Below are 225,790 nucleotides of genomic sequence, written 5' to 3'. Positions count from 1 at the left end.
ATGGATTCTTTGGCCTTGCCGCTGCGGAACCGGTTGATCGTCCGGAAGTCGGGACGGGACATGCCACTCAACCAGAAAAAATGGATATCCTGCGCCAGCGCACGGGCTATCTTCCTGCCCGTGTATATTTTCATGCAATATGCGTATAATAACACTTTCAGCAGCATCCGTGGATGATAGGCGCTGGTGCCGCCACCTTCGTAAAGGTTGACCAGCTCGCTGATGTCCATTCGTTCGACAACCTGGTTGACAACCCGTACCAAATGTGCCTGTGGGATCAGCTCTTCCAATGAAGGGGGCAACAATAGCAATTGCCCGGGGTCATATTCCTTAAAAACAACAGATTTTTTTATCTTGCCCATGTATTTCTAATGTCGTAATTAAAAATACAAAAAAGCCCTCGCTCTACATAGTAGAAAAAGGGCTTTTTGCTTTTGGGTCAGCCCCGGGTGGGTGCCGGTCTCCGACCGGCTTGTGTAACGTTGCTTTAATGTTGCTTACTGGTCAGAGACCAGTTGTCGCTCGGACGTAGTCGGAGACTACGCCCAACTGAGTCTATGGTCCACCGTCCATGGTCCGGGACAACGCCCCTACAACCCCGAAATCGTATAAGTTATCGTCGCCGTATAAGTCTTTACCGGCAGCATTACCGATAATCCCTCGATTTTGTACTGAATCGGGATGTTATCGCGATGCGCGAGCAGGTTGAGCAGGCCGGTGAAGAAAACTTGCGGTGTGGTGGTGAGCTGCATGTAGGTGGTGCCGCCGCTGAGGATGGCGATGCCCGTGCCGTTGCCGGTCCGCTGGACGTACAGTTTGAGCGACGAGTCCCAGTTGGAAGTCGTACTCAGGTGGGCGGTAAGGGTCCAGCCGATCAGCGCGTTCACTTTCAGCAGGGTTTGGGAGGCGCTGCTCGTTTCGATGTGCTCGTAGTTTTTGCCGGCTTTCGTGATCGTAGACGAGAGTGAAGGAATGGACCATGTTGTTCCGCTGTTGATCGTAACCGTTTGCGCGCAAGCTGCGAAGGAGCCCAGACAGGTAATGCAAAAAGCGATAATGTATCTCATCAGTTGTCGACCATAGTGTAACGTACCGTCACGCTCGACGTGCCGCTGCGGATATTGGCATAATTCTGAATTTCAAGCGAATAAGTAAGCCGGAAACCGCTGCTGCCGTAAGTAATGCCGGTGTAGGCGCCTTTGATATTATCAATGAAACTCACGGGCGTGTTGGAGAGGTATTTGTTGGCGGTGACGTAGCTGTTGCCTCCCGTAAAGCCCTGTCCGGTACCCACGTATGCGCCCACATCCAGGCGCAGCCGGATACCTGCGGGCAGCGTTCCCACCACATCGCCCCTGATGCTCCGCGAGCCGCCCGTGGCAACTGCCGAGGTAAATATAAGCCAGTTGTTATTATTGGTGTTGCCCGTTCCGACGATATTGCCCGCTTCGGTAGGCGCGGTCATTTGGAGGGTTACGCTGTTGGAGCCCGACGGCAGAATGTCCACCAGCGCTACCGAGGGCATGGTAAGGCTCACGTCCACGGTCGCAACCGTCTGCGCGTGCGAGGCCAGACCGGTTAAAACACCATATAAGATTATCACATATTTCATTTTTTGACAGATACTTCAAAATTCCTTTCCGAAAAATGAATACGCTTCTCGTTTGGCCTGATCCGGAATGTCAAGTCGAGCGTTTGGTCGGATTCTACCGTGAGCTGGCGGTCGCTCTCTTCTACCACAAAACGATCCGCGCCACCCGGGATGAATACCGATATTGCCCACGTACCGGGCCGAATTTCACGGAACGAGAACTCGCCTTTGTCATTCAGCTCGGTCAGGTAGCTGCCGTTTTCACTGGTCAGCTTCACCAGTACCGACGGCTTTTCCGTCAATGCGGCGGACAAACCATTTTGTTTAGCCTTTAAAAATTCGATCCTGCCCGCAATGCTTCCTGTGCGTGTGAGCGGAATTTCCACGACGTTGAGGCTGTCGGGGCGCACATCTACGAGCATCGGCATACGTACTACCGGTACCACGCCCTCGCTGCCCGATTCGTTTTGGGTAATGCTGAGGTAGTAGCGATCGGGGGCTACGCCTTCGAAGCTGAACATGCCGGTGCTGTCGGTCATGAACTTATGGCTGCCGAGCTGGATAAGGTTACCCTGCTTGCGATAGCCGAAGCCCGTGAGCTGGCCTTTGACGGTACCGATGTTCTTTTTTCGCCCCAGCGGCACATTCAGGCGCAATGCATATCTGACATTGAAAAACAGCGTATTCTGGTCGGTGTTGCCCACGTTGGGAATGTAGGAACGGCCGCCGGACAATGTGAAAACGTGTCTTTTTAAATCCAGTATGACCGACGCGTCCAGGAAACTTCTCCGCACATACAGCTCGTCGGGCGCGTAATTGTTTCGGTATAGGAAACCCGCGTAGAGGTTCCTTTTGATACTGACCCGCGCATTACCCCCATAAAAAAACAGGTTTTCGACTACGCCTGAGGTCGAAAACTTGCTCGTATGCTGGTGTTCGAAATACCCTCCGACCCAAATCCACGGAAAAAGCCGCACGGCAGGTTGTAGCTGGTTCGAAAAAGACTCGTTCCGGCCGTCGTTGTCGGGCGCCAGGTGGTTTTTGGAATATCCATAGCGGCCCTGGTAAAAAAGGGTAAACTTCGGGGAAGTAAGGTTATAGGAGAAATTGCTGAAATTTTCCGAGTAATGAAATGAAGCCGGCTGCTGGCGGTCTTTGCGTTCCGCTTTGGAATAAAACAGAAAAAAACGGTTCCGCTGGTCGGGCGCGTAGGAGACGTAACCCATGTAGCTGCGGTCTTTCGGCGACACGCTGTACAGGTTGGCGTCCAGGCTCGGGTTTATGTCGGAAAAGTTGTTGCTGGCGCCGACGGTCAGTTTGCGGGTGATGTTGAAGCCGATGTTGTTGTTGAAGAGCCGGCTGTTGTTGTAAAAACCATAAAAATGTTTTCCCGCGTAAATGACGTTGCTCGTAATGCTGACCCATTTTTTGGTTAATTGAAGCCGCAGAAATGCGCCGTAATCGGTTTCCCCGATGGCCTGACCGGCGCTTGCTTCACTTTCCAGGTTAAATTCTTTGGTGTGTACGTTGGCGGCCAGCGCAGTCAAGTGCGACCAGAAACGCCGGTCGTGAAAAACGACATTTTTGGAAGCATAATGCACCCCGACATTGGCAGATTCATTGATTTTAAATACAAACTTGCCCCCGAATGAGTCTTTCTGGTTCATGAAAAACCGGGCTTTCTGGTAAAAAACCGTATAAGCCACTTTCTTAAACTGCTGCTCTACGCGCAGTCCGCGCCCGAAGCGGCCGAATTCCATCAGGTTATTGAGCTGTAACACATAATCGCCGGCGGAAATGAGCAGGCGCTTGCGGAAGGCGTAGTCGAGCGAATACTGGTCGTAGGTGCCTACCGCCGGGAACACGAACTGGTTGGGTCCGCGAATGGTGAAGTCGACGTAATGGCGCTCCTTTTGGTCGAGGAAGCCCTTGCCGGTGGCCTGGTACTGGTAAGCGGTAAACTGCTTTCCGCCGTAACGACGGCCGCCGTAGCGGTACGACAGATACGCACCGCCTACTTCCACCGGGAAGCGGAAGTAGCGGTCGATCTTTCTGACTTTGGAGGAAAAAACGGGTATGCTGGTTACGGAATACACCGGCTCTGCGGCGCCTGTCATCATCACCGAGAGGTTTGACGAGGCTTGCCAAGCATTGTTGTCGGTGACCGGAATGACTTGCGAGACGGTAACATTGGTATCGGCTCCTGGTTCGAGGGTGAGGCTGTCGGTTAAATTTTCGACATGGCCGCGGTCGGATTTTAAAAGGAATTTCTCTGCATTGTTGCCCGAGTTGCGCACCAGATATGTAAGCCGCAGGGTATCGCCTTCGCGGACGAATTCGGGCTGGGTCACTACAAACAGCTCGACGTTGCGGATTTGGCCGATGGTGAGCGGCACGTGGGTGGTAACCTGCCGATCACCCGTATGCACGTCGCCCGTGTGCACGTCGCCCGTATGCACGTCGCCCGCACGTACAGTGAACTTTACCTGGTAAATACCCGAAGCGCAAACTGCCGGTGTACCCACAACGTAAAAGTAACGCACGCTCTGATCACCGGATGTCCTCACGGGACGTCGCTGGGAAAGCAGCCGCCATTTTTCAGGCAGCTGTATTTCTTCCCGGAGCGAATCTGGCAGGGATGAGGGTGATTTTACGTCGAATAGCAATGTAATATGCCCGCCGGGAACAATCGTGCCGGGCATATTGGCTAGGCTGACGGTCATCGGCGATTGGCCGTGACCGTTCAGTCCTGTCATTAAAATCAATATGGCGATAAGCCGGTACAATGGGAGAGGAGGATTATTCAACCTGTAAAGAAATGTTCGAGCCGAACAGGTCCTTTTTCGTGTCGGCGATGATCACGCAGTCGTACTTGCCTTTGGGCACGTCGGTAACGGGTATCTCAAACGTGCTGCAATTACCGGGATACAGCATCCGGGTGTTTGGCTGCGTGGTTTTGAGTTTGTTACCGTTGCTGTCGTAAACTTCGAGAATTACATTCGTACGCGCGCCGTAAGAGCCGTTGTTCTTCAAAACTACTTTCAGAACCGACTGTTCGGCGGACACCTTTTCGTAGGCGACCTTCTCATAGGACAAAGGCGGCCCTTCCACCGGCCCGATGTCCACGATCACCTGAATGGCATAACGTACTTTCGAATTGACCTGGATACCCCTGTGCGCTTCCTCGCGCACGGGATCCGCCACTTCCACCATAATCACTTCCCAGTAAGTGCCCGGCTGGCGGTTCGGATCGGCTTCGATCGTGTACCGCACGTCGTACGCTTCGCTGGTGGCGATTACCCGTTCATCGACATTCGTTTTCAACCCTGCCCCGAGCGACCTGGCGTGGCTGCCCGGTTCAGGGTAGGCCGCCTGTTGATCGCACTGCGAAACAAGGTCCTGACGGTATACCAATATACGGGAGTCTTTTCCGCCCTCGTTTTTGACCTTGATGGCCCCCTGGACCTTCGTAGAAGGGTTCGGAATGCTGTGGTTGTGTGTCAATCCGTTCAAGATCACTACCGATGCCCGCATGCGGAGGGGCACCAGTAGCATCATGCTAAGTAAGGCAATCCATTTCATTCAGGACCTTAGTTGTCTGCAAGCGTGTAAGTTACGGTAACCGTCGTCTGGCCCGAGCGCAGGTTTGCGTAGTTGGCGTCGGCGGCAACAAAGGTGTAGGTGAGCTGGTGCCCGCTGGTAGGTCCCGAAGCGGTATAAGCGCTTCCAATGTCCGAAATGAGCGTCTGATCGGCCGTAGTCAGGTCGACGCCGGCTGTTGGCGTACCTTTTGTGCCCGCTCCGCCCACTGCGCTGGCCGCCACGAGGTGGATGTCCACCCCCGCTACTACCGCATTGGCTTTCACGTTTACTTTCTTGGTGGTTGTTCCTGTCTGGATCGACGTGTAGTTGAGCCAGATCGTGTTGTTGGCAGTAGGTGCAACGATTTTGTCGCCCGCCTCGTCATTTGCCGGTTTGGTAAAAGTGGCATTTAAAGTCTTGGAAGTGGCACTTTCGAGGTCGAGCAGTGCCACTACGGGCACGTCGACAACAATCTGATGGTTGTCGGTTTGTGTATCCGATTGCGCCACTGCACGGCCCGACAGGCCTGCCAACATCACCACAAACATCGACGAGACGAGGGTAACATGTTTTTTCATAGTCATGAAATAATTTGATAAGTGAATTTTAGGTACTTCCGAGAAAGTGATACAAATGTAGAAGTACTTTTACAAATATCCAAGCGAGTTGGGAAAATATTTCCACACAAATTCCTGATTTATAATACTTTCGGTTACATGTGCCCGAAATGGCTGAAATGGACGATTAAGCAGCGTTGTTAAGCAGGATAGATTTTTTAATGAAAAGATGATTTTGACGGCTCCCGTGGCGGCTGTATTATTACATCAAAAAACTGATACGATGAAAGTTACCTATTACGGCCATTCGTGCTTTTCCGTCGTTGCGGGAGGGAAAACGATCCTGTTCGATCCATTCATTTCCGGCAACGAACTTGCCAGCGGCATTGATCCCGACGCCATTAAAGTGGATTATATTTTTGTATCGCACGGCCATTCAGACCATTCGCACGACGTGGTGCGCATCGCTAACAATAATCATGCCACGGTGGTGGGCAGCTGGGAACTCTACACGTATTTCGGTACGCAGGGTGTAGCGAATGTTCATCCGCTCAATCCGGGTGGTAAGTGGACGTTCGATTTCGGCACTGCGAAAGGCACCGCGGCCGTGCATTCGAGCAGCTTCCAGGATGGCAGCTACGCCGGTGTGGCGGAGGGGTTTGCATTCAAAACCGAGGATGGTAACTTCTATTACAGCGGCGATACCGCGTTGACGCTCGACATGTCGCTCATTCCGAAATGGGCGAAACTGGATTTTGCCGCGTTACCGATCGGCGATGTGCTCACGATGGGGATCGAAGACGCGATCGAAGCGGCCAAACTCCTGGGCGTGACGCAGGTGCTGGGCGTGCATTACGATACTTTCGGGTTTATCAAAGTGGATAAGGCGGCGGCGATCCGGGCGTTCGGCGAGGCCGGACTGACGCTGCATTTGCCGGAAATAGGGGAGACGATTACGATCTAAAAGAGGGCGGCTGCATTTTTAATCCATTTTTAATCGCATCGCCTGTTTCTTAACGATATATTTCGACCACAATAACAAGTACACCAAGTGCGGTTATTGCTATTGAGTTATGTAGTTAAAATCCATTGTTCATCTATGTTCAATGGATTTTTCTTTTTCATTAACGGCGCGGCTAACGTAGCCCGGCTACCGTAGCCCGGCTACCGGTTTTCGAGCCAGCCCAGAAAATGACTTACTTTTTCCTTTCCTATCAGCAGTTTTTCGGGCGTGGGGATGGTCAGTTTGATGAAAAGCTTTCTGGAAAAATAATGCTCCACTTCCTTCACCGCGTCGAAATTGACAAGATACTGGCGGTTGAGCCGGTAAAATTGTGACGACGGCACCATACCCTGCACGTCTTCCAGCGGCTGTGTGATGGTATAATCCTGGTTATCGAACGTACGCAGCCAGGTGGTTTCGTTGTGAATGTAGAAGAATGCGATCGTCTCGGTTTTAATGGTAATGTATTTGTTTTGCTTGAAAACGAGGAAACTCTTTTTACCCTCGGGCTCGCCGAGCTTTTTCAGCAGCATTTCCAGTTCGGGTACCAGCGGTTTTTCAGTGGAAAAATAGCTTTTCAGCTGGCTAAGTTTATCCAGAGCTCCTTCAATATGCTCTTTTTTAAATGGTTTGAGCAGGTAATCGATCCCGTTGGCTTTGAACGCCTCTATCGCGTAATGATCGTAAGCCGTGCAGAATATCACCGGCGGTACCACTTTCACGGCCTCGAAAATCTCGAAACACAACCCGTCCGAAAGCTGGATATCCATGAAAATCAGGTCGGGCTGGGGCATTTCCGTGAGGTAGGAGACGGCCCGCTCGACGCTCTGGATCGTGGCCACCACCTCAGCCTCGGGGCGTAAAGTGGTGATCAGCTGCGCCAGCGAGCGGGCCGTTTTGATTTCGTCTTCAATGATTACGATTTTCATGAATAAGCGGCAGTTTGACCCTGAAATATTCCTGGTCGTTTTCGATTTGTACTTTTTCGTTCAGCAGGTGGAAATACCGGCGGTTGATATTGTCGAGCCCGACTTCGGTTGAATGCTCGGGATTCTTTTTCAGTTGCAAAGGGTTCTCGACGACCAGCAGGCCATTTTCCTCATAGATCGCAATGTGGAGCGGTTTGTCGAGCGACACGACATTGTGCTTGATACAGTTTTCGACCAGCAGTTGCAATGTAAACGGCGGTATCCACGTCCGGTAAACGTCCTCCGGGATCCGGTATTCGAGCTCGATGCCTTCTTCGAACCGCGCTTTGAGCAGATACATATAAGCGTCGAGGATTTCGATTTCTTCGGAAAGGCTGATCAGGTCGAGTTTTCTGTTTTCCAGGGTAAACCGGTAGAAATCAGATAGTTTTAATATAAAATCAACACTATTCTTATCTTCCAGCTCCACCATCGATTTCAGGGTACTGAGGCTGTTGAAGAGGAAATGCGGGTTGACCTGCTGTTTCAGCAACTCGTATTGCGCACCGAGGTTGTCGGCCTTGCTGCGTTCGAGTTCGAGGATCACCTGCTGGTTGCGGTGCGTCTGGTAGAGCAAATGCAGCAGCATATAGAAGATGAGGTTGATCATGATCCCGCGTACTTCGAACATTAGTACCACCGGCCCGAAATCCAGCGAAGGGATCGCCAGCTTCTGCGCGCCTACCATCAGGAACATGAGTACCATGCCGATGGCGATGCTGCGGAACAGGAGCGGGTACGAAAAGCCCGTCGAGGAATGCTCTTTCGTGAATTTGGGCAGCGAGTAGATATTGAAATACCACACAAACAATGTGAAAGAAGTGGTGATCAACGCGCTGGTAATCGCCTCGAAACCATTGGGATGCTTTTCGGCTATTTTGGGGACGGTGGTAAGCACGCCCAGCGACAGGGAGCTCAGCCAGACGATCACCGCCGAAACCCTGAATGTCTTTTGTACCATGATTGTTCGTGAACCGGTTTACGGGAAAACAGACGCCCGTTGGGCAAATATAAAACTAATCCGCTCTGCATTGCTCGAAACGGCCTTTTCGTCCTTTTTCTGAACAGAATTTTCGATCGTATAACCGATCGCCGGGGCCGATTGGCCGGCAGAGACCGTAACCGTCTCCACCGATTGTACGCCGCCGTTGATATTACTGCCGAACCACAACGGGTTTTGTTTCAGGTCCCACGTCACGAGCTTGAACACCGTGCCGGGCGTCGCCACGTTCGGCGTCGCTACGCCGGGCACCTGACTTGCATATGCGAGGGCGTCGTCGTTGCCGTACAGCACCGAAATCGTGCGGGTGCGGTCGTTGTGGAACGAGGTAATGACGTGCAGGCCGTGGTCGTCGAAGATCGTTTCGGGCGCAGGCATGAGCTCGCGGGAATCGTGGCAGGCTGTGAATGTGAATGCCAATGCGGCGGAAATGAGTATTGCGATGAGGCTTTTCATGACGGTAATTAGCTATTTTGTTTGAAATCGGGACGGTTAGCGGCGATAATAGCGCCTGTCTGCGTGTTTTGCAGGAAGGTTATTACTTCCCATTCGTTCGCGTCAAAACCTTCGGGGAGGTTTACCGCTACATTACCGTTGGCAGCCGCTGGAAAGCTCTGGATCTTGCGCACGATCTGCACGTGCGGGAGCAGCCGGCCCGCATTCTCGCCGCGTTTCACCATGGTATGCGCTAGTTTTTGTACCAATGCAACCTGTAAGACAGTGCCGCGGCCTGCGTTCGTGGTTTGGTAGGCGAGTTTCAATTTTCCCGCTTCTATTTGGGGTTCCACATTTAATTGCGCCGTAGCAGCCGCATTCAATTCGATGTTCAATGCACGTTTGAGCGTTTCTTCCTGCGAGCCGATCAGCTCATGTCTGCCGTTTACGACCACCTGCGGCGTGTAAACGGTTTCGAGGTTCAGCCAGTTAGCATATTGATACTGGCGTTTTGTGAACTCTTTGTCGCTGAACACATCCCGCCAGCCCTGGTGGTTCCAGTAATCGACGTGGAACGCGAGGAGGTAAACCGGCTTGCCTGCATTTTCCTCCTGAATTTTCGCCAGCAACTTGTCGGCCGGCGGGCAGCTCGAACAGCCCTCGGAAGTAAAGAGCTCTACGACCGCGAAGCCTTTGGGCGCGTTGGCGTCATCAGATGAGCCGTTAGTATTTGCATTAAAAGCCATTGCGGAGAATGAAATGCCTAATGAAAGGACGAGTGAAGTGATGATGGTGGTTTTCATGAGATTTAATGATTGAATGATTGAACGATTGAATGATTGAATGATTGAATGAGTGAATGAGTGAATGATTTGACTGCCGTCGGCGGTCCTTGGTCGGCGGTCGGGCGAAGCCCTACTTCGCCTGCGTTGGAATGTCGAATACGAAACCGGTTCCTTTGGCTAGCTGGTGGCAGTTGATACAACTCGTCGCGAACGAGGCTGTCTTTCCGTACGGCTTCAAATCGAGGCCGCTGAACCGGGCGAATCCCCAGCCTTCGGTGTCGGCGAACTTTTTCGTGTCGCGGACCATGATCTGGATGTTGTTGAAATTGCCGGGTTTCACATTGCCGTCCGCGTCGGGAGCCTGGCTGTTCCATACCACTTTCACGATCACGGCGCCGTCGGGCCAGGGGAGGATTTTGTTTTCTTCCAAAGCTTTTACGGCGATGTCGTTTCCATATATAATGCGCGAGGTGCCATTGTCGGGGCGGCCGGTGGAGCTGATCACCTTCCAGTTTTTGTAATCGTCGAAATAGCGGATGCCGTTGATCGACGTTGGTACGTGCGACACTTTGGTTTTTTCGATAATCGCGGCGGTATCTCCGGCTGCATAATGCTTACGCGAGATATTGGTCACGTAGTTTTTCAGGATCGTAAGTTCCGCGGGCGTCACCTTCGCGGACGGGTGCGTGGCGGCGTACTCGGGCAGGGGCATCTTGCCCGCGTCGATCATATTGACAATGTACCAGAGCTTACCTTCCTGCTCCGCTTTCGGGATACTGTCCCATTCCGAAAAATTGAACCGTTTCCTGGCTTCCTCCACATCGGCAGCGACTTTGTAGGAAAATGGCGCCACTTTGTCGTACCAGCGCAGGTTGGTTTCGTTGGAATGGCAGTCGTAGCACGAGCGTTTCAGAATGCGGGTAACCTCTTCCGGTCCGTGAAATTCCGAGGTCACCGGCGGGTTTTCGATTTTAGGGCTGTTGACCTGCAACACTACAAAGCTGGTGAAAATAACACCTGCCAAAAGTGCTGCAACGTTGCGGTATGTATTGCGTTTAAGGGCGTTCATAGCGGTTTGTTTTTTTCTCAAAAGTAGGGTGGGAGGCCATGGCAGAGAATCGGATTCGGGCCGAGTTGGACATATTCGGGGGTGAAGTGGGCAAGGGGAGGAAGCAGTTGGGGGGAAGCAGTTGGGCGTAGTCTCCGACTACGTCCGAGCGCCAACTGGTCTCTGACCAGTAAGCAACATTAAAGCGACGTTGTGCAAGCCGGTCGGAGACCGGCACTCGCTCGGACGTAGTTGGAAACTACGCCCAACGGCAATAGTTCGTACAAATCAGAGATTTGCAACAGCATACCGGCCACCGGCATACCGGCATATTGGCATCACTCTTCTTCCCTTCGCAGCCCTTCCTCCCTCGCCCGTTCCAACCCACCACGCCAACTGTCCATCTCACCGCTGAATATGTCCATTCCGGCCATTTTGTGCCGCCGTGGCCGCTGGAATTGTACTCTATTTGTATCAGAAATCGCAGCGGAGACGCCGGTTTTTGAGAAGATTAGCCACTATTTGAAGTTCACAAAATTCAATTCAATTCAATCAAAATCATGGAAACGATCGAAATCACCAAAGTAGCAGGTACTACCACCATCGATAAAGTATTATACACAGGAAAAACCCACACCTCTGGCGGCCGCGACGGGGCTTCCCGCAGCTCGGACGGTAATCTGGATATTAAATTGTCCTCGCCAGGCTCGAATGGTACGGGCACCAACCCTGAACAACTTTTTGCAGCCGGCTGGTCTGCATGTTTTATCGGTGCGATCGGCATTGCCGCGGCGAAGAATAAAATTACATTGCCGGAAGGCACGGCGGTGGATGCCGAGGTGGATCTGGGCGTTACCAAGGCCGAATACTTCCTGCAAGCCCGCCTGAACGTGAGCCTGCCCGGCCTGGACGAGGAAACTGCCCGCGTCCTGATCGAAGCAGCGCACCAGACCTGTCCTTACTCCAAAGCGACGAGGGGGAATATCAATGTAGCTATTAATGTGAGGATCTAGGTTTCGGCCGATGACCGCCGACCGCCGACCATAAACCATGGTCGGCGGTCACCCATCACGCCCCTACCGCCTCCGGCGCTCTCCATTTCGCCACAAAAAGCTCTTGCAACTGCTCGATTTCCTTTTGATAGATCGTTTTTTTGCGCGTACCAAAATATAAGGTGTTTTCGAGCGGCGTGTTGCCCTCCCAAACGAGCTGGATTTGTCCGGCTTCTATCGCTTCCACGCAGAGGAAATGCGGGACGATCGAGAAGCCTTCGCCGTCGCTGAGGCAGCGGATGATGGAGCAAATGTTCGGTACGATGTAATTGGGGCGGAAATCGGGGTGCTGTTCGAAGTTTTTGAGCCAGAAGTTCTTCAAATGCTCCATATCGGCGGCGGTACTGTACCAGATCTGCTGTTTGAGCCAGTTGGCCGCTTCCGTTTTGTTGGGTTGCGCGAGAAAATCGATGAGCGGTTCGATGTCCGTCTGGCCGCCGGCGACGAGTACGATCCTTTCTTTTGAAAATGGTTTGTACTGCAAATTCTGCTGCTGGCCGTTCTGCGGCGTTACGATCAGGTCGAGCAGGCCATTGTCGAGGTCCTGCTGCATTTGCGGGTATTCCCCGAATTTGATGATGAGATTGAACGGCAGCGAAGCAATATGCTCTTCCAGCGTGTACTGGAAAGTTTCAAAACACATCCCGACGCTGATCGTCGGCCGCTCGGACTTGGAGCTTTTATGAAAATGCTGCTCCACCGCTTCCAGTTTGCGGAGCGGGTCGAGCACGAAGTTGTACAATACCTTTCCCTTCTCGGTAGGCACCATTTTCCGCGGTGACCGGTCGAACAGTTTGTGCCCGGTGTAGGCTTCCAGTGAATTCAAATGCAGGCTCACGCCCGGTTGGGATATAAAAAGCTCCTGGGCCGCCGCCGAGAGCGTCCCCGTTTCATAGATCGCCTTGAAAGTACGGAGCCATTCCAGATTGAGTACCATATCTATCTATAATTTTTATAATACAAATATACAATTTAAGTTATTTTGATAATGCATTTGATCGCCGGAAATTTGTATCATCAAAATCAAACAGGACTATGAAAAAGATATTTGTCATTAACGGCGGTCAGCATTTCGCGCATTCCGGAGGGAAATTCAACCACACGCTGACGGGATTGGACCAATCGTATTTTACGGAAGAAAACGGCTTCGAGCTACAAGTAACGGACATTAACCAGCCCTACGACCCGGATGAGGAAGTGAAGAAATTCGTATGGGCCGATGTGGTGGTGTACCACACGCCGGTATGGTGGTTTTCAATGCCTTATAAATTGAAAGAATACATCGATATCGTTTTCACCGCCGGCCATCGCAAAGGTATTTACCGCAGCGACGGTCGCAAAACCGACAATCCTGCGATCAACTACGGCACGGGCGGGATGCTGCACGGCCGCAAATACATGCTTACGACCACCTGGAATGCGCCCGATACCGCATTCACATTGCCCGGAGAGTTCTTCCGCGAGCATTCGGTGGACGAAGGGGTGATGTTCGGTTTCCACCGTATGAATGCATTTACGGGCATGGAGCCGCTGCAAAGCATGCATTTCCACGACCTCGAAAAGAATGCTACGCCGGAGCGTATCGGGGAATACAAAGATCTGTACCTGTCGCATTTGGCCGGAGTGTTTAACAATCTGGAAATCGAAACCGCTGCTTAATCATGCCTGTCTATCTCACTGCCGTCATTAAAAGTAAAACAGCGCACCGCGACGAGGTTCGCGGGACGCTGCTGAACATGGTAACCGAATCCAGAAAAGAGTCGGCCTGCCTGCAATACGATCTTTATCAGGATGATAGCGATCCGAATATATTCGTCTTTCAGGAAATATGGGCAAGTCGCGAGGGGTTGGATGCGCATAACGAGCAACCTTATATTCATGCATTCCGGGCATTGCTGGAAAAACTGGAAACCAATCCGGATGTCTATCTCACACAACCTCTTGACCGCGCCTGACCATGGAATATACAAAAACAGCATTGGTCGTAGGAGCGAGCGGGGTAATCGGCAAGAACCTGACGGCTTATTTGCAATCGCTGCCGGAATGGAGGGTAATCGGAACATCGCGGAAGCCGTTGCCGGGCAATGTCGAAACCGTCGTGGTCGATTTGCTCGACGCGGCAGATGTCGCAACCCAGTTTGCGACGTTGGGTACGGTAACCCACGTTTTTTACACAGCCTACCAGGATAAACCGACCTGGGCGGAATTGGTCGCGCCGAACATGACGATGTTACGGAATGTCGTGGAAACGATCGAAAAGGTATCGCCGAAGCTCGAACACATCAGCTTTATGCAAGGTTACAAAGTCTACGGCGCGCATTTGGGCCCTTTCCGCACGCCTGCACGGGAGGACGATCCGCCCATTATGCTGCCCGAGTTTATGACAGAACAGCAACGCTACATTGCCGCGGCGCAGGAGGGCAAGCCGTGGAGCTGGTCGGCGATCAGGCCGTCGGTGGTGGGTGGTTTTGCACCCGGTAACCCGCTGAACCTGGTGTCGCTGATCGCGGTTTACGCTTCGATCTGCAAGGAGCTGGGCATTCCTTTTCGATTCCCGGGCAAACCCGGCGCCTACCATCCCCTGATCGAACTGACCGACGCCGACCTGCTCGCGAAAGCGACCGTGTGGGCGGCCACCACGCCGGAAGCGGCTAATCAGGCATTCAATATCAACAATGGCGATTTGTTTCGTTGGGAAGAGCTCTGGCCTAAGCTGGGCGCTTACTTCGGATTGGAAACTGCCCCGCCTGTGCAGCTCCCGCTCGCGGAGGTAATGCGCGACAAGGCGCCCGTATGGGAGGCGCTCCGCGAAAGGCACGGGTTGCGATACGGGTATGAAGCATTGTCCGCGTGGCCGTTCGGGGATTTTGTCTTCTCGTGGGATTACGATTTTCTCGCCGACGGTTCCAAAGCCAGACGGCTGGGTTTTCACGAATACGCCGATACCGAGCAGATGTTCTACCGGATTTTCGACCAGTTGAAGGCGGAGCGGATTATCCCGAAATCATAACAAAATCATAATGGAAGGCGGCATGAGCCGCCATTTTCATGGAAGTACCTTTATCGGATATTTATATTTCAGATAAAGTCAGATTATGTTAAGCTTATCCATTAATAGTGTAACCTTTCGCGGGCGGAGGTTAGGATTCGTCTGTTTGTTTTCAATCGTTTTATTCGCAGGAAAATGCTTTGGTATTTCGAATGAAGAACCTTTCGGGGCACCTGTAAAAGCAAAAATTATCGGTCACAGGGGTGGTGTGATCGACAGTACCTACACCGAAAACAGCATGGCCGGGCTGGAAGCTGCTTATAAGCGTGGTTATTACATGGCGGAAATAGATATCCGTTTAACCAGGGACGGACAGCTGATCATCCTGCACGACGCTACGCTGAACAACTATTACCACGTGAATAAGGCGGCCAAAGACCTGACCTGGGATGAAATCCGCGGCCTCAAAAGCGACCGGGACGGCAGCAGCCCCGTATTGCTGGAAGATGCGCTTAAATATTGCAAGGGGCGTTTGCAAGTGATGCTGGATACCAAAATCACGGGTAATGACACTGTTAATTTCAAGAAAATTGAGGACCTCTTAACGAAATACAGCCTGCTGGACAATGCGATGGTGATCGGTTCAAACGAAATACGAAGCTATTTCGATGGGAAATCTAAGACCGGCTATTCGATTAATGCATTGAAACAACTGAAATCCCGGTACGAATTTAAACCGGAGCGCTATTTTCTGTTCAGCCACGGCAACGAGATCAAAGAAGAGGATGTAAAATGGGCGCAAGCCAACCATGTGATGGTAGTTCCTTCCATAAACAAATACCATTACTTCCGTGATATTCCGTTTATGGAAGGAGCCAAAAGGGATATTGAAAACCTCAAAAAATGGGGCGTCGTTTACTACCAGATCGATTCGGAATTCGATCGGTGGTTAGTCAACTGATTCCACAAATTCTGCCAGGCTCTTGCCGATAATGTGGTTCCAGCCTGCGGAGAAGCTTTCCGGTTTGAAATCGGCGTGGTCTTTCGGGAAGGTGTGCAGGCCCTTGTGCGTGAGGCGCAGGCGCGTCTTTTCACCTTCCGGAATGAGTTCGAAACTCACCTCCGAGTCGCCTTCATAATCGGCGTAGCGCCAGGAGTAAGCGAGTTTGCGGTTGGGTTCGGCTTCCGTCACTTTGCACAGGTGGCGGTATTGCCTGTCCTCGCTCCCCGCCGTGAACTCGAACTCGAAGCCGGGTTCGGCTTTGAATTCGGGAATGTCGAAATACCATTTCTGCATTTGCCCTGCATCGGTAAGGGCTCTCCACACCCGCGCCGGCGGGGCATTCAGTACTTTTTCTAAAACAAAAGGTTCAAAAGCCATGGTTGTGATGGGTTAAAAGTTTAGCGATTTATTGAGGGAGTGCATCAAATGCAGCTTTGTATTGCTTTTCAAGTTCCTTGCCTTCTTCCGATTGCCGGCCATCGTGCAGCTGGACAGTTGGCTCTACTTTTTCATCCAAAATATCTGCCAGCAAATCGAGCATCCGATGCCAGCCGGCCGATACGCTTGCCGTGTACGTTTCTGAAATTCGGCTATACGTAAACCGGAGAAGCGTTTGCGGGCCATCCTGCTCAAAAAGCTCCCACACGGCCAGCTCATCCGGTCCGTCCTCATTCTCCCAAAAATATTCGAGGTACTTTTCTGGCTCGATCCGCACGATGCGTCCATAGGAAAGCGTGTCGTCGGTATCGCCGAAATGCATGATCATCCGGCCTCCCGGCACAGGGTCCAGTTCTGTTTTCATGAACCATACGGCCAGTTTTTCGGGGTTGATCAATGCGTCCCACACCTTCGCGACGGGATGTCTGAGCATTCGTTCGAAAACAATGCGGTAGCCGTATTCATCTTTGCCGAGCTGACCATGTTGCGTGATTTGCGTCATAATTTGTTCAGTTTGAAAGCTGTTCGTTTATGCATTTTCATCGGGAAGGTCTTCATCCAAAAAGCGTTCGAGCGCGTCGAGCTTATCAGTCCAGAATTTCTGATAGGTATTCGCCCAGTCGGAGACTTCTTTGAGGCCTTTCAGATCGGCCTGGCAGAAGGTTTCACGCCCGCGGGTTTGCACAGTTACCAACCCGCATTCGGTCAATATCCGGATGTGTTTTGCGACGGCGGGCCTGCTGATCGTGAAATGATCGGCCACATTGTTGAGATTGAGCGTCCGCCGGGAAAGCAGCCCGATGATCTCCCGCCGGGTAGGGTCTGAAATGGCCTGAAAAACGTCTCTTCGTACCTGGTTCATAAAGTTTCAACGGCTTTTAAAATCAAAATGGAAACCGTTTGGTTTCCAAATATAAATGAAACCAAACGGTTTCCAAAAAAATACCCGGGTTTTTTCGAAAAACCCGGGCCCTTACCCCATTCCGTCCGATTTAGTAATGCTGTTGAACCTTAATTATTTCCTTCACCAGACTTTTTGTCATCATTGCTGATCCGTTTTTTCTGACGCTGACTACCCGAAACCTGTCCGAATTCGTATTTCAGGTTGAGGCGCCAGCCGCGGCGGTACATGGCAACATCCTGCGATTGAACGAAATTCGGGCCGACGAAATCGTTGCGCCATTTGATTGTACGGTTGAAAGGGTTATCAAAGCCGAAGCCGATCGTTCCTTTCTTTTTCAGCACTTCTTTTTGTATTACAATATTATAGAACCCGAAGCCGCCGTAACTGCCTTGCAGGTTCACGCGCGGGGAGTTGTAAAACCCGAACAGCTGCGCTTTGATGCCTTTGCCGAAATCGATCGTCGAATTCAGGTTGATGCGGTACATCCAGTCGGCATTGCGGGTTTTGAGCTCGGCGCTTTCGAGTACATTATAGAAAACATTGAGCGAGCCGTTGACAGACCATTGTTTCATGAGCTTCGTATTGGCGCTCAGGTTCACGCCGTAAGCGGAGTTTTCGGCCACGTTCTGGAAAATCTGTTTCAGTACGCCGGTACTGTCCACATTGCTGATACTCTCGATGGCATTGTTGGTCTGGCGGAGGAAAAACGACGCATTAATGCTCGTCTGCTTGATCGACACGCTGTAATTTGCCTCCACCGAATGCGTTAGCTCGGGTTTCAGGTACGGGTTTCCGCCGTACTGGTTCTTCGAATCGGCCTGGTTGACATACGGGTTGAGGTAAAAGAATTGCGGCCGCTGGATGCGCTGCGTGTAGCTCACGCGTACCTGCTGGCTCTTTTTAAGGCTCCGAGAAAGGCTCACGCTCGGGATAAGGTTGCCGTAATTGTTTGAAAAAGAGGCGGTACCATTCAGGAAGTTCGCCTGTATGAACGTGTGCTCGTAACGCGCGCCGAGGTTGATGCCCCATTTGTTTTTAGGTGTGCGGTTGTACACGAGATAGGCGGCGGTTACCTGCTGTGCGTAGTCGAATATGTTGGCTTGCTCCGGTATGTCGTGGAAATCGCCGGAGCCGTCGATGGCGCTGGATATGCGGTAATCGCTCAGGATCTTGCGAAAAATGGTTTTGGTACCCGTTTCGAGGGTGCTGATGCTGTCGAGCGGGTTGGTGAAATCCAGCTGGATCGTCCCTTCCTTGTTGTTACTGATGTTATAGCTCTTCTCGCGGTAGTACACGGCATTGGCGCGGTTCCGCAGGTCGGAGTCGTAATCGCTGTCCTCGCCTTCGAAGGAATACATCGTGAGCAGGGTGAGTTCCCTTTTGGGCTTTTTGAACAGGCGCGTGTAGTCGAAGTTGATCGTGGCGCCCTGCCAGTCGTAGGTCCGGCGCATATCGCGTTGAAAATACTGGCTCGAAACGCCCTCGCTGCTTTCGTCGAAAGTAATGTCGAACCAGTTGGTATTGATCCCGTTATAATAATTGATCCCCGTTCCGACGCGATTGAGGGAGTCGATATCCCAGTCGGCATTGAAGGAGCCATAGAAATTCTTGCCCCGGCCGCGCACCCATTGCATCTGGTCCTGGTTGGTAACCGAGTCACCGTTGGTGAACGTGCGCAACTGCGTCATATAACGCTTGTTTTTCCAGTTGCTGAACCCGCCGTTCGCGGAGAGGGTCAGGCCCTTGTTGCGGTGGCTGATGCTCGCGTTCGGCCAGTTGTTCCATTGGCCGAAGTTGGGACTGACAGAGCCGTTGGTACCTTTCAGGGTATTCTTTTTGGTAATGATATTGATAATGCCAGCAGTGCCTTCCGCATCGTATTTGGCGGAAGGAGAAGTGATTACCTCCACCTGCTTGATGATATCGGCGGGAATCTGCTTTAATGCTTCCGACACACTCCGGGCCACGACGTTGGAGGGCTTGTTGTTGATAAGTACTTTGATATTGCCGCTCCCGCGCAGCTGCACATTGCCTTCGATATCGACGGCAATGGAAGGTATTTTTTTCAAAACATCCGTGGCATCGCCGCCCTTGATGCTAATGTCCTTTTCCGCATTGTAAACCATGCGGTCGGAACGCTCCTCGAACAATGCCTTTTGCTCGCTGACAGTCACTTCTTTCAGGTTCTGCGCCGCCGGTGAGAGTTTGATGACGCCTATTTCAACGTCTTCTTTCTCCGCATGCACAGGCCCGAAGGTTTTGGTCGTGTAGCCCATCAGCGAAGCCTGGACGATGTAAACGCCCGGCGCTACTTTCGCGAAAGTGAACCGGCCTTTGGCGTCGGCCGTGACGCCTTCGCTGATCTTCCCTTCTTTGAGCAATGCCACGGTCGCAAATTCGACGGGCTTAGCCGCGGTGGAATCCATCAGCAGGCCGGAAATACGGACGTGCTGCGCGGAAAGGAAATTCATGGTGAGGGCCAGAATGGCCAGGGTGAGTAGGGGTGTTTTCATACATGGCTAATTAACGACTGTTCGATTTGCCTTCACCGGCTAAGGGAATGCAATGCAATGACGACCGGAATCGGGAAACGTTGCATCGAAAATTCAAAAAAGGCCCGTTGAGGCCTTTAAGGGTCTGTTAATCAGCTTGAAAAAGTGATAGGTGGCGGTCAGGCCTTCTGCGCATTGAATGGTGACTGATCGTGCCGCACCTGTTCTGCCAGCCTGGAAATGTAGGGAATGCCTTCATGCTCGTAAGCGGCCACCTGCGGGGCTGTGAGGCGGATCGCAAAATCGTACAAACCTACGCCCCCGCATACCACGGAGAGTATGTAATCTCCGGGCCCGCGTTCGGAAAAAGTGTAGTTCCAGGCTTCCTTGGCAATTTCTTTCATGTAAAAAGGCGTTATGCGGGGCTAAATATACGTCAAAAAGCAAAGGACAGCGCGTCGCCCAACGCACTGTCCTGTTTTCATGATTATAGTGGTGTTTCCGTGTATTTTCCTTTCGGGATCTTGTTGACAACCGCTTCCGAATAGCCTGTCGGAAGATGGCCGCCGGGCAGCCACAGGCTGTTGGCCCCCATTTCGTTACCCGAGGGAACGCGTACGTTCAATGCTTTTGGATCCGGGATCGAGATTCGTACCATTTCCTTGCCTTGCCAGCTACCGGCCGGTATGCCCAGCTCCGTTTCGATCTTGCTGATATCCTTGCCGGTTTTGGTCAGCATGGCGTCCATTTCAGTTTTAGTCATAACAAACTGCGTATTGTCGGGATAGCCAAGCGTGTCGCGACCGTAGTCGTCCAATGCCTTTTTGGTCACAAGGTAAGTTGCACCGCTATTAAACTGTGCGAGGTGGAAATCGATGTACTTCTGGTCGAGGTAAACCGACGGATCGGGGCGTTGGCCCTTGGTGATGTCGAGCACTTTTTGCGAAGACCAGCCCTCTTTCCAGGAGTCTTCGAGTTTGATCGTGTCAGGGGTTTTGTCGTCGTCGTCGCTACACGAGAAAGACACAGCCGTCATAAGCATGAACAGCCACAAGTGGAGGAGATTTTTCTTCATGGGGGATAGTGTTATCTAAATGTTTGTAGCCGCAAGTATACAGAAAAGTTAATTAATTCTACTTTGAATATAATATTTTTTGAAGAAATTCTACAACGTATAATCCGGGAAACCATCGTTTCCCCGTTTTGGAAAATCCGTGCAAATTTTTCCCTATAATCGCAGGCCGGAGATTTGCCCGAAATGCGCGTATGCTCATTACCAACGCATTTCCCGGGCAGGCATGGTGCCATTTACGGGTCGATCGTCATGGAACGACTTTTGCAAATCGCAGTGAGGAAAGGGAGGCGATCCGCAGACGTATAGTAGGATCAGGTGTGCCGACCAATATTAGATTTTATTGATGAAATGATGATACCCGGAAACATTTCGATTCTGCTGGTGGACGACGATGTCGATGATCAGGAGATTTTCCTGCTTACGATGCAGGATACAGGTGCGGGCGTGAATTGCGAATTTGCATGCGACGGCATTCAGGCACTGGAAAAATTGGGCGGGGATGCCTATCAGCCCCACCTGATCTTTATCGATATCAATATGCCCAAAATGAACGGGATGGAGCTGCTCGCAGAATTGAAGCAGAATCCCAGACTGGTAAAGACACCGATATATATGTATTCGACCTCCGACCAGAAAGAAATCGTTACCAAATGCATGGAACTGGGCGCATCCGGTTTTATGAAGAAAAGTCCTGACATTGAAGAGCTTAGAAGGGGGTTTGTACAGTTGATCGATAACCGAATCGCTTTATGACCGACCCGACGGAACAATCCACGCTCGAATTTTTGGCAGGTGGAGGGGAAATGGGGCGACGTATACGGGAATTCGATTGGCAGGCTACCGGGCTGGGAAACCCCCGGGACTGGCCGCAAAGCCTGAAAACGTGTATCCGGATCATGCTGAGCTCGAAACAGCCCATCTGGATCGGCTGGGGGCACAGTCTGTTGAAATTCTACAACGACGCTTATATCGACATTGTCCGCGGCAAGCACCCGCACGCCCTCGGCGAACCGGCGTCGGTGGTGTGGAAGGACATTTGGAAGGATATCGAGCCTATGCTCTCGCGGGCGATGGAGCGCGACGAGGGCACCTACGTGGAATCCCGGTTGCTGATCATGGTCCGGAGCGGGTTCCCTGAGGAGACATACTATACTTTCTCATACACGCCCGTGCTGGGTGACGATGGCCGGCCGGCAGGAATAATTTGCTATAATACGGCCGATACGGAACGCATTCTCAGCGAAAGGGCGCTTAAAACCATGCAGCAGCTCGATTCCCTCGGCGAGAAGAAGCGGGAGGATGAAGTTTTTGCACAAGTAGGAAGGGCATTGTCGGCCAATATGCTCGATTTCCCGTTCGCGGTCCTTTACAAAATTTCGGAAGATGGCGAGCACGCCAGCCTGGTGGCTACCTCGGGCGTGGACCGCGACGACGAGCGGCTTGACGCACACATCCGCCTGGCCGACGCCAGCGACCGCTACGAACAACTGGTAGTTACCATACGGCAAAACCGAATGATCGAGGCGATCAACCGCGGGCATTGGAAGCAATTATCCAAAGGCGGATGGGATGTGCCGCCCAAGTACGTGGTATACCTGCCCATTCAGTCGACGGGCCGGAAATTTCCCCTCGCCCTGCTGGCTGTCGGGCTGAACCCCTACCGGAAGTTCGACGAGGCCTACCGGAACTTCCTCCAACAGATTGCCGACCGCATTGCCCTGGGTTTGGGGAATGTAATGGCCTATGAGGAAGAACAGCGGAGGTTGCGGGTGCTGGAAGAGCTCGACAAGGCGAAAACGTTGTTTTTTACCAATATCAGCCACGAGTTCCGGACGCCGCTGATGCTCATGCTCGGCCCGTTGGAAGAATTGCTGAACCATCACGCGGCGGACTTGTCGGACCAGGAAAAAGCGAAGGTGGAGGTGACGCACCGCAATGCATTACGCCTGCTCAAACTGGTGAATACGTTGCTGGATTTCAGCAGGATGGAAAGTGGCAGGGGGCATGCGCGGTTTGTGAAAACGGATCTTGCTTTGTACACGCGAAACCTGGCTTCCAACTTCCGTTCGGTCATAGAAAAGGCGGAGCTGGATTTTGAGGTCATTATCGCAGGCGAAGGCTGCATGGCATACGTCGACAGGCAGATGTGGGAAAAGGTGGTGTTCAATCTTCTGTCGAATGCATTTAAATATACTTTAAAAGGAAAAATCACCCTGGAACTCGATGCGCGCGACGGGCATATCCGCTTGTCCGTGCGTGATACGGGCGTGGGCATTCCCGCGCACGAACTGCCGCATATGTTCGAACGTTTTCACCGGGTGCAGAATTCGGCGGGGCGTACCTATGAGGGCACCGGGATCGGCCTGTCGCTCATTAAGGAGCTGGTGACCCTGCACGGCGGGAGCATTGGCGTGGAAAGTACGGAAGGAGCGGGGAGCCGCTTCACCGCCACTATACCGGAAGGCAAAGCGCACCTCGAAGTATCGCAGGTATATGAAATGAACCCTGAGCTGGACGAAGCTATTTCGGATTTTTACGTAAGCGAGGCCGAAGGTCTGCTCGCTTCTGCCAGGCACGAGACGCAGGTTTACGTTACCTGCGAGGATCACCAGCAGGAATGCGTGCTGATCGCCGACGACAATGCCGACATGCGCGAACATATCCGGTCGCTGCTGGGAAACCAGTATAAAACTTTGACGGCTTCCAACGGGTTTGAAGCGCTCGACCTGATCCGAAAATACCACCCCGCGCTGGTACTGAGCGACATTATGATGCCGGAAATGGACGGCATTGCATTGTTGAAGGCCGTAAAGGCCGATCCGCAGGTATGCCACACGCCCATCATCCTGATCACTGCGCGGGCAGGGGAGGAGTCGAGGATCGAGGGCATCGAAATCGGGGCGGACGATTACATTGTGAAACCGTTTTCGAGCAGGGAGCTCATCGCGCGGGCAAAGGCCCAGATACGCATGGCGGGCGAGCGCAACAAGATTACCGAAGAACTTGAACGGAAAGTGGAGCAGCGCACGCAGGAACTGGTGAATGCCAACCGGGAACTGGAATCGTTCAATTATGTGGCGAGCCACGACCTTCAGGAGCCGCTGCGGAAAATCCAGACATTTATTCACCTGATCGAACGGAACAATTTCGATAGCGAGCTTTCGAGGGGTTATTTCCAGAAAATATACCTGTCGGCGCAACGGATGGGCGAGCTTATTCAGTCGGTACTGTCATACAGCCGGCTCTCACAGAACGGCGAGAGCTCGCAGCAGGTAGATCTGAACAGGGTAATCGACGACATCCGGGTCGATTTTGAACTGGCGATTCAGGAAAAGCAAGCCACCCTGATCGTCGAAAACCTGCCGGTATTGCACGCAAACTTGTTGCAAATGAACCAGTTGTTTTCGAACCTGATCAGTAATTCCCTCAAATTCTCGCCCGGCAAACCCGAAATACGCATTACCGGAACGCGGGAAACAGCTCAGACCATCCCGACACGGGAAGGCCCGCAGGCAACCGCCGAGCCGGCCTACCGCGACTATCATCATATTTGTGTGAAGGACAATGGCATCGGTTTCGAGCCTGAATTCAGCGAGAAGATATTCGCATTGTTCCAGCGTCTCCATCGCAAGAATGAGTACGCGGGCACGGGCATCGGCCTGAGCATCGTGAAAAAAATCGTAGAGCAGCACGACGGCTACGTTTCCGCCGAATCCCATCCGGGCGAGGGGGCGGCGTTTCATATTTGGTTGCCGGCGTAGCCGCGGTGGAACGGGGGATGGTCATGAGTGGTCAAGTGCTGTCATGAGTGGTCAGGTATGGTCATTTGTAGTCAAGTGCTGTCAGTTTAGTAATGTATACTTGACCACCCCTGACTAAACCTGACCATCCCTGACTAAACCTGACTAAACCTGACCACTCCCTGACCAAACCTGACTACCCCTGACCACTCCTGACCACCCCTGACCAAACCTGGCAAAAAGCACAAAAAAGCACAGACCAACCGGCCTGTGCTTTTTTCAACACTAACTATTTAACTTATCTCACTATAATAATTTTCTGAACGCGCTGGCTGCCGTTGGTCAGGGTGAGGTTTACCGTGTAAATGCCGGGAGCAAGCTTGCTTACATCCAGGCCTTCGGCAGTGACGGCCTTACGGTCGATCACTTTCACGCCTGCGGCATTATGCAGGATCACAGATTTCACTTTTGCAAAATCCTTGAATTTCAACTTCTCGCTGGCCGGGTTAGGGTAAGCTGCAAGCATGCCATTGCCGTCGAATTCCACGCTCACGATGCGGCTGTATGCGAAAGTGGCATCCTTATCAACCATTCGCAGGCGGTAGTAATTTAGTCCTGCTGCCGGTGCCTGATCGACGAAATCGTATTTCCGCAATACCTTGCTTTCACCATTGGAGGCTTTGATGCCGATCGTGTTCCAGTTTTTGGCATCGGAACTGCGCTCGATTTCGAAGCGGTCGCTGTTGGTTTCTTCCGAAGTATTCCAGTTGAGCAGCGCGGTGCTGTTGGCCTCTTTGGAAACGGAGAAGGATACCAGCGTGACAGGCAAGTTGCATTGCTCTTCGGTTCGCACGGTCAACAGCGCGGAGCCGGATGTAAGTGTACAAAGGTCGCTGTCGCTATCGACGATCACGCGGTAACGGTTGCCCGACCAGCCTGTGTTAGCGGGTGTGAGCGTCAACGTATTCGAACCGGCGCCCGAATAGGTTCCGTTGGCATCGGTAGCGCCGCCTGCGACCAGGTTGGTCCACGTGTCGCCGCCGTCCGTGCTTACCTGCCATTGGTAAATGAGCGTTCCGGTACCGGTGGCTGTAACGCTGAATTGAGCGGTGTTGGTTTCGCAAACGATCTGCGTTTCCGGGTTGGGCCTGGTGAGTTCGATGTCGCAGATTGTCGCGGTCACACAGTTGGCGCCATCGTTGCTGTTGGAAGGCAGCGAAGTCGACATATAGCTGGCCGAATTGGCGACCGGATCGATTTTGTAAAAACGGCCTGAGTCGTTGTGGAATGCATAAAGTTTGCCTGTCGCATCCGCGAATACAGCCCCGAAACCACTGTTGCCCGGCAGCCCGGAAATCGGCGAAGCACCTACGGTAACCGCACCCGTGAGGGGGTTAATGGTCGAAATGCGGGCATCGGTCGTGAACCCGTAGATGAGCTGGGTCGAAGGCAGGTAGGCAAAATCCGATCCGCCGAAAGGCTGGCTAAGCGTCACGCCATAGGTCGGGCCGGTTTGCAGCGCGAAGCCGTTCGTCGGGTCTACCAGTTTCAGATAGGTGGCAGGACGATTCGGATCGACATCGATCACGTAGAAGCTCGGTGAATTGGTCTGATAAATCATCATATAGCCATTCGGCAACTCTACGCCGACGTTGAAGCTACCCGAGCCAGGCAGGTTGGCGATCGGATACTCCACAGTGCCGCCTTCGCGGTCGATCTGTACAATGCTGGCCGTGCCGTTCCGGGTTGCCCAAAGCATGTTATCCGCCGAGTTGTAGATCAGCGAGTTGACCGTCATCGGCAGCGGGGCGATTTCGGTGCGTGCGCCGCTGTTCACATTGTATGCGTAGAGTGTAGAAACAGGTTCTCCGGCTGCTGCGGCCACCTGGTAGGTGATACCGTCCGCACAATCGAAGGGCAGGTTTTCCAGGATGGAGTTCGGGCAGCTTGCTCCGTCGTTGCTGTTGGAGGTAATGCTGGTCGAAAGCAGTGTGGAAGAGGCTGCCGTAGGATTAATGCGGTGAAATGTGCCCGGGTCGTTGGCAAATGCGTAAAGCTTGCCGCTGGGGTCCGCAAATACTGCTCCGAATGAGGTACCCGTCGGCAAACCGGCGATAACGGCCCCGACGGTGGTCGCGCCGGTAACGTGGTTGAGTGTCACCAATCTGGCCGTGGTTGATTCTACCCCGTAAACCAGTCCTGAAACCGGCTCATAAACAAGGTCGGCCACGTTGATGGCGGCACTCAATGCTTTGCCGTAAGGCGCCGCGGTCTGCAACGCGTAGCCATTCGCCGGGTCGACCAGGCGCAGGTAAGTAGCGCGTGCGGGGTTAATATCGATCACATAGTAACGTGGCTGGCTCGTATTGTAAACCAGCATATAGCCCCCCGGTAATCCCGTACCCACGTTGAAGTTGCCGCTGAGATTGGCGATAGGATACTCGATGAGCGTGCCGTCGGCGCCGATGCGCACGATCGTGTTGGTGCCGTTTTTGGTAGCCCAGAGTGTGTTGTCCAGTTCGCTGTAAATGAGTGAATTGACGAGCGCCGAAAGCGGTGCGATCTGTGTTCTCACCCCGCTTACAACATTATAGGCATATAGCGTCGATACCGTTTCGCCGCCCGCTGCCGCCACCTGATATGCCACACCATCCTCGCATTCAAAAGGCGTAATGCAACTGGTGATCGTAATCGGCTGGCTCACAGGGCCTGTGCAGCCCGGATTCTCGTAACGTGCGTAATATGTACCCACGGGTGCCTGCGTAGGATCGGCTACGAGCGTGCCCGCGGAAGGGGTAGATGAAGTGTAAAAGCGCAACGTGCTGCCGGCAGGAGCGGGGCCCGCTACGAGGCGGTTGAGGTTGTAGGTAATGGCCGGGCAAATGGCTGCGTCGGTGCCGGCTACCAATGTCGGCTCGCCGGGTGTGGCGTACACGTTCATGGTGGCCGACGACGATGGCGTGGTACAAAGGTTGCTGGTGATCACGCAACGGTATTGGAAGTTGTTCCATGCGGCAGTCGATGGAGTAACGGTGAGCGTGGCAGTACCGCCGCCTGAATAGGTGCCGTTCGGCCCCGAGAATGGCGTGGTTTGCATGTTGGCCCAGTTGCTGCCGCCATTGGTGCTTTGCTGCCATTGATAGGTGAATGGGCCATTGCCGTCGGGCGCGACGGTGAAGTTGGTACTATTGCCGGGGCAAAGGGTCACATCGGCGGGTACCACGGGAATATCGGTGTCGCATTCCACGAATGCATTGGGGCAGCTCGCCGCGTCGTTTCCGCCGGAAGGGGGGCTCGTCGAAAGCAAGGTCGCTGTATTCGCCACAGGATCAATGCGGTAGAACCCGCCCGTGCTGTTATTAAATGCATACAATTTGCCCGCTTTGTCGCTGAACAGACCACCGTATGGGTCGGCCGGCAAACCTGTTACCGCCGATGGATTGGTCGTTACAACACCCGTGGCGGGGTTCAGGGTTTGCAGCACGCCGGTTGTGGTGATCCCGTAGGCGAGGCCGGTAGATGCCAGGTATGCAATATCTGACCCTCCGAAACCTACGGAAACCGGTGTGCCGTAGTTGGGGCCGGTTTTTAATGCATATCCATTGGTAGGGTCAACCAGTTCCAGGAATGTAGCACGTGCAGGATCGACATCGATCACAAAATAATCCGCGGCATTCGAAGTGTAAACCAGCATATAGGAATTCGGTAGTTCCACACCCACATTATAGCTTGCCAAGGGCAGGTTCTCGATATCGTAAACCACGGTTCCCGCGCCCGCTCCGATTCTAACGATGTCGTTGGAGCCCACAAGCGTAGCCCAAAGGAAATTGTCGGTAGCCGAGCTGTAAATCAGTGAGTTCATAGAATAGGAAGTCAGGCCGATCAGCGTCCGTGTGCCTGAGCTCACATTGTAGCTGAACAGGGAGGACTCGGTCTGCCCGGAAACCACGGCAATCTGGTAGGCGATACCATCCAGACAGCCGAATGGCGTTTGCGCGCCCATGCGGAAGTTCTGGTTCTGCATATTGGCCGCCTGGTTAGTGAGCGCGATTTCGCCCATAAGGGGCGCGTTGGCCTGGTTGGCGGTATTGCTGCCGCCCACCACATCTTCTACTACATAATAGGTGCCCGGAACACGGTTTCCCTTTGGATTGGTGGCCGTGTTGGTGAGCACCAGCTTGTGGCCGGTAAGGTTGTTGGGCAGGCCGGTAAATGAATATCCCCCGGCGGGACCTACCTGCGTGGAGGCGATAATGGCACCCGAGGTATTGTTGACGACATTGACGAACATCGTGCCGCCAAAATCAGTACCGGTTTCCCCGGCGTCGACGATGCCGTCATTGTCGGCATCGACCCAGACGGTCCCCGTAATGTTCACCGCCACGGCCGCGCCGTAACACAGCACTCCCATGAGCAGGAAGAGTGCTCTGGTCAATAGATTTTTGTTCATAAGCAAGCGTTTGAATTAGGTGAAAAATAGTGGAATAACATTTATGGGGGCGCGGGTGATGTCAGGCGACTCCCAAAAGGAAGCCGCAGATATAATAGGAGTAAAGTGTGTCTGGCTTGAAGGAGAGGAGGCGGGTTAATAGAATAACTTGTGGACAAATATCGAATTAAATGTTTATTGACGAGTAAATAATTCGTCGAAACCTTTCTACAAAATACTATTGCTCTTGTAATACAATTTTGGTATGAAAAGCTATATCAAACCGTTCTTTTGTGACCTTATTTCAAGCCAGCTATATAAAAGTATAGTGGTAACCTCGGGGTAAGCAGTCGATCTCGCGTGTGGATGCGGGCTAATTTTGTATCGCCGCCCGGCCCTGACGGCAGGCTATCCAAACCGCTTCCTGTGAGGGCCAGGTGTGAAGTATTCATACCATCAAACACAATGAAATCATGTCAAAGACAACCTGGAATGTAGATGCAGCGCATTCGGAAGTACAGTTTAAAGTAAAACACCTTGTGATCTCGACCGTTACCGGCTTTTTCCGCACTTTCAGCGGATCGGCATCGACGGAAGGCGATAGTTTCGAGAATGCGGATGTTAATTTTACGATCGACGTAAACAGCGTGGATACCGGCCAGCCGGGCCGTGACGAGCATTTGCGCAATGCGGATTTCTTCGAAACAGAGAAATACCCCGCATTTAGCTTTGTTTCAACGTCCATTAAAAAAGACAAGGGCGATTTGTATAAACTCGTAGGCGACCTGACGATCAAAGGTGTTACCAAAGAAGTAGAACTTGCAGCCGAGTACGGCGGTACCGAGCGCGATCCCTGGGGCAATACCAAAGTTGGTTTTGAAGTAACCGGTACGATCGACCGCAAGGAGTTCGGCGTGACATTCAACTCGCTGACTGAGACCGGCGGCCTCGCATTGGGAGAGAATATCAAAATATTGGCGAATATCCAGCTCGCGAAACAAGCATAACAGCCATTATTTAGAGTAGCTGATGTGCGAGAGGGTGTCCCGTTTCGGGGCACCCTCTTTTTCTTGTAAATGGTTTTTGACTTAATTTGCATACTCTATTAATTTGATAGAATATACCTACGCCCCGCCAGTATGCAAATCGAGATCAAGAATAAGCTGAACGACAATGAATTGTTTCGGATCAAGAGAATGAAAGAGGTGATTAAAACCACGCACCCACACGGCCACAAGGATTATCTCGAAATCATTTATCTCACCCAGGGCGAGGGCCTTCACCAGATCGATCACCACCGTTTTCCGGTGTCCGGCAACAGCTTGTACCTCGTTATGCCCGGCCAGATCCACAATTGGGAGCTGACGGCCATTCCCAGGGGCTTTGTAGTGATGGTACAAAAGGATTTCCTGCTCGGTCACCCGCTTTACGATGCGCTTTTCCAGACGTTCCCGCTCGCATTCGGCAGCGGTTACCGGCTTGAAAGCACGGGTGCTACCGTAGAGGGTATCTTTGAAAGTATTGAAAATGAATATGTTGTGCGGAAGCCGAATTACGAGGCGGTCGTCCAGACTTACCTGTTGCTACTTTTCAATTTGCTGAAACGCGAGTCGCATACCGGGCGCAGCCAGCCCGAACCGCCCTTACTCCGATCATTCTTCGAACTGGTAGCGGTGCATTATAAAACAAGGCACGAAGTGGCCTGGTACGCGGGCGAGTTGAATGTGACGGCCAAGACGCTGAATGGGAACTCCCGAAAGTTTCTCGACAAAACAGCCGGGGCAGTGATCAACGAAAAGCTGACGGCGGAAGCCAAGCGGTTGTTGCTCTATTCGCAGGCAAACCTCGGCGAAATCGCCTACGAACTCGGTTTTACCGATCCTTCGCATTTCAATAAATTCTTCAAAAGGCAAACCGGCGTCTTGCCGAGCATTTACCGCAAGGGGATTTCCTGAATGTACCAGTTTTCGGACGGAAAGTACAAAAGTCTACTGAATTTGTAGGGTTATTTTTGCCGCATCACTCAACACCATGAACGGGCGGAAATAACCCTTATGAAATTATTCTTTACAGTTGCATTTCTTTTTTGCCTGATGTTCCCGGCCGGGGCGCAGACCCAGGTTGTCATTACGGGTAAAATCACCGACCGGCAAACCGGCCAGGCACTGCCTTATGCCTCCGTCGCATTGTACCGCTCGGCCGATTCGGTGCTGGTAAGCGGCGTGCTGGCCGACGAGCAGGGTCTTTTTCGTTTCGAAAAGCAGGGGATCGCGGCCTATTATGTGGAGTCGCAATACATGGGATACCGGACAATCCGCACATCCGTACCCGCGGGCACAGGCGTGGTGGAGCTACGACCGATCGCCATGCAGGCCGACGGACGTGTGCTTGACGCCGTGGAAGTAAAGGGCAACCGGGACGCCGTTGAGTCCAGGATCGACCGCCAGGTGTACCGCGCAGGAGCATTCCTGGGAAGCCAGGGCGGTACGGCGGTGGATGTGCTCAAAAACACGCCATCGGTGACGGTGAACAGCGAAGGCGACATCACGCTGCGCGGGTCGACGGGCTTTCTGGTGCTCGTGAATGGCAAACCTGTGCTGACCGACCCGGCGATCGTGCTCAACCAGATCCCCGCTAACAGCATTGAAACGGTGGAGATCATTACCAGCCCGTCGGCGCGCTACGATCCGGACGGAAAATCGGGGATCATCAATATCACCACCAAAACCGTCGGTGAGAACAGCCGGAGTTTGATTGTGAATGTGCAGGCGGGGTTACCTTCCGTGCATACCTATCATAACCTGAAAAATCCGCAGCGGTTTGGTGCAGATGCTTCCTGGGGTGTAAAAACGGGCAAATGGGAAGTGAATTTGAGTGGAAATTACCTGAGGAACGACATTGCCGGCCGACGAACCGGTGATGTGAACACGACGATAGGCGATGTTTTTACCTCTTTTCCATCCGACGGCGAGCGTAGCTTCAAACGTTACAATTACACGGCGCGGGCGGCAGTAAATTTCACCGCCGATCCTTCGAATGTGATTTCGGCAGGTTTTTACAAAGGATACCGTTTCCAGTCGAGGAGGGCCGATTTGATTTATAATAATACCAAAACTGACTTGGAAACAGGGCAAAACGTGGGGAGGATTACCTATTTCAATTCCAATATAGCGGAGAAAACGGCCGATGTGCTTTCCGGTAACCTCGATTACCTGCACCGTTTTGCCGACAAATCCGAGCTCACATTGTCGGGATTGGCAGAATCCGCGGAGCTGGACGGGCTGACAACCAATATCAACTTATCCGAACCGGGTCGCACGCGCACGTTGCAAAGCACACGTAACCCGGGCGAGAACCCCTTGAATGCCTTCCGCTTGCAGGCCGATTACGTTGCGCCCATTGGGAAAGGAAAGCTGGAAACCGGCTATCAATACCGTAACCAGGTACAGAAAGGGGTATTTCAATATCTGGATCAAAACCTCGAAACCGGTGAGTTTGTGCTGGTACCGCAGTTTTCTAGCCGCACGCGGCTCGAAAACCATATTCATTCGGTGTACGGGCAATACTCCGGGGAATCGGGGAAACTGGACTATTCGGCTGGCTTGCGCTATGAATATGCCTTGCGACAATTTGCCGCCATGGGTACCGATACCCGTAATCTTGCTTTGTCCAATTTCTTCCCTTCGGCGCAGCTGCATTACCAGATCTCCAAAGGCTGGCGCGGGAAGGCAGGCTACACCCGCCGCGTGCAACGCACGACGAACAACGAGCTGAACCCATTTCCTGAACGTGAGCATTCCGAGACCCTGGAATCGGGCGACCCGGATATTTTGCCCGAATTTATTGGTCAGGCCGAAGTGGGTGTGGTGAAAGAGTTTGAAAAGGGAAGCGCTTTTGCAACCTTGTATAATCAGCGGATCAAAAACGTGGTCAACCGGGTCAATAGCGTTTATAATGACACCATTGTAAACCGCATTTATACCAATGCCGGCCTGGCTACATCCTGGGGCCTGGAAATCGGCGGGAATGCAAACCTGACCAAATGGTGGCAGCTTTACGCCGGTGCGAACGTGTACCGGTACGCGATCGAAGGCGGGCTTTTCCGTAACACGGTTGTTGTGAATACTTCGGGCGTAGTGTATTCATTCAATGCCAACACCACCTTCAAAATCGCCCCGGCGTTGCAGATGCAATGGGCGATAGCCTACCTGTCGAAAAGGGTGACGGCGCAGGGCGAGGACTCGCGTTTCGTGAATCCGTCGCTGGCGGTGAAGAAGACATTCCTGAAAGGCAAGCTGGCGGCCACATTGCAATGGCAAAACATGGATCTCGGCTTCATAGGGTCCAATCGTCAGCGTATATCCACCTGGGGTAGAGACTTTTACACGACCACCAATTACATTCAGGAACCTGACGTTTTCCTCATTAACCTGAGCTATAACCTTAACCAGCTGACCAAAAAAGCAAAACTCCCGGCCAGCGAATTCGGCGAGCGGGAGTTTTGAGGCCTACTTTCCATGAATCAGCTGCAACGCCTTTTCCAACGGCTCGTCCCGGCCGGCGGCAATGCCGCGGATCGTGGGCTCTACCTTCACTTGTGGCACGATGCCGATTTGCTGGGTTTCGCGGCCGTCGGGATAGTAGATGCCGATCCCGCTGATGCCCGTACCAATGCCACCGGGCAGTACGATGGGCGATACGTTTCCATCCGCACCGGCTGTTGTACTACCGATCACGGTTACATTCGGCGCTGCCGAAAACGCCATGGTGGTGTATTCGGACTGGCTCATCGTGCTTTCATTCACGATCACGATCACTTTGCCTTTGTAGGGGCCGGGGTTGGTTTTGCCTACTTTCAGTTCTGGCAACCAGGTAAACACCCCGGGCATCTGGAATTGGGGATTGGTGAATTTCACAAAGGGCCTTGCTTCCGGTAGCAGCATTTGGCCGAATGAAAACACCATGAAATCGGATGGATAGCAACGCATATCTACAATCAGGCCCTTGCTTTTCATGAGTTCCGGGGTGATGGCGGGCAGATAGGTGTTTTTGAATTTTCCTGGAAATACATAAGCGACATCCGGTTCGATCATCTTAAAGCAAGTGTCCTTATTATTGAAATTGGCGTAGATATTGATCTTGCCGCGCGGATAGACCGCAATGGTGGATTTTTGTATTTTTCCGCTCCGCTTGAAGGTGATTGCGAGGGTGGAGTCATTGCTGCGGAGCAAATTCGGCGCCATGGTTTTCAACTGAATGACCGGATTAGATCCGGGCGTATACGGCTTTTGCGCGGCGATGATCTGTTGAACATTCTTACCATTGATCGTTTCGATGACGTCGCCGGGTTTCAGGCCCGTTTGTTCACCCAATTGTGCATTATAATAATTGATGACGACGGGTTTGCCTTCGATGAAGCCCAGCTCCACGGGCGCGTAGTTCTTTCCGAAATATTTGTCCAGCGCGTCATGATAGCCGTACAGGTTGGCGTGCGAGTCTTTCACACGCGTGATGAGTGCAAGCGCGGCGAGCTTGTATTCCGTTTCGTCGGCCGCCATCACGAATTTGGGCACGAATTCCTGCAACACCGCATACCAGTCTTCGCGAATGAGGGGTTTGTAGGGAAAAAAATACTCGATCATATTCCAGTAACGGAACAATGAAAGCAGCCTGAAACCGGCGTCGGGGTAGGCCATTCCCTTATAGGCATTCTCATTTTTAAAATCGGGGTTACCTGCGCCCGGGTTTGCGGCGACGTAATACAGTTCACCCTTTCGTTCTGCCTTACGGATCGAATCCAGCGTGGACGACAGCGCCTTATCCCATGCATTGATCCAGGCAAAATCGGGTTTCAATGCTGCGCCGGCGGGGATAGTTTCGCCGGTTAATGCCTTCACAGGGCCTAATTTAGCCAGCCATTGCGTGAGCACACGCTGCCTTTCAGTGTCATTTTTGGCGGCGATATAGGGTCCGGCCACGCGGAATAGCTCGTAATCCATATTGAAATTCCCGCCGGTTACGGCAGGGTGATGGTATTTCACAAAACCCCAGATCCTGCCTAGCCTGGCGAGATTATCAGTTTGTTCTTTTGAAAGCGGGTGTCCCGGGCCTAGGGCTAGTTTCGAGCCGCCGTCGAACTCGGTGTCGAGCTCGGCCGCCGGGATTTTTCTGGGAGGTGCCTCGTTAAATGGCTTGCCGTCGATCAGCAGTTCAAACTGATCGATCCAGACCGTGCCGGAACCGACGAGCAATGCGCCGATAAATACCTTTTCGGCCCGCGGAGGATAGGGGAATTTGATGCTGTACTGTTTCCAGTCCGCCGTTCCATGCAGGTTTTCCGATTGCATGTTGCTCATATTCAGTATTCCCGGCTTCCCGTCAACCCGCAACATTAATCCGGCCCAGCCTTTTTCCACGTCTTTGAATTTCATATATCCCCGCAGCTCGATCTCCTGGCCGCTGTATGAAACCGGGATCATGTGCGCCGCACACCCAAATTGGATATTGTCCATCGAAGCCGGCGATTGAATGCGGACCGACGCCCTTCCCTGGTATTTTTCCGTGGTGTCGGTTGTAAGGATATAGCCCTTGCCCCATTCCATCCAGGGGTTAGGTAATCCGTCGGCAGGCGCTGTTTTCTCAAAATTGAAGTTAAAATTTGTAGATGAAGGCTGTTGCGCAAGGGCGTTCGCAATGCAAAACGCGCACAGGAGCAGGGTAAAAATGTATCGCATGAGTGAGGTTTTCTTTGTAAAAGAAGGGTTACTAATGCTAATACTGTAACCGGATGTGAAATGAATGTTACCTGACGCTAAACGAGAATCCCCAACGCATTTCGAAATGCATCGGGGATTCTTAGCAAAGTGTCGCCGGGCGACGTTCGCCGGGCTACGCTGAGGAATGTTCCTTACCAGGGAAGTGTGTCGTCCAGGAAGAAGAAGCCGCCGTTAGGGCCATCGGCACCGATGGTAGCAAGGCGAACGCTGGTTTCGGCGCCGTCTTCGGGCGTCATCGGTGCTACCGAGCCGCCCAGCGGTGTCTGTACCCAGCCGGGGTGTACCGAGTTTACCTTGACGGTAGTGTCCTTCAATTCATGGGCCAAATGCACGGTGAATGCATTCAATGCGGTTTTGGAGGCACCATAGGCGAACATTTTTACGGCGTATATCTGTGAGTCGGGGTCGGAGTGGAGGCCCAGCGAGCCAAGGGTGCTGGAAAGGTTAACGATCCGGCCGGCGTCCGATTTTTGAATGAGCGGCAAGAGAGCCTGCGTAATGAAAACGACCGCGAAGAAATTGGCTTCCATCGTATCGCGCAACGCCTCGCGCGACAGCCCGCTCGTGGCGCGCTCCCTGCCAATGGCCGCAAACGGCTCGCCTTCACGACTGATACCCGCGTTGTTGATCAGGATATCGAGTTTGCCGAATTTGTTTTCGAAATAGGTATAGGCAGCTGTATAATCGGCCTCGTTCAATACCTCGAACCGGATGGACTCGGCGTTGATGCCTTCTGTTTTCAGCTTTTCAACGGCTTCCCGGCCTGCCGCTTCGTCGCGGGCGCCTATCACGGGAAAAATGCCCAGCTTGCCCAGTTTGCGGGCTGTTTCAAATCCTATTCCGCGGTTACCGCCGGTAATGAAGGCTACTTTTTGTGTCGACATGGTTGTTTGATTTAATATAAATTGATTTTTATACTTACTAGTAAGTAAGTTATTTGGGCAAAAAATTTATGGTTTGAGTTCGAGTTTCAACTGGGCTACTACGGCCAGGTAATGGTCGTTGCCAATGAGCCGTGCGTGCTGCAACGCGCCCGCGAGCGCGGAGGTTACCAATCCGGCCTTCCCGGCTGCACTGCCTTTGAATTGAAATACGCCTTCGGATTTACCAGCTTCGAGGACACGCGTAAACCATTCTTTCACCTCCGACAAGTACGTCGCCGCTTCCAGCCGGATCGAGTCGGGGAGTTGCTTGTAATCCGACGCGCTGGCGCCGATCATGCAAATGCGGTTGCCGTTTTCAAGGTATTGCTGGTACATGGCCAGAAATGCATCCAGTTTTTCCTCGGGACTTTTATCCTGCAAACTGGCGGCGAATTTGGTAAAAACCTCATGATCGCGGCGTACCACATCCAGCCCAAGATCTTCCTTGCTGGGAAAATGGTAATGCACTGCCGCATTCTTCATGCCCAGCTGCGACGAGATCTGCTGGTAGCTCAAAGAAGGGTAGCCTACCTGCTGCACCAGTTCGGTGGCCAGTTCGGCAATTTTATCCTTTGTTTCCGATCTCATATTGCATGCATTTAAATGATGGCTCAAATTTACTTACTAGTTAGTAAGTTTTCCAAGCTTTTATCCAATTTTATTTTAAACAAAAAAAGAAACCCCGCGGAAATTTACCGCAGGGCTCTTCTGACACACCAGACTAGTTCCTGATAGTGAACCCGTTATTTTGTTTTTTCCAAACGGAGGATATAATCGATACCGTCCACAAACTCGGCGCCTTTGGTCAGCTTGTCCGCCGACGGGTCGTATTCCCAGATGTAATCTTTGTCAACCGCATTCACGGCGATGTATGCTTTGCCGTCTTCCACCACCACGGCATTCACCATCCGCTCACCTTTGTCGGCAGGGAGGTCGAGTTTTTTAATAAATGCCCCGTTTTTCACATCGATCACCGAGAATGAGTGGTCGGCGTCGATGCTCGTGCCCGCAATGCGCGTTCGTACGATGGCCTTGCCGTTTCCGATGTACCACATGGCAGGGCCCATTCCGTTGCCGGTTTTGGCCGAGAGGTCGAAATAATAGGTTGGGTCAAGTGTGGTAGCGCCTTTTTTGATGCGGTATACAGCCGAAGGCGATTTGTAGTCATAACCACCCACAGGGTCGCTGATGAAATAAATATCCCCGTTTTCATCCTGGAAGGAAGCCGGCGCGTACACGATCGGGCCGCCCGGTGTCGTGCTGCGGGTATCGGTAATGGTGCTTTCCGTTTTCATGGACGGGTAGCTCACAACAGCCACATTGAACTCCTTGTAAACGGGCATGTTAGGATATTGCGTCCAGTCGGACGACGAGAACTGGTAGCCGATGAACAGCTTTCCGTCGCGGTACTCGGCAAATCCGATGCTGTAACCATCAAATCCTGTCGGTTTCGCTTTCAGGTCGAGCTTTCCGGTAGTCACGGTCATGTCGGCGACCTTCACGATCGCATAGCGGCCCTCGCTTTCGCCTTCACCGAAAATCACGAGCGTCTGATCGTCGATCCACGCAAAGGAGCTCCAATTGAGAAACGTGAACGGCACTTCCTTATCGATCACCAATGCCCCGTTTTCGACATGGTATTTACCAAAACGGCCGCTGCCGAAGTTGGCGTGGTAGTAAAATCCATCCTTTTGAATAATGTCCTGGGCATATACTTTGCCGGTCATCTCGGCGCCGTTGCCTTTGAGGCTGATGGTGCCGCTCGTCAGCGACGGCACATCGGCGATATAATAGGCGGTATTAGGCCATGCCCCTACGCAAAGGACCGCCGAATACTTGCCTTCTTCTTCCACTGGGGTGCCTCCGTTATTGTCGTCGCTGTCACTGCATCCGTTGAGGGTTAAAGCGGTGAGGGCAATCAGGATGGCTTTTGCCGGGTAGCTGAATAATCTGTTCATTTTGGGTGTTTAAAGATAAAATTTGAGTTATTAATGGATAAAATAGCGGAGTTTCAACGCGAATGCACGGCCGGGTTTTTGGAGCCTGAAATTGTCGTAAGCGAGGTCGTCGGTCAGGTTGCGGCATTCCGCCGACACATTATAGCGGCCGTCCGCGAATGAATAGCTCAGCGTCGCATTGTGGATCAGCTGGCTCGGGATCGTCGATTTGCCGTTTACATTGCCGAACGCCTCCCAGGTCAGGTAAAACCAATGCACATACTGGGTAAACCAGCTGAATTGCAATCGGGAACCTTTCATAAACACATCACTTTTCCCGATGCCGAAATTGGCATTACCGAAGAACCACGGCTGATTAGGGATTTTGTTCTTGTAAGTCGCTTCGGGCACATTGGAAGCCGTGCTCCCGAATTTGGTCATGTTAACAGCACTTTGGTAGGTGGCGTTCACATTGAAGGAAAGCAGGTCGGCGTAATCGTACCGCAGTTCCGCCTCGAAGCCCGTCACGCGTACATTCGATTTGTTTTCGTTTTTCAAAGCCTTCGAACGCTGGTCGGCCACGGGGTAAATAAAGTCGGAAGCATTGCGGTAAAAACCGGCCGCCTCGGCGAAAAAGCGGTGCTTGCCCGTCCGGAAGCCATAGTAGGAGCCCAGGTTTACGTTGTCGCTGCGTTCGGGTTTCAGGTCGGGATTGGGCTGGACGTTCAAGCCGTCCCCAAACACTTCTTCCACTTCCTGCAAGCGGAAAGTATGCTCAACCGAGAGCTTCACACCGAGGTCAGGCAGGATTTTGTACCGCGATGCGACACCGTAACCGTAATTCGGGAATTTGTCGGTCAAAACCTGGTAGTCATTGTCGATCCACTTCTTCCGTTCGAGGCTCAGACCATAATATTTTCCAAAGAATGTATTCGTCCAGCGCTTGTCGAGCAGCTCTTGCTGGTAGGCCAGGCCCAGGATTTGCTTCGTCATAATGCCCGGCATATCGTCGCCTGACACGAGCAGTTCATTGTAATTCTCGTTTTTGAGACGGTCGATGGTGTAGTTGAGGTTAAAAGAATGCTTTTCGTTGAGCGTGTAGCTCGCATTCGCACGCAGGAAGGCGCGCGGGCGGATGATGTGCGAAAGCGACTTGATGCCTCCCATTTCGGTAGCGCCCTTGGTAGTCCAGGAACCGTCCCAGTAATATTGGCGGAGCAGGGTGTCGGCGGTCAGATATTTGTCGGTCGAAAGCGAAGCAAACAGGTTGACATCCAGCCCATTTACGAGCAGATTGTTTTTCTTGTACCGCAATGTTCCGGTCGAGGATTTACCTTTCCGCTGCACGTTGCCATACACAATGGCCTGCTCGAAACCCGTTTGCTGATCCTGGCGGCTCTCCGAGTAACCAAAACCCGCATAAAGTACATCGGCCCAGCTTTTATTGGTAATGCCGACCTCCACCTGGCCCATTCCCGAGCGGTAATGGTCGTGAAAGCGCTTCACGTCGGTCAGGACGAAGTTCGCGCCGGTAAGGTCGGTAATCTGGTTGCCGACGCGGGTGCCGCCTTCCAGGATCTCGACGCCCTTCATTTTATAGTTGTTGTCGGAATAATTGAAAAAGCCGCTTGCTTTCACGGTAATGCCCGTCGGCTTGTGCACATATTGGGCCGTCAGCGCCGAACGGTGGGTGTTAAACGAGCCGTAGCTATGGCTCAGGTCGAGATAGTTCGTCTGTTTCTGGTTGGTAATCACGTTCACCGCGCCGCCCATCGCATCCGAGCCCAGCTGCACCGGCACGACGCCCTTGTACACCTCGATCCGCTCCGAAAGATTGACCGGAATGTTGTTCAGCGACATCGCGCTGCCCATGACCTCCATCGGTACGCCGTCGATAAAGTATTTGACGGCCTTCCCGGAAAGCCCGTTGATCGAAAAGTTGAAGCTAGACCCGAGCCCGCCCTGCTCGCGGATACGTACGCCTGCGCTGCGGTTGAGTACTTGGTTGAGGTCGGCAGTCGTGTTCTGGAATTGCTTCGTTTCGATCGCATTCACGGTAAATGCCTGTTCCTTCACCGCCTGCGTCTCCGTTTTGCCGTAAACGCTTACTTCGTTGAGGTTTTGCTGGTTTTCTTTGAGTTGAAAGTTGAAAGTGGCTGTCTTGCCGGACTGAATACTGATTGTTTCGGATACTGTTTTGTAGCCCATCAAAGTGGCCTGCAAAGTATAAGTCCCTGACTTCACGTTAGGCAATTCGAAAAACCCGTTCGGATCGGTCGTAACGCCGTGCGGGGTTTTTGAGATTGAAACGGTAACACCCGGAAGCGCCTCGCCGGATTCTGTTTTGACATAACCGGAAACCGAGGGTAGTTTTTGGGCGAACCCGTGGAACCCATTAAAGCTGATGGTAATCAGGAGGAATAAACGTATAAGTAAACTGCGTGGCATGAGGTGTTGATTCATATATCACCTCTTAGTAGCCCCAAAGCAACGCACCCGAAGGTCGGTTTTGAAAAAAATTAGAATTTAGTGAGAAGCTGAATCGTAGAAGCCGTAGCGTTTCTTGATTTTACCTTTGATGGTCGTGGAGCAGGTGATTTGACGCCTTACTACCTCAAAATCTTGCGGATCGAGCCTGCCTATCACGACAGCCGGGCGGTTTTTAATGATGGTACAGAGCTCGGCACGTTCGACGATCTTGAGTTTCGAGCAGTCGACAAACGAGGTATGGTCGAGGTAATCACGACCGGCAGCCTGAAATTCGATGTGCTGGCATTGAAGATCCAGATTGTAATTGACCTTCATATTGAGTTCGGTATTGATGTATACGGAAGCCAGAGTCAGGCTGTCAGCCGATTCACCGACAATGATGAAACGCTTGACTTTGGGCGGAGTCGTATCTTTGACCATCATCCGAAGGACGGTCCCGATCAATGATGTCATTTGAATGATAGCGTCTCTGTGTTATCATTCAAACTTTGCCGAATGGATCAGCAACTGGTCTTCAATGTACTTGACCATATGGTTGTCCGCACCACCGGCTTTGGCTATTGCAATGGGACTAATTTCCTTGTCGCGGGCGGTCTGGTTCCAGGCCTCGTCATGCGATTTGTCCGTCAGGTCGTTAAAACTGAGATTTTTGTTTTCCCGTACAGATTCGTCAATGCATTGCATTTCCGATTCGGAAAGAAAATCGAGATCGGGATCCGCGATTGCTTCAATGGAAAAGCGGTCTATGGTCGAAAAGAAGCGGGTATAGGCCAGGCTACCTTCTTTCACACTTTTATAAATATCGTAGGCAAGAGAAGGTACCGGCCCATTCTTCATCGCATGGTAATGGTCCTGCGAAATAGCAGCGCCATACCTGACCAAATGCTTTTGCTCGGCGAAGTAAAGGATTTTAAAAAGCTTGTGAATGTCGGAGCGCCCGCCCAGCTTTTGCAGAATGTAAAGTAATAAATGAATGGTCCCTTCGATTTTTTCTTCCAATACGTTCATAGCTCAAAATAGGATTTACCTGATATTGATTACCTGAGTGCAGAATGAAGGAACATTTGAGTAGTAACACAAAGATATATATTCTTTTGGAATTTTTACATCCACTATGGATTTTTTCCAAATTTTCTTAACATTCTCATAACTCCCCGCTAGTCCCCATATCAGTAATTTTGTCGTTCGCATTACTTGTATATTTTAACAACCACCCAAACTAAACCCATGGATTCAAGAAGAGATTTTATTAAGAAGGCAGCAATGCTGGCTGGGGGCGCGGGAGCGGCAAGTTTGTTCCCGGAGTCGGTGCAGCGGGCGATGGCGATCAGTCCCGACCCGAATACCTCTTACCTAGATGCCGAGCACGTCGTGATCCTGATGCAGGAAAACCGCTCGTTCGACCACAGTTACGGCAAGTTACAGGGTGTCCGCGGGTTCAACGATCCCCGGGCGATCGACCTGCCGAATAAGAACAAAGTATGGCTTCAAACCGACCGGAAGGGTGATACTTACGCGCCGTTCCGCCTGGATATTAAAAATACCAAAGCCACCTGGATGCACGACCTGCCGCACTCACGCGAGTCGCAGGTGGACGCGTACAATGGCGGGAAATACGATAAATGGCTCACTTCCAAACGCTCCGGCCACAAGGAATACGCCGAAATGCCGCTCACGCTCGGGTATTACGACCGGGAGGATATTCCGTTCTATTATGCATTGGCCGATGCATTCACGATTTGCGACCAGAATTTTTGCTCATCGATGACGCCTACGCACCCGAACCGCTACTACCTCTGGTCGGGCACGATCCGCGAGAAGCCGGAGATGGACTCGCTGGCGGTGGTGCGGAACAGCTATTTCTCGATCAACAAACCGGTGAAATGGAAGACGTTCCCCGAGCGTATGCAGGAGGCCGGTATCAGCTGGAAGTTTTATCAGAATGAGGTAGGAGCGGTGGTGCAGTTCCATCCGGGCGTAGGTTCCTGGCTGAGCAATTTTGGGTGTAACCCGTTGGAGCGTTATGCGCAATATGGTGTAAAGTATTCCAAAGATTTTATCCATTACGCGACTTTGGAAGTCGAAAAAACGAAGAAGGATCTGCCCGCATTGAAGGAGAAAATGGAAGCAGCGACGGGAGCGGAAAAAGACAAACTGACCAAATCCTGGGAGCAGCGCCACGCATTGCTGGAACGCCTCGAAGCCGATCTGGCGGAATTCAGCGAGGAGAACTTTAAAAAGCTGTCGGTATTTCAGCAAGAGCTGCACCGCAATGCATTCGTAACGAATCGGAATGATCCGGATTACCTGAAACTATCGTCGATTTCCTACACCGAAGGCGGCGAAACACGGAAGATTGATGTTCCCAAAAGTGACATTTTTTACCAGTTCCGGAAGGATGTGAACGAAGGCAAGCTGCCGGCGGTGTCGTACCTGGCCTCGCCTCAGAATTTCTCGGACCACCCGTCGGCGCCGTGGTATGGTGCGTGGTACATTTCCGAGACACTCGATATCCTTACCAAAAATCCGGAGGTGTGGAAAAAGACGATCTTTATTCTTTGTTATGACGAGAATGATGGCTATTACGACCACATTCCGCCATTTTCGATCCCTGATCCGACTAAACCCAACTCCGGCAAAGTGTCCGCGGGCATCGATACCAAAGCCGAATACGTGCCGTTGGAACAGGACGAAACCCAGGTGCCGAAGGCGAATGCACGCGGCGGCGCAATCGGGCTGGGCTTCCGGGTGCCGTTGGTGGTAGCATCGCCCTGGTCGAGGGGCGGGAAGGTTTGCTCGCAGGTGTTCGACCATACTTCCATTATCCAGTTCCTGGAAGAATTTACGAGCCATAAATCGAAGAAGCAGGTCCGGGAAACCAATATTACCGAATGGCGGCGGACGATTTGCGGCAATATGAGCACGGTTTTCCAGCCATTCGACGCGTCGGCTTACAAGAAGCCGCAGCCGGTGAACCGCGATGAAATCCTGACGACCATTCACAAAGCGCAATTCAAAGACGCACCTGCTAATTTCAAGGCATTGAATGCGGCGGAAATGGATAAAATCAATGCAAACCCGCTCGGCTCGCCATTTTTGCCCAAACAGGAAAGCGGTACCAGGCCGTCTGTGGCCCTACCTTACGAGCTGTATGTGAACGGGGCGCTTTCGGCGGATAAGGCCGCATTTGAAGTTACTATGAATGCGGGGAACAAGGTATTCGGCCCGAAATCGGCCGGGGCGCCGTTTATCATTTATGCTATGAACCCTTACGAGGGAGAAGTGTTGCGGGTCTGGAATTATGCCGTGAAAGCGGGCGATACCCTGACGGAAAGTTTCAAACTGGCCAATTTCGAAAATGGACAGTACCATTTGAGGGTGTACGGCCCGAATGGCTATTTCCGCGAGTTCGCGGGGAACGCGCAGGAGCCGGACCTGACCGTCAGCTGCGGGTATGTTTTGGCTAAAAACGGTAAGCCGACCGGTGATGTCGAACTCGTGGCAGTCAATAAAGGAAAGAAATCCTTGAAGATCCAGGTGACGGACAACAGCTATCAGCAGAAAAATATCGAAATAAGCCTGCCGGGTGAAGCAACGGTGAAAACGCTCGTTCCAACGGCCCGGAGTCATCAATGGTATGACTTCAATGTGCATCACGGATCAGCCGGGGTGGCGCGGCGCTTCGCAGGACGCGTTGAAACGGGTAAAGAAAGCATCACTGATCCTTTCATGGCCAACGCGAACAGCAAAATTTGATTAACAGTATAGAGAAATCGCCGGGTTGGGTCTTATTCAATAAAACACAACCCGGCAATGCTCCCAAAACTGATTGCAATTTGCGCGCTATTCACGTTGCTGTCGATCCAGATGGTTTCAGCCCAAAAACAGAAAGGTACCGATAACATCTACGCCCGGCAGAACCTCATTGCCTGGTGTATTGTCCCCTTCGATTCCAAAGAACGCAACCCGGAACAGCGGGCGGAAATGCTCAACAAGCTGGGTTTCACCATGCTCGCATACGACTGGCGCGAAAAGCACATCCCCGAATTCGATGCCGAGCTGGAAGCATTGAAAAAGCATCACATCCAATTGCAGGCATTCTGGCTCTATTCCGGCCCGAACCCGGAAAATGATAAAAACCTGCCCATTATCCTCGATCTGCTCAAAAGGCACAAGGTCAAAACAGAGATCTGGTGCATGATCGGCGGGATTAAAGACATGGACAAAATGACCCAGCAGCAGAAGGTGGAGGCAGTTGCGAAACCCGTCGCCTACATTGCCGACAAAGCCGCTGAAATAGGTTGTACGGTAGGACTTTATAATCACGGAGGCTGGTATGGCATGCCGGAAAACCAGCTGGAAGTCATGGATTATCTCAAAAGACCGAATATCGGGATCGTCTACAACCTGCACCATGCCGAAGAGGACATCGAGCGCTTTCCCCAGTTTTTCCCGAAAATCCTGCCGCATTTAATGGCCGTCAATCTGATGGGACTTAAAAAGGGCAATCCCGTAAAAGTAGTACCCATCGGCGACGGCGACGCGGAGGCCGAAATGATCCGCATCATCCGCGACAGCAGCTACCGCGGCCCGATCGGCATCATCAACGAAGAAACCGCGCCGGACGCGGAGGTAGGGCTGACGATGAATGTGGATGGGTTGAAGAGGATATTGAAGCAGCAGGGGGACATGGGGGCTTTGACGACTTATTAAACAGCGCTGCAAGCGCTGATGCAAATCTCTCGATTTGTACACACTATTCGCAGGCCTCCGGTCGGTCTTTACCGCGAGGGCGTATTTCTGTAAAGACCGGCCGGAGGCCTGCGAATAAGGTGCTCGAAGGTGGGCCTTCGAGCCATTGCTCAATCACCTCGCCCGATTCTGCTCGATTTCTCCCGTCGATTTACTGTTAAACGTAACCTTCCCGGCTCGCCCGAACCGGTACGTTGCGCTGATGCCGAAGAATGCCGTCGAGTAGGTGCGATGATAATAAATATCCGTCGCCCCGACGCTGTATTTGCCGTGGACGTGGCTCTGATGAAAAATGTCGTTCGCCGTCAGCCTGATTTTCAATGCATTTTTCAGGAAGTCCTTTTCGACACCCAACGTTACCGTCGACCGACTGAAATCATTGTAAAGCCCCTGTGACCTTGCGCTGAGGTACCAGGCCGTTAGCTGGATTTTGAACAAGTGATTTACATCAAAGGTATTGTTGGTATAAGCGTAAAGTTGCGGTTTCGGTTTGAGAATTTCAAAGCCGTATTCATTGTCGATGAGGTTATTGCGGCTCACGGTAAGGGTGTTGGTCGAGCTCCACCAGGCGACGTGGAATGTGGCGGAAGCCGTAATGAAAAGAGAATGCTCTTTGGCGAGATTGATGCCTTTGAGAATGTAGCTGTTGGGCGAGTCGCCGCGCAATGCGGCGCCGCTGATCTTGTCCTTCGTGTACGTGTAACCCGCGCGGACGTCGAGTTGCTTGTATTGCAGGCCGGTTTCGAAAGTGTGGATCTTCTCGGGCTGCATGTTCGGATTGCCTTCGATGGTCGTGAACGGGTCCTGGTAAATCACGAACGGATTGAGTGCCTGGTAGCGCGGCCGTGTGATCTTCGAAACATAGGAAATGCGGCTTTGGAGGCCGTTAGTGAAGTTTTTACTTACAAACAGGTTAGGAAATACATTGAAATAGCGGTCGCCGATAATCTGCCCGCCACGTGCGGTGGTATTGAGTGTGTAGCTCGTGTATTCGCCCCGCACACCCGCACCGAAATGCATATTGCCCTTTGTGTTTCCCTGAAAATTGAGATAGGCGGCGGGTACCTTCTCGCGGTACCGGAAATTGCTGCTCAGGGCAGGGTCGGGTACAAAAGGGCCGTCTTCCGCGGAAACCAGGAAATCAGTACCGGAGCCATTGTCCGCAAAGCTGAATTTCGCACCGGTTTCGAGTTTGCTGCCGTTGCCGAATGCCCTGGTGTAATCGAGCTGGGTGCTGGAAATGTTGATGCGGACCAGCACGTCGTTGAGCAGGCTGCGGGCGGCTGTACTGTCGCCCGAGAGGCTGTTTTCGGCAATGCGGTCGTGCTGGTCGGTTTGAAAGCGCGCGTATTGTGTCCCGATGAACAATGCGGAGCCCAGCGTATCCAAGGCCTGTTGGAAATTAAGGGTGACGGCGTGGTTCCAGCGTTCCTCGTCCTTCGCGACGCGGCTTTGGTAAAAACGGGTTCCCGAAGCGTCGGTAAGAGCATTGCTGCTGTTCTGGTTGCCTCCCAGGCTGTATAAATTCCCTTTGTAACTTAATGATAGATAGCTGTTTGTATTCAGATTCAGCTGTGCCCCCGCACCGAAATTGGAATAGTTACGCATTTTGCGCTGCCAGTCGGTGGTGAGGTCGGAATGCAGGTATTCGGTGGGTGAGGGGCGTGTGCGTGTGGTATGCAGCACTTCACGGCTGTTGCCGGTTTGGAGGGCGTAATTGGCTTGTAGAGACAGCCTGTTGCGCATGTACTGGGCGTCGGCGAGGGTATTGAGTTCGCTGCCGGCAAATCGGGTATAGGCATATTGCTGGGTTACGGAGCCCGTCGTGCCGCCGTCAACGACCGATTTGGTAATGATATTGATCACCGCCTTGCCCTCGGCATCGTACCGCGCCGACGGGTTCGGGATCACTTCCACGCGGGCGATGCGGCTCACGGGAATGGCCGCCATTTGTTCATAGGTAATGGCCTGCCCGTTCAGGAAAATCAATGCCTCGCCGCGTCCCGCGACGCCCGCGCGGCCTTCGGTGAAAATAATGCCGGGAGATCGCCCAAGCAGTTCCGTGGCCGATGTACTACCCGCCAGAATGCTGCCGGTCACCTGGATTTCCGTGGTACCATTGGTGCCTTGCCGCACGAGCGGTGCCTGTCCGCGCACGGTTACGCCTGCGAGCGCCTGCACGTGCTCACGCATGAGAATGGTACCGAGGTCGATTTGCGTGCGGCCGTTACGGGTGATCACCATGAGCGAATCCGCAAGGCCGATGCTGCTGAGCCGCAGGGCCACGGATTCGGGTTGAATGCCGGTGAAGCTGATGCGACCATCTTCGAATGGGGCGCCTTGCAGCAATGCGGAGTCGGGTAGTGCCAGCAGGCGGGCGTACACGGCCACCTGTTGGCGGTTTGCATTGACGGCACTACCCACAACCGAATACCGGTTTTGGGCAATGGCTATTTGGTTAAGTAAAAAAAGGATGGGAAAAAGGATGCCGGAAAGCTTCATGGCTGTAACAATGGATCTGGTTTGGGGCAAAAATCCAATGCTCACCGTTTCCGGAGGTATGCAAAAGGCAAATCAGGAGTACGGATTTATAAATCAATACCGAGGTTGATCTGCAATCGACTGATTGATAGTTTGTTGAAAAGAAGAAGGCGTGGTGCCCTTCACTTTCTTGAATGCCGCAAAAAACGTGGATTTGGCATTGAAACCCACCTCGTAACCGATCGCTTCGAGGGTCAGGTGCTGCTCGGTAGCGATCATTTTGCAGGCTTCGGCGATGCGCCATTCATTGATATACGTAGTGAAATTCTTGCCCAGGCGATCATTCAACAAGGCCGATAGCTGGTGGCCTGACACCTGAATTTCCCGCGAGAGGTCGTGTAGTTTCAGATCGGGATTTTTGTAAACGGCTTTTTCCGTCATCACCTTTTCCAGCTTGTCAAGCCATATTTCCGCGTCACTTTCATTCAGTTTCTTTACAACGGGTTTATCGGGCAAAAGCAGGAACAGTTCGTCGGTTTTCTTTTTGTAGATCACCAGTGTGATCATCAGGTAAAGGATGAGCGAGAAAGCGATGGAACCGCTGATGTACGAAGCGAACGGCGCGTTGATCAGCGAAGAAAAATACAAAAGGAAGATCAGCACATTCCCCAGGAAAATCATGGAAATCCAGGTTTCCGCGGGTTTCATATGATAGGAACGGCGAAACAGTTTCCGCAGCAGATCGCGGATCAGAATGCCGGATGCCAGTAAAAAGCCGAACCATTGCACGTAAATCAGCCTTGCAATCACTTTATTCCACAAAACAGGGTATTCGGCATAGGGTACGACGATACCCACACCGAGCGTAAGTGCGGCCAGGCCAACCAACGTCCAGGTCCAGGCTTTGGGCGTTTTTTCGAGCGGTGTCACCGCCGAGCGCACGAAATAGTACAAAAACGGTCCGATGAAAAAGCAAGCCGAGAGGCCTATTTGCAGGTAAATTTTAGGCAGCCCTCCATCAAAATACAGACACACCGATTTCGCGATCCTGACGCTCGAAGCCAGCAGTAAACCGGCCAGGAAGTTGTTGGCGAGGTATTTTTTTTGGGTAAAAAACAGCAGAAATATCCCAAGCAGAATGCCGTTGAATGCACCCAGCGCGCTGAAAAAGAAGAGGATTTCTTTGCCTATATCCATAAAACCCAACCGATTGTAGCCCAAATGTAACTGTTTGGAAACCGCTTTTCAAGTTGCATTTACGACTTGTCCGGTTTGATACCACGGATGTTCGGAATCGGACATTCAAGGTGCCTATTTTATTCCTGAAAACCCGGTTTCCAACAACTAAGGGCCAGTTTTTGAAATTTGGCACGGCATTTGCCCGACATTATCGGAATAAATACACGGAGCCATGAAAAGAGCATTTTTGGGAGAACTGGAAGAGGTAGTCCTGCTGACGGTGGCGGTGCTGGCGGAAGAAGCCTACGCCGTGACCGTCGCGCAGGAGCTCGACCGAAAAGCCGGGCGGGCCGTCGGGTTCAGTACCGTGCACACGACCTTGCAACGGCTGGAAGAGAAGGGCTACCTGTCGTCCGAAATGGGCGGGGCTACCGCCGAGCGGGGCGGTCGCCGCAAACGGTTTTTCCGCGTCACCGCGTTTGGTCGCAAGGCTTTGCGCGAAGCGAAAGAGGCCAGGGAGGCATTGTGGAATGCCATGTCGCCGGAAACACTTCAACTAATGGGTATCTGATATGAATTCGAAACCGGATAAGAACCAGGACCCGGCTGATCCCGCCGAACCGCCGCGCTGGGCCGCCCGCTTGCTCGCCCGCTGGTCGCAACCCGATGCCCGCGAAGAATTGCAGGGCGATATGCTCGAAATGTACGCCTACTGGCTGGAAAGCCTGGGCAAACCGGCCGCCGACCGTAAATATGCGCTCGCGGCACTCCGCCTTATGCGCCCGTTCGCCCGCCCGAAGCGCGCAAACGACTATTCAGAAACTTATTCATTCAGTGCAGCCATGATCCAGAATTATTTCAAAATCGCATTTCGTAACCTGCTCAAAAGCAAAACGTTTTCCGCCATTAATGTCCTCGGGCTTGCGCTCGGCATGGCTTGCAGCCTCATGATCATGCTCTGGATCCGCGACGAACTGGCCGTGGATGCATTTCACGCGAACAAGGACCAGCTTTACCGGATTTACATGCGCGAGCATTTCAGCGGAAAGGTACAGGGCGTGATCTGGACACCCGGGCCGCTGGCCGAAGAGTTGAAAAAGTCGGTGCCGGAAATCGAGATGAGCACGCCGTATTCCTGGACCAACCAGCAGACCTTTTCCGTCGGAAGCAAAATCCATAAGCAGGCGACGAACTGGGCGAGCGCGGATTTCTTTAAAATGTTCAGTTATAAGCTGTTGCAAGGCACTGCCGAAGGAGCATTGCGCGACCGGGGCAATATCGCCATTTCGCGCACGATGGCCAATGCGTTTTTTGGAAGCCCGGAGGCGGCCATCGGAAAGGCAATCCGCTACGATAACCGCAAGGAGATGACCGTTTCGGCGGTTTTCGAGAATATCGGGGCCAATAGCTCCCTCCAATTCGACTGCCTCATGACCTGGGACGCCTATATCGACGACAACAGCTGGGCCACGCATTGGAGCAATACCGATCCGCTGACTTTCTTCAAACTGCGAAAAGACGCCGATCCCGCCAAAGTGGAAGCGAAAATGCTCCACCTCCTCGACAAGACCAACCGCGATGGCAGCAAGCCTTATAAAACGCAGCTCGCCATGCAGCCGTTTCATGAATATTACCTCAACAGCAATATCAAAGACGCCAAAATGGACGGCGGGCGCATAGAATATGTGCGGTTGTTCAGCTTCGTGGCGGTATTTATCCTGCTGATAGCCTGCATCAACTTCATGAACCTCGCCACGGCCCGCTCGTCGCGCCGCGCGAAGGAAGTGGGTGTGCGGAAGGTGGTGGGCGCCATGCGTTCCATGCTTGCGGGGCAGTTTATGGGTGAGGCGCTATTGATCGCGGGCTTATCGGCGATATTGGCCGTGTTGCTGGTGGCATTGCTACTGCCTGCTTTCAACAGCCTCACGAGCAAACAAATGGCATTGCCTTACTCCGAGCCGAAGTTCTGGGGCATCATCGGCGGGCTGCTGGTTGCTACCGGCTTGCTGGCGGGAAGTTACCCGGCATTGTTCCTGTCGTCGCTCAACCCGGTCCGCATTCTCAAAGGTGCATTGAAATTCGATTCGAGCTCCGTGTGGGTGCGGCAGGGATTAGTGGTGTTCCAGTTCGCGTTGTCGGTGATCCTGATCGTGGGAATGATCATCATTTACAGGCAGGTAGGTTTTGTTCAAACCAAAAACCTCGGTTTCGACCGCGAGAACCTTGTGTACTTTCCTATCGAGGGCGAGTTGTTCAACAAATTTGATTTACTGAAAACACAACTGACGCAGATTCCGGGTATCAAACAAGTATCGCACATGACCGCCACGCCGGCATCCAACGGCAACGGCACCGACGGCATTACCTGGCCCGGCAGCAACCCGAATGAGCAGGTAAGGTTCACGCCGGTGGGGGTAGGGTACGATTTTACCAAAACAATGAACCTGAAAATGGCGGATGGCCGCGATTTCTCGAAGGATTATCCAACGGATTCATCGGGCGTGATCCTCAACGAAACAGCTATAAAAGTAATGGGCCTCAAAAATCCGGTCGGCCGGGAGATCAACTGGGGGACCTCGAAGGTCCGCATTGTGGGCGTTTTGAAAGACTTTCACTTCGTATCGCTACACTCGGCTATTCGCCCGCTGATCGCCTACCTGGGTGCCCGCCAGCCGCAAGGGAGTGTGGTGATCCGTATCCAGGCCGGCAAGACGCCCGAAACACTCGCCGCCATCGGGCAGGTATGCAAAAAACTCAATCCCAACGTGCCATTCAGCTATGCATTTACCGACCAGGAGTATGCGCGTCAGTACCAGAGCGAGCAAATTGTAGGCAAACTTGCGGGTTACTTCGCATCGCTGGCGATATTCATTTCCTGCCTTGGATTGTTCGGCCTCGCCGCATTCACCGCCGAGCAACGTACGAAGGAAATCGGCGTCCGCAAAGTGCTGGGTGCTTCGGTAGCCGGTATCGTGGGGCTGCTTTCGAAAGATTTCCTGAAACTCGTCGTCATGGCGATCATCCTGGCCTCGCCGGTAGCCTGGTACATTATGAAGCAATGGCTGCAAGGTTTCGCCTACCAGATCGACATCGAATGGTGGATGTTCGCGCTGGCAGGCGTCATTGCAGTCCTGATCGCCGTTTTCACCATCAGTTTTCAGTCGATTAAGGCTGCGATGGTGAATCCGGTGCGGAGTTTGCGGAGCGAGTAGGCGGCCGCTATTCTACCGCCACCTTTCTAACCAGTACCTTCCCATCCGCAACGATCCGCAGTACGTACGTTCCGGCCGGGAGGCTACCCGGTTGCATTTCAAGTTTGCTGCCGGATAGGGTTGCTGTCGATTTCAATGTGTTTCCGCGTATATCGAGCAAATCGGCTTGGATGTGCTTCGCATCAGGCATTTCAATGCTCAGTTTTTTGCCATTTACCAATGGATTTGGATAAATATTAATATCCTCCGAACCACGGCCGAGCGACAACGCCACTACTTTTGAATAGGAGAAAGAACCATCTTCGTCCACCATTTTCAGGCGATAATACAGGCTGGCTGTTTGCAGGTTCGAGGCATTCAGGTCGGTGAAAGCATATTTTTCTATCGTGCTGCTTTCTCCTTTGGCTGCTACCCGGCCTATCGCGTCGAAGTTACGGGCGTTGGTGCTGCGCTGGATTTCGAAGTAAGCCGAAGCGGTTTCTTCCGAAGTCTCCCAGTTCAGTTGCACGTTATTTTCCTGCTTTTCAGCCTTGAATGCGATCAGCGTTACCGGTAATGCATCCTCGGATTGGCCAGAAATAAAGAACCCGCTGAACCCGGTAACAGGGAATTTTATCTCCCAAAGTTGGAAAACGGGGTTGAAAGTAATGGACGTCGGGGTGATCACTACATATCCGTCGTAGCTCGCCGGGTCGCCATTGGCATTGCCGGCGCCGTGGTATTGCACCACTTTCAGTTTCGATACATCGTCACCATCGATTACCGGCAATACCGCATTTTCAGCGTTGCCGAATTGGGTGTTGTAATGCTGAAAGTCGGCTGGGGCGAAATACAGTGTGATGTTGGCGGTAGCGTTTTCCGCATTGGTTTCCGGCGTGAGGGCATAATGCCTGCGTACGAAGCGCACCGCACCGTGGGAAATAATGTCGGTACCGACTTGTCCGCGCGCCGTAACGATGCCGGATACCGGCTGTGCGCCAGTTGGTACAATGCCGGCCAGCAATGTGCAAGCATCGAAGATGAAGTTCTGTCCTGCGTGCAGGTAACGCGCCACCTGCTCGTCGCTCGCCGATAGCGCAAGCGGGCAGTCGCGCTCGTAGGCGCCTATGTCCACACGTAACGTGCCGATGCGCGCATTGCTGTCGAGGTCGCTACCTGCGTACACAGGCACGAGGTCGTTGAAACCCGCATTGATCACCGGGCTGCCGTCGGCGACGCGGTAGTCGCCGAGTACCGATGGTGCATCAGCAGGATCTTGTGCATTCACAAACAATGGGCTGGTAGCGCCGTCGAGGTTGCCGTCGGTTCCGCCATTTACATCTTGCACCAGGCTGAAACTGACTGACGCTGGGCTGGTTCCGTCGTTGCCAATCCCGGTGCTGTTGCCATAGATAATGGAGTTGCGGACCTGGGGCGTCGAGCTGAACTGGTTGAAAATAGCGCCTCCGTCGGCGGCGGAATTTCCGGCAAATGTTGCATTAATGATCACAGGCGATGCCGACTGATTGCAAATCGCGCCACCAAACAAGGAAGCCTTGTTGCCGGAAAACAACACGCTGGTAATGTCCGGCGACGCCGACTGGTTGAAAATTGCAGCACCCGACTGGCCGCTGTTCCCTTTGAATACCGAATTGATAATCTTCGGTTTAGCACCGGAAGCGTTGTGAATGGCACCGCCGCTGGGGCTCTGGTTGCTTTCGAAGGTAGAGCCGGTGATAACGGGAGAGGCATTGTTGTTGTTATACATCGCTCCTCCATAGACGTTTGCGTCATTCGATTTGAACGAATTATCGCGGAACACCGCCGGTGAAGTGTTGTATACCGCTCCGCCGAGTTCATCCGCGTGGTTATCGGTAAAGGTATTATCCGCGATTTCGGCGGCGGGTTGTAGTGCTGTATAGATGGCCCCGCCGCTGTTAGCCTGATTTAATTCAAAAGTGTTACCCAGAATTTTCGAGGCGCTGGCATAGTTGTAAACTGCGCCTCCGAACGAGCCATTGTTGGAATTGAATGCGCTTCCGGTGATGACGATTGTCCCTGCACTATTATTAACAGCCGCACCCGAAGCCCCGCTGTTGCCGTTGAAAGAATTTCTGGCGGTAGTAAGCTGGGTAAATGAGCTGGCGATCGCCCCGCCGCCGCCGGTGGCTTTGTTATTACTGAAAATACAATCGGAAATGCGGATCTTACCGCCGTTCGCATTATCGAAAACGTTGATGCCGCCACCGTAGTCACGCGAAACGTTCTTGGAATTAACTGTAAAGAAATCGGTACCATTTGCGTTTCCGCCGGTAATGGTAAACCCTTCGACAATCACCGAATCGGCCGCGGCATTGAGGCCGGCGATCACCATGATGTGGTGTGCATTGTCGGTAGCGTCGTTCGATGTACCAATATCCCCGCTCAGAACCGTCGTGTTCGCCGAAATATTGCGTGTGCCGCCACCTGCCGGGTAACCACCCTCGATTTTGAGATTGCCGCGGGTGATCGCAAACGTGGCATCGCGGTTCGTACCAGCCTGGTTGCCGCCGGGATAATAAGTGCCTGCTGCCACGCGAATGGTTGTGATATCAGGACATATTTCCAAAGCCGCGAACGCATCATCCATCGTTTTGAACGCCTGCGACCATTCGGAGCCGTTGCCGGATGCGCTTACGCTTGCATCCACATACCGCACCGGCTCGCTGCAAAGCGATTGGGCCTCGTAAGCACCCATTTCGATGGTGCCGCCCTGCACGCGTGCATTGCCGTACATGTCCTGCGTGATGTACGCGGGGAACCGGCTGTTATCACCCTTGTCGATGACCGGACTGGCCGGGGTGACGCTATAATCGCCCCGGTCGTTGGGCGCGATCACATAAGTGAACGGGCTGACGAAGAGCGGGTCGGTGGCACCGTCGATATTGCCATCCGTCGTACTGCTTTCGCCTTGCACGAGGCTGTGCGACAGGTTGGCCGTCGAACTGCCATCTTTGAAAATACCGGCATTGTTGTTGTAAATAATGGTATTATGAACATTCAATGTGCTGTTGGAAGCGATGTTCACTGCCGCACTCGTCGAATTGTTTCCGGCGATCGTATTGTTGATCAGCGTCACCGTTGCATTCGCGGCGAGGATCGCGCCGCCGTTGTTGGCGAAAATGTCGTTGCCGATCAGTACAGGCGAAGTTTGTTCAATGTAAAATCCCGCACCGATACCGCTGTGACCGAATAGTCTGGACCTACGGATCGCAACTTTATCAGACTGATTGTTCGCAGTCATATAAATACCGGCGCCATTCTGCTGATTGATACTCTGATCGTGAATTGTCAATGGACCAAAGCCGGCGGCATTGCCCCAGATGATATCGAACCCATCCACCACCACGGAATCGGCACCGGCAGGCAAGCCGGCAATGACCATGACGTGACGGCTGTTGTCGTGCGCAAATATGGTTCCGAGTTCACCGCTAAGCGTCGTTTTGTTCGATGCCGGATCTCTCGCCCCGCCGCCGGTCGCATACCCGCCGAGGAGTTTCAGGCCGCCGCGGAAGATCCCGAACGTTGCGTCGATATCTGAACCGTTCTGGTCGCCTGGCGGGTAGTAGGTACCTTGCGCAACGAGGATTTGCGCCACATTCGCACATTCGTCGGCCTTGGTAAGTGCCTCACCGAGTGTTTTGTAGGCGGTTGCCCAGGTAGTTCCGTCGCCCGAAGCGCCCATCGATTGATCCACGTACAAGGTCTGGGCAAAGCAGGTATTCAACTGCTCAAATGCACCCATATCGATAGTCGCATCCTGAATGCGCGGCTGGCCGGCAAGGTCGAGGGTAATGCCTCCCGGGAATACCGCATTATCGCCCGCGTTGATCACCGGGCTTCCCAGAGCCTGTCCGTAATTGCCGTTAACAGCAGGCGCCGATCCAAATGCAACAGCGGCCTGGAACATCGGGTTGGCAGCCCCGTCGATATTGCCGTTAGTACCGCCTGCTTCACCTTGTACCAGGCTATGGGACTGGGTCAGAGAAGAAGTACCGTCTTTGGAAACACCACTGGCATTGCCGGAAATGATCGTGTTTTGGAGGGTTAACACCGAATTGTCGGACAACTTCGCTCCTGCACCTTCGGCAGCATTATTGCCTGCTATGGTATTATTGATTAAAACAGGGGAAGCATTGCTGGTACGGATGGCCCCGCCGCTATTACCTGCGATGAGGTTGCCGGTAAGCACGGGCGCAGATTGTGCTACATACAAACCACCACCCTCGGAAGCATTATTACCCACAATGCGGGATTGGCTCAATCCGATGTTGGAGGCCATATTATTAGCAGAGAGTACCACACCACCGCCGACATTCTGCCCAATGTTTTGTCCATTAAAATAATCGGAACCTGAGCCGTCGGCATTGGCGCCACTGATGGTAAAGCCATCGACCACTACCGAGTCGCCGCCAGCAGGTAATCCGGCAATGGCCAGTATGTGGTAGCTGTTGTCGGCGTTGTTGTTGGCCGTTCCGATATCACCGCTGAGGATCGTCGGATTAGCCGTGACCGATCGGGCACCGCCGCCGGCCGGGAATCCGCCGAGCACCCGGATACCTGGCCGCGCTACGATGAATGCAGCACGACGGTCCGTACTCGACTGGAATCCGGTGGGGTAGTAGGTGCCTTGCGCAACCAGAACCCGTGTCACCGCAGGGCAAACAGCCGCCTGGCCGAGTGCCTCTGAAAGCGTAGAAAAAGGCGTTGCCCAGCTACTGCCGTCGCCCGGGGTAGCGGAACTGCCATCTACAAAAAGGTCGGAACCGGCGGGGCACGACAGTATCGTTTCGTAGACTCCGATATCAGTCCGGTTGCCCTGAATGCGCCGTTTTCCGTCCAGATCGGTATAAATGCCGGGAGGTAGGAGCGTATTGTTGCCGGCGTTGATCGCGGCACTGCCGGGTTTTACATGATAATCCCCCAGCAAAGTAGGCGAGTTTGCGGGGTGCGGGAGTGTCGTAAAGAGTGGGTCGCCGCCGCTGAGATCGTCGATCAGGGAATTTTCGACAAAATTGAAAGAAGCACTTGGAGCCTTCCTGATACCGTTAATGAACGAAGTTCCTGAATTACCTTTGATGATCGAGTTCTTGATTACCGGCGACGCCGTTTCAAAATGAATACCCCCGGCGGACGCGCACTGGTTGGTAGCAAAAGTACAATTGATGATCGAGGGAGAGACCGTTCCCGCGGCATACATGCCCGCACCGTAAACACTGGCCCGGTTGCCAGTGATCAGGCAGTTGATAAAAGCCGATGCCGTGTTGCTGTTGACAAATACCCCGCCGCCGTTGTTGGTGGAGGTATTGGCTTGTACTTTGCAGTTGATGAATTGCGCACCGGTTTGAAGATCGACGGCGACACCGCCACCGAGATCTGCCCTGTTGAGGATAAATACGCAATTCAATACGTTTGGACTGGCATTTTCCGTGTAAAAACCTCCGCCTATCGAGTTTGCCCTGTTATTCTCGAAACGCACATTACGTACCGACACTTTCCCGCCATTGGCATTGGATTTGATTACAATACCTCCGCCACGCTCGCGCGAAACGCCAATACCATTTAAAGTAGCATCGCCCGACGTGTTGGCGTTGCCATCCACGACCACGAAACCGTCGACCACCACGGAATCTGCGCCGGCAGTAAGCCCGGCAATGACTATTACGTGGTAACTGTTGTCGCCATTATTTCCGGATGCGCCTATGTTTCCATGAAGGGTGGTGGGGTTCGCACCAATGTCCCTGACCCCGCCACCGGTGGGATATCCCCCGAAAATCTTCAACCCACCCCGGTAAATGCCGAATGTCGCATTGCGATCGGTGCCGGTTTGTGAGCCTGTGGGATAGTAATTACCCTTTGCAACGTAGATAGTCGTTACTGCGGGACACGCGGCTGCCTCGGCCATTGCGTCGCTCAGCCTCGTATACGGGCGGGCCCAGGAGACGCCTTCGCCCGGGTTCGCAGCGCTTGCGTCTACGTACAGGGTGGTATTTCCGCAAGTAATGGTTTGTTCGTAAGCGCCCAGGTCGATCGTACCGGAAGTAATTCGTGGCTCGCCTGTCACATCCGTGGTGATTAATCCGTTGACGGCGGTGTTGTTTCCGGCATTTACAACCGCACTTCCCGGTATCAGGCGATAATCACCGCCTGTGGTGGGGGCGTCGGCGGCTGGCAGCGGGTTCATAAAAACGGACACAGCCGTCGTACCGTCTAGGTTCCCGTTAGCCGTGCTACTCTCACCCTGGATCAGACTGTAAGTGGCCGTAGTGGTGGATAATGAATGAAAAAGCCCCTGATTATTGCCAAACACAATGGTGTTGATCACTACCTCATTCGAATTGACGGTATTGTAAATGCTGCCGCCATCGTTCGCGGTGTTGCTTGCGATGGTACAGCTGTTGATCGTCGGAGAAGCGCTGTAATTGTAGACGCCGCCGCCGACGTCGGCCTTGTTACCGGTGATCAGGCATCCTGTGATCTTCGGATTACAATTCACATTCAGGATACCGCCGCCATTGCCGGTCATATTATTGCCTCTGAAATAGCTGTTCTTGATATGCGGGGTGGCATACAGGTTGTAAATGCCGCCGCCGTGTTTACCCGAATTTTCGGATGATACGATGTTTTCTATCGTCGGTGTCGCGTTTTCGAGGAATATCCCGGCACCTCCGTAGTCGGCGTGGTTAGCGATGAAATTGCATTGGCGGATCACAAATGCCTCGGGGGCCGTGTTGAGAATGGCGTGCGCATACAACCCGCCGCCATAATCGCGGTGAACATCGATACCGTTGTATTGCGGCGTGCCGGTCGCATTGGCATTTCCTTTTGTAAAAGTAAGTCCTTCAATTACCAGCGGGGCCGCGTCTGCGGCAAGTCCTACGATCACCATGACGTGATAACTGTTGTCCGACATATCGTTGGATGTTCCAATGTCGCCGCTCAGAATGGTAGGGTGGCCCACGGGGTCCTGCGTGCCACCGCCGGTGGGGTATCCACCGCGGATCGACAAACCGCCACGTTGCACCATAAACGCAACTTCCCGGTCGGTGCCCGATGGGTCGGCGGTAGGGTAGTAAGTCCCTTCGGCCAGAAGAATGGCATCGATCGCAGGATCACCGGCTGCTTCGGCCAGTGCTTTGGTGAGCGTTTTGTAGGCTGTATTCCAGCCTGCTCCATCGTTGGAGTCGTCGCCGGCGGCTGCATCCACGTATTTGGTAGAGGCATAACCCTGCACGGCAAGCAACCATACGACGAGAAATAGGAAGTAGCGGGCAGATTTGCCCGGTACGAGGTAGAGTTGTTCCATAAATGGCTTACTGAAAGAATATTTAGGGTTGATAATTATCCTGTTGAGCCTGTGGGGGCCACAAATTTAATTTTCAAACGGCTAGTAAGAGTTGTTGAGCGGGCCAAATATACGCTAGGTACTCCAAATTCAATTAAACGGTCTATTGACTAATGTTTAAATGAGTGGATGGCGGCGGTCGGTACTGCGCCGCACTATACTTTTGGATACCGCGCTGAACGTGTGATAACGGAATCTATACGATGTGCCGGCGGTTGTATTTCTGACGCTGCGGTATAGCCGTCGCGCCAGCACAAAGACGAAAAATAAACAGGAAATGGAAATAGGGATCAGTATGTTCGGGGACCTGGCATTTAACAATGCTACCCGTTCTTTTCAGTCGTCGCAGGAGCGCTTGCAGGATATGTTGGAAGAAATCAGGCTGGCCGACGAGGTTGGGCTGGATGTGTTCGGGATAGGCGAGCACCACCGGCCGGATTTCGCGGTTTCGACACCCGAGATCATTCTCGCGGCAGCGGCTTCGGTGACCAAAAATATTAAACTCACCAGCTCGGTCACGGTATTGAGCTCCGCGGACCCGGTGCGGGTTTACCAGAATTTCTCGACCGTCGATCTTATTTCAGGAGGCCGCGCGGAAATTACGGTCGGCCGGGGCAGCTTCATCGAGTCGTTCCCGCTGTTCGGGTATGATTTGAATGATTACGATGGCTTGTTCTCGGAAAAACTGCAATTGCTGAAAGAGATCAATGAAAAAGACGTCATCACCTGGAAAGGCAAGTTCCGCGCCACGCTCGACCGGCAGGAGGTTTTGCCACGGGCCGTGGACAATAAGCTGGACATCTGGGTGGCGGTAGGTGGTACGCCGCAGTCGGTGGTACGCGCGGCGCGGCTTGGCCTTCCATTGATCATAGCGATCATCGGCGGGATGCCGTCGCAGTTCCAGCCGTTTTTTGAACTATATAAAACCGAATACCTGGAAGCAGGCCATGATCCGGCCAAAATGCAGCTCGCTACGCATTCGCATGGGTTGGTAGGACTGGATGGCAATGCCTTGAACGAGACGTATTTCCCTTCCTACGCCGCGCAAATGGACCGGGTCGGTCGCAGCCGCGGGTGGGCGCCTTATACGCGTGCGCAGTTCGAAGGTGGGCAAAGCCGCAACGGCGCGTTGTTCGTGGGCGAGCCCAATGCGGTGGTGGACAAGATACTTTACCATCAGGAGATGTTCGGCCTTACGCGCTTTCTCATGCATACGGACGTGGGTGCGCCTGCGCATAAGGACCTGATGAAGTCGATAGAACTGCTTGGAACGCACGTTGCACCGGCGGTAAAAAAAGCTCTTGCAGTGAAATAATGACAGTTTTGAAGCGGGTGCCGCAAATGCACCCGCTTTTTGTCGCAACGACCATCGCTCCGTTTCCCGGAAACCCGGCAACTTTGTAACATCAATCAATTACTAAAAAACACAAAGAAATGGAAGCGACAACACAACCTGTAACTGTACAAGCGATTATCAATGCACCGGTAGCCGAGGTTTGGAACAAATGGAATGCACCGGAGCACATTACCCAATGGTGTTTCGCATCCGACGACTGGCACGCGCCGTATTCTGAAAACGACGTGCGCGTAGGCGGAAACATCAAAACCACCATGGCAGCCAAGGACGGCAGTTTTAGTTTCGATTTCGGCGGTACCTATTCCGAAGTGGAGGAAAACCGCTACCTGGCCTACACTTTGGGCGACGGTCGTAAAGTGACTGTACTGTTTGAACAGGAAGGAGATGGTACCAAAGTGGTAGAAACATTCGACCCTGAAAATACCCACCCGGTTGATTTTCAGCAAGCCGGCTGGCAGGCGATTCTTGACAATTTCAAGAGATATGCGGAGAAGTAATCGTCAGATTGACAATCTGTTATAAGCAAGCGGCCCGATCTTACCGATCGGGCCGCTTTTGCATTTAAATACAATACTTTTTAATCAATTCATTTTCGTAACCTTTCTTTCTCGCCATTTCGGAGGTTTTGGGATACACAGAACCCAGCGCATTCCACCGCGCATTCAAGAACTGGACGCACACCAGTCCGGTCCGGACGAAGCATTCGCGGAGCTCATTGGAAAAATAGTAGATCACAGTTAATGCTTCTTTATTTACTTTTGATGTTCAGAATTAAAAGTAAATGCAATCCCGAATAACATCCCGTCTCACTAACCGCCAAAAATGGGAACTTGGTCTGGGCTTCGCGGTCATATATGTGCCTATACGCATCTACATGAACGTTTTGGAGATCGACTTGCCCACTTTCTGGCATCGCCTGCCGCTGTGGACGATGGAGGTAGTGTTCAGTATTGCCTTTTTTATTCTCTGGATCAATGTCATCGAATGGTTGCAATATGTGACCTCCCGTTTTCTTGGGGAGGATTTTCCGGACCGTTTTCGTGTGGTGAACCAGGCTATCATGCTCGTCGTGGCAATCGCATTGGCGATGGTATTCAACCATTGGTACCGATACCTCTGGCATTGGATGGAGGCGGTTTTTGAAAAAGGAAGTTTCGACGTATTGCCCATTACAATGAATAAAACACCGGTGCTGAAACAGCGGGCGAATACGAGTATCACGGTGTTGGCGCTCATGGCGGAGTATTATCTCGCGGCCAACAAGCGCGTGTACGAGCGTCTGCAAAGGGTCGTCATCAACGAAGAGCGATTGCAGAAAGAGAACGCGACGGCCAATTTCAATGCATTGAAAAACCAGGTAAGCCCGCATTTTCTGTTCAATAATTTCAGCGTGCTCACTACACTGGTCGAAACGAACCAGGAGCTTTCCGTCAAATTCATCAACCAGCTTTCGAAGGCTTACCGGTATATTCTGGAAAAGTCGGTGTATGACTCCATTAAACTGGCGACGGAGATCGAGTTTCTGGAAACGTATATGTTCCTCCTGATGATCCGCTTTGAGAATAAGCTGAGCCTGGATATACGGATTTCAGGCCAGGAAAAAGACAAATACTCGATCGTGCCGCTCACCTTGCAGTTGCTTGTGGAGAACGCGGTGAAGCATAACAGGATGTCGGCCAGTAATCCGCTGCTGATAACCATCGGCGTGGAGGGCGATTACCTGGTGATCAGCAACCCGCTGCAAGTCCGCGAACTGCCGGAATCGTCGACGCGGCTCGGCCTGCAAAATATTGTAAACCGCTATAAATTGCTGATTGACAAGCCGGTAATGGTTGACAAAACCGACGGCTGTTTTACCGTTAAAGTGCCGCTGCTTTCATGAATGTGCTTATAATAGAGGACGAGTCGCTGAGTGCCAACCGCCTGGAAAGCCTTGTCGGCAAATATGATCCCCAAATCAATGTGATGGCGAAACTATCGTCGGTCAGGGAAAGTATCCAGTGGCTGAGCGACGTGGGCAACATACGGCCGGACCTGATTTTCATGGATCTGCATCTGGAAGACGATCTTGCATTCAAGATCATCGAGGAGCTGAAATTGACTGTCCCCATTATTTTCACGACGGCTTACTCGGAATACACGCTTAAAGCATTCAAAACCAACGGGATCGATTATTTGCTGAAACCGGTCGATAAGGCGGAGCTCACCACGGCGATCGACAAGTTTGTAGCATTGCATTCCAAATCGGCGGTTACACCCACACCCGATTTCGCGGCGTTGATGGCCATGTACCAGTCGAATAACGAGGAAGGGTACAAAGAGCGCTTCCTGGCGTCGGCCGGCCCGAAACTTTTCAGCATCCGCACGAGCGACATCGCCTATTTCACCATCGAGCAGAAGGCGACATTCCTGCGTACTTTCGACGGCCAGCACCTGGCCATGGATTACAGCCTCGACAAACTGGCGCAAATGCTCGACCCCAAGGAGTTTTTCCGCATCAACCGTTCGCTGATCATCGCATTGAACAGCATCCGCTCCATTTATACCGTTTCGGCAGGCCGGTTAAAGCTCGAACTGACGCCCGCCGCCTCACAGGAAGTATTCGTAAGCGGCGACCGGATGGCCGATTTCAAGCAATGGCTCGGTAAATAGCTCCGCAGTGCCGTTTTCTTTCTTCCCCTCAAAGCAGGCATTCGGCTCCTGAAATCCGGCATTGGGCACCTTTGATTTTTTGGTTTGGGTATTGGTAAACATCTTTGGTTACTGACTGTGTTTTTGCGGAAACCAACAGTAAGTTGACCATAAACCTAAACCCTGTGTTTCGTGTGCGCCACGAACGGCGGATACGGGATAAAGGTGACTATTCCTAAACCCTTCTTCAACGTGATGAAAGAACTCAATATCGATCAGACCCTGAATCTGGTAAGCTGCGAAGCCCGCGAGCTCGAACAGTCATCCCGCTACGGCGGCTTGTTTGGTATTGCATTTGTCACGGAAGGGGAAGGCGTGTTATCCTGCGACGACGATTCCTGGCACTACGAAGAGCAGGCGATCTTTCTCCTTTCCCCCGGCCACCCAATCCATTTCCAGTCCTTTTACAGGACAAACTTGCTTACTATCTTCTTCGATCCGTTCCGCATAGCCGGGGCGGCGGATCCTCTCAACAGCTTCACAGGCATGTTCCGCGCCGTACGCGACCTGTTTTCGGTACCCAGTTTCCTGCGCCAGAAAGAACTCCGCAGCGAAACCGACCGGCTGGCCGTTACGCACCTTGTACGCCTGATCGAAACCGAATTGAGCCAGTTACAGGACAACAGCCGCGAACTGGTAGCGAATTCGGTAGCATTGCTGGTGAACCTCGTGAAACGCAACCTGCCGGAAACGCGTCCGGAACCCACGGCCCAATACAGTGAAGAAACCGACCGGGTGCTCAACGACGTTCGCAGAATGGTAGAGCATAGCGACCACCTTACGATCCAGGAAGTAGCTGCGGCCATGAAAATGTCTCAGTATAACCTGAACAAACTGGTGATCAAAGGCACCGGCGAGACGTTGAAGGCGATTATTTCGCGTTACCGGGCCGAACAGTCGAAGGCGATGCCCCGAACATTTTCTTGAATGCAAAAGAGAAATGCGATAAATCTTCGAACCCCACTTCCAGGTATACTTCCGACGGCATACGACCGAGCGTTTCGATTTGGAAACGTGCTTCGGTCAGCCTTTTTTCTATGAGCCATCTTCCGGGCGAGGTGTTGAATATCTTTTTGAAATCCTCCTTGAAGACCGTCAGGCTGCGCCCGGAGAGGTAGCTGAACCGTTGCAAGCTTACATTGAACCTGAAATTGCGGTTCATGAAATCTTCCAGATCTATTTTTCCCGGATCGCTGAAATCGAAGAGAACCTGTTTTAATGCAGGATTGGTTTTAAGCAGAAGCAATACCAGTTCCCTCGTTTTCAAAGCCATAAAATCATTCCTTTCCGGGCCATCCAGTTTCATATACGGCCGCATCGATTGCACGTAACTTTCCAGCATCGGGTGGTGATCCAGATGAAGGATGGCGTCATCTTCTGTGCCAGGGAGTGCATCGGTGGCATATCCGTATTCGCTGGCGAAAGCCCTCAGAAATTCCTGCGTAACGAATACCGATACCGATTTGAACGGTTGTCCGTCGAGCCCGCCCTTGTGGTACCTTGCGAGGTGGTTACGCGCTATGAAACAATAGTCGCCCGGCCGCATTTCGTACATCCGGTTGTCATAGAACACATTCATGAAACCGGTTTCCATGTAAACGAAAATGTGGTCCGGGATGAAATGCTCCTTCGACACCGTAGGCTCGTAATGGCAGGGGTAAGGGGAGGTTTCCATAGGGCTAAGATAGTGTTTTTTGAGGGCTGACCGCTGATTGTAGTATGGTAAACGATATGGTAGCCGACCATGGATGATGGACCATTGACCATGGCCGGCTGCGGGCCTTACTTCATGTACTGCAAATATGCGCGCTTGATGGATTCGATATACTCCTGATCCGGCAAGCTGAGGCGGTTGTTGACACGCTGTTTGAAATCTTCGTTGCCGATCAGGTACCGGAGCGTGTCGGTGCCGTCGGTTGCGGCCGCGAAGATTGTCGCGGCTACTTCTTCTGCGGTGGCGAGCTGCATACCTTTCAGATTGTCGAACATTTTGAATGCCGCACCGATGAACGGGTCGTAATCGGGAATGGCTTTTCCGGCATATTGTTCTTCGCTGGTTTTGATAAAATTGGTCGTCGTTCCGCCCGGTTCGACGATCTTCACCGTGATATTCAGCGCGGCCAGCTCGAACGAAAGCGCCTCGGAAAAGCCTTCCAATGCAAATTTCGAAGCATTGTAAAGTGAAATGAGGGGTAATGTAAAGCGGCCGGCGCCGGAGCTGATGTTAATGATCATGCCTTCCCCGCGTTCGCGGAAATGGGGCAGGATAGCCCGGATCGTGTGCATCACCCCGAATACATTCACATCGAACTGGGTCTGCACCTGTTCGGGTGTAATGGCTTCAAAAACACCATATTGCCCGTAGCCCGCATTGTTGACGACCGCGTCGATCGCTCCGAAACGTGCTATCCCCGCCGAAATGGCCGATTCGATCGTTGCCGGTACTTGAACATCGAGACGGGTAACGAGGATATTATCCCGGTCAGCAAGGTTGGTCTCTTTTTCAGGGTTACGCATGGTAGCTACGACGTTCCAGCCGTTTTCCGCGAAATGCAATGCAGCCGCTTTCCCGATCCCGGAAGAAGCGCCTGTAATTAAAATGGTTTTGCTCATCATGAAATTGTTGACATTTAACGATACAAATTTCGTCGTTACGCAGGCTGTCAACTTTGTTGTGGAGTCGGGATTGCTTTGTTGGAAAGCCAGGTCAGTCAAGCATCCCTCTCAATAATCCCTCCCGCCTCCTCCCTCATAAGCATGCGCCCGTACGCCTCCAACGCGCGTATGGCCGGAAGCGATTGCAGGGCACGCTCCGTGAGCGCGTATTCGACCCTTGGCGGTTTTTCCCGGAAAATGGTGCGGGTAAGCATTCCTTTCTTTTCCAGGTCGCGGAGCTGGGTGTTGAGCATTTTGTCGGTAATGTGCGTGATAGCGTTTTTGAGGTCGCCGTAGCGGAGCGGGCCGTTCTCGAGCGCCAGGATCACGGGGATTTTCCAGGTGCCGCCGATGTACGCCATCGCGAATTCTACCGGGCTGTAATATACCCGTTTGTCGTGGATGAAGTCTTGCATGCCGCAAATTAGATGATTAGTCGGTTATGCCCCGGGAAGCACTTCCTTTATCGTCAAAAAAGTATATAAAAGGAAATTTAAAATTCCATCCGCTAGGTTTGCCGACTGAACCAAAAGCCACTTTTATGGAAGAAAAAGATTGGACTACCGTGCCGGTATTGCCCTGCAAAGCCATTGGCGATACGCTTGAATTTTGGGAGAATATGGGTTTTACAATTACCTACCGGCAGGACCGGCCTTACCAGTACGGCGTTGTCGAGCGTAACGGGCACCAGCTGCATTTTGTACGCGTGAAGGGTGCAGAGAAGGGTTATACGGGTTGCTTGATCATGGTGCAGGACGTCGGACAGGTTCATGCGGACTTCTCCAATGCTTTGAAAGCGCAATTAGGGAAGGTACCGAATACGGGCGTGCCAAGGATTTCCAGAATGCGCCCCGGTCAGTCGCGCTTCACGATTACCGACGTTTCGGAGAATGCCGTGATTGTGATCCAGATCGGGGAAAAGGACCAGGTGGAATACGAAGACGCCGATCCGGCGACTTTGACACCATTACAAAAAGCCATTTCACTGGCGCTCCGTCTGCGGGATTTCAAAGAGGATTTTCCCGCCGCATTAAAGGTGATAAATATGGCCATCGCCAAAATGGATGACCGGGAATCCGAGGTCGATCAGGCCAGGGCGGCTGATATCCGACGTTCGCTGCAAAATTTATTGTAGCCGCTGGTCCTCGCTGACCGCTCGCATGCTAAAATCCGTCAATAAATGATTAAAACCCGGTACGTTTCGACAGGGATTTTGGGCTAATTTTGGTAAAATCCAATCTTAATATCCTGAATCCCATGATGCATATGTACGTGACGCGCACGCGTTGGGCGGTTTTTCTGCTTTGTTGGCTGGTAGCTTTCGGAGCGGAGGCACAGTCTTCCAAATCCAAATTTAACCTATATGAACAGACCAGCGAGGTGGCCGGGCTGGTGATCCAGTATGCGCAGGACGTTCGTGCGGTGAATTACTTTTATGGTCCTATGCCTGCGGATGGGCGCGGGCAGCGAGGCGGACCGGCCCTGGCGTCGCCGGAGCAACGGAAAAGACTGCGGGAAGTGGATAACGATTACCTGGGCAAATTGGCAAAAGTGGATTTCAACGCGATGAGCACATACGGCAAGGTGGATTACCTGCTGCTGAAACGCAATATCGACGACCATTTGCTGACATTAAGTCAGGAGGAAAAGGAGTATGCGCAAATTGAAAAATACATCCCGTTCGCAGCCGGTATTTATGAACTGGAAAAAGGTCGGCGACGCGGAGCCACGGTGGATGGTCAGGCAGTAGCCGTGAAGCTGAATGACTTGCAGAAGGAAGTTAAGAAGGCCGAGGAGTCGTTTAAAAAGCTGGAATCGATCGATATGCCGATGTCGCGCATGGGCGTGGAGGCGGTAACCGGCCTGGAAACGCGATTGAAAAGCACCTTTGAGTTTTACAACGGTTATGATCCGCTGTTTACCTGGTGGGTACCGAAGCCTTACAAAACGCTTGACAGCACATTGCTCGCCTATTCAAAACTGATCCGTAGCAAAGGCAAACTCAATACGACCCAGAAAGAAGATGCGAGCGGTATTAAAGGCGTTCCCATCGGCCGGGAGGAGCTGATCCGGCAATTGGGCACCGAGATGATCGTTTACACGCCCGATGAACTGATCGAGCTGGCTAACAGGGAATTCGCGTGGTGCGACAAGGAATTGCTGAAAGCTTCTGCGGAAATGGGCTTTGGCAACGACTGGAAAAAAGCGCAGGAAAAGGTCAAAAACAGTTACGTACCCGCCGGTACCCAGCCTGAACTGATCCTGAAACTTTACAACGACGCAAAGGAGTTTATCCTCAAAAACAATCTCATCGATTACCCCGAAATAGCGGACGAAACCTGGGGAATGCAGATGATGACGCCGGAAAGACAGCTCGTCAACCCGTTTTTCCTCGGGGGCAGGGACATTATCATTTCGTACCCGACGAATACGATGGCGCATGACGACAAGCTGATGAGCATGCGCGGCAATAACCCGTACTTCTCGCGCTCCACCGTACATCACGAGCTAGTGCCCGGCCACCATTTGCAATACTATATGAACAGCCGCTACAAATCCTACCGCAGCGATTTTCGCACACCCTTCTGGACCGAGGGTTGGGCGTTGTATTGGGAGCTGCTCTTGTATGACAAAGGTTTTGCCAAAACACCGGAGGAACGCATAGGGATGCTTTTCTGGCGTATGCACCGCTGTGCGCGCATTATCTTCTCGCTCAATTATCATCTCGGCAAATGGACGCCTCAGGAATGCATCGATTTCCTAGTCGACCGCGTCGGGCACGAACGTGCGAATGCGGAAGGGGAGGTAAGGCGTTCATTCGAAGGGAATTATAGTCCGCTATACCAGGTAGCGTACCTCATTGGGGGCTTGCAGTTATTCAGTCTCAAAAAGGAACTGGTGGATAGCGGTAAAATGACCTTCAAGCAATACCACGAGGCGGTCATGAAGGAGAATAATATGCCCATCGAGATGGTACGGGCTATATTGACCAACCAGCCATTGAAATCCGATTTCAAAACACAATGGAAGTTTTACCAGTTTAAATAAGACCCTTCAATCACTCCTATATCATGAATTTCAAGAAAAAAAGGCGCGGGCTGTGCCTGCTGGCGGCGCATTGCCTCGTGGCGGGCGCCATTGCGCAAAAGGCCGGACCGATCAAATTTACGGTGTCTATGCCGGAGCCGGCGAATCATACTTTTCACGTGGCAATGGATTTGCCGGCCGGTGAAGGCGACAGCACGCGGCTGAAACTGCCCGACTGGCAACCGGGGTACTATCAATTGATGGACTATGCTTCGAGCATCGACAAGCTGGTGGTGAAGAATGAAAACGGCAATGCACTGCGCTGGGTGAAATCGGGCAAGAATGGCTGGACAGTGGCCGCCAAAGGTGCTCATATGCTGCATGCCGAATACGATGTAAAAACCACCCGCAAGTTTGTCGCGACCAGCTATCTGGACGAGGAGCATGGGTACATTACGCCGGTAAGTATGTTTATGCATGAAGCGGGGAAGCTCCAAAGGCCTTCCGAAGTCACGATCAAGCCTTTGCACGGCTGGAATCGCGTTGCTACCGGGCTGGATTCCGTGCCGGATAAAGCCTTCACGTACGTTGCACCTGATTTTGATCTATTGTACGACAGCCCTTTACTTGTCGGCAACCTGGAAGAGTTGCCTGCATTCGAAGTCAAAGGCATTCCGCACCGCTTTATCGGCTACAAGCTCGGGGATTTCGACAAGGTAAAACTGATGTCCGACATTCAGAGAATCGTCGAAAAGGCCTCTTCGCTCATGGGTGATATTCCTTACAAGCATTACACTTTCATCGCCATTGGTCCGGGGCAGGGCGGTATCGAGCATTTGAATTCGACCACGATCAGTTTCAGCGGCGACCAGCTGAATACGCGTGGATGGAATGGTATGCTGGGCTTCATCACCCACGAGTATTTTCATCATTATAATGTCAAACGCATCCGTCCCATCGAGCTCGGCCCGTTCAACTATGATAAGGGCAGCAAAACCAACATGCTGTGGGTATCCGAAGGACTCACCGTCTACTACGAGCCGCTGATCATGCGTGCAGCGGGCCTGATGGGCGAACAGGAGTTCCTGGATTTCTTCAAAAAGCAGATCACGAACGTCGAAACCAAACCCGGCCGTCTTTTCCAAACCCTCGCCCAGGCCAGCGCCGAAACGTGGTCCGACGGCCCTTTCGGCCGCACGGGCGACGCCGTAAACAAAACCATTTCCTATTACCAGAAGGGCCCCGTAGTAGGTATGCTCTTCGACCTCGCCATTCGTCACGAAACAAAGAACAAGCGCTCGCTCGACGATGTAATGCGGAAGTTGTACCAGGATTTTTACATTAAAAAGGGCCGTGGATTTACGGAAGAAGAACTGCGGGCAACAATAGAGTCCGTTGCCGGGAAGAATTTGGATGAATTATTCAGCTACATCTACACCACCGCCGAGCCGGATTACAGGAAATACCTCGGCTACGCCGGGCTGGAAATCGATGTGACGACGGAGAAGCATTTCGGCACGTTTGCGATCACGAAAAAGGCTTCTCCAAATGCTTTGGAATTGGAGATATTCAAGGGGTGGAGTCGGGGGGAGTGAGGCCCTGGCTTAGGTAATATTCTTTGGGGAGACCATGTTTGGCAATAAACTCGTTGGCTCTTTCCAATTTCTCCATAGCAAACTTTCTATCTTTCAAGTGATCCAGGCTGTTATCCACAGCTACTTTTGGAACAATGACGTTATTTCGGGTTTTCATAGCGCTAATTTTTTTGTTTTCTTGTTATCATGAAACTGTCATAATTCCAAATGCAAGATTGTAAACGCCTGCGGTCTGCGTCAGGGAATAGATTACAATTTTCTTAATCTCTCCTTTCAGTCCTACGCTCGTAAACTTGTAAACGAGGCTATCTAATCTGGTTTTGTAACGATACTTGGGCTCTTTCAATGTTTGCAGGTTGATGTGTTTCACCTGCAAACATATTGAAATTCTACCCCCTCAACCCCTCCACTTCCCCCACACTTTTCACCAGCCCTTTCCCAAGGACTCTGTTACCATTTTCGGTTATCAAAAGGTTGTCCTCGATGCGGATTCCGGTGAAGTCGCGGAACAATTCCAGCTTTTCGTAGTCGATGAATTGCGCGAGTTTGTTTTCGGCTTTCCAGCGGTCGATGAGCGTGGGGATGAGGTAGAGGCCGGGTTCGACGGTGATGACGAAGCCGGGTTCGAGGGCGCGGCCCAGACGGAGGGATTTCCAGCCGAATGCGGTGCCTTTGAGCAGGTCGTCGGTGTAGCCGACGTATTGTTCGCCCAGGTTTTCCATATCGTGAACGTCCAGGCCCATCATGTGGCCGAGGCCGCATTGGAAGAAGAGCGTGTGCACGTCGTGTTCGATAGCCTCGGCCACGTCGCCTTTCACGACGCCCATCTGCTTCATACCTTCGACGAGTTTGGTGGAGGCCAGTTTGTGCACGTCTTTGAACAAAACTCCTGGTTTACAGGCTGCAATGGCCGACTCCTGCGCGTTGAGCACGATCTCGTACATTTCTTTCTGAATGCTTGTGAACTTCTTGCCCACGGGAATGGTGCGCGTAAGGTCGCCGCAGTAATGCATGGCGGTTTCGGCGCCGGCGTCGCAGAGTGCCATCTGGCCGTCGCGGAGCGCGAGGTCGCGGGCGTGGGTGTGCAGGATTTCGCCGTTCACGGTCAGGATGACGGGGTAGGAGATATCGCCGCCCTGCGCGATGGCCATACTCTGGAGTTTGCCCGCGATTTCCTTCTCGGTCATGCCCGCGCGCGTGTCGCGCATGAAGGACAAATGCATGTCGATCGAAGTGTCCACAGCCTTTTCAAGTTCAACGACTTCTTCTTCCGTTTTGTAGGAACGCATGGAAACGACTGCCTTAATGAGGCTCACAGAGGCTTTTTGCCCCGCTTCTGACGGGTTGACATGCAGCCACTCCTGCAATTTCAGGTAATGCTCGCCCCGGTAAGGAGGCAGAAAATGTACGTTTTGCCCGCGGGATAATGCATCTTTCAGAAAGCTTCCGACTGCGGACGCCGGTTTTACTTCGGTAACGCCCGCTTTGGCGGCCTTTTCGGCGAGCGCTTCTTTCGGGCCGGTCCATACGATGTCGTCGATCGTGAGCTCGTCGCCGAAAATGATTTCGCGGTCGTTATCGAGGTCGATCACGGCGGTGAGCGACGCCTGGTCGATACCGAAATAGTAAAGAAAGGAACTGTCCTGACGGAACGGATATACGTTATCGCGGTAGTTCATGCCGCTCTCTTCATTTCCGAGGAAAAGAAGGAGGCCGTTGCCGAGTTTGGATTGAAGCGTTTGTCTGCGGTTTAAGTATGTTGATTTGGAAAACATGGGATGAAAACGGTTTTGGAATACAACAAAAAATTTGCCCACCGAAGCAAATATACTCCGTCCGGTGAGCAAATAGGAACTACCTAACCCAAATTAATAAATGTATCAGTAACCCAGGTTCTGTTTCAGATTAGGGTTTTTGTCAATTTCATTCTGCGGGATCGGAAAGAGCGCGCGTTGGGCCGTTTGCGGCTTGTGGTTGAACCATTTTTTAGTCTCATACACCCCGAAACGGATCATATCCTGGCGACGGTGCGCCTCGGCGGCGAACTCCCAGCCCAGCTCGTCGAGGAACCGCCCGAACTGGATATCGTCGCCTCCCTGGCGCTCGGTAATAGTGCCGTCGACGGCCTGGATACCGTAGTTGTATTTACTTCCCTTTGCAAGATCGGCGGCCGTTACGGTCGCTTTTGCGGGTGCGCCCTTGAATGCGCGCTGACGTACCTGCGTCACAAGTTCGGCGGCCTCGGCGGCTTTGCCGGTGCGCAGCAATGCTTCGGCTTTGATCATCAGCACATCGGCATAGCGCAGGAATGGGAAGTCATTGTCCAGGCTGCCGGTCGCGTTCGGTTTGATTTTGTATTTACCAATGCGATAGCCATCCGAGGACGCGGTTTTTTCCATACTTGGCACCGCCTTGCCGTAGGTGATCACTACCGCGCCGGTTGCCGCGCTTTTCTGCGGGCCCATGATCCAGGTATCGGCCAGGCGGCTGTCTGCCGCGTCGTAAGTATCGATAAATTGCGGAACGGCGCAGTTACCGCCCCACGGACCGGCATTCATCGGGTATACCTGGCGGCTCAGCGGGTCGAGGGTTTTCATATGGATCTGGTTGCCGGTTCCATAGATTTCGTCGTAAGGAATGGCAAAGATGATTTCCTTGGAGTTGAAGTTCGTCCAGGTGAAAACATCGGAATAATTGGCATCCAGCACATATTTCCCGCTTTTGATCACATCGTCGGCTTCCGTAATCGCCTTTGCCCACTCGGCTGCACCCGTGTACACCTGCGCATTGAGATAAATTTTAGCCAGAAGCGTTTTCGCGCCCCATTTGTTCATCTGGCCGTAGGTAGTGGTGGCATTCTCGCTCAGGTTTGGCAGCGACTCATTCAATTCTTTTACTACAAAATCATAAACCTCCTTGCGCGTGCTCTGCTTGGGTAGGGTAACGTCTTTAAAATCCGTTACGATGGGCACATTTCCGTGGTTATCGAGCAGCAGGTAATACGCAAATGCACGCACGGCTCGGAGTTCGGCGATGGTCGCTTCTTTACCATTGGTAATAGGCAGGTCGCCGTCCTCGATCTGCGAAAGCACACGGTTTACGGTCGTAATGCTGGCAAATGCCTGACGCCATGCGTTTTCGGGCTGCCATTGCAGTGCCGTCCAGGCATGCTGGTGCATGCGCCGATAGGTACCGCCATCGTCCCATCCATTCGGGCGGACCGGTGTGATAATGGCATCGGCGGCTTCTTCCTGCAAGTCGAAATAGCCCTGCCAGCCGAGCATCAGGGAGCGCAAAGACGAGTAAACAGGCGCTACGATGGCCGGTAGGTCCTTTTCGGTGGGCTGGTAGCTGCTCCCGAGCACTTCGGAGTACACCTGTTCATTCAGGTCGGTGCAGGAGTAGAGCGGGGCCCCGGCGAGCAATGCGGCGAGGACCGCGTATTTTATATTTTGAGTTTTCATTATTTCAAAATTTTGAAGATCAGAATGTTACGCTCAGTCCGGCGGTGAATGTCCGGGTGGTTGGATACTTGTCACGGTAGTCGCTGCCGGGGGCGAAGCCGGTGTAGCTTACGCCTTCCGGATCGATACCGGTGTAGCCGGTAATGGTCGCGAGGTTGAGGCCCGATACGAAAATGCGGGCGTTTTTAAGGCCTTTGATGGTATTGGCCGGCAATGTGTAGCCGAACGTCACGTTGTCGATCTTCCAGTAATCGCCTTTTTCGATGTAATGCGACACATATACGAGATCGGTATTGAGCACTTTACCGTCGATCGGATCGTAAGCGGTTTTTAGCATATTGTAAGCTTTGTTGCGCGGGTTGTTGTAGAACATGCTCTGGAAGTTCAGAATGTCGAATCCGAACGAGCCGCGCATATTCACGGCCAGATCGAACTGCTTGTAGCGGATGTTGTTGTTCCAGCCCACAATGTGTTTTGGAATACCATTACCATAATACTGGCGGTCCTCCGGGGTAGCATCGGCGATAGGAATCACCTCGCCATCCTTGTTCTCGACGAGCCAGGCACCTTTGTCGTCCACGCCTACGCTTTTCCATACGAAGAACCGGCCGATGGGCTCGCCTACCTTCACGCGGTGGGTGCTTACCTGGATAGGCTCGCCCGTGTAACCCGCGTCGAAGAAGTCGTTCGCTGCCTGGAACTGCTCATTCGAGAGGCTCACGAGCTTGTTGCGGTTGGTAGAGTAGGTAAAGCCTGTGTTCCACTGGAAATTGCCCGTCTGGATCGGAACGATGTTCAGGAGTACTTCAACGCCTTTGTTTTGCATTACCCCGGCATTGATGAACATACTGCCCGTCAGATAAGGCGGAACCGGTACAGGGAAATTGTAAAGCAAATCTTTCACCTTGCGGCTGTAAAAGTCGATCGACCCGTTGATACGGTTTTTCATAAATCCGAAATCCACACCGGCATTGTATTCCTCTTTCTTCTCCCAACGCAGGTCGGGGTTGAAGTTACGTGCCGGAACAAAGCCCGGTACCCATTTGCCGCCGATGAATGCGCCCTGTCCGCGATCGAAATTGTAGCTGATCTGCGACATGTACGGGTTGTTCGCGATCGTGCCCGTTACGCCTATACCCGCACGAAGCTTAATGTCCGAAGCCGCGCCGAGGCCGCCCATGAAGTTCTCCTTGCTGATGCGCCAGCCGATGGACGCCGCCGGGAATGTACCCCATTGGTTGTTCACTCCAAACCTTGAAGAACCTTCGCGGCGAACGCTGGCCATGAACAGGTATTTTTCATTCAAACTGTAAGTAACACGGCCGAAGAAGCCTGCCAGCTGCCATTTGTTTTTGGTACTGCTCATCCCTGCCTGGCCTCTTTGCAATGCGCCCCCCGCGCCGAGGTTGTTCCAGTCGTAAGTGTCGGTAGGGAAATCCCAGTTATTCGCGGCGAATGCTTCATAAGTCGCGTCCTGCCAGCTGTAACCTCCAAGCACGGAGAAACGGTGTTTGCCAATGGTTTTGGAATAATTTCCGGTGAATTCCAGCAGGTTTTCATTGTTGGCATAGGTATTCCGGAAGGCGGTCGCATTCTGGTTGCCGAGGCGCGTGCTGGTGTGGTTGAATGTCGTGGAGCCGCCTTCGAGGTTGCTGTTTTGTACATTGGAAACCAATAACTTGAAATTCAGGTCATCGATCGGCGCGTAGTCGAGGCTACCGGCCATCCGCATTTCCTTGAAAGAGCTCTCGAAATTCGATTCGTTGAGCAACGACACCGGGTTTTCGTAGAAATAGCCGTCGCGCTCCTGCCATTTGCCATCGTCGCCGATCACACGGTCGGTTGGGTTGCGGATAATGGCCTGACGGTAGGCGTAACCATAAGCCGCGTCGTCGTTGGCCGGGCTTACCGCGCCGTTCGAACGGGTAATGCGGTTGATGAGCTGTAAATTGGTTTTCAGTTTGTTGTTGAACATCGAATGGTTCAGATCCGCGCGACCGGTGAAGCGGTTTTGTCCCGATCTCAGAAATATACCCTCCCAGTTACGGTAGTTGATCGAGCCGGTGAGGTTGGTTGTGCTGTTTCCACCGAAGAACGTCAGGTTATGGTTGTGGCTGACGGGTTTTTGCATGATTTCCGAAAGCCAGTCGGTATTGCCGCCGTAATCGGTGTAGTCGATGCCTTCCTTGATTTTCTGACGGTAATCATCGCCGGTCAGCAGTTCGGGACGGCGCGCGATGGTCTGGATATTGATATAATTGGAATACTCAATCGTCGAGCGCGAAGTACCGCGGTTTTTGCGTGTGGTAATCAAAATCACCCCGCCGGTAGCGCGTGTACCGTAAATCGCTGCCGCCGAGCCGTCCTTCAACACGTCTACGGATTCGATATCTTCCGGTGCCACGGTATTCAGTCCGCCGGGAATACCGTCGATCAGGATCAGCGGGTTAGCCGTTCCTTCAATGGAATTGATACCCCGCAAATTGATCTGCGTATTCGAGGTAGGGGAGCCGCTGGGCGTGGTAATGCGCAAGCCGGCCACTTTTCCCTGCACGAGCTGGGCCGCATCGCGCACCGTTCCCTGAACGAAATCCTCGCGCTTGATACTCGCCACGGAGCTTGTAATGTCGCCCTTTTTCTGGGTACCATACCCGATCACCACCACTTCCTGCAATTGTTTCTGGTCGGGCGCCATTTCTACATTCAAATCGCTCTGGTTACCCACGGCCACTTCCTGGCTCACATAGCCGATGTAGCTCAGGATGAGCGTAGCGCCTTCCGGTACTTCCAGCTTGAATTTCCCTTCGGTATCGGTCGCTGTACCCACGGTATTTTTCCCCTTCACGATGATGGTTACGCCGGGTAGCGGGTTCTTGTCCTCGGCGGACACCACTTTGCCGGAAATCTGTCGGTCGGCGGCGAGCGCCAGGGCGTTTTCGGTCAGGAAACAGGCCACCGTCGCCGCGAGGAGGCAAAAGCGGTGCAGTTCCCGGATCAGGCGGGATAATGGTCTTTTCATACAATTGGAGTTAGATGGTTAAAACTATTTGAGGGCACTCATTGCACTTTCATAATACCGTTCATGATCCGCCAATGGCCGGGTACCGTGCACAGGAACGGGTAGTCGCCGGGCTTTTCGGGCGCGATGAACACCAGCGTCGCATTGCCTTCGGGGCTCACGAGTTCCGTTGCTTGCAGTACTTCGGGCATTTTAGGTACGTAGTTGAGCGCGATCGCATTCGCTTCCCGCGCCAGCAGGTCGGCCGCATTGCCGACTTTTTCCAATGTTCCGGGTTTGATGATCAGTAGGTTATGTTGCATGAAATCGGGGTTGGTAAACTGGATTGTCACTTTCTGGCCGGGTTTTACGGTGAAAGTTTTCTGGTCGAACTTCATTTCATGTTCGATCACTTTCAGTTTGATGGTTGCGGGTGTTCCTTTGTCTTTGAGGGGCGCTGGCGCGGGTGTGCCGGGCGTGGGCGCGGCCAGGCCTTGAAAGGCCTGGTTAGGGGAGGGCTGGTTGAGGTGGAGCGTGCTCTTGATGTCCAGCCAGCCGCGTAGCCGTGCATTATCCGGATACTCACCTACCTGATTGCCGTCGCGTAAATCGCGACCGAGACGGATGTCGTCCGGTGTAAAAGGCTGGTGAAAGAGGCCTGCGGCATTACCGGTTACCGGTGTTTCGTCCTCGATCGCCAGCGTCATTTTGCCGCCTTCCAACAAAGTAGCATAGGCATTGAAGCGCTCGGCGGGCAGTTTTTGGGTGGATGTGAGTTGATACGACTTACCATCCTGCCGCACCAGCCAATGCAATTTCCCGTCCTGCATGTAGAGGCTGTAACCATTTTGCCTGTTGCCCTGCGATACCACCACACCCGAAAGTTCTTCCTGTGCTTTGGTGATGATAGCTTTGATTTTGAGCTCTTTATGGGCGATATCCGGGGGGTAAATAGGCGGCGACCAAAGGTTAAGCATATAAGTTTCCTCGATCAACCCACGCTCGATCCGGGCGGTCAGAGTAGAGTCTTTCAGCTTCTCCGCGGCTGCTTTGAAACCTTTTTCATGTTTAATAACCCCTGAAAAAATAGCCTGAGCGAGGTATTCATCGGCAGCATTTTGCGAATCCTGGCCGGCGAGGTACAGCATTCTGCCGATTTCTTCCGATGCGGGCAGATCAGTCAATGCCTCGATCGTAGCAAGCCTTACTTTCAGGTCCGGGTCGTTCAGGGAATTGGTCCATTTCAATGCGGAAAGCGTCTTGTCGTTCCGTGGGAGCAATTTCACGGCAGTTTTACGTACGCCCGCGGCCGGGTGGCGCATAGCACGCACGAGGGCGTGGTAAGCTTCTTCATTTGGCCCGGTGAATGCATTCAGGCCGTCGAGCGTCCATAATGCGTGTACAGCCGGACTGTTCAGCCCGATTTCATCCACGGACTGATCATTTACCATTTTGATCAATTCGGGAACCACCGAGGTATTTTTCGATTCCACGATCAGCCGCTGCGCCGTCGTGCGCCAGAACATATTATCGTTTTTCAAACCTGCCACCAGGCTGGCCGCGTCGTTTTTGTCGAGTTTCGGATAGGGCGCATTCTTTGCATTTTTCCAAACGACCCTATATATACGTCCGTGCTGGTTGTCTCTCAGCGGATTGATATACGCATTGCCTTTCCCATTCTCGAAACCGCGCGGGGTAGGGTTGTGCTGGATAATGAAACTGTACCAATCGGCCACCCACACGGCCCCGTCCGGGCCTACCTCCGCGTGTACGGGCGAGAACCATTCGTCGGCGCTCGCCAGCAGGTTGAAGCCATTTTTTTCTTTGTAACCCGCACCTTTTGGTTTCAACAATGCCTGGTAGAGCAATCGCCCGGTCGGTTCGCAGACAAATGCCGTTGCATTCCAGTACGATTTCGGGAAGTTGCGGGCGGTGTACAGGTTATGGCCCGCCGCGGCGGTGAACCCGCCGTGGAAATCCACCTGGCGCAATGCGGGCGTGAGGTAATTCATTTCGTAATGCGAATCCAGTTTGTAAACCGTATTGCCCGAGCCGTCGGCCACGGAACGCTTCACGTATTCAAGCGGCATGGCGAAGTGCCCGCTGTAATTCCCGTTCGCTGTTGAAATAAACACTTCGAATTCCTCCGAAAAGCCCAAACCCCAGGTGTTGTTGGAGGTGCGGCCAATGTATTCCAGGTTTTTGCCGTCGTGGTCGAACCGGTAGATACCCTGACTGAAATTCAGCTGCTTGCCGCTGTTCGTCCCGCGGAAGCCTGCATACCCGAGCACGCCCCATATTTTGTTATCCAATCCATATTTCAAATTCGAAGGCCCTGCATGGGTGTCGCTTTTGCCCCAGCCTGAAATGATATTTTCGCGGATATCGGCCTTGTCGTCGCCGTTCGTGTCTTTCAGAAAAACGAAATGCGGTGCCTGCGCCACGATAATGCCGCCGTTGGCGAATACCAGACTGGTCGGAATATTTAGATTATCGGCGAAAATGGTGAATTTATCGGCTTTGCCATCGCCATCGGTGTCTTCGCAGATCTTAATGCGGTCCTTGCCGACACCGTCCTGGTCGCGGACTTCGTTGGGATAATCCTGCGTTTCGGCGACGAACAGCCGCCCGCGCTCGTCCCAGGCCATGGCGATGGGTTTCACAATATCCGGCTCGGACGCGAAGAGTTGCAGTTCGAAATCCACCGGTACCTGCGTCAGTTTCTGCGATTCGGCGGGGGACAGGGGCTGTTGAAATTTCGGTGCGGGGTCGCGCTTTTCGTAGTTAGGTACGTTTGCGTCGGTGTAGGTTGGTTTGGTTAAATTGAATTTCGCCAGACGCTCCTTCGCATCGTCGCTCACGGCCCACATAATGCCGTTGGCCACCAGTTCCTGGAATGCGGGTTGCTTCCACGTGCGCTCGTCGTGGCCGTACGCGGTATAGAACACGCGGCCCTTTCCTTGCGTACGCACCCATGTCCAAGGCTCGTGGTGATCGCCTTCGACGCGCTCTTGCAGCACGATCATATCCGGGTTCAGCTTCGAATGTACATAAGTCTCATCCCAGGTTTCAAACGTCTTCCAGCCCTGCATTACCGGGTGGTCTGCCTTCACGACCGGCGCAGTGAATGTGCCATATTTATGCGAACTGAACTGCCCACCCACGGCTTTGACATACCAATCCGAATTCTGGAAGCAGAAAGAGGCTGCGTGGAGTGGGATAAGGGCCTTACCTCCTTCTACAAATGTCTTTAATGCATTTTCCTGTGCAGGGGTAATGGTATTATGGTTGGCATAAATAACCACACCGTCGTACTGCGCAAGGTTTTCGGTGTTCAATGCATTCGGATCGGACGTGTAGGTGAGGTTAATGCCTTTCTGGAACAACGGCAGCGAAAGCATCGGGAAATACTTTTCCGAGAAATGGTGCCGGCTGTCGTGGCCCAGGAAAAGGAGCTCGATGCGGCGGCCGTTCGTGGTTTCCGAGGTTGTGGCCGGGCTTTGCGTAGCCCCGCGCTTCCGTGCGCAACCGGCAAAAAGCATTAGAATGGCCAGAAAGAGTAATATTTTTTTCATGGAAACTGGGTTAGTGTAGTCATAGCAATCCCTGTCGGACAAAAATCTGCCCAATGCACTATTTTCAATCTTTTTCTATTCATTCCCGGTCTGAAGACCGGGGCAATGGGATCTTTTTATTTTCCTAGTGCCTGCGGCACGGATGCCGATACCTTGTTTCTGTTCGGAGGATTTACACCTAAAAGTTTTTGTACAAAAAAGTCTCTTTTCTTGCGGCGCCCGTAAATGCCGCCGTCGCTGTGGCCCATGCCGGGAATTACGAGCAGGTCGAATTCCTTATTGGCTTTGATCAATGCGTCGGCTACACGATAGGTGCTTTCGGGCGGCACGTTGGTATCCACCTCGCCGACGATCAGGAGCAAATCTCCCTGCAATTTGGCCGCATTCGTCACATTGGATTGCTCGTCGTAATGCTTGCCTACCGGGTAACCCATCCATTGCTCATTCCACCATTGCTTATCGACGCGGTTGTCGTGGCAGCCGCATGCCGAAACCGCCGCGTCGTAAAAGCCCGGGTGGAAGAGCAATGCACCCAGCGAGTTCTGCCCGCCGGCGGAGGTCCCGTACACGCCTACGCGCGTCGAATCCACCTGGGGATATTTTTCGGCCAGGGCTTTCATCCACGCAATGCGGTCGGGAAAACCGGCGTCGGCCAGGTTTTGCCAGCACACGTCGTGAAATGCCTTGGAGCGGTTGTAGGTGCCCATTCCATCCATTTGCACCACAATGAAGCCCAGTTCGGCCATGCTTTGCATCTCACCATAATGCCGGAATGCTTTCGGCACGAACGAGTCCTGCGGACCGGCATAAATGTTTTCAATGATCGGGTATTTCTTTTTCGGGTCGAAATTACTCGGGCGGTACACGATGCCCCAGATGTCGGTCTTTCCGTCGCGGCCTTTGGCCTTGAATATCTCCGGAAGTTTGAAACCCAATGCTAAATAGGGGGAAATATCGGCGGTTTCGAGCTTCATCACCAGCGAGGCGTCGACGGTTTTGCGGAGCTCCGAAACCGGCGCGCTGGTCATGGTCGAGTAGGTATCGACATAGTAAGTCCGGTCGGGCGAAAAAGTCAGCTGGTGTGTCGCTTTCGCGTGATCGGTCAGTTTGACGAGGCCGGTGCCGTCGAACTTAATGCGGTAGTAATGAATATGATAAGGGTCCTCGTTTGCATTCATCCCGCTCGCCCTGAACCACACTTCGCGTTTTTGCGTGTCGACGCTGTCGATGTCGCGCACCACCCATTCGCCTTTGGTAACCTGGTTTTTGATCTTCCCGGTTTGCTCGTCCACGAGGTAAATATGCCGCCAGCCGTCTTTTTCCGAAACCCAGATAATTTCGTGATTGTCAGGCTGGTAATGCGTGTAAATCATGTTTTGGTAAATGAATGTAGTGGTCTGTTCGTCGATAATGTGCCTGGTGGCGCCACTGGTCGCGTCCACTTCGATCACCCGGAAACGCTGGTGGCCCCGGTCTACCTTTTCGTAAGTAAAATGTGTCGCGTCGCCCTTGCGCCAGCGTATCACGGGCGCATTGAAAAAGTCGATCACTTCCGATTGTACCTGCACCGATTTGCCGGTTTGCACATCGATCACATGCATTTCGTAGCTCGTAAACTCGTCGCCCGGCTGTGCGTAACCCCGCGTTTTGACCTCGCCACGGGTGGTATTAGGTAATGAAGAAAAGATAATGCTGACCTGCCGCTCGTCACGGTGATCGATGCGGTAGCACACCAGGTACCGGCCGTCTGGCGACCAGCTGAGCTCTCCGTATGGTTTCAGCGGGTTGCCGTCGTAGGTCAGTTGTTTGCCGTTTTTGTCTTCTTTTTTGCTTAAATAAATATTGCCATTGCGGACAAATGCCTTCGTTTGTTTGTCGGGCGAAACGCTGTCTGCGCGGAAACGGCCCCAGCGGCTGAGCTGTTTTGTCCAGCCTGTTTCTTTGGGCTTAGGTAAATCGGGTTTGGCGATTTTCTGCGCCGTGCCTGTTTCGGTATCGTAGGCGAACCATTTCCCTTTGCTTTGCAGGATAATGCTGTGTTTTTCAGGTTCAAAATGGATGTCGCTGATCCAGAGCTTCGTGGCCGAGAAAGTCGAATCATAAGCCTTCGAAAGCGCCGCAGCGACTTTTGCATTCTCGAAAGCGGGTGTCCTTTTATTCTCGCCGGGTTTTATGATCAGATATTCAGTCAAACTATCCTTTAATACATTTCTGTACCAGAACGACTGTCCGTCGGCGAGCCAGTTGGGTTGAACCTGGGCTTTCAGCACGCTGCCTTTGGTGAGCGAATCCATCAGCGTCATGCGCTTATACGAAGCCGAAAGCTCGGTCGGGCTGGGCTGGTAAGCGGGCAGCGATTTTTGTGCCATCAGTGGCGTAGCCAGGCATAATGCGCTGATCGTGTGCAGGTAAAGTTTCTTGCAAATGCTTGGGTTAGGGATTTTCATAGCTGCTTTGATGAATGTAAGGGCAATATCATCCTGGCTGCCTGGTGTACAGACAGTTGCGGTAAATAGACCTTTCCGGCGGTCGGTTTAGAAAATTATCTATTTGTAAAATTAGCAGGTCGGAAAACCAAAAACTTGATGTGAATTAGCGGCTTTTTTACCGATATTAACTTATTTGTCTCCGAAATTCCGCAAATCTGTGAATTTGGGTGATTTTATTTGGCTAATCTCTAAAAACAGCGAATAATGGCTTGTTTGGCCCCGGTTGGCGCCATTTGGCGGTGAAAGCGCCCGCGACTAATATTGTGAAGTAAAAATGTACCTATGAATACCGCACTATTACTGGAAACATTGGGCTGGCTGGGCGTAGTCGCGTATGTGCTGGCCTACCTGCTGCTCACGCTCGGCGTGCTCAAACCGAACGGCTACCCGTTTCACATCCTGAATATGCTGGGTGCCGCGAGCCTCATCGTGTACTCCCTTGAATACGGCGACAAGCCGAACGTCGCCGTTAATGTGATCTGGCTGATGATCGGGATAGGGGCCGTGGTCCGCAGAATGGTGCGGAATTCATCCCGCAACCTCTGAGAGTTCCTTTAAATGCAAAATGGACAACGCCTGCTGCCGGTACTTAGCCAGTCGCTGCTCGTATTCTTCCTTGTCGGTCACGAGGCTGAGGTAAAAATAGGCGCCGTCGATGAGGACGAAGATGTTGTCCGCAACGGTTTCCACATCGTCCACGTCCAGCACACCGTCTTCGCGGCATTGCTCGATATGCCCGATCAGCATTTGCCGGAGCGAATCCAGTAGTTTTTTGTAAAGGTCGCGCACCTTGGCGTCGTGGAATGTCATGGCATAGCAGCCGTAGAACAGGCCGTCGTCGAAGAGCGCGTTCCATTTTTTGGAAAAGATATTGCCGATGATTTCGAGCAGGGCCTTTCTCGAATCCTTCGAATGGGTGGCGCTTACCTTATATATAAGCTTGTATTTGTCGAGAATGTAATCCACCAGCCCGTACACCAGGTCTTCGCGCGTCTGGAAATAATGGATAATGAGGCTGGGGTTGATCTCCATTTTCGCCGCGATTTTGGCGATAGACGTATTTTCCAGGCCGTTCTTCTTGGCCAGGCTATAAAACACTTTAATGATTTCCTTCTTGCGGGCTTCTTTGAGGCTCTTTCTTCCCATGGGCGGTTCGGAGTGTAACGGATAGGCAATATACGGCTTTTTACGGAAACCGGAAGTTTGTTATCTACTTAAAAATTAATTGAACATTCATTCAATTTATCATCACAATCAGGTAACTATTTTTTAATATTAGCGTAACTTTTGATTAGGACATTTGCATTCTCAAAATGCCCCAAAAGTGGCTAACCTTAAACTTTTACTTATGATGAAAAGTGTACCCAGACCCTACTACGCCAGGCTGCTGCGAAGCCTGCAAACGGTTGTGATTTTTGCGCTTGGCTTTATCGCGCCTGCGTTCGCACAAGTGACCCTCAATGCCGGTAATGCGGGCCGTGGCAATATCACCGGATCGGTAACCGACGGCAAGGACCTGCTGCCGGGTGTGAATGTGGTGATCAAAGGCACCCAGAAAGGCACCATTACGGATCAGAAGGGCCAGTATAACCTCGATGGTGTTGCTTCCACCGACATTCTGGTGTTTTCTTACATTGGATACAAAACGCAGGAAGAGCTGGTCAAAGGGCGGAGCGAGATACTCGTCACCTTGCAGGCCGACCTCGGCAACCTCGAAGAAGTGGTCGTGATCGGCTACGGCGTGGAAAAAAAGGTGAACATCACAGGCGCCGTGGACCAGATTTCGGGCAAGCAGTTCGAAGCGCGGCCCGTCGCGAACGTGATGCAGGGCTTGCAGGGTGTGAGCCCGGGGCTGAACATTACCTACCAGAGCGGTTCGCCCGGAACCGTGCCGAATTTCAACATTCGTGGTTTTACGTCCATTAACGGCGGTGAGCCCCTGTTTGTGATCGACGGCATTGCCGCGGCCAGTAGCCAGGACCTGCTCCGGTTGAACCCTTCCGATATTGCCACCTTTTCGGTCCTGCGCGACGCGGCTTCGGCGGCTATTTACGGCGCCCGGGCGGCATTCGGGGTGGTATTGATCACCACCAAGCAAGGCGGGAGAGGCAAGCAATCCATTACTTATAACAACTTCTTCTCCTGGGGCCAGCCGACGGTGCTGCCCAAGCCGGTGACGGACCCGTATATTTTCTCGCGCGTACTTGAAACGTCCACGGACAATACGCCCTGGGATTATGTCAATTATTCCGACGAGTATTATGCCTGGGCCAAGGAGCGCTCGGATAATCCGTCAACGCCCGACACGCGTTTAGACCCGTCCGACCCTACCAAATGGGCCTATATGGGCAGCAACAACTGGTACGACTACTTTTTTACCAAGAGAAGTTTTTCTCAAAATCATAGCCTGGCATTCACGGGAAGCGCCAAGACGGCCAACGAACGTACTGTCGGCTATTATATTTCGGCGGATTACAACCGCGAGGGCGGTCTGAATAAATTGACGGACGATTACTGGAACCGGTATTCTTCCCGCGCAAGGCTCGACTTCTCGCCTTTGAAATGGCTGAAACTGGACAATAACCTGTCGATTTACCGCACGGAACGCGCAATGCCTACGGCCGGTATCAACGACATTTATACCCTTCAACCTACGCAAGTGGCGGTAAACCCAGATGGTACCTGGGCGAATACGGCGGCGGGCCGTCTTGCGGCGCGTCTCACCGACGGCGGTAATCAGAAACAGGATATGTTCGGATTTCAGAACATTCTCCGCGGTATTGTGACTACACTGAATGGTGATTTGCAGATTACCGGGTCCGCGAGCTTCAAGCGGGAGCAGTGGAATACCAAGCGTGATATCCGCAACTACCGCATTGGCTATGGTCCGAATGATGTTCGCACAGAGGTCAGTACGCTGGATGGCGTCAATGGTATTTACGAGACTAACGCCACCCTTGCGAATAATGTGATGGATTTGTTTGCCAATTATACCAAAACACTTGGCAGGCACGGCATAAAGTTACTGGCGGGCTATAACCAGGAAAATTATAGCTACACGACGACAAAAGCGCAAAAATTCGGTGTGATTTCACCGTCCCTGCCCTATATCAACCTGACGAGCGGTAATTCTTTTGCCTACGGGGCAGACAGCAGCTATGCAACCCGCAGCTTTTTCGGCAGGGTCAATTACACATTCAACGAACGTTACATCATCGAAGCGAACGGGCGCTACGACGGGTCTTCACGCTTTCCGAAAAGCAACCGCTGGGGTTTCTTCCCGTCGGTATCCGCAGCGTGGATCGCCAGCTCCGAGTCGTTCGTGAAAGAGGCACTGCCTTTTTTTCCAACACTTAAATTCCGCGCTTCGTACGGTGACCTTGGTAACCAGAATGTGGGCTATTACAGCTATCGCCAGGTGATACCGGCCGGACTTTCGAGCTATCTGATCGGAGGCAACAAGCAAACGGTCATGACCAGCTCGCCATCACTGTATGTAGATCCCTCGAACTACACCTGGGAACGTGTTTCGACGCTGAACTTCGGTGCAGACCTGGGTGTACTGAAAGACCGCGTGACGCTCGGGTTCGACTATTACATCCGCGACACGAAAGGAATGATCTCGCCAGGGGAGGAGTTGCCGGGCGTGCTTGGTACCACGGTGCCCAAACAGAACGTTGCCGATTTGCGTACAAAAGGCCTTGAATTGACACTGAACTATAACGACTCTTATAATGTAGGCGGTAAGCCGCTGTCGCTGAGCGCCAAGTTGATCCTTTCCGACTCGCGCGCGCAGATCACCCGGTTCAAAAACGATCAGGAGCTTTTCTCGACTTACCGCAAGGGACAGGACGTGGGAGAAATCTGGGGGCTTACCAGTGACGGCCTTTTCAAAAATGCGGACGAAATCGCGAAACTCGACGAAACGGACATTATCCCCTGGGGCGCGCTCTCGATCGTGCCGGGCTGGCCTAAGTACAAGGACCTGGACGGCGACGGCCGCATTACGCAGGGCCTTAGCAAAAAGGATCCAAAAGACCTTTCCGTTATCGGAAATACGACCCCTCGTTACCGCATCGGTTTCAACCTCAATGCCGACTGGAACGGCTTCGATTTCTCGGCCGTGCTCCAAGGTGTGCTGAAAGGCGACTACTATCCGCAGCATTACCTCTATTGGGGGCCTTACCAGCAGCCTTATGGGAACGTGTACCCCTGGAACCTGGATTACTATCGCGGGCAAGCGGATTCGGACCTGCAACGCGCGAAGCATTCACAGTCATACATCGCAGCCGGGCTGGCAGATGCGAATACCGATGCTAATTTCCCTGTACTGCAATCATGGCTTGCGGATAATAACTACGGGTCTGGTCTTGACATTCCGCAAACCAAGTATTTGCTGAGTGCGGCTTACCTGCGGATCAAGAACATTACGATCGGTTATTCGCTGCCTTCTTCGTTGCTTCAAAAGCACAAGATCAGCCGGGTACGCGTGTTTGCGAGCGGAGAGAACCTTTTCGAATTCTCACAACTCAAAAAGTATTTCGATCCGGAGGTAATTAGCAGCAGCAGTACGTTCGATAGCTCGAAAGGTTTTTCATACCCGTTCCAGCGGAAGTTTGCATTCGGTGTCAATGTCGAGTTTTGATTTTAATCCCATCAGCCTGAAATGAAAAAGCATATATTACTACTCGCGTTGCTGACCGGTGCGACCGCCTGCAACGACGATTTTCTGGAAAAGCTACCGCAAACATCCATTTCGCCGGAAGCATTCTTTAATACCGACGGAGACCTCGCATTGTACGTCAATGGTCTGCTGAGCTTGCCCGATATGAATGGCACCTACCTCAGCGACCAGAGCACCGACAACGCCGCCACGACCGGCGCCGTGGAAATGAAGGTGGTTATGACCGGCTCGCCGAGCTCCCAAACTATTACCGGCGGCTGGGATTGGAGTCGTTTGCGGAATATTAATTATTTCCTCGATAACTACGGGAAGGCCGTTGCCGCGGCCGACCTGAAAGCGCATTACGCAGGTCTGGCACGTTACTACCGTGCTAGGTTTTACCTCGATAAAGTCGCACGTTTTTCCGATGTGCCCTGGTTTTCCAAAACAATTAACCCGGGTGACGCGGAGTTGTACAAAACGCAGGATTCAAGGGCTGTGGTGATGGATAGCGTGATGGCTGATCTGGCCTATGCTGCGGCCAATGTAAAATTGGGTAAAGCACAATTGGAAAATTCGCCTGTGTCGACCGGGACGCCCGACAGATGGGCTATCATGGCGCAGTATGCCCGTACTGCCCTCTATGAAGGAACCTATCGCAAATATCATCCCGAGCTCAATTTGCAGGCGACTGCCAACAAATTTCTTGAAACCGCGGTAACTGTATCGGCGGAGATCATGACTTCCGGCGGATTTAAAATCTACAACACGGGTAAACCGAATGCGGATTACGCGGCGTTGTTCAACAGCACGGATCTGACAGGCAATACGGAAATGATTCTGTTCAATGCGTTTGATCAGTCCAAAGACCGTGGCCAGAATGTGAACAGCACGGTATTTGGCGACTACGAGCAGGCACCCTCGCGTGACCTCGTGCAAACGTACCTGATGAAGGACGGCTCGCGTTTTACGGACGTTCAGGGTTATCAGCAGTTTGGTTTTGTGAAAGAATTTCAGAACCGCGACCCTCGTCTCGCGCAGACGCTCGTGTATCCGGGTTGGGTACGCGCCGGTGACCCCACGCCTTATATTCTGCGCCTGAACAAGAACTTTACGGGTTATCATCAATTGAAGGGTTATGTTAATTCAACCGACAACGCGACCATGTACAGCGTGGATGTGCCGGTATACCGTTATGCGGAGGTTCTTCTGACCAATGCCGAAGCCAAGGCGGAACTGGGAACGCTTACTCAGGATGATCTTGATAAAACGGTGAACCTGCTGCGGAAGCGGGTGGGTATGCCCGATTTGACGCTCACCGCGGCAAATGCCAGTCCCGATCCCTCCATGGCGCAAAAATACCCGAACGTGACCGGAGCCAATCGTGGTGTGATCTTCGAAATCCGTCGTGAGCGGAGAGTGGAGTTTGCATTCGAAAACCAGCGGTTTAACGACGTCATGCGCTGGCAGGCGGGTAAGTTGCTGACGGCCATTCCGGAAGGCGCCTATTTCCCCGGTTTGGGCAAATATGATCTTACCGGTGACGGCGTGGAGGACATTATCCTGATCGATAAATCCAAAACGATACCTGACGAAAAGAACAAGGAAAAGAACAGCCTCGGTGTCGTGTTGATCTATTACCGTGCAGGCGCCATCGGCGACGACGTGACTGTGTACCTCAAAAACGGCAATGCCGGTGGCACCATGGTAACCGAAACGGCCGTCCGCAAATTCGAAGACCCGAAATATTATTACCGACCTATCCCTCAGAAAGAAATGCTGCTGAACCCCAACTTGAAGCAGGTTTTTGGGTGGAATTAATTTAAAATTTGAATACAAATACAATGAACAGACGTTCCTGGATCCGGAATACCGGATTGCTCACGGCTGCTTCGATGACAGGCCCGGCGACCAATGCCGGGCTTGTTGCCGATAAGCCGGTACTGAAAATCGCACATATTACCGACGTGCACATCCGCGAAGGCGACGACGCGCCCAACCGTTTCAAACAATGCCTGGCCGATGTTTTGAAACATAAGCCCGATTTCTTCCTGAATGGCGGCGACTCCATCCATGCCGCAGATTATAAGGATGTTACCCGCGAAACCATGCTGGGTTACTGGAAGTTATGGGACGAATGCACGGCCAGCCTGAAAGACTACGAAATCCACAGCTGCATCGGCAACCACGATCCCTGGTGGGCGGCGCCTTCGAAAGAAGATGAAATGTATGGTAAGAATTATGTGGTCAAAAGGCTCAGAACACCGGGCCGCTATTACAGTTTTACCCAAAAGAACTGGCATTTCGTGATCCTCGACGGCAACAACGAGCATGTTTCGCTCGACGAGGAGCAGTACCAATGGCTGGAAGCCGATCTCGCGAAACTAGCGCCGGGTACGTTCGTGTTGCTGATGTCGCATTACCCGATCCTGGGCGCTACGCCCATGCTCGCGGGCGGGGGAGGGCATTCCGATTACAAAAAGCTGAAAAACCTGTTCTATAAGCACCGCGACAAGGTGCGCATCTGCCTCAGCGGGCACCAGCATTTGCAGGACCATACCGAATACAACGGCGTTCAGTACTGCTGCAACGGCGCGATGAGCGGTTTCTGGTGGGGCAAAGGCGACGCCGAATCCGTCGCGCCGTATTACTACCAGGAGACGCCGCCGGGTTTCGCGATGCTGGAACTATTTGCGGATGGTAGGGTGGTGAATACGTATTTTCCACACCGGTATTAAGGTGTTAATCAGGTTGTGAAGATTGGTCAGGTGTAGTCAGAAGTAGTCAGGTTTGGTCACGCCTGGTCATTTTTATTGAAGGGCGAGAAATGCCTCAGGCATGTAATATTGGTAGCAAAAAGAATCGCCTGATCGCGTCAAAAATGCCGTCAAGCATGTAACAACAGCGCATTGTTGTTACATGCCTGACGGCATTTTTAAAATACATCATTCCGTTGGGGTGCTACCAATATTACATCGCTACGCGATTTACCTCCGCAAGTTGGGCGTAGCCTCAGACTACGTCCGAGCGTCACGCGGTCTCTGACCGCAACAACCCGCAACAACCAAAACAGTCACACATTTTACCATTTACCAAACCCAAAATCCCCGATTTTGCCCTAATTTGCATGCCGCTAACAACCCCTGACCATTCCTGACCACGCTTCAATGCCATTCCCTTACCGCCTTTACGCCGCGCTATTCTGCGCATTCTTATTATTCAGCCATTCTCATGCCCAGACCGTCTCCGTGGCCGACGCGGGCATTCACCCCGACACCTACGAAAACGTCACTGCCCGCATTCAAAAAGTGATCGACGACGCGGTCCGGAGCGGGAAGACCAACCTGACTTTCCCGAAAGGCCGGTACGATTTCTGGCCGGACGGCGCAATTCGTGCAAAGTATTTCATTTCAAATACTTCGACCGAAGAGGAGGATTCACTCAAAATCCGTACGATCGGGATGCTTTTCCGCAATGCCAGGAACCTGACGGTCGACGGTAACGGCGCGTTGTTTGTCTTTCACGGGAAAATGACGACGATCGTGCTGGAACATTGCGAAAATGTGAAGCTGCAAAATATCCACGTCGATTTCGAACGGCCGACGATGTCCGAAATGCGGTATGCGAAGGTTTCCGGCGGAGAGGTGGAGCTTGATATTCACCGTGACGCACGCTACGCAATCCGCGATGGCAAACTGGAATGGTTTGGAGAAGGCTGGAAATCGACGCATTTCCATGCTGTGGAATTGGATACAACTTTGAAAACCATGCATTACGTCGACTGGAAGCCCTATGCGAATGCACAGGCAACGGAAATATACCCTGGGAGGGTGCGCTTGAAAACCAATCTGACACCCAAATCCGGAAACCTTCTCACCGTCCGCGACATCATCCGCGACCAGGTAGGCGTGCATATCCGCGAAAGCAAAAATGTGACGCTCGAAGACGTGGGTATGCATTATATGCACGGCCTGGGGATTGTGAGCCAGTATTCCGAAAACATCACCATGCGGCGCGTCACCTGCGCGCCTCGACCGGAAACGGGCCGTATTATCGCCTCATCGGCCGATTTTATGCACTTTTCGGGCTGCCGGGGGAAGGTTACCGTCGAGGATTGCCGGTTCTCGGGCGCACACGACGACCCGATCAATGTGCATGGGACCAACCTGCGCATCGTCGGCAGGCCGGATGCTCATACGCTCAAAGTAAGGTTTATGCATGGCCAGAGCTATGGTTTCAATGCATTCTTCCCGCAGGATACGGTGGCATTTGTGCATTCGGCTTCCATGGAGCGGTTTGCGAACGGGGTGGTCAAAACAGTGGACCGGTTGAATGACCGGGAAGTGCTGTTAACCTTTGAAAAACCGGTTCCGGCGGCGCTGGAAGCGCACGACTGCGTCGAGAATATGACCTGGACGCCCGAGGTGCTTATCCGCGGTAACCATTTTGCGCGCACCCGCACCCGTGGCGTGCTGCTCACCACCCCGCGCAAGGCCGTGATCGAGAACAATACCTTTTTGCGTACCGGTATGAGCGCCGTGCTGATCGAGGCGGATGCGGAGGGCTGGTATGAATCGGGCCCGGTGCGGGACGTCACGATCCGCAACAACGAGTTTATCGATTGCGCTTACGCAGGTGGGCCTGGCAATGCGGTAATCGCCATTAACCCGTCCAATAAGGTGGCCGATATCAAAAAGCCCGTCCATTTCAATATCCGGATTGAAGGAAATACATTTAAAACTTTTGACTACCCCGTGCTTTACGCCAAGAGTACGCAGGGATTGCTTTTTGGCAACAACAGGATTATCCGAACGACGGCACTTCGCCCGCAGTCGGAAAACCACAATATGCTGTGGTTCAATGGCTGCTCGGGTGTGGAGGTTTCCGGGTTGAAGCTGGAAGGGGAGGTGCTGGGCAGGAATATACGGTTGGAAAACATGCCGAAAAGCGGCATAAAAGCCAGCGGTTCGCCGAAGCTGACAATCGAATAGCGATCCTGGATTGTCGGAATGTCCATTTTTTAATTCAAAAACGGCTTCTAATTTTACCATTATTTGCCAAAACCCCAGTGATGAAAAGATTTCTCGGACTACTCATTTGTTCTGTCACCGCATTCAGTCCGCTGCAAGCGCAGCCGAATCCTCAACCGAAACCTGCTCCTTTATCGCTTTGGTACGACCAGCCGGCCAAAGAATGGATGACCCAGGCATTGCCGATCGGTAATGGCCACGTGGGCGCCATGTTTTTTGGTGGAACGGATGAAGAACGTATCCAGTTTTCGGAAGGCAGCCTCTGGGCAGGTGGCAAAGGAGCGATTGCAGAATATAATTTTGGTTTAAAAAAAGAGGCCTACAAACATCTGCCGCAGGTACGCGAGCTCCTCGCCGCCGGCAAAATGAAGGAAGCGCACGCGCTCGCCAACAAGGAGCTGACCGGCGTTATCCATGAAAAAAGGGAAAATACACCTTCCTCCGATTTCGGTGCGCAGCAAACCGTGGGCGACCTTTTTATTAAAATGCCTTCCAAAGGCGCTGCGCAGAACTACCGCCGCGAGCTGAATATCTCGGATGCATTGGGCAAAGTAAGCTATGATGCAGGCGGGACGCATTTCGAAAGGGCCTATTTCGGCAATTATCCTTCCAAAGTGATGGTGTACAGGCTCACTTCTTCGACCCCGGAAACCTATTCCATTCGTTTTGAAACGCCGCATGCCAAAGATTATGAGCAGTTTACCAAAAATCAATACACATTTGGCGGGCATTTGAAAGACAACCACCAGGCTTTTGAAACCGTTTACCGCATCGATAGCGACGGTAAAACCACGTTCAGCAATGGCATACTCACGGTGACCGGTGCCAAATCCATTGTGCTGATCCACACTGTCGCTACGGATTATGTGATGAAATTCCCTGATTATAAGGGTAATGACTTCAAGAAAGTCAATGCCGCAACCATGGCGAAAGTCGCCGGGAAAGGATACGCTGCATTGCTCGCCGAGCAACAAAAGGATTACCACAGCCTGTTCGACCGCGTCGCGCTGACATTGGGCAATGCGACCGCACCAGCCATTCCCACCGATCAGCGCCAGAAGGCATACTCGGCGGGCCAGGCCGATACCCGTCTGGAAGAACTTTATTTCCAATATGGTCGCTACCTGATGATTTCCTCGACGCGCCCGGGCACGATGCCTATGAGCTTGCAGGGCAAATGGAACGACAGCACCAATCCGCCGTGGGCGAACGACTACCATACGAATATCAATGTACAAATGCTCTACTGGCCCGCCGAGGCGACCAACCTTTCGGAATGCCATTTGCCGCTGATAGATTTCACGCAATCGATTGTAGAACCGGGCCGTCTGGCGGCGAAGGAGTTCTTTAATGCGAAAGGATGGATCGTGAACACGATGCTGAACGCTTATGGCTATACTTCGCCGGGCTGGGATTTCCCGTGGGGCTTTTTCCCCGGTGGTGCGGCATGGCTTTGCCAACATTTGTGGGAGCATTATGCATTTACCAATGATAAGGCATTCCTGAAAAATACGGCCTATCCGGTCATGAAAGAGGCGTCGGAGTTCTGGATAGATTACCTGACCAATGATGGCAAAGGGCACCTCGTTTCCTCGCCATCGTACTCGCCGGAACATGGTGGCATTTCAACCGGCGCTACCATGGACCATGAAATGGCCTGGGACGTGCTCAACAACACCGCCGAAGCCGCGGCCTTGCTGGGTATCGACGCCGATTTCGCCCAGAAAGCCCGCGCTACCCGCGACAAGATATTGCCTTTGCAGATCGGCCGCTGGAAACAGTTGCAGGAATGGCGCGAGGATGTCGACGATTCCACCAGCCACCACCGTCACGTGTCGCACTTGTACGCGTTGCACCCGGGCAAGCAGATTTCCCTTACCAAAACCCCGGCCGAAGCCGAAGCCGCACGCGTGAGCCTCAATGCCCGCGGTGACGATGGTACCGGTTGGTCGCTGGCCTGGAAAGTCAACTTCTGGGCACGCTTGCAGGATGGTAACCGTGCGCACAAACTGTTCAAAAGCGTGCTCCGCCCCGTAGCCGACCAGGGTACCAACATGGCCGACGGCGGCGGTTCGTACGCCAACCTCCTCTGCGCCCACCCGCCATTCCAGCTCGACGGCAACATGGGCTCCACCGCCGGTGTAGCCGAAATGCTCCTCCAATCCCAAACCGGTGTCATCGAATTGTTGCCCGCATTACCCGACGCCTGGGCCACCGGTTCGGTAAAAGGTTTGAAAGCACGCGGTAATGTGACAGTCGACGAAATTTGGGAGAATGGAAAATTGAAATCCGTGACGCTGGTTTCCCCTAATGCACAGAAACGGGTTTTGAAATACGGAAGTAAAACGGTCAACGCCGAAATCGTCGCAGGCAAGTCAAAGACATGGAATGCAGCCGATTTTAAATGATATAGGCGTCAGCCAATCGCGTAGCGATGTAACATCGGTAGCAATCACGTTGCATAACACATCCCGGAAAATGCCGTCAGGCATGTAACAGCAAAGCATTGTTGTTGCATGCCTGACGGCATTTTTGGCGAAATCCGGTAAATTACACCTTAACCTCCCTTTTTGAAACATATTCACCGAACTAACCGACCATGGACACCGATCACGACGCTATTCCGCCAGACGCGCCCGACGAAGACCGCCGCTTTTTCCTGAAACAATCCATGTTCATAGCCGGACTTTCCATGGCGCCGGCAGACTTTCTGCAAACGGCCCAGGCATTGGAAGATGCGCCGACAGGCAATGCGGTAAAGGTCAGATTGTCGCTCACGATCAATGGAAAACGCAGACGGATTTCCATCGATCCGCGCATGACCTTGCTGGATTTGCTTCGTGAAAACCTCGGGCTGACAGGAACTAAAAAAGGGTGTGATTTCGGGCAATGCGGGGCTTGTACCGTGCATATCGATGGCCGGAGGACATTATCGTGCCTCACTTTCGCGGTCATGCAGCACGGCGCGAAGGTCACGACGATCGAAGGGCTGTCGGAAGGTGAAAAGTTGCATCCCTTGCAGGAAGCGTTTATCAAACACGATGGTTTTCAATGCGGGTACTGCACGCCGGGGCAGGTGATGTCGGGCGTTGCGTGTATACGCGAGGGGCATGCGGGCTCGGCGGAGGAGGTGCGGGAATATATGAGCGGCAACCTGTGCCGTTGCGGGGCCTATCCGAATATCGTGGATGCTATTCTCGAAGTAAAAAAGGAGGGCTCGAAAGTATGAAACCATTTCCATACCTCCGTCCCAAAACCGTCGCGGAAGCCATTGGCATGGCAGCCGACGACCCCGGAGCGCGGTACATCGCAGGCGGTACCAACCTCATCGACCTCATGAAGCGGGGTATCGCGTCGCCTACGAAACTGATCGATATCAACCATCTTCCCTTAAAGAAAATTGAACACCGGTACGACCGCCTACGGATCGGCGCATTGGCCCTCAACAGCGATGTAGCCATACATAAGGCCGTTGTAACCCGCCAGCCGCTGCTCGCACAGGCATTACTCGCGGGCGCGTCGGGGCAGTTGCGCAATATGGCCACGATAGGAGGTAACCTGTTGCAGCGGACACGTTGCAGCTACTTTTACGACCTTGCATTGCCTTGTAACAAGCGCAAGCCGGGTACCGGTTGCGGGGCGGAAGGGGGCATTAACAGAACACACGCGATCTTTTTTGCCGGAAACGGCTTCGGCGGGATCGAAAAGTCGTCGTGCCTGGCCGTTCACCCCAGTGATATGTGCGTGGCGCTCACTGCCGTGGATACGGTAGTGGTGGTCAATGGCCGGGACGGGGAGCGGAGGATACAAATGAAAGACTTTCTTCGCCTGTCCACCCAGCAGCCCGAGCTGGATACCAACCTCGGCCCCGGCGAGCTCGTGACGGCCATTGAGGTGCTGGATAATGCATTTGCCAAACACAGCCACTACCTGAAAGTGCGCGACCGCGCTTCCTATGCCTTTGCATTGGTGTCGGTGGCGGCGGCGCTGCAAATGGACGGCGGCCGGATTTGGGATGCCCGGATGGCACTCGGGGGCGTGGCGCACAAGCCGTGGCGTTACTGGGCTATCGACCTCATGCTGAGGGGACAGGTGCCTTCTGAAAAGTTGTTCAGGGAGGTGGCGGAGCATGAAATGGAGAGTGCCAAGGCTACGGAACAGAATGCATTCAAAATCAAACTAACGTCCAATGCGATCGTCGCGGCGCTGAAAACCGCGGCGGGCATTTCCTGATCGGACTATGAAAAGACAAACGTTGGAGAACCCATCGGATACCTCGCTCAGTCGCGTCGACGGGGCCGTAAAAGTGACCGGCAGGGCGACCTACTCGGCCGAGTACGCTGTTCCGGAGCTTGTACATGCCGTATTGGTGACGAGTACCATTGCCAAAGGCAGCATTACTACCATCGAATCGCGCGAGGCGGAGGCCGTGCCGGGCGTGTTGGCGGTGATCAGCCACCTCAATGCGATTACCGTCCCAGGCTGGCCGCCCAAAAAGCAACCTGCCGAGCGCATGCCGGTGGGCACGGCATTCCGCGTGTTCTATGACCCGCTGATCTACTTCGACGGACAGCCCGTGGCCATGGTGGTCGCAGGTACGCGCGAGCAGGCAGTGCACGCCGCGTCGCTCGTGCGTGTGACGTACCAGAAGGAAACCCATCAAACGCATTTTGAAAAGAACATTCATCAATCAGGCATTGCACAGAACGTCCAGCGTTCGAAAAACTCGCCTTTTCAGGATTATGAGCGCGGCGATGCTGGTGCGCTAGCCAATGCGGACGTTAAAATCGAAGCCGAATACACTATTCCCACCCAGCACCACCAACCGCTCGAACCGCACGCGATCATCGCCATATGGGAAGCGGAGGACAAGCTGACTGTCTATGATAAAAACCAGGGCGTAAAATCCGCGCAGGGGCAACTGGCGCAGGCGTTCAAGGTGCCCCGGGAGAATGTGCAGGTCGTGGCAACGTACATTGGAGGTGCATTCGGGTCGGGTATCCGCGTGTGGCCGCATACCATGGCGGCGGTCATGGCGGCAAAGCAATTGAAGCGGCCTGTGAAACTGGTGCTGGGACGGGAGCAGATGTTTACTTCCGTCGGTTACAGGCCTTATAACAAACAGAAAATCAGTATCGGTGCCGGGAAAGACGGGCGGCTCGCAGGCATTATCCATGAAGGAACGGGCCAAACCTCGATGTACGAGGAACATCTGGAGCGTACCGTGCTCGCATCCCGCGCGCTGTACGCAAGCCCGCACGTGGCCACGCGCTACCGCCTGCTCCCGCTCGACGTGGGTACGCCCACGTGGATGCGCGGGCCGGGTGATGCCACGGGGACGTTTGCATTGGAATCGGCCATGGACGAGCTGGCCTATGCATTGAAAATGGACCCGCTGGAATTCCGGCTTAAAAACTACGCGGAAAGTGACCCGGAACGGAACCTGCCGTGGTCGGCGAAGTCGCTTCGGGAATGCTATGAGCTGGGGGCCGAAAAGATCGGCTGGAAAAACAGGCTGCGCGAGCCCCGGTCGGTGAAGCGGAACGGCATGTTGCTGGGTTACGGTATGGCGTCGAGCCTGTACGGTTTCCACCGGCATCCCTCCAAAGCGCGGGCGGTGATGCACGCCGATGGTTCGGTAACCGTGCAAAGTGCGACAATGGATATTGGCCCCGGCACCGGCACGGCCATGATGCGCATTGTTTCCAAAGTACTGGGTTTAAATGCCAAAAAAATCCGCTTCGAATTAGGTCATTCGGCTCTGCCCGATGCGCCGGGCCAGAATGGCTCGTCTACGATCCCCAGCGTGGGTTCGGCGGTGCATGCGGCTTGCGAGGCGTTGAAAGGCAAATTGATCGGGTTGGCGCGGGAAATGCCGCGTGGAACTGGTCAGGAATGGTCGGGAGTAGTCAGGAACGGTCAGGTTTTGGGTTCTGGTGACGATAAGGAGGGGATTAGTTACGCGGATATTTTGAAACACCATCATTTGAATGAACTGGAAGTGACGGAAGAGTCGAAATCCGGGGCAGAGCGGGACCAGTATTCGATGTATTCGTTTGGCTGCCATTTCGTGGAGGTGGAGGTTGACCCGCTCACGTGCGAGGTGCGCGTTACGCGAGTGGTTACGTGCGCGGATGTGGGGGCGATTATTAACTATAAAACGGCCCGCAGCCAGTCGATCGGCGGTATTGTGGGCGGAATAGGCATGGCGCTGATGGAGCATTCGGCGATGGACCACCGTTTCGGCCGATATGTCACCACAGATTTTGCAGGTTACCACATCCCGGTGAATGCCGATGTTCCGCCGATTGAAGTATATTACATCGACAAACCCGATATGCAGGCCAACCCGATCGGTTCCAAAGGCCTGGGCGAAATCGCCATTGTAGGTGTCGCCGGGGCCATTGCCAATGCGGTTTTCCATGCAACCGGCAAGCGGGTGAGGGAGTTGCCGATTACGCCGGAAAAGTTAATTTGAAATATTTAATGATATGAAAAAGAATAAGTTACTGCTTTTGCTGAGCGTCGTGTCCATTGCTGCTTCCGCATTGTTTTACAACTTCCGTACGGCTGGCCCGGGAGATAGTTTGAAGTGGAAACCCGGCGTTGCATTGTATTCATTCAACCGCTTTTCCTTTGAGCAAGCGCTCGATAAAGCCGACAGTATCAATGCATTGTATGTCGAAGGTTTCTTCTTTCATAAACTTGGCGACGCTTTCGATGGCCACGCTATTCCCAGGCTTTCGGACGACGAGATAAAGAAAATGAAAGGAATGCTCGATAAACGGGGATTGAAAATGAAGTCGGTCTATGCCGACGGCAAGAGCGAAGAAGATTGGAAAGCCAATTTCGAATTTGCCCAAAAAATGAACCTCGAATTCCTGAATGCCGAACCGCAAAAACAGCATTGGGATGCGATCGAAAAGCTGGCGGAGCATTATAAAGTCAAAGTAGCGATTCACGAACATGCGAAAGGATCAAGCTATTTCTGGCATCCCGATTCCGTGGTGATGGCGATGCAAGGCCGCCCGCATTTCCGCGCCTGCGCCGACATCGGCCACTGGGTCCGCAGCGGCCTCGATCCCGTGAAATGCCTTCAAACCCTGCAAGGGAAGATTATCTGTCTGCACATCAAAGACCTCGACGCTGCCGGAAACCTCAAAGCCAACGATGTTATGGTCGGCACGGGCGTGATCAACTACCCGGCCATCATCACCGAACTCAAACGCCAGCGTTTCGACGGCTACGTCTACATCGAACGCGAAGGAAACTGGGACAAAAACGTGCCCGATGTGGATCACGCGTTGAAATACCTGGATCGGTTAAATCGGTAGTGACGGCTGAACGCTGAAAGTTGTCATGTGTGGTCATGAGTGGTCATGTGTGGTCAGGAGTGGTCATGTGTGGTCATGTGTGGTCATGTGTGGTCATGTGTGGTCATGTATGGTCAGGAGTAGTCAGGAGTAGTCAGGGGTGGTCATGTATGGTCAGGAGTAGTCAGGAGTGGTCATGTATGGTCAGGCGTAGTCAGGAGCGGTCAGGAGTAGCCCAAATCGCGTCGCGATGAAACATTGGTAGTAATATGAATGATGTGTTTCGAGAAATGCCGTCAGGCATGTAACAACAATGCGCTGTTGTTACATGCCTGACGGCATTTTAACGCAATCGGGCAAATGTGTTTTCTGCCTATGTTACATATCAACTGCATTTACTTCCAAATCAAAAAGAACATCAGGCGACAATTGACTTCTGTTGACAATACCTTACTACAAATGACAACAAATGACTATAAATGACAACAAATGACCACAAATGACAACCCCTGACCAAACCTGACAACAAATGACACTTGTTCGGCAGTCAGCGGTCGGGCGTCTGTGGTCGGAAACCCTTAACTCCCTTCACGATCAGGTTTGCGACGAGCAGTAGCTGAAATGCTCCGAACGTAACGACCGCTCCCATAAAGCGAACCCGCATATCTTCCCATTCTTTATACTGTTGCGGCGAAAATGTGGTCCAGGTATCGACGGCGTTATTGGGCGGGTAACCCATCGTGCTGGTGATGTAAATCGCGATACCGATCGTGCCGAGCACGTGTGCGACCGTCAGTTGCGGAAAGCCGGTGCGGTTTCGTGTGATCCAGTATAATAGGCTGGTAATCAGTGTAATGGTGATCAGGAGCTCGGCTATCAAATCAATCCTCAGTACATAATAGGTATCGTACAACTGCACATCGACGGCATAGCTGCGCCGTATCCAGGCAATGACGGCGATGATGGGGCAGGCCAGGAGGAGCGTGAGGTGGGGTTTGGTTTGGATGAAGCTTTTGCGCATGGGTATTTGATTTATCGCGCCAAATTAATGGATAAATATTTGCGGGGCCTTGCTTTTGCTTAAAATGCGATTATTTCAAAATGTGTGTTAACGATGAATATGAACTTTAAAGGATTGAGCCTATTCCTGGGTATGCTTCTGGGAACAACCGTCGCTTTGGCGCAAACGGCGCCGAATCAAATGGACTTATACCTGCTGATCGGTCAGTCGAATATGGCCGGTCGGGGTGCGACGGATGCGGCGTCTACGCCGGATTCTCCGAAAATGTGGACGATCAACCGTCAGAATGAATGGAAAATGGCGGCCGATCCGCTGCACCAGGACAAACCAGCCGTAGTAGGGGTAGGCCCCGGACTGACCTTCGCGCAGGAAATCCTCAAAAAACATCCCGGCAGACCCATCGGACTCATTCCGTGTGCCGTCGGCGGCAGCGGTATCGACGACTGGCAACCCGGCGTCCGGCATGAGCAAACCGGCATTTATGCCTACGATGAAATGCTCGCCCGCGTGAAAGAGGCGCAGAAACGAGGGACCATCAAAGGCATTATCTGGCATCAGGGCGAATCGGACAGCTCACCTGAAAAGAAAGACGCCTATGCGGCAAAACTGGCTGACTTTTTTAAACGCCTTCGCCGGGATACGCACACGGAAAACGTACCGCTGGTGGTGGGAACGCTGGGCGATTTTTATGTAGCGAAAAATCCGGATGCCGCGTTCATTAACGCAGTAATAACCGATTATGCCAAAAACAACAAGCTGGTTTCCCTCGCTTCGGCATCAGGCCTGACGCACAAAGGCGACGATACGCATTTCGACACCGCATCCGCGCGGGAATTGGGCAGAAGGTACGCCAATGCGCTCTTCGAACGGAACAAGTAATTTTCCATCCAGCGTGTTTCGTGCAGACGAACACCCGCAATATTTGTCGGCAATGGGGTGAACATCCCGGTTTTTCGTCATCAACATATCATCATAATAAAATCAAAAGATCCCATCCCATTGAATCCAAAACCTCACCATTCTTTTTCATGAAAATCAAACATTTAACGCTCCTCGCGGCACTGGCTTGCGGATATTCAGCTTCGGCCCAGAAAGGCAAACCGCTTTTTCCCGATCAGCCGGGAATGGTTTCGTACACGTTCCGGTCGAGCCTTTCCAAGGATGCGGCTGCCACGTTGGATACGATCAAAGCGCTGAAAATTACCGACATGGAGTTTTCCAGCCTTTTCGGTAAGACGGCGCCGGAGCTACGCAAATTGCTCGATGAACGCGGGATCAAATGCTCGTCGTTCGGGGTGGGGTATGAGGACGCTTTGAACAAGACCCAGGAAGTAGGAAATAATGCGAAAGCATTGGGCGCGAGTTACGTGCGCGTGGCGTGGGTGCCGCACAAAGGGCCTTTTACACTCGAAATGGCCGAGAAGACCGTGGCGGATTTCAACAAGATCGGCAAGCAACTGAAAGACGAATTCGGGCTGACATTCTGCTACCATAACCACGGCTACGAGTTTGAAAAGCACGGCGACGGCACGCTCATGGATTATATTATCCAGAAAACCGATCCGAAATACGTGAGCTTCGAGCTCGACATGCTCTGGACGTTCTTCCCCGGCCAGGACCCGGCCGCGCTGATCAACAAGTATCCCGACCGTTTCAAACTCATGCATATGAAAGATTTGAAAAAGGGCATAACCGGCAATTTGTCGGGCGGCACCCCGGTCGAGAACGATGTCGCATTAGGTACGGGGCAAATCGATATTCCGGCTGTCCTGAAAGCTGCACGGAAGGCGGGACTAAAACATTACTATATCGAGGACGAAAGCCCGAGCTACGCCAGGCAGGTGCCTCAGTCGATCGCCTATTTGAAAAGTTTGAAATACTAATTGGAATAATAACTGTGGCAGCCGTATCCTGTTTTAGACCGGGATACGGCTGCCTTGCTATATGTGCCTCCTGTGGATTACTTTTTGGTTGGTTATGCAGGCAGCTATTACGATTTAAATCGAACCGGCGTTGCGTGCAATATCGGCCGATGTTCAGATTGTCCAGCTGAACCGGCAAATTGTATAAGCATAACTGTCGCCAGCTGGCTACTTTTGCGCTATTATTTAGAATGAGTCTATTTATTAATAAAAATAGACCAACAAGTTGTTCGAAAAGTACAGTGCGGTTTGGTCGTCCTTACGCTACTATAATCTAAAATCACCCTCAAAAATGAATACCTATGAATTGACCGCTATCTGACATTCCCCGAGATATCTATTCAAAGTAAAAAACCGGAGGGCTGGTACCCCGCCGGTTTGGCGCGCCGAAGCGCATTACTTAAAACGCTGAAACATTTAAAGCAATGCAAATTAGTAAAATTCTGCATACAGGGCTCCTTTGTGCCTTGTCGTTCGTCGCCTTTGCCCAGCAGGCGGATGTTACCCTCACCGGGCACGTCAGGTCGGAAGACGGCGAGACGCTCCCCGGTGCTTCCGTGAGCCTGAAAGGGACTTCGCACGGTACTTTCACCGGCGCCGACGGAAAGTACACGCTCGAACATGTCCGTCCGGGTTCCTACAAGATGCTGGTGTCCTTCATGGGCTACCAAACGCAGACCAAAGACATTACGCTCAAAGCCGGCGAGCATTTTAAACATAATGCCAAACTGGTTTCCGAAACGCGCGAGCTCGAATCGGTTTCGGTGATCGGCCGGACGGAGACGAAGGAGATTAATCGCCAGGCGTACAACGTGACGGCCATCGACGCCAAAAAGCTCCAAAACTCCACGCTCGACCTTTCCCACGCACTCGACCGTGTGTCGGGGGTGCGTGTACGGGAGAGCGGCGGCGTGGGCTCGAACATGAACTTCTCACTGAACGGGTTCACAGGACGCCAGGTGAAGTTCTTCCTCGACGGCGTACCGATGGATAATTTCGGCTCCTCCTTTCAATTGAACAATATCCCCATTAACCTCGCCGAGCGGGTGGAGGTTTACAAGGGCGTGGTACCGATCTGGCTCGGCTCGGATGCATTGGGTGGCGCGGTGAATATCGTGACGAATACCCGCCAGAACAGTTACCTCGATGCCTCTTATTCTTACGGCTCGTTCAACACGCACCGCACGACGATCAATGCGGGTTACACGGCCAAAAACGGCTTTACGGCACAACTGAATGCATTTCAGAATTATTCGGACAATAATTACTGGATTACCGTCGATGTCGCCGACGTGAATACCGGCGAGTATTTCCGCAACCAGCGTTTGCGCCGGTTTCACGACACCTATCACAATGAAACCGTGATCGCGAATGTGGGTGTGGTAGGCAAGAAGTTCGCCGACAGGCTTTTACTAGGCGTTACTTTGGGTAAGAACAAAGCCGAAATCCAGACCGGCGCGCGGATGGTGAGCGTGTTCGGGCAGTGGCACCGGAAGGGTAACATTGTGATGCCGAGTTTGAAATACCAGAAGAAGGATTTGTTTGTGAAAGGGCTGAATGTCAATATTTCCGCCAACTATAACCTCGGCCAGGAGCAGAATGTGGACACGGTATACCGTCGCTACAACTGGTTCCAGCAATTCAAACAATACGAAGGAAAAGGTAGCGAGCGGGAAAGGTCGCTGTATAAATTCCGGAACAACAACGGTCTGGCAACGGCGAATGTGACCTATCAGATCGATCCGCGGCATTCGATTACCATTAACAATGTATTGAACACATTCAACCGCAAGGGCGAGGACGAGCTTTTCCCTGAATCGGCCAAATACGAACAGCCGCGCGTGAACAAGAAGAATGTACTGGGATTGGGTTACAAATTCGATTACAATGAGCGTTGGAATACCTCGCTTTTTCTCAAACATTTTTCCCAGAACAACAAATTTTCAGTTTCCTACAACCCGACGGGCAACTGGGGCGACGAGGCGTTTTTAGTCCAGAAAAACAGTTTTGAGAAGCTGGGCTACGGTATTGCCTCCACTTATTTTCTTTTCAAGAATTTTCAGTTAAAAGGTTCATTTGAAAAAAGTTATCGCTTGCCGGAAACCGATGAGCTGTTCGGTGACCTTCTGAATCTGGAAGGTAATATAGACCTCGATCCCGAGACGAGCTACAACTATAACCTCGGTTTCAGCTACAATGGGGCGGTCAACCGCGTGCACCGTTTCAGCGTGGATGCGAATGTGCTCTACCGCGACGCGCAGGGCTTTATACGTCCCCGCCTGAATGCCAACCAGACCAAACAGGTAATGGACAACCTGGCGGATGTTACCAATTTCGGTATCGACGGGGAAGTCCGTTATTCGTACCGCCAGCTTTTCACGGCGGGTGCGAACCTTACCTACCAAAATCTCCGCAACAACACGCGTTTCGAAGAAGGTTATACCACTGAAAGTCCGCTGTACCGCGATCGTATCCCTAACATGCCGTTCCTTTTCGGTAATGCCGACGCGGCGGTTTTCTTCAAAGACCTTGGTAAGAAAGGTAACACGCTCACGCTCGGCTATAACCTGCTTTATGTGCATGCCTACTACCTGTATTGGCCCAGCCTCGGCGCCGACAAACTCGACATCCCGGAGCAGCTGAGTCACGACGTGAATGTGGTATACGCCATGGCCGATGGCCGGTACAACGTCTCGCTGGAATGCAAAAACCTGCTCGACGCGAAGCTGTTCGATAATTTCAGCTTGCAGAAGCCAAGTCGTGGTTTCTATGTCAAATTACGCTATTTCATCAGTAAATAATCTTTCACAATTCAATAATCCAATCAAAATCAGAAAATGAAAAAGTCATATTTGAAATGGTTTTTCGTAGCAGGTATGGGCATGGCGTTGGGCGCTTGCAGCAGTGATGACGACAACAACAATCCGACCCCGGAACCGGGTACCGGCACGCAGTCACGCTACGTGGTGGCTTCGGCGCCGATCGGCTCACAAGGCGTTGCCGATTACCTCCTTACGACCGGCGATCTCTCAGCGGGAACGATCAGTACGGTAGGGCAGGGCATCGAGCAGGATGGTTCTTACCGCTATTACCTGACCCATAAGGGCAAGTTTTTCAGCCTGTTGTACGGTCAGGGAAACCCCGGCGCCGTTACGACTTATGCATTGGATGAAAAAGGCGGTCTGGTGAAAACCTCTGATTTCCAGAGCGAAACTGTTCAGGTTTTTGCACCGGCGGGAGATGATATCCTCACCATCAAGGTACCGAGAAGCGGTAACGAAAGCGCGTCGTGGTTCCGCATTAATGCAGATCAATCCAAAATCGTAGGCGAAGGTCAGGTGAACATCGTGAAACTCGCGGGCAACGGCGAGCGCGCGCACTTCACGTGGGCGACGCAGGTGGGCGACAAAATTTTTGCTCCCTACATGAGCATCAAAGGCGCCGCGCCGGACGTATTCGGTACCGCCAACCCGGACAGCAGCTGGATCGCCGTATTCAATTACCCGGCCATGACGCTCGACAAAGTGATCAAAGACAACCGTACCAGCTTCATCGGCTCGTATTTCAACAACGGTTTGTCGGTGGATGAAAACGGCGATGTGTACGGTTTCTCACCGGCCTCGGCGACCAACAGCGGTGTGGCTACGACTACGAAACCTTCGGCATTCGTCCGCATTAAAAAGGGTACCACGGAGTTCGACAAGAGCTATTTCTTTAATGTGCAGGAAAAATCGGGCGGCTACAAAATCGCCAACCAGACCTACCTGGGCAGCGGCAAGTTTCTGCTTTATATGTACGGAGACCTGGGCAAGGCGTCCGGAAACAAGAAATTGGCCATTGCCGACGCTTACAATCAGACATTTACATGGGTAACCGGTGCGCCGGAAGCTTTCGCGTCGTCGTCGGCTTCTTATAACAACAATACTGTCAGCGATGACAAAAAGAGCGTCTTTGTAGGTATCAACACCGAGGCCGGGAGCTGGGTTTACACAGTGGATATCGCCACTGCGGTAGCCAAGCAAGGACTCAAAGTCGAAGGTGGGGCAATTACCGCCATTGTTAAGGTCAAATAGTTTGGGTTTTAGAAGTACTACAAACCCCGCCGGGCTCCGATCGTCGGACGCGGGCGGGGATTTGTGTTTTGCAGGAACTGCGCCCGTTGCCGATATTTGAGGCTGCGAAGCGCATTAAGCAGAGGGAAAGGGATATGGATTACACAGTTAGCAAGACGATAGAGGAACAGCACCACGAGCAGCAGCGCACGCAATTCCCCCTGCACGACCTGGGCGATGCCTTTTTTGCGATGGCCACCATCGAAGACGGCGACGAGCATTTCTTCAACGGCATTCACCGCCACGATTTTTACGAACTGCTATGGTTCACCGACGTTAAGCCCGGACAGGCACATTACATCGACTTCAATAAATACCCCATCGCGTCCAACCAGGTTTTCCTCCTGCTGCCCGACCAGGTGCACAGCATGGATCAGCGTGACAAATGCGGCTTCCTGATGGCTATTTCCAAAGATTTTTTCGAACGGTTGATCGGCAACGACATTTTCAAACTCTTCAAATGCTCCACCAATTTCTCCGTTACCATACCCGACTGCCATTTGCTGGTCGTGCGAACACTAACGGACCTGATCCGAATCGAAAACGAAAACGAAAAGCGTCCGGCCATCCTCGAATCGTACCTTCGAAGTTGGTTCCTGCAATGCATTGATTTGCAGAAAGAAACAGGGGAAACCACGCCCCGGGACCCGAGGTTGCAAATATTGCTGGAATCCATCGAAAACAACTACCGTCGCCAACGCAAAGCGGATTTTTACGCCAACGAGCTTTCCCTCAGCGCCAAACGCCTCAACGAGCTCACCCGAGAATCATTTGGTAAAACCATCAGCCAGATGCTCAACGAGCGCCTCATTCTCGAAGCCAAACGCGAAATCGGCTACGTACGGAAACCGATCAAGGAAATCAGCTACGAGCTTGGCTTTTCGGAGCCAGCCTACTTCACAAGGTTTTTCGGGAAGCAGACGGGGTACAGCCCGGAAGAGTTTAGGAGTCGGATGGCGGTGTTGTATGAAGCGTGACTGATAGACTTGTTTTTCATCATTATTTTGTATCTTACCATCATTCCCTGCCAGCAGGGAACCTACAAAGGTCTTTAACGCTGAACCCGCAATCAGCGTTTTTTCGTTTTCGTGTCTGCTGTCTGTTCTTCGCTGCCATTCCGCTCATTTAAGAACTTTCTCAACTGTTTCGTCCGAATGAAATTTGAGCTTTTGAGATCGGATTGTTTTTGACCTTATGCCTCATTGGCAACTTCAAGAGATCTGAGAAACAATTGTAGTTCGCTATTCGAATCAATGTTATCGAGACCTAAATTCGCGGCTTTGGTTGTGGATAGTTGAGAATAAACTGGATGGATTGAAAAAGTATTTGGCCAGACGTTCGTTCTAGGATATTTGTTTTCATGCGCCCAATGTGAAATGCGATAAAAGACAAACCCTATGTGTATGACAGCCACGAAGAGGTTCGCTTGTAGCTGTGCAATGGACCCGTCGTTCTTTTTGTTGATGTTGACCGATGGGGATTGGACTGACAGTTGATAATTTAGGCCGAAATGTTGAGTACCATGAATTTCGACTAGAAAGCCGTCGCCTATTTTTCCTTTTCTTAAATCAGTAGTTGCTTTTTGAGTTAAAGGGGGTAATAACCGAACTCTCATAGCTAAAAGTAAAACTTTACATATCAACCATCTGCTCAACATCTGGCGGTTGATCGGAGTTAATGCCAGTTCATGAGAATATTTTAAATCATTCGAATTACGAGTAATGATGTTCTTTACATCATTTTCCAGTTCAGACATCCATTCATTGTTACACTTTACGCAGACATCGTACGTCGTAATCCCATAAGATCTTTCTTTACCCTTGCTTAGTCCGTATTCGTAAGAACTAATAGGTTTTTCGAGGGGTATATGGTGGGTAATGCTATCGAAAGAATACTCGGGAAAATAATTTCGGAACCATGTTGGTAGAATGTGCTCTTGGCTTTTTGACTTGTTTCCACAAAATATGCAACCTGTATTGATTTTGGGCGATACAAACACATTACCGCCTCTTTGCAAGCTGTCAATTATCGCGTTTAGTTCATTTTTGTACAACTTAGGAAACGTTACGAATGTTTCGCGCATCGGTTCTGTTTGGCCAAGTGATACAACATCCCATAGGGGGTTTTTCTTTGCTGTGATTATTTCAAGTTTAGTCTTTTCAATTGGATTCAGATTTTCAATTATATTGTTTACATAGGTGCGCCATTCACTATGGATGTCTATTGTTAGAACTTCAATATTTCCATACCAACATTGATATTGATACTGATTGATAGCAAAGATGTGAGTTAAAGTGATTTTGCTCCATGTCGCGGAAGCAATATAGTGTCGAAAAATGGGCGTGTCTTCCCAAGCATCAATGCGAATGAGCTTGCCTATATCGTCGACCGATACATCATTTAGCTCAACACTTTCTATGTACTTAGCACTAACATCTTGTAAATCGATGGTAAACCCAAATGTTTGGCAAAATACAGCGAGCGTAGCTTCTAAGGGCATATCAATACATAAAGTTTGCTCAGGAAGCCAGAAAGCAAACGAAAGCCTGTTTTCTGTATTGATTTTTTTTACGCATATCAGCAAATGGTGCAAACGCCTATCAGGAAAATATTTATAGAACAACGTTCGCGTCTGTGAAATTCTCTGTTCTTTATCCGGAGTATCGAAAGTATCGAAGATTGATCGCTCATCCACTCCGTAATTATTTACGAAGAATAGAAAGTGGTCTGTTATGCGAATTTGTTTCATTCCGTGAGTTATTGCACAATATAGCAAATTGGAACCAGTCATTTACTCCATAGACAGAACAAGATGATTATATCACCGTGAGTTGACCCTAATGAATTTCAATTCATTTTTCAAAAGGAGTCATGGTGTGCAGCTACAAAAAAGACCACTAACCTCTACACAGCCATCAGTCAAATGATTAACGGGCGTCTCAGTCTGGGAGCCAAGTGCGAAATCAGCTACCATCTGGGCTTTTCCGAGTCGGAGTATTTACAGGTCTTCGGCAAACAAATAGGTTACGCGCCTGGGTATTTCAGTATGAGGACTGCGGCGTTGCATGAAGAGTGGACATGTACAGAAAAGTGCAATTTTCTATACATGTCCTAAAAATGTATATAGGGAAGACAGCACTTTTCTATACATGTTATGGTCGAGGCGCACTATTTACAGCCCTAATGTTTTTCTCACTCGCGACGATTGTTCGGATTTTTGGACAACTGCATCGCCTCTAATTTGCCTTCCATAAGGTGTTGCTGATATGGGCAGTCGCTCACCCCACCCGCAACCCAAAATCAAACCTTTCGCTCACAATCCTCCGCAAAACCCCGATCTGACCACAGTGGTACATGGTATGCTTCACGTTCCAGTCGATGGCTTCGAACTTGTTGGTGGCCACGGGATGTGGGGTAGGGGTAGGTTCTAATGGGTTTTCGAGCTCTTCCAGGGTTACCGTCGCAAGGATTTCCAGCGATTTTTGCTGCATGATTTTTAAATCTGCGAATAGTTTTTCGGGTGAGAATCTGCCGATGGATTGTTCGGCGCGGGCGACGGTGAAATAGTCGCTGTATTCTTTGATCGGGAGTTGCCGCAAAATATCCATTTGATGCCCGCGGATAACCATGACGGTATGAAAATAATGGCTGATGATCAGGTGTCCTACCTGCCAGCTGATGCTGGATTCAACGGTGTCGGGGATGATCTCCCATTTTTCGAGCGGGATGTTTTCGATGAGCTTGTTGGTCCAGCCGTAGGAGTTGGCGTTCTGGTGGACGAGCAGTTCGGTGGTGGTCATGGTTTGGTGGGGTTGAATGATGTGGATTCCTAATGTATTGCATTTCCGGTAAGTATCTGCAAGTCACCGGTAGAAAATTACCAGGCAACCCGCCGGAATTCCACGGGCAGCCGGTACTTTATCATAACAATCCCGACGGTACGTTCACGAACGTCACCCATGCAATGGGCCTCGTTCAGAGCCCAGGTTATTAAAGTAATAGTTGAGCCCCGGCAGCGTAAACTACCGGGGCTTTTACTTTTTGCAGTTACCGTTCACTCGGTAGCGCCGTCAAAAGTCATTAGAGACTGCGCTGCGAAACCTTTTAGTGGAGTCCGGTCTCCGGACATGATTTCATTGTAGTTTGAGTAAAGAGAGGGGCGGCGTGTTCCTCTTTTTCTTTTTACCTCAATACTTCCGCTGCTTCCGGTATTGCACTACCTGCTTCGCCATTTTGCCAAACTGCCGCTCAACACGTTTCTTTTCGAGGGAATCGGTCTGGTAATGCGCTTGTTCACGACTGATTTTGAGGTAACTCTCGTAAACTTCGCGCGGAAGCCCGCCCTCGCGCACGGCCGCGACCACCGCGCACCCGGGCTCGTGCTGGTGCGTACAATCGTGGAACCGGCATTCGACTGAAAGCGCCGCCAGCAATGGGTGATAGTTCAAGCCTTGTTCGTCGGCTTCCAGCGTAACGCCAAACTCGCGCATCCCCGGCGAGTCGATCAGCATTGCTCCCGACGGCAGCATGATCAGGTTCCTCGAAACGGTTGTATGCCTGCCCTTGTTATTGAAATCGCTCACCGTGCCTTCTTCCCGCAACCGGTAACCCAGCAATGCATTCACCAGCGTGCTTTTCCCGACGCCCGACGAGCCGATGAGGACATACGTGTTGCCGGGCAGCAAATGTTCCGCCGCCCAATTTTGCAAACCTTTATGGCCGGTCGCACTCAGCAACAGTACGGGGCAGTCGTAACCTAATGCGATCACTTCCTGCCGGTAACGTTCCGGGTCGGTCACGAGGTCCTGCTTGTTCAACAGCACCACCGGTCGAATATTGCATTGCATGATCTGTACCATGTAACGTTGCAAACGCATGGCGTTAAAGTCACGGTCGAGGCCCTGCACGATGAATGCGGTATCGATATTGGTCGCGATCACCTGCTTCTCGGTCGCCCGGCCGGGCAGTTTGCGGCTGAGCTCGTTGATCCGCTTTAACAAGGAGATGATAATGCCCTCATTATCATAAGTTTTGAATGCTACCCAATCGCCGACTTTGGGCAGGTCGCAGTTTTCTGCCCCGTTCATCAACGCGCCCGAAAGCAAGGCATCGGTGTTCCCGCTGGCGGTAATAAGCTTGTGGCGAAAGCCTTCGATGGCGGTAACGCGTCCCGCTTCGAGTCCTTGTGCCTGGTAAGTATGAAAATGTTGTTCAAAATGGGTATTCCACCCGTATGATGTCAAAGATGTCATTGTGGTAAAGTCTGAGCTATGGGCAGCACATCGCCTGTCCGCGCGCATAGCGGGGAGAAAAAATGATCAAAGCAGGGGATAGTCGCGGGTCCCGAAGAGCGATTAATTCAGAAGACCGGCGTCAGGCTGCAATGTCAGCAGATGGGCGATATGTAGTTTCAGACCTTGACATATTGGGTGCAAAGATAATGATTAACGGGAAATCCGCTAGGCCCCGCCGGGACCAAAATGTCTGATGATTGTAGATATGATAAAGAGAATGAGGCTCGTGAGTACCACCTGGCGTTCATCCCTTCGAGCCGGTTGTTCATCGTTTTTTTTGTTATGCTTTTTCATTTGAATATTTATAGAAAACCCTATTGCATTTAACTAGTCGCAAATATATATATTTAAGAAAATTAAATATAACAATAGCTATGAAACGACTTATCTCCATTTCGATCATGTGGCTGGCGGTCGCAGGGTGTAGCGGGCCGAAAAGCGAGTATGAATCAATGGCGTACGCAGTAGATGCTATGCCTGTAAAGCAGGAAGAGCATAAAACCAGTGAACTAATTGCCGTCGTCAAACCTTCGCCCCAGGAGGGAGAGCAAACGGAGGCATCGGAAGGTGGAATTGTTGCCGACAAGAAGTTCATCAAGACGGGGAACATTGAGTTTGACACAGACGATCCCGACGCGACACGAAAAACGATAATGGCGTCTGTGGAAGCTAATAGGGCTTATGTGAGCAAAGATGCCGAAGAGCGCGTTATTGACGCTGTCAGCTATATCATAATTGTGCACGTCCCAGCCAATCGTTTCGACGCTTTTTTGACCTCCGTGACCAAGGGCGTGACTAATTTCCGGCAAAAATCTATTTCCAATGAAGATGTAACCGCCCAATATGTGGATGCCGAATCCAGGTTGAAAACGAAGAAGGAGATAGAAAACCGCTATCGGGCATTACTCGTCAAGGCCAACACCGTGAAGGACATCCTGGAAATCGAGAGGGAGCTCGGTGAAATCCGCACTGACATCGAGGCCGCCGAAGCGCAATTCCGGCAGCTGAACGGCGATATTAAATATTCGACGTTGCGTATCGTCTTTTTTAAACCCATCGGAAAGTCCAACCCGTACTTCCGCGAACTTGTCAATGCATTTCAGGAAGGAGTGGGGAACCTCCGCGCATTCACAATCGTACTTGTTGCGGTCTGGCCGTTTGTACTGCTGGCGATAGGCATGGTAATAGCGCTTAGTTATTGGAGAAAGAACAGGAAACGAGCGAGGAAGCAGGAAGCTGCTGAGTTATCGTAGATTGCAATCGTCATGCAACCATTTGGGGGCCGCAGCAGTCCCCTAATGCATAACTCGACCCGCTAAAAATTCCCCGAAAACTGTTTTCCGGTTTTCAAATCCTTTAACTGCACGGATCGCACGGTTCCTATCCCGGCAAACATGATGTCGAGCCCGTAAATGTGCCGTAATGCTTTCTGATAAGTGTTTTTATAAGCTTCCCGGCCGTTAATGAGCAATGTCGCACGGCGGTTTACGACCTTCATTGTGATGGTGCCGCCGGCGGTCAAGTCGGCGCCGAGGAAGTCAGGCCCTTCGGAGCGGCCGTCTTTTTTTAACTCCGAAAATTGCAATTTACTCCAATGCACACAGCCCGGTTTCATAATATCGACCATGTGATTGGACGAATCCCCATATACGGTCAGGCGTACCTGTGAGCAGCGCACGCCCGGGCGAGGTGGCGAGGCTTTGACGTTAACGAGCAGCTCGAAATTGTCGCCGTCGATGCCGCTGATATGAGTATTGATAAAATCTACGAAAAACGTCCGGTTGGTATCGACGCCCGCACGCGCTATTTCTCTGGCACTAATGCTGTTGTATCCGTTGGAAAACAAGCCGGGAGTCTCGATCGGGTATACGCGCGTGGTATCGTACATCATATTCGCGGTGGCTGTCCAGTTGCTGGTGCGAAGGAAAACAGGTACGGTATCCAGCGGAACACCAGCCTTTTTTAGTACCGCAAAATAGCGCCCCGGCACTTCGTAGTAATGCGAGTAAACGCTGTCTTTTCCGTTCAGATGCGTTTTCTTGCTGTCACCATATTCAATGACGTATTCACTGGCCAGCTCTGAAATGCTGCCGGAAGTCCGCAGCACGAAGACAGCCGAATGCGGGTTTTCGCCTTCTGGATTCTTGCAAAACAGGGTAACGTCCGCTTGTTGGTCCCGCAAAATCACCAATCCGCGCCAGATGGTGAAGCTCATGATGATCAATGCAATGGAAGCAATCAATGCCGCACGCCTGAGCGATTTGCGCCTGGGCGTTGGGGCTGGAACGGCCAATGCTTCCGGCTGCGGAGGGATTACGGGCTGAACATCCGGCCTTTGAGGTATTTTCACGGGCTGCCTTGCCTGCGCGTCCGCAAATCTGTCCCAATCCGCAAACCCGACATATTGTGCCAATGCATCACGCGTGGCTTTCTGAGGATAATACCGCGCGTCGGTTTTAATTTTCCCGAAAATCCGTTTCAACGTATTCGGGCTGATCTGCACGTGCGTCTTTTTATAAAGGATGCTGCTGAGCCTGATGAAATCGCTGTTTGTCCATTCCGGACTGTCGGGCTTGCCGTAAGTGTCGGCCACGAGTTGACAACAGTGATCGAGGAGGTCTAATGCACTCGCCTTGTCTTGTCCATTCTCCATAGAAATCATACAATAAACTTCTGTATGTCAGCTTTTTAGGTTGTCCATAATTTTGGATAGCGAACTGGCTAAGCGCATTTGAAAATCCTCGTATTGTCCAATTTTATATTTGCTCACTCAAATTTTTGATGTGCGCCCTCCGGGTTCCCGGCAGGCATGAAACCCTAAATATTGGAAAAAAATATGCGACAAAAAATTCTACTTGGCTGCGCCTTGTTGTTTGCCTCCATGGGACCGTTGCTGGCACAGGTGCGGCAACTTACCGGCAAAGTAACCGACGAAGGCGCGAAGGACCTCCCCGGCGTGAGCATTGTCATCAAAGGCACCCAGCGCGGAACGGTGACGGACGTAAATGGCGATTACACACTTGTGCTACCCGATGGCGAGGCCGCTACCCTGACATTCTCATTTGTAGGCTACCAAAGCCAGGACATTACCCCCGGTGCGCAGACGAAGTTGAACGTCACCCTCAGACAGAGCGATAATGCATTATCGGAGGTAGTGGTGGTAGGCTACGGAACCCAGAAGAAGAAGGACCTCACCGGCGCTATTTCGTCGATCGGCGCGCGCGACGTGGGCGGAAGGCAGACGTTACAGGTGTCGGACGCCCTGCAGGGTAGCGTAGCGGGTGTTTCGGTTACCCGCAGCAGCGGCGCGCCGGGTTCCGGGTCGAGCATTCTTATCCGGGGCATTACCACCATCGGTACCAACAGCCCGCTGGTGATCGTCGATGGCGTGCCGGTGGCGAGCATCGATAATGTGAATCCCGGCGACGTGGAGAACATTACCGTGCTGAAAGACGCGGCCTCGGCGGCGATCTATGGCTCGCGGGGTGCGGCGGGCGTCATTCTGGTCACGACAAAACGGGCCAAAAGCGGGCAGGGGAGCCTGGAATACACCTATGAATACGGCGTGCAACGTGCCACTGCTACACCCGCATATGTGGGCGTGCAGGATTACATGCGGTATTTCAACGAGCAGGCCGTCAACGACGGCGCCACCGCGGGGCCGTTTGCGGACGCCTACATTGCTTCCTACCTGGACAGCAACCGCGTGAGCCCCGACCGTTTCCCGAATACCGATTGGCAAAAGGCCATCCTCACACGCAAGAGCGCGCCGCGCCAGCGCCACGACCTTGTATTTACAATGGGAACCGGGAAAATCAAGACAAAAGCATCGCTCGGGTACGCGAGTTCCGGTGCGTTCTATGATAACCGTTCGTACGACCGCTACCTGTTCCGGGTCAATAATGATATGCAGGTGAACGACAAGATCAGCGTGAACCTGGATGTCTTTTACAAAAGGACTACCAACAAGGGTAATGCCAACGAACTGCCGAACAGTACTTTTAACCCGATTTACGAAGCCCGGGTAATGCCGCCGATCTATGATGATGTGTATGAAAACGGCAGGCTGGCCGTGGGTAAGGACGGCCGGAACCCGCTGGCGCAGCTCCGTGAGGGTGGCTTTACGAGGCAGTTGTACAACCAGCTGGGTGGCCGCATGCAGTTTAATTACAAGCCGGTAAACGGCCTCACGTTCACCGCATTGGTAGCGCCTGTATTTGATTTTGATAAAACCAAATACTTCTCGAAGCAGATACGATTCACGAATCCCGACGGTACCATAGGCACCGTAATGAACCAGGCGCGGACGGTGCTGAATGAAGGCCGGTCGGAAGGGGTGACGATGAACGGACAGGTGCTGGTGAACTATGCGAGGGAGTTCAATTCGATGCATTCGATCGATATTCTGGCGGGTTTTGAGGAAAACTACCGTTCGCAGGAATCGCTGGGCGCGTCGCGGAGCGGGTTTGCATTGACGGGCTTCCCTTACCTCAATTCCGGCTCCACCGAGCTGCGCGACAACAACGGCAGCGCCAATGAATCGGGCTTGCATTCATTCTTCGGGCGGTTGCAATACAATTTCAAAAGCAAATATTTTGTCCAGGGAAACCTCCGGTCCGACTTGTCGTCGCGGTTTGCATCGCAGTACCGGAAGGCCGTTTATCCGTCCGTTTCGGCTGGCTGGACGATTTCGGAGGAGCAGTTTCTCAAAAGCACGCACTGGCTGTCGTTCCTGAAACTCCGCGGCTCCTGGGGCGAGGCGGGTAATGAGCGCCTGCTCGACAAGGACGGTAACCCGGCCTATTATCCCTACATGGCTACCATCGATTTCTCCACGGCATTGTTTTACCAGAATGGCGGCGTGGTACCGCTCACCGGCGGTGCGCAGCAGGTTTATGCGGTGGAGAATATCAGCTGGGAAACCAGCCGGACGGCAGACATCGGCCTGGATGCCTCGTTCCTGAACGATCGTCTCACGCTGGCAGCCGACTATTACAAAAAGACCACCACCAATATCCTTCTGCCGCTCGATATCCCGCTTTACCTGGGTTATGACAAACCCAACCAGAATGCCGGAACGCTGAATGTAAAAGGCTGGGAGCTCGAACTCGGCTGGCGCGACCGCATTAACAAGCTCAATTACTCCGTTTCTGCCAACCTGTCCGATGCCAAATCGACGGTAGGGGATTTGAAGGGCACCGAGTTCCGCGGCGACCAGATCGTCCGCAACGGCAGCCAGTATAACGAGTGGTTCGGGTATATTTCAAACGGGTTATTTCAAACGGTGGACGAAATCAAGGGAGCGCCGGCACTGAATGTGACTACCAAGCCCGGGGATGTCCGTTACGTCGATGTGAACCAGGACGGCAAGATCACGACCGACGATAAGGTGTTGCTCGGGGGCGCATTGCCGCGCTACCTGTATGGCGGAAACCTGCGGGCCGATTACGAGGGTTTTGATATTGGTCTGACATTCCAGGGAGTAGCAAAAAAGCTGGCGCGTCTGAGCTCCGAGGTAACGCAGCCGTTCGCGGAGGCATTCGGTAACATGCCCGCGGAAATGGTGGGTAAGTTTTGGAGTAACAATAATACGCCCGATCAGAACCTGAATGCGACCTATCCAAGGCTTTCGCGCACATCCAATGCCGCCAACTACGCGCTTTCGGATTACTGGCTGATGAGCGGCGCCTATTTCCGGTTGAAAAATATCACGATGGGCTATACCCTGAAACAGGATATGCTGAAAAAGACCGGCGTACAGTCGTTGCGGCTCTACCTCTCGGCCAACGACGTTTTCTCGCTCAGCAAGTTTCCCAAATACCTCGACCCGGAATCGGGCAGCTATTCGTACCCGATCGTAGCCACCTTCATGGCCGGCGCCACCATCCGGTTTTAGAAACCCTTTTTTGACTTAAAACATATGAAAAAGACGATATTCCTGCTGCTTCTCGCCGGTGCGACGGGCTGCCATACCCTGGACCTCAGTCCGCTCTCGGAAGCTTCCACCGGCACATTTTATTCCAACCAGACAGAGCTCGAACTCGCCGTGAATGATTTGTACCGGCTTGCATTCTGGGGCAACGACAACGAACTGTTCAGTGACAACGAATGGCACCGCGGGCAACTGACCAATGCCGTGATCGGTGGCACGATGAATGCCGACGATGCCAATGTGCAAACGTTCTGGCTCAATTCCTACAAAGCCATCGCCCGGGTCAATTCGTTCATTGCCAACAAAGAGCGCGCCGCCGCAAACACGCCGGCAGAGGTAATGCTCCGCCTCGAAGCGGAAATGCGGCTGATACGCGCCTACCAGTATTCACGGCTGATCACGCATTTCGGCGACGTGCCGCTGCTCACCGAACCGGTGGCGCTGGAAGAATCCTACGGCGTTGCCCGGAAGAACCAGGCTGAAATCCTGCAATTCGTTTTCGACGAGCTCGATTTTGCCGTTGCCAACCTGCCGGTTTCCTACGGCGCTTCCGAAACCAAACGGCTGACCAAAGGTGCCGCGCTGGCGATCAAGGCGCGTATTGCGTTGTATGCCGGCAAATGGGAGATCGCCCGCGATGCTTCCAAAGCGGTGATCGACCTGGGCGCATATGCATTGCACGGCAGCTATTCGCAATTGTTTTTAAAAGCGGGAGAAACGAGCAAGGAGATCATTATCAGCGTGCCGCGCGATGAAAAGCAACAGGTTTTCAATGGGGCGGGTTATGTGCAGGACAATATCTCGCGTAATGCGGGCGGGTTCGGTGCGCAACTGCCCACGCGCGACATCATGGACGCCTACGAGTGCACGGACGGGAAGCCGATCGACGAGTCGCCCTTGTACGATCCGAAAGCGCCTTTCAAAAACCGTGACCCGCGGCTGACGGCGACCATCGTCGAGTTTAACACCCAATGGCTCGGCTACAATTACATGCCGCACCCGGATTCCCTAACAGTGTTCAGTTCAAAGGAAAACCGCCGGGTACCCAATAAAGACACCCGTGCCGTGGCCGCATTTGCGAGCTTCACGGGCCTGCTTTGGAAAAAAGGCATCGACCAGACCTGGCCCGACCGGTTGGTAGAGGACAACGACGCGATCGTCATTCGTTACGCCGAAATGCTCCTGACGTACGCAGAGGCCAAAATGGAGCTTGGAGAGATCGATGAAAGTGTTTTGAACGCTGTTAACCAGATTCGGGCGCGGGCTTACGGGGTGCGCGTGGAGCAAACCAATGCTTACCCTGCCATTACCGGTACCAATGCGGCCGCATTACGTAAAGTGCTGCGCAGCGAACGTCGCGTAGAGTTCCCGCGCGAGGGGCTGCGTTATATGGACCTGATCCGGTGGAAACTGGCAGAAAAGGCATTGTCGACGCCGGTAATAGGCTTGCCCGATCCGGCAGCGCAGAGCCGCGCCAAATGGCCCTTCCCCGGTGTGACGCCGCTCGATGACGACGGCCTGGCCGATTATACCGCCTTTGGTACCGATGTAAAAGTGCTCTCCCAGCGCAGTTTCGACAAATCCCGGCAGTACCTCTGGCCGATCCCGGCCGTAGAGCGGCGTGTCAACCCGAATATCACCCAGAATGCCGGATATTAATCTTAAATTTTCCTGTTGATTTTCAAACCTATGAGTCTTACGATGAAAAGAAATCGAGTGTGGGCGCTGATGGCCGGTTACGTGATGTGTATCGCGCAGCCGACGTTTGCGCAAAAGCCCAAACAGCCTTCATACAGCGGTATTTATCCCCATTTAGCCATGTATAACAATGAAGGTGAATGCGGTACCGGGGCGGTGGTGCCCTGGGCCGGGAAGCTTTGGGCAATTACTTACGGCCCACACCTGCCGTTTGGCTCTTCGGACAAGCTGTACGAGATCGGCCCCGACCTGAAACAGACTGTCCGGCCCGAGAGCATCGGCGGTACGCCCGCCAACCGGATGATCCACCGCGAAAGCAACCAGCTTTTTATCGGCCCGTATGCCATCAACAGCAAAGGCGAAGTGCGCACGATTCCCTACAAGGGGGCAGCGGGCGCGGCAATGCCCGGCCGCCATACCGGCAATGCCCGACACCTCACCGATCCTGCCGGGAAAATCCTCTACGGCACAATGGAAGAGGGGTTTTATGAAGTGGATGTAAAAACGCTTGCTCCCAGAATGCTGTATGAAGACGGCAACGTCGACCGCGACAAGGAAACGAACAAAGCGACTTACCAAACCAAGGGCTTGCTCCCGGGCACGCACGGGAAGGGCTTCTATTCGGGGCAAGGCGTAGCGGTGTATTCCAACAACGGAGAGCCTGGTAAAAAGGCTGAAATACAGTTCGATATAGAATCGGGGTCGCTGTCGGAATGGGACGGGAAGAACTGGAAGGTGGTCCGCCGCAACCAGTTTGTGGAAGTAACCGGGCCTGGGGGCATCGAGGGCAACCGGAACCCTGTTACGGACCCGATTTGGGCTACCGGCTGGGACCATAAATCGGTGTTGCTCGGTGTACGCGATCATGGTAAATGGACATTTTACCGCCTGCCGAAAGCCAGCCACGCCTACGACGGCGCACACGGCTGGAATACCGAATGGCCGCGTATCCGCGACGTAGGTACCACACAGCAGCCCGATTACCTGATGACGATGCACGGCATGTTCTGGAAATTTCCGGGGCAGTTCAACTCGCAGAACAGCGCCGGTATCCGCCCGCGCTCGGCCTATCTGAAAGTAATCGGAGATTTCACCCGCTGGAACGGGCAGCTTGTTTTCGGCTGCGACGATTCCGCCCAGCGCGAATTTTTGAACAAACGCAAGGCCAAGGGCGGAATAGAAGGTCCCGGACAATCCAATTCCAATCTTTGGTTTACTCCTCTTAACCTGCCCGACCAGCTGGGACCCAACTCGGCGGAAGGCTCGGTGTGGCTGAATGAGCCTGTGAAAGCCGGACAAACCTCCGAGCCGTTCCTTTTTGCCGGATGGGCGCACCGCGCGGTGTGGATACGCAACGAGGGCGATACTGAAACGGGTTTTGTATTGGAAGTGGATAAGAAGGGTAATGGAGAATGGACGGTGCTGAAAACCTTGAAAGTCGGTGCTAAAATGGCTTCGAATGCGGCATTCAGCAATGCCGACGCCGGCGAATGGGTTCGGGTAAGGCCCGACAAGGCCACGAAGGCGACGGTTCATTTTACTTACACTTCGGATGACCGCCGCGCGGGTGCGCCGGATGTGATTTTCAAAGGGCTGAGCAATGCGGGCGCGACTGCCAGCCACGGCGGGTTACTGTACGGGCTGGGCGAAAACAGGCGGGTGCTGGGTCTGGCGGCGACGGATTTCAACGGAACGAAGCCCGGAGACGCAGGTTATTACGAACTTGACGGTAATATGCAGCTCACCCGCCGGGAGGACACTAAAATGCATGCATTTATCCAAACAAAGTTCGCTATTCCTAAACAGGTCGTAACCGTGGAGGCATCGTCGGTGCTGGTGGTGGACGATAAGGGCCGCCGGTGGCGGTTACCGCTGGGTAATAACGCATTCACCGGCCTCACCAACCAGGCTTCGCTGCGCATTTGCCGCGAGGTGGCTACGGAGCGCGACCTTTTCAATTGCCACGGCACATTTTACGAGTTACCGGCTGAGAATGCCGATGGTTATGCCAAAATCCGCCCCGTTTCTTCGCACAACCTGCGCATTCACGATTATGCATCCTACCGCGGCTTGCTGGTGATGACCGGTATCGACCCGAAAGCCATGCAGAACAGCGAGCATATCATTGTTTCGGGGGACAAAAAAGCGGCGGTATGGGCTGGCGGGATTGACGATCTATGGAAACTCGGCAAACCGACCGGGCATGGCGGCCCTTGGAAAGACACACAGGTGAATGCGGGCCAGAGTTCGGACCCTTATCTGATCGGTTTTTACGATCAAAAAAGCCTGAAACTTTCGCACGATGCGAAGGAGGCCGTGACTTTTACGCTCGAAGTCGATCCGATCGGTAATGGCCCCTGGATGACTTATAAGTCATTCATAGTGAAGCCGGGACAGACCGTTTCATTCGCATTTCCGCAAAACTTCTCCGCCCGGTGGGTTCGTTTCAAAACCGATAAAGCGTGCAAAGCAACAGCCTGGCTCGATTACCGATAACCTATAATTTCAGGCAAACATTTATATTTCAGGACTGAAACACATCCGCAATGGACGCCCGTCAAATCCTGAAAGAACATTTAACCAAATCCGTCGAGCTGACCGATGCGCAGTTCGACGGGTTTTATAGTTGCTTTAAACGCGAATCATTCCGGAAAGGGCAGACAATCATCCGCGAGGGAGATGCGGTAACGCGCGAGTATTTTGTGCTGAGCGGCTGTCTGAAAACCTATTTCCTGAACGACGAGCTCAAAATGACCATCCTGCAATTCGCAATGCCCACGTGGTGGGCGTCGGATTACATGGCTTTGTATAACCATTGCAAGGCGGCCGTCATGGTGGATTGCGTATCCCAGGCGGAGGTACTATCGATTTCGGCGGACGACCGGGAAAGAATGTGCCACGAAGTCGAAGCAATAGGGCATTTCTTCCGCTGGCGTACAAACAGGGGCTTCGCGGCTTTGCAGAAACGGCTGCTTTCGTTTATGACCAACGACACCAAACAGCGTTATGAAGACCTGCTGACCCAATATCCGATGCTTTTCCAACTCGTGCCGAAGCACCTCATCGCTTCGTACCTGGGCGTATCGCGCGAGACCGTGAGCCGGCTTTACCACGCCTCGCGGTAATGCAAAATGTGACATAGATCACGCAAAACCGATCATTTTCTCTGCTTAATTTGCGCAGCGGGTTTCACTTACCGCCCGCGAACCTGGATTATGTGGAACCAAAACCGTGTTTCCGGCACGCTGGGAATCGAATATCCGATATTGCAAGGCCCTTTCGGGGGCAATCTGTCGTCTGTCAAACTCGTTTCGACGGTTTCTAACCTCGGCGGGATGGGCGGCTACGGTGCTTACATGCTCACGCCCGACGAAATCGTCGCATTGGACAAAGAACTGAAACAAGCTACCGACAAACCCTATAACATTAACCTCTGGATCTCCGACAGCGATTTTCCCGCCGGGGAAGTTTCCGACGAGCAATTCGCAAGGGCCGCCGCGCTCGTAAAACCCTTTTTCGACGAGCTGGGCGCGCCGCTGCCGACCAAACCGAAAGCTTATCCATCGCGTTTTGAAAATCAGGTCGAAGCATTGCTGGCCGCCAAACCGCCTGTTTTCAGCTTCATTTTCGGTGTACCGTCGCAAACGATCCTGGAAGATTTTCGTAAAAAAGGCATTAAACTGATTAGCAATGCGACCACGCTCGACGAGGCCATTGCATTGGACAATGCGGGTGTGGATGTCATTATCGCCTCGGGTTTCGAAGCCGGCGGCCATCGCCCGTCGTTCCTGGAACCGGCCGAAGCTTCGCTCACGGGCACATTCGTACTCGTGCAACAAATTCGCGACAAGGTGAAAACGCCCGTGGTAGCCGCCGGTGGTATTGCCGACGCCCGGGGTGTAGCAGCCGCATTGACGCTCGGCGCGGAAGGTGTTCAGATCGGTACCGCGTTCCTGGCGACCGAAGAATCCGGCGCGAGCGCCTACCACCGGAATCTTCTGCATTCCGACGCCGCACGTTACACGACATTGACCAAAGTATCGACGGGCCGCCTGGGCCGGGGCATTCGCAGCCGTTATACCGAAACGATTGCCGGCCATAACGACGAACTGCTGCCTTTCCCCTTGCAAAACCAGTTTATCGTCCCACTCCGTAAAGCCGCCACCGAAAAGCAGCAATACGACCTGATCATGTTCTGGGGCGGCCAGATCGCGCCGGTATTGAAGCATACCAGCGCGAAAAAGCTCTTTGAAACGATCGTGGAAGAAGTGCCCAACTACCTATTCGCTCCAAGGCGAATGTAAAATGCAGTCGCAGAAGTTCTTGCGCTCGAAATTCGGGATCATGTAGGCGCATACGTCGGCTTTGATATTGCCGAATGTGGTATCCGTTTTGTGCGCAAAACCTGAGAAGAATGTAGGTATGATCCTGTTTTTGAAATTGTTACGCGGAAATGCGGAAATGATCGCCTCGCGGTCGGCGGTGCTGAGATGTTCGTAGCCTTCGCCCATCACATCGAGCCCCACGCCGGAATACAGTAATGCTACCTCCGGCTCCTTGTATTCGGCTACGCCGATGGTGGTGTGCAATGCGATGGCGTCCCATACGAGCTGCATCGATTCTTTGGGTAATCCGTTGCTTTTCAGGAAATTGCGGGCGGCATTGGCGCCGTCCACTTCGAAACGCTTGTCGGGGCTGCTGTAATGCGGGGTGAGGCCCAGGTCGTGGAAAACGGCGCTGATGTAGAGCAGTTCGGGGTCGTACTCGTGTTTTTCCCGGTTACCGTTCAGCGAGGCGAACAGGAATACCCGCAATGAATGGTTGTAAATAAACTCGGTACCGTGTTCGAGGAGCAGGTCGGTGGCGTCGTTGGCCAGCTTGCTATCGGGTATGCGGATGCCCGCGATGGTTTGCAATGCGTTGACAGACATAGTTTTGTGTTTTTGTTTTTACAAAATTAGGTCTGTGCCCCACGCCGGGGAATGTCAGATTCTGCGGATCACCTGCCAAAATTGACGAAGCGCGTGCGGTAATCCTGGGGAGACATGAATGCATTCTTCTTGAAAAAATGGCTGAACTGCTCGGGCGTGCTGAAATGCAGGTAGTAGGCGATTTCCTTTACCGGCTGCGACGAAAACTGCAACGACCGCTTGGCCTCCGCGACGATCTGTCCATTGATGAGCTCCTTCGCTCCCTTGCCCGCGCAACGCCTGCATATGTCCGAAAGCCGCCTCGCCGGAATATTCAGCGCCTGCGCATATTCGGCTACTTCATGCATTTCGCGGTATTTCCGGCTGACGAGCTCGATAAAGCTTCGGTAGAGCTGTTTTTCGTGATTGTCAAATCCTGCGCCCGCCTCCGCATTGATATTCGCGATCTTGATCATCATGATTTTCAAATAGGCCGCCAGCGCGTCGATTTTGTTCACATAGTCTTTCTTTTCAAACTCATGATGCAGTGTTTGAAACAAAAAGCTTAATTCCGTGAATGAAGCCTCGTTTACATCCAGCCGCTGATTTTCAGCTGCATTGTTGAATAGTACGGCCTTGCAGTTGCTGGCGCTGCCGGGCGCTTTTTCCCAGAAACAATCGCCGAAACTGAGCTCATAGCCGGTCAATACGGTCGTTTCGGGGAATCTTAATAACTGCCCTTTTGAAAGCAGGAACAGCGTTTTTCCGGTCAGTTCGAACCGTACATCGTCGATCTCGATCACACCGGACCCGGCTGCCGCAAACAGGATCCGATGATACGTAAGGCGTTCAGGTATGGATGTAAATCTTTCGTTTTGCGTGAAATGACTGACGCGAAAAGAGTCCTTAATATCCTGTTCAAATGCGAGTTCCATGCGAATGCGAGCGGTAATAAATGGAAAAGACGAATCCACTTTCCAAAGTTCCGCCCGGCTTCACTTTAATACCGCGACATTATTCCGATCGCTCACATCGAGCATGTAAGACAACGGATCGAGCATGACCGTCACCGGCCCTCGCGGCACCACAATGCGGATCACCGACCGGCTTTTCGAAAAATGGTGCCGTTGCAGATAAATGGGTTTTTGGAGCCCTGTATACGGCATGATGTCCTGGTTATAAACCGCAATGTCGATGTCGTCGCCCGGTTGCAGCAGCACAGGTTTTCCGGATGTTTCGTCTGTTTTGCGTACATCGATTTCAACGGTCAGTAACTGCTTATTGTTAGGTAATTGTTTGTTTGATAGTATTTTAATAGCATTATCAAACACAATCACCTTCTTGAAAAGGTCGTCGATCAGTTGTACCTGCGCCGCATTCGCTCCATGTTTCAATGCGTCCATCAGGTCGTCGGCATCCGGTTTTTGTAGTGGGTAACCATGTTTCGTGACCAGCTCCCGCAATGCTTGGTTCAAGCGGGTTTCCCCGAGGACTTCTTTGAGGCGAAATAGCGCCAATCCGCCTTTTTGATAGTGGACAAAAGGTTGTTCAGTGGTTTGCCAAAGCGGTCGTTCCTTTTCGCCGAAAGCGCTGCGGTAGGCGAAATAAAGCTGGGAATCCTTCACATGATACGGACGCAGGTACATTTTACCAAGCCGTTTTTCGGTCACTACCGCCTCGGTGTATTTGGCGAGGGATTCCGTCAGTAATGCGTCGCCGAGCCCTGCGGGTGCCGCTACCTGTCCCGCCCACCACTGGTGCGCGGTTTCGTGCGCGGTGGTGGCGTAGGTGAAATTGAAACCCGTGCCGTCGCTGAAATTGCTGCGAAAATTGGCCCGTTCCTGGCTGAAAATCAGGCCGGGATAGGCAGTCGCGGAGCCGGGATAATGCGGGATTTCGGCCAGCGTGAGCTCGCGGCGTGGGTAAGCGCCGAAGTTTGCATTGCCGTAATCGGTGGCATCTTTCATGGCCAGCAGAATCACCGGCACATTCTGCGAATGTTCAGGATGGTGGTAAATGCGGAACGTCGTGCCCTTATAATGTTCCGTTTTTACGGCGTAGCGGGCGGAGCTTAATGCGAACATGTACGGAATCGGTTCTTTGGACCGGTAATGAAAATAGGTGCGTCCTGCCTGCTTCCAGCTTTTGACCAACGTGCCCACAGTAACTGCCTGCTGCCCGGCTTCGGTGGAAATCGTGTTTTGAAATTGAATGAAATGATATTGACGGTCGGTCGAAATTAGGCTCTTACGTGCGGGCAAGCCATTTTGTCGCCGCTGCTCCGGGTCTTCGATTTCGTAGGCCGACCGGTACCCGAAATGCGGCAGGTATTTTTCCAATTCGATGTAAGTGCCGTTCTTGACCACCGCATTCTCGCTGTTGAAGGTTTTAAATGCAGATCGGTCGGCGCGGAGCGCGAAATGGATGGTCATTTCCTGGCCGGGGGCAAGCGGTTTGTCGGGGCGGTACCAATGCTGCCCAAAGGTTTTGTCTACGGATTCCGGCAACGCGTGTTGGGGATTGAGTTTCAGCATTTCGATGTCCGGGTCGATACCGATATACAGCCGGGTAATGGGCTTTTCGGAGTTGTTTTTAACTTTCATAGAGCCCTTCACGGTGTAGTAGTGGTCGTCCGGGAAAAGGTCGGTATGCAGGTCGACAGCCGTGACAACCGGTTGCGGCTGGCTTTCGAGCGGTTTGTATTTGCGTTCGTACCGCGCTTGCCATTCCGCATCGGCCGCCCCGGTGCGGTTTTGCGCGGAATGGCCTGTTTGGTATTGTATGTAAAAGCCCGTTCCGATCGCCAGAAGGAGACAAATCCCGATGAATGCGCCCGCCCGCCATGCATGCGGGTGGCCCTCACGTATAGGGGCGCGGCGGCGCTCCCGCGCATTACCCGGCCACAAGCGTGTGGCGGCGGCCGCAAGCGACAGCGCGATCAGCGTCCAGTAGAGCATATACCAGCCAAACGAACCGCCGCTGTGACTAAATCCGTGGAAGTCCGAATAACGAAGGCGCGGGGCGGTGGCAAAGCGTGCGAGGCAGCTTTCCAGCCCGAATTTTCGACCAAAAATCACAAGTCCGACCGCGAGCCCGCTGACGAGCATTCCGAGGTATTTGTTGCGCACGGCAGTCTGGACGAACAGGATCAGGCCTGCATACAGCACGAGGGGCAGGCCCGCGTAATAGTAGAGCGAGAAATAGGCATTCCATTCAAAAGTTGCAAAACCCGAAAACCATTGTACAGCTACTCCGACTGCAATATGAACGGTGATGAGCGCCGCTATCCAGCTGATCAATGCAACGCACTTGGCCGTGGCAAAAACCGTCATCGAAAGCGGTGTGGAGAAAATCAGCGGCTGCATTCCCGTTGTTTTCTCCCGGTGAATCAATTCGGAAGCATAAAAAATGATCAGCAGCAATGCGGGGCGGACGGCCGTGAGCTGCTCGGTAAGGATTCCGCTCGTAGCATAGCTTCGTACGCCATAAGGGCCGTTGGAAAGGTTTTCGAACAATTCGACGGCATTGAAAAACACCCACAATGCAAAAATCAGGGTCGTTATGACCGGCCCGAAAAGCGTTCTTGTTTCGAGTCTGAGTATGCGCCAGAATGCCAGTCGGTAATAGCTTTGCCCGTGAATGCGATGGCCGATTACGCGATAGGGGATAGCGTTTGCCATCTCAGCTTGCTGCGCGCGGCTCGTCTTATTTTCTTTTTCCAGTAAAACCCTGAATTTGAACCGGCTGTAAGCGAGCCCCAGCAATGCGAAGGAAATGGCGGTCCAGAGCAGACGGTTGGCGATGAACATCGGGGTTAGCGGAAATAGCTCCTGATTGCGCCGCAATGGGGGCCAGTTCATGGTTTCTCCGAAAAACGCCGTCAGACCGAACGGGTCGATCAGCACTGAAAACCAGCCCGGGCCGCCCGGCGATGGAACAGACCCGGCCATGACCGGTGAATTACCCAGAATTGAGGCCGTGAAATAGATAATGAAGATTAAAACACCGGCGGTGTAAACCAGTCGTGCATTGCCCGTGAGCAGCGCCGTCGCATACACGATACTGCAACAAAACACGACGCCCGGCAGGCCAAACGTCAGTAATGGCGCCAGGTAATACGACCAATGAAAAGGCCCGAGTCGATCTGCCGGGGCCATAAAGGTTACCATCATAGTACCCAATGTGGCGAGGCAAATGATCGCGAAAACAGTAGTTAAGAGTCCCGTCAACCGGACCGTGAAATAGGGCAGGCGGCCCATACTGGTCGTGAAGATCAGCGCTTCCATGCGATGCTGCGAATCGCGCAGGACCACCGCCGCGCAGGCGAGCGTGCTCACAAAGATGGTAAACAGCGACAGCAGACAAATGATGAAATTGGTCACATGCGGTGCATTCCGGTGTATTTCATCGCCACCGAAGTTACCGAACGGCATGATGATGCCCAGTATCAGGAAGAGCAACGCGGCAACGCGAAAGGTGATCTGCCGGAAATGGTAACCCATTTCGAAACGGAGTGCGGCGGCTAGCATGTTAACTCCTCCTTTCTCCCCATGCCCGCGAGCGTGGCGAAATAGACATCTTCCAGTCCCGGATCGAATGCCTCGAAACCTTCCCCGGGGCGCTCGCCCTCATACACGTGTACCTGAATGCGTCCCGCGACCCTGCGTGTGGAAATGACACGGACGGCGGCTTGCAATTCGGTAAGCTCTGCCGGAGTCACGGTTTTGCGCCAAAGCTGTCCTTTCAGCGAATGCGTAAGGATTTCGGGCTTGCCTTCGAGGATTACCCTTCCGCCGGCCAGTACGGCCATTTGTGGGCAAAGGTCGTGCACGTCGTCGACGATATGCGTTGAGAGTATCACCACGATCTGTTCCCCGATTTCGTTCAGCAGGTCGTGAAACCGGTTGCGCTCCGAGGGATCGAGGCCGGCCGTAGGCTCGTCGACGATCACCAGTTGAGGGTTGCCGAGCAACGCCTGCGCAATCCCGAACCGCTGGCGCATTCCGCCTGAAAAGGTGCTTACGGCCTGCCTGCGGTACTGGTAGAGGTTGGTCCGCTGCAACAGGGCCGCAACTTGTTCGCGCCGGTCGGATTTGTGAGTCAAACCCTTCAATACGGCCAGGTGGTCTAGCAAATGTTCAGCGGAAACGCCCGGATATACCCCGAAATCCTGTGGCAGGTAACCAAGCCTGCTGCGTAGCCAGGTGGTATCGCGTGCGATATTCTGGCCGTCGAAAATCACCAGCCCGCTGTCGGCTGGGGTAAGCGTGGCGAGGATGCGCATGAATGTCGATTTACCCGCGCCGTTGGGGCCGAGTAACCCGAACATGCCGTTCGGTATTTCGAGCGACACGTCGTCCAGGGCACGGACGCCGGCGGGGTAGGTTTTGGAGAGGTTTTCAATTTTCAATCGTTGCATGACATGGCTTTTGAAGTTCCGGCTTCAAATATGAATGTCACGGGCACCGTATTCAATTAATAATGAACAAGGTAGCCAGGTGTGTGACGAAAGCGTTCGTCCGCCCGATTTGTGTGTTTTTTACCAATATCACCAAAATCGCGACGGTCGTCATTAATTTTTGACAGCAAGCTCGCCGTCCGGTTTCTTTGCAGGATGTTGGCAATGGAAAGCGTAATAGGTGCATTGACGCGCCGGAAAGACACCTGGCTTTATGTGGGGCTGTTCTGCTGGATTTCGGTCGGGTTTACGATCGGCCGGGACGACTATTGGGAGGCCTATTTTCATTCTCTGCTCGCTTTGGCAGGGTTATGGTCGCCTGTGCTCGCGGTCACGTGGGTGCGCGAGGGAAGCGGGGAGGGGCGTTTCGCGAGACGCAACCGCATGGCCTGGTTTGGGTGCTTTTTGGGATATTTGCCGCTTCTGTTAATGCTCTCGGCGGCACTTCTAAGCCCGGGTCGGCCGATCTGGCCGGTGGTTTTCGCCGGCGGGCTTAGTATTGCGGCGCTGGAATGCGTGCTGGTGGTGGAAAGCCAGTATTTCGGACGTTTGTACCAGGTAAAATGGGTGCGGAAACTGAGCCTGGAAAGGGCCGTATTGGTGAGCATCACCGGGCTTGCATTGCTGCTGGGTGCGATGGCGGTGTCGAGCCTCGGCAATCCGTTGTACCATTCGGGCAAGCAGTTACTGATTGGTTTTGAAATACATATTTTCAAAATCGTGACTCGCTTTCCCACATTTTTAAGCTATTCCCTTCAATTACTGATCATGTACCTCGCCGGGTACTTTTTCTTTTATATCAACAGCCGCTGGCTCGTCCCGCGCATTCTGAAAGAGCAGGGTATATTGTACTATGTACTTTGTTCGGCGGCACTTATCGGTATTTTTTATCCATTCTGGGGGCAGTTGCTTGCGAATTTGCCGCTAAGCAAGGTGCTTGGCGATGTATTTTCTACCAACCCTTTCGTGTCGGAGAATGCATTCGGGGTCATATTGGTGCTCGCGATCAGCCTTCCGGTATTGCTGGCAATCCAATGGGCGAAGCAGAACAGCCTGATCACATCGTTGAAACACGAGAAATCTCAGGCGGAACTCGACCTCCTGAAACAGCAGCTGAACCCGCATTTCTTTTTCAATACCCTCAATAACCTTTACGCATTGAGCCTCCAACGCTCCGAGCAGACGCCTGAGAGCATTTTGCAGCTTTCGGAACTCATGCGGTATGTAATTTACAAAGCCAAAGAACCGCTTGTGAAGATTGAAGATGAGGTTAAATACCTACGAGATTACCTTCAATTGCAAAAGATCAGGTCGAAAAGGAACCTGGACTTGCAATTTGAAGAAGAAATCGGGGATGGTACGATCCTGATCGCGCCGCTGCTGCTGATCGTGTTTGTCGAGAATGCATTCAAGCACGGGGTGGAAAATGCGGAAGGTGATGCATTCCTGAGCATTAGCCTCAAAGCCGACCGGCATTCCCTGCGTTTTACCTGCGAAAATTCATTCGAACCTGCACCGGATGCGCATACCGGCATCGGATTGACTAATTTGCGAAAACGGCTGGCATTGCTCTATCCCGCAAAGCACCGGATAACGACCAGCGCCGGGGACGGAGTGTTTGTTGCCGGCCTGGAAATCGATCTGCTATGAAATTACGCTGCCTGATTGTCGACGACGAGCCGTTGGCGCATGATATAATCTTGAGGTACCTGGAAGATATTCCTTTCCTGGAAAATGCCGGACAATGCTACCTCGCCACGGAAGCATTCGCGTTTCTGAACCACCACGCGGTAGACCTCATTTTTCTGGATATCCGTATGCCGAAGCTCAGCGGGCTGGATTTCCTGCGTACGCTCGACCAGCGCCCGCTCGTCGTGATCACGTCCGCATACGAAGAGCACGCGCTGGAAAGTTTCGAGCTCGAAGTGGTCGATTACCTGCTGAAACCGTTCCGTTTCGACCGGTTCCTGAAAGCCGCCAACCGCGCATTGGAGCAGCATACCTTGCGCAGGCAGGTGGTAGCCGCACCTGCGCCGGCCGCGCCTCCGCACGAGCCGGAGCCATTGTATATCAAATCCGACAAAAAGCTGGTCCAGATGCAGCTCGACGAGGTGTACTACCTTGAAAGCCTGGGTAATTACGTAAAAGTGTGGGGCCGCGACCAGTTCCTGCTGACGCAACGCACCCTGGGAAGTTTTGAAGAGCAGCTGCCGGGCGAGGCGTTCATCCGGATACACAAGTCTTTTATATTGAATAAAAAGTTTGTGCATTATATCGAAGGCAATACGATCCGGCTGCTCAACGGAAAGGTATTGCCGCTCGGTAAAACGTTTAAGCACGTCATCAAACTGTTTCCTGGCTGATCCTTGAAATTTTACCGCTGGCTGGATATATTTGTTTATACACGAATCGATAGACACCACCCACGTACCAGCATGAATTCACTCGATTACTTACGCGACGAGATCAGAACCTATTATCCTGAATCGAAAGAACTGCTGCTTTCGCCGGCATTCGACGGCCAGCCGCGGTATAACTTTTACTTTGAAATAGCCCCCGGCCAGCGCCATTTGCTGTACCTGAACTGGGACGGTGATATAGACGGATTTACGTTGAAATGCCTCGAATTTCCCGATGCCGTTCTGTTAAAAGAACTTGCAGAAGCCTACACCGAAAAAGGCTCCAAAATGTTCAATATCGGCCAGCCGGTGGCTATGCTCTCATTTGTTTATCAAGGAAAAGACAACCTACGGGTGCGGAACTACAAAGGCAAGACGCATATCGAGTCCCATGAAATATCGGCGAGGAATCTGATGTACGCGGTTAACCCGTTTGAATGAACGGTCTGATATGTTTTTGGACGTCCATACCCATGTCCCGGTCGGCGACGTGTCGCCCGGCGAACCGTCGCCAGGCAACCCGAGCATACTTGCTATCGAAAACCGCCACAGCCATTTCGGAGAGTCTACCGGCAGCCGATATGTAAGCGCCGGGCTGCATCCGTGGTACATCCGTCCTGAAACACTTGCCGATGATTTTGAAAAGCTGAGCAGGTATGCTGTTCAACCACAGGTGATTGCGATTGGTGAGTGCGGCCTTGACAAGCTCACGGCTACGGACTGGGATACCCAATGCCGCGCATTCGAATGGCAGATCGCACTGGCGGAGGAGCTGCGAAAGCCGCTGGTGATCCATTGTGTGAAGGCGTTTCAGGAATGTCTGGCATTTTTGAGGGAGACAAGCGTTCCTGTGATTTTCCACGGCGTCAATAACCGCCTTTCGCTGATCCGGCCGGTGATCGAAGCAGGCTATTTCCTTTCTTTTGGAAAAACATTGCTACATCCTAATGCGGCCATTTTAGATACTTTCAGAGCCGTTCCGTTAGAGCAATTGTTCCTCGAAACCGACGACAGCCCCACAGACATCCGCGAAATCTACAAAACCGCCGCACGGCTGCGGAATATTCCCGAAAAAGAGATTGTTTTGCAGCTCGAATCGAATTTTGGCAAAGTATTTAAACAATGATGGAGGATTTTTCCTGGCTTTCCAGGACGGAATTGTTGGTTGGAAGAGATAACCTGGTGAAACTCAGCCAGGCGCATGTACTGGTGATCGGTTTGGGTGGCGTAGGCTCCTTTGCAGCCGAATTTATATGTCGCAGCGGAGTAGGGACCATGACCATCGTGGACGGCGACGTGGTCGACCCGACCAACCGCAACCGGCAGCTGCCCGCACTGGCCACCAATCACGGCCAAAGCAAAGCAGATATCATGGCCGAGCGTCTCAAAGCCATCAATCCCGAGCTTACTTTGCATGTCATGAAAAGCTTCGTAACGCCCGACGCCGTGGAGCAAATCCTGGATACGTCCAATTACGACTACATTGTGGATGCGATCGACAGCGTCACGCCAAAACTCACGTTCCTCACGCAGGCATACAAGCGCAACATCCGCATCGTGAGCTCAATGGGCGCGGGCGGGAAAATGGACCCGACGCAATTGAAAGTGGTCGATATTTCGAAGACCTACAACTGCCCGTTCGCGCAGCAGGTGAGGAAAAACCTCAAAAAGGAGGGAATCTACAAAGGGATCAAGGCCGTATTCTCAACCGAAGAGCAAATCCGCGAATCGCTGATCCTGACGGACGGTAGCAACTACAAAAAGTCGGCCTACGGTACAATGCCCTATTTACCGGCCACTTTCGGCGCAACCTGCGCGTCGGTGGTGCTGCGGGATTTGATTGGAGCGAGTTATTAATGCGCGGTTTTTACGGCAGCGTCTTTTTGGGAAGATAGTTTTCGCGATTTGAGAAAGGCGCTGAATTCTTTTTCTTCCTTATCAGTCAGCTTTCTGTCGACGAGTACAAGGTCCCTCTCGTCTGTTTTTTTGAAATCTATCATGGTCGGATTGCTTAAATAAGTCGACTTGAACACGCTCTATCAGTTGAGGAATAGCATGCGCGATATTTTAGAATATACCAATATTTCAGACGCGTTTCATAATCGGATGTGTGGAAGGCACAGACTGTTTAGTGGACGGCGAGGGCCACGGATTGAGCACTAACAATTTCCGAAGTACTGTTAACAATTGTTAAAGACCGGGCGGACGGTCTTTAAGCAAGTTGTTATTCGGGGAATTCCATTTCAGTTTCCGAGAAATGGCAGAGGCCATCGAGGAGCTCGGAGAGCTTCGCGCCAGTGTCTGACAGCGTGTATTCGACGCGGCTCGGTACCTCGCGGAAATTGTCGTTACGGATGATCAGTTTGTGCTGTTCAAGCAATTTCAGGCGATCGGCTAAGATGTTGTCGCTAATGTGTTTAAGGTCTTCTTTCAGCGTAGAAAAACGGTTGTTGCCTTCTTCAATGCTGAACATCACTTCGGTTAGCCACCGTTTGCTAAGCAGGTTAATCAGTTCGTTCAATGTACATTTCTCTTCAAGGAACGTCTGATTGTAGTAATTCGTCGAGGTAAGTTTTCTCATAGTTTCGGCTCATTTATATAGGAGCTACTCACAATTTACGGAGATAATGGTCGCTTGTCAACACGGTTGCATCAGGTAGTGTCAAGCATTTCTAAAAACATTCTGTATTATTTTAATAAAAAAGATGAAAATAGTGGGGTATATATTTCAAAAATGAGTCTCATCTAGAAAAAGTGACAGCTACCACGAGATGAGACCACGCATTACTCCTGATGAAGCTCAGAAACTTTGGAACGACTACCGCTCGGGCGACATGTACGCCCTGGCGAACATCATGCAGGGCTATTATTCCGACCTGTTCCACTGGGGCCTGCGGCTGCACGGCGAGCGTGAATTTGTGAAGGATTGCATTCAGGATATGTTCGTGAACCTCTGGAAAACACAGCAGTCGGTAGTGGATAATGCCGCCGCGCCGGTTTCCAATGTACGTTCCTACCTGCTCGTGGCGCTCAAAACGCGGATTTTACGTGAATTGTCGAAAAAGCATGTCACACACCAGTCGATGCTTTCGGACGAATATTCTTTTTCGGTGGAATTCTCTTCCGACCTCCGGCTGATCGACGAAGAACATGAAGTATACCAGGTGCGAAAGCTCGAAGGCGTGCTCAACAGCCTGTCGGAGAGGCAGAAGGAGCTGATTTACTTACGCTTTTATCAGAGCCTGAGCTTCGAGCAGATCGCCGAAGTCATGAACCTGAGCAGACAATCTGTTTACAATCTCCTGCAAAAATCGCTGGGAAGCCTGCGGAAGCATTACCACCTGAGCTGACAGGGCTGGGTAATCAAATGCGTATAGTGTATAACGTAACAGAACTAAAACCGGAATGAAGTCTTACGAATCGTATACCGTTGAAGACTTTCTGGAAGATGACAGCTTCCGGAAGTGGGTGCAGGGCCAGGGCACACAGGAAATGTTCTGGCTTTCTTTCCTGGAAAAATACCCCGACCGGCAGGACGCATTCCGGCAAGCCGAGCATTTAATCCGCGCGGCGAATGTGGCGGAAGAATGGCTGCCCGAAAAGGAGATTCGCGCTGAGGTAGAGCGATTTATCGAAAAGCTGGGCGGTGGGGAAGCGCATTTGGAAATCGGTTTTTCGGATGATGACGAAGAGGACAATGGCCGCGGCGTTTTCTGGAAGAGGTGGTTGATAGCAGCCGCTGCAATGCTCGTTTTGGGTGCCGGCATAGGCTGGTATTATTATTATCAGAACAATGAAACAGAGCCGGGTATAGCGGCGACCGGCACGAGCCCGCCTAACCTGGTGACGACGCAAAATGATAGCGATAAGCCATTGAAAATCAATTTGCCGGATGGGTCCGAGGTAACACTCAGCCCGCAAAGCAGTTTGAGGTATCCCTCGGAATTTGAAGACGGGGCGCGGATCGTGTACCTGACCGGCGAGGCGCTTTTTTCGGTGAAAAGGCAGGGGCAGACGTTCATGGTGCACACCGGCAAGGTAGTCACCAAAGTGCTCGGTACCCGCTTCGTGGTGAGCGCTTTCGACGACGACCGGAACATTACCGTGCAGGTGCAGACGGGCAAGGTGTCGGTGTATGTCGATAAGCCTTCGGAAACGGAAATCAAGGGTCTCATTATCACGGCCAATCAGGCGGCGGTTTTTGAAAAAAGTGCCAACCAGCTTTCGAAAACGGTGGTCGAAAACCCTGAAAAACTGCCGGATGTATCTGTCGAAAACATTTTGAAATACGATGAAGTACCGCTGCCGGTCATATTGAGGGATATCGAAAAATCGTACGGCATCCCCGTCCAATTCGACGCCGACAGCTTTTGGACCTGCAAAATAACGGTGGCTTTCTCTAACGAAAGCATGTATGACAAACTGAGCATTCTCTGCAAAACCGTTTCAGCCGGTTACGAGATCGTCGACGGACAGATCGTCGTCAGCGGCCAGGGTTGCAGTAAATGAAAAATGGCAGTGCGGAACACTGCCATCAAGGTCGGATTACGAGCGGCCACTCGCCAAAGTTACACGCTCGGAATCTGCAAGTTCCCGGTTAAAAGAACCCTTTTAAACCCTGTTCAAAAGTATGAAAAAACGCATTACCAGAAAATTCTGGCTGAAACTTATGAGGTTTTCGATCACACAGAGTTTGGTCATGGCGTTGCTCGCGGGCGTAGCGTATGCGCACACGAGCACTGCGCAGGAATACCTGAACCGTCGTTTGACAGTCCAGGCGGAGAACCGTGAAATCAAACGGGTGCTGGCGCATATCGAAAAGGAGACGGACGTGCAGTTTGTGTACAGTTCCAATGTCCTCGAAGCGTCCAGGAAAGTGACGATCAAAGCCGTAAACACGACTTTGGAAGAAGTGCTTTTGAAATTGCTTAAACCTTTGAAAATCAAATATGAACTATCCGGCAGAAAAATCATATTATCCGCAGGCGAATTGCCCGGTGCCGACAATGGTTTTCTGCTGCCCGAGAGCAACTCGCTTCAACTATCACCCAAAAAGAACCTCTCCGGCAAGGTAACCGATGAGAAGGGCGTCGCATTGCCCGGTGTAAATATCATTGTGAAGGGCACGCAGCGGGGAACGACCACCAATGCCGAAGGCGCCTTTCAAATCGATATACAGGAAGGCGACGGTGCATTGCTGTTCAGTTTTGTCGGGTATCAATCCAAAGAAGTGATTTTGGGAAACCAGACCAGCCTCGTGGTATCGCTCGTGCCCGAGAGCAAGGCGCTTGAAGAGGTGGTGGTAACCGCATTAGGTATCAAAAAGGCGGCTAAAAGTCTCGGGTATGCCACCGCCAGCGTGCCTACCGAGGAAATGACGGTGAACCGGACGGCCAATTTCATGAATGCATTGCAGGGCAAAATGGCGGGCGTGAATATCACCTCGCTGGGTTCCGGACCGGCGGGAACGAGCAAGATCCGTATTCGGGGGCAATCTTCTTTCGGAGGCAATAACTCGCCGCTGATTGTGGTGAATGGTGTGCCGATCGATAATTCCAACTTCGGCGCCCGCGGCGATGCGGCCGACAAGGGCTCCAACCGAACGTCCGACAGCGGCGACGGTCTGAGTAGCATTAATCCCGATAACATCGAATCGATGACCGTGCTGAAAGGCGCTGCGGCTTCGGCATTGTATGGTTCACGTGCGAAAGACGGGGTGATTATGATTACGACGAAAACACGTGGGGCAGGCATTGGTATCGGCATTGAGTTTAACTCGAATTTCACCACTGAAACGCCGCTCGATTATACCGACTATCAATACGAATATGGTCAGGGCGAAAACGGCAAGCGGCCGACCACGCCCAACCCGACATCGGGCCAGTGGAGCTTCGGCGAGAAGTTCGAACCGGGCATGACGCAGGTGCTGTTCGATGGCGTGGAAGTCCCTTATGTGCCCCAGCGGCATCAGATCACCGATTATTACCGCAAAGGGAGCACATTTACCAACACCATTACCGTGTCTTCCGGCGGGGAATTCGGTGGTTTCAGCCTCTCGCTTTCCAACCTCGACAACAAGACGATCCTTCCGGGCTCGGGTTACCACCGCAAGACGGTGAACCTCGGTTTTACCCAGACCATGGCTAAAAAACTGACCATTTCGGGTAATATCAACTATTCCAACGAAGACCGTAAAAACCCGCCCAACATCGCCGAGCAGGATTACAGCCCGGTGGTGCTTTACAATATGGCCAACTCCATGCCGCTCGATCTGCTCGAAAAATACCAGACCGACGAGAACGGCAATGAGTATGTGTGGTCGCGTTTTACCAACCGTACCAATCCCTATTTCGCATTGAAACGGTTTGAAAACGTGGAGAAAGACCGGGTTTTCGGTAACCTTTCGGTGCGGTACAGCTTCACGGACTGGCTTTACGCGCAGGTGCGGGTGGGGCAGGATTACTATTCGCGGGAGCAGGATTACAACCTGCCCACCGGCAGCCAGCGCCAGGCGGCGGCTCCACAAGGTTTTGTGAACGGGCAATACGTGCAGGACACCCGCTCGGTCCGCGAGCTGAATACCGATTTTTTGATCTCGGCTAATAAAACTTTCGGCCGCATTGGCTTGAATATCAATGCGGGAGGCAACCAGATGTACCGCAAACTGAGCCGGCATAATGTATTTGTGCAGGATTTCTACGTCCGCGACCTGTACACGATCGGAAACGGCCGCCAGAAGGATGCGACATATGAATTTTCGAAACGGCAGGTAAACTCAATTTATGGTGCCGCGGAAATCTCTTACAATGACTTCCTTTTCCTGAACGGTACCATTCGCAACGACTGGTTTTCAACACTTTCGCCGGCGAACCGGAGCATTGTTTATCCCTCGGTAACCGCCAGCTTCGTGTTCTCACAGGCATTCACGGCTTCGCTGCCTTCGTGGATTTCGTTTGGCAAAGTGCGCGTAGCTTACGCCGAGGTGGGAAGCGACACCGACGTGCAGCCCTACGCTAACAATCTGTTTTACAACATCAATCCCCAGCAATTCCCGAACCCGAACGGCGCTGGCCAGCCGCTGGCGACGATCAATGGCTCGACGGTGCCGAATGCGGACCTCCGGCCCATGCGGGTTTCGGAAAAAGAAGTGGGTTTGGAGTTAAAGTTGTTTGAAAACAGGCTGGGACTCGATTTTACCTATTACGACAAACTCTCGTCCGACCAGATCCTTCAAGCGCAGACTTCCGACGCCTCCGGGTACCTTACGCAGCTGATCAACGTAGGCAAAGGGCGCAACCGCGGGCTCGAAACGATGGTGAACGTGACGCCGTACCAGGCCAAAAACTTCGTTTGGAACCTGAATTTCAATGCAGCTTACAATGTGACGAAAACCCTCGACCTCGGCAACAATGTGAGCGACGCGATGATCACCGTCGGTACCGGCGACTTTACCGGTGAACTCCGGCAGGTGGTGGGCAAATCAATGGGCCAATTGTACGGCTTCGGTTATCTCCGGGACGACCAGGGCAGGCAGGTTTTCGATGCCGGAAACGGTCGCCCGTTGCGCACACCCACGCAGATCGCATTCGGGAGCGCTTTGCCAAAGTGGGTAGGCGGTATTACCAACAGTTTTAATTACAAAAACTTCTCCGCTTCGGTACTGGTCGATTTCAAACTGGGACATAAGATGATCTCGGGCACCAACCACAATGCGTGGCGGCACGGGCTACTGAAAGAGACATTGCCGGGACGTGCCGAAGGCTTCATTATCGGCGATGGCGTGAACCCGAATGGTGAGGTGAACCAGACGAAATCGGTGGTACAGGCCTATTATGAGACGGTCAGGTCGCAGAATATCGCGGAGCAGTTTGTGTACAATGCGGGTTTGTGGCAATTGCGGCAGATCACGTTTGGTTACGATTTTGCCCGGTTTTTGCCTAAAAACATCCCGTTCATCAAAGGCGCGCGGCTGAGCATTGTCTCGAACAACGTGGCGGTCCTCAAAAAGTGGGTGCCGACGATCCATCCCGATCAGTTCGGTTTTCCGTCCGACAACCTGATCGGCCTCGAAGCCACCGGGTTACCTATTACCCGCAGCACCGGTTTCAATCTTAACCTGAAATTCTAAGCCACTGACTATGAAAAAGGCGATACAAATATTGATCAGCGGCATTTGCATCATGGCCATGCAAGCCTGCGACAGCGGTTTTGATGAAATGAACATCAACCCTATTGCGCTCACGGCCGTAAACCCTGCCTATCAGCTCAATACCACCATCGTGAACAGCGCGCCGGTGTACGGCAACCTCAGTTACGAAACGACGATCGTGAAGCAAATGATCACCCCGTTCAGCGGGCAGGGGTCGGCGGCGAATTTTAACCAGGATAACCGCGGTGTGACGTCGGGTAACTGGAATACCTACTATCGGACCATTATCAAAGAACTGGCAGATGTGGTCGCGAAAACGAAGGACGATGCCAGCCGTTCGAATCTGTACAACATGGCGCGGATCTGGAAAGCCTACGCATTTATGGTACTGAGCGATACCTACGGCAACATTCCCTACGCCGAGGCAGGCTCGGGCTTTCTCACCGGCAACACTACGCCTGCCTACGACAATCAGGAGGCCATTTACAACGATATCCTCACCGAGCTGGACGCTGCTTCGAATGCATTGGATGCTGCCAAAGCGGCGGTTTCGAGCGATGTATTGTATGGTGGGGATGTTTTGAAATGGAAGAAACTGGGTAACTCGTTAATGCTGCGCGCGGCTATGCGGCTCTCGAAAATCAACCCGACGAAGGCTGCGGAATATGTGGCCAAAGCCGTGGCGGGAGGGGTAATACAATCGAACCAGGACAATGCGGTGATCCGGCACACGGCCAGCTTTACGAACCCGGTAGGCAGTTCGCTGAATGGCGGACAGTCGGCATTCTATTACCTGGACGATGAATTTGTAACTTACTTGTCGACCAACAACGATCCCCGCCTAGCGTCCATCGCCGTCCGCTACGTAGGCGCGCAAAGCGGGGCGGATCAGGTGGAGGCGAAGGCCAACCGGTCGGTTGCGGTGCAGATAGGCATGCCGCAGGGGTACGACAATACGACCATCAGCGCCGACGTGGCCGCTAAGAAACTGGCGAGCCTGTGGGATTACAGTCAGCTTGACCGGACGCGGATGGCCGCATTGACGGCGCCGAGCTTCCTCGTCACTTATGCACAAACCCGGTTATTGCTGGCCGAAGCGGTGGTCCGCAAGTGGACGAACGGCGACGCTGCGGCCTTGTATGCCGAGGGAATCAAGGCCCATATGCAGCAATTCGCGATGTACGGCGCGAGCACTGCCATCGGCGACGCGGCGATTAATGCGTACGTGGCCGCGCACCCGTTACACGCGGGTAAGGAGTTGGAAGAGATCAACACGCAATACTGGGTAGCGTCATTCCTGATCGGCCCGGAAGCATTCGCGAACTTCCGCCGCAGTGGTTTCCCGGTTTTAAAACCTAATCCCTATCCGGGCAGCGACCTGAAAACAGAACCATTTATCCGACGACTGACCTACACGGACGCCGAACTGAACGTGAACCACGACAACGTCCAGAAGGCGATCGCCGTACAAGGTCCCGACCTGCTCGATACGCGGGTGTGGTGGGACAAGAAATAGCATTGTATCAACCGATTTTTGAATGAAAAACCTGAAAAAAAGACTGCAAAACGGGGAAACCCTGCACGGCTGCTGGCTCAATACCGGCAGTTCCCTCACGGCGGAAATCGTTGGACTGGCCGGTTTCGATTGGGTGCTCATCGACCTGGAACACGGGGCGGGCTCCGAAAAGGATGTGCTCTACCAGTTGCAGGCGCTCGAACACACGCCCACGGCCGCGATCGTACGCGTGGAGAGTTCGGAAAGCCAGCGCATTCACCGCGTACTCGATATGGGTGCCGAGGGGGTGATGTGCCCCAAAATCCAGAACCCGGAAGGCGCACAGAAGCTCGTGCAGGGCTTGCATTATCCGCCATTCGGCGGGAGGGGCGTGGCCAAAATGGTGCGTGCGACAGGTTTCGGGCAGCATTTTCAGGAATATTATGACAACAGCCGGGCCAATATTCTCGGCATCGCGCAGATCGAAACTGTGGAAGTACTCAACCACCTCGATGCGGTCGCGAATACGGATGGGGTTGATGTATTGTTCATCGGTCCGGCCGACCTTTCGATGGAACTCGGCATTTTCGGGCAGTTCGACCACCCCGTGTTCCGGGACGCCGTTCGTGCAACATGCGAAGCCGCACGAAAAGCAGGCAAGGCAGTGGGTATCCTGTTTTTTAATACCAATGAATACCAGGCCTATCACGAGCTGGGCATCCGGTTCATTGCCTGCGGCTCCGACGCCACCTTCGTGGCCGAAGGCGCCCGCACCATGGCCAAAAAGCTGAACGAACTCCGTCCATCCTAAACCTGATTCTTCATGACTTTAATGACCGTTCTATTCAGCGACCCGCTTTTCATTCTGCTCATCGGCGTGATCATCGTGGTGGGAGGCATCATTTTCCTGCAACTGCACCCGTTTTTGGCGCTTATCCTGGCAGCATTCGTGGTAGCGTTGCTCACGCCCGCGGCTTCCGTCGAGGCATTTGCGATCGCGAAAGGCTCCTCGCCCGAAGCCGCGGCGGCATTGGCAAAAAAGAGCATAGGCGAGCGCATTGCGACGGAATTTGGCAGCACCTGCGGCAAAATCGGCATTCTCATCGCCATGGCAGCCATTATCGGCAAGGCCATGCTCGAGAGCGGCGCGGCGGAGCGCATTGTACGCTCGATGCTGGCGGTGACGGGCGTCAACAATGCGCCGTTCGCATTCCTGGTGAGCAGCTTTTTTCTGGGTGTGCCGGTGTTTTTTGACATCGTGATCTTTTTAATGATCCCGCTCGCGAAGGCGGTGAGTATGCGCATTGGCAAGAACTACCTGTTGCTGGTACTCGCCATTACGGGCGGTGCGGCGATGGCCAATTCGTTCGTCCCACCTGCGCCGGGGCCTCTGTTCCTGATTGGTGAAATGAATATCCCGATCGGAATGATGATGGCCGGTGGGACATTGCTGGGCCTGGTTACGATCACGGCGGGTTTTCTGTTCGCCAAATGGGCCAATGCCAAATGGCCGGTAGAGCTCCGCGATTCGCTCGACGCGCGCCTGGCCGACATCCGTTCGCTCGCCGAGAAAGACGATAGGGAATTGCCGCCGCTGTGGTTTTCGCTGTTGCCGGTCACATTTCCGCTGGTATTCATTTGTTTGGATAACATCCTGAAATCGATGATCAAATCCGGTGCGTTCGTGCCTGAATCGTCGGTAGCGCATTTCCTGGTTGATTTTGTGGCATTGATAGGGGACAAAAACATCGCGCTGGTGGGTGGCGGACTGATTGCCCTGGTGCTGCTGGCTGTTACCAGGAAAGGTAGCAAAGAAGGTATTTCTGCGTTCGTACAAGCCGCGCTAATGAGTGGCGGAGGCATTATTCTCATTACCGCGTCTGGCGGCGCTTTCGGCGGGATTTTGCAGCAAACCGGCATCAGTTCGCGCATTGCCGCACTCACCGCCGATTACCAGATGACGCTCATTCCGCTCGCATTCGTCATCAGCGCAGTCGTGCGTACGGCGCAGGGATCGGCCACGGTGGCGCTTATTACAGCTTCCGGCATTTTGTCGGGAATGGCTACCAGCGCCCATTTGGAATACCATCCATTATACCTAGGCCTCGCGATCGGTTGCGGCTCCAAGCTGGTGCCGTGGATGAACGACGCCGGTTTCTGGATCATCGTCAAGATCAGTAACCTCACCGAGCGGGAAGCATTAAAAACCTTTTCGCCCATGCTGGTCGTGATGGGATGCGTAGGCCTGGTGGTACTGATGATCGCCGCGCGGATATTTCCTTTGGTTTAATGAGTTACAAAACAGATAGTTAGTTGAATATGGAGAAAATAGGGTTTATAGGATTGGGTATCATGGGCAAGCCGATGGCGCTCAATCTCCTGAAAGCGGGCTTTCCCGTGGGCGTACTCGCAAGCAGTCAGGCGTCGGGCGTATTGAAGGACGCAGGTGCCGGGGTATGGCCGGATGCCGCGGCATTGGCTGCCGGAAGCGACGTGATCATTACCATGCTCCCCGATTCGCCGCAGGTGGAAGAAGTAGTGAATAGTGGCGTCCTGGCGGGCATTCGCGCGGGAAGTTTATTCATTGATATGTCCACGATAGCACCGCTTGTGGCCCGGAAACTCTTTGAAATCATGCAGGAAAAAGGGGTGGAAGCACTGGACGCGCCGGTTTCGGGCGGACAGGTAGGAGCGGAGGGCGCGACGTTGTCGATCATGGTGGGCGGTAATGCGGCGGCATTTGCACGGGCGTTGCCGGTGTTTCAGGCCATGGGCAAAAATATCGTACATATCGGCGAGCCGGGCGCGGGGCAGACCACCAAGGCTTGCAATCAAATGATCGTCGGGCAGACGATCCAGGCTGTGGCCGAGGCATTTACATTGGCCCAAAAAGCGGGTGTGGATTTGGCCAAAATGCGGGAAGTACTGCTAGGAGGTTTTGCCCAAAGCCGCATTCTCGACCTGCACGGCCAGCGGATGATCGATCAGAACTTCAAGCCCGGCTTCAAGATTAAACTACATCAGAAAGACATCAACATTGCCCTCAAAACCGGTGGCGAGCTGAAACTCACCCTGCCGGGCACCGAAACCGTGGCCAGGCAAATGGAAGCCGCCATGTTGCAAGGCAACGGCGAGCTCGATCACAGCGCGCTGTTCCTCGCATTGAAAGATTAACAGTTTTTGATTTTTACATCTTAACCGATTCATAATCATGAAAAGACATCAGTTTGTGAAGGTGCTCGCCACCGGCTCGGTAGGGGCGGCGGTACTGGGCGAGCATGAAGCAATGGCGTCCGCCGCAAAATCCGAACCGAAGAAAGTTTTGATGAAAGTAGGCTGCCAATCAGGCGGTACCACGGTCGAAAACCTCGAATTCAAGGCGCGCCACGGCGTTTACAATATCGATGGGGGCGCGCCGAAAATCATCGAAGGCAAGGGCTGGGACCTCGACGATTCGATGCGCAAGCGCGAGGCTTGTGAGAAATACGGCATCAGTCTCGATGCATACCATTGGCCACTGGCCTCGTCCGGGATCGACAAAGCCATTTTTCCGAATGTAATGCTCGGAAAAAGCCCCCAGCGCGATCGGGAAATAGAACAGTTACAGCAAATGATCATGGTCGCGGGTAAAACCGGCGTGCCGCTTTTGAATTACAATACCACCATCCTTCCCGTGCTCCGGACAGGCAGAACCACCGATCCGAAACGTGGCAATGCGACGTACAGCACCTGGAATTACGAGGAGGCGTTGAAACGTAACGACCCGAAAACGATCGCGGGCGACGTTACGATCGACATGATGTTCGAGCGCATTACCTACCTGCTCGATCGCTGTCTACCCGTTGCGAAAGAGTACAAGGTGAAGCTTGGTAACCATATCGCCGATCCGCCGACACCTGTTGGCTACCGGGGCATTACGCGCTGGAACAGCCCGGATGTGTTTGCCGGCATCAAGCGGTTCGCGCAGCTGTATGACAGCCCGTGGCATGGTTTCAATTTCTGCATCGGCTCCATCGCGGAAGGCCTTAAAGACCCGAAAACCGAGATTTTGCCGATTATCAAATGGGTGGGCGACCGCAAACAGATCTTTAACATCCATTTACGCAATATCAAAGGCGGCTGGAACAACTTCCAGGAAGTATACCCCGACAATGGCGACATGAACTTCCTGCAATGCGTGCGCGCGCTGCGCGATGTCGGTTTCGACGGCATGGTCATGCCCGACCACGTCCCCCACCACGAAGCACCCGGCTCCACGAATGAGGCGTTTGCATTCAGTTATGGGTATGTTAAGGGGCTCATCCAAGCGGCAGACGAGGCGGGGGCGTAAGTCATTCAATCATTCAGTCATTCAATCATTCAATCATTCAAAATTCATGTCCCGCATTAGCGAAATCCACATTACTCCCATTGCCATTATTGATCCTCCGTTGCTGAATGCGGCGGGATTACATGCGCCTTATGCGCTTCGGACGGTTGTTGAAATCGTGACGGACGATCGCATTTCCGGCATTAGTGAAATACCGGGCAACAGCGATATTGATGCTGCACTCGAAGAGGCCAGGGCATTACTCATCGGTCGCGATCCGTTCAATCTGAATGTGATCCGGCAGGTGCTTGCCGACCATTTCGGTACAGAATCGGCGGCGGCGCGGGGGGATGCGCCTTGGGACCAGCGGAAGCTCGTGCATATTTTCAGTTCGGTGGAAGTGGCTTGTCTGGATATTATCGGCAAGATTACCGGGCGGCCGGTCGTGGATTTGCTAGGCGGTAAAATGCGGGACCGGGTGCCGTTTTCGGCTTATTTGTTTTATAAATATGAAGGCGCAGGCGGCCCGCTGGAATTCGGTACCGATCCGGAAGCCACTGGTTGGGCGGCTGCCCGCCAGGCCGCGGCGCTGGCCCCCGAAAGCATTGTCGAACAAGCGCGGGCGATGTGTAAGGAGTTTGGTTTTCAGTCGATTAAATTAAAGGGTGGGGTATTTGAACCGCGCATTGAAGTCGATTCTATGCTGGCACTGCACAAGGCATTCGGTCCGAATGTACCGTTGCGCGTCGACCCGAATGCGATCTGGGAGGTAGAAACGGCGATCCGCTACGGGCGCGAGCTGAAAGGCATTCTTGAATACCTGGAAGATCCGGTACGCGGCCAGGAGAATATGGCGAAAGTGCGCAAGGAGCTGGGTATTCCGCTGGCGACCAATATGTGCACCACTTCCTTTGGAGACATTCCGCGGAGTATCGAACTGCATTCAGAAGACATTATCCTTAGCGACCACCATTTCTGGGGAGGTTTGCAGGCTTCGATGACGCTTTCCGGCATTTGCCAGACGTTTGGTCGCGGCCTTTCCATGCATTCCAACAGCCACCTGGGCATTTCGTTGGCGGCGATGGTGCACCTCGGCGCCGCATTGCCTGATGTGCCCTACGCGCTGGATACGCACTATCCCTGGCAAAGCGACGAGGTGATCGTCGGCGGGCGCATTCAGTTCGAGGAAGGCAGCGTGGCAGTGCCCATGGGCCCCGGACTGGGGGTGGAGCTAGATCGTGAGGCATTGAAAAAACTGCATCAGAATTACATTGCCTGCGGTCTTAAAAAACGCGACGATGAAATTGAGATGCAGAAAAAAGTGCCCGGCTGGAAGTTTAAAGCGGTTCGCTGGTAATCAATATTTGGCCATCATTTTGTCGAAAACCCCGCGCTGCTGCGTCAGTGCGGCGATTTTGTCGTCGGGATTGGTGTGGCATTCCAGCAGTACCCAGCCTTTGTAATCCATTTTGGCCAGGTTATCGATCAGCTCCGGGTAGGGATAATCGGTACGGTCGAGCTCACGGACGTGGCAGGTGTCGCCAAAATACTTCTTGACCAGGTCGAAATTGGATTGAAAGCCTTGACCGTTTAGGTCTTGCTTGTTGCAATTCCAGCATATTTTGGCATTGCGGTGATCGGCGTAATCCATGATTTTGCGGATGTTCGGTAGTTCCTGCGTTTCTTCGCCGTGGACTTCCAACCGCAGTTGCTGGCCGAAATCGGCCGCATAACCTGCCAGTCCACGCAATGCGAGGCCGATTTGCTCCAATGTTTTTTCAGTAGGAACTTCCTTGTGCAATGCATTGGGTTTCACTTTCACGCCCGTACCGCCTACGTCCGCGCTCAGGCGGATGAATTCTTTGGTACGCTCGATCGACGCCTTCAATTTGTCCTGGTCGGGATAATCATATTGCTGGTTGGTACCCAGGCCCACGATCTTTACCGGGCTATCGGCAAATTGCTTCTTTACCTGCTTGCGCTGATCGGTCGTAAGGTCGGGCATCACCTTGTGCGCATGCTCCACACGCAACTCTACACCTGTAATGTGCGTATCCGAAAGGTTTTTGATCAGCGTAGGCACATCCCAGTCCTTTCCCCATAGATAGGTTACAAAGCCGAGCTGCATTTTCGGTTTTTTCCAAAAAAGCGGATGGGCCTGTGTGAAATCGGGGAGAAACGCTGCCGTGGCGGCGATGGAGAGGTTTTGCAGGAATGTCTTTCTGTCGATGCGCATAGGAAGCCGGTTTGGGTTGACTGGTTACAATCGCTTTAAGCCGGCTTCCCGCTAATTCTACCGTTTGGCGGCCTGCTCGATCAGAAAATCCAATGCAGGCTGTTCGGCCAGCGGTGCCGCTTTGATTTCGTCGCCCAGCAATATCATTTGCGGTGCATTTGCATTAAATGCGGGCCATTCCGGCAAACCGGTACCATTAGGATTGCCGGTTTTGATGAAATTCACCCAATAAGCCGACATAATGTTCGCGATCTGATCGTCCGTGGCATTCAGCGGGCGTAATGAACGGTCGATGAAGCGGAGGTTATCATACGCGTACGCGACCTCGCCTGTGTGAAATGCGCCATACTGTGCGTAAATGCCCGTCGCGGGTAGTTTTCGCGTAAACCGGTAAAGGTATGCGCCTTTGTTTTGCTGTGACTGTGCAAGCGCCCACGAGTAGTTCTGCATGCCAAAGCTGTTATCGCGGGCCAGTTCGTTTTGCGAATGTGCGGCCTCGGCGTCTGTTTGGGCTGGGTAGTGTTGAAAGAAGGTCTGGGCGATCGGGCCGTATTGCTGGTTGTATTGTGCCTGAAAGTCCGCCGCGCTTTTCGGCGTGGCTACTGCATTTTCGTTCTGGTTCCAGCCGGTAAGGAGCACGACGGGGTTCTGTTTTCCAGCCTTGTAAATGGCCGAAACGGGTTCGGGAAGTACCTGTCCGTCTGTAATCGGTCCGCGGTAAGTGGTAATGTTCTTCAAAATTTCCTCCGCAGGTAGTCTGCGCAATGCTGCGAGGGAAGTTGCATTCAGCTTTTCGCCAGCCTTCAAGCCGGCATCTTCCGCTTGTTTCAGGGTGGGATAATTTCTTCCAAAACCGGCACCGCTTTCCGCGATCGCTTTATTGAAAAGACCTTTCGCAAGCGGGCTCACGACGAGGCAATTCACGCTCATGGAACCAGCCGACTGGCCTGCAATAGTCACATTATCAGGGTCGCCCCCAAATTGCGCGATATTCTTTTTAACCCATTTCAATGCGGCTATCTGGTCCATCAACCCGTAGTTCCCGGAGGCATTTTTGCCCGATTCTTTCGTCAGCTCCGGATGCGCGAAAAAGCCGAATGCCCCCACACGGTAATTGATACTTACAAAAACGACACCCTTTTTAGCTGTCGCTTCGCCATCGTAAATCGCGCATCCCGCGCCACCGCTCACAAAACCACCGCCATAAATCCAGACCACTACCGGCTTTTTCGCAGTTGATTTGCCCTGTTTTTCAGTCCAGACATTCAGGTAAAGGCAATCCTCGCTAATGGGCGTTTTCGGGATCAGAAACTCGGCGCTCCACATACTGAAAGGTACGGGTTCTCCCTGCACCGGACTGGCTCCGAACTTGTCACAGGCGAGTACGCCGCTCCATTTTTTCACAGGCTGCGGCGCCTTCCAACGCAACTCCCCAACCGGGGGCGCGGCAAACGGGATGCCCTTGTAAATGCTGATGCGGCCATCGGTACTCGCGGTACCGGAGATCTTTCCGCCTTCGACGCGCAGCGTATCGGCGGCATTTGCAGTAAAGAGAAGACAGTTAAGGGCGCCAGCCAGCAGGCAACCAAAAGAAAATGCGCGTAAGTTCATTCGAAGTGATCGTTTTAAAGCGCAAGTTCGATTTTATTTTTGACATGCTTGCTTTCCTGCTCCCGGATGGCCGTATCCTCAGCCAGCTCAACCTCCTTTGATTTTTGCAGCGACCTGAGCCACCACGACGCAGGTATCAGCCCGTTCGAATGCAGTTCCAGCCGGACCAGGAACTCTTTCGGCGGCGTACGGTGGCCATTCAGGTATTGGCTGAGCACATAAGGCTTCACATCGACATCAGCGGCGAACTCTTTGTCCTTTTTGTTCTGCGCGCGGATGTATTCGTTCAGAAAATATTGGAAGTCCCAATGCGCTTTGGGGTCGCTGTCCTCAATGTAATTCAGAATCTGGTATTTGATTTGGAGTGTTTTGGCTTCTATCCACTGCTCCGGCGTCCGGTTTGCAATTTCCCGTTGGCGCATCGCGCGGAATTCTTGCATGCCTTTTTCTTCCTCTTCCGGAGAAAGGGGTTCGCGCGGAATCATGAACGCGTCCGCAATTTCTTCTATTGTATAGTCCTTAAACAACCTCTCAATCGTCTGCCGGTCTTTCTTCGTTAAATGCCTCATGATATTCGTTGATTATGTTTCTTGAATTGTAAGTGTCTAAAAAGAGGCAATTGCCTGCATCACTAAAACCATACTTTTGACGGTAGTGGAATATGATCGAAGTTTTTGGTTTAAGATAAACGTAACCATCGAAATTCAGATCGAAAGATTTTTTGCAGACAAACGCAATCAAATTTCCGGCAATTCGGTCATATCGTTTTTTGGAACCCAAATGTTCCCTCGCATTAGCGATCAGTTTGATTTCGATGGCCAGGTTTTTAGGTTGAGATTCCAATGAAACCAGGCCGATAACTTCTTCCATGTGTTCCCGGCGAAGCCCGTATATTTCAAATTGAAGCTGCCGCTTCCATTCAAAATCGAATCTGTTACTACTGTCAAGCAGTGCAATCTCTTCTGATGAAAGCCTGCCGATGACCGCCGGCAGCTTCTCGCCGGTCAGAATGTCCTCTAAGTAATACCCCATGAAGATACAAAAAGTTTACGGATTTGGTAAACATTTTACCAGTTTTTAATCTTCATTTAGACGTCGTCACAGGGGTTTGGTAACGCTTGCGGGAGTATCAATTCTTTTACGGTCGGATTTGTAAGATTAACGGAATATGAAATTGAGGAGTGAAACAGCTGCAACTGGTTAAATGCAGCTCTGTTCAGCCTTTTGATTAAAAGTAGATTTAGCAAAATGTCTGAAATAGATCGTCGGAAGTTTCTTAAAATGTCTGCGGGAGCCGCGGGCGCCGCGTTGAATTTACTGCCACCATTGATCCGGAAAGCCCTGGCCGTGAAAGCGTACAGTCCTACCAAAACGATCCGGGACGTGCAGCATGTGGTGATCCTGATGCAGGAGAACCGATCGTTTGACCATTATTTCGGGGCGATGCGTGGCGTGAGAGGCTTTGGAGATCGCTTCCCGATCCCGCTTGAAAGCGGCAAGCGCGCATTTGTACAGTCGGATGGCAAGCGGGAATATTCGCCTTACCGGGCAGATAAAAAGACGGTGAATGCGGCGCTAGTGAATGGTACGCCACACGATTTCCCCGACACGCAGGCCGCGTGGAATCAGGGGAAATACGGATTCTGGCCAATGTTCAAGACGCCTTATTCGATGGCCTACTACACGCGGGAGGAAATCCCGTTTCAATATGCCCTCGCGGAGTCGTTTACAATATGCGACGCTTATCATTGCTCCATTGCCACCGGTACCGACCCGAACCGTATCATTTTCTGGTCGGGTTCGAACTTCGACCCGGAAAAACGGGCTGCGGGAATCAATTGTACCGACGCGGATTCCGAGCCTGTGAATCTGCGTTGCTGGGTGGAGGGGAAAATGCCGGACCCCGGCTATACCTATCGGGGTAATGCATTTAAATGGGACACGATCCCCGATGTTTTGCAAAAAGCGGGCGTCAGCTGGCGCATTTACCAGGACCCGAACGACAACTGGACAGGCGCAATGCACGGCTGTCTGGCATTCGAAAGTTTCCGGAATGCGAAGCCCGGTTCGCCGGTTTATGAAAACGGGATGAAGCACTGGTCGATCAAAGACCTCACGGAGCATGTTAAAAACAATACGCTGCCGCAGGTAAGCTGGGTGTTGCCGTCGCAAAGCAATTCGGAGCACCCGAGCGGCCCGTCGAGCCCGAACCGTGGAGGCGATTTTACCCACCAGGTGCTGACGGCGATCACCGCTAATCCCGAGGTTTGGAGCAAAACCGTTTTCTTCCTCACTTTTGATGAAAACGACGGCCTTTTCGACCACATTCCCGCGCCGGCGGTACCTTCCTACAATTCGGATGGGTCGCTGGCCGGTAAATCCACGATCGACCTCGCAGGCATGTATTTTCATAACGATAAGGGCACGTCCGAATTTCCCAACCCTTTTCATGAGGCCAGTATGAAAAAAGGTGGGCCGGTGCGGACACGCGTTTACCAGGACAAGCGCGATACAATCACCGGTAATATCCGCCCCTGGGGAATGGGGCCGCGCGTGCCGATGTACATTATTTCGCCTTGGAGTAAGGGAGGATGGGTCAATTCCGAAGTTGCAGACCATACGTCCGTGGGGCAATTTCTAGAAAAGCGGTTCAATATCACCATTCCTGCGATCAGTCCCTGGCACCGTTCGGTAAGCAGCGACCTGATTTCGGCGTTTGATTTCCTGACGCCCAACGACCCCGTGTTTCCACCATTGCCTGACACCGCCAATTACGCCAGCATCGAAGAGGCATCCAGGTTGCTCCCCAAAGCCACAGCGCCGGAATCGCCCGGGCCGTTGTTTCAGGAAAAAGGCACGCGCTATTCACGCGCGCTGCCGTATCGCCTGCATACGCATGCGAAGGTTGTTTTTAATAAAATCGAGCTGTTTTTTGAAAACAAAGGTACTGTCGGGGCCGTGTTTCATGTATACGACCTCCATCACCTCGGCCGTATCCCGAGGCGCTACACGGTGGAGGCCGGGAAATCGCTTTCGGACGAGTGGGTGCCGGCATCCGGATCGGACAAATACGCTTTGGAAGTGTTTGGTCCCAATGGCTATTTTCAGCGTTTTTCGGGCGCCAGCATGGGTGGGGAGCCGGAAATAAAGGTTGCTTATGATTATCGCAAAGGCATTGTGCATTTGGAAATTCAAAATCCAGGCAAGGCGGTCGCGGAAATGACGGTGATGAATAGCTATGATAAGTCGAAACCATTGCGCATCGATGTGCCCGCTGGTAAGAAAATCGCGAGGGAATGGCCGTGCGGTAATCAGGGTGACTGGTATGACCTGACTGCCGAGCTAAAATCAAATCCCGCATACCAGCGCCGCATGGCCGGGAGGATCGAAACGGGCAAGCACGGCATTAGCGATCCGGCAATGGCAATGGACATTTAAAACATTAAGAATAAAAAATAATGAATTTTGGCAACGGGGACACTCAAATCGGGTGTCCCTATTTTTGTGAGTAATAAAAACGACTGTTCTGGTACGAAAAGCGCTTTTCGTATAAATATCATCGTTATCGCCTGGCGCGCCCCCATTATCTCGTTCGGATAACCTGCTGCCAATATTTTATGATGAATCAACCTTCGGGATCGAATGATTTTTCGATCCGTGCGGGAATTTCTATGCCGTTTTATTTTAAAACTATATGAAAGCCCTTCCATTATCTAATGTGGAGAAAGCTGGTATGCTTTCTTTCGTGAAAACAATTGAATTTAAAAAAGCAAAACCCGAGGCATCTTCCGGAGTTCAAACGAAGTATGTATATTCTTGCTATATTCTTGTCAACTTATTGACTATCATATCCTTTTGTTATCTCCTTTTACCGGTGATTATTTTTATATATGGATTTGTAAGAACTGAAATTTCGCTGGCGATCACCGGGTTGGTTTGCTATGCATGTTATCGATTTTTCCGTGATGCACTTTTGCCTGCTGATCATAAAATTAAAGACAGGGATCTGTTACAGGAATGGCATGCCTGGCGCGGGCACTTGGCGTTAATGAGCGCCCTGGCACTCATATGGCTGTCTTTTTCCAGCATTGGCGGAATTGGCTATCGTAATTTCGATTCGGGCATACGAAGTTCGTTGCTGTGGCACCTTGTAACCGGCTCATGGCCATTGTATTTCAGGTCGGGATACTTTGGAAGTGAATTTGGGGCGCTTTCGGATAAGGCATATGTCTATTATTTTGCCTACTACCTTCCCGCAGCGGTTGTGGGCAAGCTGTTAGGCTGGAAAGCCGCTAATTTGGCTCTTTTCGCCTATTCCTGGGTGGGTACGGTGCTCGCGCTCATGCTCGTACGCACGTATGTACAAGGGCGGGGGTATGTGGTCACCCTGATGGTTTTTATGGGAATTAGTCTGTTTGGCGGTATGGATTATGTCTGGAACAGCCTGTTCCGCTTCACAGCCGACCGGTCCGAGATGTGGCTAAGCCCGTTGCATTATTTTTCACACACAAGGAATCTGTTTTGGTCGCCGCACCATTGTTTACCAACCTGGTTGATAATCGGCATTATTCTGAACCGAAGACAAATCAATCCGCTTATTATGCGAATTTTTCCGTTAGCAGTCGTATCGATGTTGCTATGGTCGCCTCTATGCCTCATTGGTTTGCTTCCTTTTCTTTTTGCGATGGCTAAACACTATTGGAAAGATTGGCTGGAATTGAGTTTAATAAATACCTCGGCTTGCTTCATATGCATACTCTTGGCTGCATTTATTGTTTCCAATGACTTTTCATTCAGAATGTTCTATGCGCCGAATGTGATCGACAGGTACTGGATTCAGTACAGTATATTTGTGTTGGTTGAGTTTGGAATAGTATCATCGATATTTGTTTTGTCGAATAATAAAATACTTAAACACGGGACAGTACTACTTTTATTTACACTATTATTAATTATCCCCATATTTATACTGGGAAGATGGAATGATTGGTGTATAAAACTCTCAATGCCTCCGCTGTTTGTATTGTCTGTTTTTATGATTAAGCAAATTATCTGGCTCGTTGGAAATAACAAAAGAGGCGCATTTTTCTCTGTACTCATTTTCGGAGCCGGTGCTTTGACTCCGATTGAAGAGCTGGTTTACAGTGCGAAAAACTACCGCATATCGTTTGAAACACCTCCCGAAATCCGTGACTTTGGGCCTAATTACATTGTCTGGCAGCAGCTGGGCGATCCCGATAAATTCTTCTTCCGTTATCTGGCACGGCGCTAACAATGGGAAAGGCTGCCCATCGGAACGGGCAGCCCTTTTAGAGTGTGTGCATTAATGAATTTGGATTTAGGAATAGTAGCGTTATGCGTCGAAAAGCAGCGGAAAAAACTGCCCTTTTAATTTTTCTCCTTTCGGAATGACGGGCACGCCGTCGAGCAGTGTGGTATTGGTATCGGACATTGTGCCGTCCGCGAAAACATTGATTACAAATGCACGTCGTGAGCGCTCCGAGCGGTTTTCATAGGAACCATGAACCATCAATGGATGGTGGAATGTGCCATAGCCGCGTTTCATTTCAATCGGGACCGGTTTGAATTCGGCCTTTTGCTCGTCGGTCAGGTATTGCATCAGTCCTTCCATGTCACCGGCGAGTTCGGGCTTGTCGAGCAGGCCCCATCGGTGGCTTTTGGGCACATAATAAAGGCAGCCATTTTCGATCATCGAGTCGTCGAGGCCCGTCCAGCAAGTAAGGTGTTGCATGGGCACCGAGCGCGTCCAGTACGAATAATCCTGATGCCAGGCCACCACGCCGCCATGCCGCGCGGGCTTGCAGAAAAGCTGATCGTGCCAGAACCGCACGGCCTTTTCGCCGAACAACTGGCTGGCAGCCATGACGAAAGCCGGATTCCAAAGCACGTCGTGAAATCCTTCCGTCACGCGCCATGCACCGAGTGCGTGCAAAAGTACCGCGTTTGGATCGACCGATTCGTTGGAATGGAATTCGTAATACAAATGGTGACCGGGGTTGGATGGGTCAGTAGCAGCGACAAGTTCCTCATTCAACACATCCACCTGCCAGTCTTCCAGCAACTTGACGTTGGAGAGGTAGCCGTTTTCGTGGAAAAATGCCACTTGATCGTCGCTAAGACGGTATTGTTCCCACTCCTCCCGGCTGGCAGGCTGTTTGAACAGGTCGGATATCAACTCATGATATTGGGAAAGGTCCCGCGTCGCTACTTCCATGATTTCTTGTTCGGGATTAGTTTTAGTTATGCAAATATGCGGGATGTCATCTTCTTGGCAGGTTGCTGATTTTGATCAATAACTAACTTATTTTGTATTAATATTGGGATATTGATTTGTAATAGTTGCTAAATAGGGTACAAATACCGCTTATGAGCTCATGAAAGCACAATTCGAAGCATTTCAGCCGCTACCCGATTCCTCGTTTCGCATATTTGGCTATGAGGTGGCGGAATTCGATGCCCCGTGGCATTACCACCCGGAGTATGAGCTGACTGTCATTCTCCAAAGCGAGGGAATTCGTTATGTGGGCAATAGTATGGAAAGTTTCGAGGCGGGCGATCTGGTATTGCTCGGCCCGAATCTCCCGCATTGCTGGAAAAATACGCCCGACAGCCAGGGCCCGGCGAGCTCTATCGTTGCGCAATGGCCCGGAGATTTTATGGGGACTGGCTGGCAGGATGTGGAAGAGTTTAAATCGGTGAAACGACTTTTGCAATTGGCCGGGCAGGGGATACGTTTCAGCCAGGAGGTGTCGGGGATGGTAACCCCTATCCTGGCCGAAATGCTTGAAATGCAGCCATTTCCCCGGCTGATGAAGTTTCTGGAAGTACTCGAACTGCTGGCATCAGTGAAAAATATCCATTTTCTGTGCGAGCAGGGATTTGCCTATCCGCTCAATTACGAGGATAACCAAAGGATTAACACGGTCTACAATTACATCAGGGAACATTACGCGGAACGCATTACGCTGACTACCCTTGCGGGTCTCGTATATATGAGTGAGGAATCGTTTTCGCGGTTTTTCAGCCGGACCATGCAAAAGCCGCTTTTTACCTTTCTCAACGAGTACCGCATTAATATCGCGTCCAAGATGCTGATTGAAACCGATATGCAGGTCGCCGAGATCAGTTTTGCCTGCGGGTATGAAAGTCCGCCCTTCTTTTTCAGGCAATTCCGCAAATTCGGCGGCATGACGCCGGCCGCGTATCGGAAGCAGTTTCGCACGACAGAAGCCGCAGGATAAAGCATCAAAAATTGAGGGGTATTGGAATTTTGTTTATCGGGAGGCAAATAATACTTTCGGGCGTTTCATCACTTTAACCACACTTACATATGGAAATAGCAGACTTACTTTCGGACCTCATTCTCATTGCCTCCGGCGCCTGGGTAGTTTTTCAATTGGGACGCTTCGTGTACCGCTCGGTTCGATTTGTTTATAATGCGATTTACGGGGACTTTGTCCTGACCAATCCTAAAACAGGCAAGTCGGTCACGCTGGGGAGGCATCACAGGGATGGCTTGGCGCAGGAAATTTTAGATATTCTTGAATAATGGCGGGGCGCGCGAAGCCTCAGCCAACTTATCCGAAAAGCAAGGCCATTGCGGCAATTACCACGCTGCTAAGTGCGGTCATCTCGGAGTTTCCCAATGGGCGAACGAAAGAGATATTGCTGGTGCTTGTTGGGACGATGGCCTATTTTGCTTATCACAGTTTCGTTGTTACCAAGAATTTAGTCTTGCGGGAAGGGGTACGCTGGGTGTCACTGACTATCACGGAATGGAAGGTCAAGAAATACGTCCGGGAGCTTGAAACTGAAATCCAATGCCATGAGACAACTTCCGAAAGGCTCGCGGAGATAAAGTTTCAAATGAAGCGCTACCGTGATACGCTGCTGGACAAAAGGCTCGAAAGTCTAGATTGATACCCGCTACCGTGCCTTCGTAAACGTCTTCACGAGCTTCGCATCAAATGTAACATCCACCACCGGGCCGCCGGAGGCCGACTGGTCGAATTTCAAAGTGCCGGCCAGATGATCGGGGCTGTCGGTGGTTAGTGTCAGAAATTCGTTTTGCGCGGTGCCGGAATATTGTACCAACTGGTTGTTCAGGCTGATCCAGTAGAGCAGTCTCGGCGCGGCATCGAGGTCTACCTGCAAGCCTTCGATATATTGATCAACACAATTCATAGGGCCGCACGCCTTGATTTTGTCATCCAGCGCGGCGGTTGTGAATAGCAGGCGGCGGATCTTCTTGCCGCTATCGAAGCCGTCCGGCCCGGTGATGAAGTACGCCGATTTAATATTCATATCAAATTCCTTGCTGCCCGTTTTGTAAACCAGCTTTCCCTTCCCTACGTCCGAACGGAATGTGAAAGATAGCAAGAGCAGTGTGCAGGCTGCGAGTAGCGGGCTGAGCCGAGCGGTGCGAAATTGGAAATTTGTTTTCATAGGAAGGGGTGTTTTAAGATTTGTAAAAGTTAATGAAAAAGCAGCGGTTTTTTGATGCATTCATTGGGTCAGGGAGGGTGATTTGCAGCCATAATTGGAATATTCAGAGTAAATACTTGAAAAAAAGTGCTTAGACGAGTAGTAAATTGAGGTGAAGTACCTGTAATCTGTATATCCATTTCCTAAATCAAAAAATCACGTACATGGAAAAAAAGAATACCGTTCAAGAGCAGCCTTCTTCTTCGCGGAGGGATTTCATTAAAGCGGCCGCAGGTACCGCAGCAGGCCTGATGATCGTTCCCCGCCACGTGCTGGGCAAAGGTTATGTGGCACCCAGCGATAAGATTACCGTAGCAGCGGTAGGCGCGGGCGGAAAGGGAACTTCCGACATTGCCAATTTCTTCAAAAGCGGTAAGGCCAATATCGGCTACCTGTGCGATGTGGACGACAGACGTGCAGCCACCTCCGTTAAAAACTTTCCACAAGCCAAGTACTACAAAGACTGGCGGGAAATGTTTGAAAAAGAATCCAAAAATTTCGACGCTGTTTCCGTTTCGACCCCCGATCACACGCACGCGGTGGTAGCGATGGCAGCTATGCAACTGGGTAAGCACGTGTACGTGCAGAAGCCCATGACGCACGATATTTATGAAGCGCGGATGCTCACCGAAGCGGCCGCCAAATACAAGGTGGTAACCCAAATGGGTAACCAGGGGTCGTCGGGCGACGGTGTCCGCCAATTGCACGAATGGCACGACGCGGGCATTATTGGTAACGTACACACGGTTTACATCTGGACCAACCGCCCGATCTGGCCGCAAGGTATTCCCTGGCCGACCGATAAACCGGCCGTTCCGAAAGAACTCGACTGGAACTTGTGGCTCGGTACCGCGCCTTACAAAGAATATGTAGACAACCTGATCCCGGGAAGCTGGCGCGGATGGTGGGATTACGGTACAGGCGCACTAGGCGACCTCGGTTGCCACCTGATGGAGGCGCCATTCCGCATTCTCGACCTGAAATACGCATTGGATATGCAGGCGAGCGTAGGAAGTGTGTTTACGGCGTTTGGCAAAAGAGGGATTTTTCCCGACAGCTGCCCGCCATCGAGCCACGCGACCCTTACTTTCCCGAAAACGAAGAAAACAAAAGGAAACGTTACGATGCACTGGATGGACGGCGGTATCAAGCCGGAACGTCCGGAAGAATTAGGTCCTAACGAGTTGTTCGGCGATGGTAACAGCGGTATCCTTTTCGTGGGTACCAAAGGTAAGATGATGGCCAGCGAATATGCGGCCAATCCGCGCCTTTTGCCGCTCTCGCGCATGGAGGAGGTGAAAGTGAAGCAGAAGTTTGCCCGTGTGCCTGGTTCGGCCGATGGCCACTATGCGCAATGGGTCGAGGGATGTATCGCCGGTTACGGCAAAATGGAGCTGAGCTCGCCATTCGAAAAAGCAGGCCCGTTGACGGAGGCGATCCTGATGGCGAACCTCGCGATCCGTGGCGCGGATATGCCGAAACCACGTGCAACCGGAAACGGTTTCGACTATCCGGGATCGAACCTGAAAATGCTTTGGGATTATCAAAACATGAAGGTGACAAACTTCGATGAGGTCAACCAGTGGGTAAGACGCAACTATCGTGAAGGTTGGAGCCTGGGTGTTTAATGTAATATCAGCTTGATGAAAAGCCCTTCTGTTTATTCAGGAGGGCTTTTTCGTTATATTTTAAATAGCTTTTTAGCATTACCATAAAGTATTTTCCGCTCGATTTCCTTCGATCCGGCCAGTTTACGGATCTCGGCGATGGTTTGCGCGCCCTGGCATTTTTCTCCCGAACCGATGTGGTCGTCGCAATCGCTGCCGTAGAGAAGTTTGTCCTGATGGCGAGCCAGAAATGCGCGGGCGTGGTCTTCGTCACGCGTCATGGATAGCAAGCCGGAACCGGCGGACATATCGCCGAACATATTCGGGTAGTCGCTCAGCAGGCGATCGGTGAGGCCGCCGGGCATAACTTTGTTTTTGGGGTATAAAATGCTTTGGTCCGAATGGTTTTTATCGATATTCGCCCACCAGGTTTGTGCGTGACCGATGAAATTCACTTTCGGATATTTTTCGAGCATTTTAGGGAAGCGCTCGAAATTGTAGTTGAACATCTGGAACTGCCAATGCATCAACACGGGCACATTGTGCTCCTCGGCCAGTTGATAAACCTGCTGCATTTCCTTCGAATCGCAATCCACCCCGAATTTCAACTCGCCGATCACACGCGCGCCCATTTTCAGGTACTTTTCGATTTCCTGCACGGCGTCGGGCAGATCAGGGACTTCATTGGACCCGAATGTAAATTCGCCCGGATATTGCTTTGCGATATTATAACAAGCCTCATTACCTGCACATTGGGCTTGCAGGCCGTTGGTTTTTCCCTGATGGGTAGAAGTTCCGAACGCCGGCGTACCGGCGGGTAGCAGGATGGTGTGCGTGATGCCCATGGCACGCTGGTGCGCTACGAGCACATCGTCCGGTCGTGCGGCATAATGCACGTGCTGATGAATATCGATGATAGGCTCAGCCGCTGCGCCGATGGCGTTACCGAGCAGCAATGCCCCGGTACCTGCCAGAAATTCCCTTCGCGACAAGTTTTTTGCGCTACACATAGTCTGTGGTTCTATTTTGAGATCAATGAGGGCCTACTATGTTCCGGCAGCCGGTCAAGGCAAGGCTTGATGACTTGCATGGCATTTTCGGCCAGTATTTTCTTTTTAATTTCCAAAGGCAACGTCGAGAATACCAGCCATCCGAGTTGCTGGCGCGGATCGCGCATGGGGAGGTCGGAGCCGTAAAGTATGCGGTTTTCGCCGGCACCGGCCACGAGGTATTCGATCACCCCGAGCGGAACGGGCGTGAGGGTGATTTCGGCGAATACATTCGGGTACTTTTTCATGGCCGCGATCGCCATATCAGCCATTTTATAGCTGCCGCCGGCGTGTGCGATCACCCAGCGGACGTCGGGATATTTCCCGGCAAGCGTTTCCACATCCAACAAATCGGAGCGCGAGTTGTGGATCAAACCGTAAAATTTGTTTTGATTACCATATTCCCACCACACATCATACACCGGATCATGGTATTCGAAGCCGTAAAACTGGTAAGGTTTCATGCCGATGAACCGCTTGTCGGCATATACTTCCGCGATCATTTTACGTAGTTCCTCCTGGCTATAATGGCTCGGATCGAAAGTCGCCAATCCCCAGTAACCTTTTGGAGCCACATCGAGCGCCTCGGCGGTGCAAGGGTTACCGGCAATCGCATTCTGGCTTACCACACCATTCCAGCTCATAATGCCGCCGCCCTGGTAGCCCAGCCGCCTGGCCATCGCGAAAATGCCTTTCGGACCGCCATTTTCCATGCGGTAAGTCCAGCCGCCGCTATTCAGTCCCTCGTGCAGCATATGCATATGCATGTCGATCACGGGTACGGGCAGGGGCGAGCCCGCGCGTACCGCACGCATGACGATGTCCTCGTTTTTGTTCTCGCGTACTGTGGGTTTTGAAGTGATTTTTAACAATCGCATCAGGTTGCCACCCGCAATTTTGGCACGGTCGGGGTCCGGGATGGCGGCATAATCAATGTACGTCCGGTGCGCGCCTGCCGACATGGTGGGGCTATTGGAAGCAAAAATCAGCTGATCCACGCATCCGATGCGGTGCAGGTATTCGAGCCCCTCGTTGATCTGAAAGTTATCGAAACTGATGTGCAGGTTCTTGTACTGCTGCACGAGTGGCAATACGTACCGCTGCTCGTTCCAGACGGCACCCGTGAGCAGCAACGGAAGGGTAGGATGGCGGTTCAGGAATTCCTCCACATCGTCCCAGGCACCGAGCTCGCTGGCGGTAGTAATAGTGAGTATTTTGTTTTTGCCTAAATGGGCGAATGATGGCGCGCAATGCCTCGCTTTCCAATCCCATGCATTGGTTTTGGGATGAATGCTGACAGCCCTGACATTATTTTCTGTCATCAGTTTACCCAATTCGGCAGGTTCCGGAAATTCGCCCGTCTGGTGCGGCATCACATTCCAGATCGGGAACAAATGCGGATAAGGCCTGATCATCCGGCTCAGTTCCAGGTTGGAATACATCAGATCGTAATTGACCGATTGCGTGTAGGCCACCAACGCCGCCGAGATCGAACACTGGTCCATGTCTTTCAGCAAATCATCCAGCCGCCATTTTTCCGCCGGGTGCTTATACTTCCGGGGCCCGATGCGCGTGAAACCGTCAAAGTAAAGCCGGTTAATATCCAAATCCCCCTCCTGACCATCTCTGACCACTTCCTGACCACTCCTGACTACTTCCTGACCACCCCTGACTACTTCCCGACCACCCCTGACCACCCCCGGCAAAACCGCCGCTCCAACTCCCAGAACGGCATTGGTTCGCAAAAAATCCCGACGATTTAACCGCTTTTCAAGCATTTGACCCATGATTTAAACTTGCGGCGCCCAGTAAGTACAATGTCCCTCCGGATTCACCGGCCCGGTAAAAAGCAGGCAGCCGCCGCATTCTTTACCTTCTTTAATCGGAATCCATAATTTACAGTTGTCGCATTGGCTGTCGGGCAGGGGAGATTGGTTGGTGTAACCCAATGATTTGCGCTTTTGCACGTCGGTAGGGTCTACGCCGGTGAGGTCGCTGCACGGGTCGGTGGCCGGAGTGGCGGCTTTGGCGACGGGCGGTTTTTTGGACCCGGCGCAGGCAAGTAGCCACATCGTGCCGCCGGTTGCGCCCCAGGCCAGGCATTGGCGCAGGAAAATTCTGCGGTTGGCAAGTTGGTTCATATTGTTCTCGTGAATGGTCGGGATTAGGTGTATTAGTTGATATTTAATGCTTTTTTCAGTTCGGCTACCTGCTTTTTTACAGTATCAGAGCTGTGGCTTTCCAATTTTTGCAAACTTTTGGAAACCGTTTTTTCCGATTCTTTTTTGTGGGTTGACTTTTTAATACCCTTTGAAAGTCCCGTGAGCGCCGCCACTGTCCATTGTGGGTCAGCGGAGACGGCAGGGGCATTCAACACTTCCAATAGCGAAGCAATATCATCCTTGCCATTCCGGTTACCTGATACGTAGCCAAAATCCTCGATGAATTTCAACTTTCCCGGAGTCGCAGCATTGAAAAAACTGCCCCGGCTTGCCAGTAGAGGCACGATTTCAGGCGACGAGCCCCCGACGGAGCTCAGTACCGCCAGCCGCCACGACGCATTCTCCGACTGTTTTTCCGTTGCCCCGGCTAATGCAGCGAGGACGTCTTTTCCAGTGAATTGTCCGGCGCTGAGTGTAGCCTGGTAAGCAACTTGCGGTGCAGTATCGTCCATCAATCGGATCACCTCGGGTAAAAATGCCGGATACTTTTCGGCCAGGATCACCGCATGTTCGCGCACACCTGCGTGGGAGTCGTATAACGCTTTTTTGACGATCGCCTCGTTCAGCCCGTCGAATGCTTCGAGTGTGTAGATCGCATGCAGGCGCGTTCTGGCATCTGCATGTGTATTGGCTATTTGTTGCAATACAGCAACGACCGACTTGTCCTGTTTTTCAACCAGTATGCGTTGTGCATTCAGCCGCCACCATTGATTGGGGTGTTCAAGCAGCGCCACAAGCTCAGCGGGCGTTTTGGAACGGAGGTCGGGGAGGGTAGCCTGGCGCTTCTCGCTGTCCTTTGGAAAAATGCGCCAAATGCGGCCGTATTGCTCACCACGGGTGAAATCCATATCCTTTTTGAGGTCTTCCGGGATTGAAACGGGCGTTTCGATGTGCTGCCGGTACATATCGACTACATACAGGTAACCATCCGGACCCAAAGTGAGGTTTGCCGGGCGGAACCACGGGTCGGTGGACGCGAGGAACTCGCGGTCCTTTTCCCCGGCATCACGGCTGGCCGTGAATGCGGGGGAGCCGTTTGTATGGGAAACTACGTCGCGGTGGATGAGGTTACCGGCCACCTCGCCGGTAAAAATCGAGCCCTGAAATGCCTTTGGGAAACCATCGCCACCGTAAAAAGTACCGCCGGAAGCGCCGGTGAAATGGTCGCGGGCGTATTCCGTGAACCCGGATTTCAATGAATCGTATTTGGCCTGGCGGCGGTCGGAGCGCTGCTGGCGCCAGTACGGCGTGGCCGATTTCTGATACATTTCCAGCTCGTGGTCGGAGATATTGACGTCGGAGCGGAACGACGGCAGGTAGTTATGCCGGTGCAGGTACCGCCACGCGATCGGCGACTGCTGAATGTGCAAGGTGTTTTGGGTATAAAACCGGTGGCCCCATTCGTCCATCGCCAGCCCGAATTGCCCGTTGCCGGACTCCACTTCGAACAATTTCTTGTCCAGCCTGAACCTGAAATTGCCCCCGGCTACATTCAATGGCGGCATGTCGGGCCGGAGCGGGGAGGTGATCATCCCGGCTTGGCCGCTGTTGTTGGCGTAAATCCAGTTGTCGACCCCGTAGCGCATGCTGGTGATCTGTGCTTCGGAATTTTTGGCAAAAAAGCCCGTGAAGAGCACTTCTCGGGTATCGGCCTTGAAATCACCGTTGGTATCGCGCAGGAGCAGAATGTCGGGCGCGGCGCACACGATAAGGCCGTCTTTGTGAGGCAGGATGCTCGTAGCGCTAGGCAGGCCGTCCGCAAAAACGTACGATTTATCGATCTTGCCGTCGCCGTTCGTGTCTTTCAGCAGTCGAATGCGGCCTTTGAAACGGCCCGGTTGGGCGTCGTAAGGGTAATCGCCCATTTCCACGACAAATGCATTGCCCGACGCATCGAATAGGAGGTCGACCGGCGAGAGCACATCCGGCTCGGTAACGAACGGTTCGATACTGAATTCTTCACGGAGTTGGAAAGTCGCGGCCGATTCGGTCGGTGAAAGGGCTTCGGTGTACCGTTTTTGGGCGATGGTGTGAACGGAAAGTAGTGTCAGCGTGGCTACTGCGAATGTTTTCAGCTGCATCATGGCAATACAAGGTTTAGGAAAACAGGCTCGTGTACGTGCCCGAATGTTAATCAAGATAGAAAGTGATTGAGCTACAAGCAAATCTATCAAATAACTGATTAGAAAAAGAATATTTCAAGGTAAAAAAGTTTACAAAAATTCAGTATTTTGGTTTACAAAAACAACAACCTTAACAGAATCTCTGGTGAAGATAATTCTGACGCATATCTGTCTTTTGCTATTGGCGGCACCTTTGCAGCTGCCGGGGCAGACTGTAAACTCGCCTGGCGACGGCCTGATCATTCCACCGTTTGTACATGTTCCCGAGCGGCAACCGCAGTTTCCGCTTAAAACGGCCCGGATGATCTACCGCGAGGCGGATATGATAAAAGCGCGTGCGAACCTGGTCCGATACGAAGAGGCGCGCAAGGTGCGGGACAAGATATTGAAAGCTGCCGACCCATGGCTTGCCCGCCCCGATTCCGCCATTATCGCGCTAATGCCCGATGCCCGCGTGCCGCGCGCCTTCGACCTGAACCCGAAAGGTAGCCCGGTGCACGGGGATACCGTGTTCAAAGTCGGTGGTTTTTATCCCTGGATCGTCGATCCCGACCATCCGTTGCAGGTGAAATCGCCGATCGACGGGCAGGTTTTTCCTTCAAACGATTACCTGGCTTTTTATAAAGGTGGATTTAAGGACAAAACGGGCCTCGACAAAGCGTATGCCGACGACGGCTGGGGCTGGATCGCGCCGGATGGCGAACGGTACTGGTTTGTGGCCTATGCCAATCAGTGGATGTGGAAAGGCCATATCGAGCCCGCATTCACCGATCTCGCGCATGCGTACCTGCTCACGGGCGACAAGCGCTACGCACACAAGGCGGCGGTAATGCTGTACCGGCTGGGCGAAGTATATCCGTCGATGGACCACGCCAACCAGTCGCGGTACGGGCTGATGGAAAAGATGAAAGGCCACATCTACAATGGAAAAATCCTGAACCTGATCTGGGAAACGAGCCTGATCCAGAATGCTGCGGAAGCATACGACGCCATTTGGGACAGCATTGACGGCGACGCCGGGCTGCAAAAAGCGACAGGCAAAACCGGGGAACAAATACGTGCTTTCATCGAGGCGAATGTGCTGGAAGACGCCGTGGATGCCTACATGCAGCGCAAAATCCAGGGAAACTACGGCATGCACCAGATCGCGTTGCTGTACATTCTGCTTGCAAGGCAGCATATGGGCACCGAAAAATACCTGCACATGCTGGTGGAAGAGCCCGGCGAGAGCCGCGTGCAGTCGGGTTTGAGATATGCATTGTATAATATGATCTTCCGCGACGGGCAACCGCTCGAAGCGCCTGATTATAACTTGCTGACAGTCCAGAAAATCACACGCTTTACGGATATGCTGCGCACGGGCGGTACCGATCTTTTTGGTGAGCCACGGTTGCGGGCGCTGATCAACAGCCCGTTGGAAATGGTGGTAACCGGGAAAATTACGCCCGGTATCGGCGACAGCGGCTCGGTGCTCGGTACGCTGGTAGGGCAGGACCCTGACGTGTACCAGGTTGGCTACGGGTCCTACCCTGATCCGCGCTATCTTACCTGGCTGGGTGCCGTGGGCAAAACCGGGGAGCGATCGTTTTCGACATTCGAATCGCTTTTCCGCGATGTGCTGCCGGATCTACGCCCGTTACCGAACGGCAGGGCATTGGCCGCACGCCCGTCGCATTTGCTGGCGGGTTATGGAATGGGTTTTCTCAATAACCGGTCCGATGCGGTTGCATTAACGTTCAATTACGGTTTCAAAGGCACGCATTACCATTGGGACTTTCTCAATTTCGAGCTGTTTGCGAACGGCCAGAAAATGATCCCCGACCTCGGTTACCCCGACGCGATGAATGAATATGTAAAGGAAGTTTACACCTGGTCGTTCAATTCGGTCGCGCATAATACGGTGGTGGTGGATGCACAAAGGCAGGTTAATAATGTGCCCGGCAGACTGCACGATTTTGCCGGTGGAAAATTCGCGCGATCGATGGACGCTTCCTCCGCTACCTATCCGCAAACGACTGCCTACCGCAGGAACCTGACGATGGTCGATGTAGATAGCTCGCGCAGTTACGTAGTCGACTTTTTCCGGGTAGCGGGCGGCCGCCAGCACGATTATGCATTGCATGGCCCGCCTGGCAAGCTTGCCGCAGCGGGGCGATGGAGTGAAAAACAGCCCGGAACCCTCGCGGGGCCGGAGGTAGCATTCGGGGATATTTATGATGATGCCAAAATGGGGACAAGGGTTACCAGGGCAGTTACTGGAATTACAAAGGCTCTGGTTATCAATATCTTTTCAATGTTCAGGAATTGAATGGAGATAGAACTGCGTTAACCTTCGCCCACGTTTCGGACGAGCATGCAAAGGTTAAAATCCATATTCTGCCGCAATCAGGACAAGAAATCATGATGGCCGACGCCTGGAACAAGCCGCGGGCAAAAAACTACCTTTTGAAATACCTCATTACCAGACGGAAATCTATCAGTGATAAGCCCCTTAAAAGCACGTTCATCGGTGTGATGGAGCCGTTTTCAGGGGACAAACCCTTAATCAATGCATTGCGTAAACTGCCGGTAAGCCACGGCGCCGCGGTGGAAGTACTCCGGCCCGATGCGACGGATGTGGTCATGAGCGACACTACCAACATTGTAAAAGCCATTGCCGGATACCAGATCGAAACCGATGCGCATGCTGCCGTGGTAACTTTTGGCCGGGGCGGCGCGACCGAACGGGTATTTTTCAGCGATGGCAGTTATCTGAAAGTCAGGGACAGAATATTTCGTGCCCGCGCAATATCGGGTATTGTTACCCATGTGGATGCGAAAAATCGCCGCATGACCATTGCATTGGAGGGTAAAATAGCCGGAAGGATTGAACCGGGGACGATTGCGCATTTCACCAATGCACTCCGCAAAACCGAACACCCGGTCCACTTGGCGACCATTGCGGCAAACGTCCTGACCCTTGAAACGAAAGACGATCTGCTCGTCGGGAAAGTGCATACCGTTCACAATTCGGCCGATTCACTGGTGACAGATACCAATCTTCCCTTCGCGCCCCTGTACACCGGCGTGACTTTGCTCGACGCACAGTTTGAACCGATCGGCGTGCTCAAATCGGTTTCCGATCATGCATTAAAACCGGCGGGTAACTTAAAACGAATTCCGGCAGACGGTGCGGACGTCTGGATTTCCAACATCGGTGTGGGCGACCGGATGCAGATCAAAGCGCGGTTTGAATGGGAACGCTAGTATTTGGGTTGTTTCTTCCATACGATAGCCTTAATCATGAAATTGCTCGTATTTGGTTTAAGAAGGGCCTATTCGGCGCCCTGGTAATCGTCCGGCTTGGGCCGTTTTTTAGTATGCATTTTAAAAACAGTATTTCAAAAATTGTAGCAACGGGCACATTGGCCGTATGGGCATTGGCTGTTTCGGCGCAGAATGCCGATCTCTACGTCCCGACGACTACGCCCGATCGCATTGTGCTCAACGTGACGGCCGATCCGTCGACTTCGATGGCAGTCAATTGGCGTACTTCCGAAACGGTACAGGAGAGTTTTGCTGAGATTGCCGTCGCAGAGGCCGACCCGCGCTTCGTTTCAAAGGCCAAAAAATATACGGCGCGTACTGAAAAGCTGGTTTGGGAGGATACGCCTGCGGCCCATTACCATTCCGTCATCTTCGAAAACCTCCAACCCGGCACCAAATATGCGTACCGGGTAGGCGGGGAGCAGGGTTGGAGCGAATGGATCCATTTCACCACCGCCGGGACGAGCGAGCAGAAGCTTTCGTTTATCTACTATGGCGATGTGCAGGTGAATATCTCCTCGCTATGGTCGCGCGTGGCACGTGAGGCGTATGCGAAGGCGCCCGACGCCCGGCTGGCCATCTACGCGGGTGACCTGATCAACAAGGCGAACCGGGATGTCGAATGGGGCGACTGGTTTCGCGGGGGCGGTTTCATCCATTCCATGATCCCCGCATTTCCGACGCCCGGCAACCACGATCATTTTGAAACGCCGGAGGGCATTAATACCACTTCCGTATTCTGGCGACCGCAGTTTACATTGCCGGAAAACGGCCCGAAAGGTCTCGAAGAAACGTGCTATTATGCAGATGTTCAGGGTGTAAGGTTCGTTTCGTTAAACTCGGATCAGGTAGATGTTTCGGAGCAATGGACGCAGGTACAGAAGGAGTGGCTGGAAGGCATTTTGAAAAACAATCCCAACCGCTGGACGGTCATAACTTTCCATCACCCGATTTTCTCCCCCAAAACCACGCGCGACAACAAGCGCATGCGCGAGACATTCAAGCCTTTGTTCGATCAGTATAAAGTCGACCTGGTATTGCAAGGTCACGATCATACCTACGCGCGAGGCATGGCCAATATCCCGATGGCTGAAAAAGGCGCACAATCAGGGACGATGTACGTCGTGTCCGTCAGCGGCCCGAAAATGACCGATTCGAACGTCGACCGCGCCGCCTGGATGGACCGCTCGGCCATCTATACCCAGCTTTTTCATGTAGTAAATGTCGAAGGCGGAAAGCTTTCATTTGACACCTACACTGCTACGGGAGAATTGTACGATGCATTTGATTTGATTAAACAAAAAGGAAAAACCAACCGGATCATCGAACGTTTTCCGGAGCAGGTTACCGATGAATTCCCCGCCGAAATCGTCAAATTCAAAGCCCATCCCGGTAACCCGCTCTTCAAAGGTACGGGCGACCCGAAAACCTGGGACGAGAAAATCCGCGAGCGCGGGTACATATTGCGCGAGGACAACCGATATTACATGTGGTACACCGGCTACACCAAAGCCTCCGGCGACAGTATGAAATACCTCGGCCTGGCCACTTCCGACGACGGACTGAAATGGACGCGTCATGCGAAAAACCCCATCCATACGACATTATGGGTGGAGGATATGTGTGTGTTAAAGGAAGGGAATACCTATTACATGTTCGCCGAAAGCAAGGACGACATCGCGCATTTGCTCACTTCTACCGACCGCATTCACTGGAAAGACAAGGGCGCTATTGATATTCGCCTGAAAAATGGCACCCCTCTCAGCAAAGGGCCCTACGGCACACCGGCGGTCTGGAAAGAAAAAGGCATTTGGTACCTCTTTTATGAACGCAACGACGCCGCCGTTTGGCTGGCAACCAGCACGGACCTCAAAATCTGGACCAACGTGCAGGACGAACCGGTACTGAATGCCGGACCGGAAAAGTACGACGCGTTTGCCGTCGCATTCAATAAAATCATTCATTACAAAGGTCGCTACTACGGCTATTACCACGCCTCGGCATTCAAAGACTGGCGTGAATGGACGATGAACGTGGCCGTTTCCAAAGACCTGATCCATTGGAAGAAATACGAAGGTAATCCTATCGCGGGCGACGACGCTTCCAGCGGTTTCCCGGTGTTCGACGGCCAGCAATGGCGGTTTTATACCATGCACCCCGATGTGCGGGTTTACTTTCCCGAAAAATAGAATGCCTCTCTTTGATTTTAAAGCATTGTAATTCAGGTCTGAAAGGCCCGGTTGCAATGCTTTTTTGTTTAAAACTGAAAAAAAACACAGGCGGCCGCCACGCTTGAAACGCGCATCCGTGTCTCTGATAGCGGAACCGCAAAAGGCAGATTCCCGCTCATCGATCCGATGTACGAATATTTCCGCAAACCGAACCAGCAAGCATTTACGGACTTTGTTGTGTTTTGAAATTGAATGTGTTATGAAAAATTTGGTGTTGTTTGCATTACTGTCGATGGCCGGAGTCGCCCAGTTTGGATGCAGCAAAGATAAGGATAGGCCCGATCCCAAGCCGGAGCCCGTCCGCCTCGATCGCGACACGGTTTCCTCCTGGCTCGCAAGAAGCTCGTTTTACATTACCGACGCCTGGCGGTTTGCCGGAAAGGATTCGGTGGATATGTTCAAGGAAGATACGCTGCTTCCACTGTATGCCAATGCCGCATTCCTGCACTTTTACATTGAAAAAGGCAATGGGGAAATCATGTTCCACGGCGGCGGAAGCAAGATCCCTAATACTGAGATACCCGGCAACGCATTGACATTCAGTCTGAATATTCGCATCTTCCTGCCGACACAAATGATTTTGAAATGGGACGAAGAACGGGGCACGCTGGGCGTGGAAACGCGTGCGACTACGAGCTATTTCCCGATGATCGTCCCCGGCAAAAAAGGTTACCTCGATCCCGCAAGCTTCAATGTGAAAATGTCGGCGGAACAGGCAAAAACCGCGAAAGTCAAGCCGGCTATGCGGTTCATTTATGACGACGACGACCCGAAACTGGGCAAAGTCACCTATAAAATTACCATGAAACCCATGTACCAATACTACCGCGAACCGGGACAGCAAGTGAGCGCCAAGTATTTTGTATATCCTTGATTGATTGATAGTTATTAAATCGAATTATGAAAGCCCTTGCATTGATATTCATCGCGGCGCTCGCGTTTACAGGTTGTAACGACCTGAAAGACCTGCGCCCGGTGGGTCCGGGAACGGAGATTCCGGTGACCGTTGTGAACGTAGTAAAAGCGAAGTTCCCGAATGGAGAAGACCTGGTTTTTAAGCCCATACTGGAAGATAAGGTATGGGAAGTGAAGCTGACCTCGGAAGCGGCGCAATATTCTTCGCTGGTGGATTTTGGCAAAATGTGGGAAACCTTCAAGGTAGTGCCCGACGGCGTTCCCGCCACATTGCAGCAGTCGTTGCAAAAGACCGTCTTTGGCGACGGGACGTTATCGGCTTACAGCAGGGCCTATTTCGCAACGACTGCCAATAACAAGCTGATTTACAATTATAAAGGTGGCAACTATTCGTTTGAATGGGCGGGTGTTTACCCCAATACCAACAGCTCGGCCGCATTTGACCAGTCGTTGTACCGGATTGCAACGTACGACGTCGCGGAGCTGCCCGCGTTCGTGAAGGACACTATCAAAACATTTCCCAAAGCGACTTTTGTAATGGGTTATACCTGGGTGAGACTCGATGGTTCCAAGCTTTACTACGTCATGGGTAAACTAAACGAGGGCGGGATGTACGACCAGTTATCCCTGCTTTTCGACGAGAGAGGCAAACTGCGCTGGATGAGTAACTTGTTCACGCAGCCGGGGGCGCCCGTGTCGTCGTCGAACCTGGAACCGGTTCCGGCCGAAATCAAACAGTACCTCGATAATACTCCCGAACTCGCTGGTTATCAATATGAAAGAAAGCTAAGGAGCAATATAAACGGGCTCGACAGCTATTACGTCGTCGTGGGTGTTGGCGGCAATTCGAGGTGTGAATTGTATTTCGATAAAGATTTCAATGTGCTCAATAAAAAATACACGGTGTTATTATATTAAAAAATAGGAATTAATTAAGTTTAAGTTACTTCCAGGTTTAAGTTTCTTTCCTGAACCCAACGTTCCCTCATGAAATTCTTTCGTTCCAGCAAATACGACAGCCTCGCCAGCCTCGTGAAAGCCTGCCAGAAACAGGACCCGAGGGCGCAGACCGTATTTTACGAGCGATATAAGGCCAAAATGACCGGTATTTGCCGCCGTTACGCGCGCACCGTCGCCGAGGCCGACGATATTTTTCAGGACGCATTTGTAAAGATTTTCAACAATATCAACGACTTGAAGGAACCCGAGGCTGCGGACAGCTGGGTAAAAGTGACGGTGATCCGGACGGCGATCAACTATTACAACCGTACCACCCGGCAGCAGGAGCTTCAAAGTCCGCTCGACGGCGTGGAATGGCAGGTGGAGTCGGACGATTACGTGCGAATGATCGACCAGATGAACGTACGCGACCTGGTGGACCTGATCAACGAATTACCCGATAAATACAGGACGGTGATCAACCTGCACCTGATCGACGGCTATACACACACCGAAATTGGTGAAATGCTGTCCATGTCCGACGCCACGGCCCGGTCGCAGTTCATGAGAGGACGTAACCTGCTGATGAAAAAATTAGAACTAAAAGGAATAGTACATCATGAAAACTTCTGAGGACAAATTAAACGAAGCGCTGCGCGACGTCCTCAAACGCAAGTTTGATGACTATGAAGAACAGCCCAACCCGGCCGCGCTCGAACGCATACGTGCACGCGTAAAGCCCGCACGCACAGGAAGGTACTGGTGGTTTACCGGCGCGCTCATCCTGCTCTTCTCGGTCTCCGGCGTATTGCTCAGCCGTTACAGCGGTGATAGCAACGCGCCCTCGGGCATTTCAGAAAAGTCGGTCGCGCATGTACCCAACAAGGCTACGTCAAGTTCGCCGGGCAATGCCGAGCCGACCAAAGAATCGAATACCCTTCCGAAAGCGGTGGCGCATTCGGCCCAATCGCTGTCACGCAAAACCATATGGAAAATACCGGTTTCGCGGTCGGAAAAATTGGTTAAAAGTGTTTTTGTGGAAGACCTGGGTAACAAACCGGCGGCGCAAGTGCATCAGTCGCATGCCGGCAACGTCCCGGGCGCCACTGTAAGCCGGTATGCGGGATTACCATCCGTGAATGCGGACCCGACAACGGCGATAGGGGCAGGTAAGGGCAGCAATGGTGATGCTATGCAGCTAGCTTCGGTTAATGTTTCCAGGGGTTCAGATAATATCTCAGAACACTTGGACGCGGCGTCGGCCCGGGACGTGCCTGTATCAATGGATTCGGCTACGCATGTGATCCCATTGAAAGAACTGGCGGCAATACCTTTGACGGAAGCACCAATTCCGTTGCATTTGCGCGGCGTGGTTGCACCTGCGTACAAGCCTGCGAAAGTGATCGTGACTAACCCGGCGCGCGTTGCCTGGCTTTTCAATGCGTCGGCATTGCATTCGTACCAGATATTGACGGTACCGTCGTCGGCAGCAAACGACTTCCAGAATTTCAGTTTCCCGTCGTTGTTTACGGCCAGTTCGGTTGGCTACAAGCTCAGCGGTGGCGTGGAGCGGAAAGGGATTCAGTTGCAATTGCATTTCAGCAGTTTCCGGCAAACCTATTCTTACGAGGTCGCCAACAACAATTACCTCGTCACGCCCGACGACAAAGGGCAATACCATACCATCCGTCAGGGGGACAGGATGGAGGAAAACCGCAAATTTTCGACGCTCGGTATCGGCGTTTCCAAGCAGGTACGTTGGGGACATTCGCCGGTCAGCCGGTTCTTCGCCGCTTTCGGGGCGGAATATTCGCATGATCTGAACAGCAGTCAGAGCCTTGGGTGGATCAGCCTGGGGCTAGGGAAGCAATTCGCCGTCACCCGCCGCACGGCATTCAGTATCGGGCCATTTGCCGAGTTCAGCCCGGTGAAGGTCAAAGGCATCGCAAACCCGTTCTACTATCAGCCGTACCGCGTGGGGATTTCGGCAGGGCTCCGTTTCGTAAAGCCCTGACCCGCTCACCGGTCCAGTCCCGGCACGAAAATGCCGGGACTTTTTTATGCCCGATTTTTTTCTCTCCCCATTTCATTTCGATCTGATTAAAAAATACTTACATTTACGGGCACGTGCCCGTAATCTTGTTCTTAAACCAAACATAACCCAAACCTCACGCGACAACCATAACAATACCAACCATACCCAACTATTCCTGACCATACCCGACTATTCCTGACCACACCTGACAACATCTGACTATACCCGACTATTCCTGACCATACCTGACAACATCCAACCATACCTGACCATTCCCACCCATGACCCCATCCCCAACCAGAAGAGATTTCATCGCCACCGGCCTCGCCGCGATAGCAGGAGCCGGGCTATCCACCGCTTTTACGCCCGCATTTGGAAGGCCCGTTCGCCCCGCCGACAAAATCCGCCTAGGTATGATCGGCACCGGCTCGCGCGGCGCGGGCCTGGCCACGCTCATCCGCGAAATGCCCGATTATGAGCTCGTTGCCTGCTGCGACATTATCCCCGAAAACCTGCAAAAAGGCCTGAGCCTGGCTGCCCCAAACGCCAAGGGCTACACCGATTACCGCAAGTTGCTCGACGATCAATCCATCGACGCCGTCGTGATCGCCACGCCGCTTTACCTGCATTATCCGATGGCGGTAGCCGCATTGCAGGCTCGCAAGCACATTTACCTCGAAAAATCGATGACCTACGACATTCCGCAGGCCATTGACCTCGTGAAAAAGGTGAAGGCATCGGGGCTGGTGTTTCAGATCGGTTATCAATACCGCTATTATGGCCTCTATCACCGAGTGAAGGAGATTATGAAGGAAAACTGGCTGGGCAAGATCACCCATTTCGAATGCCAATACAACCGCAATTCGAACTGGCGCTTCCCGGTGAAAGACCCGAAAATGGAACGGGCGATCAACTGGCGCATGTACCGCGAATATTGCGGCGGCCCGCTCTCGGAGCTTTGCGCCCATGAGATCGATGTCGTCAACTACCTCACCGACAGCCGCCCCGTCAAAGTGGTCGGCCTGGGCGGTATCAATTACTGGAAGGACGGTCGGGATACCTACGACAACATCCGCACCGTATATGACTATCCCAACGGCGTCAAAGCGAGTGTGACCTCGGTACTTTCCAATGCGTATAATGGTTACAGCATCCGCATTCTCGGAGACAAGGCAACGGTCGAAATCCTGCGCGACAAGGCATTGATCTATCCTGAAATCACCAACAATGCCAAAGGCACCGTGGATGGCGTTACAGGCGCCACCATTGCCGTAACGACGCAGGGCAAGGGTGTGGAAGTAAAATTCGGCAAGCCCGGCGAGGCGGAGCTCGAACCGACCGTATTCGCATTGAAAGATTTTGCGGAATGCGTTCGGAATAAAAAAGAGCCTATTTCAAATGTAGAGACCGGTCGGGACGGCTCCATCGCCATTCACATGGGCAATGCTGCGGCCGATACCGAGAAAGTACAATACTGGAAACCTGAATACTCGGCCTGATGAAACCGCGGTGGCAATGGGTAGCGTCGGCATTGGGCACAATGTGCTTTATATTGAGTGCATTGCGCCCCGCGGTAATGCCTGGTACCTACCGGATCACCGGTCAGGCGCAGGGTACTACTTATGCCATCACTTATTATGCCGGACAAGAATCGGTCACCAAGCCTCAGATCGACAGCATTTTCAAAAGCCTCGACGCATCGCTTTCGATCTATCAGCCCAATTCGCTGATCAGCCGGTTCAATGCATCACCGGAAGGCATTGAAATGGACGAACATCTGGCGTATGTCGTCGGTAAATCCATGCGGATTTACCGCGAAACCGGCGGCCTGTCCGACATTACCGTGTATCCGCTCGTACGCGCTTGGGGATTTGGAGCTAAACAGGCCGACGCAATGCCCGACAGCGCCTCCATTAACCAACTGCTCGAATGCGTGGGTTCCGACAAGTTGCAGGTCTCCGGCCGCAGGCTTTCGAAAACAAACGGCTGCGTTCAAATAGACGTGAACGGCATCGCACAGGGATACTCGGTGGATGTGGTCGCGACTTTCCTCGAAGCGTTTGGGATCGTGAACTATATGGTCGAAATAGGAGGGGAGATCCGTACCAAAGGCCGGAAACTTCCTGGTAACGAGCCGATGAAGATCGGGATCGAAACACCCTCGGCCACAGAATTCGACGCGCCGTCGATCCGAGAGGTCATCAGCATCGGCGACGGGGCCGTTACTACCTCGGGCAGTTACCGCAAGTTCCGGGAATCGGGTGGGAGACGGCTCTCCCACATTATCGACCCTAAAACAGGTTACCCCGTGCAGCGCGAGATCATCAGCGCAACAGTAGTGGCCCCCGAAGCGATCACCGCCGACGGGTTCGACAACGCGCTCCTCGCCGCAGGCGTCGGCGGGGCGTTTGAAATACTCCGCGCCCACCCGGAAATGGAGGCGTATCTGATTTACCGAAAGGCAGATGGCACCGTTGCCGATACGGCGTCGGCGGGGTTTGGACGGTACTTGGTGATGACCGCCGACCGCTGACGGCCGAGGGGGTGGGCCGTCAGCAGCCGCCCCCCGTCGCTCCGAGAACGTTATCGGTACTATTTCTGCCCAATCGCATGGATACCTATTAAATTCCTTGTAACATTGTTATAAGCCAAAATTAAATACTGCCAGATGCTGGAAACGCATCATAAATACCTTCGCAGTCGCATTGCGAGGAACGGTTTGTTATGTCCGGATTTTGGCTTGCTACCCTCGGGAAAACCCATTTTTCAATTCCTAACCATAATCTTATGCATGTAAAACTACCCACCCATCCATGGGCCCGTATTCTTGTCTTTTTTGCATGTCTCAGCCCCTTGTGGCTCCACGGGCAAAACCTGAGGGATGTTACCGGCGTGATTACCGATAGTTTGAACAAACAGGGCCTGCCCGGCGTGACCGTCGTCGTGAAAGGCACCCAGCGGGGCACTACCACCGATGCCGATGGCCGGTACGCCGTGCAGGCGGCCACTTCGGATGTGCTGACATTCAGCTATGTAGGTTATCAGATGAAAGAAATGGCGGTCGGTAACCAGACGGTGATCGAAATCGCCCTGCAACCGAGTACGAATGCGCTCGACGAACTGGTGGTGGTCGGCTATGGCACGATGAAAAAGAGCGACCTCACCGGCGCGGTGATCCGGATCGATTCGAAGACATTCAAAAACCAGCCGATGACCCAGCTCACCGATATGCTGACGGGCACCGTGGCGGGTTTCAACGCTAACCAGTCCACCTCGGCGGCAGGCGGGAGCTCGTTGCAGATCCGGGGACCGAAGTCGCTTACGGCCAATTCGAGCCCGATGGTGGTCATGGACGGGGTGATCTTTAATGGCAACATTTCTGATATTAACCCGGCCGATATCGAAACCATGGATATTCTCAAAGACGCCAGTTCAGCCGCCGTTTTTGGGGCAAGGGCCGCAGGAGGGGTGATTTTGATTACCACTAAGAAAGGCGCGACCGGTAAGCCCGTCATCAACGTCTCGGCCAATGTGGGTACCGCGCAAACGACCAACGATTTCAAACCATTTGACAAAGACGGCTACCTGACCTTCCGCCGCGATTTACTTCGCGCGACCAATCCGGATCGCCCTTCTTTTTACTACGACAATCCGGGTACGCTACCGGCAGGTGTTTCGCTCGAACAGTGGCGCACCGCAAGCAACAATCCTCAGGCCGACAATACCCAGGAATGGCTGAGCCGCCTCCGTTTTTTTCCGATTGAAACCGAAAATTACCTGGCCGGGAAAACCGTGGATTGGTACAAAGAGGTGATCCGCACCGGTTTGCGGCAAAATTACGACGTGAGCATCGGCGGCGGTTCGCAAAATGTGACCTATTACTGGTCGCTGGGTTATCAGAACAACGAAGGCATATTGCGTGGCGACAAATTTTCTACTATCCGCTCACGGCTCAATGTGGATTTCAAGGTGACCGATTGGCTGAATGTGGGCGTGAACAGCCAGTTTGCCGACCGCGACGAAAGTACCGTTCCCGCCAACCTCCCGCAAATGTTCATCATGAGCCCTTACGGTTCTATGTTCGAAGCGGATGGAAGTGCGATGTGGTATCCCAACAGCTTTGCAGTGGCCAATCCGCTGATCAACTATTATGGTCAGGAAAGGATGAAAAAGGTGAATACGCTGTTTGCTTCGCTTTATGGAAAGATCAAGCTGCCTTTTGGATTTGATTACAAAATATCCTTCCAACCGCGGTACGAGGCTTCGAAGGACTATAATTTCTGGTCGTCCAATACCCTCGACGGCGGCTCCACGCGCTCGGGCGGGTATAGCACGCGTGCGGATGCGTCCACGTACGAGTACATTCTCGACAACCTCCTGCATTGGAACAAGCAGTTCGGCGTCCACCATTTGGATGTGACATTACTTTACAGCGCCGAGCGTAACAGGGGCTGGTATTCCAAAATCGCGAACCAGGGTTTTGTACCGAATGAGAACCTGGGCTTCCACGGGATGCAGTACGGTACCAGCCCGGCGATGGAGACGAACGATACGCAGATCACCGGCGATGCGGCCATGGCGCGGCTCAATTACACCCTGTTCGACAAATACCTGATCACGGCGTCCGTCCGCCGCGACGGCTTCTCGGCATTCGGTACCAAACAGCCAAGGGCGGTGTTTCCGGCGGCTGCGGTGGCCTGGAAGATTTCGGAAGAAAAGTTCTTTCACATCGATTTCGTGAGCCAGATGAAGCTCCGTTTATCATGGGGTGTGAATGGGAACCGCGATATCGGGGCCTATTCGGCGCTGGCACAGTTGCTTTCGGCCATGTATTACGACGGCAGCAACGTGCAGGTAGGCGTTTATAACACCTCGCTCGCGAACCCGAACCTGGTTTGGGAAAAAACAAAGTCGATCAACCTCGGGATGGACCTGAGCCTGCTCAAAAACCGTATCGACCTCAGCGTGGAGTATTACGACATGACCACCACCGACCTGCTCATGAAACGCCTTTTGCCCGAAATCACCGGTTTCAAGGACATTACTACCAACCTGGGACTATTGGGGAACAAAGGGTTTGAAATGACTATTAACACCATCAACACCGAACGGCCTAATTTCTCCTGGCGCAGCGGGCTGGTATTTTCTTTTAACCGAAACAAAATCAAACGGTTATTCGGGGATTATAAGGAAGAGACCGTGGATGGCAAAACCGTGCGCACCGAGTTGCCCGATTATTCCAACGAATGGTTCCCCGGCCAGGCCATCGACCGGGTCTGGAACTACAATGTGACGGGCATCTGGCAGACTGCTGAAAAAGACGCGGCCGCCGTTTACAAATTGCAGCCCGGCGATTTCAAAGCCGACGATGTGGACGGAAACGGCAAGTACGAGGCGTTGCTGGATAAGCAGTTTATCGGCTACCGCCAACCCCGGTTCCGCATTGGTTTGCGCAATGAGTTTACGTTTTTCAAGAATTTCACGGCCAGCGTCTTCCTGAGAAGCGAGCTGGGGCATATCGCACCGTTCGCGGAGGGCTTGCGTACGGGCGGCTCCGACACCTACGACCGCCGGAATACCAACGATTTTCCCTACTGGACGCCGGAGAATCCGACCAACGAGTATGCGAGGCTGAATACCAATACCAATGTTTTCGGCGGCGGGATCAAGGTTTACAAAAAGCTGTCGTTCCTGCGCGTACAGGATGTGAATGTCGGCTACGCATTGCCTTCGGATCTTTCCAAGAAGTTGAAAGTGAATAGTGTAAGGGTGTTTGCTTCGGCGCGTAACCTGCTCACATTCACCAAATGGCCGGGCTGGGACCCGGAAGCATGGGATAGCGACGGAAACAATATTCCGATGCCCAAAAACTTCACCGTCGGCCTTAATCTCTCATTGTAAACTGGCATTAATCTTAGCATTATGAAGATTTTCAAATACCTCATATTATTTGTTTTGCTGCTCAGCCAATCGGCCTGCGACAAGGATTGGCTGAAACCGGAGCCGTTGTCGTTTTTCAGTCCCGAGAATGTGTTTGTGGATAAGGCGGGCATGGAGGCGCTGCTCATTACCATGCGCAAAGACCTCAAAAACGAGAGTACCGGCACGATGCCGAACCTGACAATGGAGTTCGCGGCATCCGACCTGGCGTCGCCCTGGTCGCAGCTGGATTTTTACAATTTGACGCCCAATACCGACCAGTATTACCGCTTCCTGGCGATGTTTACGGTGATTTACTCTTCTATTAAAAACTGTAATGTGCTCATCAGCAGGATTGATGAAATTAAATGGCAGTCAGATCAGGAAAGGAATGCGATACTCGCCGAGGCGCTCTGGCACCGGGCTTACTGGTATTACCGCCTCGTAAATTCTTACGGCGACGTGCCGTTCCTGGGCGGTGAAATACAGGAAGCGAAGCTCGATTTCCAGACACACAGCCGCTGGACGATCCTCGAAAAGATCAAAACGGATGTAGAATTTGCGGCCGAATGGCTGCCGGTAACCGCCAAGTCGGGCGTGATTACCAAAGGCGCGGCAAACCATTTGCTGACCAAAATCTACCTTGCCAATCTCGAATATGACAAGGCTATCGAAGCTGCCAACAAGGTCATTAACGGCCCGTATGCGTTGATGACGCAGCGATTCGGCGTCGACGCTACGAAAGGCTACCGAAACCTGATCTGGGATTTGCACCGCGCCAAGAATTTCAGCATTGCCCAAAACACGGAGACCATTCTCGCAGCCATAGACCGTTACGAGGCGCCGCCGGCCGCGCGTTCTGCGGGTTTATATACAATGCGGCTTTACAACTGCCAGTGGTTCCAGCCGCAGGTGCTCGACAGCCAGGGCAAGCCAGGCATGGTGGCGAGCGGGCCGATGTACGATTCGCTGGGTCGTGGCAATGCAAATATCAGGCTTACAGGGTATTATCAGTACGATATCTGGTCTTACAAGGGCGCCAACTGGCGGAATACCACCGATTTGCGGCGGGCCGATATCAACTGGGTGGACATTCATGAATTGAAATACAACAACCCGGCCTCCGTCGATTTCGGGAAGGTGATCAATACCAAATTTCTCGCGGCGCAGGTTGATACGTTCAAGCACGTGTATGCGATGCCGCATTACATCATGTACAACCCGCAGGACGACCCCAAAGCCACGCCGATGGGCGGCAACGGCGACTGGTACATCTTCCGCCTTGCCGAAACCTACCTGCTGCGTGCAGAGGCCTACTTCTGGAAAAACCAGCTCGCATTAGCCGCCGACGATATCAATAAGGTCCGCCAGCGCGCGAAAGCATTGCCCATTACCGCCGGCGAGGTGTCTATCGACTTCATCCTGCACGAGCGTGCGCGGGAGTTGTTCGCGGAAGAACCGCGGCATTCGGAGCTCGTCCGCATTTCGTACATCATGGCCAAAGCCGGGCTGAATGGTTACAGCCTTACCAATTTCAGTGAAAAGAATTTCTATTTCGACCGGGTGATGCGGTACAACAATACCTACGAGAAGAAAATCCAGCTGCTCGGCAATACGGCAAATATAGCGCCATTTCACGCGCTCTGGCCTATTCCCTCGCTGGTGATTACGGCGAATACGAAAGGTGTGATTAATCAGAATGTCGGTTATGATGGGGCCAACCGGAATGTGCCGCCGCTGACGAAAATTGAGTAAGGGATTGGTTCAAAAACTAAAACGGCCATCGCGATATGATTTGCGATGGCCGTTTTTTGTATTGATTAACGGTTTTACCTAAAACAAAACCGGCTTTCTGGAAATGTAAACGGAGCCGTTCGGATCATCACAATACTTGAAGTTCTCGCCTTCTCCGCAAATCGGGGCCGAGCCGGAAACATACAACCGGGATTTTCCATCGAAATGTACATTTATTAGCTGGTGACGGGCGGGAAAGGAAATTTTACTGCCGCTTTCCGACACAACCCCCTTTGTATTGAGATAGCCTTCGGGTGTTTGTTCCATAGCGATGCTGAACTTGATCCCGTTGCCCGAATATGCATAGTTGATCGGTACCTGCCATTCATCCAGTCCCGGACGACCGCGCATCGGTTTCCAGTTAAGTCCTTTGTTGAGGCTAAACCAATATGGCTGGGTGCCAAACGAATCACCGATGGCGGTGGCGGAACTGCGTTTCCCTTCCATCGCGAAAAGCGTATCTTCCTTTACCATGAACGCAACAAGGCCCACATTGCCATTGTAATCGGATGTTTCCCAGGTCTTTCCCTTATTGTCGGTCGTGTAAATTTTAAAGCCGGTGGTGATCACCAGCCTGTCGTCGATATTACCATGCACGGCCCTGATATCGCGGCTGTCGGGCGAGCGGAGTACATACCAGTTCGTGTCTTGGGGTACCGGCTGGGAGGTTTCATCATTTTTACAGGAAAACAGCAAGAGTAATGCGGTCGAGGCGGCGAGTAGTATTTGTTTCATGCCTATGAAGATAGTTTAATGATGTGGCGTGCCGGTTACAAATTAAGCCTTAATATTCATTTGAATGTATGATTGATGCATAAATAATTGCGGCCTGCACACCCGTATCATCCGGTCTTCATTCAGGGCGATGCCAACCGCTGCAAATCCGAATACGCCAACCGGTAATTCAATTGCGCAGCGAGCAAATCGGCCTCGGCTTTCGCCAGCAGGGAGCGCGTGTTGAGGATGTCCGCTTCGAGGTTCAGGCCGAATGCCTGCTTGTCGGTTTGTACTTTGAGCTCTTCGCTGCGGTATTTCACGGCTTTCTCAGCGACGGCGATCAATGCAGTGGCTTGTGTAAGTTTCCGGTGCGTTTTTGAAATGTCGTTTTTGACCTGATTTTGGGTATTAACGAGATTTTCGCGCGCTTGCTGGCTTAGGAATTGCCGCTGGCGGATCACTTGCTTGTTCGCAACGAGGTCCTGTATATTCCATTTGAACTGCGCACCCACGAATGGGTTGTTGTTCGGGAAAAGCAGGTTGCCGGTCTGGTAGGAATAGCCCGCTACCAGACCAATGTCGGGCAGGTTGCTTTGTTCGGCTGCACGGATGGCTTTCTGGGTTTTGATTTCCGTCAGACTGGCGATTTTAATATCGTTGTTGGCCGTTGCGGCATTGGTTAAATAGCTGTCCAATGTGCCCGGGGCGACGGTCGCTGCCGTGCCGGCTGTGCTCGCCACCGTTGCCAGCGTTACACTATCTGCTTCAATACCGGTCAGCTGTTTCAGATCCGCGGTATAATCTTCGGTTTGAATGCGGAGCTTCAAGAGGTTTTGTTCCTCGTCGGCAATATTCGCTTGTAGGCCGGCTTTATTCACATCAATAGTTTTGCCTGAAAGCAATGCGCTTTCCACGTCGTAGAGGCGCATTTGCGCGAGCCTGATCTTCGCATTTGCCTCGTCCTGCTGCTTCTGGGTGATCAGCAAACCATAATACAACTTCTCGATCGCCTGCCTGATCTGTAACGCCGCCCTCGATTGCTCGTGGCGGGCCAGCTCAGCGTCCGTTTTAGCAACTTCAATCCCGGTTTTGATCTTTCCCAATTGTGTAATGGGCTGGTAGAGCGTCACTCCCGCATTGAAATTATGGTGTTTGCCCAAAGGAAAGGTCTTCTCCTCGTTCGGCAATGCAATCGTGGTCCCGACAAGCGGTAATGCGCCGAAGGAGCCCTGCTCGATCACCAGTTGGCCGAGGTTCGCGTTGTATTGGTACGACGAGCTTACCGACGCGACCGGGTAGCGCTTGATCGCGTCTTCGGCTACCTTGGCTTCCTTTTCGGCTACCTGCAACTTACGAACGTTCAGCAGATGGTTGTTCTGTAAAGCCATCTCCACCGCCTGTTCGAGCGTGAGTGGCTGCGCCTGCTGCGCGTACGTGGGTGCGGATGCAATCGCCATCGCGCAAAGTGTGAGTATGGGAAGTATCTGCTTAGTTTTCATGGTGTTCTGCAACAGGTGTTACCATCAGGTCTTTTTTATCATGCGGTTTGATCATCGCGATGTACAGTACCGGTACCGTGAGCAGCGCCATCACCATCGACCATATTACCCCGACGGCGATCACGCTCGCGAGCGGGCTCCACATCGGAGAGCCGGAAAGGATCATGGGAAGCACGCCGATCGCCGCGGCCATCGCGGTAAGGAATATCGGGCGCAGGCGTCGCTTGCCCGATTCGATGGCTGCCGTGCGAATGTCCATCCCGTGGCCGAGCAGCTCGTTGGTATGGTCGACCAGGATGATCGCATTCCGTACCACGATGCCCGAGAGACTGATCAATCCCACAAATGCGGTGAAACCGAAGTTGTTATGCGTGATATAAAGGCCTATTAATGCACCAAAAAGGCTGAGCGGGATCGTGAGCATCACCAGCGCCGCTTCTTTTAGGCTGCGGAACTGGAACAGCAGGATGAAGAATATCAGTACCAGGCTGATCGCCAGGACCACCATCATCTGACTGAATGTCTCATTCTTGTTGAACTGCTCGCCGCCGTATTCGATGCGGTAGCCGGCAGGTAATGGGATATCGGCGATTTTGGCTTTTACTTCTTTCACAAGGTCGGCAGGGAGTACGCCATCTTCGGTTTCGCTCAGGATCGTGAGCGTTCGCACGCCGTTGCGGTGCATGATCTTGCCGGTTTGCCATTGCGGTTTCAGGTCGGCGATCTGACGCAGCGGCACGTTGGCGTCGGTGACGGGCGAGGCCAGGTAAATATTTTCCAGGTTGTCGGACGACTGGCGGTTGCGCGCGTCGAGGCGGAAAACGATATCGAGCGGGTTATTGCCTTCGTACATCGTCGAAACGGGTGCGCCGTTGAAGCCCGTGTACACCATTTGCGAAATGCTGCCCGTGGTGAAGCCTAGCTTGTTGGCCTCGTCTTTGAGCTGGATGCTGATGCCGTAATAGTCCTCGCGGAAATCGGGACGGACCATCGCGCTGCCTTTTGCATTTTTGAGAATATCCTGCACCTGTAAGCCGATTGCTTTGAGGCGGGCAACATCGTCGCCCACAATGCGTACCTCCACCGGCGATTTGTAAGGAGAGCCCTGTTGCATCAGTTTCACCTGCGGCGAGCCTTCGGGGATCAATGCGGCTACTTTGCCTTCGAGCTCGTGCGCGAATTCCTCGGCGGTTTTGTCGTCGGTGGTGTTGATCAGGATCTGGGCGTAGTTTGTGACCGGTACTTCGGGGGAGAAGTTATAGTAAAATCTTGGGGCGCTCGTGCCCGTGAACGTTGCGTACGAGGTCACGCGCGGGTCGCCTTTCACGAGTTTTTCCGCTTTCAGGATGGCCTGGCTGGTTTGGTCGAGCTTGGTGCCGGTGGGCATCCATAGTTCAATCACAAACTGGTTGCGTTCCGCGGAAGGGAAGAATTTTTGTTTGATTCCCTGATAAACAAATAGGGAAAGTACGACGGTAAGCAAGCTGACGCCGATCGTCAGTGCCGAATGTCTTACGCACCATTCCAGCGCGGCGTTATAGCCGTTTTGCATGCGGTCGAGCAGGGTAATGCGTTTCTTTTTGTCGGTTTCCCCGGCGCTGTGGTCGTGAAGGCCTTTTTTGATGAAAGTATAGCAAAGTAGTGGCGTCAGGATCATCGCTACGATGAACGAGGCTGCCAATGCGATGGCCACGGTTACGGGTAATGCGTGGATGAATTCGCCTACGGAGCCGGTCAGGATGACCATCGGCATGAACGAGGCGATAATGGTGACGGTGGCCGCCAAAACCGGGATCACGAGGTCGGTGGCGCTGCGCCAGGCGGCTGTCCAGCGATCTATGCCCTCGTCGAGCAGCTCCACGTAGTTGTCGGCGATCACGATGGCGTCGTCCACGACCATTCCCAGCACGACGATCAGGGCCGCGAGCGATACCTGGTGCAGTTCGATACCAAATGCGTTCAGCAATGCAAAAGTAACGGCGATCGTCATCGGGATGGCCATCGCGGCCACGGCGGCAATGCGGATCGGCAGGAGCAGGATCACGACGATCACGACCGAGAATATGGCCAGGAAAAATTCGCGGATGAAGTGCGTAATGTTTTCATCCACCAGTTTGGGCTGGTTCACAATGGTCGTCAGCGTCACGTCCGCGGGCAGCAATTTTTCAACTTCGGCCAGCTTGGCGTTCACTTCCTCGCCGAACTTCACGATGTTGTTCCCTTCCTGCATCTGGATGGCAAGCATCATCGCATTGTTGCCGTTAACCGTCGTTTTGCTCGTCGGTTCCGCATATTCGCGGTTCACCTGCGCAATGTCGCCCAGCCTGATCAGCTCGCCCGTTTTCGACGCGCCTACGATCTGGTTGGCGATTTCATTTTCGGTACTGTAATAACCCGATGTGTACAGTGGCGTCTGGCTCGTTGCGGTTTTGATATCTCCTGTCGGACTAATCACATTCTGCGATTGCAAAACCTGCACTACGGACGACAGTTTGACATTATATTGAGAAAGTCTCTCAGAACTTGAAGTGACCGTGATCTGCTCTTTCTGCTCGCCGATGCGTTTGATTTTGGAAACTGATTTCACCGTCCGGAGCACGTCTTCCAGCTTCTGGGTATAGTCTTTGAGCTGGGCATAAGTGGCCTTGTTGCTTTCAATACCGATTACCAATGCCTCGGTATCGCCAAAATCCGAGTTGACGATCGGGCCGCGGACGCCTTTGGGGAAATCAACCTGCCGGGCTACCAGTAACTGGTGGCGCAGCTTGCTCCAAAATACATCGGGATTCTTGACATTTTCGCCGAGTTCCACATTCACGACCACCATGCCGTCCTGCGACGTGGAGTAAGTTTTGTCCTTACGGATTTCTTCGAATTGAAAAAGATATTGTTCCAGCTTCTTGGTAACCTGGTCTTCCACCTGGGCGGAATTGGCGCCGGGGAAATAGGCGAGTACCAGGCCCTGGCGGACGGTGATCTTCGGGTCCTCGCGCCGGGGCATGTTCAGCAGCGAATAAACGCCTACCGCAAACACCAGCAGCAATACCGACAGCGTCACCTGCGGATATTTCAGGGATGATTTGACAAAGTTCATAACGCAGCTTATTGGGTGATGGAAATGGCGGTGCCGTCGGTGAGCTTGTGCTGCCCGCCGGTTACCACGCGGTCGTTTTCAGTAATCCCCGAAGTAATCTCGATCTGGTTGTCGGTGAGCTGGCCCAGGCTGACTTTTCGTTTTAATGCGATTTTGCGGTCGGCATCGGCCACGAACACGTAGCTCTGGTTGTCGAGGTCATGCAAAACGGCCTCGGTTGGCAGTACCAATGCTTTTTTGGACTGGTTGGACGCCAGCGTTACCTCGGCGATCATGCCGGGGCGAATGAGCAGCTTGGGATTGTTGAGGGCTATTTTGATGGTAAATGCCCGTGAAGCGGCATCCGCGGCGGAACCGACCTCGATTACTTTGCCCGTAAACGTCTCGCTCAGCGACGAAACGAGTACTTTCGCTTCCTGCCCGAGTTTGATATTGTGCAATTCACTTTCGGGGATATACGCATTCACTTTCACCGTCCGTATGTCGGATACCACGAACAGCGGCGTGCCTACGCCGACGATTTCGCCGACCTCAGCCATTTTTTTGAGCATTACCCCGCTGATAGGGGCAAAAAGCTTCGTATCGGAAAGGTTTTTGGCATGCAGCTTTTCCTGTGCACGTGCCTGTTGCAAGCCGAAACCAACTTTGGCAAAATCGCTTTCACTCAGGCTGCGGCGGTCGTGCATAACTTTCAGGCGGTCGTATTCGTCCTGTACCTGAGCTACTTGCACGCCGGCTATTTCCCTGGCAATGCTGTAATTGCCGGGGTCGAGGCTGGATAGCAGCTGGCCTTGCTTTACCAACTGGCCCTCGGCGGCGGCGATGTAGTTGATCTTTCCGCCAACCATAAAACCGAGGCGCACGGTTTTGTTGCCTTCGATGTTGCCGCTGACGGAGATCTGGTTGTTGGCGGTGATATGTTGCGCCTGCCGGGTTACGACCGGGAGCGGCTTTTCGACGGATTTGGCCTGATCGGCCGCTTTGTTGCAGCCCACGAGCGTTGCCATCGTGAACATGAGATAGATAGGATTGCTTTTCATAGATTGGACGACCGTTAGGTTTAATATCCCGGGGCAAAATTGGCCCCGATTGATGGCAAAGCTTTTGATCTATATCAAAAAGTAACCCAAGATCGAAAAATTGTCAAACTTTTCCCGCCCTGATCCGACTCAGCGTTTCCTGCGTGATGCCCAGGTAGGAAGCGATATGCCCGAGCGGCACGCGGAGCATGATGTCGGGAAATTTTTCGAGCATGGAATTATACCGCTCCTGCGCCGATTGAAACTGGATGGAGTACAATTTGTCCGAGAATGTCTTCACCGCGTTGATCATGACCAGGCGGCTCAGCTTCTGCAATGGCTGGAAGTCATCGATGAACTTTTCGAGGTCCTGGTAGGGAATGGTGCGGATAATGCCTGGTTCCAGGATTTCGGCACCATAGGGCGAGGGGGTATTGAAAAACGCGCTTTCAATCGATATGAAGAAAGCCCCTTCGAGGATAAATGAATGGGTAATGTCCTTGCCGTCCTTCATATAATAGGTGCGCACGACGCCCTTTTCGACGTAAAACACTTTCTGGGAAAAGTTGCCGGGCGCCAGGAGCCGGTGCCCTTTTGGTAGCTCTTCCCTTTTGAAGGCCTCCTGCACCTGAGCTTCCATTTCCGGCGACAATATCATGTGTTGTTTCAGGTAAAGAATCAGCTCCATAAAGGTAATGCGATGATTGAAGGCTGTTTTTGTGCAGCCCTAACATAGCCATTTCCTGCCAGATACCGGCAAAGCGATACCGGATTTAGGTCGGCCTTCGCCGGGTTTAAACTCAAACCCGCCTGATGTGTAGTAGGTTACATAGGCCATTCGACACTTTGTAGTTTTGAATTGTCAAACGACTACTACACATTTTTTAACTAAATCAATTTCATGAAAGCTTTTAAAGTACTCGCCATCCTGTCTGTTTTCAGCATTACTATCCTCACCGGTTGCAGCAAAAAAAGCGACGACGTAAACCCCGATCCGGCAACCGGCGCGGCGGGTTTCAAGGTAAAGGTGGATGGCAAAGAATACGCCCCGGATTTTTCCTATGCATTGGCCAGTTTCCCTGCCAACGATCAGTATTACGCGATTTACGGACTCGATAGCAAGACGAACGATGTCGTGGCCATTGCATTGCCCAACACTGTTAAGGAAGGGACATTCCCCATCAATAATGTGAATTTCGCTGTGATGACATTCAACAAGCAGGATTTCTCGACGATCAACGGAGGCAGCGGAACAATTACGATCACGAAGAGAACCGACAGCAATATCCAGGGGACTTTCAGCCTGACCGCCGTAGATGCGACGGGCACACTCAAACGCACACTGACGGACGGGAGCTTCAACGTGAACGTACGCTAGGTTCCCGCCATCTGTCACTTTTTTCGGCCCATCCATCCAACGATTAGCACTATCCCTTTTATGAATACTTTTACTCCTTTTGATCCGCCCGCGGACCAGGTTAATGCCAAACCTGCGCACATTTCGGTACACTTTATGGGCCGAACCATTACAATCGGTGCCGAACAGATTACATTTCTTGAAGGCGATGGGAACTACACTTACGTATACACCTGTGCGGGAAGGAAATACCTGATCTGCAAAACGCTTAAATGGCTGGCCTGCAAGCTCGACAGCAACTTCGTACGCGTGCACAAGTCATTTCTCGTGAATGCCGATTACGTGATCGGCTGTGCGGAAGACGGGCGCGCCCTCAAAATGCGGTGCGGTAACGAGGCGGTCGTGAGCCGTCGTAAAACAAAGGAAATCATCGGTATTTTCGGCGAGCGCACGCAGCGGATCAGCGCGTAAGCAACTGCCGCTCGCCGATCATTTTGACCAGGGCGTCGGACACCTTAGCGTGGCCCGACGCCTTGATATGTCCGTCGATGGGGTAATAATCCTGCACCTGGAGTAGTTCGTCGGTATGGAGGAAAAACAAATGCCCGTCGCCCGTCCGTTTCGCTTCCGCTTCGAATGCGCGGATCATTTCGGGGCGGGTGTAGCGGCCGTCGAGTTGCAACACCACGATATTGCCTTTGTAAAACTTTCGGATTTTGGCGAGCGATTTGAAGAAATACTCCGTGTGTAGTCTCGTTTCCGCCGGTGTTTTAATGTCCGGCGGCGTCACGACGTCCAGTCGGCGCCCTTTAATCCACGAGGACAATGCGCCACCGATTTCGCTGAACACCTGTACGGGGCTCATCCATATCCGTTTCAGCAGGTCCTTCTCCCGGACAAAGAAATAGGTGTAGCGCATCGGATAATAGGTTTCATTGATCCGGTTGAAAATCGCCGTGTTCTCGAATGATTGCCGGGTGAGGTGTTGCGGCCGGTTCTGCGGCTCGTTGCGGGCTTCGTTTTCTTCGAGGTCGTTGTCGCAGTATTGCAGCACCACCAGCTTTAAAGAGTCCCTTTTTATTTTGGAAAAAAGCAGCATTTCCCGATAGGTACCATAGGACGAAATCCCTGCATTGAGGGATTTGACGCCCAATTTCCGGCCGGCAAGGTCTGCATAGGTCTGGTTTTCGTCCACGCCCCAGCCCATAGTGAACGAGTCGCCCAGGAAAACCAGTTGCGGGTTATCGAGAGAACCCTCGTCGTCGCGCAGGCCGAAACTGTTGATTTTAAATGTATTACTATATTCCAGGCTCGAATGCACCCCTTCGCTGCCGGGCCGGAGCACGTAACCGAGGTCGGGCGAGTAGCTGGCGAAATGGCGGTTGAACTGGATCACATCGCGGTAGTTGATCCACCTTTCCAGCACTCCTACCTCATGCCGGTCGGTATCCTGATTGACGGTGATCGTGTGACGTATGTAAAACCAGGAGGCCAGTTCAGCGAGCAGCGGGATAAGCAGCGCCGTCCAGAACGGCAGTTTCAGCAAGCGGGTAACAGACCAGCAAAAGAGGACAAATGCAATAGGTACCAGCGCTTTAAATAGCAGGATGGTCCAAACGAAGTGTGTGAAAAGCTGCCACCGGTAAACTGTGATAGCCAGAAGCAGATAGCCTGAAAAAACGGCGATCGCCCCTATTTGTCTTTGCGTCATAGAGTCACTGTAAGGATTTGGGCACGGCAATTTAACCGCTTACTAAAATCCAGACACAGAAAACGGGCTATATATTTCATGTTATTCTTTTATTTTTTTATGAAATATTTATAATTGATTGATAATCTGATAAATAGAAGTGGGGAAAGTAAAAGATGGGTTACACTTTCGCATAACCCGTCTCCGTGTAGTAGTATTCTCTAAAATCTATTTGAGCGCCTCGCGGATGGCTGCACCTGCTTGAAGGAGCGCACCTTGCACTGCGGGCACATTTGCGAGTGGGTTCAGCAAACCGTAATCGTGGATGAGGCCCTGGTGTCTGGTCAATGTGGTTTTAACACCGGCTGCTTCCAATTTGCGGGCATATGCTTCGCCTTCGTCGCGGAGAACGTCATTTTCGGCAGTTTGTACGAGGGCAGGAGGCAGGCCCTGCAATTGCTCGGTGGTAGCTTGTAATGGGGAGGCGTAGCGGTGTTTTCTATCTTCGGGATTGGTAGTATAATTGTCCCAGAACCATTTCATCATGTTTTTGGTCAGGAAACGGCCGTCGGCGAACTGGTTGTACGAACCGGTTTCGAAATTAGCGTCGGTAACCGGCCAGAGCAGCACCTGCAATTTGATTGCCGGGCCATTGTTGTCTTTGGCTTTCAGCGCTGTTGCCGCAGTCATATTACCCCCTACGCTGTTACCCACTACTGCCAGCCTGCTGCCGTCGACATTGATTTCGTCGCCATGCGCGGCCACCCATTTGGTTGCTGCATATATTTCATTGATCGCCACCGGGTATTGTGCCTCCGGCGACGGTGTGTAATTCACAAAAACCGCTGCCGCGCCGGAATACACGACGAGGTCACGAACAAGCCGTTTGTGGGTCGGGAAATCTCCGAGTACCCAGCCGCCGCCGTGGATGAAGATGAACACCGGCAGTTTTTCGGTTGCTTCTGCCGGTTTTACGATATCGAGTTTAACGGTAAGGCCGTCCTCTGTAATGGTTTTCTCGCTGGTCTCGATGCCCGATAAATCCACTTCTACCGAGTTCTGCGCTCCTACGAGCACGTTACGCGCATCTGCGGGCGACAATTGTTCCAGCGGGGTACCGCCTCCGGAGTTCAGAGCATTCAGGAAAGTTTTGACATCTTCAAAAATAGCAGGGTCGTTGGCGGGGTCGATAATATTCAGAGTTTCCATGATCTTAAAAGGTTTTTGAGATTGACTTTTTGTTTTGCTGTGCTTGATTTTGATATGACAAAACTAGGCGAGCGGTGGGAGGGATACATTAACCTAGGTTAAGAAAAGTGGGGGAGATGAGAAAAATTTTGGTCTATCTTGGTGACATGAGCGGGACGGCGTAAAGATTGCTCCAAATATAACTTGCCCATTAATTTTCAGCTGGAATAGCGGCTATTGCAACCGCTTCACAATCCACGGCAGCGTCAATCCCTGCCCGATCAGGGTAAACAGCACCACGGCAACGGAAATGAAGATGATCGCGTCGCGCAGGGGGAAGGGCGTGCCGTCGTGCAGGTGCGTGGGGAGACCAATGGCGATGGCGAGCGAGACGATGCCGCGCATACCCGACCAGCTGATGATGAGACTGTTTTTGAAATCGAGCAATGCGTTTTCGCTGATCCTCCCGCGACCGCTTTCGAAGCCTTTTTGAAGGTTGGCCCTTTGCCAGAAAACCCGTACCATGCGTAGTATAAGGGCTATAATGGTGATAATCAATGCATAACCGATATAGGGAAGGAGCTGGTCGCTGCGTATGTTTTTGATCACATACGGGAATTGCAGGCCTATTAATATGAATATGAGTCCGTTGAGCAGGAAGATGATGATCTCCCAGATGGTTTTGGATTGCTGTTTGAGTCGGTCGGGGAAGATTTTTTTACTGAAATCCGCAATACCCAGGCCGAGGATGACGACGGCGATCACGCCGGACACTTCGAGCTCTTCCGCTACCCGATAGGCTACGAACGGCATCAGGAGCATCATACCGATGGTCGCCTGCGCATTGCTGTGAATCCGCATGATAATGAAACCCAGAATGCGCCCCATCACCAGCCCGACGATGGCGCCACCGAGCAGCAGTACCGCAAATTCGGCGGAAGCCTGCCAGAATATAAATGCGGAACCTGTAACGGCGGCCACAGAAAACCGGTAAGCAACCAGCGCGGAAGCGTCGTTTACAAGGCTTTCGCCTTCCAGAATGGTATTGGTTTTGGAGGAAAGGCCGAGCCCTTTGGTAATGCTCATGGCGGCCACGGCGTCGGTGGCTGATAATATGGAGCCCAGCACGAACGCCAGCGGCCAAGTCATGCCGGGAATGAGGTAGTAAGCCACGGCCGCAATGCCGGATGCGGTGATGAACACCAGTGAAATGGCAAGGCTGCTGATGGTATTAATATTGATCCTGAAATCCTGGAAATTGATGTTGAATGCAGCGTCGTAGAGCAGCGGCGGGAGGAATATCAGGAACACGACTTCCGGGTTAAGCTCGATCACGGGTAAAGTGGGAATGAAACCGATAGCGATCCCGGCGGTGATGAGTAAAACAGGGTAGGGTATCCTGACGCTGTCGGCCACGGCCGACAGGCCGATCATTATAGTCATGATAAATATGACGATACTGTAATTCTCCATAACCTCAAATCTAAGGATGATTGCGGGAAATCAAGGTTTCCGGCCGAAAAATCGGGCGTGTCGGTTTTGTTCTATTTTGAGGGACGGACGGGTTCTAGTTTTGCTTTAAACTAAAACAAACAAAACAATGATAGCCATTACAGGAGCAAACGGAAACCTTGGGAAAGCCACCCTTTCATTTTTAATGAAGAAGACATTGCCTGAAAACATCGTCGCGATTGTGCGCGACGCGGGCAAGCTCAGCGAATATGCGGGCACGGGCATACATATCCGCACGGCGGATTATGAAGATCAGGAATCTTTGGAGAAGGCATTGGCGGGCGTACACAGGCTGTTGCAGATCTCCGCTTCGGCCACGGGCGTGCGTGCAATGGCGCAGGAAACGCGCGTGGTGCATGCGGCGGTAAAATGCGGGGTAGAGGAAGTTGCATATACCAGCACGCTTTTCCCACACGAATCGGCGCATTTCCATGCAGCGCACATTTGCCGGAACACGGAGGCGCTGATCCGTCAGAGCGGGATGCGTTACGTCTTTTTCCGCAACAGCATGTATCACGAAACGATCCCGCTGTTCATCGGCGAAGCCATGGGCGATGGCCGGATCGCCTACCCGTCGGGCAGCGGGCGCGTGAGCTTTGCCTCGCGGAAGGATATCGCCGAGGCGCTGTCCAACGTGCTCACCGGGCCCGCATTCGGCAATGCTACCTACGATATTACCGGGGCGGAAACATTCAGCTTTGCGGACATCGCATTGACATTGAAGGATCTTGCAGGGTATCAGGAGGCCGCACATATGGACATTTCTCCGGAAGATTACCGCAAAGGACTGCTCGGCTACGGACTGGGCGAAGAAGAAGCCGGTTTTTATGCGAGCATGGCCGACAGCATCCGGGCCGGGGAGTTTGAGAAGACACATCACTCGCTGGAAGGGTTCCTGGGGCGGAAACCGCTTGGTGTTCAGGAATATCTGAGGGAATTGTTTTGAAAAAATCGGTAACTTGCCTTACAACTCAATAGCCATGAAATACCATCAGATCCAGCCGCCGCCGCATTTGCAGGACTACGTGAAGTACTACTGGGCGCTCGAAAGCTCGGGCCGGCCCGACGAGCAGGTCCATTTCGTCACCATTGCCGACGGTTCTCCGGGTATCATTTTCCAGCAATCGGCGGGCGCATCGTTTCAGGAAGGAAAACAACTGGCGTCGGTTTTCCTTTACGGGCAGTCGACCACGCACACCCGCATCGTTTCGCCGGCCACTTTCAGCACTATCGGGGTGTATTTCTACCCGCATGCATTGAAATCCATTTTCGGCATCGATTCCAACGAACTGACCGACGACTGCCTCGACCTGGACCTCTTACTCAACGGCACGCGGCTCATGGAGCGGCTGGAAAGCGCCGCCGATGTGGAAACAAAAGCCAATATTCTTTCCGAATGCCTTTGGGAGCAGATTTGCCGCAACGACCGCGCATTGCAATCGGCCACGCGTTACGCATTGCAGCGGATCATCCAGTCGCAGGGAGGTATTTCGATGAAAGACCTGCGTTTCGAGCTTCAAATATCGGAACGCACGCTGGAAAGGCGTTTTCAGGAAGGAATCGGCCTGTCGCCGATGCTTTTTGCACGCATATGCCGCTTTCAGGCCTCGCTCAATCAGCTGCGGAGCCAATCCTACGACAAACTTTCCGATATCGCCTTCGAGCAGGAATATGCGGATCAGTCGCATTTCATCCGCAATTTCAAAGAATTTACCGGCCTGACGCCGTTTCAGTTCCGAAGGAGCATTCACGAGACTGTGGAGAATTTTCCGGTGCTGGTTCAATCGTAGGCAATAAAAAACGGGCGCTGAATTCCAGCGCCCATTTTTTTCATTACCACAACAATATTCTATTTTTTAACAATTTTCCTGGTCAGTACTTTCTGTTCGGACACCACACGGAGAATGTAAATTCCCGGTGTCGAATTTTTTATATCCACTTCCATTTCAGGCTGATCCTTGAAAGATTTGCCGAAAACGGCCTTTCCATCACCGGCCACGACTTCCACCTTACCCGAAGCAATGCCATCGAGCCTTACGCGGAAGAGGCCGTTGCCCGGGTTGGGGTAGACGGCGTTTTCGGGGAGTTCGGCTTTTTCGACTGACGATGGCGCTGTTGGATACGTGACCACCGCGCGCTCGATTGCGGCTGTGCGGGCGTTATAATCGTTGGTGCAGCCTTCCAGGTAAGCACGTACTTCCGAACCGGCCAAACCTGTGAACCCGTCTTTCAGCATCACTTCGTCGGCTGCGTGGTAGATGGCCTGAGCGCCGGTGCTAACAACGTTTCTCGCGGTAATAGAAGCTGATGCTTGTTGCTGATCGAGAGATGGATAATTGACGCTTGAAAGGATTGTCCTGTTGGCCACGCATTCTTCCAAACCCGAAATAATTACCGAAAAGTGCTGGCCGTTTTTGTAAAGCGTGCTTTTATGAGAAACGGTGAGCGTGTAAGTCTGGCCGGGAACAGGATTTTTGATCTCGACCTTCTCCACATTATCACGAATGTTGTCACCTTTCAGGGCAGGGTTGTCGTAATTGGTGCTGTCCAGTTTCCATGGGAAATAGGTATTGCCCGCGTCAGATAACCGTAAATCCAGGTCGTTCACTAACTTGATCGTTGTGATGTTGTTGTAGATTTCAGGCGTCCCGGCCGTATCCGTCCAGCAAATTGTAGCGACGAGCGGTTCTGTCCCCGATGCAACCAGGTCTCTTGAAAAGGTAGTCCCGTTAAGAAGAGAATCTTGCAAAATGGCTGACTTGCCACCATTATTACTGATTACTGTCGCCGCTCGTTCCACATTGAGCAAACCCCATCCAAATGTAATGTCGGGCCCGTCATAAAGACCTGCCTCGTTGGCGGTATGAAGCATCAAACCTTTTACGGTAGCTCCTCGCATAAAATTGGCGTTAAGGTTGTTGTAATGCTGCTGCAAAAGAAGCACAGCACCAGCAACCTGAGGGGACGCGTACGAAGTCCCTGATGCTCCTGTACCTCCGGTAAGAAAACCGTTGTCGCTGCTGGAATTTATAACAGCGACCCGCCATCCGTTGGCGACGATATCAGGTTTGATTCTGCCGTCGTCCGTAGGCCCCTTGCTAGACGCCGACGCCCTCACCACGTCGGCCGGGTTTGTGTAATTAGTCAGTGGAGCGATGCTTCCTACTACCAGGGTGTTTTTTCCGGTCGCTGCGTACGAAAGCTGATGCGTTCCTGTCGGGTCATTAATATTTCCGGCTGCCCGTACACAGGTGAAGTAGGGGCCATGATAGACTATATTGTCGAAATATGCGGATGTCTGTGAATATAAGCTGCCGTAAGTCGCCGGATAGGAATGATTGGAGACTAGGAGGCCATTTTTTACCTCTTGGGTTAGCTCGGTTACGTCATCGGTCCATTGGTATGCCCTTACGTTCGCCTTCATAGCAATACCTACCGCTTTCCCAAACGACGCCGTTGGGCTGTAAGCATCGGTAGCGGCGATTTGACCTGCAACAGCAGTAGAATGTCCGGATAAAGCCCAGGTTTCGAGGTTGATTGCTCTGTTTTCCAGTGCAATATGTGTAGTCCGCACCGATCCTTCGTCCCACATACCGGCAGTCATACCTTCTCCATGAACAGAAAGTCCTAGTGAGCCGCCGGTGTACATACTATTAGCCTTGATGGCAAGGGTGCCATCGGAGTCAAGGGGAGAGAAGTATATAGGGTTTCCCACGCTGTCCACGTCCATAATATTCCGCTCATCTTCCTTCGGGTTGCCGGAATTCTTGATTTTTCCCGAACTCCGCAATTTGTTGAGCATCTGGCGCCGCTCTTTTAAAAACTTTTCGCTGATTGCGTCTAGCTCCTTTGCATTTGTCGCTTTCTTTATTTTTTCTTTTTCCTCATGGGTTTGAGCATAACAAACCTGCCCGATAAAAAGAATCAATAGCGCATATGTCCATTTTTTCATATTGTCGCAGGTTAATTACTTGTTAAGGTCTCTTTTCAATTGATCGATTTCTGCCTGTTGCTTTTCCGATATCTTTTTTAGATCAATGAGATATAATGTAAGTTCCTCGATTTTTTCCTGTTGAATTTTTGCAATTTCTCCAAGGCTCAGACCTTCGTTTTGAACTGTCTTTTCAGAAGGCACATTGGGCAAGTGACCGTTTTCCTTGATGTATTTCTCAACCGACGCCAAGTCTTTTAACTGATATTCGGGTTTGAAAACGTAATCAGCCCAACTGGTTCTGATACGTACCTCTTCTGTCAGAATACCACCTTTTACAAATAATTTGTAGCTGCTCACATCGGCTCCACCAACCGTAGTCGGAAAAGTAGAAGTGCTCACGCCAACTTTGCCATTGAATACCAGTTGTTTGGCCGCGAAATCGCCATGTATTAATGGATTAATTGTATCGGAATTAGCAATGTAGAGCTTGTCACTTCCGAGCTCTTTATAACCAGCCTTATATCCGACGAATATGTTGCCGTTACCCGTCAGGCTGTTGTTCCCAGCGGTTTGTCCCAGATAGGTATTTCTTTGGCCAGTTGTATTATTGAAGCCTGCATTGCTTCCAAAGAAGGTATTGGATTCACCGGTGGTATTGTTGAAGCCAGTAGCATACCCAACAAACGTATTGAGCCTGCCTGAAACATTATAGTAACCAGTGCTGCCTCCGAGGAATATATTCATGCGGCCTGTGGTATTGGAAAAGCCGGCCGAGGAGCCTACGAACGTGTTATATTCTCCGGTTGTATTCGCATTTCCTGCTTTAAAACCAATGAATGTAAGTCGCCCTGCCGTGCTGTTATTCTGACCTGTGTACGCGCCAAAGAATGCATTTGCGACACCGGTGGAAACGGCCCCCGAACCTGTTCCGAAATAAGCCGCGTCGCTTCCGCTCGTTCCTGCACCCGAGCCGTCATAAGTAACAGTTCCCGTAAAACTTTGCGTACGCAAGTTACGCGCAGTATCCTGCGAAACGGATTGCGCATTGACTGAAAGAGAGGTAGCCGATAACAAAAGGGCAGCCGCCATCAGCGACGATTGTACTGATTTTTTCATTGTAAATGAATTGTCTGTTTTCCCTACTCTGTTACAGGTTTTTCGGGCACCACCTTAATGTCGGAATGGCATGAAAAATCCGTCCGCGAAAAATTGTTCACGCGTGAATTTGACGGAAATGAAAAAAGGTGAAGTAAAATCAGAGATGCTTAATGGTGCGGCAATATAGAAGGTAAATGCGGAGAATTACAAACGATTCAAAGAAAAATATTGATGATATATTTCTATGCTTTTGGGAAAGAAAATGAATATTAAAATATATGTTTTTTTTGTAGTATTGTTTCTATTTCAAGGGTTAAACGTAATCATCGGTTCCAATAATTTATATTTAAACCGCGCCGAGACCGGGTGGTGATCCGAAAGCGGCAGGCCGTTGCTATTGTAAAATGATTGTTTTTCCAAAACATGTTCAAAAGGTTCCAATTGGATGGATTCGTTGCTGCGAAACAGTATTTTATCGATTGTTTCGGTAGAATCGTTAATGGAAAGAATATCGCTTGGAGGCAGGCCGTCTTTTGCTTTGGGGATAATACCGTCGCAATGTAAACGTACCCAGGTATCACTCAACCCATTCTCTTTCAACAACCAATTCACATTATCCTCTCCAAAACTGTAACGGCCATTCAGATCGCCCATCACGATCACCGCATTACCGGTCGAATGCAGGCGGATGTAGGACGATAGCTGTTCCATATTCCGGCGCCGAGCGAGGGTTGCACGCGGGTGGTTGTACGCGTTGGCGTGCACGTTGTAAAAGTCGATGAAATGGTTGGGGGCAATTTCAATGCGTGTATAGGTGAAACCTTTGGGCGTAAAACAATCGGCGCCGGTGCAGTCCGTCCAGGCGATGCGACGGAGGTATTTTACCGGGAATTTGGAGAGGGTATTGAGGCCGTCGCCGGTCATGACGGCCCCTTTGGTAGGCGTCCGGAATGGATGGGTGTTGCCGGTGTGGTAGAGATATTGATTGTAATTGAAATCTTCCTGCACATGGGCGATGTCGAAGCGGTTGAGGAGGCGGCCGATGGCGGAAATGCTTTCTTTCCTCGGGGTAACGGCGCTGCAAATAAATTGGGGAAGGCCGGCGATATTGTAGGTGATCACGGAAAAGCTGCCTGCGGAAAGCGAGTCGGGGGGCAACGGGGGCTGGTAGTGGCCGGCTTGCCGGATGTGTTCGCGGGTGGCGGGGGTGGCTTCGGAGAGGAAGAAGAGGATAAAAAGCCAGGAAAAGGATTGGAATAACCTGTTTTTGTCAAGAAGTGAAGTCGCCCACATAATGTGCCGGTTGGTATGCCCAAAACTACCAGCGGCATATGGTCAGGGTAATTCCAAATTGTTAACAATACATTATTTTTCAGAAGGACAGCATCTCGCCCGGCCTTCCGGCGGACGTGTGTACCGTGCGCGGCCATCCGCCGGTTTTAAATAATTGTTATGAAAATGGTATTTGCGGCGCGGCGAATGTCATTTCAATGGATATTTGCGGCCATTCCCGGTTCCAACCAGATGTTCAAACCGCCGGGATAACCATTCATGAAAGCTTTTTCCCGATTCACAATTCCCCTTTTTGCCCTTTTGCCCTGGGCGGTTTCCGCGCAGCAGAGCACTGAAAATCCATTGTCGCGCGCGCATTCGCATAACGATTACATGCAGGCGGCGCCGTTCAAGCTCGCTTACCAGCACCAGTTCGGCTCGGTGGAGGCCGATGTGCATTTCCGAAACGACACGCTTTTCGTGGCGCACGATTCCAAAGATATCAGCGCCGACCGCACTTTCGAGAAATTGTATTTGCAGCAGATCATCAAGCAGATAACCCAAAACCAGGGCACCATATTTAAGGATAAAAGCCGCATAATGACCCTGCTGGTGGATTTGAAAACCACTTACAAAACTACTTTGCCCGCATTGGTCAAAGCGCTCGCGCCGCACGAGGCGCTGCTCGCCCCGAAAGGCTCCGTGAAAGTGGTGTTGAGCGGCAATACACCCCCGCCGGCTGAATTTGAGCAATATCCGGCCTATATTTTCTTCGATGGTCGTCCGGGTACCACCTACACGTCCGCGCAGGCCACCCGCCTCGGCATGATCAGCCAGGATTTTCACAAGTATTCGCAATGGAACGGAAAGGGTATTCCGGTCGAGAAAGACCGCAAGGCGCTGGTGGATGCCATCACGCAGGCTCATGCGATGGGCAAGCCGTTCCGTTTTTGGGCCAGTCCGGATAACATCAATGCCTGGAAAGTGCTGATGAACCTTGGGGCGGATTACATCAATACAGATCATGTGGCCGAGTTGGGTACATTTCTCAGTGGCCGCAAGAACGCGGAATACAAAAACAACGAGTTTTACAAACCCTATCAACCCACCTACAAAAACAACGACGGCCTGGGCAAGGTGAAGAACATTATCCTGCTGATCGGCGACGGGATGGGTTTGGCACAAATTCATTCGGGCCTCACGGCGAACCGTGGTGAGCTGAACCTGGGCAAATTCCTCAATATCGGTTTCTCGAAAACGGCGTCTTCCGATAACTACATTACCGATTCCGCCGCGGGTGCCACCGCTTTCGGTACCGGCCATAAAACCCGCAACCGGGCCATTGGGGTGGACTCCAACCTCGTGGCGGTGCCGTCCATTATCCGTCAGGTAAAAGCGACGGGCAGAAAATCGGCATTGATCTCCGCGGGTGACATTACCGATGCGACGCCGGCCTGCTTTTACGCACACCGCCCCGAGCGGAGCCAGATGGACGAGATCGCGACGGATTACCTCAAAGAGCCGGTCGACGTGCTGATCGGCGGCGGTTACAGCCATTTCGCCAAAACCAAAACCGTCGATTCGCTGAAAGCACGCGGCTTCCAGGTGTCGGATAACTGGAATGAACTGGCCGGTATGAAAGCCCCGTTCGTGTTGCTGGACGACAAGCATGTGGTATCGATGCAGAAAGGGCGCGGCGATTTCCTGAAAGATTCGTTTCACAAAACACTGCAATCGCTGCAATCGAACCCGAAAGGCTTTTTCATGATGGCCGAGGGCGCGCAGGTGGATTACGGCGGCCACGCGAACATCGTACCGTACGTAGTGACCGAAATGCTCGATTTTGACAAACTGGTAGGAGAGGCCCTTCGCTTCGCCGATTCCAATGGCGAAACGCTCGTCATCGTCACGGCCGACCACGAAACCGGCGGCCTCACGCTCCTGGACGGCAACCTGAAAACCGGCTACGTCGACGGCCAGTTCAGTACCGGCGACCACACCGGCATTATGGTGCCGGTATTCGCCTACGGCCCGCATTCGCTGGATTTCAGAGGGGTGTATGAGAATACGGAGATTTATCAGAAGATGAAGAAGATTTTGAAATAGGGTGGAAGGGGAGGAAGGGGCAGGTGAAAAGAGACTACGCGCAACTTTTTCCCCTTTCCTCCTTCTTTCCCATTTTCTCTTTTTAAAAACATTTAATAACCATATTTTCCTATTTGATGCGTTTTGATTTTTACATTTGTAGAAATCGCCATGTATTCCATTGAAGATAGACGCGTTACATAATGAAGCGGAGTTGCTGACAGCTATTGCGGCAGGCAGCGAAAAGGCATTTGCCACCCTGTTTCACTGGTACCGTGATAAAGTCTATTCCGCCGCATTCCGGCTCACCCATTCCAGTTTTCTGGCCGAAGAAGTGGTTCAGGATGTGTTTTTGAAATTATGGGTAAAAAGAGAAAACCTGCTTGAAATAGCCGGTTTCGAGGATTACCTCTTCATCATGACGCGTAACCACGTGTTTTCCGCCCTCAAAAGAATGGCGCGGCAGCAGCAACTCGTCGATGACCTCCAACTCGAACTTCCGGTCGCTGAAAACACCACTTACAATCGTATTCTCGACCTCGAAATCGAGGAAATCGTACACCAGGCGGTGGAGCTTTTACCGGCGCAACAAAAGCAGGTTTATCTCATGAGCAAGGAGCAGGAATTGAAGCGCGACGAAATCGCGAAAAAGCTCCGTATTTCTTCTGAAACCGTTAAAACCCACCTCGCACGTGCATTGCGCCACATCCGCGCGTACAGCAAATTGAAGCTCGAAATTTCCATTTCCTGGTTGCTGTTTTTCCTGGTAAATTAATTTTTAAACTTTTTTTTGTCGCATTGTCCCCCGAAATCTTCCGGCGGAAGTCTTTACAGGTGAAGGTCGGTATAAGCCGTCCGTAATCCTGACTACCCATGCAAAACCGACGACTGGACGACTTGTTTTTCCGGTATTGTGAAAAAAAAATAACCGACGAAGAACGGGAAGAGCTGATGGCCTTGCTGCTTTCGGACGATAACCGCGAGCAGATCAACGGCCTGATCGATCAGTTTATCCGAAGCGACGGGACGAAGCATACGCTGTCCGATGAAACGGCTGAGGATATTCTGAGCTCGATATTCTCAGCTACTGCACGGGACACTGAGCAGGAGCTCAGCGCCAGTGAGCCGGAGATAGGCGCCAACCGCCCGATGTGGCTATTCAGGCTCGTGGCGGCCTCGGTGGTGCTGTTAATCGCGTACGGCGGTTATCGATGGGTTAACCGGGCGAAGCCTGTGCCGCAGGTGGCAATCATGCATAGTGTGTACGGGGACGATGTGCCTGCGGGAGGCAATAAAGCAAGCCTTACCCTGGCCAACGGCCGGACGTACGATTTGAATACGATCACCGAAGGGAACCTTTCGGTACAACCCGGAACGACGATCGATAAGTCGAAAGGAGAAGTGATTTATGGCAAAAATGCAGGAAATGATGTAACTGTGGCCTACAATGTGCTCAGGACACCGTTGGGCGGGCAATATAAAATAGTGTTGCCGGATGGCTCCCGCGCCTGGCTCAATGCCGGATCGAGTTTGAAATATCCTACCGCATTCAAAGGCGACAGGCGGGATGTTGAAATGACCGGCGAGGTGTATTTTGAAATAGAACCCGACAAAACCAGGCCGTTCCTGGTGCAGGTGGTGGATAAGAATGCGAAAGGTAAGGATATGGAAATCACCGTTTTGGGTACACATTTCAATATCAGCTCCTACGGCGACGAACCTACTATGCAGACTACATTATTGGAAGGTTCCGTGCGCGTGAAAAAGGACGAAGTGACCAAAGTGCTCTCGCCCGGCCAGCAGGCGCGCGTGACGACGGGTGAAGCCGTGCGGGACATTGCCATTAAAACGGTTGATACCGAGAGCGTGGTGGCCTGGAAGGAAGGGCGGTTCGAGTTCAACGGGAATATCCGGGAAATCATGCGGCAGATTTCACGCTGGTACGACCTGGATGTAAAATATGAGGGGAGTGTGGAACGAAAGTCGTTTGCCGGGACGATCTCGCGCAAAAACAATGTGTCGGAAGTGTTGAAAATGCTCGAAATGACGGGCGGTATACAGTTCCGGATCGACGACAGGAAAATTACCGTGAAAAATACAGATTGAAATACCTTCAACTTAAAACTACCCTTGACATGAGCCTCCTGAACTCTTCCTGAGCAGCTTACCGGAAAGGATGATGAGGAAAAAGACCGGATGCGTTGCGACCGCACCCGGCCCGCCTGATCAGTCCTGATATCATTGGACAACGATACATTCACTTTTAACCAGGCATACAAAACTATGAAATTTGTATACAAGGGCAAAACTGTCCTGTGGAAAGCGTATATACTAATGCGTTCTCTGTGGGAAGCTTACGCCGTAAAACACCGAACCGACTTTGGCAAAGTCCTCCTGACGATGAAATTAACCGTGTTGATATTCCTGATTGGTACGTTGCAGGTGCTGGCCGAAGATTCGTTCGCCCAGCAGGTATCGATCAAAAAGAAGGACGCAACTTTACTGGAAGTGCTCAGGACCGTCAGGAAACAAACGGGCTACCTCTTCATTTGCGATCTCGAAATGCTGGATCAGGCCGAAAAGGTCAATATCAATGTGACGAACGCACCTTTAAAAGAGGTATTGGACGCCTGCTTTGCCGGGCAGCCATTGACCTATAATATCGTCGACAAGACGATCATCGTGAAGAAAAAGCGCGAACCGGTCCGCAAACCGAAGGAAGAGGCGAGCCTGAAAGAACCTTATTCTTTCACGTCCGATGTGGTTTTGAAGGAAAAAATGACGGAACTGATGCGAAAGAAGGTCAACCTGCAAACGATCTTCGATATCAGCGTCACGGGTAAGGTGAGCGACGAAAAAGGCGAGCCGCTCGCGGGTGTGAACGTGATTCAGAAAGGCACCCAGCGCGGTACTTCCACCAACGAGCAGGGCGTTTTCAACATCGATATCACCGACGCCGACGCGGTGCTGACATTCTCGTTTGTCGGATTTATGTCGCAGGAAGTGATAGTAGGCCGCCGCAGCCAGATCGACGTCACCCTGAAAGTCGACAACAAGGCATTGGAAGAGGTGGTAGTAGTAGGTTACGGCACGCAAAAGCGTTCCGACCTGACGGGTTCCGTGTCGTCCGTGAAAGCGGAAGACATCAAAAGCTTGCCCGTACGCAGCGTGAACGAGGCATTGCAGGGACGTGCGGCGGGCGTCCAGGTAACCCGCACCGACGGTTCGCCGGGTGCCTCGTCCGACATCGTGATCCGCGGTGTAGGGTCGATCGGGGGTATGGCGCCGTTGTACATCGTCGATGGTATCCGGATGTCCGCCGGCAACAACTTCAACTTGCAGGACGTCGAGTCCATAGAAATATTGAAAGATGCGAGTGCCGCGGCCATTTACGGCGCGCAGGCTGCGGGAGGGGTAGTGCTCGTCACTACCAAACGCGGTACACAGGGTTCGGACAAGATGAATATCAATTTCAATGCCTACTACGGCGTGCGCCAGCCACGTAATCTCTATACAATGCTGAACACGCCCGACTACGTGAAGGCCAAGGCGGCATCCGGTGTGAACGTCAGCGGCTGGGGCGATCCGGCCACATTGCCGGACAATGACTGGGCAGACCAGGTTTACCAGAACGGCAGCGATCAGAGCTATTCGTTATCGCTCTCGGGCGCTACGCCTAAAACCAATTACTACCTCTCGGCTAACTACCAGCGTGAAGGCGGTACGATGATCGACAACTGGTTCGAACGCTACGGCATCCGTTCCAATGCGGATTTCAAGATCAACAACCGTCTGAAAGTAGGGGAGACGCTCTACGGATGGAGTACCCGCAACAACCCGGTGCAAACCAGTACATTCCCGTTCCGTTCGGCCCCGGTAATCCCGGTGTATGACCCTACCAATCCTGTCGGCGGCTGGGCGAAAACCGGTACTTTCTTCACAGGCCCGAACCTGGTAGGCAATGAGCTCATTAACCATGCCAAAAACAATCAGTACGCGCTGGAAGGCAATGTGTACCTCGATTGGGAGATCATCAAAGGTTTGAACTTCCGCTCCACATTCGGCGCTTCGATTTATGCGGTGAACAACTATAAATTCACGGAGGCCTATGATTTTGGTACCCTCAAAAACGTGAATGCGTTCCTGAGCCGTGACCAGAACAATACCCGCAATTTCACCGGTAACTTCGTGCTCACCTATGCGAAGACTTTTGGGCGTCACGAAATTAAAGCGATGGCGGGTTACGAAGCCTACCAGTCGAACCTGAGCAACCTGCATGGCGAAGCGCAGGGCTTCCAGGTGATCACCTACAACCTCGGTATGACCACTAACCCGAGCACTTACCGGGCCAGCGGCGGCGAGTTCCCGCAAACGCGGTTGCTCTCGCAGTTCGGGCGGATCAACTATACATTCGCCGATAAATACCTGTTCACGGCCAACGTTCGCCGGGATGGTTCCGACCGCTTCGGTCCAGCCAACAAATGGGGGGTATTCCCTTCATTTTCAGTAGGCTGGAAAATGAGCGAGGAGGCGTTTATCCGCGATAATGTGCACCAGATATCCAACCTGAAACTCCGCGCGAGCTACGGCAAGCTGGGTAGCACTTCGAGTATTCTGCAATACACCTATCAGGCTTCCTACGGCGGAACCGGCGGTACCAATATCCTGGGCTTGCCCGATGGCACGCGCTCCAAAGGTTACGCATTGACCGCCCAGCTGCCCAATCAGAACATCAAATGGGAACAGGTGAACCAAACCGACATCGGCCTCGACCTCGGCTTGTTCAAAAATGCATTGAATATCACGGCCGACTGGTACAGCCGCCAGACGCAGGATATGATTTACCAGGTTCCGGTTCCGGTTTCCGCAGGCTTCTATGGATCGAGTGTGTATACCAATATCGGTCAGATGAGTAACAAAGGGCTTGAACTGGCGGTGGACTATCGCGGCAAAGTGAAGGATTTTACCTACTCGGTGAGTGCCAATGCGGCATTCAACCGCAACCTCGTGAAGCAGCTGAGCGGAACGAACAACAACCCGATCAACGACGGGGCGGCAGGTGATTACCTCGAAAGCAGCGTGAGCCGTACCCAGGCGGGCAAGCCTTTGGCGCAGTTTTATGGCTACATCGTCGACGGTATTTTTCAGAATAATACCGATGTACAGGCCCTCAACCAGAAAGCACAGGAAGCGGCCGGCTCGACATCCGTATTTTACCAGAATGCCGGAACCGGCGCTGGTGACCTGAAATTCAGGGATATCAATGGCGACGGCCGCATTACGATTGACGACAAAACGTTTATCGGCAACCCATGGCCGAAAATGACCTACGGCTTTTCGCTCAACGTCGGCTGGAAGGGTATCGACGTACAGGCGATGTTCCAGGGTGTTCAGGGGGTTGATGTATTTAATGGAAACAAATACTACACCCAGTTCTTTGTAGGAGATTACAACACCACGGGCGACATTTTCAATACCTCGTTCTTCAATGGCAACGGCCTGACCGACCAGCCGCGCGTGGGTACTACGGATGCGTCGGGCAACTACCTGCGCGACCCGAACTCGAACTATACCCGCATTTCGTCCTTTGTGGTAGAGAATGGCTCGTTCCTGAAACTCCGCAACCTGCAAGTAGGCTACGCATTGCCGGCTAACCTGGTGAAACAGTGGAAAATGACGGGCCTGCGCATTTATTTTCAGGCACAGAATCTGCTGACTTTCACCAAATATTCCGGTCTGGACCCGGAAATACTCGGCCGGAACGGAACGACGGCCCGCGGACTGGATACGATCTATTCCTATCCGCGCACACGCCTGCTGTCCATGGGTATCGACCTGAATTTTTAATTGACCAAAACGCGAATCAAGGCAATGAAAATATTTCACAAACTGCTGATGCTCGTCATGCTGACTGCCATGGCCTCATGCAGCGACGATTTTGTAAACGTCGATAACCCCGGCGCGCTCACGCCCGCGCAATACCCGCAGACCGTAGCCGACCTGGAACAGCTGCTGACCGGCGCCTACGCGACGCAGCACGCCAACGGCCTCTACGGGCACACCATGCTGGCCAAGAATTCCTGGCTGTGGGACCACACCACCGACCTGAGCTGGCAGGGGACGCCTACGTGGATCCAGCTCGGGCAGAACAACTCCCAGCCGAACGACAGCTTCCTGTACGACAACTGGCGCGAGCTGTGGCGCGGCGTGCAGCGGACAAATACCCTGCTGGCCAGTCTGGAAGCGGTACGCCAGAAATCCCCGAATGACAGCAAGGCCATCGATCAGATCAAAGGCCAGGCGTTATTCCTCCGCGCGTGGTACTACTTTTACCTGGTAACCACCTGGGGCGAGGGCTTCAATGCAGGTACGGAAGGCGGTAAACTGGGCGTGCCGATCCTCACGGAAGTCGCTGCCAGCCTCGACGAGACGCAGGTAGCCCGCAGCACCGTGAAAGAAACCTGGGATTTCATCATTGGCGATCTCAAAACGGCGGAAGGGTTGCTGAATGGTGTCAACTGGACCGGTGCCACCGACAAGTACAAGGTTTCGGGCTGGGCGGTGAAGGGGTTTTTAGGTAAAATTTACGCCTACCAGGCCGATTGGGCCAATGCCAAAACCTACCTCGGCGATGTGGTGACCAACAGCGGCAAATCGCTCGTGTCGTTCGATGTGTATAAGGATATGTTCAATGGTAAGAATGAATTTACCTCCGAATCGCTTTTTGAACTGAACCTGAATGTGGACATGACCGCCCGCGGGGGCGACGACCAATCGATGGGTTCCAGCATTGGTATGGTGATCGCGCCTACATATGTGGGCGACAATGGAGGCCAGGCGGCATCGGCATGGTCCAATGTGTTCCCGCATGCCAAAAACATTGCACGGTTCGGGTTCAACGAAGGGCATTATTTCAAACCCGGCAGCACGAGTGCCAATATCTCGAACGTAGATCCCGCCTATATTGCCCGATCCCTCGAAGCGAAGAAAAAGCAGACGGTCGATCCGCGCCTGTGGGTAGCTTGTTACCAGCCGTACGTGGACTCGATGATTGTCAGCGGCAAAAAACGTCCGATCTCGCATTACCTCGACATTACCGAGTTGGATATGGAGGCTTGGAGCTTCCGCAAATTCACCAACCCGACGGGTACCGAAGCGGAGATCAACATGTCGAGCGGCGCCAATATCCCGTGGCTGAGGTTGGCTGACGTTTACCTGCTATATGCCGAAACGCTGAGCCATTCGGGTGATAATGCAGGCGCATTGGAATACATCAACAAGGTGAAACGCCGTGCGTACGGCCTGCCCGTGAACACGCCCTCGGCCGTCGATTACAAAAGCCTCACCGACCTGACGAAGGCGAGCGACGCCGTCCTGAAAAACGACCCGCTCAAATACGAACGCTGGGCCGAGCTTTTCGGCGAAGGGCATTGGTGGCTCGACGTCCGCCGCTGGCAGATAGGCGATAAGGAAGCGGCCTATTACCAGCGCATCCGCGGCGGGGCCATCGAATGGTCACCCACGGATTACGCCCAGCCGATCCCGATCAACGAGATCACCGCCAACGTAAACATGCGCCAAAACCCAGGCTATTAACAAATATCACGGTGCTCTACGCCCCAAGCAAAGGTGCAGAGCACCGCAATATTTGTAGAAAGATTGCACCGTCGCTTTACATCCTGCACGTAAAGGTGCAGAGCACCGCAATATTTGTAGATCGTTGATACCGCGATATTTATACATACCGCAATATTTGCACATCCAATATTACATTCCATGCATGCGAACCAACACAAAAACGTCGGTCCGACGGGGCGATTTTTGCGGATATTGTCGATTTCGGCGATGCTAACAGCATTGGTAGCATTCGTTGAGCTGCAACCCGACGACCGCAATGCCGACTGGCTCGCCTACGGCGGCAACAAGGCGGGGAACCGCTATTCGCCTTTAACGCAGATCAATCCCGGCAATGTAAGCCAGCTGAAAGTTGCCTGGGAATACGACGCGGCAAAATTACCGGCCGGCATTGCAGCACCGAGGAGACCGATGGAAATCCAATGCCAGCCGATCATCGTGAACGGCATTTTGTACGGTACCACGCCGCATCTGAGCCTGTTTGCATTAAAAGCCGACACGGGCGAGGAGCTCTGGCGCTTCGACCCGTTCACAGGCGGCACGCCGCGTTTTCATGCCAACAGGGGTGTGATGTTTTGGGAAGACGGCGGGGATAAAAGAATCCTTTACACCGCCGGGAACCACCTTTGTGCCGTCGATGCCGCCACTGGAAAACTCGTGCAAGGCTTTGGCGACGCCGGAAAAGTGGATCTGAGCGAAGGTGTGACCGGCCGGCCCGGACGGGAAAACGATAAGCTATCGGTGGACGCGACATCGCCCGGCGTGATTTACAAGGATATCCTCGTGATAGGCTCGCGTGTATCCGAGTACGGGGACGCCGCGCCCGGGCACATACGTGCATTCGACATACGCACGGGAAAGCTCAAATGGACCTTTCATACAGTGCCCGAGCCCGGAGAACCCGGCCACGACACCTGGCCTGAAAATGCCTGGAAACGCATTGGCGGGGCCAATAACTGGGCCGGTATGGTACTCGACGAAAAGCGCGGTGCCGTGTACTTCGGTACCGGCTCGCCTTCGGTGGATTTTTACGGCGCCGACCGCGAAGGAAAGAATCTGTATGCCAACTGCGTGATATCGCTGAATGCGGAGACCGGCAAGATGAACTGGTACTATCAAACCGTGCACCACGACCTTTGGGACAGGGATATTTCCTGCCAGCCCAACCTGCTGACAGTAACGCACAAAGGCAGTAACGGCAAGCCACGCAAAATCGACGCCGTGGCCCAGGCTACCAAAGACGGCCTCCTTTTCCTCCTCGACCGTGACACGGGCAAACCATTGTTCCCCGTAAAAGAACGTCCCGCATTAACAGATTATCACTTACCCGGCGAGCAGCCCTGGCCCACTCAACCTTTTCCGACCAAACCGGCGCCATTTTCGCGGCAGAATTTTACAGAAAGTGAAATTACCGATCGCACACCCGAGGCCCACGCATTTGTGAAGGAAAAATTCAGCCAGACCCGCTCCGGTAACAAGTATATGCCGCCCAGCAAGGAGGGAAGCCTGTACCTGGGCATCGGCGGCGGTGCGGAATGGGGCGGTAATGCGGCCGATCCGGAAGGCATTTTGTACCAGAATGCCAACGAAATGGTATGGGACCTGAAAATGATGGACTACAACGGAAGAGGCGGCACAAAGCAGGCTGCCGCATCACCCGGTCAGGCGGTGTACATGCGGAACTGCGCTGCCTGCCACCGCGCCGATCGCCAGGGAAGCGGGCAGGAGTACCCGAGCCTGGTGCAAGTCGGGAACCGGATGCCGAAGGACGAAATTGCGAACATCATCAAAAGCGGGCGCGGAAGGATGCCGTCATTCCAGCATATTTCCGACCAGGAGCGCTACGAACTGGTTGCATTCCTGACAAACCCGGAAGCCAAAGCACCGGTATCCGAAAACCACAGCGCCAGCGAAGCGCCAACAGAAGCGAAATCAGCATTCCCTTATATTCCGCCCTACATCAACAACGGCTGGACGCGCTTCTTCGACCCGGACGGCTACCCCGCCATTAAACCGCCCTGGGGCACGCTCAATGCTATCGACCTGAACACCGGCGAATACCTCTGGCGCGTGCCGCTCGGCGAATTTCCCGAGCTCGCCAAAAAGGGCGTCCCCATTACCGGTACCGAAAACTACGGCGGCCCGATTGTGACAGCGGGCGGGCTGGTATTCATCGCAGGCACCAAGGACGAGAAAATCCGCGCTTTCGACCGCAAAACAGGTAAAACCGTTTGGGAATACCAACTACCCGCAGGCGGCTTCGCGACCCCGGCTACCTACATGGTGAATGGCAAACAATATGTGGTGATCGCCGCGGGCGGTGCTAAAAACGGGCATAAACCGGGAGGAAAGTACATTGCTTTCGCACTGCCGTGATGGTCGACCACAAATGACCATTCCTGACAACCAATGACTATTCCTGACCACAAATGACTATTCCTAACCCCTTAACATTCCCTGACCAAATCAAAGTAACCAATCATTCCTAATCCAAACTTTTATGAACAATCATACCTCCGAACCGGGCCAAAATCGTCGTGACGCATTGAAAATGCTGGGAGCCGGATCGGCCGCCGGATTGCTCGGCCTTTTGGGTTCCGCCGACCGCGCATACGCCGGGCGTGAGCATTACACGCAACCCGCCTACGCGAAAGGCATGGCGCCGTTGAAAATAAAGAGCGTGAAAGCGATTGCTACCGCGCCACAGGGTTCCAACCTGATCGTCGTGAAAGTGGAAACGACCGAGCCCGGCCTTTACGGACTGGGTTGCGCGACTTTCACTCAACGCGCCCTTGCCGTGGTGACCGCAATCGATACCTATCTCAATGAATTCTGCGTCGGAAGGGACGTCGACAATATCGAAGACATGTGGCATTCCACCTACGTGAGCTCGTATTGGCGAAATGGTCCCGTGCTGAACAATGCATTGAGCGGGCTCGACGAGGCGCTGTGGGACATCAAAGGCAAGCGCGCCGGTATGCCGGTGTACCAGTTGCTGGGCGGCAAGGCCCGTTTCGCGATACCGTGTTACACCCACGCCAACGGCAATACGCCCGAGGCCGTTGCCGACGACGTCCAGCGCATTATGGACCGCGGTTTTAAATACATCCGCATTCAGCAGGGCGGCTACGGCGCTGTGGGTGCCACCGAGCAAAAGCCGGATTTCAAAGCAGCCGGTTTTGGCGGCGCTACCGACAATTATATGAACGAAAGGGCCTATCTGAAATCGGTACCGAAGCTTTTTGAAGCTGTACGCAAGCGCTGCGGCGAGGAGATCGAGCTTCTGCACGACATCCACGAGCGCGTCCAGCCGATGGATGCCATTAATATGATCCGCGCATTGGAGGAATACCGGCCATTCTTCATCGAAGACCCGTTTTCACCCGAAAACATGGGCTGGTTCCGTCAGTTGCGGCAAAGTACCACCGTGCCGATCGCTATGGGAGAGCTGTTCAACAACGTGAACGAGTTCCGTGACCCGATGGCTAATCAATGGTTCGACTACATCCGCTGCCATGTGTCGCAGATCGGCGGCATTACACCTGCCATGAAAGTGGCGCGGCTGGGCGAGTGGTTCAATGTCAAAACGGCCTGGCACGGCCCGGGCGACGTTTCGCCGGTAGGCCACGCGGCACACGCGCACATCGACCTGGCCGTCTGGAACTTCGGTATCCAGGAAGCCGTAAGCTTCAACGAAAAGACGCAGGCGATTTTCAAAGGGTGCCCTACGATGAAGGACGGGTACATGTCGGTGAACGAGGTGCCGGGGCTGGGCGTAGATATAGATGAAAAAGAAGCGGCCAAATACCCGATCACAAGCAAATCCAACTGGCAGGTTCGTAAATTTGACGGCACGAGTATCCGGCCGTAGACATGTAACAATTAATGAAACGCGAATCTCTTTTTAAGTTGATTGTATTGTTAATGCCCTTTCTGGTACTGCTGGTGCTGGAAGGGGCATTGCGTTTGTTTGGCTACGGCCATGATTTAGCAGTTTTTACAGAAGACCCCGGCCGGAAGGGCTATCTGATATTGAACCAGCACGCTTCGAAGCGCTATTTTGCCAACCAGAAAAATGCTACCTACGGGAATGCGGAACCGTTTATGGCCCGGAAAGCACCGAACACCTTTCGCATATTCGTTCTGGGCGAATCGACGACTATCGGCTATCCCTACATGAACAACGGCTCCTTCCATCGGTGGCTGCAATACAGGCTTGCGCAGACCTATCCCGAACGTGATTTCGAGATCATTAACCTCGCGCTTACCGCTGTAAATTCTTACACCGTGCTCGATTTTGGCAAAGCCATGCTCGATTATGAGCCGGATGCCGTGCTCGTCTACACCGGGCATAACGAATATTACGGCGCGATGGGCGTCGCCGCCACCAAAGGTATCGGACATAGCCGAACCCTGGCGCGGCTGCTAATGAATCTGCGTGGTTTGAGACTTACGCAACTTATCGCGTCGGTAACCGACAAGTTCTCAGAGATGCTTTCGGGAGAAAAAGTGGATTTGCGCGAAAATCTGATGAAACGGATGGCCGCCGACCAGCAGATCGCATTCGGTTCGGACGATTACCGTGCGGGGCTCGATCAGTTCCGGGTTAATATGGACGAATTGGCTGCGTTAACCAGCGCCAAAGGGATTCCACTTTTCATGAGTAATCTCGTAAGCAATGAAAAGGACCTGAAACCCTTTATCAGCATACCCGACAAGCAGGGCAATTCGGCAGATATGCATTATCAGTCGGGTATTAAACTGTATCAGGAAGCTGATTACGCAGGCGCGAAAAAGGAACTCGTTCTTGCCAAAGAGCTGGACGCATTGCGTTTCCGTGCACCGGAGGCATTGAACACCATTATTAAAGACGTCGCACACGCTCATAAGGGCGTGACGCTCGTAGACGCCCGCGACCTTTTTGAAAAGCACTCCACAGGCCGCATTCTGGGGAAGGAGACATTATTGGAACACGTGCATCCCAATTTGCAAGGTTACGCATTGCTTTCCGAAGCATTTTACCAATCCCTTAGAAAAGCAGGACTTCTTCCCGCATCGCGTGTTGAAATGCCTTTTGAAATACTGAAAAAACAAATGCCCATTACCCTCGTCGATTCTTTGAAAGGGGAATATGAAATGATGATCCTCAAAGAAGGCTGGCCGTTCAACATTCCGATGCCTGCGGAGGAAAAGCGGGAGAAAACGGAAGAGGAAAAACTGGCGGGTGCATTGGTGGTGAAGCAAATTTCCTGGCGGGATGCCATGTCGCGGCTGCAACGGCATTATGCCGCTGCCAAAGATACCACCCGAATGCTCCGGGTCGCCGAGGCGCTGGCGCTGGATGACCCGCTAAACCCGGTGTATCTTGATAATGCAGGCAAGTTGAGCATTGCAATGGGTTTGAACAGGCAGGCGGTCAATTATTTTTCAAAAGCATTCAGAACGGAAAAAAGCTTCGAACGCGCACGGATGCTTTTTGTAATACTACTCAAAATGGACGAGCCGGCGGAAGCATTGCCCTATGTGCGGTATGCGGCTGCAAACAATACTTCGCGGTTTAATCTTAACGAACTGCTCTCGTTTGTAGAGCAGCAGGTTGAAGCCAAAAAGCGGCGCTGACGTTGGTACAAAGCTCCGGCTTTGTACCCCTTATTCGCAGGCCTTCGGCCGGTCGTTACTGCAATTTCGTTTTGCGGTATAGACCGGCCGGAGGCCTGCAAATAAGAAGCACGAAGGCAACCTTCGCGCCTGCACCGGCCGGGGGCCTGCAAATAAGGGGCGCGAAGCGAGAGCTTCGCGCCATGCTACCTCAGGGTGCTGAAAAATGACACCTGGCCGTCGGCTTTGACCATTAATACATCGGCTTCTTTTCCTTTCGAAACAGTTACGAAATAGTGGTCGGCATCTTCGAACTGGGTGCCGTACAGAAGCATGTTGGTATTGTTGTTTTCGTTGTCTTTGTACTCGACCACAGCGCCAATCGCATAGTTTTTAAATTGTTTCTGGATCTCGTTTTGTGCTTTGGCAGGTATATCTGCGAATTTTTTGTCGGCGGTGGTGCCTACCAGCATGAAGTGGCTGTCGTAAAAAGCCGTCTGTTTTTGGCCGTCTTTGGTAAATGTCACTTCGTCGAATTGAGGGCCTCTTACCCATTTGGCGTCAGGTACCTGGCCGAAATCGGCGTAGAAGCTGTCTTTGGAGCGGGAACTTACGTCGTTGCGGGCTTCGGCGTGTTTTTCGGCGCGGTGTTCTTTTTTGGTGTCTTTGGCAAGTGTCTGTGCCTGAGCTCCTGTGATGGCCAATGCGGCGATGATAGCGGATGTGATGAAAGTTTTCATTGTAATGCTATGTTTTTTGGTGATTGATCGTTTGAATGATCCAAAACTACCGGGTGCCGCCGACCTGGGAAACAGCGCGTGGGCAGATGGGCAGAAACTGTCGGTGAAAAGGGCAGAAGTGTCTTTGTGATTTCTTTTCGCTACATTGGTTTTCGCATTCCTCCAACCTAAACAGCACCGTTAATTATGAATTGCCTGGTGATCGACGACAACATCATTGCCCGCACCACATTGAAGCAACTAGTGAAGCACGACAAAGAGCTGGTCCTCCTGGGTGAATGCGATAACGCGATGGACGCTTACCGCCGGATCATGGACGAGCAGGTGGATCTGCTGCTGCTCGACATTGAAATGGAAGGGATGACGGGCATCGAGCTGGTGAAAACGCTGGTCGGTAAAAACCCGGTGATCATATTTACTACCTCCAAAAAAGAATACGCCGCCGAAGCATTCGAACTCAATGTAGCCGACTATATCACCAAACCCGTCACGCCCGCCCGTTTCCTGCAAGCCATCGAAAAGGCCCGGGAAATATTCAGGAGTAAAAAACAGGAGGTACGGATGGAGGACGATAGTTTCTTGTTTATCAGGGATTCGAATATTGTCCGGCGGCTGAAAATCGGTGATATATTGTATGCGGAGGCCATGGGGGATTATGTCAAACTGTATACCCTGGAAAAATTTTACTCCGTGCATACCTCCTTGAAGGACGTCGAAGCCAAGCTCCCCGAATCGAAATTCCTGCGCGTGCACAGGTCGTTCATCATCCAGGTGGGTAAAATCGATACGATCGAGGGTGGCACGCTTATTATTAACCGGAAAATGGTGCCCGTCGCCGATACCTACCGCGCGGCGTTGAACCGCCGGTTGAATGTGTTGTGATTTTGAAAAGCTGAATCCATGAGAGTCCGCACGCTCGTCATTTATATTACCATTGGCTTTGTGGCCGCTGTGCTCGCACTGGTGGCGGTGCAGTACATGACGCGGCGAAACCTGGAAGAGCTGATCACGGCCAATGAAAACCTGCTCGACGAATACCGCATGAGCAGCGGGCTTTCGCATCAGGCCGATAGTACCAGCCGTGCCACACTGACGAGGAAAATGGATGTGGTAGACCAAAGCGGGCAGCGGGTTTTGCGCTGGAATTTATACCTGACGGTCGGGGTATTGGCGTTGCTCACGGCCGTTTTCGCGATCATCATAGGGCGCATGAAGAAACAGGCGGAGCTGATCGGCAAGCTTAATGTCAGTGAACGGAAGCTGAAAGAAGCCGTGCTCGTGAAAGAAAACTTCCTGGCGAATATGAGCCACGAGATCCGCACGCCATTGAACGCGATTTTAGGTTATACCAATCTCCTCCAAAAGAAAAAACTGGACCCGGATACCCGCCTGCATATCAGCACAGTACAGCAGTCAGGCGAAACGCTGCTGGCGATCGTGAACGATATTCTCGATTTATCCAAAATAGAATCCGGCATGATGCGGATCGAGCAGGTGCCGTTCGGGCCCGAAGCATTGGTACATTCGGTAGCGACGATGTTTCACCACCGCTCGGCGGAAAAGCAGGTGCCGCTCGTCGTAACCTTCGACCCGGCAATTCCCGAAACGATCACCGGCGATCCGACCAGGCTGACGCAAATCCTCGTCAATCTGGTAAGCAATGCATTCAAATTCACGGAAAAAGGCGAGGTAAATCTCCGGGTCAATAGGAATGGCGGCGACGGCGACCGGGTGCAACTGACCTTCGAAGTTACGGACACCGGTATAGGCATTGAAAACGAACGGCTGGAAACGATTTTTGAGCGGTTCCGGCAGGCGGAGGACTCCACTACCCGGCATTTTGGCGGCACCGGGTTGGGTTTGTCCATTGTCCGCGACCTCGTGCATTTGCAGGACGGGCACATCAGTTTATCGAGCGAGCCGGGCATGGGTACGTCTGTAAAAGTGACAATTCCCTACCGGATCGCGGTCGTGGGCGACTCGCTTCCCACGGATGCGCGCATGGATGACGTGCACCCGCAAAGGCCGGGGCTGCGGGTACTGATCGTCGAGGATCATATCATTAATCAGGGACTTATGATGCGGCTGCTGGAAGAGCGGAGGATTGTAAGCCGCGTTGCCGCAAATGGTCACGAGGCAATTGAAATACTTCGTCATCAGCCGTTCGACCTCGTTTTTATGGATATTCAAATGCCGGGAATGGATGGCTACACGGCCACGCGCATCATACGCGAGGAACTGAAACTGGCTATTCCCGTGATTGCCATGACGGCCCATGCCATGGAAGGCGAGAAGGAAAAATGCATCCGCCTCGGTATGGACGATCACATCGCCAAACCGGTGAGGGAAAGCGAGCTGGACAGAATACTGACCCATTTCACTAAAAACATTCCGGCTAACGGCTCGGTGGCGAATGCTTTCAGAGTAATAGACCTCGACTACATGCGGGGGATCAGCAATGGCGATGCCGTATATGAAAAGCTGGTCACCGAGCAGTTCCTCCACCTGATGCCCCGGGAACTGGAAGCACTGTCGGCCGCAACCGGGAAGCGCGACCCGGGTGAAATCCGCCGCATTGCGCACGGGATCAAGACTACCATTTCGATCATGGGTCTGAATACCTTACTCGACGAGCCGCTGGACGTCCTGGAAAGCGAAACGATCCGCCCGGAAGACATTGCCGAACCGGTAGAACGGGTGTTGAGCATTTGCAAGGAAGCTTTGGGAGAAGCGGGGATTTTCTACCGGCAGTTTCAAAAGGAGTAAAGGGTGTTTTGGAGATAGTTGCATTTCTTTTTGATATATTGTAACCCAATTTCTCCTTAACGTTTCCTTATCCGTGTTTATGTCCAAAAACTACCTGTTCAGTTTCTTGTTGAGTTTGTTGTTTTTAGGGCCTGCATATGGCCAAATTCGCTTTGAAAAGGGCTACTTTATTGATAATGAAGGCAAGCGGACGGAATGCTACATCCGTGATTCCGATTGGGTTAGCAATCCCACATCCTTTAAATACAAATTGATTTCAAAAGAGGAATTCGGCGAAGCAAGTGTTGATGACGTCAGGGAATTTGGTACGGAGAATGGACCGGTATATATTCGCGAACGTGTCAATGTGGATCAGTCTCCGGTGATACTTAATCTCTTATCATCTCAGCGGGCACCGGATTGGGTTGAAAAGTTAATATTTTTAAAAACACTTGTTGCCGGCCCTGCTACATTGTACGTGTACCGCTGGTCGGGAATTACACGGTTCTACTATCAGGTAAATGGCGGGCGAATAACGCCATTGGTATACAAGCGCTATCTCGATAATGACGGAAATATTGCTTCCAATTTAGGCTTTCGTCAGGAATTACTCAACGGGTTGCAATGCAAGGACATTCCGGGCAATTGGGTAGCCCGTTTGAATTACACAGAAACGGATATGGAGCGGTGCTTCAATCGCTATAATCGCTGCGTCGATCCGGGTGTTCAAATCAGCAAGAAGGACGTCTCGCGGGAGACATTCAATCTAAGACTTACCCCCGGGGCCGAACTGGCAATGATGAAAGCCGAGCGCTATACGCGTTTCGCGGATGGGGATAGCAAACGCAACAGCTTTTCGGGGCGTTTGGGTCTGGAAGCGGAGTATATTTTGCCATTCAACAAAAATAAATGGGGGTTGCTTGCAGAACCGACACTTCAAAACTACAAAACTCCGCTCGATCTGCTCGGACTTAAACTCAATGCCGACCATTGGGCGGTCGAGTTGCCGGTGGGTGTTCGCCATTATTTTTTCCTTTCAAACAACACCAGGTTATTTGTAAATGGGCTGGCTGTATTCCACCTGGCGAGTTGGCAGTCGTCAGCCAGTCGTCGTGAGCGCGACATGGAAATGCGTTCGCGAACGGGCCTTGCATTAGGCGTTGGTATTTCCAAAGGTAGGTGGGGTGCCGAGATTCGGTATGGTTTACCGCGTAGTGTGTTTGCGTCGTATGTCAATATCGATGTGAAAAGAACCAAAGCATCACTCGTCCTTGGTTACAAGCTTTTTAGCAGGTAGCGCATTTGTGGCGGCGCTGCTTCTTTGTTGTTGCATGCCTGACGGCATTTCAGAAGGCTGTGTATCCGAACCTGCTACCAATGTTACATCGCTACGCGATTTTGGTACTTTTGTGTGGTATCGAAAAAGTGCCGCTAGGCACGCAATATTTGTAGAACGACGACAAGCAAAACCCCAACGTAACGATAACATTTGAAATCCCCGATGGTAGAACCGTCGGGGATTTGCGTTTTTAATGCATATCATTTCCTAAATCCTGCATGAAGCCGCAACTCGCACAGGTACGCTGGTACCGGATTATCCCTGTCGTTTTTGTCACATACAGCCTTGCCTATCTCGATCGCGCCAATTTCGGGTTCGCCGTTGCGGGGGGCATGGCCGACGACCTTAAAATCGACCCGAATACCTCGACGCTGCTGAGCTCGCTGTTCTTTCTGGGGTATTTCTTTTTCCAGATTCCCGGTGCGCATTATGCGGCCACGCGAACGGCCAAGAAGCTGATATTCATTTCGTTGATCCTCTGGGGCGGGCTCGCGGCGGCTACCGGAATGGTCAATAACGCCACAGCACTGATCGTCATCCGTTTCATGCTCGGCGTGGTCGAAAGTGCGGTCATGCCGGCGATGCTCATTCTTCTGAGCCAATGGTTTACCAAGGAAGAACGCTCTCGTGCGAATACGTTTTTAATATTGGGCAACCCGGTTACCGTGCTCTGGATGTCGGTACTATCGGGTTACCTGATCGATTCGATGGGCTGGCGGTGGATGTTCATTATTCAGGGCGTGCCCGGCATTTTATGGGCGTTTATCTGGTGGAAGCTCATCGACGAGCGGCCTATGCAAGCCAAATGGCTCACGGAAGAAGAAAAAATTGCGGTGGAGGAGAAGCTGAAAGCCGAGCAGGCGGGCATCAAGCCGGTCAAGAATTACGCGGAGGCATTCAAATCGACCAAAGTGATCCTGCTTTGCCTGCAATACCTGTTGTGGAGCGTCGGGGTTTACGGCTTTGTAATGTGGTTGCCATCGATCATCAAGGCAGCGCCGAATATGAATATGGTCACGACGGGCTGGCTGTCTGCCGTACCTTATGTGTTTGCGGTGGTAGGGATGCTGGCGGCGTCCTATTTTTCGGATAAAACCGGCAACCGGAAGGTGTTTGTCTGGCCGTTTCTGCTTGTAGCTGCCGTGTGCCTTTATGCGGCGGTGTGGATCGGGACGGAGCAATTCTGGCTCGCCTATGCATTGCTTGTGGTCGCGGGCGGCGCGTTGTACACGCCTTACGGACCATTTTTTGCGGCGATCGCGGAGATTTTGCCTAAAAATGTGATCGGCGGGGCCATCGGGCTGATCAATAGTCTGGGCGCTTTGGGTTCGTTTGCAGGGTCTTACCTGGTGGGGTATCTCAATAGCGAAACGGGGAATTTCAATGCCTCTTACACATTGATGGCTGTGGCGCTGGTACTGGCCACGGTCATCACGATTGTCGTCATCCCGGCCCCGAAGGTCGCGCAACCGATCCCGGAGGAGGTCTGACGCGGGATTTTTGGGTGGCGGGACGGTTAAGTTCGGCGGCTTTGGGTCTTTGTATGCTAATAAAGTACTCTGCCAAACACTTAACTCAAAGTAAATGAGCAATTCCAGACTACCGGGGCTCCCGGTTTGTATTTTTCTGTTATTACTAACCCTCGTCTGTCGACCAACCCTCGCCCAGAACAAAAGTCCGAATTTGCTGAAAGACGGCGACCGGGTGGTGTTCCTGGGAAATTCCATTTTTGAAAACGAATTCCAGTACGGTTACCTCGAACTGGCCCTGACCACCCGTTTTGCCGACAAGGGAATTACATTTCGCAACCTCGGCTGGACAGGCGACAACGTCTGGGGCGAGGCGCGCAGCACTTACACTAATCCGCCGACACCTTACGAGCATTTGATGGAAGACATCACCAAAGCGGCCCCGACCATCGTGTTCCTTGCGTACGGGGGCGTGGAGGCGCAGGAAGGCCAGGCGGGCGTGTCGCATTTCAAGGAGGGTTTGAATAAACTGATCGACAAAATAGAGTCGTTGGGTGCGAGGGCGGTACTGCTCTCGACGATACCGGTCGTTTCGTCCGATACTTCACAGCATATCGATGCCCGCAATGCGGATCTTGAATTGTATTCCAAAGCGATTTCCGATGTGGCTTCCCAGCGCGGCAAGCAGTTTATCGATATTTATACTTCGATATTGAATACAAGCAAAAAGGCCGATATCATCGAAAATACCGTCCATTTGAACGAAACCGGCTACTACTACCTCGCCGATGTGCTGGAAAAGGCATTAGGCCTGCCCAGCGAGCGGGAAACTTCGACGATCACCATTGCCAAGCCGACACCATATTCTTCGAATGTCAAAATCCTCACCGACAGCAAGGATAATAATGTGATCGCGCGCTTCGTGGCTGCCGACAAATACCTGCCGCTGCCGTTCCCACAGGCCAGCAGCTGGGTAGGGAGCGATGCCAATGTGATCAGGATCATCGGGTTGAAAAAAGGATACTACACGCTCACATCCGCCAACGAGCAGGTGGTTACCGCTTCGGCGAAGGAATGGGAGAAGGGCGTGGAGATCAAACAAGGCCCTCAGTTTGAACAATCGGCGCGGATCAGGGAGATGATAATTCGTAAAAACGAGCTGCATTTCTTCCAGTACCGGCCGTTGAACCAGACCTACATCATCGGTTTCCGCAAGTACGAGCAGGGACGCCATGTGCAGGGGCTTGAAGAGCAGAATATCCTCATTAAGTGGCTCGAAGGACAAATTATCCTCAACAGCGAGCTGAAAGAGGTGGTATATGAATTGAGGAAACTGGAATGATGGAGACGCATCCCGCCATGCTGAATGCAACGGGCCCATTGAAAAAACCTTATAACGTGTGCCGTTTCTTACGGTGCGCCGCACCACAAAATAGGCCGGAAATCTCTTTTTCTACAATTATTCTGGTGCTCTGCACCTTACATAATCGGATGGTGCAGAGCACCGGAATAATTGTAGCAATGGTCGATTCAAAACAATCCAGGTG

The 225,790-nt window shown here is 52.5% G+C and carries 167 protein-coding genes; 93 read left to right on the top strand and 74 right to left on the bottom strand.

Annotated elements, in window-relative coordinates; translation table 11 throughout:
• The 6 genes from BMW93_RS15340 to BMW93_RS15315 form a co-directional block, all read right to left on the bottom strand.
• The coding region (locus tag BMW93_RS15340; RefSeq protein WP_143061659.1) for a transposase at nt 1-362 on the bottom strand (362 nt) is incomplete at its 3' end.
• Nucleotides 363-590: 228 nt separating this feature from the next.
• Nucleotides 591-1,067 carry a hypothetical protein gene (locus tag BMW93_RS15335; protein ID WP_090377639.1) on the bottom strand — a complete coding sequence of 159 codons (477 nt, stop codon included), beginning with the start codon at nt 1,065-1,067 and terminating at the stop codon, nt 591-593.
• Entirely contained in the window at nt 1,067-1,612 is a 546-nt protein-coding gene (locus BMW93_RS15330; RefSeq protein WP_090377636.1) for a hypothetical protein, read from the bottom strand. The genes BMW93_RS15335 and BMW93_RS15330 overlap by 1 nt, the downstream gene beginning before the upstream one ends.
• The gene (locus tag BMW93_RS15325; protein ID WP_229240460.1) at nt 1,609-4,347 is read right to left on the bottom strand and encodes a hypothetical protein; all 2,739 of its coding nucleotides are present in this window, start codon (nt 4,345-4,347) and stop codon (nt 1,609-1,611) included. Before BMW93_RS15325 ends, BMW93_RS15330 begins: the two co-directional genes overlap by 4 nt.
• Before the next feature lie 43 nt (nt 4,348-4,390).
• Nucleotides 4,391-5,173: a hypothetical protein gene (locus BMW93_RS15320; RefSeq protein WP_229240457.1), complete on the bottom strand. Its 783-nt coding sequence runs from the start codon at nt 5,171-5,173 to the stop codon at nt 4,391-4,393.
• Between the two features lie 8 nt (nt 5,174-5,181).
• Nucleotides 5,182-5,751 carry a hypothetical protein gene (locus BMW93_RS15315; RefSeq protein ID WP_177194096.1) on the bottom strand — a complete coding sequence of 190 codons (570 nt, stop codon included), beginning with the start codon at nt 5,749-5,751 and terminating at the stop codon, nt 5,182-5,184.
• A 262-nt stretch (nt 5,752-6,013) separates the two neighbouring features.
• Here BMW93_RS15315 and BMW93_RS15310 point away from each other — a divergent pair, with 262 nt between their 5' ends.
• Complete coding sequence (locus BMW93_RS15310) at nt 6,014-6,694, top strand: metal-dependent hydrolase (protein ID WP_090377734.1); 681 nt, start codon at nt 6,014-6,016, stop codon at nt 6,692-6,694.
• Between the two features lie 200 nt (nt 6,695-6,894).
• On the opposite strand, the gene BMW93_RS15305 is transcribed toward BMW93_RS15310, so the two are convergent.
• The 5 genes from BMW93_RS15305 to BMW93_RS15285 all read right to left on the bottom strand — a co-directional run bounded on the left by BMW93_RS15305 (nt 6,895) and on the right by BMW93_RS15285 (nt 10,990).
• A complete protein-coding gene (locus BMW93_RS15305; RefSeq protein WP_090377628.1) occupies nt 6,895-7,662 on the bottom strand; it encodes a LytTR family DNA-binding domain-containing protein in 768 nt (255 codons plus the stop codon).
• Complete coding sequence (locus BMW93_RS15300) at nt 7,643-8,662, bottom strand: sensor histidine kinase (RefSeq protein WP_090377625.1); 1,020 nt, start codon at nt 8,660-8,662, stop codon at nt 7,643-7,645. The genes BMW93_RS15305 and BMW93_RS15300 overlap by 20 nt, the downstream gene beginning before the upstream one ends.
• An 18-nt stretch (nt 8,663-8,680) precedes the next feature.
• Nucleotides 8,681-9,157, bottom strand: coding sequence for a hypothetical protein (locus BMW93_RS15295; RefSeq protein WP_090377622.1), 477 nt, complete (start codon nt 9,155-9,157; stop codon nt 8,681-8,683).
• Nucleotides 9,158-9,165: 8 nt separating this feature from the next.
• The gene (locus BMW93_RS15290; protein WP_090377617.1) at nt 9,166-9,939 is read right to left on the bottom strand and encodes a thioredoxin family protein; all 774 of its coding nucleotides are present in this window, start codon (nt 9,937-9,939) and stop codon (nt 9,166-9,168) included.
• Nucleotides 9,940-10,051: 112 nt separating this feature from the next.
• Nucleotides 10,052-10,990 carry a heme-binding domain-containing protein gene (locus BMW93_RS15285; protein WP_090377614.1) on the bottom strand — a complete coding sequence of 313 codons (939 nt, stop codon included), beginning with the start codon at nt 10,988-10,990 and terminating at the stop codon, nt 10,052-10,054.
• Nucleotides 10,991-11,529: 539 nt separating this feature from the next.
• On the opposite strand from BMW93_RS15285, the gene BMW93_RS15280 reads away from it, so the two are divergent.
• Nucleotides 11,530-11,982 (top strand): organic hydroperoxide resistance protein, encoded by a 453-nt coding sequence (locus BMW93_RS15280; RefSeq protein WP_090377611.1) that lies wholly within the window; start codon nt 11,530-11,532, stop codon nt 11,980-11,982.
• 55 nt (nt 11,983-12,037) lie between these two features.
• Here the strand turns inward: BMW93_RS15280 and BMW93_RS15275 are convergent, their stop codons facing one another.
• A complete protein-coding gene (locus BMW93_RS15275; protein WP_090377608.1) occupies nt 12,038-12,958 on the bottom strand; it encodes a LysR family transcriptional regulator in 921 nt (306 codons plus the stop codon).
• Between the two features lie 98 nt (nt 12,959-13,056).
• On the opposite strand from BMW93_RS15275, the gene BMW93_RS15270 reads away from it, so the two are divergent.
• From BMW93_RS15270 to BMW93_RS15255, 4 genes are all read left to right on the top strand, one after another.
• Nucleotides 13,057-13,680: an NAD(P)H-dependent oxidoreductase gene (locus tag BMW93_RS15270; protein ID WP_090377605.1), complete on the top strand. Its 624-nt coding sequence runs from the start codon at nt 13,057-13,059 to the stop codon at nt 13,678-13,680.
• Nucleotides 13,681-13,682: 2 nt separating this feature from the next.
• Complete coding sequence (locus tag BMW93_RS15265) at nt 13,683-13,976, top strand: putative quinol monooxygenase (RefSeq protein ID WP_090377602.1); 294 nt, start codon at nt 13,683-13,685, stop codon at nt 13,974-13,976.
• Nucleotides 13,977-13,978: 2 nt separating this feature from the next.
• Complete coding sequence (locus tag BMW93_RS15260) at nt 13,979-15,031, top strand: SDR family oxidoreductase (RefSeq protein ID WP_090377599.1); 1,053 nt, start codon at nt 13,979-13,981, stop codon at nt 15,029-15,031.
• Nucleotides 15,032-15,176: 145 nt separating this feature from the next.
• Entirely contained in the window at nt 15,177-15,971 is a 795-nt protein-coding gene (locus BMW93_RS15255; protein ID WP_177194095.1) for a glycerophosphodiester phosphodiesterase family protein, read from the top strand.
• Here BMW93_RS15255 and BMW93_RS15250 read toward each other — a convergent pair.
• From BMW93_RS15250 to BMW93_RS15225, 6 genes are all read right to left on the bottom strand, one after another.
• Nucleotides 15,960-16,391 carry an SRPBCC domain-containing protein gene (locus BMW93_RS15250; protein ID WP_090377593.1) on the bottom strand — a complete coding sequence of 144 codons (432 nt, stop codon included), beginning with the start codon at nt 16,389-16,391 and terminating at the stop codon, nt 15,960-15,962. The genes BMW93_RS15255 and BMW93_RS15250 overlap by 12 nt on opposite strands.
• Before the next feature lie 28 nt (nt 16,392-16,419).
• Nucleotides 16,420-16,953, bottom strand: coding sequence for an SRPBCC family protein (locus tag BMW93_RS15245; RefSeq protein WP_090377590.1), 534 nt, complete (start codon nt 16,951-16,953; stop codon nt 16,420-16,422).
• 27 nt (nt 16,954-16,980) lie between these two features.
• Nucleotides 16,981-17,313: a helix-turn-helix transcriptional regulator gene (locus BMW93_RS15240; RefSeq protein WP_090377587.1), complete on the bottom strand. Its 333-nt coding sequence runs from the start codon at nt 17,311-17,313 to the stop codon at nt 16,981-16,983.
• Between the two features lie 149 nt (nt 17,314-17,462).
• A complete protein-coding gene (locus BMW93_RS15235; protein ID WP_090377584.1) occupies nt 17,463-19,868 on the bottom strand; it encodes a TonB-dependent receptor domain-containing protein in 2,406 nt (801 codons plus the stop codon).
• 158 nt (nt 19,869-20,026) lie between these two features.
• Nucleotides 20,027-20,251, bottom strand: coding sequence for a hypothetical protein (locus BMW93_RS15230; protein ID WP_090377581.1), 225 nt, complete (start codon nt 20,249-20,251; stop codon nt 20,027-20,029).
• An 83-nt stretch (nt 20,252-20,334) separates the two neighbouring features.
• Entirely contained in the window at nt 20,335-20,922 is a 588-nt protein-coding gene (locus BMW93_RS15225) for a hypothetical protein (RefSeq protein WP_090377578.1), read from the bottom strand.
• Between the two features lie 348 nt (nt 20,923-21,270).
• Between BMW93_RS15225 and BMW93_RS15220 the strand changes: the two genes are divergently transcribed.
• Both BMW93_RS15220 and BMW93_RS15215 read left to right on the top strand, forming a co-directional pair.
• Complete coding sequence (locus BMW93_RS15220; RefSeq protein ID WP_090377575.1) at nt 21,271-21,675, top strand: response regulator; 405 nt, start codon at nt 21,271-21,273, stop codon at nt 21,673-21,675.
• The gene (locus tag BMW93_RS15215; RefSeq protein WP_090377572.1) at nt 21,672-24,683 is read left to right on the top strand and encodes an ATP-binding protein; all 3,012 of its coding nucleotides are present in this window, start codon (nt 21,672-21,674) and stop codon (nt 24,681-24,683) included. Before BMW93_RS15220 ends, BMW93_RS15215 begins: the two co-directional genes overlap by 4 nt.
• Before the next feature lie 277 nt (nt 24,684-24,960).
• On the opposite strand, the gene BMW93_RS15210 is transcribed toward BMW93_RS15215, so the two are convergent.
• Entirely contained in the window at nt 24,961-29,112 is a 4,152-nt protein-coding gene (locus BMW93_RS15210) for a DUF6923 family protein (protein WP_090377569.1), read from the bottom strand.
• 452 nt (nt 29,113-29,564) lie between these two features.
• On the opposite strand from BMW93_RS15210, the gene BMW93_RS15205 reads away from it, so the two are divergent.
• The 3 genes from BMW93_RS15205 to BMW93_RS15195 all read left to right on the top strand — a co-directional run bounded on the left by BMW93_RS15205 (nt 29,565) and on the right by BMW93_RS15195 (nt 33,596).
• The gene (locus BMW93_RS15205) at nt 29,565-30,098 is read left to right on the top strand and encodes a YceI family protein (protein WP_090377566.1); all 534 of its coding nucleotides are present in this window, start codon (nt 29,565-29,567) and stop codon (nt 30,096-30,098) included.
• Between the two features lie 132 nt (nt 30,099-30,230).
• Complete coding sequence (locus tag BMW93_RS15200) at nt 30,231-31,046, top strand: AraC family transcriptional regulator (protein ID WP_090377563.1); 816 nt, start codon at nt 30,231-30,233, stop codon at nt 31,044-31,046.
• 99 nt (nt 31,047-31,145) lie between these two features.
• Nucleotides 31,146-33,596 (top strand): TonB-dependent receptor domain-containing protein, encoded by a 2,451-nt coding sequence (locus BMW93_RS15195; RefSeq protein ID WP_090377560.1) that lies wholly within the window; start codon nt 31,146-31,148, stop codon nt 33,594-33,596.
• A gap of 3 nt (nt 33,597-33,599) precedes the next feature.
• Here BMW93_RS15195 and BMW93_RS15190 read toward each other — a convergent pair whose 3' ends face one another.
• The 7 genes from BMW93_RS15190 to BMW93_RS15160 form a co-directional block, all read right to left on the bottom strand.
• Nucleotides 33,600-35,825 carry a S41 family peptidase gene (locus tag BMW93_RS15190; protein ID WP_090377558.1) on the bottom strand — a complete coding sequence of 742 codons (2,226 nt, stop codon included), beginning with the start codon at nt 35,823-35,825 and terminating at the stop codon, nt 33,600-33,602.
• Between the two features lie 173 nt (nt 35,826-35,998).
• Nucleotides 35,999-36,751 (bottom strand): SDR family oxidoreductase, encoded by a 753-nt coding sequence (locus tag BMW93_RS15185; protein ID WP_090377555.1) that lies wholly within the window; start codon nt 36,749-36,751, stop codon nt 35,999-36,001.
• A gap of 66 nt (nt 36,752-36,817) precedes the next feature.
• The gene (locus BMW93_RS15180) at nt 36,818-37,378 is read right to left on the bottom strand and encodes a TetR/AcrR family transcriptional regulator (protein ID WP_090377552.1); all 561 of its coding nucleotides are present in this window, start codon (nt 37,376-37,378) and stop codon (nt 36,818-36,820) included.
• A 155-nt stretch (nt 37,379-37,533) separates the two neighbouring features.
• A complete protein-coding gene (locus tag BMW93_RS15175; RefSeq protein ID WP_090377549.1) occupies nt 37,534-38,748 on the bottom strand; it encodes a DUF4374 domain-containing protein in 1,215 nt (404 codons plus the stop codon).
• Between the two features lie 30 nt (nt 38,749-38,778).
• Nucleotides 38,779-41,175 carry a TonB-dependent receptor gene (locus BMW93_RS15170; protein WP_090377546.1) on the bottom strand — a complete coding sequence of 799 codons (2,397 nt, stop codon included), beginning with the start codon at nt 41,173-41,175 and terminating at the stop codon, nt 38,779-38,781.
• A 78-nt stretch (nt 41,176-41,253) separates the two neighbouring features.
• Nucleotides 41,254-41,670 (bottom strand): hypothetical protein, encoded by a 417-nt coding sequence (locus BMW93_RS15165; RefSeq protein WP_229240455.1) that lies wholly within the window; start codon nt 41,668-41,670, stop codon nt 41,254-41,256.
• A gap of 24 nt (nt 41,671-41,694) precedes the next feature.
• A complete protein-coding gene (locus BMW93_RS15160; RefSeq protein WP_090377540.1) occupies nt 41,695-42,225 on the bottom strand; it encodes a Panacea domain-containing protein in 531 nt (176 codons plus the stop codon).
• 219 nt (nt 42,226-42,444) lie between these two features.
• Here BMW93_RS15160 and BMW93_RS15155 point away from each other — a divergent pair, with 219 nt between their 5' ends.
• Nucleotides 42,445-44,973: a phosphocholine-specific phospholipase C gene (locus BMW93_RS15155; protein WP_090377536.1), complete on the top strand. Its 2,529-nt coding sequence runs from the start codon at nt 42,445-42,447 to the stop codon at nt 44,971-44,973.
• 57 nt (nt 44,974-45,030) lie between these two features.
• On the top strand, nt 45,031-45,930 hold the full coding sequence (locus BMW93_RS15150) for a sugar phosphate isomerase/epimerase (protein WP_090377534.1): 900 nt from the start codon (nt 45,031-45,033) through the stop codon (nt 45,928-45,930).
• A gap of 153 nt (nt 45,931-46,083) precedes the next feature.
• Here the strand turns inward: BMW93_RS15150 and BMW93_RS15145 are convergent, their stop codons facing one another.
• On the bottom strand, nt 46,084-48,516 hold the full coding sequence (locus tag BMW93_RS15145) for an outer membrane beta-barrel family protein (protein ID WP_143061658.1): 2,433 nt from the start codon (nt 48,514-48,516) through the stop codon (nt 46,084-46,086).
• A 48-nt stretch (nt 48,517-48,564) separates the two neighbouring features.
• Nucleotides 48,565-49,647 (bottom strand): AraC family transcriptional regulator, encoded by a 1,083-nt coding sequence (locus BMW93_RS15140; protein ID WP_090377731.1) that lies wholly within the window; start codon nt 49,645-49,647, stop codon nt 48,565-48,567.
• Nucleotides 49,648-49,861: 214 nt separating this feature from the next.
• On the opposite strand from BMW93_RS15140, the gene BMW93_RS15135 reads away from it, so the two are divergent.
• Both BMW93_RS15135 and BMW93_RS15130 read left to right on the top strand, forming a co-directional pair.
• On the top strand, nt 49,862-50,200 hold the full coding sequence (locus tag BMW93_RS15135; protein WP_090377527.1) for a helix-turn-helix transcriptional regulator: 339 nt from the start codon (nt 49,862-49,864) through the stop codon (nt 50,198-50,200).
• A 1-nt stretch (nt 50,201) separates the two neighbouring features.
• Nucleotides 50,202-52,841 (top strand): ABC transporter permease, encoded by a 2,640-nt coding sequence (locus tag BMW93_RS15130; protein ID WP_218147697.1) that lies wholly within the window; start codon nt 50,202-50,204, stop codon nt 52,839-52,841.
• A 7-nt stretch (nt 52,842-52,848) separates the two neighbouring features.
• Here BMW93_RS15130 and BMW93_RS15125 read toward each other — a convergent pair whose 3' ends face one another.
• Complete coding sequence (locus tag BMW93_RS15125) at nt 52,849-60,165, bottom strand: choice-of-anchor Q domain-containing protein (RefSeq protein WP_090377524.1); 7,317 nt, start codon at nt 60,163-60,165, stop codon at nt 52,849-52,851.
• 316 nt (nt 60,166-60,481) lie between these two features.
• Here BMW93_RS15125 and BMW93_RS15120 point away from each other — a divergent pair, with 316 nt between their 5' ends.
• Together BMW93_RS15120 and BMW93_RS15115 are read left to right on the top strand one after the other, a co-directional pair.
• Nucleotides 60,482-61,519: an LLM class flavin-dependent oxidoreductase gene (locus BMW93_RS15120; RefSeq protein ID WP_090377521.1), complete on the top strand. Its 1,038-nt coding sequence runs from the start codon at nt 60,482-60,484 to the stop codon at nt 61,517-61,519.
• 119 nt (nt 61,520-61,638) lie between these two features.
• Nucleotides 61,639-62,058 carry an SRPBCC family protein gene (locus tag BMW93_RS15115; protein WP_090377518.1) on the top strand — a complete coding sequence of 140 codons (420 nt, stop codon included), beginning with the start codon at nt 61,639-61,641 and terminating at the stop codon, nt 62,056-62,058.
• Nucleotides 62,059-62,122: 64 nt separating this feature from the next.
• On the opposite strand, the gene BMW93_RS35445 is transcribed toward BMW93_RS15115, so the two are convergent.
• A complete protein-coding gene (locus BMW93_RS35445; protein ID WP_177194094.1) occupies nt 62,123-62,296 on the bottom strand; it encodes a hypothetical protein in 174 nt (57 codons plus the stop codon).
• A 139-nt stretch (nt 62,297-62,435) separates the two neighbouring features.
• Between BMW93_RS35445 and BMW93_RS15110 the strand changes: the two genes are divergently transcribed.
• The 3 genes from BMW93_RS15110 to BMW93_RS15100 all read left to right on the top strand — a co-directional run bounded on the left by BMW93_RS15110 (nt 62,436) and on the right by BMW93_RS15100 (nt 65,179).
• Nucleotides 62,436-63,443 carry a sensor histidine kinase gene (locus BMW93_RS15110; protein WP_229240453.1) on the top strand — a complete coding sequence of 336 codons (1,008 nt, stop codon included), beginning with the start codon at nt 62,436-62,438 and terminating at the stop codon, nt 63,441-63,443.
• The gene (locus tag BMW93_RS15105) at nt 63,440-64,213 is read left to right on the top strand and encodes a LytTR family DNA-binding domain-containing protein (protein ID WP_090377513.1); all 774 of its coding nucleotides are present in this window, start codon (nt 63,440-63,442) and stop codon (nt 64,211-64,213) included. Before BMW93_RS15110 ends, BMW93_RS15105 begins: the two co-directional genes overlap by 4 nt.
• Before the next feature lie 234 nt (nt 64,214-64,447).
• Complete coding sequence (locus tag BMW93_RS15100; protein WP_090377510.1) at nt 64,448-65,179, top strand: helix-turn-helix transcriptional regulator; 732 nt, start codon at nt 64,448-64,450, stop codon at nt 65,177-65,179.
• Here the strand turns inward: BMW93_RS15100 and BMW93_RS15095 are convergent.
• From BMW93_RS15095 to BMW93_RS15085, 3 genes are all read right to left on the bottom strand, one after another.
• Nucleotides 65,124-65,927 (bottom strand): AraC family transcriptional regulator, encoded by an 804-nt coding sequence (locus tag BMW93_RS15095; RefSeq protein WP_090377507.1) that lies wholly within the window; start codon nt 65,925-65,927, stop codon nt 65,124-65,126. The two genes, BMW93_RS15100 and BMW93_RS15095, sit on opposite strands and share 56 nt — an antisense overlap.
• Before the next feature lie 107 nt (nt 65,928-66,034).
• Entirely contained in the window at nt 66,035-66,868 is an 834-nt protein-coding gene (locus tag BMW93_RS15090) for an SDR family oxidoreductase (protein ID WP_229240449.1), read from the bottom strand.
• Nucleotides 66,869-66,963: 95 nt separating this feature from the next.
• Nucleotides 66,964-67,323 carry a helix-turn-helix domain-containing protein gene (locus BMW93_RS15085; RefSeq protein WP_090377504.1) on the bottom strand — a complete coding sequence of 120 codons (360 nt, stop codon included), beginning with the start codon at nt 67,321-67,323 and terminating at the stop codon, nt 66,964-66,966.
• A gap of 125 nt (nt 67,324-67,448) precedes the next feature.
• Here BMW93_RS15085 and BMW93_RS15080 point away from each other — a divergent pair, with 125 nt between their 5' ends.
• The 3 genes from BMW93_RS15080 to BMW93_RS15070 all read left to right on the top strand — a co-directional run bounded on the left by BMW93_RS15080 (nt 67,449) and on the right by BMW93_RS15070 (nt 71,529).
• Entirely contained in the window at nt 67,449-68,042 is a 594-nt protein-coding gene (locus tag BMW93_RS15080) for a hypothetical protein (RefSeq protein ID WP_090377501.1), read from the top strand.
• A 122-nt stretch (nt 68,043-68,164) separates the two neighbouring features.
• Nucleotides 68,165-69,955: a DUF885 family protein gene (locus BMW93_RS15075; protein WP_090377722.1), complete on the top strand. Its 1,791-nt coding sequence runs from the start codon at nt 68,165-68,167 to the stop codon at nt 69,953-69,955.
• A 23-nt stretch (nt 69,956-69,978) separates the two neighbouring features.
• Complete coding sequence (locus tag BMW93_RS15070) at nt 69,979-71,529, top strand: M61 family metallopeptidase (protein WP_090377498.1); 1,551 nt, start codon at nt 69,979-69,981, stop codon at nt 71,527-71,529.
• Here the strand turns inward: BMW93_RS15070 and BMW93_RS15065 are convergent.
• From BMW93_RS15065 to BMW93_RS15035, 7 genes are all read right to left on the bottom strand, one after another.
• Nucleotides 71,504-71,686: a hypothetical protein gene (locus tag BMW93_RS15065; protein ID WP_090377495.1), complete on the bottom strand. Its 183-nt coding sequence runs from the start codon at nt 71,684-71,686 to the stop codon at nt 71,504-71,506. The two genes, BMW93_RS15070 and BMW93_RS15065, sit on opposite strands and share 26 nt — an antisense overlap.
• 27 nt (nt 71,687-71,713) lie before the next feature.
• On the bottom strand, nt 71,714-71,899 hold the full coding sequence (locus BMW93_RS15060) for a DUF6934 family protein (RefSeq protein ID WP_143061657.1): 186 nt from the start codon (nt 71,897-71,899) through the stop codon (nt 71,714-71,716).
• A gap of 19 nt (nt 71,900-71,918) precedes the next feature.
• Nucleotides 71,919-73,304: an aminopeptidase P family protein gene (locus BMW93_RS15055; RefSeq protein WP_090377719.1), complete on the bottom strand. Its 1,386-nt coding sequence runs from the start codon at nt 73,302-73,304 to the stop codon at nt 71,919-71,921.
• Between the two features lie 105 nt (nt 73,305-73,409).
• The gene (locus tag BMW93_RS15050; protein ID WP_090377490.1) at nt 73,410-74,993 is read right to left on the bottom strand and encodes a RagB/SusD family nutrient uptake outer membrane protein; all 1,584 of its coding nucleotides are present in this window, start codon (nt 74,991-74,993) and stop codon (nt 73,410-73,412) included.
• 19 nt (nt 74,994-75,012) lie between these two features.
• The gene (locus tag BMW93_RS15045; RefSeq protein ID WP_090377486.1) at nt 75,013-78,012 is read right to left on the bottom strand and encodes a SusC/RagA family TonB-linked outer membrane protein; all 3,000 of its coding nucleotides are present in this window, start codon (nt 78,010-78,012) and stop codon (nt 75,013-75,015) included.
• Between the two features lie 38 nt (nt 78,013-78,050).
• Nucleotides 78,051-81,566: a PVC-type heme-binding CxxCH protein gene (locus tag BMW93_RS15040; protein ID WP_090377483.1), complete on the bottom strand. Its 3,516-nt coding sequence runs from the start codon at nt 81,564-81,566 to the stop codon at nt 78,051-78,053.
• 116 nt (nt 81,567-81,682) lie between these two features.
• Nucleotides 81,683-84,013 (bottom strand): S9 family peptidase, encoded by a 2,331-nt coding sequence (locus BMW93_RS15035; RefSeq protein ID WP_090377480.1) that lies wholly within the window; start codon nt 84,011-84,013, stop codon nt 81,683-81,685.
• Nucleotides 84,014-84,337: 324 nt separating this feature from the next.
• Between BMW93_RS15035 and BMW93_RS15030 the strand changes: the two genes are divergently transcribed.
• Complete coding sequence (locus tag BMW93_RS15030) at nt 84,338-84,601, top strand: CBU_0592 family membrane protein (protein WP_090377477.1); 264 nt, start codon at nt 84,338-84,340, stop codon at nt 84,599-84,601.
• On the opposite strand, the gene BMW93_RS15025 is transcribed toward BMW93_RS15030, so the two are convergent.
• On the bottom strand, nt 84,584-85,201 hold the full coding sequence (locus tag BMW93_RS15025) for a TetR family transcriptional regulator (protein ID WP_090377475.1): 618 nt from the start codon (nt 85,199-85,201) through the stop codon (nt 84,584-84,586). The genes BMW93_RS15030 and BMW93_RS15025 overlap by 18 nt on opposite strands.
• A 202-nt stretch (nt 85,202-85,403) precedes the next feature.
• Here BMW93_RS15025 and BMW93_RS15020 point away from each other — a divergent pair, with 202 nt between their 5' ends.
• The 9 genes from BMW93_RS15020 (at nt 85,404) to BMW93_RS14980 (ending at nt 101,082) form a co-directional block, all read left to right on the top strand.
• Complete coding sequence (locus tag BMW93_RS15020; protein ID WP_090377472.1) at nt 85,404-88,700, top strand: TonB-dependent receptor; 3,297 nt, start codon at nt 85,404-85,406, stop codon at nt 88,698-88,700.
• Nucleotides 88,701-88,721: 21 nt separating this feature from the next.
• Nucleotides 88,722-90,539, top strand: coding sequence for a RagB/SusD family nutrient uptake outer membrane protein (locus BMW93_RS15015; RefSeq protein ID WP_090377470.1), 1,818 nt, complete (start codon nt 88,722-88,724; stop codon nt 90,537-90,539).
• A gap of 23 nt (nt 90,540-90,562) precedes the next feature.
• The gene (locus BMW93_RS15010) at nt 90,563-91,456 is read left to right on the top strand and encodes a metallophosphoesterase (protein ID WP_090377468.1); all 894 of its coding nucleotides are present in this window, start codon (nt 90,563-90,565) and stop codon (nt 91,454-91,456) included.
• A gap of 429 nt (nt 91,457-91,885) precedes the next feature.
• Entirely contained in the window at nt 91,886-93,709 is a 1,824-nt protein-coding gene (locus BMW93_RS15005) for a right-handed parallel beta-helix repeat-containing protein (protein WP_090377465.1), read from the top strand.
• Nucleotides 93,710-93,789: 80 nt separating this feature from the next.
• Nucleotides 93,790-96,156, top strand: a complete 2,367-nt coding sequence (locus BMW93_RS15000; RefSeq protein WP_090377463.1) for a glycosyl hydrolase family 95 catalytic domain-containing protein — start codon at nt 93,790-93,792, stop codon at nt 96,154-96,156.
• Nucleotides 96,157-96,347: 191 nt separating this feature from the next.
• On the top strand, nt 96,348-96,977 hold the full coding sequence (locus BMW93_RS14995; protein ID WP_090377460.1) for a (2Fe-2S)-binding protein: 630 nt from the start codon (nt 96,348-96,350) through the stop codon (nt 96,975-96,977).
• Nucleotides 96,974-97,981 carry a xanthine dehydrogenase family protein subunit M gene (locus tag BMW93_RS14990; RefSeq protein WP_090377457.1) on the top strand — a complete coding sequence of 336 codons (1,008 nt, stop codon included), beginning with the start codon at nt 96,974-96,976 and terminating at the stop codon, nt 97,979-97,981. Before BMW93_RS14995 ends, BMW93_RS14990 begins: the two co-directional genes overlap by 4 nt.
• Nucleotides 97,982-97,988: 7 nt before the next feature.
• Nucleotides 97,989-100,226 carry a xanthine dehydrogenase family protein molybdopterin-binding subunit gene (locus BMW93_RS14985; protein WP_090377454.1) on the top strand — a complete coding sequence of 746 codons (2,238 nt, stop codon included), beginning with the start codon at nt 97,989-97,991 and terminating at the stop codon, nt 100,224-100,226.
• Nucleotides 100,227-100,239: 13 nt separating this feature from the next.
• Entirely contained in the window at nt 100,240-101,082 is an 843-nt protein-coding gene (locus tag BMW93_RS14980) for a sugar phosphate isomerase/epimerase (RefSeq protein ID WP_090377451.1), read from the top strand.
• A gap of 526 nt (nt 101,083-101,608) precedes the next feature.
• On the opposite strand, the gene BMW93_RS14975 is transcribed toward BMW93_RS14980, so the two are convergent.
• Entirely contained in the window at nt 101,609-102,082 is a 474-nt protein-coding gene (locus tag BMW93_RS14975; protein ID WP_090377447.1) for a hypothetical protein, read from the bottom strand.
• Nucleotides 102,083-102,175: 93 nt separating this feature from the next.
• Between BMW93_RS14975 and BMW93_RS14970 the strand changes: the two genes are divergently transcribed.
• From BMW93_RS14970 to BMW93_RS14950, 5 genes are all read left to right on the top strand, one after another.
• Nucleotides 102,176-102,961: a sialate O-acetylesterase gene (locus BMW93_RS14970; RefSeq protein WP_229240446.1), complete on the top strand. Its 786-nt coding sequence runs from the start codon at nt 102,176-102,178 to the stop codon at nt 102,959-102,961.
• A gap of 149 nt (nt 102,962-103,110) precedes the next feature.
• Nucleotides 103,111-103,965, top strand: coding sequence for a sugar phosphate isomerase/epimerase (locus BMW93_RS14965; RefSeq protein WP_090377444.1), 855 nt, complete (start codon nt 103,111-103,113; stop codon nt 103,963-103,965).
• Between the two features lie 464 nt (nt 103,966-104,429).
• Nucleotides 104,430-106,805 carry a TonB-dependent receptor gene (locus tag BMW93_RS14960; RefSeq protein ID WP_090377441.1) on the top strand — a complete coding sequence of 792 codons (2,376 nt, stop codon included), beginning with the start codon at nt 104,430-104,432 and terminating at the stop codon, nt 106,803-106,805.
• A gap of 36 nt (nt 106,806-106,841) precedes the next feature.
• Nucleotides 106,842-108,077: a DUF4374 domain-containing protein gene (locus BMW93_RS14955; RefSeq protein ID WP_090377438.1), complete on the top strand. Its 1,236-nt coding sequence runs from the start codon at nt 106,842-106,844 to the stop codon at nt 108,075-108,077.
• A gap of 134 nt (nt 108,078-108,211) precedes the next feature.
• Entirely contained in the window at nt 108,212-109,093 is an 882-nt protein-coding gene (locus BMW93_RS14950) for a helix-turn-helix domain-containing protein (RefSeq protein ID WP_090377435.1), read from the top strand.
• A 215-nt stretch (nt 109,094-109,308) separates the two neighbouring features.
• Here the strand turns inward: BMW93_RS14950 and BMW93_RS14945 are convergent, their stop codons facing one another.
• From BMW93_RS14945 to rsgA, 3 genes are all read right to left on the bottom strand, one after another.
• Nucleotides 109,309-110,865: a hypothetical protein gene (locus BMW93_RS14945; RefSeq protein ID WP_090377431.1), complete on the bottom strand. Its 1,557-nt coding sequence runs from the start codon at nt 110,863-110,865 to the stop codon at nt 109,309-109,311.
• A 529-nt stretch (nt 110,866-111,394) separates the two neighbouring features.
• Nucleotides 111,395-111,916 carry a DinB family protein gene (locus BMW93_RS14935; protein WP_090377426.1) on the bottom strand — a complete coding sequence of 174 codons (522 nt, stop codon included), beginning with the start codon at nt 111,914-111,916 and terminating at the stop codon, nt 111,395-111,397.
• Between the two features lie 387 nt (nt 111,917-112,303).
• The gene (rsgA, locus tag BMW93_RS14930; protein ID WP_090377423.1) at nt 112,304-113,368 is read right to left on the bottom strand and encodes a ribosome small subunit-dependent GTPase A; all 1,065 of its coding nucleotides are present in this window, start codon (nt 113,366-113,368) and stop codon (nt 112,304-112,306) included.
• A gap of 416 nt (nt 113,369-113,784) precedes the next feature.
• Here rsgA and BMW93_RS14925 point away from each other — a divergent pair, with 416 nt between their 5' ends.
• Nucleotides 113,785-114,663, top strand: a complete 879-nt coding sequence (locus BMW93_RS14925) for a DUF4349 domain-containing protein (RefSeq protein ID WP_090377420.1) — start codon at nt 113,785-113,787, stop codon at nt 114,661-114,663.
• Between the two features lie 62 nt (nt 114,664-114,725).
• Here BMW93_RS14925 and BMW93_RS14920 read toward each other — a convergent pair whose 3' ends face one another.
• Nucleotides 114,726-116,063 carry a hypothetical protein gene (locus tag BMW93_RS14920; protein WP_229240444.1) on the bottom strand — a complete coding sequence of 446 codons (1,338 nt, stop codon included), beginning with the start codon at nt 116,061-116,063 and terminating at the stop codon, nt 114,726-114,728.
• A 183-nt stretch (nt 116,064-116,246) separates the two neighbouring features.
• Here BMW93_RS14920 and BMW93_RS14915 point away from each other — a divergent pair, with 183 nt between their 5' ends.
• The 5 genes from BMW93_RS14915 (at nt 116,247) to BMW93_RS14895 (ending at nt 125,344) form a co-directional block, all read left to right on the top strand.
• Nucleotides 116,247-119,306: a TonB-dependent receptor gene (locus BMW93_RS14915; RefSeq protein ID WP_229240442.1), complete on the top strand. Its 3,060-nt coding sequence runs from the start codon at nt 116,247-116,249 to the stop codon at nt 119,304-119,306.
• A 24-nt stretch (nt 119,307-119,330) separates the two neighbouring features.
• A complete protein-coding gene (locus BMW93_RS14910) occupies nt 119,331-121,001 on the top strand; it encodes a RagB/SusD family nutrient uptake outer membrane protein (protein ID WP_090377414.1) in 1,671 nt (556 codons plus the stop codon).
• Nucleotides 121,002-121,043: 42 nt separating this feature from the next.
• A complete protein-coding gene (locus tag BMW93_RS14905) occupies nt 121,044-123,536 on the top strand; it encodes a hypothetical protein (protein ID WP_090377411.1) in 2,493 nt (830 codons plus the stop codon).
• 50 nt (nt 123,537-123,586) lie between these two features.
• Nucleotides 123,587-124,165: a Crp/Fnr family transcriptional regulator gene (locus tag BMW93_RS14900; RefSeq protein WP_090377408.1), complete on the top strand. Its 579-nt coding sequence runs from the start codon at nt 123,587-123,589 to the stop codon at nt 124,163-124,165.
• Between the two features lie 90 nt (nt 124,166-124,255).
• Nucleotides 124,256-125,344 carry a nitronate monooxygenase family protein gene (locus BMW93_RS14895; RefSeq protein WP_090377405.1) on the top strand — a complete coding sequence of 363 codons (1,089 nt, stop codon included), beginning with the start codon at nt 124,256-124,258 and terminating at the stop codon, nt 125,342-125,344.
• On the opposite strand, the gene BMW93_RS14890 is transcribed toward BMW93_RS14895, so the two are convergent.
• The 4 genes from BMW93_RS14890 to BMW93_RS14875 form a co-directional block, all read right to left on the bottom strand.
• Nucleotides 125,321-125,971 (bottom strand): HD domain-containing protein, encoded by a 651-nt coding sequence (locus tag BMW93_RS14890; RefSeq protein ID WP_090377402.1) that lies wholly within the window; start codon nt 125,969-125,971, stop codon nt 125,321-125,323. The genes BMW93_RS14895 and BMW93_RS14890 overlap by 24 nt on opposite strands.
• A gap of 68 nt (nt 125,972-126,039) precedes the next feature.
• Entirely contained in the window at nt 126,040-126,885 is an 846-nt protein-coding gene (locus BMW93_RS14885; protein WP_090377399.1) for a helix-turn-helix domain-containing protein, read from the bottom strand.
• Nucleotides 126,886-126,945: 60 nt separating this feature from the next.
• Nucleotides 126,946-130,479, bottom strand: coding sequence for a M1 family aminopeptidase (locus BMW93_RS14880; protein WP_143061656.1), 3,534 nt, complete (start codon nt 130,477-130,479; stop codon nt 126,946-126,948).
• Nucleotides 130,473-131,369: an ABC transporter ATP-binding protein gene (locus BMW93_RS14875; RefSeq protein ID WP_090377393.1), complete on the bottom strand. Its 897-nt coding sequence runs from the start codon at nt 131,367-131,369 to the stop codon at nt 130,473-130,475. Before BMW93_RS14875 ends, BMW93_RS14880 begins: the two co-directional genes overlap by 7 nt.
• 204 nt (nt 131,370-131,573) lie before the next feature.
• Here BMW93_RS14875 and BMW93_RS14870 point away from each other — a divergent pair, with 204 nt between their 5' ends.
• From BMW93_RS14870 to BMW93_RS14850, 5 genes are all read left to right on the top strand, one after another.
• The gene (locus tag BMW93_RS14870) at nt 131,574-133,058 is read left to right on the top strand and encodes a sensor histidine kinase (RefSeq protein ID WP_177194093.1); all 1,485 of its coding nucleotides are present in this window, start codon (nt 131,574-131,576) and stop codon (nt 133,056-133,058) included.
• Nucleotides 133,055-133,771, top strand: a complete 717-nt coding sequence (locus BMW93_RS14865) for a LytTR family DNA-binding domain-containing protein (protein WP_090377388.1) — start codon at nt 133,055-133,057, stop codon at nt 133,769-133,771. Before BMW93_RS14870 ends, BMW93_RS14865 begins: the two co-directional genes overlap by 4 nt.
• A 72-nt stretch (nt 133,772-133,843) precedes the next feature.
• Complete coding sequence (locus BMW93_RS14860) at nt 133,844-134,248, top strand: hypothetical protein (protein WP_143061655.1); 405 nt, start codon at nt 133,844-133,846, stop codon at nt 134,246-134,248.
• Between the two features lie 10 nt (nt 134,249-134,258).
• Entirely contained in the window at nt 134,259-134,933 is a 675-nt protein-coding gene (locus tag BMW93_RS14855; RefSeq protein ID WP_090377381.1) for a TatD family hydrolase, read from the top strand.
• Nucleotides 134,930-135,664, top strand: a complete 735-nt coding sequence (locus BMW93_RS14850) for a tRNA threonylcarbamoyladenosine dehydratase (RefSeq protein WP_310590240.1) — start codon at nt 134,930-134,932, stop codon at nt 135,662-135,664. The genes BMW93_RS14855 and BMW93_RS14850 overlap by 4 nt, the downstream gene beginning before the upstream one ends.
• Here BMW93_RS14850 and BMW93_RS35440 read toward each other — a convergent pair.
• Together BMW93_RS35440 and BMW93_RS14840 are read right to left on the bottom strand one after the other, a co-directional pair.
• A complete protein-coding gene (locus tag BMW93_RS35440) occupies nt 135,661-135,807 on the bottom strand; it encodes a hypothetical protein (RefSeq protein ID WP_177194092.1) in 147 nt (48 codons plus the stop codon). The two genes, BMW93_RS14850 and BMW93_RS35440, sit on opposite strands and share 4 nt — an antisense overlap.
• A gap of 224 nt (nt 135,808-136,031) precedes the next feature.
• Complete coding sequence (locus BMW93_RS14840) at nt 136,032-136,388, bottom strand: helix-turn-helix domain-containing protein (RefSeq protein ID WP_090377375.1); 357 nt, start codon at nt 136,386-136,388, stop codon at nt 136,032-136,034.
• 190 nt (nt 136,389-136,578) lie between these two features.
• On the opposite strand from BMW93_RS14840, the gene BMW93_RS14835 reads away from it, so the two are divergent.
• The 9 genes from BMW93_RS14835 (at nt 136,579) to BMW93_RS14795 (ending at nt 149,117) form a co-directional block, all read left to right on the top strand.
• The gene (locus tag BMW93_RS14835; protein WP_090377372.1) at nt 136,579-137,157 is read left to right on the top strand and encodes an RNA polymerase sigma factor; all 579 of its coding nucleotides are present in this window, start codon (nt 136,579-136,581) and stop codon (nt 137,155-137,157) included.
• A gap of 55 nt (nt 137,158-137,212) precedes the next feature.
• Entirely contained in the window at nt 137,213-138,316 is a 1,104-nt protein-coding gene (locus BMW93_RS14830; protein ID WP_090377369.1) for a FecR family protein, read from the top strand.
• A 121-nt stretch (nt 138,317-138,437) separates the two neighbouring features.
• The gene (locus BMW93_RS14825) at nt 138,438-141,935 is read left to right on the top strand and encodes a SusC/RagA family TonB-linked outer membrane protein (protein WP_090377366.1); all 3,498 of its coding nucleotides are present in this window, start codon (nt 138,438-138,440) and stop codon (nt 141,933-141,935) included.
• A gap of 10 nt (nt 141,936-141,945) precedes the next feature.
• Nucleotides 141,946-143,472 (top strand): SusD/RagB family nutrient-binding outer membrane lipoprotein, encoded by a 1,527-nt coding sequence (locus BMW93_RS14820; protein WP_090377363.1) that lies wholly within the window; start codon nt 141,946-141,948, stop codon nt 143,470-143,472.
• A gap of 22 nt (nt 143,473-143,494) precedes the next feature.
• Nucleotides 143,495-144,262, top strand: a complete 768-nt coding sequence (locus BMW93_RS14815; RefSeq protein WP_090377360.1) for an HpcH/HpaI aldolase/citrate lyase family protein — start codon at nt 143,495-143,497, stop codon at nt 144,260-144,262.
• A gap of 12 nt (nt 144,263-144,274) precedes the next feature.
• Complete coding sequence (locus BMW93_RS14810; RefSeq protein WP_177194091.1) at nt 144,275-145,741, top strand: GntP family permease; 1,467 nt, start codon at nt 144,275-144,277, stop codon at nt 145,739-145,741.
• A gap of 29 nt (nt 145,742-145,770) precedes the next feature.
• Complete coding sequence (locus BMW93_RS14805) at nt 145,771-146,625, top strand: NAD(P)-dependent oxidoreductase (RefSeq protein ID WP_090377353.1); 855 nt, start codon at nt 145,771-145,773, stop codon at nt 146,623-146,625.
• Between the two features lie 37 nt (nt 146,626-146,662).
• On the top strand, nt 146,663-147,781 hold the full coding sequence (locus tag BMW93_RS14800) for a mannonate dehydratase (RefSeq protein WP_090377350.1): 1,119 nt from the start codon (nt 146,663-146,665) through the stop codon (nt 147,779-147,781).
• A 46-nt stretch (nt 147,782-147,827) separates the two neighbouring features.
• Complete coding sequence (locus BMW93_RS14795; RefSeq protein WP_090377347.1) at nt 147,828-149,117, top strand: enolase C-terminal domain-like protein; 1,290 nt, start codon at nt 147,828-147,830, stop codon at nt 149,115-149,117.
• Here BMW93_RS14795 and BMW93_RS14790 read toward each other — a convergent pair whose 3' ends face one another.
• From BMW93_RS14790 to BMW93_RS14775, 4 genes are read right to left on the bottom strand one after another with little or no spacing between them, the layout of a single operon-like run.
• The gene (locus BMW93_RS14790; RefSeq protein WP_090377344.1) at nt 149,118-149,996 is read right to left on the bottom strand and encodes a sugar phosphate isomerase/epimerase; all 879 of its coding nucleotides are present in this window, start codon (nt 149,994-149,996) and stop codon (nt 149,118-149,120) included.
• Between the two features lie 57 nt (nt 149,997-150,053).
• Nucleotides 150,054-151,607: a carboxylesterase/lipase family protein gene (locus tag BMW93_RS14785; RefSeq protein WP_090377341.1), complete on the bottom strand. Its 1,554-nt coding sequence runs from the start codon at nt 151,605-151,607 to the stop codon at nt 150,054-150,056.
• Nucleotides 151,608-151,621: 14 nt separating this feature from the next.
• Entirely contained in the window at nt 151,622-152,176 is a 555-nt protein-coding gene (locus tag BMW93_RS14780) for a hypothetical protein (RefSeq protein ID WP_143061654.1), read from the bottom strand.
• Nucleotides 152,139-152,639, bottom strand: coding sequence for a hypothetical protein (locus BMW93_RS14775; protein ID WP_090377335.1), 501 nt, complete (start codon nt 152,637-152,639; stop codon nt 152,139-152,141). Before BMW93_RS14775 ends, BMW93_RS14780 begins: the two co-directional genes overlap by 38 nt.
• A gap of 216 nt (nt 152,640-152,855) precedes the next feature.
• Between BMW93_RS14775 and BMW93_RS14770 the strand changes: the two genes are divergently transcribed.
• Together BMW93_RS14770 and BMW93_RS14760 are read left to right on the top strand one after the other, a co-directional pair.
• Nucleotides 152,856-155,045, top strand: coding sequence for a phosphocholine-specific phospholipase C (locus tag BMW93_RS14770; protein WP_090377332.1), 2,190 nt, complete (start codon nt 152,856-152,858; stop codon nt 155,043-155,045).
• 256 nt (nt 155,046-155,301) lie between these two features.
• Nucleotides 155,302-156,879, top strand: coding sequence for a hypothetical protein (locus BMW93_RS14760; protein ID WP_090377327.1), 1,578 nt, complete (start codon nt 155,302-155,304; stop codon nt 156,877-156,879).
• An 81-nt stretch (nt 156,880-156,960) separates the two neighbouring features.
• Here BMW93_RS14760 and BMW93_RS14755 read toward each other — a convergent pair whose 3' ends face one another.
• Entirely contained in the window at nt 156,961-157,842 is an 882-nt protein-coding gene (locus tag BMW93_RS14755) for a phytanoyl-CoA dioxygenase family protein (RefSeq protein ID WP_090377324.1), read from the bottom strand.
• A gap of 160 nt (nt 157,843-158,002) precedes the next feature.
• On the opposite strand from BMW93_RS14755, the gene BMW93_RS14750 reads away from it, so the two are divergent.
• From BMW93_RS14750 to BMW93_RS14740, 3 genes are all read left to right on the top strand, one after another.
• The gene (locus BMW93_RS14750) at nt 158,003-158,869 is read left to right on the top strand and encodes an AraC family transcriptional regulator (RefSeq protein WP_090377322.1); all 867 of its coding nucleotides are present in this window, start codon (nt 158,003-158,005) and stop codon (nt 158,867-158,869) included.
• An 89-nt stretch (nt 158,870-158,958) separates the two neighbouring features.
• Nucleotides 158,959-159,177, top strand: a complete 219-nt coding sequence (locus tag BMW93_RS14745) for a hypothetical protein (protein ID WP_090377320.1) — start codon at nt 158,959-158,961, stop codon at nt 159,175-159,177.
• A complete protein-coding gene (locus tag BMW93_RS14740) occupies nt 159,177-159,548 on the top strand; it encodes a hypothetical protein (protein WP_090377319.1) in 372 nt (123 codons plus the stop codon). Before BMW93_RS14745 ends, BMW93_RS14740 begins: the two co-directional genes overlap by 1 nt.
• A 6-nt stretch (nt 159,549-159,554) precedes the next feature.
• Here the strand turns inward: BMW93_RS14740 and BMW93_RS14735 are convergent, their stop codons facing one another.
• A complete protein-coding gene (locus tag BMW93_RS14735; RefSeq protein WP_090377317.1) occupies nt 159,555-160,073 on the bottom strand; it encodes a hypothetical protein in 519 nt (172 codons plus the stop codon).
• Nucleotides 160,074-160,276: 203 nt separating this feature from the next.
• On the opposite strand from BMW93_RS14735, the gene BMW93_RS14730 reads away from it, so the two are divergent.
• Nucleotides 160,277-161,740 carry a Gfo/Idh/MocA family protein gene (locus BMW93_RS14730; RefSeq protein ID WP_090377315.1) on the top strand — a complete coding sequence of 488 codons (1,464 nt, stop codon included), beginning with the start codon at nt 160,277-160,279 and terminating at the stop codon, nt 161,738-161,740.
• A gap of 53 nt (nt 161,741-161,793) precedes the next feature.
• Here the strand turns inward: BMW93_RS14730 and BMW93_RS14725 are convergent, their stop codons facing one another.
• The 4 genes from BMW93_RS14725 to BMW93_RS14710 are packed head-to-tail and all read right to left on the bottom strand — an operon-like array spanning nt 161,794 to nt 167,074.
• Nucleotides 161,794-162,729, bottom strand: coding sequence for an amidohydrolase family protein (locus BMW93_RS14725; RefSeq protein ID WP_090377313.1), 936 nt, complete (start codon nt 162,727-162,729; stop codon nt 161,794-161,796).
• An 11-nt stretch (nt 162,730-162,740) separates the two neighbouring features.
• Nucleotides 162,741-164,513, bottom strand: coding sequence for an amidohydrolase family protein (locus BMW93_RS14720; RefSeq protein ID WP_177194090.1), 1,773 nt, complete (start codon nt 164,511-164,513; stop codon nt 162,741-162,743).
• 45 nt (nt 164,514-164,558) lie between these two features.
• On the bottom strand, nt 164,559-164,909 hold the full coding sequence (locus BMW93_RS14715; protein WP_090377309.1) for a high-potential iron-sulfur protein: 351 nt from the start codon (nt 164,907-164,909) through the stop codon (nt 164,559-164,561).
• A 32-nt stretch (nt 164,910-164,941) separates the two neighbouring features.
• Nucleotides 164,942-167,074: a PVC-type heme-binding CxxCH protein gene (locus BMW93_RS14710; protein WP_090377307.1), complete on the bottom strand. Its 2,133-nt coding sequence runs from the start codon at nt 167,072-167,074 to the stop codon at nt 164,942-164,944.
• Between the two features lie 184 nt (nt 167,075-167,258).
• Between BMW93_RS14710 and BMW93_RS14705 the strand changes: the two genes are divergently transcribed.
• From BMW93_RS14705 to BMW93_RS14655, 11 genes are all read left to right on the top strand, one after another.
• Entirely contained in the window at nt 167,259-169,421 is a 2,163-nt protein-coding gene (locus BMW93_RS14705) for a heparinase II/III family protein (RefSeq protein ID WP_143061653.1), read from the top strand.
• Entirely contained in the window at nt 169,418-170,359 is a 942-nt protein-coding gene (locus BMW93_RS14700) for a hypothetical protein (protein WP_143061652.1), read from the top strand. Before BMW93_RS14705 ends, BMW93_RS14700 begins: the two co-directional genes overlap by 4 nt.
• A complete protein-coding gene (locus BMW93_RS14695; RefSeq protein ID WP_090377301.1) occupies nt 170,347-172,608 on the top strand; it encodes a fibronectin type III domain-containing protein in 2,262 nt (753 codons plus the stop codon). Before BMW93_RS14700 ends, BMW93_RS14695 begins: the two co-directional genes overlap by 13 nt.
• A gap of 241 nt (nt 172,609-172,849) precedes the next feature.
• Nucleotides 172,850-173,524, top strand: coding sequence for a hypothetical protein (locus BMW93_RS14690; RefSeq protein WP_090377298.1), 675 nt, complete (start codon nt 172,850-172,852; stop codon nt 173,522-173,524).
• A 26-nt stretch (nt 173,525-173,550) separates the two neighbouring features.
• On the top strand, nt 173,551-174,483 hold the full coding sequence (locus BMW93_RS14685; protein ID WP_090377295.1) for a hypothetical protein: 933 nt from the start codon (nt 173,551-173,553) through the stop codon (nt 174,481-174,483).
• Nucleotides 174,484-174,552: 69 nt separating this feature from the next.
• Entirely contained in the window at nt 174,553-175,137 is a 585-nt protein-coding gene (locus tag BMW93_RS14680; RefSeq protein ID WP_090377291.1) for an RNA polymerase sigma factor, read from the top strand.
• A complete protein-coding gene (locus BMW93_RS14675; protein ID WP_090377289.1) occupies nt 175,124-176,518 on the top strand; it encodes a hypothetical protein in 1,395 nt (464 codons plus the stop codon). Before BMW93_RS14680 ends, BMW93_RS14675 begins: the two co-directional genes overlap by 14 nt.
• A 302-nt stretch (nt 176,519-176,820) precedes the next feature.
• Nucleotides 176,821-178,038, top strand: coding sequence for a Gfo/Idh/MocA family protein (locus BMW93_RS14670; RefSeq protein ID WP_090377286.1), 1,218 nt, complete (start codon nt 176,821-176,823; stop codon nt 178,036-178,038).
• The gene (locus BMW93_RS14665; RefSeq protein ID WP_090377283.1) at nt 178,038-179,072 is read left to right on the top strand and encodes an FAD:protein FMN transferase; all 1,035 of its coding nucleotides are present in this window, start codon (nt 178,038-178,040) and stop codon (nt 179,070-179,072) included. The genes BMW93_RS14670 and BMW93_RS14665 overlap by 1 nt, the downstream gene beginning before the upstream one ends.
• A gap of 254 nt (nt 179,073-179,326) precedes the next feature.
• A complete protein-coding gene (locus BMW93_RS14660) occupies nt 179,327-182,440 on the top strand; it encodes a TonB-dependent receptor (RefSeq protein WP_090377280.1) in 3,114 nt (1,037 codons plus the stop codon).
• Nucleotides 182,441-182,461: 21 nt separating this feature from the next.
• On the top strand, nt 182,462-184,213 hold the full coding sequence (locus BMW93_RS14655) for a RagB/SusD family nutrient uptake outer membrane protein (RefSeq protein WP_090377278.1): 1,752 nt from the start codon (nt 182,462-182,464) through the stop codon (nt 184,211-184,213).
• Nucleotides 184,214-184,291: 78 nt separating this feature from the next.
• Here BMW93_RS14655 and BMW93_RS14650 read toward each other — a convergent pair whose 3' ends face one another.
• The 5 genes from BMW93_RS14650 to BMW93_RS14630 all read right to left on the bottom strand — a co-directional run bounded on the left by BMW93_RS14650 (nt 184,292) and on the right by BMW93_RS14630 (nt 191,269).
• The gene (locus BMW93_RS14650; protein ID WP_090377275.1) at nt 184,292-184,987 is read right to left on the bottom strand and encodes a hypothetical protein; all 696 of its coding nucleotides are present in this window, start codon (nt 184,985-184,987) and stop codon (nt 184,292-184,294) included.
• Between the two features lie 122 nt (nt 184,988-185,109).
• Nucleotides 185,110-186,468: a TolC family protein gene (locus tag BMW93_RS14645; RefSeq protein WP_090377272.1), complete on the bottom strand. Its 1,359-nt coding sequence runs from the start codon at nt 186,466-186,468 to the stop codon at nt 185,110-185,112.
• Entirely contained in the window at nt 186,458-189,562 is a 3,105-nt protein-coding gene (locus tag BMW93_RS14640; RefSeq protein ID WP_090377270.1) for an efflux RND transporter permease subunit, read from the bottom strand. Before BMW93_RS14640 ends, BMW93_RS14645 begins: the two co-directional genes overlap by 11 nt.
• Nucleotides 189,563-189,570: 8 nt before the next feature.
• Nucleotides 189,571-190,602, bottom strand: coding sequence for an efflux RND transporter periplasmic adaptor subunit (locus BMW93_RS14635; protein ID WP_090377267.1), 1,032 nt, complete (start codon nt 190,600-190,602; stop codon nt 189,571-189,573).
• 103 nt (nt 190,603-190,705) lie between these two features.
• A complete protein-coding gene (locus tag BMW93_RS14630) occupies nt 190,706-191,269 on the bottom strand; it encodes a Crp/Fnr family transcriptional regulator (RefSeq protein ID WP_090377265.1) in 564 nt (187 codons plus the stop codon).
• A gap of 213 nt (nt 191,270-191,482) precedes the next feature.
• Here BMW93_RS14630 and BMW93_RS14625 point away from each other — a divergent pair, with 213 nt between their 5' ends.
• The gene (locus BMW93_RS14625; RefSeq protein ID WP_090377262.1) at nt 191,483-191,959 is read left to right on the top strand and encodes a DUF6252 family protein; all 477 of its coding nucleotides are present in this window, start codon (nt 191,483-191,485) and stop codon (nt 191,957-191,959) included.
• Nucleotides 191,960-192,019: 60 nt separating this feature from the next.
• A complete protein-coding gene (locus tag BMW93_RS14620; protein WP_090377259.1) occupies nt 192,020-192,409 on the top strand; it encodes a LytTR family DNA-binding domain-containing protein in 390 nt (129 codons plus the stop codon).
• On the opposite strand, the gene BMW93_RS14615 is transcribed toward BMW93_RS14620, so the two are convergent.
• The 3 genes from BMW93_RS14615 to BMW93_RS14605 all read right to left on the bottom strand — a co-directional run bounded on the left by BMW93_RS14615 (nt 192,399) and on the right by BMW93_RS14605 (nt 196,289).
• Nucleotides 192,399-193,649 (bottom strand): SGNH/GDSL hydrolase family protein, encoded by a 1,251-nt coding sequence (locus BMW93_RS14615; protein ID WP_090377256.1) that lies wholly within the window; start codon nt 193,647-193,649, stop codon nt 192,399-192,401. The two genes, BMW93_RS14620 and BMW93_RS14615, sit on opposite strands and share 11 nt — an antisense overlap.
• A 207-nt stretch (nt 193,650-193,856) precedes the next feature.
• Entirely contained in the window at nt 193,857-194,837 is a 981-nt protein-coding gene (locus BMW93_RS14610; RefSeq protein ID WP_090377253.1) for an alpha/beta hydrolase, read from the bottom strand.
• A gap of 213 nt (nt 194,838-195,050) precedes the next feature.
• Entirely contained in the window at nt 195,051-196,289 is a 1,239-nt protein-coding gene (locus BMW93_RS14605) for a Na+/H+ antiporter (RefSeq protein WP_090377250.1), read from the bottom strand.
• 127 nt (nt 196,290-196,416) lie between these two features.
• Between BMW93_RS14605 and BMW93_RS14600 the strand changes: the two genes are divergently transcribed.
• A complete protein-coding gene (locus BMW93_RS14600; RefSeq protein WP_090377245.1) occupies nt 196,417-197,274 on the top strand; it encodes an NAD(P)H-binding protein in 858 nt (285 codons plus the stop codon).
• A 34-nt stretch (nt 197,275-197,308) separates the two neighbouring features.
• A complete protein-coding gene (locus tag BMW93_RS14595; RefSeq protein ID WP_090377242.1) occupies nt 197,309-198,118 on the top strand; it encodes a helix-turn-helix domain-containing protein in 810 nt (269 codons plus the stop codon).
• 59 nt (nt 198,119-198,177) lie between these two features.
• Here the strand turns inward: BMW93_RS14595 and BMW93_RS14590 are convergent, their stop codons facing one another.
• From BMW93_RS14590 to BMW93_RS14580, 3 genes are all read right to left on the bottom strand, one after another.
• Entirely contained in the window at nt 198,178-200,280 is a 2,103-nt protein-coding gene (locus BMW93_RS14590) for a S8 family peptidase (RefSeq protein WP_090377239.1), read from the bottom strand.
• 15 nt (nt 200,281-200,295) lie between these two features.
• The gene (locus BMW93_RS14585; protein ID WP_090377236.1) at nt 200,296-201,378 is read right to left on the bottom strand and encodes a hypothetical protein; all 1,083 of its coding nucleotides are present in this window, start codon (nt 201,376-201,378) and stop codon (nt 200,296-200,298) included.
• A gap of 288 nt (nt 201,379-201,666) precedes the next feature.
• Nucleotides 201,667-202,653 carry an endonuclease/exonuclease/phosphatase family protein gene (locus BMW93_RS14580; RefSeq protein ID WP_090377233.1) on the bottom strand — a complete coding sequence of 329 codons (987 nt, stop codon included), beginning with the start codon at nt 202,651-202,653 and terminating at the stop codon, nt 201,667-201,669.
• A gap of 258 nt (nt 202,654-202,911) precedes the next feature.
• Here BMW93_RS14580 and BMW93_RS14575 point away from each other — a divergent pair, with 258 nt between their 5' ends.
• The 8 genes from BMW93_RS14575 to BMW93_RS14540 all read left to right on the top strand — a co-directional run bounded on the left by BMW93_RS14575 (nt 202,912) and on the right by BMW93_RS14540 (nt 217,971).
• Nucleotides 202,912-204,738 carry an alkaline phosphatase gene (locus BMW93_RS14575; protein WP_090377230.1) on the top strand — a complete coding sequence of 609 codons (1,827 nt, stop codon included), beginning with the start codon at nt 202,912-202,914 and terminating at the stop codon, nt 204,736-204,738.
• Between the two features lie 160 nt (nt 204,739-204,898).
• Nucleotides 204,899-205,492 (top strand): RNA polymerase sigma factor, encoded by a 594-nt coding sequence (locus tag BMW93_RS14570; protein WP_090377227.1) that lies wholly within the window; start codon nt 204,899-204,901, stop codon nt 205,490-205,492.
• A 98-nt stretch (nt 205,493-205,590) separates the two neighbouring features.
• The gene (locus tag BMW93_RS14565; protein WP_090377224.1) at nt 205,591-206,823 is read left to right on the top strand and encodes a FecR family protein; all 1,233 of its coding nucleotides are present in this window, start codon (nt 205,591-205,593) and stop codon (nt 206,821-206,823) included.
• Nucleotides 206,824-207,000: 177 nt separating this feature from the next.
• Nucleotides 207,001-210,564 carry a TonB-dependent receptor gene (locus BMW93_RS14560; RefSeq protein WP_229240439.1) on the top strand — a complete coding sequence of 1,188 codons (3,564 nt, stop codon included), beginning with the start codon at nt 207,001-207,003 and terminating at the stop codon, nt 210,562-210,564.
• A 24-nt stretch (nt 210,565-210,588) separates the two neighbouring features.
• Nucleotides 210,589-212,313 carry a RagB/SusD family nutrient uptake outer membrane protein gene (locus tag BMW93_RS14555; RefSeq protein WP_090377221.1) on the top strand — a complete coding sequence of 575 codons (1,725 nt, stop codon included), beginning with the start codon at nt 210,589-210,591 and terminating at the stop codon, nt 212,311-212,313.
• Between the two features lie 180 nt (nt 212,314-212,493).
• Nucleotides 212,494-214,728, top strand: a complete 2,235-nt coding sequence (locus BMW93_RS14550; RefSeq protein WP_090377218.1) for a pyrroloquinoline quinone-dependent dehydrogenase — start codon at nt 212,494-212,496, stop codon at nt 214,726-214,728.
• A gap of 124 nt (nt 214,729-214,852) precedes the next feature.
• Nucleotides 214,853-216,223, top strand: coding sequence for an enolase C-terminal domain-like protein (locus tag BMW93_RS14545; RefSeq protein WP_090377215.1), 1,371 nt, complete (start codon nt 214,853-214,855; stop codon nt 216,221-216,223).
• Between the two features lie 14 nt (nt 216,224-216,237).
• Complete coding sequence (locus BMW93_RS14540; RefSeq protein WP_090377212.1) at nt 216,238-217,971, top strand: SGNH/GDSL hydrolase family protein; 1,734 nt, start codon at nt 216,238-216,240, stop codon at nt 217,969-217,971.
• A 185-nt stretch (nt 217,972-218,156) separates the two neighbouring features.
• On the opposite strand, the gene BMW93_RS14535 is transcribed toward BMW93_RS14540, so the two are convergent.
• Nucleotides 218,157-218,690, bottom strand: coding sequence for a hypothetical protein (locus BMW93_RS14535; protein WP_090377209.1), 534 nt, complete (start codon nt 218,688-218,690; stop codon nt 218,157-218,159).
• Between the two features lie 186 nt (nt 218,691-218,876).
• Between BMW93_RS14535 and BMW93_RS14530 the strand changes: the two genes are divergently transcribed.
• The 6 genes from BMW93_RS14530 to BMW93_RS35700 form a co-directional block, all read left to right on the top strand.
• Entirely contained in the window at nt 218,877-219,572 is a 696-nt protein-coding gene (locus BMW93_RS14530; protein WP_090377207.1) for a LytTR family DNA-binding domain-containing protein, read from the top strand.
• 18 nt (nt 219,573-219,590) lie between these two features.
• Complete coding sequence (locus tag BMW93_RS14525; protein ID WP_090377205.1) at nt 219,591-221,456, top strand: ATP-binding protein; 1,866 nt, start codon at nt 219,591-219,593, stop codon at nt 221,454-221,456.
• 79 nt (nt 221,457-221,535) lie between these two features.
• Nucleotides 221,536-222,732 (top strand): hypothetical protein, encoded by a 1,197-nt coding sequence (locus BMW93_RS14520; RefSeq protein WP_090377202.1) that lies wholly within the window; start codon nt 221,536-221,538, stop codon nt 222,730-222,732.
• Nucleotides 222,733-222,992: 260 nt separating this feature from the next.
• The gene (locus tag BMW93_RS14515) at nt 222,993-224,264 is read left to right on the top strand and encodes an MFS transporter (protein ID WP_090377199.1); all 1,272 of its coding nucleotides are present in this window, start codon (nt 222,993-222,995) and stop codon (nt 224,262-224,264) included.
• Nucleotides 224,265-224,358: 94 nt separating this feature from the next.
• Nucleotides 224,359-225,585, top strand: a complete 1,227-nt coding sequence (locus BMW93_RS14510; protein ID WP_090377196.1) for a GDSL-type esterase/lipase family protein — start codon at nt 224,359-224,361, stop codon at nt 225,583-225,585.
• On the top strand, nt 225,582-225,790 hold a 209-nt coding region (locus BMW93_RS35700; RefSeq protein WP_218147696.1), incomplete at its 3' end, for a hypothetical protein. The genes BMW93_RS14510 and BMW93_RS35700, both read left to right, overlap by 4 nt.

Origin of the sequence: Dyadobacter sp. SG02, from assembly GCF_900109045.1 — a bacterium.
Lineage (GTDB): Bacteria > Bacteroidota > Bacteroidia > Cytophagales > Spirosomataceae > Dyadobacter.
This window is presented reverse-complemented; position numbering and strand designations above follow the sequence as displayed.

Bases quoted from the DNA above. Each gene is read 5' to 3' on its own strand.
- BMW93_RS15335 (WP_090377639.1), bottom strand. From the start codon at position 1,067: ATGAGATACATTATCGCTTTTTGCATTACCTGTCTGGGCTCCTTCGCA.
- BMW93_RS15330 (WP_090377636.1), bottom strand. From the start codon at position 1,612: ATGAAATATGTGATAATCTTATATGGTGTTTTAACCGGTCTGGCCTCG.
- BMW93_RS15325 (WP_229240460.1), bottom strand. From the start codon at position 4,347: ATGACAGGACTGAACGGTCACGGCCAATCGCCGATGACCGTCAGCCTA.
- BMW93_RS15320 (WP_229240457.1), bottom strand. From the start codon at position 5,173: ATGAAATGGATTGCCTTACTTAGCATGATGCTACTGGTGCCCCTCCGC.
- BMW93_RS15315 (WP_177194096.1), bottom strand. From the start codon at position 5,751: ATGAAAAAACATGTTACCCTCGTCTCGTCGATGTTTGTGGTGATGTTG.
- BMW93_RS15310 (WP_090377734.1), top strand. From the start codon at position 6,014: ATGAAAGTTACCTATTACGGCCATTCGTGCTTTTCCGTCGTTGCGGGA.
- BMW93_RS15305 (WP_090377628.1), bottom strand. From the start codon at position 7,662: ATGAAAATCGTAATCATTGAAGACGAAATCAAAACGGCCCGCTCGCTG.
- BMW93_RS15300 (WP_090377625.1), bottom strand. From the start codon at position 8,662: ATGGTACAAAAGACATTCAGGGTTTCGGCGGTGATCGTCTGGCTGAGC.
- BMW93_RS15295 (WP_090377622.1), bottom strand. From the start codon at position 9,157: ATGAAAAGCCTCATCGCAATACTCATTTCCGCCGCATTGGCATTCACA.
- BMW93_RS15290 (WP_090377617.1), bottom strand. From the start codon at position 9,939: ATGAAAACCACCATCATCACTTCACTCGTCCTTTCATTAGGCATTTCA.
- BMW93_RS15285 (WP_090377614.1), bottom strand. From the start codon at position 10,990: ATGAACGCCCTTAAACGCAATACATACCGCAACGTTGCAGCACTTTTG.
- BMW93_RS15280 (WP_090377611.1), top strand. From the start codon at position 11,530: ATGGAAACGATCGAAATCACCAAAGTAGCAGGTACTACCACCATCGAT.
- BMW93_RS15275 (WP_090377608.1), bottom strand. From the start codon at position 12,958: ATGGTACTCAATCTGGAATGGCTCCGTACTTTCAAGGCGATCTATGAA.
- BMW93_RS15270 (WP_090377605.1), top strand. From the start codon at position 13,057: ATGAAAAAGATATTTGTCATTAACGGCGGTCAGCATTTCGCGCATTCC.
- BMW93_RS15265 (WP_090377602.1), top strand. From the start codon at position 13,683: ATGCCTGTCTATCTCACTGCCGTCATTAAAAGTAAAACAGCGCACCGC.
- BMW93_RS15260 (WP_090377599.1), top strand. From the start codon at position 13,979: ATGGAATATACAAAAACAGCATTGGTCGTAGGAGCGAGCGGGGTAATC.
- BMW93_RS15250 (WP_090377593.1), bottom strand. From the start codon at position 16,391: ATGGCTTTTGAACCTTTTGTTTTAGAAAAAGTACTGAATGCCCCGCCG.
- BMW93_RS15245 (WP_090377590.1), bottom strand. From the start codon at position 16,953: ATGACGCAAATCACGCAACATGGTCAGCTCGGCAAAGATGAATACGGC.
- BMW93_RS15240 (WP_090377587.1), bottom strand. From the start codon at position 17,313: ATGAACCAGGTACGAAGAGACGTTTTTCAGGCCATTTCAGACCCTACC.
- BMW93_RS15235 (WP_090377584.1), bottom strand. From the start codon at position 19,868: ATGAAAACACCCCTACTCACCCTGGCCATTCTGGCCCTCACCATGAAT.
- BMW93_RS15230 (WP_090377581.1), bottom strand. From the start codon at position 20,251: ATGAAAGAAATTGCCAAGGAAGCCTGGAACTACACTTTTTCCGAACGC.
- BMW93_RS15225 (WP_090377578.1), bottom strand. From the start codon at position 20,922: ATGAAGAAAAATCTCCTCCACTTGTGGCTGTTCATGCTTATGACGGCT.
- BMW93_RS15220 (WP_090377575.1), top strand. From the start codon at position 21,271: ATGATGATACCCGGAAACATTTCGATTCTGCTGGTGGACGACGATGTC.
- BMW93_RS15215 (WP_090377572.1), top strand. From the start codon at position 21,672: ATGACCGACCCGACGGAACAATCCACGCTCGAATTTTTGGCAGGTGGA.
- BMW93_RS15210 (WP_090377569.1), bottom strand. From the start codon at position 29,112: ATGAACAAAAATCTATTGACCAGAGCACTCTTCCTGCTCATGGGAGTG.
- BMW93_RS15205 (WP_090377566.1), top strand. From the start codon at position 29,565: ATGTCAAAGACAACCTGGAATGTAGATGCAGCGCATTCGGAAGTACAG.
- BMW93_RS15200 (WP_090377563.1), top strand. From the start codon at position 30,231: ATGCAAATCGAGATCAAGAATAAGCTGAACGACAATGAATTGTTTCGG.
- BMW93_RS15195 (WP_090377560.1), top strand. From the start codon at position 31,146: ATGAAATTATTCTTTACAGTTGCATTTCTTTTTTGCCTGATGTTCCCG.
- BMW93_RS15190 (WP_090377558.1), bottom strand. From the start codon at position 35,825: ATGCGATACATTTTTACCCTGCTCCTGTGCGCGTTTTGCATTGCGAAC.
- BMW93_RS15185 (WP_090377555.1), bottom strand. From the start codon at position 36,751: ATGTCGACACAAAAAGTAGCCTTCATTACCGGCGGTAACCGCGGAATA.
- BMW93_RS15180 (WP_090377552.1), bottom strand. From the start codon at position 37,378: ATGAGATCGGAAACAAAGGATAAAATTGCCGAACTGGCCACCGAACTG.
- BMW93_RS15175 (WP_090377549.1), bottom strand. From the start codon at position 38,748: ATGAACAGATTATTCAGCTACCCGGCAAAAGCCATCCTGATTGCCCTC.
- BMW93_RS15170 (WP_090377546.1), bottom strand. From the start codon at position 41,175: ATGCCACGCAGTTTACTTATACGTTTATTCCTCCTGATTACCATCAGC.
- BMW93_RS15165 (WP_229240455.1), bottom strand. From the start codon at position 41,670: ATGACATCATTGATCGGGACCGTCCTTCGGATGATGGTCAAAGATACG.
- BMW93_RS15160 (WP_090377540.1), bottom strand. From the start codon at position 42,225: ATGAACGTATTGGAAGAAAAAATCGAAGGGACCATTCATTTATTACTT.
- BMW93_RS15155 (WP_090377536.1), top strand. From the start codon at position 42,445: ATGGATTCAAGAAGAGATTTTATTAAGAAGGCAGCAATGCTGGCTGGG.
- BMW93_RS15150 (WP_090377534.1), top strand. From the start codon at position 45,031: ATGCTCCCAAAACTGATTGCAATTTGCGCGCTATTCACGTTGCTGTCG.
- BMW93_RS15140 (WP_090377731.1), bottom strand. From the start codon at position 49,647: ATGGATATAGGCAAAGAAATCCTCTTCTTTTTCAGCGCGCTGGGTGCA.
- BMW93_RS15135 (WP_090377527.1), top strand. From the start codon at position 49,862: ATGAAAAGAGCATTTTTGGGAGAACTGGAAGAGGTAGTCCTGCTGACG.
- BMW93_RS15130 (WP_218147697.1), top strand. From the start codon at position 50,202: ATGAATTCGAAACCGGATAAGAACCAGGACCCGGCTGATCCCGCCGAA.
- BMW93_RS15125 (WP_090377524.1), bottom strand. From the start codon at position 60,165: ATGGAACAACTCTACCTCGTACCGGGCAAATCTGCCCGCTACTTCCTA.
- BMW93_RS15120 (WP_090377521.1), top strand. From the start codon at position 60,482: ATGGAAATAGGGATCAGTATGTTCGGGGACCTGGCATTTAACAATGCT.
- BMW93_RS15115 (WP_090377518.1), top strand. From the start codon at position 61,639: ATGGAAGCGACAACACAACCTGTAACTGTACAAGCGATTATCAATGCA.
- BMW93_RS15110 (WP_229240453.1), top strand. From the start codon at position 62,436: ATGAACGTTTTGGAGATCGACTTGCCCACTTTCTGGCATCGCCTGCCG.
- BMW93_RS15105 (WP_090377513.1), top strand. From the start codon at position 63,440: ATGAATGTGCTTATAATAGAGGACGAGTCGCTGAGTGCCAACCGCCTG.
- BMW93_RS15100 (WP_090377510.1), top strand. From the start codon at position 64,448: ATGAAAGAACTCAATATCGATCAGACCCTGAATCTGGTAAGCTGCGAA.
- BMW93_RS15095 (WP_090377507.1), bottom strand. From the start codon at position 65,927: ATGGAAACCTCCCCTTACCCCTGCCATTACGAGCCTACGGTGTCGAAG.
- BMW93_RS15090 (WP_229240449.1), bottom strand. From the start codon at position 66,868: ATGATGAGCAAAACCATTTTAATTACAGGCGCTTCTTCCGGGATCGGG.
- BMW93_RS15085 (WP_090377504.1), bottom strand. From the start codon at position 67,323: ATGCAAGACTTCATCCACGACAAACGGGTATATTACAGCCCGGTAGAA.
- BMW93_RS15080 (WP_090377501.1), top strand. From the start codon at position 67,449: ATGGAAGAAAAAGATTGGACTACCGTGCCGGTATTGCCCTGCAAAGCC.
- BMW93_RS15075 (WP_090377722.1), top strand. From the start codon at position 68,165: ATGATGCATATGTACGTGACGCGCACGCGTTGGGCGGTTTTTCTGCTT.
- BMW93_RS15070 (WP_090377498.1), top strand. From the start codon at position 69,979: ATGAATTTCAAGAAAAAAAGGCGCGGGCTGTGCCTGCTGGCGGCGCAT.
- BMW93_RS15065 (WP_090377495.1), bottom strand. From the start codon at position 71,686: ATGAAAACCCGAAATAACGTCATTGTTCCAAAAGTAGCTGTGGATAAC.
- BMW93_RS15055 (WP_090377719.1), bottom strand. From the start codon at position 73,304: ATGTTTTCCAAATCAACATACTTAAACCGCAGACAAACGCTTCAATCC.
- BMW93_RS15050 (WP_090377490.1), bottom strand. From the start codon at position 74,993: ATGAAAACTCAAAATATAAAATACGCGGTCCTCGCCGCATTGCTCGCC.
- BMW93_RS15045 (WP_090377486.1), bottom strand. From the start codon at position 78,012: ATGAAAAGACCATTATCCCGCCTGATCCGGGAACTGCACCGCTTTTGC.
- BMW93_RS15040 (WP_090377483.1), bottom strand. From the start codon at position 81,566: ATGAAAAAAATATTACTCTTTCTGGCCATTCTAATGCTTTTTGCCGGT.
- BMW93_RS15035 (WP_090377480.1), bottom strand. From the start codon at position 84,013: ATGAAAATCCCTAACCCAAGCATTTGCAAGAAACTTTACCTGCACACG.
- BMW93_RS15030 (WP_090377477.1), top strand. From the start codon at position 84,338: ATGAATACCGCACTATTACTGGAAACATTGGGCTGGCTGGGCGTAGTC.
- BMW93_RS15025 (WP_090377475.1), bottom strand. From the start codon at position 85,201: ATGGGAAGAAAGAGCCTCAAAGAAGCCCGCAAGAAGGAAATCATTAAA.
- BMW93_RS15020 (WP_090377472.1), top strand. From the start codon at position 85,404: ATGATGAAAAGTGTACCCAGACCCTACTACGCCAGGCTGCTGCGAAGC.
- BMW93_RS15015 (WP_090377470.1), top strand. From the start codon at position 88,722: ATGAAAAAGCATATATTACTACTCGCGTTGCTGACCGGTGCGACCGCC.
- BMW93_RS15010 (WP_090377468.1), top strand. From the start codon at position 90,563: ATGAACAGACGTTCCTGGATCCGGAATACCGGATTGCTCACGGCTGCT.
- BMW93_RS15005 (WP_090377465.1), top strand. From the start codon at position 91,886: ATGCCATTCCCTTACCGCCTTTACGCCGCGCTATTCTGCGCATTCTTA.
- BMW93_RS15000 (WP_090377463.1), top strand. From the start codon at position 93,790: ATGAAAAGATTTCTCGGACTACTCATTTGTTCTGTCACCGCATTCAGT.
- BMW93_RS14995 (WP_090377460.1), top strand. From the start codon at position 96,348: ATGGACACCGATCACGACGCTATTCCGCCAGACGCGCCCGACGAAGAC.
- BMW93_RS14990 (WP_090377457.1), top strand. From the start codon at position 96,974: ATGAAACCATTTCCATACCTCCGTCCCAAAACCGTCGCGGAAGCCATT.
- BMW93_RS14985 (WP_090377454.1), top strand. From the start codon at position 97,989: ATGAAAAGACAAACGTTGGAGAACCCATCGGATACCTCGCTCAGTCGC.
- BMW93_RS14980 (WP_090377451.1), top strand. From the start codon at position 100,240: ATGAAAAAGAATAAGTTACTGCTTTTGCTGAGCGTCGTGTCCATTGCT.
- BMW93_RS14975 (WP_090377447.1), bottom strand. From the start codon at position 102,082: ATGCGCAAAAGCTTCATCCAAACCAAACCCCACCTCACGCTCCTCCTG.
- BMW93_RS14970 (WP_229240446.1), top strand. From the start codon at position 102,176: ATGAATATGAACTTTAAAGGATTGAGCCTATTCCTGGGTATGCTTCTG.
- BMW93_RS14965 (WP_090377444.1), top strand. From the start codon at position 103,111: ATGAAAATCAAACATTTAACGCTCCTCGCGGCACTGGCTTGCGGATAT.
- BMW93_RS14960 (WP_090377441.1), top strand. From the start codon at position 104,430: ATGCAAATTAGTAAAATTCTGCATACAGGGCTCCTTTGTGCCTTGTCG.
- BMW93_RS14955 (WP_090377438.1), top strand. From the start codon at position 106,842: ATGAAAAAGTCATATTTGAAATGGTTTTTCGTAGCAGGTATGGGCATG.
- BMW93_RS14950 (WP_090377435.1), top strand. From the start codon at position 108,212: ATGGATTACACAGTTAGCAAGACGATAGAGGAACAGCACCACGAGCAG.
- BMW93_RS14945 (WP_090377431.1), bottom strand. From the start codon at position 110,865: ATGAAACAAATTCGCATAACAGACCACTTTCTATTCTTCGTAAATAAT.
- BMW93_RS14935 (WP_090377426.1), bottom strand. From the start codon at position 111,916: ATGACCACCACCGAACTGCTCGTCCACCAGAACGCCAACTCCTACGGC.
- rsgA (WP_090377423.1), bottom strand. From the start codon at position 113,368: ATGACATCTTTGACATCATACGGGTGGAATACCCATTTTGAACAACAT.
- BMW93_RS14925 (WP_090377420.1), top strand. From the start codon at position 113,785: ATGAAACGACTTATCTCCATTTCGATCATGTGGCTGGCGGTCGCAGGG.
- BMW93_RS14920 (WP_229240444.1), bottom strand. From the start codon at position 116,063: ATGGAGAATGGACAAGACAAGGCGAGTGCATTAGACCTCCTCGATCAC.
- BMW93_RS14915 (WP_229240442.1), top strand. From the start codon at position 116,247: ATGCGACAAAAAATTCTACTTGGCTGCGCCTTGTTGTTTGCCTCCATG.
- BMW93_RS14910 (WP_090377414.1), top strand. From the start codon at position 119,331: ATGAAAAAGACGATATTCCTGCTGCTTCTCGCCGGTGCGACGGGCTGC.
- BMW93_RS14905 (WP_090377411.1), top strand. From the start codon at position 121,044: ATGAAAAGAAATCGAGTGTGGGCGCTGATGGCCGGTTACGTGATGTGT.
- BMW93_RS14900 (WP_090377408.1), top strand. From the start codon at position 123,587: ATGGACGCCCGTCAAATCCTGAAAGAACATTTAACCAAATCCGTCGAG.
- BMW93_RS14895 (WP_090377405.1), top strand. From the start codon at position 124,256: ATGTGGAACCAAAACCGTGTTTCCGGCACGCTGGGAATCGAATATCCG.
- BMW93_RS14890 (WP_090377402.1), bottom strand. From the start codon at position 125,971: ATGTCTGTCAACGCATTGCAAACCATCGCGGGCATCCGCATACCCGAT.
- BMW93_RS14885 (WP_090377399.1), bottom strand. From the start codon at position 126,885: ATGGAACTCGCATTTGAACAGGATATTAAGGACTCTTTTCGCGTCAGT.
- BMW93_RS14880 (WP_143061656.1), bottom strand. From the start codon at position 130,479: ATGCTAGCCGCCGCACTCCGTTTCGAAATGGGTTACCATTTCCGGCAG.
- BMW93_RS14875 (WP_090377393.1), bottom strand. From the start codon at position 131,369: ATGCAACGATTGAAAATTGAAAACCTCTCCAAAACCTACCCCGCCGGC.
- BMW93_RS14870 (WP_177194093.1), top strand. From the start codon at position 131,574: ATGGAAAGCGTAATAGGTGCATTGACGCGCCGGAAAGACACCTGGCTT.
- BMW93_RS14865 (WP_090377388.1), top strand. From the start codon at position 133,055: ATGAAATTACGCTGCCTGATTGTCGACGACGAGCCGTTGGCGCATGAT.
- BMW93_RS14860 (WP_143061655.1), top strand. From the start codon at position 133,844: ATGAATTCACTCGATTACTTACGCGACGAGATCAGAACCTATTATCCT.
- BMW93_RS14855 (WP_090377381.1), top strand. From the start codon at position 134,259: ATGTTTTTGGACGTCCATACCCATGTCCCGGTCGGCGACGTGTCGCCC.
- BMW93_RS14850 (WP_310590240.1), top strand. From the start codon at position 134,930: ATGATGGAGGATTTTTCCTGGCTTTCCAGGACGGAATTGTTGGTTGGA.
- BMW93_RS35440 (WP_177194092.1), bottom strand. From the start codon at position 135,807: ATGATAGATTTCAAAAAAACAGACGAGAGGGACCTTGTACTCGTCGAC.
- BMW93_RS14840 (WP_090377375.1), bottom strand. From the start codon at position 136,388: ATGAGAAAACTTACCTCGACGAATTACTACAATCAGACGTTCCTTGAA.
- BMW93_RS14835 (WP_090377372.1), top strand. From the start codon at position 136,579: ATGAGACCACGCATTACTCCTGATGAAGCTCAGAAACTTTGGAACGAC.
- BMW93_RS14830 (WP_090377369.1), top strand. From the start codon at position 137,213: ATGAAGTCTTACGAATCGTATACCGTTGAAGACTTTCTGGAAGATGAC.
- BMW93_RS14825 (WP_090377366.1), top strand. From the start codon at position 138,438: ATGAAAAAACGCATTACCAGAAAATTCTGGCTGAAACTTATGAGGTTT.
- BMW93_RS14820 (WP_090377363.1), top strand. From the start codon at position 141,946: ATGAAAAAGGCGATACAAATATTGATCAGCGGCATTTGCATCATGGCC.
- BMW93_RS14815 (WP_090377360.1), top strand. From the start codon at position 143,495: ATGAAAAACCTGAAAAAAAGACTGCAAAACGGGGAAACCCTGCACGGC.
- BMW93_RS14810 (WP_177194091.1), top strand. From the start codon at position 144,275: ATGACTTTAATGACCGTTCTATTCAGCGACCCGCTTTTCATTCTGCTC.
- BMW93_RS14805 (WP_090377353.1), top strand. From the start codon at position 145,771: ATGGAGAAAATAGGGTTTATAGGATTGGGTATCATGGGCAAGCCGATG.
- BMW93_RS14800 (WP_090377350.1), top strand. From the start codon at position 146,663: ATGAAAAGACATCAGTTTGTGAAGGTGCTCGCCACCGGCTCGGTAGGG.
- BMW93_RS14795 (WP_090377347.1), top strand. From the start codon at position 147,828: ATGTCCCGCATTAGCGAAATCCACATTACTCCCATTGCCATTATTGAT.
- BMW93_RS14790 (WP_090377344.1), bottom strand. From the start codon at position 149,996: ATGCGCATCGACAGAAAGACATTCCTGCAAAACCTCTCCATCGCCGCC.
- BMW93_RS14785 (WP_090377341.1), bottom strand. From the start codon at position 151,607: ATGAACTTACGCGCATTTTCTTTTGGTTGCCTGCTGGCTGGCGCCCTT.
- BMW93_RS14780 (WP_143061654.1), bottom strand. From the start codon at position 152,176: ATGAGGCATTTAACGAAGAAAGACCGGCAGACGATTGAGAGGTTGTTT.
- BMW93_RS14775 (WP_090377335.1), bottom strand. From the start codon at position 152,639: ATGGGGTATTACTTAGAGGACATTCTGACCGGCGAGAAGCTGCCGGCG.
- BMW93_RS14770 (WP_090377332.1), top strand. From the start codon at position 152,856: ATGTCTGAAATAGATCGTCGGAAGTTTCTTAAAATGTCTGCGGGAGCC.
- BMW93_RS14760 (WP_090377327.1), top strand. From the start codon at position 155,302: ATGAAAGCCCTTCCATTATCTAATGTGGAGAAAGCTGGTATGCTTTCT.
- BMW93_RS14755 (WP_090377324.1), bottom strand. From the start codon at position 157,842: ATGGAAGTAGCGACGCGGGACCTTTCCCAATATCATGAGTTGATATCC.
- BMW93_RS14750 (WP_090377322.1), top strand. From the start codon at position 158,003: ATGAAAGCACAATTCGAAGCATTTCAGCCGCTACCCGATTCCTCGTTT.
- BMW93_RS14745 (WP_090377320.1), top strand. From the start codon at position 158,959: ATGGAAATAGCAGACTTACTTTCGGACCTCATTCTCATTGCCTCCGGC.
- BMW93_RS14740 (WP_090377319.1), top strand. From the start codon at position 159,177: ATGGCGGGGCGCGCGAAGCCTCAGCCAACTTATCCGAAAAGCAAGGCC.
- BMW93_RS14735 (WP_090377317.1), bottom strand. From the start codon at position 160,073: ATGAAAACAAATTTCCAATTTCGCACCGCTCGGCTCAGCCCGCTACTC.
- BMW93_RS14730 (WP_090377315.1), top strand. From the start codon at position 160,277: ATGGAAAAAAAGAATACCGTTCAAGAGCAGCCTTCTTCTTCGCGGAGG.
- BMW93_RS14725 (WP_090377313.1), bottom strand. From the start codon at position 162,729: ATGTGTAGCGCAAAAAACTTGTCGCGAAGGGAATTTCTGGCAGGTACC.
- BMW93_RS14715 (WP_090377309.1), bottom strand. From the start codon at position 164,909: ATGAACCAACTTGCCAACCGCAGAATTTTCCTGCGCCAATGCCTGGCC.
- BMW93_RS14710 (WP_090377307.1), bottom strand. From the start codon at position 167,074: ATGATGCAGCTGAAAACATTCGCAGTAGCCACGCTGACACTACTTTCC.
- BMW93_RS14695 (WP_090377301.1), top strand. From the start codon at position 170,347: ATGGGAACGCTAGTATTTGGGTTGTTTCTTCCATACGATAGCCTTAAT.
- BMW93_RS14690 (WP_090377298.1), top strand. From the start codon at position 172,850: ATGAAAAATTTGGTGTTGTTTGCATTACTGTCGATGGCCGGAGTCGCC.
- BMW93_RS14685 (WP_090377295.1), top strand. From the start codon at position 173,551: ATGAAAGCCCTTGCATTGATATTCATCGCGGCGCTCGCGTTTACAGGT.
- BMW93_RS14680 (WP_090377291.1), top strand. From the start codon at position 174,553: ATGAAATTCTTTCGTTCCAGCAAATACGACAGCCTCGCCAGCCTCGTG.
- BMW93_RS14675 (WP_090377289.1), top strand. From the start codon at position 175,124: ATGAAAACTTCTGAGGACAAATTAAACGAAGCGCTGCGCGACGTCCTC.
- BMW93_RS14670 (WP_090377286.1), top strand. From the start codon at position 176,821: ATGACCCCATCCCCAACCAGAAGAGATTTCATCGCCACCGGCCTCGCC.
- BMW93_RS14665 (WP_090377283.1), top strand. From the start codon at position 178,038: ATGAAACCGCGGTGGCAATGGGTAGCGTCGGCATTGGGCACAATGTGC.
- BMW93_RS14660 (WP_090377280.1), top strand. From the start codon at position 179,327: ATGCATGTAAAACTACCCACCCATCCATGGGCCCGTATTCTTGTCTTT.
- BMW93_RS14655 (WP_090377278.1), top strand. From the start codon at position 182,462: ATGAAGATTTTCAAATACCTCATATTATTTGTTTTGCTGCTCAGCCAA.
- BMW93_RS14650 (WP_090377275.1), bottom strand. From the start codon at position 184,987: ATGAAACAAATACTACTCGCCGCCTCGACCGCATTACTCTTGCTGTTT.
- BMW93_RS14645 (WP_090377272.1), bottom strand. From the start codon at position 186,468: ATGAAAACTAAGCAGATACTTCCCATACTCACACTTTGCGCGATGGCG.
- BMW93_RS14640 (WP_090377270.1), bottom strand. From the start codon at position 189,562: ATGAACTTTGTCAAATCATCCCTGAAATATCCGCAGGTGACGCTGTCG.
- BMW93_RS14635 (WP_090377267.1), bottom strand. From the start codon at position 190,602: ATGAAAAGCAATCCTATCTATCTCATGTTCACGATGGCAACGCTCGTG.
- BMW93_RS14630 (WP_090377265.1), bottom strand. From the start codon at position 191,269: ATGGAGCTGATTCTTTACCTGAAACAACACATGATATTGTCGCCGGAA.
- BMW93_RS14625 (WP_090377262.1), top strand. From the start codon at position 191,483: ATGAAAGCTTTTAAAGTACTCGCCATCCTGTCTGTTTTCAGCATTACT.
- BMW93_RS14620 (WP_090377259.1), top strand. From the start codon at position 192,020: ATGAATACTTTTACTCCTTTTGATCCGCCCGCGGACCAGGTTAATGCC.
- BMW93_RS14615 (WP_090377256.1), bottom strand. From the start codon at position 193,649: ATGACGCAAAGACAAATAGGGGCGATCGCCGTTTTTTCAGGCTATCTG.
- BMW93_RS14610 (WP_090377253.1), bottom strand. From the start codon at position 194,837: ATGGAAACTCTGAATATTATCGACCCCGCCAACGACCCTGCTATTTTT.
- BMW93_RS14605 (WP_090377250.1), bottom strand. From the start codon at position 196,289: ATGGAGAATTACAGTATCGTCATATTTATCATGACTATAATGATCGGC.
- BMW93_RS14600 (WP_090377245.1), top strand. From the start codon at position 196,417: ATGATAGCCATTACAGGAGCAAACGGAAACCTTGGGAAAGCCACCCTT.
- BMW93_RS14595 (WP_090377242.1), top strand. From the start codon at position 197,309: ATGAAATACCATCAGATCCAGCCGCCGCCGCATTTGCAGGACTACGTG.
- BMW93_RS14590 (WP_090377239.1), bottom strand. From the start codon at position 200,280: ATGAAAAAATGGACATATGCGCTATTGATTCTTTTTATCGGGCAGGTT.
- BMW93_RS14585 (WP_090377236.1), bottom strand. From the start codon at position 201,378: ATGAAAAAATCAGTACAATCGTCGCTGATGGCGGCTGCCCTTTTGTTA.
- BMW93_RS14580 (WP_090377233.1), bottom strand. From the start codon at position 202,653: ATGTGGGCGACTTCACTTCTTGACAAAAACAGGTTATTCCAATCCTTT.
- BMW93_RS14575 (WP_090377230.1), top strand. From the start codon at position 202,912: ATGAAAGCTTTTTCCCGATTCACAATTCCCCTTTTTGCCCTTTTGCCC.
- BMW93_RS14565 (WP_090377224.1), top strand. From the start codon at position 205,591: ATGCAAAACCGACGACTGGACGACTTGTTTTTCCGGTATTGTGAAAAA.
- BMW93_RS14560 (WP_229240439.1), top strand. From the start codon at position 207,001: ATGAAATTTGTATACAAGGGCAAAACTGTCCTGTGGAAAGCGTATATA.
- BMW93_RS14555 (WP_090377221.1), top strand. From the start codon at position 210,589: ATGAAAATATTTCACAAACTGCTGATGCTCGTCATGCTGACTGCCATG.
- BMW93_RS14550 (WP_090377218.1), top strand. From the start codon at position 212,494: ATGCATGCGAACCAACACAAAAACGTCGGTCCGACGGGGCGATTTTTG.
- BMW93_RS14545 (WP_090377215.1), top strand. From the start codon at position 214,853: ATGAACAATCATACCTCCGAACCGGGCCAAAATCGTCGTGACGCATTG.
- BMW93_RS14540 (WP_090377212.1), top strand. From the start codon at position 216,238: ATGAAACGCGAATCTCTTTTTAAGTTGATTGTATTGTTAATGCCCTTT.
- BMW93_RS14535 (WP_090377209.1), bottom strand. From the start codon at position 218,690: ATGAAAACTTTCATCACATCCGCTATCATCGCCGCATTGGCCATCACA.
- BMW93_RS14530 (WP_090377207.1), top strand. From the start codon at position 218,877: ATGAATTGCCTGGTGATCGACGACAACATCATTGCCCGCACCACATTG.
- BMW93_RS14525 (WP_090377205.1), top strand. From the start codon at position 219,591: ATGAGAGTCCGCACGCTCGTCATTTATATTACCATTGGCTTTGTGGCC.
- BMW93_RS14520 (WP_090377202.1), top strand. From the start codon at position 221,536: ATGTCCAAAAACTACCTGTTCAGTTTCTTGTTGAGTTTGTTGTTTTTA.
- BMW93_RS14515 (WP_090377199.1), top strand. From the start codon at position 222,993: ATGAAGCCGCAACTCGCACAGGTACGCTGGTACCGGATTATCCCTGTC.
- BMW93_RS14510 (WP_090377196.1), top strand. From the start codon at position 224,359: ATGAGCAATTCCAGACTACCGGGGCTCCCGGTTTGTATTTTTCTGTTA.